Raw genomic sequence first — 230,686 nt, 5'->3', positions numbered from 1 at the left:
TGGGTTTGGCGCTAGAGCTTGTGCTGGGCATCAAAATGCCTTTGAGTCGCTTATTATATTTGCGCCAGCAGTATTGTTAGCCATAGCAACACAAAATACTGGTACTTTTATCGAGCAGTTAGCAATAATACATGTTGTAGCTCGCGTGCTTTATCATATTGCTTACTTGCTCAATGTCGCATTAATTCGAAGCTTATTATGGGCTGCTGGAATTATTAGTTCTTTCAGTATTATCTATATCTGTATTTAGTTGAATTTGAGATTAACGCATAGTTGAGCGCGGCCAAGCTCAGGCTATTACTATTGAGATACTGGCGATTAAATTCAGCCTATAAGCTTTTTTTATCCTGTAAGTTAAAAATAGGCATAAAGAAACGGTTGTACTCTTGCTTGATGGTGGCTAAAGTAAGGCTATGCAAATGACAAAACCACCTTTTCTCTTTAATACTTTCTTTTTCTCAGTTTACTGAGCGCTTTTTAGGTTTTGGCATTTAAGAAAACCTCCTTTAGGAGGTTTTTTAATTTTAGTAATGGTAATAAATAGACTTCATCAGTAAAAGTTACTAAAACACTTTATTTATAGTACGTAAATTCATATCAACTAATTAGGAAAACACGGTGAACGAAGCATTAGACTTAAATAAAATACGTGAAAAGATTACCAGCCTTGATCAGCAATTACTGACCCTTTTTGCTGAACGTCGTGCCCTAACGCTAAATGTTGCCAAAAGCAAAGCACATCAAATTCGCCCGGTGCGGGATCAACAGCGAGAGCAAGAGTTACTTATTCGCCTTATTACGCAAGGTAAAGCACTTGGGCTAGATGCACATTACGTTACCAGTGTTTTTCAAACCATTATTGAAGACTCAGTACTAAACCAGCAAGCTTACCTGCAAACACTAGCAAACCCTAATATACAAGAGCCAACCGTAAGTGTTGCCTTTTTAGGAGATAAAGGCTCATACAGCTACTTAGCAAGTCACCGTTACTTTTCTCGCCGCGCTGAAAAAATTATTGAAAGCGGTTGTCAAAGTTTTGCTGAAATTATGCAACAAGTTGAGTCTGGATCAGTCGATTACGGCATGTTACCGGTAGAAAACACCAGCTCTGGCAGCATTAATGAAGTTTATGATGTGCTTCAACATACAAATTTATCGATTGTTGGTGAAATAACTCAGCCTATTGAACACTGCTTACTAACAGCGGTGAACACTAAGCTAAATAAAATTAAAACTATTTATGCTCATGGACAGCCATTCACTCAATGTAGTAACTTCCTTGATAAACAAAACGATATTCGTATTGAATATTGTGAAAGTACCGCTGATGCTATGGCCAAAGTTTATCAATTACAAGACGATACCGTCGCGGTTATTGGTAGTGAAGAAGGCGGAAACTTATATCAATTACATGCCTTAGAAAAATCGATTGCTAATCAAACTGAAAATCATAGCCGCTTTATTTTAGTCGCACGAAAGCCCATTGACGTAGCAGAACAAATTCCAGCCAAAACCACTTTAGTAATAGCTACAGGACAAAAACCGGGCGCACTTGTTGAATGTCTTTTAGTATTAAAAAATAAAGGTATTAATATGTGTAAGCTTGAGTCTCGCCCTATTCAAGGACGACCTTGGGAAGAAATGTTTTATATTGATGTAGAAGCGAATTTAAAGCACTTAGCATTACAAGAGGCTATTAGCCAAATTACTGAGCAAACTAATTTCATTAAAATTTTAGGTTGTTATCCGATTGAGCATATCAGCCCAACAAATGTGCCAAGTAGCGCAATAAGTTAGTATTTATTAAGCATATTAAAAAGGGCAGTTTAACTGCCCTTTTTTCTATCGAAAATTTGAATTACGCGGAAATAATATCTTCACGCTAGAGTTTTACGCCTGTTTTTCAAACGAAATAAAATCGCACTAAATGTCAGAACAATTAATATTGGTACTGCAGCGAACATCACTGAAACCAGCATAAACTGACCAATAAGCAGCGTTAATGTTAGAAAACATAAAGTAGGTAATAACAACCAAAAGGTATGCTCACTCGCACATATTTTAAAAGCTTTATGCATAAAAACTAGCATGAATATAGTAACAATGATCGCACTTAACGCCGTGATTGAACCTGAATAATAATCAAGAATAAAATCGGTATGGGGATGAAGGATACTAGGTACAGGAGCTAAATTACCCACATGAACTAACCAAACTAAAGACCCCGCAATTAAACAGCCAAAGTTAAATGACCAGAGCTTTTTATTAATGTCGAACATGGTTATTTCCACTATTTATTATTATTATTTTCCTACTTTATATCTCATGTTCAATTTTTAATCAAGTCGATGTTTTTTTATACATAGCTATAGCTGTAAATTAAAGAGCGGTTAACTTAATGACCAAAAACGTTGCGCTATAAAACAAAAAACCCAACTAGCATTACTGCTAATTGGGTTTTAAAATGTTTTGTTAATCTAGATTTTATTATTGCTAATTAGTGCTTGTTGTCGGTCTATTTCTTGAGCAATAATTTGTGGTGAGCCGGTATTTTTACAAAGCCAATAGTAAGCTCCTGGTACAATAAAGAGTGTAAAAATGCTGGCTAACGATACACCAGCAAAAATAACAATACCGATAACCATTCTGCTTTCAGCACCTGGCCCTGCCGCTAAAATTAAAGGAATAGACGTAGTTACCGTTGTAAATGTGGTCATTACAATCGGTCTTAAACGCTGGGTTGCTGCTGCAATTATTGCCTCTTCAAAAGCAATACCTTTATCGCGTAATTGGTTAGCAAACTCAACGATTAAAATACCATTTTTTGCTGCTAAACCAATTAACATAACAATACCAATTTGGCTGTAAATATTCAGGCTCATGCCCATTAACTTCAGACCTGCTAAAGCGCCCACTAACGCTAACGGTACAGTCAACATGATAACAAAAGGATGAATAAAACTTTCAAACTGAGCAGATAAAACTAAATAGGTAATCACTAATGCAAGTATAAAGATAAATGCAATTGAGTTACCTGACTCTTGGAGTAATTGAGACTGGCCTTTATACGCAACTTGTACTTCTTCTGGTAAGTGTTCAGCCACCGCATTATTTAAATAATTTAACGCCTCACCAAGGGCATAACCATCAGCCAAATTAGCACTAATGGTAACACTACGAAGTCGGTTAAAACGATTCAGCCTTGAAGATGTGGCATTCTCTTCTATGGTGATCAAATTAGAAAGAGGAACCAGTTCATTACTTACGGTTGAGCGAACAAAAATATTATCAATATCTTTCGGGTTAGAGAAATCGGTTTTTTCACCTTTAACCACTACATAATACTCTTCTCCGCGCTCTACGAAGTTTGTAACTCGTCGCTGGCCCAGCATGGTTTCAAGCGTGCGCCCTATATCACCAACCGACACCCCGAGATCGAACGCACGATTATGATCAATTTTAACTAATAGTTGCGGATAAGTTTCTTTGTAATCACTGTCTATACCACTCAGACCTGGATTCTCTTGAGCTTTAGCGATAATAATATCGCGCCACTTTGCAAGTTCTTCATAAGTATTACCCTGTAACACAAATTCTACAGGCGAAGCAGAACCGCCACCGCCGCCCAAGCCTCGGCGCATCATGGCAAATGCTCTTACATCGGTTACTTGAGATAACTCGCCATTCATTTTGTTAATAAATTGAAAAGTATCGATAACACGATCTTTCCATGCCGGCATACCAACAATTGCAATTCCTCCAGTACCGCCAAAGCCTGGCACACGAACCAGCACGCGATCAAGCTCACCATTTTCTTGATGCGTTAAGAGCTTTTCTTCGATTTGTTGCATATTTCTAACGTTATTTTCATAACTTGCACCTTCTGCGCCTCGCATTACCACGAAGAAATTGCCGCGGTCTTCTTTAGGGGTATATTCTGAAGGCAGGTCACTAAATAAAGTATAAACTGCAAATAAAGATAAAATAATGACAATGAAAATAGTCAAAGGTTGATGAATACTGGCTTTTATTGCGCGGCCATAAGCCGCTTCTAAACTGGCAAATCCCTTATCCAACTTCTGACCAAATGATGAGCTACGCTTTTTATGCCTCAACATTTTTGAACACATCATCGGCGTTAATGATAAAGCAGTTAAGCTCGAAAAAATTACCGCAGCAGCAATAGCAATCGCAAATTCTGTGAATAAACGTCCGACATTACCTGATAAAAAGATCAAAGGTACAAATACAGCAACGAGTACTAAGGTAGTTGCAATAACCGCAAATGCGACTTCTCGCCCCCCTTCGTAAGCGGCAAGTAAAGGCGTTTGCCCACCTTCGATACGACGATAAATGTTTTCTAACACAACAATAGCGTCATCAACAACCAAGCCAATGGCCAACACCATAGCAAGTAAGGTTAATAAGTTGATAGAAAAGCCAAGCCACGAAAGCACCATCATAGAGCCAATAAGTGCTACAGGAACAGTAACAGCAGGAATTAGCGTTGCTCTAACATTGCCTAAGAATAAAAATATCACCAGCACTACCATTAACATAGCAATAGCTAAAGTACTGTATACTTCATCAATAGAACCTTGAATAAATACTGATGAGTCATAACTGTTGGTGATAGTTGTACCTAAAGGTAGTCCTTCACGTATTAACGTCATCTCTTTTCGTGCCGCTTTAACAACTTCTAAAGTATTCGCTTTTGACTGTTTAATGATACCTAAGCCAACCATGTTTTTGCCGTTGCCACGAAACATATTTTCTTCATCTTCGGCGGATAAAGAAATCTTAGCAACATCACCAAGGTAAACTAATGATTTAGTATCATTACGCGCCACCACCATAGTCGTAAAGTCTTCTACTGTTAAATAACTACGTTCAACCCTGATTGAAAAATCTCGTTCAATGGACTCTACTTTACCTGCAGGGAGTTCAACATTTTCAGCACGTAAAGTTTGCTCGATATCATTAACCGTTACACCTCTAGCAGCCATGGCTTTTCGGTTCAGTACTACATTCATCGCATAAGTTCTACCACCACCAACTTGCACGCGTGCAACACCATCAACGACTGAAAATCGATCAACAATATAGCGCTCTGCATAATCGGTTAGCTGTAACGTACTCATAGCGTCACTTTGTAAAACAAACCATACAATGGTGCTTTCATCATCATTCGCCTTAAAAACTTCTGGCGGTTCGGCTTGTTCGGGTAGGTTGTTAAGCGCACGTGATATTCTATCTCGAACATCATTAGTTGCCGCGTCAATATCTCGGTCTAATTCAAACTCAATAGAGATATTTGAACGACCAACACGGCTATTCGAGTTAATCGATTTCACGCCTTCAATGCCGCTAATTCGATCTTCTAGAATTTGTGTTATTTTACTTTCAACTATCGCAGCTGAAGCGCCGGGATATGTGGTGTTGATACTCACTACTGGCGGGTCAATATCAGGGTATTCACGCAGCGGTAAAGTTAAAAATGCCACAATACCAAAAGTAATTAAGAGTAAATTTATTACCGTAGCAAAAACAGGACGTTTAACCGAAAGATCAGATAAAATCACGATTTACTCTCCTGAGTAGTAACCGCAACACCATCGCGCAGCTTTAAAGCGCCTTCAATAACCACATCAGCGCCGACTTCCAGCCCACTGAGTACCTCAACGTAACCATGATAACGTCGGCCAATTTGCAATTGTTTTTTTACGGCTTTATCGTCTTCTACCACAAAAACAAAGTGATCATTTTCAATCGGAATAACCGCACTTTCAGGCACTTGTAATACTTGCTCTATTTTACGAACAACTTGCAAGTTTAACAGCATTCCGGCACGAAGCTTCCCTTCGTCATTGGGAATTTTTGCCCTTACTTTTAACGTTCTAGTAACGCTATCTACACGCGAGTCTATTGACGTGATTTCACCAATAAACACCTCATTTTTATATGCCGTGTTGGTGGCTTCAATACTATGACCAATAGATACGGTTGTTAAATACCGCTCAGGAACAGAGAAGTCTACTTTTATAATACTAAGGTCATCTAAACTTGTGATCACATCACCGACATTAATCAATGCACCTAAACTAATTTCACGAAAACCTAAAACACCTGAAAATGGTGCTTTAATAGTTAATTCTGCGAGTTTTATTTCGGCGCTCAACAATTGTGCCGAAATCGCTTTAGTTTTTGCTTCTTGTTGATCTACCAATGACTTAGATGTGGCTTTTTGTTTGTATAAATCTTGAAAACGATTCAGCTGCGACTCTGATTCTTCAAGGTTAGCTTTAAGTTCTTTTACTTTTGCAGCTTCTTCACGACTATTAAGGCGAACCAGCTCTGCACCTTTTTTAACGCTTTCACCATCTTGAAATAAAACTTCATCTATTACGTCTGAATATTTACTGGTAATAATAACTTCTTCATTCGCACGTGAAGTACCAACAGCCTCAACAGCATCTTTAAACTCAGCTAAAGCAATTTTGGTTGTTTTAACCGAAACGACACGCTGATGCTTAGTTTGATTAGATACCTGTTTTGGCCATTGTAAATAAACAATTAATGCGATTAATACGCCAACGAGTAAAAACAAAGGTATACGACGACTTATAGCGGCAGACATAATCAAAATCTCTAAATTTGCGAAAAATTACAGTAGTATTACTATAACCTAGAAAATAGTACTGCTCGATACAACTTAGCCTAAGATTTAAGGCTTTGGTCGCAAATCATAAAAAATTAATTAACTTTGTGATTATTAAGATATAATTTAATTATACATACACCAGATGAAGAATTAGCACTATTTGCTATAACTTCACACTTTACATTTAAGGATTGAATTCGTGAAAATTATTGCCTCAATTATTGTTATTTTATTATTACTTGGCGGTGGAGCTCTTTGGTTTTTAGCTAATGGCTCGCTTAACGATTATATTAAAAATCAAATTGAAACAGTGGGTACACAAGTTACAGAGCAAACTGTATCTGTAAAGGCTGTCGACATTAAATTAGCAAGTGGCGCAGGGAGTATTTTAGGTGTTAATTTAGCTAATCCAAAGAGCTATAGCCAACCTAATGCTTTCGCTTTAGAAGAAGTTACGCTTGATATTAACTTAGAAAGCTTAACGTCTTCTCCCATTATTATTGACGCTATTGTGATTAAATCGCCTCAAGCGTTTGTTCAGTTTACACAAACTGGCGGCTCTAACATTCAAGATATTTTAGATGCTATTGAGCGTAACACTCCTAAAGGCGATGCAAATACCACAGAGTCTACTGGCGGTGAAGAACCTAAAATAAAAGTCAGTAAAATTATACTTGCAGGAACTGCACTCACTATTGATTTAAGTGCTTTTGGTAATAAAGAACACAGCGCTTCATTACCTGACATTACGTTAAGCAATGTTGGTGGTGAAGCTGGCTTGCCTGCTAGCCAACTAGGTAGTGAAATAGTTAAACAAGCTTTATCTAAAATTTGGCAACAAGCAAAAGAAACACAAAAGAAAAAACTAACCGATGATGCTAAAGAAAAGCTTAAAGAAAAAGCGAAAAAGAAATTAACTGATTTATTTGGCTAATTTTAAATCTTGAGTGGTAACCCTAGCTAAATCCAGTGATGGCATTAGCTAGGATTATAAAAATAAAAACCATAGGATAAGTTGTAATGAAAGTGAACTGCCAGTTAATAGTAATAACAATGCTTTGCTCTTTAATTGTTTCAAAAACCGTGCATGCAAACCAGCTTGAATTAAGCGTTATGGTTGGACAAATGTTTGGCTCTGACCTAGTTGCAAGCGACAATAGTGATATCAGCACAGATTCAGGAAGTAATATTGCCATTGGTATTGCTTGGGAAGAAAATGTAAATGGCCAAGGCCAAGTGTTGTTAAATCGTGTTAGCCACGACTTTGTTGGCGAAAACGCTGAAAATAACTCGCTAGACATCACTTATGCCCACTTTAACGGCGTAGCTTTATTTCGCCAACAAAACTATGTAACGACTTTAAGTTTAGGTTTTGGTGGTGCGTATTTCGATGCAGATCAAGGTGGTGATGAAGTTTACCCTTCTGCAAGCGTTGCTTTTGGCACTCGTTATGAATTTTCTAAACAAGTGGCGCTAGTAACCGAGTTACGTGCATATGCAACACTCATTGATGAAGATGATGCTATGTTTTGTCAACAAGAGCTTTGTAGTGCGAACTTCAAAGATTCATTATGGATTGATAGCTCGATTACGGTTGGTATTGCCTACAAGTTTTAAACTTTAGCACTATACATATAGCCAATGAGTTTCAACTGTTTTAGTTTAAGCTCAATAAGTTAAAACTGTAAAATAAAAAATCGCATTGAAGCTGGCTTCGATGCGATTTTTTTATGTTTATTTTCTGTTGCTATAGCATGCTAGAAATATCTGCTGTTAGTGAGATTTTAGGGCGCTCAATAATTCGGCCAATCTCTTTATTATCCCGATAAACAATAAAAGTGGGCGTAAACTTTATATCATGTATTTTAGCTGTGCCTTTAGGCTCAGATTTATTATAGTCAAGACCGATTAAACGAGATGTCATATCGGCGTTTTCGCTCAAAACCTTTAAAAACCTAGGCACTTCTCGCTGACTATCATGACACCATGTGCCAAAATAAACCTCAACGTGTAAGCCTTTAGGCCAGCGCTTTATTTCAAGTATTTCTTCTTCAGACAAGTTATACATACGATAACTTTGCTGAAAGTATTGATATTCGCTCAATAGTTGTTCTTGACCTATTTCGCCTATTACCATACCAGAACTTTTTGATTCGCTATTTGCACATGCAGAAAGCACGACGATAAAAAAGCTGAACAGTATTGATGAAATATTTTTCATTTAATTCCTTAACCTTGATTAACTAAATTAACACGCTTTAGTTACTATGATTTATTTAGTGCTTTTTAAGCTGATCGGCTTTTATTAACATTTCTTTACTTTCCTGCATAAAAACATCCGCATAGTCACCAAACCACTCAGCAACTTGAGAAAACATTTTTGTAAAAGCTTCTTTATCATCAAGTTGCACATCTTCAAGCAATTCTAAAAACCGATAAGCGAAGCGTTTCATCATAGCAATATTATCTTGGTTGGCAAAAATAATATCGGTGTAAAGTATCGGATTCTGGGCGAATAAGCGTCCTACCATAATCAATTCTAAGCGATAAATAGGAGAGCTCATTTCTACCAACTGAGCAATATCGGCACCTTCAGCCATTAAATGATAACCATAAGCAATAGTAGAAAAATGTCGCATTACTTGCACCATAGACATTGCTTGGTCGTGAGTATGAGCTTCAACAGGATGAATTTTAGCGCCCCATACTCTAAACTGCTCAAGCAGCCAGTGGTATTGGTCTTCAAAACGTCCTTCACAGGCGATAATAGTTTGTTTAACTAAGCCGGTAACATCAGGACCAAACATTGGATGCAAACCCACTACAGGTCCAGCATGCACTTTCATCATTTCGTACAAAGGTGCTTCTTTTACACTCGTAACATCGGCCAGAATACAGTTTTTAGGTAAAGTACCTAGTTTTTGAATTACTGGCGCAGTTAATCGAATAGGTACCGCAACAATGACCAAACCAGCATCCGCTAAAATCTGTGCACTGTCTGGCCAATCGTCTTGTTCTAAAGAATGCACTTGATATTGAGAACGCTTAAATAAATCAACAAATATTCGTCCTAATTGCCCTTCTCCACCAATAACAACCACTTTTTTGCAATCAGGGTTTACACAACGATAACCGCTAGCATCTTGGCTTATATAAGAATCTTGCATTAACCTGCGAAGAATATCTTCTATTAACTCGGGTGATAAGCCTGCTTCTATCGCTTGCTCACGGCGAACTTTTAATAAATTAGCTTCGCGTTCTGGAGCAAAAATTGGCATACCTACCGCGCTTTTAAGTAAACCAACCTTAGTGGTTACGGCGCGACGTTTAGCCAGAAGCGCTACGAGTTGACTATCAATATCGTCAATTTCGTTACGCAACTCGCCTAGCTGTTGTTCAAATGTAAGTTCATTGTTCATTGGCAATAACTATTCCTATGCAATAACAGTTAATCGATTCGTTTCTTTAAAGCCACTTCAAGCTTAGCACTTGCGGCAGCAATAAGTTGTTCAGTGGTTTCAAAATCAATACAAGCATCAGTCACCGAAACACCATATTTAAGTTCACTAAATGGTAAATCTGCACTTTGGTTACCTTCATTAATATGACTTTCAAGCATAATACCAATAATTGTTTTATTACCGGCACAAATTTGATCAAATACATTGTCTGCCACGATAGGTTGTCGACGGTAATCTTTATTTGAATTTCCGTGTGAACAATCAACCACAATGCCAGGCTCTAAATTTTGCTTGGCTAATTCCGCTTCACATAACGCAACATTTTCCGCATCATAATTGGGCTTTTTACCACCACGTAAAATGACATGGCCATCTGGATTACCAGACGTTTTAATTAGTGCCACTTGCCCTAAACGGTTAATTCCCATAAACCTATGTGAAGAAGCCGCAGATTGTAAAGCATTTATAGCGACACCTAAGCCACCACTCGTGCCATTTTTAAAACCAATAGGCATAGATAACCCACTGGCCATTTCACGGTGAGTTTGTGACTCAGTTGTTCGCGCACCAATTGCCGACCAACTAAATAATTCAGCTAAGTACTGTGGGCTAATTGGATCTAGTGCTTCAGTGGCTAGAGGTAAACCTAACTTTGTTAAATAGATTAATAATTCTCGTGCTTTACGCAAACCACTTTCTACATCAAACGAACCATCCATATGCGGATCGTTAATCAAACCTTTCCAACCAACAGTAGTACGAGGCTTTTCAAAATATACTCGCATTACAATGTATAAACTATCTTGGTACTTATCATGCAATACTTTTAACTTTCTCGCGTATGCTTTTGCTGCATCTAAGTCATGCACAGAACAAGGGCCAGAAATTACTAATAATCTATGATCTTTTTTGTGAATGATATTAGCAATAATTGTGCGAGCATTTTTGACAAAAACCCTTCCTGATTCAGGTAAAGGTAATTCTTCTCGCAATGCATTAGGGGTAATTAAAACGTCTTCGGCATTCACATGAACATCGTTCAATCTGCTTTTAGGTATTTCGGTTGCGTTTGACGCAGTTGAGCTTGAGTTTGACATGGTTCTTTCCTGAATAGAGAGCAATTAAAGTAAGCTGTTAATATAAATAGTTAATCTGTGTAGTGAACTAAGCTGTTAAGTAAAACATTTTCGGTTAGCAGGTATGCCTGCTAATAACTAGGCCGCAAAAAGCGACTAGATAAAGTATGGGAGGTAATAATATCGGTATTGCAGATTGTGCACTTTTTAAACCTTTCTCAATGTAAATTTATGTTTACTTATTTTGTATCGTTTATATTACACTATAATTTACCTCGGTACAGCCCTATTATTAAAATTTGGATAAAAAAAAACGCCTTTCGGCGCTTTCTATAAAATTTCACTAAATGCTAGCCATGCACAATGCGATTACTTACTAAGTTATCTACAACAGCAGGATCTGCTAATGTTGAAGTATCGCCCAAAGTGTCTAGATCATTCTCAGCAATTTTACGTAAAATTCGTCGCATAATTTTTCCAGAGCGTGTTTTAGGTAAACCTGGCGCATATTGTATGTAATCAGGTTTAGCAAAGCGACCTAGCTCTTTAGCAACAAATTCAGTTAACTCTTTTAGTAATGCATCAGATTCAGCCGCGTTATTCATTAAAGTGACATAAGCGTAAACACCTTGACCTTTAATTTCGTGTGGATAACCTACTACCGCAGCCTCAGCAACCGCAGGGTGCAAGACTAAAGCACTTTCAATTTCAGCAGTACCTAAACGGTGTCCAGAAACATTTAATACGTCATCAACACGTCCGGTGATCCAATAGAAGCCATCTTCGTCTCTTCTTGCACCATCGCCAGTAAAGTAATTTCCAGGGTATTGACTTAAATACGTTTGATAAAAGCGGTCATGATCACCATAAACACTGCGCAATTGTCCAGGCCAGCTGCCTGTTACCATTAACAAACCTTGGTTTTCACCTTCTAAGGTATTGCCATCTTTATCAAATAAGGCAGGTTTAACACCAAAAAATGGTTTGCCCGCTGCGCCTGGTTTCATATCAACCGCGCCAGGTAAAGACGTTATTAAAATCCCTCCCGTTTCTGTCTGCCACCAAGTATCAACAATTGGGCACTGACTTTTACCTACAACTTTATAATACCATTGCCATGCTTCAGGGTTAATTGGCTCGCCAACTGTACCCAATAAGCGTAGCGATGATAAGTTTGCGTTCTCTACAAAACTATCACCTACACTCATTAGTGCGCGAATAGCGGTTGGTGCGGTATAAAAAATATTAACTTGGTGTTTATCACATACTTGCCAAAAGCGGCCAGCATCAGGGTAAGTAGGAACCCCTTCAAATACTAGTGTTGTTGCGCCATTAGCTAGTGGGCCATAAAAAATATAAGAATGACCAGTAATCCAACCCGCATCGGCTGTACACCAATAGATTTCGCCTTCTTTATAGTCAAAGACATATTTATGGGTCATTGCGGCATAAAGTAAATAACCACCACAAGTATGCAAAACCCCTTTTGGAGTGCCTGTTGAGCCTGAGGTATATAAGATAAAGAGAGGGTCTTCAGCATCCATAACTTCTGGCTCACAAATAGCCGGAAGTTTGGCAACTTCTGCTTGATATTTAATATCTACTTTGTCATTCCAAGCAACGTCGCCGCCAGTACGTTCAACAACAATGACAGAATGAACACTAGGACATTCAGCTATTGCCGCATCAACATTAACTTTAAGTGGTATAACACGACCACCACGAAGACTTTCATCAGAAGTAATAACAACTTTACAATCTGCGTCAATAATACGTGAACGAATAGCTTCAGTTGAAAAGCCACCAAAAACAACGGAGTGTACTGCCCCAATACGTGCACAGGCTAACATCGCGTAGCCAATTTCGGGGATCATCGGCATATAAATACAAACACGATCGCCTTTTTTAACGCCACGTGCTTTTAATAAGTTCGCAAAACGACAAACATGGTCGTGTAATTCTTGATACGTAATATTTTTATCTTCACTCGGGTCATCACCTTCCCAGATAATTGCCGTATCGTTAGCTTTAGTCGCTAAGTGACGATCAATACAGTTATAGCTAACGTTTAATTTACCGCCAGTAAACCAGTTAATTTTAGCTGATTGCAAATCTACATCTGAAACACTATCCCAAGGTTTATACCAATCAAGAAACTCTTCAGCTTGTTCTGCCCAAAACACATCAGGTTGTTCAATTGACTGCTTATACATAGCGTCATATTTCGCTGCATCGATATGCGTGTGAGCTTTGGCTTGCTCTAATACTGGATAATGGCTTTTTAGTTCTTGCATGCTTAATCCTTGAAATCTTGAATTTAATGGTTTATTTGTACCAACGAGCAATGGGTTTGCTCAACCATCTTGTTAATTTAACTTACCAACATCATAACTCAAGTTTTAACGTTGTAATACACCACTAAAGTCGAATATTAATAGATCTTTCTTATTAATATTGGACAAAAATCACGTAATTAGATTGCAGCTAAAAGTATTATTAATAGCGTTATTAACAAAAAATTGTGCAAAATTTCAGGAAGTTGAGATGCCTCAATTGAACAATTGAGGCTATAAAGTAAAGTTTTGGTTAACGTTTAATTCGACGAAAGACCATAAAAGACAGTAACATAGCAAATAAACCTAAAGTAGCAGGCTCGGGTACTGCAGTAGCAGGCAAACTAGGTCCATTAACGTTGCTTACAGGCATTGCGTTACTTTGACGATATGTAAAAAATGATTGTATGCCTTTACCTGTTGGCGCTCTAACATAATCTGCAAGTGCTACCACCCCAATACTCTGGCTGTTACTGTAGTAAGCCATATATTGCTCATAACCATTGCCTACATTATCGCTAGTGAAACCCTTAACACCAAAGAAGTTTGAGCCTTCACTCATCGATTCACCCAATATAACTAAACTATTAACCACATTAATAAATGCACTTTCAGGTGAGCTGTAATAATGATAACCATTTCCTACTTTGGCAGTGCCGAAGTCATCATTAACTTCGTCATTTAAATCAAAGTTGCTAAATAAATTTGCTACTAAGTCACTACTTGCAAAGTTCCATTCATCATTTAATGACAAAAGGTAATCTTGATATTCATTGAAATCCATGGTTCGAGTGAATGATAGATCAAGCCATTCTAATTGGCTCTCGGTGTCATAAGTAACACCGCCTGTAACACCTAAATAGTCTCGTTCAATTAATGAGGCGGAGGCGTTTAATGAGAATAAGCCCGTTACAAATAGTAACTTGATAAAAAGGATACTGCGCATGAGTTTTCTTCCTCGAATATTTTTATTTTTGTTATTAATTCATCTATATAAACATAGAAACGTTAATAAACTCGCTACCTGTTAACATTTCGGTTACGAATTTACACACATTTAGTTACACTTGCAATAGGAAGTGACTTTTCTGCTTGTAAAATCTGCAACTTACATGCGTTCATTACCGACTATAGGCAAAAAAATTTATATCATGCTGATTGATTAAGTTATACCAATTTCATTATTTAAGGTTACTTAGCAAATAAAACACACAAAAAAACCTGCTTGGTTTCCCAAGCAGGTTTTTCGCATCATCTTTCTTTACTAAAAAACTAGCAGAAATTAAGCTTACAAAAGCGTAATTATCTTTTTGCCAATTTCTCTTTGATACGTGCAGATTTACCTGAACGCTCACGAAGGTAGTAAAGTTTAGCTTGACGCACATCACCGCGACGTTTGATTTCAATTGAATCAACGATTGGGCTATGTGTCTGGAATACACGCTCTACACCAACACCGTTAGAGATTTTACGAACAGTGAATGCAGAATTGATGCCGCGGTTTTTAATAGCAATTACAACACCTTCAAATGCTTGAAGACGTGATTTATCACCTTCTGTAACTTTTACTTGTACAACAACTGTATCGCCTGGGCTATACGCTGGTACATCTTTTTTCATTTGCTCAGCTTCAAGCTGCTTAATAATATTACTCATAATACCTTCTTCCTAGGGTTCACAGTCATCAGTAGCATTTTTGATATCAGCTTTTATGGCTGTTAACATTTTCTGCTGCTCTGCTGTCAGAGCTAGGTTAGTTAATAGTTCTGGTCTTCTAGTCCATGTTCTTTCTAAAGACTGATATTGGCGCCATTGCCTTATATGTTCGTGATTACCACTTAATAGCACTTTAGGAACAGACTTAGTTTCGTTATCTGAAACGTCCATAACTTCTGGCCTAGTGTAATGTGGACAATCTAATAAACCGTCAGAAAATGAATCCTGCTCAGCTGATTGTTGATGTCCTAATACTCCGGGCACAAAGCGTGCTACGGCATCAATTACGTTCATAGCAGGTAATTCCCCACCACTTAATACGTAATCACCGACCGACCATTCTTCGTCAATTTCTGACTCAATTAATCGTTCGTCTATGCCTTCATAACGTCCTGCTATAAATATCAGTCGGTCATGTTGTGCTAATTCGCGTACACCAGCTTGGTCCAATTTCCGTCCTTGCGGCGACAAATAAATAACCTTTGCTTTACCCTTTGCTTTAATAAGCTCTGGGCTGCTATTTTCATCTGCAGCTTTTCTTGCAGCTTGAATAGCATCTCGTAATGGTTGTACCATCATAAGCATGCCTGGTCCGCCGCCGTAAGGTCGGTCGTCCACAGTGCGATGTTTATCATGAGTAAAGTCTCTTGGGTTCCACTTGTGAAACTCAATTAAGCCATTACGAATCGCTCGGCCTGTCACCCCATACTCAGTAATTGCGTCAAACATGTCGGGAAAAAGGCTTATCACCCCTATCCACAGTTTCTTATTGCTAAGCATGTCTGTTGATACACTATTACTCAAGTTAGAAACCTGGGTCCCAGTCAACACAAATTTGTTTATTTTCAGTGCTCACTGAAAGTATAACTTGGTCCATTAAGTAAGGAATTAACCTTTCTTTTTTCCCGAAGCCATCTTTCAAGTTAGCCTTTACAACCAGTACATCGTTAGCGCCCGTTTCCATTATGTCGGAAACCTGACCTAGGTCGTAACCTTTGTCAGTAACTACTGTCATGCCGATAAGATCACGCCAATAAAACTCACCCTCAGGCAAGTCTGATAACGCGTCTTCGCTAACAAATATTTCAGAGCCAACAAGCTTTTGAGCTATGTCACGATCATCAATACCTGCAACTTTAACAACAAGACCATTGTTATGTTTACGCCAATCGGTAATTTCTACTGATTGAACTTTATTTCCTAATTTTAAAGACCAAGGAAAATAGTCTAGTATGGCTTCTTGGTCATCTGTGAATGAATGAATCTTCAACCAACCTTTGATACCGTAGACTGCGCCTACTTTACCTAAAGTGACATCTTTACCTATTACTTCCACAACAAACTCCTAAAACCTACCAAAGTTAATTAAGCTGCTTTTTGAGCATCTTTAACTAATTTGGCCACACGATCAGATACAGTTGCACCTTGACCAACCCAATGGTTGACACGGTCTAGGTCTAAACGTAATTTTTCCGCTTGACCTTGCGCTGTAGGGTTGAAGAAACCAACTTTCTCGATGAAACGACCATCGCGAGAGTTACGGCTATCTGCAACAACAACCTGATAGAATGGACGCTTCTTTGCGCCGCCACGAGCTAAACGAATGGTAACCATATCGTCCTCTATATAATTTAAGTGTTAAAACGAATTTTCCAGACATTTCTATCGCCTCAGCGACAGAAAAGCTCGCGTATTTTACGCTTTCCTGCTGATAAAGCAACCTAAAGCGCGTGATTGATTAATTATTTCGCAAATCAGTAACGTTATTAGTATTATTAGCGCTATAATTCTGCCCTCAATAATATAATAATCGAGCGCAACTTCACTTACGCTTAACTTACCTTTCTGGCTGGATAAAAATGACCAAACTCGTCAACAATAGTGCAAAAGGATTAACGCTAGCTATGGTCACAGCAATAATGTGGGGAATTTTGCCCCTAGCGCTAAAGTCTGTTTTGCTTTTAATGGATGCTTATACCATTACTTGGTATCGCTTCTTGTTCGCGGCTTTCTTCGTTGGCATATTATTATCTGTAAAAAATAAAATCCCCAACTCTGCTTTGAAAAGCCCCAGTAGAATGAAGCAACTTTTATTTGCCGCCATATTACTGAGCTTAAACTACATTCTCTATTTGATTTCATTGCATTATATTCCGGCTGAAACCGCACAAATGCTGATACAAATGGCGCCTTTTTTCATGTTACTTGGCAGTGTTCTGATATTAAAAGAACATTTCAGTCGAGGACAAATGCTTGGCTCCTTGGTATTAGTTTCAGGTTTAGTATTATTTTTTAATCAACAATTTATTAATAATGTAGGCCTTGATAACAGTGACTTTTTACTGGGGTTTGTGATTATATTTGGCGCGGCAGTAACGTGGGCAGCTTATGCTATTATTCAAAAACAACTGTTGGGTTACTACAGCTCAAATCAAATTATGTGGTGTATCTATTTATTAAGCGCCGTATTCTTTTTACCGTTAGCAAGTCCGCTACAAATAGCCACATTAGATAACACCGCTTTGCTGCTGTTATTATTTTGCTGTGCAAACACGCTTATTGCTTATGGCACTTTTGCTAAATCATTAGAATACTTACCCACGGCAAAAGTAAGCGCGACATTGGCCGTTACCCCGCTACTGACGGTAATTTTTGCAACTATCGCAGAGTTAATTTGGCCTACAAACTTCCAAGCCCAGCATTTAAATATTCTTGCTTATATTGGAGCAGGTTTAGTGGTGTGCGGTTCAATGCTAACTGCTCTAGGTGACAGAATAGTGAATAGAAAAAACATTAACGCATTGAAATATTATTTGGGGTTTAAGAAAGTCAGCTAATACCAAATGGAATAAGTTATTGACGATTTAAACCGCCTTAAAATGATCGATTATTTATTTCAATTGGTATAAAAGTAACTTTCGTTTAATTATTTAAAACCAAGATATACTGGTATTTCTCAAAAAATCAAACAACAGAAAGCAAAAAGGTAGCTATTCGCTACCTTCTATCTATCAATATTAAGTTCAATACGGGTTGTTAACGGCCAAACATACCGCCGCCACCCATGCCACCACCTGGCGGCATCATGCCCTTCATTGAGCGCATCATTTTTTGCATGCCACCTTTGCCAGACATTTTCTTCATCATTTTTTGCATTTGCGTAAATTGTTTTAATAACTTATTTACGTCTTGTATTTGCGTACCTGAACCAGCAGCAATACGACGCTTGCGCGAGCCTTTAATGATTTCTGGTCGTTGACGTTCTGCTGGAGTCATAGAGTTGATCATAGCTTCCATACGTATGGTTACTTTGTCATCCATTTGACCTTTAACTTGTTCAGACATATTTCCCATTCCTGGTAACTTGTCCATTAAGCCCATCATGCCGCCCATGCTTTTCATTTGCACAAGTTGGTCACGAAAATCTTCTAAATCAAAGCCTTTGCCGCTTTTAACTTTTTTAGCTAGTTTTTCAGCTTGTTTACGATCAACTTTTTGCTCTACTTCTTCAATTAAAGAAAGTACATCGCCCATACCCAATATACGCGAAGCAATACGGTCTGGATGGAAAGGCTCTAACGCTTCAATTTTTTCGCCAACCCCCATAAACTTGATAGGCTTACCGGTAATATGACGAATAGATAGCGCAGCACCACCGCGTGCATCACCATCAGTTTTCGTTAAAATAACGCCGGTTAATGGTAACGCATCGTTAAATGCTTTCGCCGTATTTGCCGCATCTTGACCTGTCATTGCGTCAACGGTAAATAATGTTTCAATCGGTTTGATTGCTGAATGTAGTTCTTGGATTTCAGCCATCATATCGCCGTCGATATGCAAACGACCGGCAGTATCAACAATTAACACATCAAAGAAATTTTTCTTGGCGTGGTCAATAGCCGCATTAGCAATATCAATTGGCTTTTGTTTAATGTCACTTGGGAAAAAGCCAACGTTAATCTCGTTTGCTAATGTTTCAAGCTGTTTAATTGCGGCAGGACGATATACATCAGCACTCACCACAAGTACTTTTTTCTTTTCGCGTTCAGTTAAAAACTTCGCTAATTTTGCAACCGAGGTAGTTTTACCAGCACCTTGTAAGCCAGCCATTAGTACTACAGCTGGTGGAGTGGCTTTTAAGTCAAGTGCTTCATTAACTTCACCCATTGCTGCTTCAAGCTCTTTTTGGACAATTTTTACAAAAACTTGTCCTGGCGTTAGGCTTTTTGAAACATCTTGCCCAACCGCACTTTCTTTTACTTTAGCAATAAACTCGCGAATAACCGGTAATGCAACATCGGCTTCTAATAATGCCATGCGCACTTCGCGTAAAGTTTCTTTTATATTGTCTTCAGTTAAGCGACCACGGCCACTGATATTTTTTAGTGTTTTCGTTAAACGATCGGAAAGATTTTCAAACATAAATGACTCAAATATTAACTTTGCGCAAAAAATTAGCTCTATTATACCCGTACAATTAATTAGCGAAAGTAGAAGTTATGCTTTTAAGGTAAAGACTTAGCTTTAAAGAAAGTAGAAAACTGACATATCGTACGATATCACCCTGATTTTTTTTATAAACTACTGATAATCAGACAATGTATTGTGAGTGCTAACTGCAAATAGCATGGGCTCTACTTAACAATTGCAAAACAAGCTAAATGCTTGATATAAAATAAGCATTAGTTATGGTGTCTTATAGCTATTCTGCTAGAATCGCTGTGTAATCTAATTGATAACAGTTTTTCTTTTTTCGGAGCATTTTGTGGAATTTTCAAGTATCACTGCTTTTACTGCCTTTGTTTGTTATAGCGTAGCGACGATATCAATTTTATCTCGCTTGTTTCATCCTAAAGGCCCGAATATTATCATTACGTTAATTTTTGCTTCTTTAGCAATTATTTTCCATGTTTTAAGCAGTACTCAGTTTTTAAATTCTCATAATCACCTTAATTTTTCATTACCTAATGTTGTTTCGCTTGTTAGTTTAATTATTACACTTGTTATCTCAACTGTTGCACTGCGTTTTAAGGTGAATTTATTGCTGCCGGGTATTTATGGCTTTGCGGGTCTTTGGCAACTTAGTATGATTTTTATTTCTCCGGTTGGTAACCTAGAAATTGTGTCAGATAAAGTCGCAATGCTAAGTCATATTACACTTGCACTTATCGCCTATTGTATTCTGGTGATTGCTTCGCTTTATGCCTTCCAAGTTGCCTATATCAATCAAAAACTAAAGAGTAAGAACTTCCAAGCTGTTCATCATTTACCGCCATTAATGCAGGTAGAGCAACAACTATTTGTTATTTTATTAATGGGCAGTATCTGTTTGCTACTTAGCCAAATCATTGGCTTTATATTTCTTGATGGCATGATCTCGAAAGAAAACGCTCATAAAACAGTATTATCGTTGATCGCATGCGTAATTTATTTTGCTACGTTATGGGGGCATTTCAAACTAGGTTGGCGAGGACAGCGCGTGCTTACATTAACACTAATTGCGACTTTTCTGCTTACATTGGCTTATTTTGGTAGCCGATTTGTGAAAGAGTTTCTCTTATTATAAATTTTAGCGTATAAGTTACCTTTGTATTACGTTTCAACTTTTACTGTAATGCTGATTTCAATTAATATATAGGATCCATTTTGGATAACATCTCTACCGATATGCTGTTTGTCGTACTTGGCATTCTCATATTTATATCTGCCTATTTCTCTGGTTCAGAAACAGGCATGATGTCGATAAATCGATATCGTTTAAAACATCTTGAAAAACAACATCACCGAGGCGCTAAGCGAGTCAGTAAATTACTGGCAAAACCTGATAAATTAATCGGTTTAATTTTAATTGGCAATAACCTTGTTAATATTTTCGCAACCCTTATTACGGGTATTATTGCTCAGCGTTTATATGGTGATGCCGGCGTTTTCTATTCGGGCTTAATACTTACGCTAGTTATTTTAATTTTTGCTGAAATTACACCAAAAACATTAGCCGCGTTATACCCTGAAAAAGTCGCATTTCCTAGCTCATTGCTGCTAACTTTACTGCTAAAGTTATTATATCCGTTCGTTATTGCTGTTAATTGGATCACCAATGGCATTCTAGCCTTATTAGGCATTAGTTCAGAACAGCGAGAGCAACACAGTCTTAGCTCTGAAGAACTGAGAACTGTGGTCAATGAATCTGGTGCGTTATTAAAATCTAAAGATCAAGATATGCTGGTAGGTATTCTTGATTTAGAAAACGTTACCGTTGAAGATATTATGATCCCACGCAATGAACTCGTTGGTATTGATATAAATAATGAGTGGAAACGTATTCAAAAACAATTAACCCAGTCAAACCATACTCGCGTGTTGTTATACCGTGACAATATCGATGATGTTGTCGGTTATGTTCATGTTCGTGATGCTTTAAGGCTTGTTTCAAAAGAGCAATTCACTAAAGCCACTTTGTTGCGTGCCGTGCGAGAAATTTACTTTATTCCTGAAGGCACGCCACTTAATGTTCAACTATTAAAGTTTCAGCATGCAAAAGAGCGCCTTGGTTTAGTTGTTGATGAATATGGCGATATTCAAGGTTTAGTAACATTAGAAGATATACTTGAAGAAATTGTTGGTGATTTTACAACGACCATGACACCAACCACCAGTGACGAAGTTAATATTCAGCCAGACGGCAGCTACTTAGTCGACGGTAGTGCCACCGTGCGTGATGTAAACAAAGAAATGACCTGGAGCTTCCCAACAGATGGTCCAAAAACCATCAACGGACTAATATTGGAATATCTTGAGGATATTCCAGAAGCCAACTTAAGCGTTAGAATATCAGGCTACCCACTTGAGATAATTGAAGTGAAAGACAATATGATCAAAACGGTAAGAATTCTACCTGACTTTTACGACGGTGAAGCTGCAGAATCCTAATACCTAAACACTATACTTTAGAAGCACTGTTGACCTAATTCAGCAGTGCTTTTTCGCATTTGGCCAGCAATAATGTTCTGATCAAAACCTTTACTTGCTGGTCATTACATTGCTATTTATTTAGCACCACTTCGCAACTAACGCCCCTAAAAACAACATTAATAGCTAACTTTATTCTATCTCACTGTATTTTGTGGATAGAATATGCATCATCGAAAGTTAATAACAAAGTTATGCACAGCTTTAGATCTAAGGATCAAGTTTCCACAATTTCTGTGGATAACAAAAGCAAAGCCACTAAGAAATAGGCTTTGTATTTTGCAATCGATTTTTGCAAAAAAATAGAAATTATTTTTTGAAATAATCTTGCTTATTTTCTAGCCCCTATTCACGCTTGAACTGTTGAAAAAGAGTGCAATTTTTATTAACTTTGGCAAAAACTATGCAGAATTCAACAAAACCAAAATGCTTTAGTGAATTTAAAAGTAAAAAAATAGACTTGAAGGCAGTCTAACGAACTTAACTAGATCCTCTAGGGCAAGATCACGAACTTTTATTTTTAGCGTAAAGTATGACCAAATAGACTTCTAATAAATAGGAGTCACTATGCTATCTGCTTTCAATGAACATTTTTCAACAATTCCGGATGCTAGACAACAGTCTAAAGTCGAACATAAACTTCACGATATTTTATTAACATTGGTTGTCAGCGTTATCTGTGGCGCAGATGGCTGGGAAGCTATAGAAGAAGTGGCTCATCATAAAGTAATCTTACTTAAGAAATATGGTTCATTTGAAAATGGTATCCCAGTCCATGACACCATCGCTCGTGTAACTTCAGCGATAGCTCCTGATAAATTGCAGCAATGTTTTATTAGTTGGATGAAAGCAGCACATATTGCTACCAAGGGGGAAGTTATTGCGATTGATGGTAAAACAGTTCGTGGATCTTATGATAAAAAATCAAAGAAAAATGCCATTCATATGGTGAGTGCTTTTGCTGCAAATAACGGTGTTGTGCTAGGGCAAATTAAGATCGCTGAAAAGTCCAATGAAATTACCGCGATACCCCAACTGCTCGATTTATTAGATATTAAGGACAGTATAGTGACGATTGATGCAATAGGGCGTCAAAGAGCTATAGCCACTAAAATCAAAGAGAAAGAGGCTGACTATGTGATCGCGGTTAAAGGTAATCAAGGGCATTTACACCAATCTATCAAAGACTTTTTTGAGATATTTCATGAGAAAGAATTTTCAAAGGTATCTCACCAATATCATGAAGAAATAGATAGTGGTCATGGCAGAGTCGAGTCCCGTAAATATTGGATAAGTGAGACCTTAAGTATCAAAGACTTAACCTTGAAGTGGAGTGGTTTAATTAGCATAGGAATGGCTGAGTCAGAACGACATATTAATGGTAAAACCCGCAAAGAAGTACGCGACTTCATTTGCTCAATTAAAGCAAACGCTAAAATTTTTGCTCAAGCCGTGCGAAAGCACTGGAGTATCGAGAATCAGTTACACTGGGTGCTAGATATCAGTTTTAATGAAGATTTAAGCCGAGTAAGGCGCGGTAATGTAGCAGAAAACATGTCAGTATTAAGACATTTAGTACTCAATTTATTAAGAGAAGAAACAAGTTTTAAAAAAGGGCTAAAAGCTAAGCGATTTAAAGCAGCTTTAGATACCGATTATGCTGACAAGGTTCTTCAGCTTGTTTTTTTGAACACTCGTAATATTGCCCTGCTAGAGCCTCTGAATTTAGTTGCACAGGTCAAAAATATATGTATAATCCGCGGCTCATCAAAGTAATAAAAGGATTTTATACTTTCATAAGTTTCTTTTTCCTTTCTTTACTATTTAAACATCAATACACAAAGGACGCTCATGTTTAAACGAATACTACTTGCGAATATTTTATTCACAACCTTTACTACCCAAGCTATAGATAGCCTAAATTATGATAATAAACTCACTGCTTGTTCAAATATAGATGGCTATAAAATAAAGCAAGATACTGGTAAAGAAGACATACTAGGAAGTATGGTAAACTTTCATTTAATTAAAAATTCTGACATATCACATATACTATTAGGTACAAAAAAACAAATTTCAAATAAAAAACAGTACTACTGTGAGGTCCCTAACTTTAATGCATCTGATTGCTTATATGGAACAGGTGAGTACGCTTTTTGGGAAGGAAATGGGCAGCCTTACTCTACCCCTGTGTTAGTGAATGACTTCCAAAAAGATGGAATAGGTAATAGAGACGCACGAGACTTTCAGTATAAACCTAATTCTAGAGGAACCAAATACTTAACAAGTATTGTTCTTGAAAAAAACTTTAAAACTATGGTTCGTAGAGGTCAACCTGCGCCAAAGACGAGTTTGCCAGAAGATATGTCTTATGAGTGGCCACATCTGCCTTACCTCCAAAATAACGAATGGTTAAATGATAAACTTTGGAGTGGAATTGAGAGTTTAATTAGCTCAGAAGCAAGTGATGGCAGTATACCTGACCAAAATGCATTTATCCCCATGTGTGACACCATTAAAATTCATGTTCAGAACCCCCCAGTAATTACCAAAAGAACGTTACCCTCATTTGTTAAAAAAGGAGAAGCTATGTATGCCGATGTTAATTATTCATACGATACGAAATATTCTTACGCCGCCAAAAACAATAAACAAATTACTTTTACATGGACTTTTGACAATATTGACTTACCGTCATCACCAAATGAGGTAGTGATTACAGAAACGCCGTACATTAATTATAACCCACGTTACTCAGGTGAATATAAGGTAAAAGCTAGAATAAATGATGGCAAATTTTCACAAACAACCACATTAGGATATGTTATGTTTGCTGGTGGTGATAATTGTCCACGCAATCAATGTGGTGATGTTCACTAAATAGTCCACGTATTTGTAGCTTGATAAATGACTACAAATACGTGATTAAAAAGTATGAATTAGGTGGTAAATATTTTGAAAATTTTCACTAGTACAATTTTATCTTTATCTTTATCTTTAAATGCTATTGCAGAAGAAAATAGCGAGCAGCGATACTCTCTTGGCCTTGGTTTTGGCTCTGCCTATAGTGGTGTAGGTGCAAATTTCGCTTCCATTTCTCAACATGAGATGAAATACATTTCTGCTGGGTGTACTAAAATTAGTTCTAGCCATAGTTCGACATGCGGCTTTGGATTAGGATGGATTAAAACAGACCTATTCGACGTCGATAATGATAAGCACGGAATTGGTATTTATATCGGCAAAGTAGATGAAGAAACTGAAGCTATTTATAATCAAGACATATATACAACTAAGAAACAAGATGTTTACGGCGCAGGGATAAGTTATACATACTTTAAAGACGGATTATTAGCGTCTGATTTAAACTATGGCGTATCTTTTCATGTAACTAATGCTGAATATGATGACAATCATGGCTGGTACTTCCAACTTGGCTACCAATTCTAAAGCAGCCTCAATTTTATAATGCATTTGATTAAAAACTTTAACTAAATAGGCAGCAATGATGAAAACTCTATCAGTGATGGTAAGAATGAGTATTTTAATACTTTTAATATCCGGTTGCTCGACAACGCCTCCAACAATAGAAAGTTTTTTAGATACAGCTATAACGTCACTTATTACAGGTAAAAAGATATCTTATGGCAATGAAGCCACATGTAATCAGTTCAAATCTTCGTGTGGGAGCGATTATAAGCAGTGGACTAGAAATAATAAAATAGCATGTTCTTGCAAGTAACCGTTTGTTCGGGGAAAGCTTAAGTCAATATTTTCTCAGCGATTAGTTTTTTCGTTTAAGCGGAACTTAATCACAAAATCGCAGACATTGGGTACACAAGCAAGGCTAGGACAACAAAGGAGTATGAGAATTATTCAGAGGTTAAGCAATATCGTTAACCTCTGATATTTGATTAACTAGTCACCGAAAAACAAGCGCCATAACCAACTATGATTTAATTCTTCTTCACAGCTTTTAAGCTGGCTACCGTAACGCTTAGCACGATTATCAACCTTTCTTGCCACTTTAACTAGCCAAGCCTTTTTCTTATAACTTTTGCGCTTATAGCCGCCCCAGCCTTCGTGATAATTTAAGTATTGGCTATAGGCGTCCCATTTAGATACTTTATTAATCTTTTGAGTTTTAAAAATAAACCACCCCATAAAATCCATGGCATCGTCAAAGTCATCACGATCAGCACCAGAATTATCTGTTTCTCTGATGTAATCTTCCCAAGTCATGGTTTTTGCCTGTGAATAACCATAAGCCGTGCTTACACGGCCCCAAGGAATAAACCCCAACAGATAGTCTCTTGGAGGCAAAGCACCGGCTTTAAATGAGCTTTCTTGATACATCATACTCATAGGAACATGGATAGGAACTCCCCAACGCTCACGCATGTCTTTTGCAGCGAAGTACCAACCTCGGTGTTCACGAAATATTTCACAAAGGTTTTCAGGATTTTTGGGCGGGCTAGTTGCACAACTCGATAAAGTTATACAAGCTAAAGCAGAAATAAATAATGTTTTGAAAAAAGTCATGAATGCTGACACTTAGAGTTGAGTTAACAATATCATGCCAGAATATTTCAAGGTTTTCAGGTTAAAGTCATCATATATTTCACTTTTATTCTTTAAGTGTTTAAAGATAAGTTTAAATATATTTATATAATCAGTCTTATTTTATTAAATTAAACTAACTCATTTGAGTTAATTTAAATATTTTCAATGTTATTTCTTCTATACGCTAAATCTAGCATGGCGAGTAAAATAAAACTTTTCCTTAAGTAGATTGATAACGGGTAATATCTGGCTTGTTATTAGATAACCAAGAGTTAGGTATAGATAGGTATAGATAGGTGCGCTTTAATTAACAGCTTTCTGTATAAGCATCTATTAGAAAATAAAAGCGATAATTAACAATAAATTTTAATTGAACGATAAGTGAACTATTGAGAATTCCAGTGGTCCTAACTTATGAAAGCTAAACCTCCCTGGACTGCTTTCTTATTATTTACAGCGCGTTACCTTAACGCGCTATTTTTTTGCCTAAAATTTGAAAAAATATATTCTTGATCTTTAAAGTGAATGTATTGCCTAAATTAGCGATACATTATTTAAGCAAAGTAATCTTGAAGAAAAGTGTCAAAATCTACCTTGTCACTTTGTTCTATTTCCAACTGTTTTTGCAATGAGGTAGCCACTGTGTCGCTAAAATATTGTGCATTAAACGCTTGGTAGTCATTGGCTAATAGCTGTTGGCGGTAGTTTGTTGCTTTCGCTAATGCCATTTTCGTTAATGATTGATTTTCATCAACAATGGCAGATAATATTTTTGCCGATGGGGTTAGTTTCGAGTGAGTTATTTTTTCGGCTTCACAATTAAGTGCATTCATATAGCGTTTACTTTGATTCGCTTCATCTAGTAGATCTGCAACTTTAGTCATTTTAGCAAATAGCTCACCGCCCCATTGTTGTACTGATTTATCTTGCTCACCATCACGTAACAATAATTGTGGGTCACGGCCTCGCACAACAACTTCATCCATATTTTCCTCACAGATCCCCTGTTCGTTACAGCTCAAAGTAGGGCTATTTTCTAACATACAGAACGTCAGGAAAATATCTAAGAATCGAATTTGTTCAACGCTGATACCTGTTGCCGAATCGGGGTTAACATCAAGCGCTCGCACTTCTATGTATTCTACGCCTCGATTTTTTAACGCTTCAGATGGTTTTTCACCTGGTTTAGCAACACACTTTGGGCGTACTGGTGCGTATAACTCGTTTTCAATTTGTAATACGTTACTATTTAGCTGTTGGTATTTACCGTCTACTTTAATGCCAATTTTCTCGAATTTCTTCGACGGTAAGTTAATCGCGTTTTTCACACCATCTAAATACCCCGATAAATTGTTATAGCAAATTTGTAACGATGATTGTTCGCTATTAGTATAACCTAAGTCACTCATTCTTAATGACGTTGCATGCTCAAGGTACATGTAGCCTTTTTCAGACTTTTTAAACGGTAAGTCGGTCGGTTTGTTCTTTAAAAAGGAGCTGCAAATAGCAGGTGAACTGCCATACAAATAGGGAATCAACCAACAAAATCGTTTATAGTTTCTGAGCAAGGAAAAATATTTATCAGAAATATAGTCATCAAGGTTATCAGTGTTTTTTTCTATCGTTTGCATCGACTGAAAGAAGCTACGTGGAAAAGAAAAATTAAAATGAATACCCGAAATAACTTGCATCATACTGCCATAACGGTTTTTCAATCCTTGTCGATAAACCGTTTTCATTTTACCAATATTGGATTTTCCAAACTGCGCTAAAGGTATTTTGTCATCGTCTTCAACAAAACATGGCATACTCATTGGCCATAACAATTCACCGTCAAGTTGGCTTAAGGTGAATTTTTGTACATCTTCTAGCTGTGCGATTGCCATTTCAGGTACTTGGCTAACAGGCGTAATAAATTCAAGCAAGGTTTCTGAATAATCGGTAGTTATATTCGGGTGTGTTAAAGCAGAGCCGATAAGTACACTGTGTTCGCGATCAGATAAACGCCCTTGTGGCAGCACTCGTAGTGCTTCGCGTTCTATGCCTCGACCAAATTGGCTAAAACTGGATAAGTGCTCAAATTGAGAGAAAGCCGAGATATATTCGTTTAATGATAAAGTCAAAATAATTCCTGATGCGAAACGCCAGTGAGTAACCAACTATTTAAGGGTGAAAAATCAATTTTTCAATGCCTACAATGATTTATTATTGTCTATTTATGCAAAAGCACAAACCAAAACAAAACACTTTAATATTAACATAAAAATGTAGACCGACTGTTACAGCATGTTATTGCATAAATATGAAAATATTGATTGTTCTGCAATAGCTTGATGTTTTATTTTATATTAACGGCAGCTGCTATGCGCAGTTAACCATGGTGTTTCATATTACATATACATCCACTAAAGTTATCATAAATATTAATTTTTTACGTTATAATCGTCTGCACACCCAAATTCTAAAATAATAATAAAGGTTTACTATGCAAGATATGCAAGACAGCGCTTTCAGTTTACTTCCTCCCTTAGTTGCTATTGTTATTGCTATCTGGCGAAGAAATGCACTTTTTGCCCTGCTCTGTGGCGTAATGCTTTGTTATTTAATGGTCGTAAATGGCAATCCTATAAATGGGTTAACCGAAACAGTTTTTGGTATTGGCGGTGTTTTCTCATCGGTAGGTAACGTTTACATTATTAGTTTCAGTTTATTGATTGGGGCTTTAGTTACATTAATGAATCAATCGGGCGCGGTGAACGGCTTTATTAATCATCTTGCTTCGCTAAATTTGGTTAAAAATAGTCGACAAGCCAGTATTTTACCTACCGTTATTGGTACTACTATATTTACCGATACCAATTTAAGTATGTTTACCGCAGGGATGGCGAGTCAAAAACTATTTGATCAACATCGTCTTAGCCGAGCTAGGTTAGCTTATCTAATTGATTCAACCTGTGCTCCAATCAGTATTTTATTTTTAATTAATGGTTGGGGTGCTTATGTTTTGGGTTTGTTAGATGGTTATTCATTTAATGACCCTGTCGGTATTTTAATTGGTACTATTGGCTATAACTTCTACGCGATTATTGCCGTAGTTCTTGCTTATTACACTGCATTTAGTGGGCGAGTTTTTGGACCATTAAAACACGCAGAATCTGTAATTAAAGATGAACAAAAAACGACAGTTGAGCATGTTGCCCCCGCGCATATCATGTGGATTCCGATGTTAACACTACTTATTGGTACCTTTATTTTCCTGTGGTTTACCGGTAACGGTGATATTCGTCGAGGCTCAGGTGCTTTTTCTGTATTTTGGTCAGAAGTTATCGCCCTCGCGCTTTTAGTTATATTAATTATGCGCAATAAGTTAATGTCACTTTCGGTAGTATTTAAAACTATGATTACCGGCATTAAGTACATGTCGCCAGCCGTGGCAATTTTAGTGCTTTCATTTGCATTTGGCGATGCAATAAAGGCATTAGGTACTGGCGTTTATGTTAGCCAATTAATAAATGTTGAAGTACCTTTATATTTAATAGCGCCAATTCTGTTCATTGCTGCAGCGGTTATGGCTTTTGCAACGGGCACATCATGGGGCACGTTTGCAATACTTATTCCTATCGCTGTACCTATTGCGCAGCAAAGTGGTTTGCCAATTGAGTTTTTAGTTGCTGCTGTGCTAGGCGGTGGTATATTTGGCGACCATGCATCACCTATTTCAGACACTACCGTGGTAGCGTCAATTGCCAGTGGTTGTGATCACTTTGAACATGTAAAAACACAATTACCTTACGCGTTATTTGGTGGGGTTTTAACCTTATTTATTTATATTCTTATCGGTTTGAGCTTTTAATGACAGAGCACCGATTAACCATTATAGATAACCAAGCTGACTTCCTTATTATTAACAAGCCTCAGGGCATGGGCTTTCATGATGAAGACCTGATCGGCAGTGGTTTTTTCTCGACAATAAAAGCCCAGCTCAAGCGTCAGCTTTTACTTACCGAACTTTATCCTGTTCATCGATTAGATAAAATGACCTCAGGACTTATTATTGTTGCAAAAAATAGTACAACAGCCAGAGCTTTTCAGCAGATGTTTGAACAGCATCAAGTTGAAAAATATTATCTTGCTATTGCTGAAGGTAAGCCGAAAAAAAAACAAGGCTTAATAAAGGGCGATATGGAAAAAAGTCGCAGAGGTATGTGGAAGCTATTAAGGAGCATGAATAATCCTGCAATAAGTCAGTTTCTATCTTTCGCGAATATACCAAAACAAAGGCTTTATTTAATTAAACCTCATTCGGGAAAAACCCATCAAATTAGAGTGGCATTGAACAGCATAGGCGTACCAATTTTAGGCGACCCACTTTACAGTACAGGTAAAAAATCAGATCGCGGTTATTTACACGCTTTTGCTTTAAAATTTAGTTTAAATAATGAACAGTTTCAGTATTGTATTGCCCCCAACACAGGTGACTATTTCACTTGTGACAGTACAAAAGAGACTATCAGTAAGATAACTCCCCCCTGGAATATTAGTTGGCCTAAGATATAAGGCACATTGAAATAATTAAATTTTATTATAAAAAAAGAGAGCATTTAAGCTCTCTTTTGCTATTTAAACTTGTTTGTTATTAGTGGCAAACTTTCAATTAATAACCTATTTCAAACAAACTAATTTTATAATGAATGCCAGAAAACAATGCCGATAGCCGTTGGACAAACAAATTTAGTATACCAAGGCCAAATTTTCCAAAATAAGGAGTGTTCAACCATATCATTACCTTGCTTTAATTCAGTTAAAATGTCGTTTCTAAACCAAATCCATCCGACAAACACACAACACAACATCGCAATTAATGGTTGACCATAAACAGTCGAAATTGAAATCGCCAAACCAAACAAAGTATCAAAATTTAAAACAATTAAGGTGCTTAAAATAAAGATACCTAAACCAATAAAAGTAGTCGCTTTCTTACGTTCAACCTTGTGTCGCTCTACGACAAAAGAAACCGGTCCTTCTAACATTGAAATACTAGAAGTTAATGCGGCAATAGACATTAAAACAAAGAAGCCAAAACCAACAAATAACCCTATAGCTCCCATACCTTCAAATAAAGTTGGTAACACATCAAACACTAAATTAGGTCCAGATATTAATCCACCATTCGCATCAAAAATAGCAACACCTTGTGCCTGTGCAACATACATAGATGGGATAATTAATAAGCCAGCTAAAAAGGCGATTGAAACATCAATTAAGGTAACTTGCGCGCCAAGTGACACTAGATTTTCTTTTTTGGAAATATATGAGCCGTAAATTACCATCACGCTGGTACCTAACGACAATGAAAAGAAAGCCTGTCCTAGTGCGCTTATTAATAAATCAGGTTCAAATACTCGTGAAATATCAGGATTTAAATACGCTGAAAAACCTTCGCTTGAGCCTTCCAAAGTAAAAACATAAAAAATTAATAAAATTAGTAAGCCGATTAACATCGGCATTAAGCGCTTTGACCATTTCTCAATTCCTTGCTCAACACCACGGCGAATGATAGATATAGTCAGTAGCATAAATAACGCGGTAAAAATCAAATTACGCGCTATAGATTGTGATGTTAGCCAGCTTGATGTTTCATTAAAGCCTAATAATGAAGTAACAGGCTCAATTGCAAATGACATCATCCAACCAGCTAAAATACCATAAAAGCTTAAAATTATTGCTGCACATATAATACCGCCAAAGCCGACAATAAAGGCAAAACGTTTATGGAAAATATTTCGCGATATTTTTTGTAGTGACGTTACCGCGTTCGCTTGGCCATATCGGCCAATGAGCAACTCAGCCATAAAAGCAGGATACGCTAGACAAAATGCCAGCACCAAATAAACCAGAACAAATGCGGCACCGCCGTTACTTGCTGTTTGTGTTGGAAAACCCCATATATTACCTAACCCTACGGCAGAACCCGCAGCAGCCATAATAAAACCTATACGAGAACTGAACGCACCTCTAGAAGCAGCCATTTAAAATCATCATTATTATTATTGAATAAGTTAATTTACTTTTTCTATTAAGAAAAAAACAGCGTTTATTGGCAAAAATCACCTCAAAAGTACTTTTAATGAACATTTACTCCGTAAAGAATTCATTACTGGTTAAATTACAGTCAAATCATCGGTGATACTTCACAGAATAATACGGAAAGTTTTTGATCTTAAATGTTAAGCAAAAAAAAAGAGACCGAAGCCTCTTTTCGTTATAATAATGAACTGCACTAAATCGTAGGCGAGTTAGTCTTTAAAGTTATTAAATTGAAAAGATTGCTCTAACTCAGTCTCTCTTAATAACTGCATTACAGCTTGCAGGTCGTCACGTTTTTTTCCGGCAACTCGAACTTGCTCACCTTGAATTGACGCTTGCACTTTTAACTTACTGTCTTTGATCAATTTAACTACTTTTTTAGCAACCGGTTGCTCAATACCTTCTTTAAAAGTTGCTACTTGGCTAAAGTTTCGACCTGAGCTTTCCATTTTTTCTAAGGTTAATGCTTTTGCATCAACATTGCGTTTAACCAATTGCCCGCGCAATACATCAGCCATTTGCTTTAAGCGTTGCTCTGAATCACCTTTCATGGTTACTTTTGGGCTTTTCCATTCAAAGCTTGCTGCAACACCACGAAAATCGTAACGTGTCGCAAGTTCACGAGTAGAATTGTCAGTCGCGTTTTTTACTTCTTCCAAATTAATTTCGGAAACAATATCCATTGAAGGCATGATAGTTCTCTAGCTAAAAAAATTAGTGATATATTATCAATTAATTAAATTTAATTCCATTGACGATCTTTGCTATAAATTAAGTTTAATAAAAGTAATTTATTTTGTGTGGTTGAACAGTGATAGTTTTCGGTGCTTAGCCCTGATATGATGAATCTTATCTAATTTTTAAAGTTAAATGACTAACACCTCAATGAAAAGTCGCTATCATTTATCCATTCTCGCTATTATCGTTATACTGTTCTTCTGCCTTTACTTTAGCTCAGCCGATTTCAGACGAATAGCTTTTCGCAGTGCCGAAATTGATTCTATTGGCCATATTATTAGCTTTTTTTGTTTAACTTGGGTACTACATAGCATATTGAAATTACCACTATTAAATACCATGCTAACCGTGGCATTTTATGGTGTACTAACTGAGTTAGGGCAATATTACTTAGGCTTTCGTAGTGCACAAGTCAGTGACTTTATTGCTGATTTAATCGGTATTGGCTTGTTTGCTATTATTCGATGGTCAATTCTTATGTACCGTAATCGCTCTAGTCAAAGATCAGGTTAATGAATATTGTTGTTATTGGCCAAGGTGCTATTGGGCTTCTCTGGTATCATCATTTAGTTCAATCTACAGATAACCGGGTTAGTTTAAGCTGCTCTTCTAGTATTTCCTCAGCGCCTACATATTACGAATTTACTGATATTGAGCAACTGTATGGCCGCTTTGCATTAAATGTAGCGGATGAAATAGCGTTTGCTAAAGCTGACGTAATATTACTGTGTGTAAAGTCATACCAAGTCAATGCTGCTATTGAAGCGTTAAAAAATAAAATACCTACCAATGCCGTGATAGTTTTTTGTCATAATGGCTTAGGTGCCTTCAATGATTTTTCTACCCTAAAGCACACCTGTTTAGCGCTACTAACAACACATGGCTGTAAAATAAAGCACCCTTTTCATGCACAACATACTGGCTTGGGACAAAGTGACTTAGGGCTTATATATGGCAATATTTCAAACTCGGCGCTTAATGAAATAACGACGGTATTCAATAATAGCTTGCCAACGGTAACCTCTAGCGATGCCATAAAAGAAAAACAATGGCTTAAGTTAGCCATTAATTGTGTGATTAACCCCATAACAGCATTAGAAAACGTTGATAATGGTGAATTACTCAATGATAAGTTTCAAAGACAAATAGCAGCATTAATTCACGAAATTATAGCGGTTGCCGCCTTTGAAAACATAAGGTTTACATTTGATGACTTGCTAAAAAAAATACTCACTGTCGCAGAAAAAACAGCGAGAAATAGCTCATCAATGCGCAGCGATATTTTGCAAAAACGAAAAACTGAAGTTGACTATATTAATGGCTACGTTGTCGCTGTTGCGAATAAAATGGCATTTTTGGTGCCTGAAAATGAAAAACTGCTACAACAAATTAAAGCACTAGAAATAATGAAGTGATCGGTAAATAGCAAGTATAAAAAAACCCTTAAATTGTTATTTAAGGGTTTTAATTTTTCGTTATGCGTTGCGTTAACTTGAAAACTTAAGGGCGATAAACTTTTACATTAGTAAAACCTGCGCCTAATAAATATAGCGCTTGTAGTTTACTCATAACACCTTGGTCGCAATATAATAAGTAGTCTTTAGATTTGTCTAAGTCACCAAATTGCGTTGATAACTTGTAAAATGGTATATGCAATATTTCTACATCATCTAGCGCTAAAGGGTTTTCATCTTCTTCTTCAGGGCTGCGAATGTCGAGCACTATAGCGTTGTCAGGAATATTATCAAGCGTGTCTACCGCATGAATTTCTTCTTCGCTTTCTTTACCAATATCACGAATATCATAAATACGCGCGTCTTCAATGACTTTGTCTAAAATTGAAAAATCAAAATTAGCTTCTTCCGCTTCTACTTTAGATAAAACCGCTTTAACTGTCGGTTTTTTAGAAATAACACCACAATATTCAGGAATAGTTTTGGCAAAATCTTCCGTACCAATTTTACGGGCAATATCAATAATATCTTGTTTATCGTAAGCCGCTAATGGTCTAAGAATTAAGGTTTCGGTAACACGGTCAATAACATTTAAGTTAGTCAGTGTTTGGCTCGATACTTGCCCAACGGCCTCGCCTGTCACTAATGCTTGAATGCCCATTTTGTTGGCAATTTTTTCTGCAGCACGCATCATCATGCGCTTAAGCACAACGCCCATTAAACCATTTTCAATATTTTCTAATATTTCTTCTACTACAGGTTCGAAATCAACGGCAAAAAACTTAACACGATGCGACGCGCCAAATTTATTCCATAAGTAGTAACTTACTTGTTTAACACCAACTTCGTGCGCTGCACCACCTAAGTTAAAGAAACAATAATGTGTACGAGCACCTTTTTTGATCATTTGATAACTGGCAACACCAGAATCAAAACCACCCGACATCAAAGACAACACATCTTCTTGGGTAGCGATAGGAAAACCGCCCATACCTTTATGGCGTTCGGTAACGATAAATAAATTTTCATTTTTAATTTCAAGGTGTACGGTGAAATCAGGCTTTGATAGTTTTACACTCGCCGACTCTACAAGTTGGTTTAAACCGCCGCCGACATATTGTTCAGCTTTTATCGAGTTAAACTCGTGTTTGCCTGTTCGTTTTACACGTACACAGAAAGTTTTATTTTCAATGTTTTTTGCATGTACCGCTGCTGTTTTTTCATAAATATCATGCAAATCAGTAAAGTTCGTTTGTTGCACTTCAAGAAACATTGGAATGCCAGGGATCGACTTTAGTGTATCGATTAATTTTAAGCGATTTTCTGGCGTATTATTAGCAGTGTTAACTTCGATGTTATCCCAGTTCATGCGTGTTGTTACTTGGTCATCAACACGACGTAAAACGTTTTTCACACTCGACTCTAAAATCTTAGTAAAACGCTTTCGTACCGGACGGCTTTTAATCGTAATTTCAGCCTGTAATTTAACAATAAATTTCATTAACAATAATACCCACACTTAGAATGGCGCGCATTATATACCCGATCGACTGTAATTTGCAAAAGTTCAGCACATGGCGTAGTTGACAAATGTTAGTGAAATAAAAGCTCAATATAGATAAATAGTTAGGGCTTTAAATGAGTATTATTGGGCTTTGGGTATAAAAAAGGAGCACACTTTTTGTGCTCCTTGGCATAAAGATTAATAGCTAATGTTATTTAACATTACTATCGAATAACTATCGAATAGATATTGGGTCAGTTTCTTTTGCTTTACCTTGATTAATGGCAATTTCAACACGTCGGTTTAATCGTCGATTTAATCGAGTAGTGTTAGGCACTAAAGGCCGAGTGTCGGCATGACCTACAACAAGTAACCTCGATTGATCAAAACCCGGTACTTTAATGATTTCATGCGCAATAGCGACCGCACGTTTACTTGATAAATCCCAATTTGACGTAAAGAGTTCAGAGCTTATACCTTGGTTATCAGTATTACCTGAAATCATTATCTCACCTGGAACAGTATTTAATAACAGGCCAATTTCTCGCATAATAGGCTTAAACTGTGGCTGTAGAAACGCAGAGCCCGATGGAAATGAGCCATTTTCGCGAATACGAATAATCACTTGTTGACCTAACGACTCCAACTCAATAGCACCGTCTTGAATTTGTTGCTCTAGTTGCTCGGCTATTTTCTTCACAAGTTCATTCACTTCTTCTTGTGATGCTTGCTCTATTGCATCTTTTGCCTGCTGAATAGCCTCTTGCGACATTGCATCTGCCGTGCTTTGTGATTGCCCACCACGTTCAGCACCACGTTGCTCTTGTCTACCGCCCGCTTCAGTTTCATCACCCGCCTGAAATTCCAACATTTGTTGCGTCATTTCCATGGTTTGCTGTTGAATAACTTCAATCGGTGTTGGTTCCGGCTTGCCTGGTCGAAATTCTTGCGCGATTATGCTCGTGCCCTTAGGAATATCTTTTACTTCAATTTTGTTTTGCACACCAAAGGCAAACTTCATCGAGCCAGCAATTTGCTTAAACTTTAAAACGTCCATTTCTGAAAATGACAAAAGCAACACGAAAAAACACATCAGCAGCGACATTAAATCAGCAAATGTGCCCATCCATGCCGGTAACCCAGGAGGTGGACATTTACATTTATCGGCCATAATTAACTCCTGCTATTCTTCAGTGGTATTAACAGCACGCTTACCTTCAGCAAGGTAATTTTTTAATAAACCTTCAATAACTCGCGGATTTTGACCATCTTGAATACCTAGAACAGCATCTAGTACTAATTCTTGGTTCATTTTTTCTTCCGCTAAACGTAACTTCAACTTGGCAGCAATCGGTATCGCAATAACGTTAGCTAAAAATGCGCCATATAAAGTAGTTAAAAGCGCTACCGCCATCGCTGGTCCAATGGCTTTAGGATCATCCATATTCGATAACATGGCAACTAAACCAATTAAAGTACCTATCATACCCATTGCAGGAGCAACATCGGCTAATGCCATCATCATATTAGAGCCGGTTTCATGTCGTTCGGTCGTTAGGTCGATATCTTTTTGCATCGTAGCTCGAACTACATCTGCATCGTGGCCATCAACCAACATATCAACACCTTTTTGCATAAAAGCGTTCGATATTTCAGCTTCTTCTAATGCCAAAAAACCACCTTTTCGTGCCGCATCAGCCATTTCAACTGATTTTTCAATTAGCTCTTCAGGTGATTCCAGCTTAAACATAAAAGATTTGCCGATAATTTTTCCAATACCGAAAAACTGACCTAAGTTATAATTTGATAAAACAACAAAAATTGAACCACCAAATACGATGATCACCGACTGAGCATCCATAAACATGCCAATGTCACCAGCGAGTAACATTGCCATAATCAGTAAGCCTATTGCACCGACTATGCCTATTAACGTTGCTAAATCCACAAATGCCTCCGAAAAGTTTCTTAACTATATTTTTACCAAATGGTATTTCTTGTTTGATAATACCTGATGAATAGGTCTTACGCGAATACTTATAGTCTTAGTTATAGCTCTATTATCGTCCATACTGTCAATAACTTAAGTAGATATTGTGAGTATTTGCAATATTGTCTTAAATTCATCATTAATTGACCCAGCGCCCCAGCTAAGGTAAGTTTGCGCCTAGAGTTCATATCACGCTAAAAAATGCCCATGGCCAAAAAGAAAATAGAAAATCTAAGCTTCGAAGAATCATTAGTAGAATTAGAAGTAATTGTGCAAAATTTAGAACAAGGCGATCTAAACCTCGAAGAATCTATGACGTTGTTTGAACGTGGTTTACATTTGAGTCAGCATAACCAAGAAAAGCTCAAAGGTGCTGAACAGCAAATCAATATTTTACTCGAAAAAAATGGCCAAGCGACATTAGAGAAATTTAATACTAACGAGACTGAAAGCTTTGACTAAACTTGCCTTTATTGACGATGTACAAACACGCATTAACGATTACCTAACTAAAAAGCTCGACAGCTTAGTTATTAACGATGAGAAACTTTTAGACGCTATGCGCTATGGTTTGCTTATTGGTGGCAAACGTATGCGACCTTATTTGGCGTATATTACCGGCGCAACCTTAGATGCAGAACAAAGTGATATAGATGGTGTTGCGGCCGCTATAGAATGTATTCATGCTTATTCACTTTTACATGACGATTTACCAGCCATGGATGATGATGATTTGCGTCGTGGCCAATTAACCTGTCATAAAGCGTTTGATGAAGCAACGGCTATCCTCGCTGGTGATAGTTTACAAACATTAGCATTTGATATTATTGCGAATCACGATTTTTCAGCAGCCGTAGATAACAAACGTATAAACTTATTACGTTATTTAGTAAGTGCATCAGGTTATCAAGGAATGTGTGGCGGTCAGGCGCTTGATTTATCAGGAACAGACAAAGCAATTTCATTAGCTGAGTTAGAACATTTACACTCATTAAAAACGGGTGCGTTATTAGAAGCAGCAGTAAAAATGGCGGCAGAATGTAGTAACAATGCCACCGCATATGATAAAGAGCAGTTAGCACTTTATGCAAAGCTTGTCGGCTTAGCTTACCAAGTTCGAGACGATATAATTGATATTACATCAACAGAAGAAGAGCTAGGCAAGCCTGCTGGCTCAGACCTAGCGGCTAATAAAAGTACCTATCCTGCATTGCTCGGTTTAACAGGTGCGCAAGAAAAAGCTGAAAACTTATATCAACAAGCACTTCAAGCTTTAGACACTTTGCCTTACAATACACAAAGTTTGTCCGACTTTGCGACTTTTATTGTAAGCCGCAAAAATTAATTTAAAAATTTAATAGAATAATATGACTATAAACCTAGCTGAATATCCTTTACTGGCCAATATTGATTGTCCGAATGATTTGCGCAAATTAGATAAAAATCAATTAACAAAAACCAGCGAAGAGTTAAGACGTTATCTGTTAAATTCTGTCAGTAAAAGTAGCGGACATTTTGCTTCTGGTTTAGGCACAATTGAATTAACGGTCGCTTTACATTATGTGTACGACACTCCCTTTGACCATTTAATTTGGGATGTAGGTCATCAAGCATATCCTCATAAAATACTAACCGGCCGACGTGACCAACTACATACCATTCGACAAAAAGACGGTTTGCACCCTTTTCCTTGGCGTGAAGAAAGTGAGTACGACGTTTTAAGCGTTGGTCATTCAAGCACCTCTATCTCTGCCGCATTAGGTTTAGCCGTATCAGCTGAACAAGAAGCGAAAAATCGTAAAGTTGTTGCTGTTATTGGTGACGGCGCCATGACAGCAGGTATGGCATTTGAAGCCTTAAACCACGCTGGCGATATCAATAAAGACATGCTAGTTATTTTAAATGACAACGAAATGTCGATTTCAGAAAATGTTGGCGCGTTAAATAATCATTTAGCTAAAATGTTATCAGGAAGCCTATATACTGGCCTTCGTGAAGGTAGTAAGCGCATACTTAACAACATTCCGCCAATCAAAGAACTCGCCAGCAGAGCCGAAGAACACTTAAAGGGTATGGTTGTACCTAGCACTTTCTTTGAAGAGCTTGGTTTTAATTACATCGGCCCAATTGATGGTCATGACGTTAATGGCTTAGTCGACACTATTACGAATATGCGTAACCTTAAAGGGCCGCAGTTGCTTCACATTGCAACAACAAAAGGTAAGGGTTACCAGCAAGCAGAGCAAGATCCAATTAAGTACCATGCTGTACCTAAATTTGATCATACAGAAACTAGCTTACCTAAGAGTGCGCCAAGCCTTCCAACCTACTCGGCAATTTTTGGTGATTGGTTATGTAAAGTCGCAGAACAAGACCCTAAACTTGCTGCGATAACGCCAGCAATGCGTGAAGGCTCAGGTATGGTGCAGTTTAGCCAACGTTTCCCTAATCAATATTATGATGTTGCTATCGCAGAACAACATGCAGTAACGTTTGCTGCTGGTTTAGCAATTGGCGGACAAAAGCCCGTTGTCGCCATCTATTCAAGCTTTTTACAACGTGGTTACGATCAATTTATTCATGATGTAGCCATTCAGAATTTACCCGTTTTATTTGCTATTGATAGAGCGGGTATTGTTGGCGCTGATGGTGCCACGCATCAAGGCGCCTTTGATTTAAGCTTTATGCGCTGTATTCCTAATATGACCATTATGACGCCTTCTGATGAACGTGAGTGTCAGTTAATGTTTAATACGGGCTATCAATTAAATGCGCCTGCGGCTGTTCGTTACCCACGTGGTAGTGGTAATGGTGCAGAACTGCCAAGTGTTGATGAAACCATTGAGCTAGGTAAGGCCAACGTTATTCGCACAATAGACAACGACCAAGCTAGCAATAAAATAGCAATTTTAAATTTTGGCACAATATTAGGCGAAGCTAAAATTACGGCTGAAACGCTTAACGCTACTTTAGTGGATATGCGCTTTGTTAAACCATTAGATCAAACGCTTATTAATACCTTATGTGAAAGCCATGATTATATTGTTACTGTTGAAGATAATGCTATTGCTGGCGGTGCTGGTTCAGGCGTAAATGAATATATATTAAGCCAAGGCATAGCTAAGAAAATTCTTAATATTGGCTTACCAGATAACTTTATTAAGCACGGTACGCAAACCGAGATCCATCAAGAACTTGGGCTTGATGCTGCTGGTATAATTGAGCAAATAAGTCAGTTTATCAAACGATAAAATACAAATCACAACGACATAACAACAGTCACTTGCTAAAGCATCTGGCTGTTTTTTTATTATTAAAAATATTTATACTTTAAAATAAATGGGCAAGTACTGATAATTATTTTGGGCACTTGTCAGTAAATAACAAAAATCAACAGACATTAAAAGATGATTAGTATAAAAAAAGCGACTTGAATATTTTCAAATCGCTTGTTTATTTGTCAGCTAGTGTAGAACTTCTAAGTCATCAAAGCTGAGCTATATTTTATGAGTTGATAACTCTTAATCAGCAATATATTCAACCACTTCAAGGCCAAAACCTGAAAGTGAATGATATTTCGTTTGTGAGCTTAGTAAGCGCATTTTGCTAACACCTAAGTTAGCTAAAATTTGTGAGCCTACGCCAACATTTCGCGATCCAACATGACGTTTAACTTCTTTTACTGTTTCACCGCCATCAAGCTTAGCGTATTTTTGCACTTGAGCAATTAACTCAAGCGGTGATTCGTGCTTGCCTAATAACACTAGCACGCCGCCCTCTTTACCAATTTTTTCTAAAGCATTTGCGATTGGCCATTTAGCTACGCTTTCACGTTGGCTAAATAGTAAGTCCCTAAAGGTATTTTCTAGGTGTACACGCACTAAGGTTGGCTCTTCAGGCTTAATTTCACCTTTGGTAAGGGCAAAATGTGCTTGGCCGTCTATGGTGTCTTTAAATACGGTTAAGTCAAAGTCACCAAATGCTGTAGGAAGCTTACATTGCGATACACGCTCAATCGTTGTTTCATTAGCATTTCGGTATTCGATTAAGTCGGCAATAGTGCCCATTTTTATACCGTGTTTTTCAGCAATAACTTCTAAATCTGGACGACGCGCCATGGTGCCGTCTTCATTTAAAATTTCTACAATAACTGCAGCGGCTTCTAAGCCGGCTAAACGCGCTAAATCGACACCTGCTTCGGTATGTCCAGCACGATTTAATACCCCGCCATCTTTAGCGATTAACGGAAAAATATGTCCTGGTTGCACAATCGAATTATGATCAGAATTTTTACCTACAGCCGCTAATACAGTGGTTGCACGGTCGGCAGCAGAAATACCAGTAGTTACCCCTTCAGCCGCTTCAATTGAAACAGTAAAGTTAGTGGTAAATTGTGCGTCGTTTTTATCAACCATTAAAGGTAATTTTAAAATTTCACAACGTTCAGCAGACATCGGCATACAAATAAGGCCACGGCCGTGCGTTGCCATGAAGTTAATGGCTTCTGGTGTAACTTTTTCTGCAGCCATAATGAAGTCGCCTTCATTTTCGCGATCTTCGTCATCCATTAGGATAACCATTTTACCTTGAGCTATATCGTCGATAATCTCTTGTGGCGTGTGTAAATTCATGACAACCTCTTTATTTAATAAAACCATTGCGCGCTAATAACGCATGCGTAACACCTGACGTTTGAGTCTCATCGGCTGTTTGCTTTGTAAGTAATCTTTCTATGTAGCGGGCAATTAAATCTACTTCTAGATTCACTTTCGTGCCCACTTGGTATTGACTAATAATTGTTTGGCCTGTGGTATGAGGAACTATGGTTAAGCGAAATTTATCGTTGCTTAAACTATTAACCGTTAGGCTAGTTCCATCAATTGTAATTGAGCCTTTTTCGGCGATATATGCTGATAATTCTTCCGGCATTGTTAGCCAGTAATCTATGCTATTACCTTTATGCTCAATCGCACATATTTCGCTAACTGCATCAACATGGCCAGAAACCATATGACCACCAAATCGTGTTGTTGGCAGCATAGCTTTCTCAAGGTTGACACTATCGCCTATTTTATAATGCGCTAATCCTGTTCGCGTTAAAGTCTCGCTAGAGACATCAGCACTAAAATTAGCACCACCAAGAGATACTACCGTTAAGCAGATACCATTTGTGGCTATTGAGTCACCCAACTTTACATCAGATAAGTCTAGTGCTGCCGTATCGATGGTAACGCGCGCGCCGTCACCTGAACTATTGATAGCGCTTAAACGCCCTACGGCTTCTATGATCCCTGTAAACATGTTGTGTGTCTCATTTTCTGTATGCTGATAATTTAAATGTTAATTAGTGTAATACAATCTTATAAATTAACGACTGAACATGGCCGTTATTCTAATATCTTTACCAACCATACTGATATCAGTAATATTAAGGTCTTTAGCCTCTGATAACTGCAATATAGCCGGTATATCTACCAAACTTTTACCTTCGCTGCCGATAAGTTTTGGTGCTTGGTATAATATCAATTCATCGACCAAATTTTCGCTCATAAAAGCACCGGCTAACTTAGCGCCTGACTCTATTAATATGTCATTTAACCCTTGTTGAGCCAGATAAATAAGTAAGTGTTTAAGGCTAATTTGCTCGCTATCTTTAGCTTTAGAAATAACTACCTGCTCTACGAAATGCGGCCATGTTTGCTCATTTTCAATAGATGTTCTAATTAATATTATTTTACTTGCTGTATTAAAGATAGCGAGATCAGGCGTGAGCCTATTTTTACTATCAATAACAATACGAATAGGCTGCCTAACTTTAGCCTCTTCGTAGCTGTTTTTTAGCTCACCCAAAGCGTTCCAACGCACGGTCATTTTAGCGTCGTCAAAAATTACGGAATCTGCACCACAAATAACGCCACAGCTTTGGGCTCTTAGTCGTTGAACATCTTCGCGCGCATGATCCGATGTTATCCATTGGCTTTCACCGCTAGCCATCGCCGTTTTACCGTCTAAGCTTGCGGCTAATTTACAACGAACATAAGGCAACTTAGTGGTCATCAAACGAATAAAACCCGGATTTAAGTCTCGAGCATCTTGCTCTAATAAACCAAACTCTGTGGTTATACCTGCACTTTTTAAGCGTTCAAGACCACGGCCTGATACTTGTGGGTTGGGATCAACCATAGCGGCAATAACATGGCCCACTTGTGCTTTTATTAATGCTTCTGCGCACGGCGGTGTTAAGCCAAAATGGCTACAAGGCTCTAACGTAACATACGCTGTGGCACCTTTAGCTTTAGCGCCAGCTTGTTTTAATGCATGAACCTCTGCGTGACCTTGCCCTGATATTTCATGAAAGCCTTCACCAACCACTTCACCATTAAGCACAATAACACAGCCAACTCTTGGGTTAGGCGATGTAGTGTAATGACCACGTTTTGCTAAATAAATAGCACGTTGCATAAACTGATGATCTTGTAACGAAAATTTATTCATTTATGGACTCAGGGTTAAATTTTCTGCCTGCTGATGACAAAATAAAAGTTAATCAATATCACCTAAGCGGGCAATTTCTTCACCAAATTCTTTAATATCTTCAAACGAGCGATAAACGGAAGCAAAACGAATATAAGCCACTTTGTCTAAACTTTTCAGTTGCTCCATAATAATAGTACCAAGCATTTCACTCGATACTTCGCGCTCGCCGGTTGCTCGCAACTGAGATTTTAATTTGTTAATCGATAGTTCCATTTCTTCGGTGCTTACGGGTCTTTTCTCTAAAGCACGCAGCAGACCATTACGCATTTTATCTTCGTTGAAAGGTTCACGAGAGCCATCACGCTTAATAATACGTGGCATAACTAACTCAGCACTTTCAAACGTAGTATATCTCTCGTGACATGCTAAACATTCACGACGACGACGAACTTGATGGCCATCTGAGACTAATCTAGAGTCAATAACTTTAGTATCGTTAGCTGAACAAAAGGGGCAATACATTGAAATATTCCGTAGTTAACATGTCATAGACATTTTATTGTCAGTATTTTAATGGAAAACAGATCATTAAGCGAAATAACTTATTATTATTCGCAATATAACTTATACCATTGAAATAAATAATCGTTCATTTTACGGCGGTTTAAATCGTCAATAACTTATTATATTTGGTATTACTAAAAATTTAACAAATAAAAAACAGTCAAAAAAAATGGCCACAATTGTGACCACTTTTAGATGTTCATTTAGCTTAAGTAACACGGCTAAACACTCCTTTTATCTCGAGTGCTTAGCGCTAAACAGTTACTTATAAACAGGGAAACGAGCGCAAAGCTCACTAACGCCTGCTTGAACTTTAGCAATAACATCATCGTTTTCGATATCATCTAAAATATCACAAATCCAGTTCGTGGTTGTTTTAGTTTCTTCTACGCCAAAACCACGACGAGTAATTGCTGGTGTACCAAGACGAAGGCCTGAAGTAACAAATGGTGAACGCGGATCATTAGGCACAGAGTTTTTATTTACCGTGATATGTGCGCGACCTAAGGCGGCATCAGCATCTTTACCTGTAATGTCTTTGTCTATTAAGTCTAATAATAACAAGTGGTTGTCAGTACCGTTTGAAACAACTTTATAGCCACGCTCTTGTAACACTTCAACCATAGCTTTAGCGTTATCTAAAACACTTTGTTGATAAGCTTTAAACTCAGGTGCTAATGCTTCTTTAAATGCTACGGCTTTTGCAGCAATAATATGCATTAATGGTCCGCCTTGGCCACCTGGGAATACTGCACTATTTAATTTTTTGTAAACATCTTCATCATTACAACCAGAAACAATTAAACCGCCACGTGGGCCAGCTAATGTTTTATGTGTTGTCGTTGTAACTACATGGGCATGTGGTACTGGGTTTGGATATAAACCAGCAGCAACTAAACCAGCAACGTGAGCCATATCTACGAAGAAGTATGCGCCAACTTTATCAGCAATTTCACGCATACGAGCCCAATCAACCACACCAGAGAACGCAGAGAAACCACCAATGATCATCTCAGGCTTATGCTCTAAAGCTAAACGCTCTAATTCAGCGTAATCAATATCGCCAGTTTCTGGGTGTAAACCATATTGAATAGCTTCGTATGACTTTCCTGAAAAGTTAACATGCGAACCATGCGTTAAATGACCACCATGCGCTAAGCTCATGCCCAATACTTTACCACCTGGAGAAACTAACGCTTGAAAAACAGCTGAGTTAGCTTGAGAGCCAGCATGTGGCTGTACGTTAGCATAAGTAGCACCAAAAAGTTCTTTCGCGCGATCTATAGCCAGTTGCTCTGCAATATCAACATATTCACAACCACCGTAGTAACGCTTACCAGGGTAACCTTCAGCATACTTGTTGGTAAGTTGTGAACCTTGAGCTTCAAGTACACGTGGACTACAGTAGTTTTCTGAAGCGATGAGTTCAATGTGCTCTTCTTGACGAACAACTTCATTGCTCATTGCTTGATAAAGTTCTGGATCAAAATCTGCAATATTCATATCACGTGTAAACATGTTTTATCCTCAAATAGTTTGCCATTGGCAATTGCTAGGGTGGCGTAATTTCAAAATTAATTGCGGCATATTTTGCCTGAACTTAGGCTGCTTGTACACGCAAAAACTGCGCTGCGTTAGTTCATTTTGCAATCAAATATACTTTGAAGTGAGGCATAAAAACTTTTATAGCTCACTTCAATAAACAATTAAAACAACATACTTCTTATTAGGCAATAAAACAACAAATTTAAAACAGATTTTTACATAATTATACAAATTAAATTCTGGACAACCAAATAAAACAACTTTTTATTCATTAGGCGGTGTTTTTTAATTTAGCTAATTCCGCTTTTCGTTTGCGATGAAATAAATGCGTTATTCCCCACATAACACCGACTGAAACGTTCATAATAATTAAGCCGAGCCACATAGATTTGTCATTTTGTTTTGCCATTTCGATTACGTACCAACTACCTGCAGGCACTAAAAACCAACATGAAAATTTAGTTAGCCTTATATAGTTAATTGAAGACTCTATACCCTTTATGGCATTTTTAACCGCCATATCTGGGCTTGCTGAAACTTGCTGCCATGCAATTAAACGAATTTTAATTTCATAATAAACAAATATAACTGAGCCTACAGCAGCGAAAATAAGATAGGTCATCGTAGTTTTATCTTGCGAGTTGCTGAGCCACATAACAATAACCACAACAATAAAGCAAACAGTTGCCAGAATATTTAAAGCTAATAAGAATTTCGCCCAGAAAGTGCGCTTTTTGGTTTGGCTTAATAACGCCTGCACATCAACTTTTTCATAAGGTTGGCTTTGCCAGTCTTGAGTAAGCTCAGCCCAGGTATTATCAAGAGCTTCTTGCGAGCTTTCAGAAGGCTGGTCTTTTTTACTGGTTGTTGACGCTTCTATAACAGGTTTATTTTTTTCGTTTTCGGGTCTCATACTGCCTCCAACAATTGCATTAATTTAGCCTTAGCTCGTTGTAACCTAACGCCCACTGATGTGGTGGTTATTGCTAAAACGTCAGCAATTTCTTGATAACTCATACCTTCGAGTGCCAAGGTGAGCACTTGTTGATGTTCAAGTTTTAATAGCCGAATGGCTTGTGCAAGTTTTTGTTGTCTTTGATTTTGATCTAATGATTGATATGGTGTTGGCTGGGGACAAACAGGGATATTGTTATCACTTGCCTGTGCTTGATGTAATTCAGTGTCCGTTAACGACCTTGTACTTGGCTCTGTTTTTATCGTTTTAACCGCTTTTGCTACATGAGTAGCTAAAACATTATGCGCTATACGAGCAATAAACGTTTTTACTGCTGAGTCGGCACGAAAACTTGGTAAAGCTCGCCAAATATTCAAAGCAATTTCTTGAAACAGCTCTTCCTGAATTGACGGCATAGCTTCGAAACCATTAATGATATGACGCAAAAGCTTTTCGTGCTCAGTGATCCAGTTAATAAATATATCTTGGTTGTTCAATGAATAACCCTGCTTTGGTTTAACTGCTTGGAAACAGTCTTTTTTTTATAGGCCAATTCTACTGGGTTATCCATTTTATACAACATAGACGCTGAGTGACTAACTCAACGACATTACAACTTTTTCTGAGGTTAGTCTTTTTGCTAAAATTAACACTAAGCCAACTGTCAGCACTATGGTTGCAACACTTGTGAATAATAAGGCATTCCAATCAATAGGTAAGCCTTTAAAAACGTCTTCCATTAATAGCGACTGTCCTGAAATAGGCATCCACTCAACCCAAGCAGGTTTGTCATCCATCATCATTAACGCAAAAGGGATAAAACTAGGTGCCATGATCAACATGGTGACTGTTGATTGCGCTTCTTTAAAACTTTTAGCTTGAAAGGCAAATAACAATTGTAATGACGCGGCTAAAAAGCAAATAGGAATTAACAATAACAATAAAATAACGAAGGTTTGAGCATCAATACTAAAAGTTGCCCCTATTTTGGTCAGATCAACAAAGTTCATCGCTATCGAGGTTAGTACCAACATTAATATAATAGAGATAATAGAAATTGAACTGGCACAACTTAACTTTGCTAATACTATTTTTAGCGTACTCACTGGCTGACACAATAGCATTTCTAAAACATTGCGCTCTCGCTCACCCGCACTTGAGTCAATAGCAACAGGCAAGCCTGACATAAATGCCGCCATCATTAAGTAGACGCCTAAAATCAAGGTGATCATCATGGCATTACTACTGGGTAGCGCCGTATCTTGTTCAAGCAATTTAATCGGCTGTAATAATTTAATATCAACACCGCGCACTAATAAACGCTTGTATCCAATAGCTAGCGAGTGTTGGTTAACCACATCTTTAATTCGACGAATAGGGGTTGATAATGATTTCTCATTGTAATCGGCCCGTAAAGTTAACTCTATTGGTTTACCTGCCGCCATATCCGCGGCAAAGGTGTCAGGAATAGTTAACTCAATGTTACGCTCATTCCAGTTACGTTCTTCGTCTTTTGGCACGTCACTAAAAGATAAAATATTTTCGTCTTTTAATGCTTCAATTAACTTAGGTGCATGTTGTTCACCACTGTACTTTACATATACCGCAGGGTTATCCACCGCTTCTTTAATCGCTACTTTTAGCATTACCATGATCATTACCGGCATTAATAATGCCATGCTCATTGCAACCATTAAGGCACGGCGATCACGAAAGGCCTCTTTAAATTCTTTCACCATTAAGGCTTTAAGCTGCATCATGCTGCTACTCCTTCATCTGAGCCGATTAGTTTTACAAACGCTTCTTCAAGTTGCTTTTCTCCGGCTAAATCACATAACTCTTGTGGTGTGCCTTGAGCGGCTAGCTTGCCATTTGAAACAATAATAACGCGATCACATAACGCCGCTACTTCTTGCATTACATGCGAAGAAAATAAAATACAGTGACCTTTCTCTTTAAATTTAGCTAAATGATTGCGCAATATACGTGTGCTCATTACATCTAAACCGCGAGTAGGTTCGTCAAGAACAAAGTTTTTTGGTTGATGTACGAGTGCTTGGGCTAATGTAACCTTCATTCTTTGACCTTGAGAGAAGCCTACTGTTTTACGGTGCGCTAGTTCTGTCATTTCTAGATCAATCAGTATTTGCTCAATAGCAGCGTGTTTATTGGCACCTTTCATTCCATGAATACTGGCGAAATAATCAATTTGTTCATAGGCGGTTAAGCGCTCGTATAAACCAAATTTATCAGGGAAAATACCTAACAGTTTACGTGCTTTAATGGGTTCTTCAGTAACTTTGATACCGTCAATTGTCGCATAGCCTTCATCGGCGCGTAATAAGCCATAAAGTGTGCGAAGGCAGGTAGTTTTACCAGCGCCATTAGGCCCCAATATGCCGGTAATTTCGCCATCTTTAGCAGTAAAAGACAATCCATCTAAGGCTTTAACCGTATTTTTCTTACTAACAAAACTTTTATGTAAGTTATTTACTTCGATCATGACTTATTCCTTTTCTTTGCTTGGCTTAGTTGGCATATCTAACATAGCTTTCGGCGTTTTTTGAGGTAATGCACCACCATTTAAGCCCACCATAAATGACTCAGCGGGAATCTCTTCCAAGCATGACTCGTCGAGTTCTGTTGGCTTTTGTTGCTCTAAAAACTCATTCACAATTTTAATACCACAAACAGTAGAGGCGACTATATGAGCATTGTTTTTAGAAATAATGTGATGGCTATTTGGCAAGTTTTCATGCGATTTTTCGCCATTACTGACAGGCGTAACGGGATCTAAATCGCCCGACATAACCAGGGTTGGAATATCAGCATCAACCGTTTGATAAAACGCTTCACTTGGCTGGTATTTAGGCCAGACAGAACACACCTTGGCGACCATATCTAAACTCATGCCTTTAGCAAAACTATTATCAGCGTCTGCGGTTTTCATCTCATTAGATATTCTTGGTAAATCTTCATTACAAACAATATTAAAGTGCAGACCAACATAAATGCCCATGCCACCTTCATTTTGCGCAATTAGCCCCGCCAAGGGTTTATAGTTACCTAAGTAAGCTTGGTGAATTAACAGCGGCACTAACCCACGTGTTTCCATGGAGTAAAGTTGCATTTGTAAGCTAGAAATAAATTTATCGTTACTGATGTTAAAAATGGTATTGGTGCCTAATCTTGGGTGTGCAATTTCAACGCTAGCCGGTGCTTGTGTTAAGCGCTCAACAACAACATTGAACTCTTTTAATAATGCTGGATATTGCGCCGCACAACTTTTCTCATTTTGGCAGTTACTCATTAACTTTTTAAAAGATTGCTCTGCACTTTTACCAAACAAGCCAATAGGTACTTCGATAGGACCAACACTGTCGAGTACTACACTCTTTAACGACTTTGGAAACATACGCATATACACTAAACCCGCACGTGTGCCATATGAACCGCCATAAATATGTATTTGCTTATGCCCAAGTGCAGCTCGAATGGCGTCGAAATCTCGAATGGCATTCTCTGAATTATACTGGCTTAAATCGCCACTAAGCTTTGCCACACATTGCTCAATATCAGCAATGGAAAACTCTTCAGGCAAACTAATGTATGGGTCAACCTCTAGTGAGTCTTCACATTGTAAGGGGTTAGACTTACCCGTACCGCGTTGGTCAACTAAAATTAAATCACGGGTTTTTCTGATCTCATTAAAACCACGATAAATCTGTGCAGACAGTTCAGCCGCTGCCTGGCCTGGGCCGCCAGCAAGAAACATGAGAGGGAGTTTTTCTTGGCTATTATCTATCGCCGGTAAAACGACAAAATTAATATCTACTTTTGCACCGTTAGGCTTGGCATAGTTTTCAGGAGTAGAATAAGTACCACATTGTACTTGCTGTCTAATGCCTTTTATATGACAACTCTCTAATAACAATTGTGGTTGTTCGATATCTTCAGCAAAAGCGCTGTTAGATAATGCGCTACTAGACAATGCAATAAGTAAGCTCGCGCTAAATAAAGCTTTCCAATTTATCTTCATTTTGACTTCCTTTTAAAATATTAACTACTTAACCTGAACTCTGAATAAGCACATTGATGGTGTAAATTTGTGATCTTCAACTTGATATAGCATTTACTTTACCACCTAAGCTTTTGATCCACTTGAGTATCAAACACTCATTATCCAGAGTTCAGGCTACTTAGTCTGAACAAGTTAGATTTTATTACACTTTTTTAAAATTAATTTTTTATCTGGACTATTTTATCTATTTTTTTATAAAAACTTATCTTACCAACACGGCTTAATTCCAAATGTATCGCGATATTTGCCTTCATGCTACTTGCACAATAAAACACATAAAATCGGGTTCATTAGGTAGCTAAAAGTGATTAAATTTAAAATAACTAGTGTTATTAACATCGAGTGTCACTAATCTGGCTTACTCATGAATATTGATATTGGTAATCTACATTCCACCTTAGGGTAAATAATTAGTGTATGCGTTAAAAACTATTAAACGAAATAATAGAATTAATCATTCACTTACTCTTAAAATAACGATAAAGTCTATTACAGCAATTAGCCGCAAAACAAGAGGATGACTGATGGAATTAAATCAGTGGGTAGATGAATTATTTGAAGTGTTTGATGAAGATAAGGACGGCGTCATCAATAGAAGTGAATTTGTTGAATTGATTGACTGCTTGTTACAAGATAAGGGCATTCGCATGTGTGAAACCATATTCAATCGTTTTGATAAAAATCATGATAACTCAATTTCCAAAGACGAGTTACGTGACATGGTTATAGACCTAGCATTATAACGCTTATTTGCGCTTATATTTTACTCGCATTTATAAGCGCAAATTTTCACGCTGATGTTTAATCTTTGGCATTTTTACAAGGTCAGTAAAGTACTGCCATAATTACTTACACTCATTCTCTTGTAGGTAAATTTACCCTATCTCGCCTATATTTAATTATTTTTCATCTACGCTAATAACTTAAGTTTTCCTTAGTTTCAGCTTTTCAAAACAGCTTACTTAATAGCGAAACACGGCTTTTTAAAAGAATATAGCTTCAAGCTATCGACAGTTTCATTAAGCTTTATTTATACATTCTTAATCTATCTTTATTGCTTAAAATCTCAAAAGGTCAGACCACTAGCATTTCATTTTATGGTTTGATATTATACTCGGCGTACACTTGTACACTGAAATAGGAATATTAAACATGCAAAATCAGGCTTACGGTTTAGCAGAAGAAATTATTAATGCGGTTAGTCATGGGCTAGCAGCATTACTCAGCGTTGCTGGCTTAACACTGCTAGTAACCTTAGCTTGGTTACAGGCTGATATGGTAAAGGTTGCAAGTTTTAGCGTTTATGGCATAAGCCTAGTTTTATTATTTAGCGCCTCAACCTTATATCATGCGTTATTACATGAAAAAGCGAAGCGCATTTTTAAACTACTCGATCATTGCGCGATTTATTTATTAATTGCTGGTACTTATACGCCACTGATGTTGGTCACATTAGCAGACGATATTGGCCCAATAGTACTCGCTATTATCTGGGTATTGGCAATCTTAGGTATTGTTTTTAAAGTTAAATTTGGCAGTAGATTTAAAAAGCTCTCATTGGCAACATACTTAGGCTTAGGCTTAATATCACTAACTTTTATTGATAAGTTAAATGATAAACTTGCCACTGAAGGCATGTTCTTACTCGCTTTAGGCGGGATAATTTATGGCTTAGGTACTATCTTCTATGTTAGAAAGAACGCAAAGTACAGCCATGCAATTTGGCACTTTTTTGTATTTTCTGCCGCTGTTTGTCACTTTTTTATGATATTTTTCTACGTACTTTAAAACCTATTTACTTTAAAACCTACGTACTTAAAACCTAAGTGCTTTAAAAAGTTAACTGCTGAATTTCACGCTAAAGTCAGCAGTTAAACAATACCATTATCCATTGATAACAACTGACGTTCAAAAACCAATAACGTATGAGCAAAACTTTTTTGCCCCAACCCCAAACGAAAATAATTGCCAGTCATACCAAACAATTCACTTGGCAGTAAAAGCACGCCACTTTCTTGAGTAACCTGAGCAGCCCATGATGTTATTGAGCTAATATTTTTTACTTCAACTAACGATAGCATACCTGCCTTAGGTGGTTGCCAGCCGAGCTTGTCTGAATGTCTGTCTATAAAAGCCTTGAACAGTGAAATATTATCGAGAATAGTCTGATTATTATTAGCTAAAATTTCGCTGCGATTTTGTAAGGCTAATACTGCTAACTTTTCGTCTATTTTAGAGCAACAAATAGAATTGACCGCTTTAATAGCTAGCAGCTGATCACGTAGTTTGTTATTTGGGGTAACAGCCCAGCCAATGCGAATGCCAGCTAAACCCAAACTTTTTGACATAACACCAACAACAATACTCTTTTGATAATCTAAGTAACGATGCGCTAACGCTAAACCATAATAATTGCTTGCTTGGGAGACGTCATCACTTAATAGGTAGCACTGATATTGTTGCGCCAATTGCAGTATTTCTTCAGCTAGCTCTGTAGCTATAACACTGCCCGTTGGGTTATGCGGCGAGTTCATCACTATAAGCTTAGTTTTATCGTTTACTGTACGTTTAAAATCATCAATATTGACTTGCCAATTATTATCAGCACAAAGTGGTATTTCCCTAACAATAACGCCCATCGACTTTGCCATGTTAACTAATGAAGGGTAGCTTGGTGTCATCACAACAATTTCATCTTCAGCACTGAGCAACGATTGATAAATAGCCGATAATGCTTCCTGTGCTCCGCAAAAGGTTATCGCGTTATCAACACCAATTTTACTTGTATGACTATTTAGCGCTTGATGAAAATTAATGATTTCTTGGCGCAATACTAGATCCCCCTGCAAAGGGGAATATTGCAGCAGAGTGTCACCTAAGTTAGCGTGTTGAGTATTGCTTTTATCTACTTTACTGTCCGCCAAAATACAGAGCTGGTTTAGTGTTAAAGCCTGAGCGGTAGAGTCACTTAAATTATATTTTGTATAACTCGCAAGGCTTTGGCTAAAAGCAATATGCTTTGGTAATGAGTGTGTCGTCATAACGAATAATTTATACGCAACAATTTGATGATATATTTTCTCATAACGCTCGCCATACACTAAGCTGGCATTGGCTAACATTAAAGTTACGTGCAGCATCAGCAATCACCCGGGTTAAGTCTGTCAGGAGAACTTGTTCAAAACTGTCTTGAAGCTCACTGGTTAACGCATCAATGCCTGATAAATTTTCGCCATTAACTTTTATACCACTTAGCCATTTAGACTTTTCTGTGATTTGTGTTTGAAAATTATAATCTGAAACTATAATCAATAAACCCGAAGTATTTAAACGACTAACAGCATTGGCCAATAAGCGTTTAGGATCATAACTTTGCTCTAGTGCATGCTGAATTAAAATAACATCATAATGATTAAATTTATCTTTTAAATTACCGCCATCAGCTTGACTAAACAGTATGCGTTCGCGATTTACTGCTGCCACTTTATCCGCTAAAAAAAGCTCATTAAATTGACAAATATCGCCTTCAATCGTATCGGTATAACGCACGCTACCGCCCGCTTGCAACTGCACGCCATGCTGTATTGTACGTGCAGAAAAATCCACGGCATCAATATGTTGAAAATACTGACTTAATTCAAAAGCCACTCGCCCGACACTACAACCTAAGTTCAACAAACGTTTAGCTGCATTGTTTTGCTTGGTTATTGCACTAACAACGTGTTGAGCTATTTGTTGTCCGTAGTTTTCAAAGCCAAGTTTGTTAGCACCAAAATAACAGTCAAGTTGCTGACAAATATCTTTACTGGTTTCATATTTATTAACACTGACTTGCCCGCTGCTAGGTTGCTTACTGGCAATATACCTAAAACCAGCATGCTGATAAAAGTGTCGCCTAAAAGCATAACGTGAAGAGGCTAAAGTTTCATTTCCGGTAGAAATCCAAGAGCCCCCTTTGATGAGATTGTGTTTGCCATCAAAAGTTGGCGTTGAAAAGTCGTCATAAAGTGGATGAACCTTGAAGCCAGAAAAGCCATCAATGGCTGACTCGGTCCATTGCCAGACATTACCAATAACATCGAAAAAATCACCATTTTTATATTGGTTAACCGGACAAGAAGAAGCAAAGTAGGCTAAATCAATATTGCCTGGCGTTTCATGCCATTGATGTTGATCTCCTTTAACTTGCTCACGTAAACAATACCACTGCGCTTCGGTAGGCAAACGAATGTAGTCGGCACTTTTGTGTTCTAACCATCGACAAAATGCTTTAGCTTCTAAACAATTAACTTCTACCGGCCAATCTAAGGGTAATGGCATTTCGTTTGCTAAGTTACGTTGGCTATATTTACCATTATTGTAGCGCCAGAATCTCGGCATTTTCGCTTGCGTATAGGCTAACCATGCTTGACCTTCTTCACACCAAAACTGCTTAGAGTGATAGCCATCAGCTTCAACAAATTCCATGTATTCTTGATTAGACACTAAAAACTTGCCGGCACTAAATGCTTCAACGTCAACGGTTTGTTGCCCATACTCATTATCCCAGCCAAAGGTACTGTCTGTTTGCTTTTTTCCTAAGTTTAAGGATTGTGCTTTCACAGAGACAAGTTCATTTGCTGGCGCACTCGATGAATGTATACAAGGTTGCCATTGCGCATTATTTGTTAGCCACTTTAATGGCAACATTCTCATGATCACCGAAGACGTTTCAAGGTGAATACGCTCATGTTCACAACCCATTAAAATAATCCACGCCAATGAGTCTTGAGTTATCGGTAAACTTAACTCCATGGTGTCGATTAAATTTAAAACTAAATTGTACACTTCCTGGCGATACGCTCTAACTTCATCAATGCTTGGCCAATCATAGTGTTCGCTGTTGAGATCATCCCAACTCATTTCGTCAACACCTACTGCACAAATAGCTTCTATTTGGTTGTTAACCCGTTGTGGAATAAACTTTCCTAAAATCAATTTATTGATATAAAAAGTCGCCGTATGTCCAAAATAAAACACTAATGGATGTCTTAGCGATTCAGGTCGTAAAAAGTAAGCTTCATCATCATTAATTAAAGAGAACAATGACTCGTAAGTCGACCAGGTATTTTTAAAGTAAGAGCTTAACTCTGCTCTTTTTTCCTTTATTGACGTTCCATTAAGAGTTGGCGTATTTAATTGATTTATCATGTAATATTCACTAAATTTTATTATCGTTTTACCGGTGTATTTAAATCAAAATATTTATGTAACGATACTCGGCGGTTGAAAAAGTGTTAAATAATACTGCTGTAATAATTGCCCAACGGTTAACTCGCTAGCGTTATTAAAGTTTAAGTTAAGGTTTAAATCTTCAATGTTAAAACTTGTCTTACAAATTACCTGATCAATACTGCGACTGAACCATTCACTGTTAGCAAATAATGAAATAGCACCAAGCGTATTATCCATATCATATAACGAACTCGGTAGCTGCCCATTTTCATTTTGGGCTTGCGCACCACTAATTGTGGTTTCATCAATAGCATCAATCACATTCAACAAAGCAAAAATCACATTTAAGTAAGGATTATAGTGCTCGCTTGATGCCCCTAATCTATGCTCTATGCGCGCTGTTTTGTGCCAGTTATTTTGACTAGCAATAACATTATTTTTATCATCATATAGTAAGGGCTCAACCCCCATTTTCTGATTATGTTTACCTATATCACGATAAAGCGCGATGCTGCCTTGATGACCACCTGACAGATCTACAGGTGAACATAGCTCTTCTGCCAAGCCATATTTAGATTTCAGTGCTAAGCGCTCAAAAGCTTCTTCCTCAGGTAAATAAATCAGGCTACAAGCTAAACTAGTGTTTAAAAAGTGCTGCTGCAAACGTTCAGCAAAATTACCTGATACCAACAAGTTATTTCCCGCTAAGTCTTGCACACTAACATTAATTTGAACCGCATTAGGTATATGAACCGCACGATTATCACCACTAAAGATATTCTCACATCCTGTAGCCAACTTGCCGTGATCACCCGCCCAAACCACAGGTTTGATAAGCGTTCTAGTAACCCCTTGTTCGGCAAATAATTTCGGTAGATAGTAAATAGCACGATGTAAATTTCTGGCTTCTTTTAATGGCGACTGACCATTAAAAAGAGAAATATACTCCCATTGATTACTCCAATATTCAGCCACTACCTCACCATCTATTCCCAGTGTTAATAGTTTTTTATTCACCTGGCTATAATCAAGGGTTTTATTTACTGGCTTTTGAAAACACCCTTCTAACTCAAAATGTATTAATGCACGAAACCTTCGCTGGTTAATATATTCTTGTAAACTTAAAATAATGGCTTCAGCAAGCCGATGTAAATTATTCATAATTGATAAATGTTTGAATTTTTAGTTTACGTTTAACCTGAAAAACTTAACTTTTCTGTACTTTGAACTAAACAGACAACAAGTTTTTTTATTAATGAGTGGTTATACGTAATGAAGATGATTTTGGATTAAAAAACATGAACTTGATTTTTTCCAGAGTGCTTTGCCTGGTAAAGCGCCTGATCGGCATTGATATATAATTGATTTATATCTTGGCATTGAGAAGATAATGCGGCAATTCCTATACTTACCGTAATCTTATCTTGCTGACCTTCAACCATAGTTGATGATGAAACTAATGCCAAAAATCGCTCTGCTATTTTTGTCGCTTCAAGCACCGTTGTTCTTGGTAGAATGCATAAAAACTCCTCACCACCAATACGTCCGAAGATATCTCCTTGACGAAAAACATCTCGGCCCACTTGAGCAACCTTTCTGATAACATCATCGCCCACAGGATGACCATAAGTATCATTTATTACTTTAAAATCATCAATATCTATTAACACAACTGTTGTGGAAAATTTATCAGGATCACGTCCTTGAATAGCTTCTTCTAAATATTCAAAAATGTAGCGTCGGTTAAATAACCCAGTTAAAGAGTCTTTTATCGACAATAAATGCATTTTTTTGTTGGTTTTATATTGAGCGACCATAACAACGATAACGATGAAAATAGCCGTAATTATAAAAATATTAAAATAGATTTGAATGACATTATCATTCTGTTGTTTTTCGAGCTCAAGCAGTTGAACTTGAGAACGTTTTTCTGCCAGGTTTTGTGCTATTTTATGACGCTCAACTTCCATCCTTGCTCTCACTTTTAAGAGTCTATCTGAAGAGTTTTTTATCAGTAAATCTGTATGTTCAATATGATATTTATTGAGCATATTGTAGCCAATATCATATTGCTTACGTGCATAAGCTAATACGCTAGATAGTTTTATCACTTCAAGTTGCCAAGTGGTGCCTATTAACTCTGGAATATTAGCAAAGATACTCGCTGCTTCAAAAATAGCTTCTTCAGCAGCGTCAAGTTGCCCTAGTTCAATCAAACAACTGGCTTTTCGTTTATATAATTCTGCATTGTAATCAATTACACCTTTAAGCTTCAAAGCTCTATTTATTATTGTAATCGCTTCAAGGCAGTCGCCCTTCTCTGCTAAGGTCATACCTAGGCCATATTCAGCAAAGAAATTGATATTGGCATTAGGGGTATAATTAATTTGTTGTTGATACTTTTCGAAATACTCAATGGCTAAGTCATACTTTTCCCAATAACGATAAGTTGAAGCTAAACCATAAATTGCTTCGGCAATATGAGCAGGATATTGTAAATTTTGATAGGCATCATAAGCTCTGTGGTAGTACTCTATTGATTTTTTATAATCATTTAAGTATCCGTAGATAGCACCATAAGTTTCATTAATTGAAGCAATTAAAAACTGATCTTTAAGCGCAAAAGCCTCAACATAAGCCTCTTGGATGTCGACGAGTGATGTGTCAAAGAGTTCGGTTAATGTTTTGGTGTAGGCAAGCTCTTGTTTAGTGTAGATATACAGCCTACTTAGTTTAGCTTCTTTAGCCTGCATTAAGCCTTTAGAGAGAGCGACACTAGATGATTTGTAATGACCATTTCTTCGGTCTATAAGCCCTTGATATAAACTTAAACGCGCTGTAATTTCCAACGGAGTTTTCGATGAAACTAACCCGCTCGCTAGAGTAACGGTATGACTAAAATCATCGTAAAAGTAAATTAAATTTTCTGTTTGTGCTTTGCGTACAAGCCACCACAGGTAGGTTAGTTCGTTATAAGATTGTGCTGCTGACTCTACAGCAATAATTTTTTGATAAGACTGCCAAGGTTTAAGGTAAATTTCATGTTCCATGTTTTCAAAATCAATAGTCTCATTCGCTATTGATGCTACAGAGAAGCTTAACAATATTATGACGATACTTACATAAATAGCTTGCAAAGCTTGATTCATAAAAGGCCCATGGAAAGAATATATATATACGAGTAAGTAAACTACCACAAAAATATAAAATGAACGATCAAAAATCATACACCATAACGAAATATCAAATAGCGTACATATTTAATAGTGCTCATAAATAAGAGTAAACCGTTTATGCAGTTACCTGAAACTGCTTTAATTCGGGATAATGAGCCATTGATTAACAGTACAAACAACAAAAAAATTAACCACTCGTGTTAAGCAACCACATTAGTTTTAAAACCAGTGAAATATAAATTTTATACTCTCGCGCCATAGTATCTGGCTAAAAAACTCATAATGGCTAAAACTAGCGAGTACTAATGAAATTGCTTAATCATTTTTCAGCAGTTGATTAAAACGTTTAACGTCAAAACCTTTCAGTATTTGATCGCCAACTTTTACAACAGGTACACCACGCAAATTCAACTTTGAAAATTCTTTTTGCCCGGCTGGCGTTTTTATATTACACAATCGAAAAGGAATATTTTTATCTTCCATATAGCGCTTAGCCGTTTGACAATGCGGGCAGTTACTCATGGTGTAGAGGATTATACGTTTCATAATAATAAATAATTATTGAAGGGGTTAATTGAGTTTAATTATCGCATATCTTAAAGTAAAAAATATGACCTTTTCCTGCGTTAAATAGATTAAATTGCTTGCCATTGTTTAGCGACTAAAACCTCACTTCGATGCAGCACTTGTGCTTCAAAAGTGTCACCAGAAACAACTTCACCCACACCTGCAGGTGTGCCGGTCATTACAATATCACCATCTTCAAGGGATATAAAAGATTGAATTTCAGTAAGAATTTCTTGCGGAGAGTATATCATTTTAGCAACAGAGCCAGACTGTCGACATTCGCCATTGATATATAAGGCTAATGCTAAATCATCGTCAATTATGTCTAATGTAACAAAGTCACTAAATAGTGCAGAGCCTGTGAACGATTTTGCACGTTCCCAAGGTAAACCTTTTGCTTTTAACTGAGATTGTAATGCTCTTTTAGTTAAGTCTAATCCTACAGCAACCGCGCAAAACTTGCCTTGCTTATACAGAAAACATAACTCTGCTTCATAATGCAGAGTTTCTTGATGATAAGAGCAAAGTTGTGCTGATATTGCAGCATTGGGTTTAATAAATAACACCATATTATCAGGAACTTCATTCCCAAGTTCACTGATATGTTCGACATAGTTACGCCCAACACAGACTATTTTAGATGGTGTAATATTACTATTAACAACTTTAACCGAATTCATTTGACAGCCCTTTCAAATAAGTTAAAGCACCATTCTAAAGCTTAATATGATCTATTTTCTATACTTTAACTAACTTTAATTCAGGTTTAGCGCCATTAACTGGCGGAACTTTAACAATGTCTGATACTCTTTGTTTTTGCTTAAAGCGATCAAAGTTAACGGTATCTAATCCTAATTGTTGACTCATTTTTACAAATGTTTGGTAATCTTCACGAGTAAAATCTTCATCTTCCCTGGTTAATAAACCATCAATATATGCACTATTGCCATTTAAAGCAAAATTAGCAACAGCTGAATATGGTTTACCAAAATCATCTACACGTATTGCGCGTACTGACTTTACTTCAAAAATCCATTTATCAATTTGAACGTAACGAGATAATGTTTCCGAGGAAGGTTGATCTTTCATGGGGGGGCCTTAAGTTAAGTAAAAAAACCGACTGTTTGGTTGGGAATAACGCAGACAGTCGAAAAAATAATCTATTAAGTCATAAGATAGCGACTATAGCAAAGTTTTTTTCATATTTGCTAAATACTGTTTAAATTCTTCTTTATTTATCTCTTTATCGCCATTTTCATCGATTTTAGCGAAGTTTTTCGTTAAAACATCGTTTTTAGCGACTTCTGCTGTACTTAATGTATTGCTCTTATCTTTATCGTAGTCGGCTACAAATTGAGAGAAAGATGCTGCTTTTTCAGCCACTTTAGGTAATGATTTAGTCATGTCGTTTCCGGCAAATACTAAACTTGAAACTAATGATGCAGCAATAACCGAAATTGAAAGTGTTTTTAAGCTAAAATTATTCATACCTGAATCCTTTATTTTTAATTAAGACAACATATATTTAATATGCCAAATGTGTCGTGTATAGAAATACGACTAACTCCGAAGGTATTGCACATGTCATGCCACAACATAACCACATGATTTTAAAGGAAATTAAAAAAAACAGACCTATATAAGTGTCACCATTAAGCAACAACTTATTGGAATAATTAAAATAACAAAGCTTCAAAAACGATTAAAACAAACAAAAACACCTTATTAACAACAACTTAAAAAACAAAGAACATTTAAACTTCTTTGTCTCCATTTTGAGACACCGTTGTTTTTTTCGCGTTTTTAGCTAACACTACATCAGTATTTTGATGGAAATGAGACCGGAATAGCCATTTTGGGGAATTTAATTACATTGTTCAGTCAAGCGCAAAAAAGGGCTTGGTCACTAAAAAGCTTATCAATAAAGTCATTAACCTTATTAGGGTTTGGCTTAGTGGCTTTACCTTTGGTTATCGCACTAATTTTTGGGGCTTCTCAAGTTAATACCTTAGCGAATAAAAGTGCCGAGGCCATCACCGATATTACAAAAATACAAGATCAACAACAATTACTCAAAAGCAGCCAAATAAAATTAGAAAGAAGCGCGGCACAATATTTAGTTTTGCGAGATCCTGTATTAGCCGAAAATTATCTTGAGCACAGTAGGCAAATATTGCACTTAACAGAACAACTTATGCAAACAAGCCAAGATAATACACTCAAACAACGACTAACTGAGTACGGGCAAACGATCACTTTGCTGATAGAAACAACAATACCTGCAGCAGCAAAAAAAACGCCTACCGACAGCTCACTACTAAAGCCATTACAGATTAAATTTAATACTTTGAATATACTGTACGAGAACATTACCCAGCGCAGTAATGAGCTTAATACAAGTTACATCAACAATATTAAGCAGGCAGCTCAAGCCGTGCGCGATATTATGATTCAAAGTTTAGTCATTATTCCTGTGAGTGTGCTCTTAGCTGCATTATTTATTTATTTAATTACTAGCCCACTTAAAACACTCACTAGTAATATTGTGCGTTTACAACAAGGAAACTTTGATCATGAAATTAACGTGCTCGGCTCGCCAGAAATTCAAGAAATCGCGCAAGCTTTAGAAAACATGCGCACACGTTTACAAGCGCTAGAGTTACAAAAATCAAGTTTCATCCGCCATATTTCACATGAATTAAAAACACCGTTAGCTGCCATTAGAGAAGGGACTGAGTTGCTATACGACAATAGTGTTGGTGAGTTAAATGCTGAACAACAAGAAATTTCACATATTATTAAAGACAGCGTATTTCGTTTACAGCAACATATTGAAGATTTACTCGATTTTAATATTGTACTCGACTCTACAAGCTTGCAAGACTCAGAGCTGATACAAATTAATGAAGTGGTATTGCAAGTAATCTCTGATCGAAAACTAGATATAAAACGAAGAAAACTTATTTTTACTAAACATTTAAATAACATTTCTTTGATAAGCAACAGAAAACAAATCGCTGTTATTATTGATAATATTTTATCTAACGCGATTAAATATTCTCCCGATGGTGGAGAAATAAACATATCTTCTTTGCTAATAAATGAGCAATTACAGCTTTGTATTAGTGATCAAGGCATAGGAATTGAAAAAGAAAACCAAAGCAAAATTTTTGATGCTTTTTACCAAGGCCCTCCACCGAAAACAAGCATTATAAAAGGTAGCGGATTAGGTTTAACCATAGTTAAAGAGCTATTATTACGACTCAATGGCAACATCGAAGTAATAAATACTCCTAACAACGCGCAAGGCACCACAATTCAAATAACATTGCCACGCGCTTTTCAACAAGAGGAACCAGCCTAATGACTAACACTCTGCCGCATTTTATATACAAAGCGCTAGTAGTTATGACGGTTATATTGTCATCAGGGTGTCAGCTCACTTCAAATAATATCAACTCACATTTAAGTTATGGTGAGTATTACCTCTCCTTGCAGCAACTTAACCAATTACAATTAACAGATGAAATAGAAAAACAGCAAGTGAGTATAGAACAAATACCTCAAGGGCCCGCTAACTACAATGCACAAATCAAACTATTGTTACTTTACAGCCACCCTAAGTCACCTATTTATAATAGCTTTCACGCTAAAGTGTTATTAAATCAATTAAAAGCTGAACAAGATAATGCCGCATTTGCATCTATAACTCCTGATGAACAAGCCTTTATTTCGTTACTGCATGATCAATTGAACCAACGACTGTTAATGAGAAATAGATTAATTTCTCAACATAAAGAACAACAAGAAAGCCTGCACAAAACAGCACAAATGCAACAACAACATGCCATAAAAATACAACAACGTTTAACTGAGCAAGTTAAGTTGTTAGAACAAACAATTAAGCAATTACAAGACATAGAACAAGCTATTGATAAACGAGATCAATAACTAAAAGTTAATGACGCTTTAACCATAAATTAGGTTTATTAATAGCGTTAATAATTTCATTCATTTAAGGACTGAGAATTACTCATGCCAGAAGTTGAGAAAATCCCCGTAAAAGTTGACAGTAAAATTTTAATTGTTGACGATGATCCAAGTTTGTTACGGTTACTCGGTATTCGTTTGTCTGCTGCGGGTTATCAAGTAGAGTCCGCCAAAAACGCTAAAATCGCCTTGGGGCGACTTGAGAGTTTTCATCCGCAATTAGTGATCAGCGATCTAAAAATGGAAGGTATGGACGGCATGGCTTTGTTTGAACAAATTAGAGCTAAGCATCCACATATACCGGTAATTATTATGACAGCTCATGGCACTATTCCTGATGCAATTAGTGCCACTAAACAAGGCGTATTTAGCTTTCTGACTAAACCTTTTGAAAGTAAAGAGCTACTCGACATAGTACAACAAGCTATTAGATTACAGCCAGCAGAGCTAAATTATAGCCAAGTAGATAGCCAATGGCGCGATAAAATTATTAGTCGCAGCACTATAATGGAGTCACTTTTACAACAAAGTAAGCAAGTAGCCAAAAGTGATTTTAGCTTACTCATTCACAGCCAAAGCGGCACAGGTAAAGAGTTATTAGCTAAAGCAATACATTTGGCTAGTCCACGGCATAAACAAACATTTACCGCCATTAATTGTGCAGCAATTCCTGAGCAATTATTAGAATCTGAATTATTTGGTCATACGAAAGGGGCTTTTACTGGAGCTGAAAAAAATCATATAGGATTATTTCAAGCAACAGATGGCGGCACCCTGTTTCTAGATGAAATTGGTGATATGCCGATGAACTTTCAGGTAAAGCTTTTACGAGCGTTACAAGAACGTGAAATTCGTCCTGTTGGCAGCACACAATCTATCAAGGTTGACGTTAGAGTTATTTCAGCAACACATAAAAACTTACAGCAAGCGATAATAGATAAAACTTTTCGTGAAGATTTATATTATCGCCTTAACGTCGTTGAGTTAGAGCTACCACCGCTAAGTGAACGAAGAGAAGATATTCCTTTACTGGCTCAGCATTTTTTGAGTAGATCTGCCGAACAATCGCATATCAATATTACTGGTTTTTCACAGGAGGCAATGGAAATACTGATCAGTGCAGCTTGGCCAGGTAACATTCGCCAATTGCAAAACGTTGTTGAACAAACCGTGGCCTTATCAAACGAGCCGTTAATCAGTGAAATGTTAGTAAAAAACGCCTTACGTGATAAAACCACGATTTTACCTTCATTTGTACAAGCCAGAGATAAATTTGAGCGTGACTACCTCGCTAAGCTCTTAAAAATAACCGCTGGAAATGTTTCGCAAGCAGCGAAAATAGCACAAAGAAATCGTACCGAATTTTACAAGTTACTTAACCGACATCATTTGTCGGCAGAAGCCTTTAGGGAAGAGTAGCAGCGACTTACCCGGCTATTAAACCAGCGAGTTAAAGGTCATGATCTTTTCAGGCTCATGACCTTTAACTATTTACACGCCATATTTTACAAGCCACTCAGGCGCGCCAATATTTAAAAAACATGCTAATTTATCGCCAATAGCTCAACATCAAAAATTAATAATGAGCCTGCAGAAATTTTACCTGTCGCGCTATTACCGTAGCCTAAAGCTGCTGGAATAAATAAGCGGGTTTTCTCTCCAACTACCATTAATTGCAAGCCTTCAGTCCAACCTTTAATCACCTGATTTAAGCCAAAACTTATCGGCTCATTTCTATCTACAGAACTATCGAAAACCGTACCGTCGAGTAACGTACCGTGATAATGCACTTTAACTTTTGAACTTGCCTTCGGGTGTATTTCGCCACTGCCTACTGATAACACCTGATACTGTAAGCCTGACTCTGTTTCCATCACACCTTCAACTTGTCGGTTTTTCGCTAAAAATTGCTCAGCTTCAATAGCATTTATTTTCGCTGCTTCTCGGTTAGCATTACTACGTACAAAGTAACTAACGATCAAAGCTAACACTATGATTAAAAATATATACTTAGTCATTTTATTCCTTAATTTTTATTCTTCGATTACGGTGTTTTCTGGTTATTACATTTTTGTTTTATTGTAACTTTTAAGCATCAAGCGGCAAGTTATTTATATCGATGTTGTTAACTTCAATCTCACTTAATTCTCGGCTTTCTCCGACAGTTAACTGGTTATCAAGCACTAAGTTACCAATAGCACATCGATGCAATGCAACTACAGGATTGCGAAAACGCCCAAACATACGTTTAATTTGATGATAACGCCCTTCAACAAGTTCAACCTGCGCTTGATAATCAGAAAGTATGGTTAACTTTGCAGGTTTAGTGGTTATATCCTCAAAGGCAAAGTACATACCATTTGCAAAAGCAGTTACATATTCTTCACTCAATTTATTGGCTAACGTAACAATATAACGTTTGGTCACTTTTTTTTCTGGTAACGTTAATCGTTCAGACCAGCGACTATCATTAGTCATCAAAACTAAGCCTGAAGTATTTAAATCAAGCCTACCCACAATATGTAGTTCGTTTTTGTAAGGAAATTCAAGTAGATCAATAACGGTTTTATGCTGCAAGTCTTTAGTTGCACTCACCACTCCAGTGGGCTTATGCAGCATAATATAATAGGCTGAATTATCTTGCAGCACTTTGCCATCTAATGAGATGTGACTGAAATTATCAATTATTTCATCTATGTCATGCGCTACAGCGCCGTTAATCAACACTCTATTTTGAGCCAACATCAGCCGCACATTTTTGCGACTGATCTGACAATGTTGTGCTAAAAACTTATCTAGCCGCGCTTTATTTAATGCCATAGTAAATGAAGCTTAAACCACACCGAATTAAGCCAAATCTTTAATAAGATGAATATCGCGTTGAGGAAATGGTATTTTAATATTGGCATTATCTAAAGTTAGATAAATCTCTTTATAAGCTTCATATTTTGCGCTATATAAGTTTTCTGTTGGCGTCCATAAACGTACGGCTATGTTAATTGAACTATCAGCGAAAGCATCAATACCAATCAAAGGCTTACGAGCTTTACTGACGATATCTAACTTGCCAAGGGCATCTTCAAGCATAGCCACAACTTCGAGTGGGTTTTCACTATAATCAATACCAACGGTTAACTCTAATAGTGAGTCATGTTTCGAGTTATGCAGCACTTCACCAACAATATGTTTGTTGGGAATCGTAATTTCTACATCGTCTTCATCCGTTAAAATTGTGTAGGCTAACAACACCTCTTTAACTAAACCTCGAACACCTTGTACTTGAATGGTATCACCAACAACAAAAGGTCGTATGATGATGATATTAAAGCCAGCCGCATAATTAGATAAAAGCCCTTGCAGAGCTAAACCAGCCCCTAATGAAATCGCACCTATAGCGGCAATAAATGGCGTTACGCTGATACCTAATTTACCCAGTGCAATAATACCTATCATCACAACGATTACCATTTTACTGGCATTAGCCAAAAAACGGCTCAAAGTAACATCAAGTTTGTGCTTTTCACATACTTTAAGCACCAAGTTCGCTATTTTCCCTGCAAACATGAAACCAATAATCAGAATAATTATTGCGCCAATAAGTTGAAAGCTATAATTAGTAAAAAATTCAACGATTATGTTGTAGATACGACCAACTTGGTCAATTTCGTTTTTAAGCAAGTTTGCAGGATCTAACGTGTTCATCACCTGTTCCGTTTTGCCTTCTGGGCTAGCTTCAGCCATAAATTTATTCCATTTAATGTTCATTTCTTAGTTTGTCTATAATACGACAATTTACCGGCTAATTTACAATATTATTAACATTAATCTCTGTATTAGTGCTTAAATGTTGATAATCTTAATGTCAAAAAATACTGCAAAAGCCAAAAATTTCAACATGTAGAAAAGTACCACCTCATAAATTAAGCAATCATTTTAAAAATCGTAATCTACTGAATATATTGATTTAAAAACTATAAGCCTTAATAAAATCACCAGTCTTAATTTACAAAAACTAAAAATGAAATTTAAAATAGAGGTTGATTACTTTTAAAAATTAAAGCTAGAATATAACCACGTTTAAGTAGTTTAAAAACTTAAACGTTTTGACTTGTCGGAGTGCCAAAGGGCTGAGATCGCGAAAGCGGGATCCGTAGAACCTGATTAGATTAACATCTGCGAAGGGAACAAGTAGTAGCTGCACAGGCAAAATTTATTTTTGCCTCGAAGGCTATTCCTCGTTACTACCCCATACAGCTCCGCCTAACTTTTATTTAATAAAAACAGGTGAGAGAACATGAGTTCAATTTCAAGACGCGAGCGTCGAAACCAAGCAACAGAGTTTTTAAAAAACGTTGCTGATCAATCTTTTCCAAATTCTGAAAAAGTTTACGTCACCGGAGAAATTCACGATATCAGTGTTGGCATGCGTGAAATAACCTTGTCTGATACTTTGATTAGTAACAATGAAAACAACCCGAGTTATGAGAAAAACCCACCGTTATGCGTTTACGATACTTCAGGAGTTTATACTGACAATGCCGTTAATGTTGACGTACATAAAGGTATTCCTCGCTTACGTGATAGCTGGATTGAAGCACGTAACGATGTTGAGTTTTTACCCAGAATAACCTCAACCTACAGCCAACAACGCTTAGCCGACGAAGGCCTAGACCATATTCGTTTTGAGCATTTACCGACAGTACGAAAGGCTAAAAAAGGTAAAAATGTTACCCAAATGCACTATGCCCGCCAAGGCATTATCACACCAGAAATGGAATATATCGCCATTCGCGAAAATATGAAACGCCAAGAAGTTAAAGACGATATGTTACTACAACAGCATCAAGGTCAGTCATTTGGCGCCAGCATTCCAGAGCAAATTACGCCTGAATTTGTTCGCGATGAAGTTGCTAGAGGCCGCGCCATAATCCCGGTTAACATCAACCATCCTGAAGTTGAACCTATGATCATCGGCAGAAATTTTTTGATCAAAGTAAATGCCAATATCGGCAACTCAGCAGTTACTTCTTCGATTGAAGAAGAAGTAGAAAAACTCGTTTGGTCAACTAAATGGGGCGCTGATACGGTAATGGATCTTTCTACTGGCCGTTATATCCACGAAACACGCGAATGGATACTGCGTAACTCTCCTGTTCCCATTGGCACCGTCCCTATTTATCAAGCGTTAGAAAAAGTTAATGGTATTGCTGAAGACCTAACATGGGAGATTTTTCGCGATACTTTAATTGAACAAGCTGAACAAGGTGTTGACTACTTCACAATTCATGCAGGTGTATTACTGCGTTATGTACCTATGACGGCTAAGCGCGTTACAGGCATTGTTTCGCGTGGCGGTTCAATCATGGCAAAGTGGTGTCTAGCCCACCACAAAGAAAACTTCCTCTACACTCATTTTGAAGATATCTGTGAAATTTTAAAAGCTTACGATGTTTCTTTCTCTTTGGGTGATGGACTGCGTCCAGGTTCAATTGCCGACGCCAATGATGAAGCACAATTTTCTGAATTACGTACGTTAGGTGAGCTAACAAAAATAGCCTGGAAACATGATGTTCAAACCATTATCGAAGGCCCAGGTCACGTACCTTTGCATATGATTGAACAAAACATGACAGAGCAACTTAAGCATTGCGGCGAAGCGCCCTTTTATACTTTAGGACCGCTGACCACAGATATTGCCCCCGGTTATGATCACATTACCTCAGGTATTGGCGCAGCTAATATTGGTTGGTATGGCTGTGCCATGCTTTGTTATGTAACACCTAAAGAGCATTTGGGTTTACCCAACAAAGAAGATGTTAAAGAAGGTTTAATAACTTATAAAATCGCGGCGCATGCTGGAGATTTAGCCAAAGGTCATCCGGGCGCGCAAATACGCGATAATGCCATGTCTAAAGCCCGTTTTGAGTTTCGTTGGTACGATCAATTCAACATAGGTTTAGATCCTGAAAAAGCACGTGCCTTTCACGACGAAACCTTGCCACAAGAATCAGGCAAAGTCGCCCATTTTTGCTCTATGTGTGGTCCTAAATTCTGCTCAATGAAGATTTCACAAGAAGTGCGAGATTATGCTGCGGGCCTGGACAATGAAGCTAACAGCGAACAACAGATTGAAATAAAGCTTTTGGATGAAACCATTAGTATTTCTGCACAAGGTATGGCGCAAAAGTCGGCTGAGTTCAAAGCCAGTGGTAGCGAGATTTATCAACCGATTGAAAAATCACTGAGTAATTAACCTTTATGCCAACCATCGCTATTATTGGCGCAGGCCTTATGGGCCGTTTGGTCGCTTTGTCGTTAAATCGACAAGGCTACCAAGTAACGCTATTCGATAAAGATCAGAAAAATGGTCAGCAAAGCGCTGCTTATGCGGCCGCTGGTTTATTAACGCCACTTGGCGAGGCGATGCACAGCCCTAGAAACATTGTTGAAATGGGCTTTGCTGCCTTAGCTTTATGGCCAAAATTACTTGCTACACTTTCTGGCTATAGTTTCTTTCAACAAACAGGAACCCTAGTGGTTAGTCATGAACAAGATATTATTAACTACCACAGATTAACGGGGTTTTTAGCGAATAACTATGCAAGCTATGCACAGCAACAGCTTAATCGGCAAGAGTTGTCGTCACTTGAGCCAGAACTAGCGCGTAAATTTTCGCAAGCGTTATATTTGCCTCAAGAAGGACAAATTGGAAATCGCAAATTACTACTGGCTTTACATCAACAATTAGTAACTGAAGGGGTTAAATGGTACAGCGAAACTGAAGTAACAAGCATACAATCAAGCAGTTTTGATACTGGCTGTAATATTGGTTTTCAACGCTATAACGACAGTAAAAATAGCCAAAAGCAATCATTTGATCTTGCTATTGATTGTCGAGGAGTTGGTGCAAAAAGATCATCGCTAACAAATCCTCTACACCATGCTCAACTCAATGCTCAACTCAATGCTCAATTAAGTGATTTACGCGCCGTTCGAGGTGAAATATTTCAACTTTTCACCACTGAAGTTAATCTTTCACGGCCGATCAGGCTTATGCATCCACGTTATCAAATTTATATCGCGCCAAAAGGTAAAGGCCATTTTGTCGTTGGCGCAACAGAAATTGAAAGTGACGACACGGCCCCAATGACCGTTCGTTCTGCCATGGAATTACTCAGTGCTGCTTATAGTGTCCACCCTGGCTTTGCCGAAGCTAATATTCGCCAGCATCTTAGTCAACTGCGCCCGGCATTTAGCGATAATCAACCCAAAATAATCTCAGATAATGCCTTAATTCAAGTCAATGGATTATATCGACACGGCTTCTTAATTGCTCCGGTAGTACTTGCCCAAGTATTAGAGCATGTTGAAAACATTATGCATAAACAAGAAAAGCCTTACGAAAATTACCGATACGCACATTGGCTACCAGTTAGCCAAGCTATCAAGGTTTAGGTTTAGGTTTAGGTTTAGGTTTAGGTTTATAAAAGTAATGATAAAGCTAACATTATTCTGTAGGTATTAAAGGAAGTTAGAAATGAAAATATATATTAATGGCGTTATTTTAGAGCTGCCTAATGCTTCAAAGCAAAGCTATATTGATCAAGTTTTAACAAACGTTTTACCGATAAATAAGCAACAGCAAAGTTTTGCTTTAGCGCTTAACGGCGAATTTATTGGTCGGGAAGACTATCAGCATACTGTGGTGAAAGATAACGATAGTATTGATGTGCTTTTCCCTATTGTTGGGGGTTAAGCTATGTCACTTAATATTTATGGTCAAACACTCAATAGTCGATTGTTAATTGGTTCGGCACTTTATCCTTCACCAGAGATAATGCAGCAAGCTATTTTAGCTAGCGGCTCACAAGTAGTTACGTTATCGCTAAAACGGCAGAACCCTTTAGCTCGCTCAGGCGAAAAAATTTGGCGCTACATTCAAGAAACGGTTGCACAAAATCAAGGTTTTCTCCTTCCTAATACAGCAGGCTGCAAAAGCGCTAAAGAAGCCATTACCTTAGCTAAAATGAGCCGCGAATTATTTCAAACAGACTGGATAAAGCTTGAAGTTATTGGCGATGATTATAACCTTCAACCTGATCCTATCGAGTTGTTAATTGCGACCGAGCAGCTACTTGCCGATGGCTTTAAAATATTACCTTACTGCACAGACGACCTAGTGATTTGCCAACGTTTATATGCCTTAGGTTGCCAAGTAATTATGCCTTGGGCATCACCCATTGGCACAGGTAAAGGTTTAATGAACCCTTATAATTTAACCAGTATTCGCCAGCGTTTACCTGAAGCAACATTAATACTTGATGCTGGCATAGGTAAACCCTCTGATGCTTGTATTGCCATGGAAATGGGCTTTGATGGCGTGCTACTTAACAGTGCAATCGCCCTTGCTGATAACCCTGTTTTAATGGCAAAAGCTTTCTCTAGTGCAATTTCAGCAGGAGAATCAGCCTACATTGCTGGCACGATGCCTGAACGCCAAACCGCCCACCCCAGCACGCCAACACTGGATACGCCATTTTGGCATCAACCGGAACATAGTTAATGAAATCAGAAGCTTCTGTAATGAACAATCATATATCTAAAAAGCCTATTATGTGGAGCATTTCGGGTGCCGATTGCTCAGGTGGCGCAGGCATTGCGGCTGATATTAAAACCGGCCATAACCTCGGCGTTGAGGTTTGCCATTTCATAACCGCGAATACGGTACAAAACTCATCGGTATTTTATTCAGTAAACCCTACTTCAGTTGATATTTTAGCCCAACAAGCACAAGCATTACGTTTTGACAAAGCACCAACCGTGATAAAAATTGGCCTCATCGCTAATGATGAACAAATAAACTGGTTAATATTATTACTAACTCAGCTTAAATCTCAATTACCAAACTTACTTGTGGTTTTTGACCCCGTGAGTAAAGCCAGTGTTGGTGAAAGTATGTCATTTTTCTCTACCGAGGCATTATCCTTACTTATGCCCTTAATTGATGTTATTACCCCCAACTTAAATGAAGCCAAAGCGTTATCTGCTCTCAGCGCTAAAAACTCAAATATTAAAACAAAGGAAATGGCAGAAAATATTTTACACTTAGGTTGTAACGCAGTGATTATTAAAGGCGGGCATGCTAGTCCTGCTAATACTAGCCAAGACGGGCACTGCACAGACCTATGTTTGCAAAAATTAGGTGCTAGCTCAACTCAGTTATTCACCTTGCAGTCGCCTAAAATCAACACAAATTATAGTCACGGTGGTGGCTGTAGTTTTGCTAGTGCATTAGCCAGTTTTTTAGCTCATGGGTATTTATTACGCGATGCTTTTACTCTAACAAAAGCGTTTATCAATCAGGGATTACTATTAGCACCTGACCGAGCTGACCATCAAACAAAAAATAATGATTACTACGGTGCATTTCAACAAGGTAAGTGGCCAACAAAAGCGAGTGTATTTCCACAAGTTATTAGCCCCGTTTATCAACAAATTGAATCATCCCAAGGCTTTAAGTCACTTGAGTTATCTGCAGATGAGAAACTCGGTCTATATCCAGTAGTAGATTCACTTTCATGGTTAGCCCTGTTATTACCACAAAACTTAAAAATAATTCAGCTAAGAATTAAAAGTGATGACATTAACTATTTAGAACCATTAATAGCAAAAGCCGTTGCGATGGCCCGTCTCTATAATTGCCGATTATTTATTAATGATCATTGGAAACTCGCCATTAAATACGGTGCATATGGGGTTCATATCGGCCAAGAAGATCTTCAAGATGCTGATTTATACGCTATTGCTAATGCAGGCTTACGTTTGGGTATTAGTACGCATGGTTGTTACGAATTTTTATTAGCAAAGCAACTGCGACCTTCATATCTTGCCATTGGCGCTATTTTCCCAACAAAAACCAAAAACATGACAGGGCAAATTCAAGGTCTAAAAAACTTAACGCAGATTTTATCACTCGCTGACACTATTCCTATCGTTGCCATTGGCGGCATCAATCAACAACGGCTAACACAGGTGTGGAGCACAGGCGTTAGTGCGATTGCCGTTGTTACGGCAATTACCCAAGCTCAGCAACCGTTGAGTGCAACTAAAGCGATGCAAGTAATGCTAGGCTGAATTGTGCTTTACTGAGTTGTGCTTTGTTAAACTCTGCTATATAAAGCCATGCCATGTAAAAGCGAGCCATGTAAAACATGGTCACCATTATGCTCTGGTCATTGAAATAACCTCTGGATGATTAATAAATTCATCCAGTTCATCTTGAGCATTAGGAAATTGTGCACGGTGTTTTTGCAATATAGCAATGGCATTATTCATCGCTATTTTACTATTTTCATCAACGCTTGTTCTTTCATGCTTAATTAAAGTAGGCGTTTGAGCCAACTTATCACGTATAGCATGCATATTTATTTTAGTGCCAGGGCAAGATTTACTGGTTTTATATCGCGATGGAATAATATTTTTTTCGGCTAATGTGTTTAACTCGCGATGGCCAATAACATTATCAACAGAAATGGAAAATTCTGACATCAAATCAGTTATCAAGTTGTAGAGGCTTTTATATTGAGCGGGGGTAAAATCTACTTTATCACCATGACCAACACAGCAAATACCTAAAGAGCAGCTGTTTAATCCTAAAGCATGTGCTCCCGATTTATTGGTTAATCGCCCAATTTCAACTGCTCCATCGGGTTTTTGGTCATGTTTGTCGTTTAAAATAACAAAGTGATAACCAATACCCGACCATCTGCGTGCCTTATGCCATGCGTCAATCATATCACGGTCACAGTTTCTACCCGTAAAAGCAGCCGTGTGAAGCACAATGTATTCTGGAAACATAGGATTTTCCTTATCATTGAAAGTCTTGTATTTAACAAGACAAAATTCATGAAAATGAAGAGAAATAAAACTACGCCTGAAACTATAAATATAAGCCTAAAATCGCCACATTTTGTTTTATACAACAAATCGCCACATTTTGTTTTATACAACAAATAAAAGTCTAGCTCCTTTTACCCACAAAACAATGTAAATTATAAGCCTCAATGCATATCAATTTAATTGCTAGCTTATTGGTAGGGCAAAGTCATTAAATGAAAATAGGATTATTCGCTTATAATTTTAAATACTAATTTTGTAGCTTAAATGAAGACAAGGTGTATAAAGGTGGAATTGAAATCAACGTTCGGATTGAGGCTAAACCGTGATGGCGCAGGCTACAGCAATGATTAAGTTTTAATTTCCCTCATGACCCTGATCTTGAACAGCACTTTTAATGCATAGACTTCAATAAAAAGTGTGAATATAAAAGGAGCTATTAATCTCATAACTCCTTATTTTAAAAGTATTGAAAATCCCAATAGCTATATTTAAGTCGGGTTATTTTCAAATAAACTTTGGTGCTTTAGGATAATCATTTCGACGTGTAATATATAAAATACAATCGCTTTGTCCTTTTTGTTCAAACTTACGTACCGACTCAATCGGAGTTGTAAAAGTATCGCCTTTAGATAATGTAAGTGTTTCGCCATCTACCGTTATATCTAGCTGCCCTTGCTGAACAAAAATAACCTCTTCCTCGTATCTAATATGCTCAGGCACTATCGCATCGCTTAGTAATTTTAACCCTCGCACGACAAAACCATGCGACCAGCTCAACTTACTTGCGGGTAAATCTTCACTCATATTTTTATCGCCAACTAATGCGACTTCTTCAACGCCATTAAACAGTGCTAAGCCAGTATTTTTTGACCATGAAAAAGTATCAGTTCTTTGTACAATTGACTCCATTTCCTCATCGCCAACAATACGATGCTCTGCAATTTGCGCGGCTGAAGTAACAGGCATAGGATGCTTACCTTCTGGTACTTTTTCTCCTAAGGTAGTATCTACTAAGCTGCCATCATCAAGCAGGATCAAACCATATTTTTCAGCAAGCTCAAAAACTTGAGGTGCCCATAACACGTTACCTGGGTCATCACTGCCTAAAACAGCATATAAATAAGCACTGCCCTCACCCACATTTTCGAAACCACGGAAAATGTCAGTTGGAATAGAAATAATATCACCTTCATTTAGTATGACTTTACCATCATCACCATTTACGCCACTCATAAAAGCCCATGTACCGCTATGTATAACAAAAAATTCTTCAGTTAAATGGCTATGTTGCGAATTTAAGCAGCCGGCAGGTTGGCGAGCGCCACCAATGTTAAAACCATGCGGTATCGAAATGTGTATATGTTGGTCAGGATTTTCAGCTACACCAGGCCCGATAAGTGTAAAGTTTTCTTTTTTATCACTGCCTGGGCTGCGCGTGTCAATAAAGGCATTGGTACATGGATTTAAATCATCATATCTAATCAGTCTATCTGCTAATGTCATCTTTTCTATCCTCTTATATTCACTTTCGTTGAGTCATTAAAATTAATGTTTTATGTCTATTACTTACTACTGAGTGATTAATGTGCCGTCCAACCGCCATCAACTTTAATGCTAGTGCCTGTGATCATCGACGCTAAGTCACTTAATAGAAAGGTGCAGCTATTAGCGATATCTTCTACTTTGGCTAAGCGGCCGAGGGGGATCATATTAAAAACAAAGTTTTTAAACGTTTCGTCTTCAAACATTGGCTCAGTCATTGGGGTTAATACAAAGGTAGGAGCGACAGTATTTACGCGAATATTATACTCGGCTAACTCAACAGCCATCGCTTTTGTAACGCCCTCTACCGCATGCTTACTCATACAATACAAAGTTCGACCGGGTGAGCCGACAAACCCCATTTGAGATGACATATTTACAATAGAAGCATATTTGCTTTGCTTCATCGGTGTAATCGCAGCTTGAGATATTTTATAAAGTGTTCGAATATTTAAATCGATCACCGCATCAATATTTTCACTGCTTTGCTCTTCCATAGCACCAACACGATTTATGCCGGCATTATTAACTAAACCATCTAATGTGGGTAATTCGCGTAACCTTTTATAAAAAGCATCACTTGTTACGTCCATCACCCAAGGTGTTATATTTTCAGGATAAAGTTCGGTTAGTTTATCTAAATCATTTTTTGTTCGTGCTACCGCAATAACATTAGCGCCATATTTAGCCGCCATAACCGCACAGCCCAAACCAATACCTTTACCTGCACCAGCAATTAATATCGTTTTACCTGTGAATAAGTTTTCATTAAAGCTCATAACATTTATCCTAAAATCAATTATTGCATTCGAAGTCATTATTACGTAGGATTTAGATAAGTTCAAGTTAATAAGTCGAATCTTTATTAATTAAGTCAAAATTAAAATCAAATAAACTGGAGATATTGAAATGATTAAATACCTAAAGAAAGGCAAGCAAGAAGAAGAAAAAAAAGATTTTTTACAATCAGTTAAAACAACAGTAGAAAACATTCTTGAAGATATTGAACAAGATGGTGATAAAGCCGTTGCAAAATACTCTGAAACGTTCGATAAGTGGAATCCGAAGTCATTCAGACTAACAAAGAAAGAAATTAAAGCCTGCTACGAAGAACTCGATGACAGTATCATAGAAGATATTAAATGGGCGCAAACGCAAGTTCGTAATTTCGCTCAAATTCAACGTGATTCGATGAAAGACGTGGAAGTAGAAACATTACCTGGCGTTATACTTGGTCATAAGCATATACCAATGGAAAGTGTGGGTTGTTATGTGCCAGGTGGTAAATATCCGTTAGTCGCCTCTGCTCACATGAGTGTAGTTACCGCTAAAGTTGCAGGTGTAAAACGTGTTATTGCGGCGGCTCCACCTTTTAATGGCAAACCATCTCCTGCCATTGTTGTTGCAATGGATTTAGCTGGTGCTGACGAAATTTATTGCTTTGGTGGCGTACAAGCAATAGCTGCCATGGCTATTGGAACAGAAACAATTGCCCCTGTTGATATGATTGTTGGCCCTGGCAATGCTTTTGTTGCTGAAGCAAAGCGCCAACTATTTGGTCGTGTAGGTATAGATTTATTTGCGGGTCCAACAGAAACATTAGTTATTGCCGATGAAAGTGTCGATGGAGAATTGTGTGCTGCTGACCTACTGGGTCAAGCTGAGCATGGTCCAACATCTCCAGCGATATTATTAACAAATAGTGAAAAACTGGCACGCGATACTATGGCTGAAGTAGAAAGACAATTAACTATTTTGCCAACAGGTGAAGTTGCAGGAGCTGCTTGGAAAGATCACGGTGAAGTGATTGTTTGTGATACCTACGAAGAAATGATTGAAGTTGCTAACGACTTAGCTTTTGAACACGTACAAATTATGACTGAAAATATCCCCTATTTTAAAGAGAACATGCGTAACTTTGGTGCACTTTTCTTAGGCCCAGAAACAAACGTATCTTATGGTGATAAGTGTATTGGTACAAACCATACACTTCCAACTCGTAAGGCGGCACGTTATACTGGCGGACTATGGGTTGGTAAGTTTATTAAAACCTGTACATTTCAAAGCGCTACAGAAGAAGCATCGGTTGTTGTTGGTGAATATTGTTCTAGACTTTGTGCTGTTGAAGGGTTTGCTGGCCATAAGGAGCAAGCTGATATTCGTTTAAGAAGATATAAAGGGTAAACATTGACTAAAAATAAAAAGGTTACTTCTTATGATGTCGCTCGCGAAGCGGGCGTATCTCAATCAGCTGTTTCACGAGTATTTAGACCGGGCTTAAGTGTCTCGGCAAAAACTCGTGAAAAAGTAACGGCCGTAGCGAATAAAATGGGTTATCGACCTAATGCCATCGCGAGAATGCTGATTACTAAACAGTCTGGTATGGTGGCGGTTATCGTTTCGTCTCGTGCGAATGAAAACTACCCTGAAGTACTTTCGCAAGTAAGCAAACAACTTGCGGCTCGTAATAAGCGAGTTTTATTATTTACTTTAGATGACGCTGAAGGTGTAGATGAGTTATTTGAACAAATCTGGACCTTCCAAGTTGATGGCGTTATTGCACTTGCTGCTCATTTTGAAAGCCAACGTTTGGCGCAATTTGAGCAACATAAAATACCCGTAGTGCTCTATAACCGCAATGTTCCTGATGCTTCAACCAATACCGTTTGTTGTAATCATGAACAAGGCATTAAGCAACTGCTTGCCGAATTAAAATTAAATAATCCTAAATCTTATTTAGTCCTTTCAGGCCCTAAAGACTCTGATGTTGCCAATGAACGTCGCGAAATCGCGCTTGATTTATTGCAAAAGTCTGGGGAACCAAATGTGCCTGTACTTTATGGCGACTATTCGTATCAATCGGGTAGAAACTGTATTGCCCAATGGTTGAAAAAAAATCCTGCGCCAGACGCGGTAATTTGCAGTAACGATACCATGGCGATTGGCGTAATTGACGAAATAAGAGAGAAACACAACATTCATATTCCAAACGATATGTCTGTTGTCGGCTTCGATGGGATCGCTTCATCATTTTGGCAAAGTTACCAAATAACTACCGTTAAACAACCGTTAGAGCAATTGGTAAAAGCAGCTGTAGACATGTTAATAGAACACATAGAAAACCCTGACTCGCCGCCTGAAGCTCGTGTATTAACGGGTACCTTAATTAAAGGGAATTCAGTAAAGCGACCGTAACTAGGTTATGTTGTTATGCCCACTTTGCCCATATTAATTTTACCCGGCACCTTATGTACAGGTGCCATGTTTAGTCATCAAATAACTCAACTCAGCCAATATAGTCATCAGATATCAGTTGTACAATTTACCGATGAAGCAACTTTGCCAGAAATGGCAGCAAGCGTAATAAAAGCAACTGGTGATCAACCATGCGCTATTATTGGTTTCTCTATGGGCGGTATTGTTGCAGCCCAAGTCGCGAAAACTCACCCACATCTAATTGCTAAGCTCGCGTTAATTAATTCAAATTGCCATGCCGATCTTCCCGAAAGAAAAGCAGGAAGAGTTGAGCATATTAAGCAAGCCAATGCTGGTCAGCTTAGGCTATTGATCGAAAATACATTTATGCCTAATTACCTTCACCAACAAAAAGCAGAATATCAAAAAATTATTCTAGATATGGCTTTATCGCTTGGTAAAAAATGTTTTTCTGCGCAAGCAATGGCAATAGAAGATCGCCCAGACTCACTAGAAGTTCTACAAAGCCTTAAAGCGAACATACTGATTATTAGTGGTCTAGAAGATAAAATTTGCCCTGTTAAACACCAACTAATGATGCATAAAGCATTACCGACTAGCGAATTAGTATTACTTGAACAATGCGCGCACTTCTCGCCTTTAGAACAAGCAGAGAAAGTATCGCAAGCATTAATTCAATGGTATTCGTTGGGTTCAACTCAACAACATACACCAACTTAACATAAGGGATATAAAATGAACCTTAAACAAGCATTAGCAACAAAAAAGCCCTTACTCGGTACATTTATCAAAACGCCACATTTTCATAATACTGAAGTATTAGCCCATACTAATTTAGATGTTTTATGTTTAGATGCTGAACATGCCCCTTTTGACAGAGCAGATTTAGACACTTGTGTACTCGCGGCAAAGTCAAAACAAAAACCGGTCATTATTCGTATACCCGACAGTGAAAATGCCACTATTTTAAATGCTTTAGATCTAGGCGCTGACGGGGTTGTTATTCCTCATGTATTAAATGCTGAGCATGCTAAACGTATAGTAAAAAAATGTTTTTATGGACCAGACGGCAGAGGCTATGCTGGATCAACACGCTTTGCCGGTTATACCACTCATAAATTGCCCGACAACCTAGCCGCCAACAAAAATGAAACGTGCGTAATAGCGCAAATTGAAGACTTAGAGGCTATAGACGACATCGATGCTATTTGCCAAGTAGAAGGCATTGATTGTATTTTTATTGGCAGAATGGATTTAACGGTAGCATTACAACAAACAGACCCAAGCCACCCTGATGTAATAGCAGCCGTTGAAAAAGTTGTTGCTGCGACTAAGAAGTATAATAAAAATTGCGGTATGTTTGTTGGTAATTTGGCTGAACTTCCACTTTGGATAAAATCAGGTGTGAGCTTATTTTTATTAGGCTCTGATCATAGCTTTTTACTTAATGGCGCTAATCAATTGCAGCAGAGTTTTGAAAGCTCAATAGCAAAGTCAGCAGAATAGAATCTTAAACATTTCCTTATCGTATGAATAAATAAAGCCCTTTCGGACTTTATTTATTCAGAGAAACTATTAATAACGTGCTTTATTAAACTCTTTCATTCTACCTAATACATCAACGCCAAGTTGATGATAAACATGTAATAAATCAACCAGTACCCAGTTTTCACGGATTAAGCCGTTTTCACAACGCCAAAAATCTAAGCTGCGCATGGTAATTTCTTGATTCGAGGGGGCAATACCTAACCAACCATCACCACTTACTTTCATGTGCATACCAGGCCACGCCGTAAAACCAACATACTCGCCATCAGCAAATAAGTAGCCTTGCCCAACATCACCTACACGATTAGGCAAAGCATTTAGAAAGGGAATTTGATGCCAATTTCGAAAGCCTTTAATACCACGGCCAGTGCCAATGCCTGATGGACCATACCAACTACATCTTGGATGCCAATATTTTTCAAGCTGCATAGCTTCAACACCACCGGTTGCATAATTGCCTAATGAATTACACATATCTCCCACTAACTTGCCACTGCGATTAGCAACTTCAATATTGTTTTCAATCGTTAAGCCGTCTTGCTTTGCAGGTGCAGGAACATGCCATTCACGCCCTAAACTTGGCGACATTGGCCATGCGTTAGCTTGCATCATAACTTCAGGAATATCCCAAATTGCCTGCATTTCCACAATTAAGCCGTTTTCTATACGATAAAATTCATGAAAGCGCATAGCTACTTGATGCCCCGTTGGGGGAATATCTAACCAACTGCTTTCAAAGCTTCCAGTGTAATATCCACAACACCCAACCCAATGGCTTCCCTCTTCACTAGTGCCTGCCATTACAATAGTTTCACGTCGTTCAAGGTCGGGGATTGCCCGTTGCAAAGGTTTATAAACATCCTCAAATAAACGATCGGGGCCTGATAAGGTTTCAAAAGGAAATGATAGTTGCAGCTTAGCATTTGGTGAAAAAATTTGCTTAATCGCTTGGCGTACAGCAACCTCGTTAAAGTTATACAATGATTCACTAAACGGCTTAATTAGCTTTTTATTCGCATGACGTAAATCTTGCGGCATGGACACTCTCCTATGATGAAACAAATACGCTAATGAGATCGAAATATTATTATCAAAATACTATTATAAAAATATTGATGACTTCGAAGTCATTCAATGATAGCCTGAGTTCAAAGTAATTCAAGTAAAACTTATTTTAGTGGAGAAAAATTATGGTAACCGTTATTGATAAGTTGTATCAACAACTCAAGTCATCACCTAACAATATAGAGGCATATGTTCATGACCAAGTAGCATGGCGTGTTAGTGCGCCTGTTAATAACTTACTTGGTACAAACGAATTATTAACCTCGTATTGGCAGCCTTTAGTCAGCGCATTGCCCGATATAGAGCGCAAGCCATTTATTAACGTACAAAGTGAATATAACGGTAAAGAGTGGATTGCCAGTACCGGTTATTTTGTTGGCACCTTTAGTCAGCCACTTTGGGGAATACCTGCGAATAATAAAACACTTTATTTACGCTTTACCGAATTAGTAGAACTTGACGAAAATAAAATTAAACAGTGTTTTTTAATTATCGATTTTCTTGATGCAATGAACCAAGTGGGCGTTAATCCATTAAGAAAAAGCTTAGGCCATAGTGGGCTTATTATGCCGCCATCAACAATGGACGGTTTAAGCAGAGAAAAAACCAGCAAAGCTGAAGCCGAAAAATCTGAGCAACTGATACTTGATATGTTAGCCGAACTTGGTCGTTTTGACGGTAAATCGTTATCAAGCATGAAGTTAGAGAACTTTTGGCACCCCGACTTTATGTGGTACGGCCCAGCGGGTATAGGAACTACTCGTGGTATTGAGGGTTTTAGAAGGGATCACCAAGGGCCTTTTGTTTTTAGTTTTCCAGACAGGGATGTCGACCATAAAGCCACTTTGGTATCTGACGGTAACTATGTTGCAACAGGTGGTTGGCCTCATATGCACGGCACGCATAGTGTTGGTGATTGGTTAGGTCTACCGCCTTGTAATAAACAACTATCGTTACGTGTGATGGATATTTGGCGTCGCGAAGGTGATTTACTTAAAGAGAACTGGGTTGCAATTGATATTATTGATATCTGTATGCAAATGGGTCTCGATGTATTTGCTATGATGAAAGAACAATTAGGTGATAACACTTAATTATTGATTAATCAGTGAATACTGGCTTTATCAAAAAAAGGAAGCTTACTAGGCTTCCTTTTTTAATGTCTTTGATTTAAATGCACTCAGCATTAAACCTATAAATTAGTGCTGCTAATATTGCCACTAGTTAAACCGATTAATCAGACCTAAACCTCGAGCTTAACTCGGGTTATTAATTTTTCGACTACGTTCTAAAATATCTAAACCTTGCTGCTTTAACCAATAAGGAATATCAATTAACACCCAGTTTTCCATTAACTTATCACCCTCTCTGCGATAAACATCAACCACTCGCATGTCGGCCCTAATGTTACCACCAGGTAATCCTAGAAATCCTCCAATAGGTGTACTGCTTAAGTTAGGCCAACCAAAGAAACAGGCATAGTTTCCTTCTGCGTATCGGCAAATATGGCCATTAAACACTTTATCTTTTAGTCCTTGCCTAAACGGGTACGAATGCTGCTCTTGAAATTTTGGAATAGTATAAGTTGCCCCAATGCCAGCAGGGCCATACCACACCATATCTTTAGCCCATGTTCTTTCCAAAATTTCAGGTGGATATGTGTCATTGCCAGTTTGATTAAGTTGAGATAAATCATCAATCATTTGGTTAAGTACAGCCATGGTTTTCTCAGCTTCTACAGGGTCTTTGTCGTCTAACTGAATACCATCATGAGTTCGCGGACCAGGATAAATAAATGAATGACCTGTTGCTTGAGGTAAAGGATTAATCCCCACTTGATGCATAACGCTGATAATGTCACAGAAAAAACCAGCACGAACTATTTTGCCGTTTTCTATACAGTTAAAATCTGCATAGCGCACCATAGCCACTCGCCCAGAGCGAGGTATGCCTAACCAATCTTTATCAAACTGCACCATAAAGTGCCCCATACTGGTTACCCAATTAGCACCATCGTTGCCACTAACACCAGCCATAAACACATCTTGTCTGCGTTGAATATTTTTAAAAGCATGCATAAAAGGCTGCCAAAACACCTCATTTATCGCTTGTGGGCCTTTTTGCTCGTTAAAAGGATGCACACCATACCATTGGCAATCATTACTCATATATTGAGTCAAAACATCGCCAACAGTTTCCGCTGAAGACTGCTCTAAAGCTTGGTAATACTCCAGTATTAAATTTTTATTTTGCTGTTCGTTTGTCATCATTACCCTCAATATTAGCGCTGTTATAAGTTTATAAATTACAATAAATTAGTTAGTTACATACAAACAAATTCCTACAGAATTTAGTTAACTCTAGAGCAAACCTTAACTTATTATCAATTTTTTAGATAATATCTGCTTTCATATTATTTTAAACAATGCTATGTTTAAATGACTTCGAAGTCAACGATGAATAATTAACAAAAAAAGACTTCTGTAAAAAAATAAAGAGAGATAGATATGACAGAGTTTGGAACGCTTAACTGGACTATTTTAATTGTTTATATTTTGGCAAACCTGCTATTAGGTTATGTTATCAGTAAAAAAGTCAGCACCGCTGATGACTTCTATCTAGGACAAAAAACCACTCCCTGGTGGGCAATTGGTATTTCAGTAATTGCTACCTACGTTAGTGCCATGACATTTCTAGGCGCGCCAGCCTGGGCATATAAAGATGGCTTGTCGGTTATAGCGATACACCTTAATTACCCATTAGTAATTATCGCCGTTATAACCTTCTTTTTTCCATTTTTCTACAACGCTGGAGTTGCCTCAATATACGAATACCAAGAAAAACGCTTTGGCAAGAAGGCACGTGCTTTAGTCTCAGGTATTTGGTTAATATCTCAAACTATGAGCTCGGCTGCAGTGCTTTACGCCACCTCTATTGTTTTAAGTTATATCACAGGTATTCCAGAAATAACCTCGATTATTATTGTTACCATTATTGCGCTTATTTACACCGTAATGGGGGGAATAACCGCGGTAATTTGGACTGACGTAATTCAGTCCGGCATATTATTGTTGGGTGCCGGTATTATTATGTATGCATTAATTGATAATAGCACCACACCCGTGATGGAAAGCTTAGCTCAACTAAAAGCAGAGGGTAAAACTAACCCGCTTAACTTTGATTTCGACTTCAGTAATGTAACAACCGTTTGGTCAGGTATTTTAGCCATGACGCTTTATCATATTACGGTTTATGGTACCAACCAAATGATGGTACAGCGTACCTTAGCGGCTAAAAATATTGGTGACGCGAAAAAGTCGTACTTGTTAATGGGTTTCTTAGCTTTCTTTGTATATTTCTTCTTTATTATTATGGGGATACTATTTTATAACTATTACCAAGGTAAAACTTTTGAAAATGAAAACACCATTATTTTAGAGTTTGCTTCTCAGTATGGTATGCCTGGTTTAATGGGTATTATCGCCGCAGCGGTTATGGCTGCATCAATGTCGAGTTTAGACTCCGCATTCAACTCATTATCTACAGTTTCAACCCTAGATTTTTATAAAAAATACTACAAGCCGAATGAATCAGACAAACACTATTTGAATGTTTCACGTGTCTTCACTCTTTTTTGGGCCACTATTATTATCTTCCCTGCCATTATGTATCACTTGCATAGCACAGGCTCTATTTTAGAAGTGTTAAGTAAAGTAGGTTCGTATTTTGTTGGTGCGCAATTAGGTATGTTTGGCTTAGGCTTTTTCTCTAAACATGCGACAGAACGTGGTTTATTAGTAGGCACATTAGTGGGTGTATTAGCAGTAGCTTACACCGCTATTTACACTGATATTGCATGGCCTTGGTACGCTGCTATTGGTGCGTTTGTTAATGTGGTAGTAACCATTATTGCTAGCTTAGTTATCGATGGAAAACAAAAAGATTACTCGCCGTATACCATTAAAGGTCAAATCAAAGCGTTTGCCGATAGTGGCTCTGCAGAAAAAGAAAACGGCTGGTATTTAGTTCCAGGTAAAGTAGACAAAGTATGTTATGCGCTATTTGGTTTCTTTATTTTCACATTAGTATTTTTGTTCTCTTTTGAACTATTTATTTAACCAAACGAGTTAATATTATGAGTTTTAAACTAAATAACAACATCACACAGGTTCATTGGCAGCCTTTAACTAAGCTTTTAGATCCAACAGGTGTAAAGCAACAAACACTCGCGGGCTTTGATGAGGAATTCGTTGATATTGTTGATTATATTATTCGTATAACCCACCGTATTTGGGAACAGAAAAATGTTGGGCTGTGCTATAAGTATTACAGTGATATTTGCCCTGTTTTCACTTTAGGTGCTTACTCAGAGTGTGTTGAGCAAGTGGTTCAAGGTACCTTAAAAACCATTGCAGCCTTTCCAGACAGAAGCCTTATTGGTGAAAATGTAATTTGGAAAGAAGAAAGCGATGGCACCTATTATTCATCGCACCTAATCACCAGTATTATGACCAATACGGGTAACTCTGATTTTGGTTTATCTACAGATAAAACAGGCAGAGTTACTACGATTGCTGATTGTGTTTGTTTTGAAAACCAAATAGTTAAAGAGTGGTTGGTAAGAGATAATAGTTTTCTTATTAGCCAGTTGGGCATTGATTTAATTGATGCTGCCATTAACTTTTCAGCTCTGCAGCCGAATGATACCTTCAACGAATGGTATCAAAGTGAATATACCCGAGTGGTTAACACTGAGCATAGAAAAGAACTAGAGTGCATAAACTATAATTGGACTACCGATAACTTTGTGCAAGCTTGGGCACAAACCTTATTTAATCAAAAGCAGTTTTCAACATTAACGCAGTTTTATCATGTTGCCGCATCGCACCAATGGCCTGGTGGTCGTCAATCGACTGGGCTTGCACAAATTAGTGGCACGCTTATTCAATGGCTATCACAATGTCCTAATGCCAAAATGACCGTAGATCACACGGCTGTTGTAGGCTTCGACGAAAACACCATAGATATTGCTATTAGATGGTCTGTTGCCGGTAACTTTAACCCGCACATTGAGCGTTTAGCACAGTTAAAAGGCCAACGTTATTTTGTTTTGGGCTGTACTCACCTGCGAGTAAAAAACCAAAAAATAATAAAAGAAGTCACCGTTTTTGACGAAATTGCTTTATACGCCAATATTATTCGTGAATCGGGGCAATCGCTCCCATTATTAGCGCAAGGAGCATAGCCATGTTTAATCAACTTATCGAGTTATACACTAAGGGTGATTTAGCGCAATTATCCGCTAACATTCTCCACAGCACAGCTTGGAAACAGCATGATTTTACGGCATATGGAAATATGCAAATTGAAAAATTATGGCTTAAAAGTATTGAGCAATTTGGTTTTTTAACCGTAACCGAGCGCCAAGAAATACAAGGCGAGCAGTTTTCAGCACTTTATATTGAATTGTCAGACCAAGTTAAAAGTGAAAAGGTCTCAATTGCCTTTTTCTTTGAGCATAATAATTTACATATTAAAAAGTTACACTGCGTTGTAGATACCTTAGCTTTGGCAAGGTTATTACAGCAAGATGTTGCCACTATAATGCAAGCATTACCGGCGTCAGACCCTTTATTGCTGAGTCAATTTGACCATCAATTACATCCGAAAAGCTATCATGCTACGCCTGATGATATTACTGACTTACCTGATAATGTGAAAAGCACGGTGAATAAATGGTGGAATATCTGGCAAGAAAAACAACTCGCCAACTTCGATAAAATTTATCACAACAATGCCTCAATACAACTTGCAGGTTTTGGTAAGAATGAAGGTTTTAATCAGCTAAGAAGCTTTCATTTAAAATTACATAACAGAATGAATCGCAGTTATTGCCAGTTAGAAAACGTAGCCTTTGATGAAGCGAAAAATTCAGTCGCACTTAAGTGGCATGTTGATGGCGACTATATTGATAATGGCGTTATTAAACGTATTAGATTGCCGTTTATTTCTATTATCACCATTAGCGAAGGGCTTGTAGTAAAAGAATACCTACAAGCTGATTGGCTAGCACTTTGTAAACAATACAAAGTAAGTTATCCGTTTGTTTAAATATTAATTAAATTCTCTCTGAGGTGAAGTAAAACACTACCTCAGCGCTTTAAACATTAAGTTACCTTAGTTAATAGCTTAGGTAACTTTTTATTATCCCAACTATAAAACTTACTCTACGTTTACATCACAAGCTCCTAACCTGTAAAGTATACACAAGCTGCTTATAGTGCTTAAAATGCAGAGTAATCCAATTTTTTGATCCCCTTTAAAGTTGTGTAAATTCATGACCAGTAACATAAGTTACTTAAAGCAGTGGTTACAAGACAAACACTGCTAGGCCGAATAGCACAATCAATTAGATAAACGCTTATTAGCAACTATTAAGGCATTTTACTCGCTTATATTACGTGTATTCGTTGAATTTAATGTGGCCTATATTGAATAGTAATGGCCATTGGTCATAGCCAAAAATACTTCTAAGCTAACGATTAAAATAGTCTTTGAGCTAATCATTTACCTAACATTTTACCTAATCATTGACCTAGCCTTTAACCTTTAACCTCATCAGGTACATAAAATTACAGCGTAACTAAATACCCTTGGGTATTATGCCGTATATACCCAAACTACTTAAGGTATCCATTTTTTAGACATAAAAAAACCGTAGAAGCATCTACGGTTTTAAATCTAAGCTTGAATAACCTTTAGCAAATTAAAAGGTATATTTAAGGCTAGCACCCCAAGTTCGAGGATCATTCCAGTTAGCTTGTACTGAGTTTATTGGTTGTGCATCAACAATTTGAGAATGAACAACAGCACGTGTTAGCACTTCTTCATCAGTTAAGTTTTTAACAAAGAAGTCTACTTGAACATCATCGTTAATTAACCAAGTTAATCGTGCATCTACAATGGCATGAGCATCAACTTTCGTTTCAGGTGTATTAACATCAAAAGCATAATATTCGTCTGAATAAGTTATTTGAACATGTGGAATTAACGCACCGCCATTACTTAAGCCAAATTCATAGTTTGCCGCTAAACCAACCGTATATTCTGGTGCCATCGCAGGAGACCAACCAGCAAAACTAAATTGGCTGTTATTATCATTAATATCCTGACGGCCTTCAAAATTACCTAATCCTAATAACGGACGTAATTGATCATTACCCACTGCGTAATCATCCGAGAACTCAGCATCTAACCAAGTAAAAGTACCTGTAACGGCTAAATTATCGATAGGGTACCATTGCATATCAAGTTCAATACCTTTGGTATCAATACCACCACCATTTTCATAATATTCAAAGCTCTGCGTTGCGCCTGCTTCTACACACTCTAAAACAGTATCTGTAGTGGTAGTATCGCTACAAGCAACAGCAAATAGTTGCGCTTTTACATCATCATATTCGTTAATAAAAGCCGATATATTTAAACGCATGTCACCATCAAGCAATGTGCTTTTCATACCTATTTCATAAGACATAACTTCTTCATTGTCATAAAGTGGATCAGCGCCACGAGAAACAACTCGACTATCGTTTGCTCCACCTGTTCTTATGCCTGTGGCAGCCGACGCATACAACATTAAGTCATCATTCTTATCAAATTCAAGGGCCGCTTTCCACAATACTGCTGAGTCATCCCAATCAGGAATAGTATCGCCAGTGAACGACTTTTCATCTTTGTTATAACGTAAACCACCTACTAAACGTAAGTCATCAGATAGTTCATAACGAAGTTGTCCAAACACAGCAATTGAGTCAGAAGTATGAGGGTCATGATCTGGATTACCCCAGCTAGGTACAACAACTGAATCTGCTACGCCATTGCCGGTTGTATCTGTGCTCGACAGCCATTCCCAATCAGCTTCTTGATCGAAATAATATAAACCTGCAATCCACTGCAACGGACCTTCATGATTTGATGAAACTTGTAACTCAGTTGATATTGTTTTTTGATCATCTTGGCGACCAAAACCACCAACAAAATCTAAACCACCATCGCTGTAATCATTATCATAAAACTGCTTACCGCTGAGTTCTGAATAGTTAGATGTCCATTTAAAATCAGCTGAGTCGGTATACCATTCTAAAATAGCCGTTGCTGAAAATGCCTCTTGTTTATCTAACGACATTGCATTTCGATATACATCGTACGGACCTTCATCATTACGCTCTACATCGTCTCGCTGATAAATATGACCTGGCGTAACCGTTGCGTTAGGGTTATAAACACCTGGACTAGTTTCAGTAAGTGAATAACCAGCAATTTGTTGATAACCCCAAATAGCTTCAGAGTTAGCGTCTTTTTTCGAATAATCTAATCTAAAAGTTGCGTTAAAACTATCACTTGGCTCATAGCGTGTGATAGAGCGAGCATAAAATGAATTTTTTTCACGCAAGTCATCAGAAGGTCCAGCTATAACATGATTTTCAATAAAACCGTCATGTCTATCTGAAGCAACAACAATTCGAGTTGCTAAGTTATCAGCTAAAGGAATATTTAATACACCTTCATACGCACTACGATTATATGACCCCGTAGTTATTTTAATATTACCTTCAACTTCATCCATATTTGGGCGATTAGTAATAACATTAATACTACCGGCAAATGTATTACGGCCATACAACGTACCTTGTGGGCCACGTAAAACTTCTATGCGCTCAATATCAACAAAAGCGCCCATGCCAGCAGTTGTTGTAGGAACATAGATACCATCTTGGAAAATACCGACAATTTGTTCCGCAATACCTGTGCCGGCAACACCTACTTCATTCGTTCTAGCGCCACGCATAGCAGGCCTAACTTCTCCACCTGAGCTACCTACTTTTAATCCGGGAACAACCTGCTGCAACCCTGTTATATCAATAATTCCTGCACGTTCAACATCATCCGCTCCCAATGCAGTAATAGAAGAAGATACCTCTTGAAGATCTTGTGAATGGCGGTTAGCTGTAACCATTATTCTTTCAATTTTATCAGTGGCTTCTGTGTTTTTTTCTTCTGCTGCAATTGCAGATTGGCTTATACATGCATTGACAATAGCTAATGCAATAACCGATTTAACAAGCTTTTTTGATGTAACTGGCTTCATGGTAAATCCCCTTCCTTCATTTAAAGAAATAAATGCTTATATTGTTTTAGTTGTGAATTAATGTTGCTTAAATAATCTTCATTTCCATATTTGTACTTCGAAATCATTTTGATGTCAACCAAAATTGAAAGAGGTGAATATATTTCAACTGTAACTAAATAGTAAATTGAAAGACCACAAGCTAAAACCCAATGACCTACAAGGATATAAAACCAACAGAAAAATAAATATAAAAACATAAATATCAGATAGTTAATCACATAAAAATAAAATACAAAAGGATTTAACGACTATTAAAAATAGTCTTACCACAAAAATAAAGATGAATTTAATAATAAAAAAATAAAATGACTACGAAGTACTGTTTTGGTTTTTTTAGTAGTTTTAATAGTAAATAAAGGTGTGAATAAATTAAGAGGTTTCAAAGAGAAGTTGAATACTAAAAACTAATGACTAAATTAAATTAAGCATCAAAGAAGAGTTGGGAGGCGGCAATCACACCGAATGTAAGCTGTATCAACTTCGCCTTTATCTGGCATATAGAGCGATTAAATTAAAGTATAAAACAGAGTAGGAACTAAACTAAAAATGCATGTCACCTGAAAGTATTCACATGAATGCTTTTATGAATGCACCATTATTCAACATGTTAAACTATTATTTTATCAATGCATTAAACGGTAAAAGACTCTCTAGATACCTCAGAAAGTTTTCGAAGCGCAATGTTTAACAAACAATCAGCGCTTATATCACAGATGAAGATCAGGTCCGATAAAGCACTTTAATCACATGCCAACCGAATTTAGTTTTAACAAGGTGAGGTTCTAATATTGCCCCACTAAAAGCAACTTTATCAAACTGAGGTACCATTTGGCCGCGTTTAAACTCGCCCAAATCACCACCCTTTTTACCTGAAGGACACGTTGAATGTTTCTTAGCTAAGGTTTGAAACTTAGCTCCTTTACCTAATTGCTTAATAATATCTTCTGCAATTTCTTTGTGCTTAACCAATATGTGAAGTGCGTGCGCTGTAGCTGCCATGTAAAGCCTTTTTAATACTCTGTGATAAATACGCATATTATAGCGGTTCATTAATTATTGTTAATATAATCTTTTAGACATAAAAAAACCCCGACTCTTTCGAATCAGGGCTTTATAAATGATGGTACCAGCGGTCGGACTCGAACCGACACGTCTCGCGACAGGGGATTTTGAATCCCCCGTGTATACCAATTTCACCACGCTGGCATAGGCTTTACGCCCGTTTTGCAATTTGCAAAGAAGTCATTTTTTACTTAAAAGCTGATTTCTTTGAAAACTTTCTTTGAAAACTAGTTTTCTAACAATTTCTAGATACTTTTTAAACACTCTGTAAGCAAGAGTTCTTCAATAATGTAAACATCAATGAAGAGGCAGGCATTATACGAAAAATTGCTCCGTTGGCAATAGTTTTTCTTTTTATTATCACTGAGTGCTGTTTATTTGTTCATGAGGCACTAATAGCTGCAGATATCATTTCTTTTTCTACCCACAACCTTGCCTCGAATGCATTATCAAAAAAACCGTATTTAAACCCTGCAGCGCGATACATTTTGCTGAATAAATTCTCAGCTAGAAGTGAAGTTGTGCAATGTTCTAGATTCACAGCAACGATTTTCGATTGACTATGGCGGATAAAGTTTATGTGGTACTCAAGCGTAGACTCTACACTAAGTGCCTCACCTTTAAGGGATAAAATAACACCATAAGTGTGTGGGTCTACTTGTGTTAATGCCCAAAGTAGCTTTTGGTGAAGATGATCTAAATACTCGATATTCCACGGACCTTTCGCCTCAATATAGATAATATTATCTTCTATTGAGAACTTTAGTGTGCCATGTGGTGCAAGGTTAGCCATTATTTATTCATCTCTAATCTCATTAACTAAGCACCTTAAGTATGCACTAATATATAAATTAACCACTATTACTTATACTTTTATATGCCTTTTGTTAGACTATCGCAAATTTTTCTATTGATTTAGCTATGTCATTAACTTCTTATACAACTTTTCCGCGTGCAGGCTTTCGTCGCCGTGTAGCTTCATGGCTTTATGACGCTTTACTTGCGATAGCCGTTTATATGACCGCTGGTGCAGCTTCTTTTTTAATTATTTCTTTATTGGTGCATTTTGGTGTTTTTGATTTACAAGGTCATCAGCATTTAAGCGACACCATCAGAAATACCTCATGGTTACTTTGGCCAAATGAGTTATGGAAACTAGGTTGGGTCTCACTGTTTTTTATCTGGTTTTGGGCTAAAAGTGGACAAACCTTGGGCATGAAAGCGTGGCGTTTGAGGGTACAAAACCAAGACGGTAGCTTGATCAGCAAAACCACTGGCTTAAAGCGCTTACTGCCAACGCTCTTTGGGTTAGGTAATTTTACCGTTTTAGTGGATAGAAAAAACAAATTGAGTTTGCAAGATCGAATGACCAGTACTGAAGTAGTGCTTTTAACACTTGAGGCAAATCGCGGTAGGCTTTAATTAATATTAATGCTGTGTGTAAAAGTTTCGAGATGAATATTTTTTATTATTCATCTCGAAGCCATTCTAAGTTGATATTTTGTAACTTAAGCGGCTAAATTGTTACTAGCTTGCCCGTCTATTCATTAAATAAAGCGCAATACTGACAAAGATAATACTGGGCATAAAAGCGCCAAATATTGCCGGGAGCTGATAAACTAAACTCAGCGAGCCTAGTACTTCGTTAACAATAAAGAATAAAATCCCCGTTGCTACACCCATCATAATTCTAGCGCCCATAGAAACCGAACGCAGTGGTCCAAAGATAAAAGATAGTGCCACTAATAGCATTACCGCTAAGGTAATGGGTTGTGCTATTTTGCGCCAAAATGCTAATAAGTAACGACTTGGATCTTGTTTGTTCGCGTCTAAGTAGTCTAAATAGTCACTTAAGCCTCGAAGCGATAATGATTCAGGTTTTACGGTAACAACACCGAGTTTGTCTGGGGTTAAGGTTGAATCCCAAGACATAGCATCTTGGCTTTCTTTGGTTATTTCTTTTTCGCTAATTTGGGTTTCTATTACATTGCGCAGTTGCCAAGCATCTTTTTGGTAAATTGCGCTACTGGCCGATACCCAGCTAGATAATTTAAGCTGTTCATCAAAACGGTATATTTGAATATCTTTTAGAGAGCCTTGATCTTGCACTTCACCGATATGAACAAAGTAGTCGCCGTCTTTCGCCCAAGTACCAGCGTCAGATGAGATCAAACTTCCGCCTGAAATCGCCTGAGCACGCACTTGTCGTGCAGCTGCTTCGCCTTGCGGAGCTAACCATTCGCCAACAGCCATGCTTACTACTATCAATAATAAAGCCGATCTCATTACTGATTTAATAATATCTAAACGCGAAAGCCCTGCCGCTTGCATTACAATTAATTCGCTACTACTTGCCATCATCCCCATGCCTATTAAGCCACCAATTAAGGCCGACATAGGAAAGAATAACGAGATATCTTGTGGAATAGCATAAAGCACATAAAGCGCAGCATGCGCTAAATCATAATTGCCTTTACCAACAGACTTCATTTGCTCAACAAACTTGATAATACCACTTAAACTAACAAATACGGCTAGGGTAAGAAACGTTGTCGAAGCAATAATGCGACCTATGTACATATCAAGAATACGCATTAAGCTGCTACCTTATTTTTAGCGAGTTTTGCTTTAAATTTACGACCACTCGTTCGACCTTTAACCAATAAACTAAAGCCTAATATAAGCACAACAAAATGAACGGGCCACAAACCTATATATTGTGGAACAGAGCCTTTTTCTATGCCAGATCGAACAGCGGTTAATAGTAAAAAGTAACTTAAAAATAGTAAAAGTGCCGGTAACATTTTACCAAATTTACCTTGGCGTGGGTTAACAACACTCAAAGGTACGGCCACTAAGGTCATGATAATGCAGGCTAATGGAAAGGCAATACGCCATTGGCTTTCAGCACTGGCTTCAGGTGTTTTGTCTTGGTATAACTCATCGGTTGGTATTGCACTTAATTTACGACGCTTGTGGGCCACTTTTTGATCTTGAATTTGAATGTAGTATTTATCAAAAGTAACTTGGCGAAACTCTTTGTTTTTAATATCGTTTTGATAACGTGTACCAGAAGAGAGTATTAAGCGTTGCAAGCCAGTTTCTTCTTCAATAACTTGTCCTGTGGCCGCATAAACTAAGCTCGAATCTATAACACTAGAATTTGGTGTATCTTCATCAGGTAGTTGTGCAACAAATACCTTTTCAAAGGTATTGTCAGCTCGGTTTTTATCGTGAATAAAAACTACCGCCTTCTTATTGCCTGTGGTTTGAAATCGTCCGGCGATAAGTGAACTTAATCCTGAGTCAGCGGCAATTTGATCTTTAACTTGATATTCATACTCAGCCGCCATTGGTGACAAATAAAGCGTAAACATGCCGGTAATTATCGCGGTAACGAAACCTAGTATTAGCGTTACACGCACAACATACCATTCGCTTACGCCACAAGCATGCAGCACTGTCATTTCGTTTTCAGCATAAATACGGCCATAAGCCAGCAATACGCCGAGAAAAAAGCTTAACGGTAATATCATACCGGCAAGATCAGGTATTTTCAGGCCAATAAAAGTCATGACTAAATGACCAGGAATTCCCCCTTCCGAGGCGTCATCTAGCACGCGAACGAATTTATTGCTGATAAATATTGTCATAATGACAAGGAATACAGCAAGTTGTGTTTTGGCAACTTCTTTGAGTAAATAACGAAATATAATCACTAAGTGATCCTATAAAAACTTTCTATAAAACATAGTTTTTTTCTGACATACAGCCATTTTTTGCGTAAACTTGTCATTTTTAGCATTAAGTTAAATGTAAGCTTATCAGGTAATGCTGTGCAATCCGGCTATAATTATAGCCTTTAGCAGAATACAATTAAAAGCAAGCTTAGCGATTATTTACTATTTTTAGCAAGCTTATTAGTATAATTTCTATAAATTATACGCATTTGAGTCAAATTAGGAGACATCATGGAGTTCAGTGTAAAGAGTGGCAGTCCAGAAAAACAACGTAGCGCGTGTATCGTCGTCGGTGTTTTTGAACCACGTCGTTTGTCGGCTATCGCTGAGCAACTAGATGAAATCAGCGAAGGTTATATCAGTAATTTATTACGTCGTGGCGACCTTGAAGGTAAATCTGGACAAATGCTGTTATTGCATCATGTACCAAATATTCTTAGCGAACGCGTATTGCTCGTTGGTTGTGGTAAAGAGCGAGAGTTAGACGAACGTCAATACCGTCAAATTATCAGTAAAACAATTAGCACCTTAAATGAAACAGGCTCAATGGAAGCGGTTTGCTTTTTGTCTGAACTGCACGTTAAAGGTCGCGATACCTACTGGAAAGTTCGTCAAGCAATTGAAGCAACTCAAGATTGTCTTTACAGTTTTAATAGTTTAAAAACCCGTAAAGAAGAACCTCGCCGTCCGTTACGTAAAATTGTATTTAATGTGCCAACACGCCGTGAATTACCTATTGGTGAACGTGCAATTAATCATGCATTAGCAATTTCAGAAGGCATAACAACCTGTAAAAACGTTGCTAACATGCCACCAAACATTTGTAACCCTGCGTATTTAGCAGAGCAAGCACAAATTTTGGCTAACGATTACAACAATGTTACAACCCAAATTGTTGGTGAAGAAGAAATGGAAGCTCTCGGCATGGGTTCATATTTAGCCGTAGGTCGTGGCTCTGTTAATGAATCTTTAATGAGTATTATAAATTATAAAGGCGCTGGTGATGACTCAAAACCGCTAGTACTTGTTGGTAAAGGCCTAACTTTCGACAGTGGCGGCATTTCATTAAAACCAGGCGCAGGCATGGATGAAATGAAATACGACATGGGTGGCGCTGCAGGTGTTTTAGGTGCTATGCATGCCTTGGTTGAACTACAATTACCGATTAATGTTATTGGCGTTTTAGCTGGCTGTGAAAATATGCCAAGTAGTAATGCCTATCGCCCGGGTGACATTTTAACCACGATGTCAGGTCAAACAGTTGAAGTATTAAATACCGATGCAGAAGGTCGATTAGTACTATGTGACGCACTAACTTATGTTGAACGCTTTGATCCTGAACTGGTAATCGATGTGGCTACCTTAACCGGTGCTTGTGTTGTTGCCTTAGGCGCACATGCTACAGGTTTATTAAGTTCTCATAACCCATTGGCGCACGAGTTACTTAATGCTTCAGAGCAAAGTGGTGATAGAGCATGGCGCATGCCATTATGGGACGACTACCAAGACCAACTTGAAAGCCCTTTTGCAGATTTTACCAACTTAGGCGGTAAAGAAGCAGGCACAATAACGGCCGCATGTTTCTTATCACGCTTCACCAAAAAATATCATTGGGCGCATTTAGATATTGCTGGTACAGCATGGCGCGGTGGTAAAAATAAAGGCTCAACAGGTCGCCCAGTAAGTATGCTAACGCAATTTTTATTAAATCGCGCTGGCGCAGAACAAGGCGAATAGTGCTAAATAAATTTATGCCCGGAATAATGTCATGCTAACCCAAGCAATGTTCTACAGTATAGAGCAGCAAAGTAAAGTTGTAGGTGTACCTGAAGAACAGTTACATCTGCACTACGCTTGTTTGCAAGCGGCTCATTTTTACCGACAAAATATGCGAGTATTTATTTATACTCTAGATCAACAAAGCGCCCATGATATTGACGAAATGTTATGGGCTTTTGATCCTGACAGCTTTGTACCTCACAATTTAATTGGTGAAGGTCCAAAGCAAGGTGCTGCTGTTGAAATAAGCTGGCAGCCACCAAAAAATCGCCGTGCGGTTTTAATTAATTTAACCCGTGAAGTACCCAACTTTGCTAACCAATTTTCACATCTGATAGATTTTGTGCCTAGTGATGACTCCTTAAAAGAACAAGCTCGAAACCGTTTTCGTACTTGTCGTCAATGGGGGTTCAACGTAGAACACCAAGTTGCAAGTGCTGCACAAACTATCGATACAACCAGTTAAAAAATTTCTGACGGAAACTCTGATGGATAAAACATTTACCCCCTCTGACATTGAACAATCCCTTTATAAAAGTTGGGAAGAACAAGGTTACTTTAGCCCAACCGGTGAAGGCGACAGCTACAGTATTGCTATTCCACCGCCAAACGTAACCGGCAGCTTGCATATGGGCCATGCTTTTCAGCAAACCATTATGGACACGCTAATTCGTTATCAACGTATGCAAGGTAAAAATACCTTATGGCAAACGGGTTGTGATCATGCTGGTATTGCAACGCAAATGGTCGTTGAACGTAAAATTGCCGCAGAAGAAGATAAAACTCGCCATGATTACGGCCGTGAAGGCTTTATTGATAAAATTTGGCAATGGAAAGAAGAGTCTGGCGGTACTATCGGTAAGCAAATGCGTCGTTTGGGCAACTCTATTGATTGGAGCCGTGAGCGCTTTACCATGGACGACGGTATGTCTGAAGCCGTACAAGAAGTTTTTGTTCGCTTGTTTGAAGACGACCTTATTTATCGTGGTAAACGCTTAGTAAACTGGGATCCAAAATTCCATACCGCTATTTCTGATTTAGAAGTAGAAAACAAAGATAAAAAAGGCCACATGTGGCACTTGCGTTACCCGCTAGCTAATGGCGCTAAAACCGCTGACGGACTCGACTATTTAGTGGTTGCCACTACTCGCCCTGAAACCGTTTTAGGCGACACAGGTGTTGCGGTAAATCCTGAAGATCCTCGTTATAAAGATTTAATTGGCAAGCAAGTATTACTGCCATTGGTTAATCGTTTAATTCCTATTGTTGGTGATGAGCATGCTGACATGGAAAAAGGCACAGGCTGTGTAAAAATAACCCCAGCGCACGATTTTAACGACAACGAAGTCGGTAAACGCCATCAATTACCACAAATTAATATATTAGATAAAGACGCTGCTGTATTAGCCGAAGCAGAAGTTTACGACACTAAAGGTGAAGTGTGCGATGCATACGATACAGCCTTACCAGCAGAATTTTCTGGCATGGACCGATTTGTTGCACGTAAAGCCATTGTTGCGAAATTTGACGAACTAGGTTTGTTGGTCGAAGTTAAAGACCATGATTTAGTTGCTCCGTATGGCGATCGCTCTGGTGTTATTATTGAGCCTTTATTAACAGACCAATGGTATGTACGCGTTGAAAAATTGGCTGGCCCTGCTGTTGATGCAGTAAAAGATGGTCAAATAGAGTTTGTACCTAAGCAATACGAAAACATGTATTTTGCTTGGATGAACAACATTCAAGATTGGTGTATTTCACGCCAACTTTGGTGGGGACATCGTATTCCAGCTTGGTACGACGAAAATGGCAAGGTTTATGTTGGTCGTACCGAAGCAGAAGTACGTGCTAATAACACGATTGCTGACGATGTTAAATTACGCCAAGACGACGATGTACTTGATACTTGGTTCTCTTCTGCGCTTTGGACATTCTCAACACTGGGCTGGCCTAAAAACACTGAAGATTTGAAAACCTTCCACCCAACTGATGTGTTGGTTACTGGTTTTGACATTATATTCTTCTGGGTTGCTCGTATGATCATGATGACCATGCATTTCAACAAAGATGAAAACGGTAAGTCACAAATACCCTTTAAAAAAGTTTATATGACGGGTCTTATTCGCGATGAAAATGGCGATAAAATGAGTAAATCAAAAGGTAATGTTGTTGATCCTCTAGATATGATCGACGGTATTTCGCTTGAAGACTTATTAGAAAAACGCACCGGTAATATGATGCAGCCAAAGTTAGCGGCAAAAATTACTAAGCTGACCAAGAAAGAATACCCTAACGGAATTGAAGCGCATGGTACAGACGCCTTACGTTTTACTTTAACGTCAGTTGCCACCACCGGGCGAGATATCAGCTGGGACATGAAACGACTTGAAGGTTACCGTAATTTTACTAATAAATTATGGAATGCCAGTCGTTATGTCATGATGAATACCGAAGAGTTTGACTGTGGTCGTACGTCGCCAAATGCACCAGCAGGAGAAATGAGTTTTTCTTTAGCTGATCGTTGGATTATGGGTCAATTTCAACAAACCGTAAAAACAGTACATGAAGCGTTTGACACATATCGCTTTGACCTTGCTTCACAAGCTTTGTATGAATTTACCTGGAACCAATTTTGTGACTGGTACTTAGAGTTAACTAAACCGGTATTATTTAAAGGTAATGAAGCACAGCAGCGCGGAACACGTCATACCCTAGTTACTGTTTTAGAAGCATTGTTGCGTTTAATGCACCCAATTATGCCGTTTATCACTGAAACGATTTGGCAACGTGTTGTGCCGTTAACTAACTTTGAAAAAACGGGCGATAGCATTATGATACAAAGCTTTCCGCAATTTGATGAAAGCCAATGTGATCAAACCGCTATTGACGATTTAGAGTGGGTTAAACAACTTATTGTTGCTGTTCGTAATATTCGAGGCGAAATGGATATTGCCCCTAGCAAACCATTGCCAGTGCTGTTGAAAAACGTAAATGCTGACGACCAACGCCGTTTATCTGAAAATGAGCAATTTATTAGCGCCTTAGCTAAGCTTGAAAGTATTACCATACTTGCCGATGACGATAACGGTCCTGCTTCAGCAAGTGCCGTGGTTGGTAGCTTATCACTATTAATTCCAATGGCTGGCTTAATTGATAAAGATGCTGAGTTAGCGCGTTTAGACAAAGCAATTGATAAGTTATCAAAAGATGCTGACCGTGTACGTGCCAAACTTAATAATGAAAGTTTTGTTGGCAAAGCACCTGAAGCAGTCATTAATAAAGAAAAGGCAAAGTTGGCTGAAGCTGAATCCACCATAGCTAAAATGGTTGACCAGAAAGCTCAAATAGCTGAAATTTAATTAGTTAATGTAAAATAAGCTTTAAAAGCCAGCATCTTAGCTGGCTTTTTTTTATTATAAAAAAGTCTGCCAATCTTGGTATTTTATAGAGATTCCTAAATTCTATTGTGTTAACATGACTTCGCGTTGAGTTTTTGCGTTTCGGGATAAGGAGAGATCTTGTGGTCAACAGACCTATGATCAGCCTAGACGCTTTAATATGTGTTACTGGAAACCTTTCTCTACCTTCTTTTAGATAGAGAGCATTTACTCCGTATATGGCCGTTTTGGCTAAACTTTAATTTTTGACCTGCGAGAAATGTTGGTATGTCTGATACAGTAACTGGTAAAGTAAAATTTTTTAACGAATCTAAAGGATTCGGTTTCATCGAGCAAGAAAACGGCGCTGACGTTTTTGTTCACTTTAGTGCAATCTCTGGTGACGGTTTCCGTACTTTGACTGATGGTCAAACGGTAACTTTCAGCGTAAAACAAGGCCAAAAAGGTCCTGAAGCTGAAAACGTAGTTGCATCTTAATTTAAAGTGCAAAATTTTCTTTAGTTACCACTAAAGATAGATAAAAAAACGAAACATATGTTTCGTTTTTTTGTTTCTGGCTTTCAATAAAGTAGCTTATCAGCACTTATCGTTTTTAAGCTTAATCTTTTTAAGCTAAACGTTTTTAAATAACCTTAACTTTGAATTAGTAACCACTACTCAATACTTTCTTTTCCCTACTCGCTATTCTGTATTCTGTATTCTGTATTCTGTATTCTGTATTCTGTATTCTGTATTCTGTATTCTGTATTCTGTATTCTGTATTCCAGCATTAGAAGCTAGGTAGCTAAATTACCTGCACTAGATAAACGTTTAGGTTTGATATAGGGAAATTAAGTATTAATAGAACTTTGTATGATGCTAACTTAGTATGATGCTAACTTAACTATGCCTTATAAAAAAATCAGCAAAAGCTGCTGATTTTTATGCCAATAAAACGCTTATTCCCCTGATATTAGGTTAAGTAATATGAGGCTCTATCAAATCGAGCATAACGTCAATATGTGCGTCTTGATCGTTTAAAGCAGCAATGTAATGATACTTTTCTCCGCCAGCTTGAATAAATATATCTTTATTCTCGTGTACTAACTCTTCTAACGTTTCTAAGCAATCAGCACTAAAAGCCGGGCTAATAATAGCAACATGCTTATTACCTGCTTCAGCTAAACTTTCTAACGTTTCGTCAGTGTATGGTTTGAGCCACTCGGCCTTACCAAAACGAGACTGAAAGGTCATAACATAATCATCTTTGTCTAAGCCTAATGCCTCAACGACTAAACGCGTGGTTTTATGACTAAAGCAATAATATGGGTCGCCCTGCTCTAGAAAATACTTTGGCATACCATGATAAGAAAAAACCAACTTGTCAGGCTTACCATGCGCTTCTATGTGTTTTGTAATACTCTCTACTAAAGCTTTTATATAAAGCGGTTTGTCATGGTAACTACTTTGAAAGTGAATACTGGGTATCCAGCGCCAGGATTTAACCTTATTAAATACGGCATCAAAGGTTGCCCCGGTAGTTGGACCGGCATACTGAGGGTATAACGGCAACACAATAATGTTATTCACACCATTTTTTTGGAAGCGTTCTAAGGCATTGCCAATCGAAGGGTTGCCATAACGCATAGCAACATCCACCATTACGTTATCGCCATACTTTTGTGTCAGCGCAAGCTCAACTTTAGCTTTTTGTTGTTTGCTGATCACTAACAAGGGCGAACCTTGCTCTGTCCAAATACTCTCGTATAGTTTGGCTGACTTTTTTGGGCGTACTCTTAAAATAATGCCATGTAAAATTATCAACCAGACCAAGCGAGGAATTTCTACTACACGAGGATCTGACAAAAACTCTCGCAGGTAACGCCTTAATGCTCCTGTTGTAGGGCTATCGGGTGTGCCTAAGTTAGTTAGTAATACGCCTGTTTTCGAGGTGCAATCATGAATTTCTTTACTTTGCCCTGCATATCTTGACATGGATTATCTCTATAAAATTTCGTTAATTGCCTGAATAAACTCTGCTGAGTCAGGCTTTACACGACTATTAAAATGCTTAACTGTTTTACCATCTGCGCTAACGAGGTACTTATAAAAGTTCCACTTAGGTGCTGTGGTTTTATCTGCTAATGTCTTAAAAATTGGATGTGCTTCACTGCCAAAAACATGCACTGGCGAGAGCATGGTAAATGTTACGCCATAATTAACAAAACATATATCGGCGGTATCTTTTTCATTATCTTCTTCTTGGAAAAAATCATTTGAAGGAAAACCAATCACTACTAAGCCTTTATTTTCATATGCTTTATGTAAGCTTTCAAGGGCTTTAAATTGTGGAGTAAACCCGCAATGGCTGGCGGTATTAACAATTAATATGGCTTTACCTGCGGTTAGTTGGCATAAATCTAGTTGCTCTTTAGCGTGTAATTTTTTCTCATTGTGCTGCATAAACGCTAAACAAGACGAGGTTGGCTTTAACTGTTCTGATTGAGCAATATCGACATTTTTTTCGGCTTTCACCATAAATGAAGTTAAAGCCATCAAGGTAATTATTGTGAAGTATTTCATGCGTTTCCTTTCAGCACTTTTGCAAAGGCATATTATCGTAATTATTCAAGCAAAGGAATTGCCTATACCGTTGAAAATGCCTCATTAATAGATTTATTTTATATACGAAAGTCATTGTGGTTTTGATCACATAACTTACATTTAGAGATAATAAATAAAGAAGCGCTCGGAATATCTGTTACTAGCCTTTATTGAACGATATAGTATCATAAGCAAAGTTGCATTGACTGACATAAACACGCGTTAATGCTTTGCCCCTAATATCAAAATGTATCAATTAGTTAAGTGAAAAAGTTTGTCAAACCTAAATATCGAAAATAAAGCCACATCAACAAACAATAATAGCTTGTTAAGCGCGCACAATTTAACTTGTATTCGTGAAGAACGAGTTTTGTTTGAAGATTTAAATCTCAGTATTTTTCCTGGTGATATTTTACAAATTGAAGGGCCTAATGGCGCGGGTAAAACCAGTTTAATGCGAATACTTGCTGGCTTATCTCAACCTTATGATGGCGATATACAATTTCAAGGTAAAAGCATTACAGATCAGCGTGAATTATTTCATCAAAATTTATTATACCTAGGGCACTTACCTGGTGTTAAAGACGAACTAACTGCGCAAGAAAACCTAGCGTTCAACCTTGCTTTACATGGACTAGATACCAGCACGGCTGAAAGCACGTTAACTGAGGTTAACTTATTAGGCTTTGAAGATGCACTAGCTTCGCACTTAAGTGCAGGACAGCATAGGCGCATTGCTTTATCGCGATTATGGCAGAGCCAAGCTAAAATTTGGATTTTAGATGAGCCTTTTACTGCAATCGACAAACTAGGCGTAGAAAAGTTAGAGCAGCTATTTTTGCAACATGCTGATAACGGCGGTTGTGTCATTTTAACCACGCATCAAGATCTCTCATTACCCGCCGAGCGAGTAAAGAAAGTTTCTTTAGCTTATCGGTTTTATTAGGGTAATTATTCATGACACAACTTTCTTATCGTGCCGCTTTCGCGTTAATTGTTAAAAGAGATTTAAGAATCGCCTTTCGTCACCGCGACGACATTATTAACCCCTTACTTTTCTTTATTATTGTTGTAACGCTTTTTCCTTTAGGTGTGGGCCCAGAAAGCACCATGCTCTCACGCATTGCACCCGGCATTATTTGGGTAGCAGCGCTATTATCGACTTTACTCTCGCTGGACAGGTTATTTAAGTCTGATCATGCTGATGGCTCACTTGAGCAGATGTTACTTAGCCCACATCCGATATTTATTTTAGTTTTGGCTAAAATTGTCGCGCATTGGTTACTCACCGGCTTACCCTTAATACTCATAGCACCTTTGTTAGCGGTATTATTGCATTTACAAGAAAGTAGCTACATCGCACTAATGCTTACCCTATTATTGGGCACCCCTATATTAAGTTTACTAGGTGCTATTGGTGTCGCTTTAACCGTTGGTATCAAAAAAGGTGGGGTGCTGTTAAGCCTGTTGGTATTGCCACTTTATATACCGGTACTTATTTTCGCTACCAGTGCCATTGATACTGCCGGAATGAACTTACCTTATAACGGACAACTTGCTATAATCGCGGCAATATTTTTTGCCTCGTTAACCTTGGCCCCCTTTGCTGTTAGTGCAGCGCTGAAAGTGAGTACAAATTAATATGATGTGGAAATGGCTTCATCCTTATGCAAACCCTGAAACTAGCTACCATTTTGCAGGTAAAATACTACCTTGGTGCGCACGTTTAGCTTTTGCATTTTTAACCATAGGTATTACTTGGGCATTATTGTTCGCCCCTGCAGATTACCAACAAGGTGATACTTTTAGAATTTTCTATATCCATGTACCTGCGGCAATGCTTTCTATGGGGATTTACCTCGGTATGGCTATTGCTGCTTTGTCAGGCTTAGTTTGGCAATTAAAATTAGCCGATGCATCAGCAGCAGCTATGGCGCCCATTGGTGCTACTTTTACATTTATCGCTTTAATTACAGGCTCGGCATGGGGAAAACCTATGTGGGGAACTTGGTGGATTTGGGATGCTAGGCTGACTTCAGAACTAATATTATTATTTTTATACTTAGGCGTTATGGCTTTACACAATGCCTTTGATGACAAAGCTTTAGCAGGTAAAGCAGCAGGCATTCTTGCTTTAGTGGGTGTTATTAACCTACCTATTATTAAATACTCAGTTGAGTGGTGGAATACGCTGCACCAAGGCGCAACCGTAAGTAAGTTGGGCCAACCTTCCATGACTGCTGATATGTTTTGGCCATTTTTAGTGTGCTTTATTGGCTTTGCTTTTTTAGTAACCGCCTTAATATGCCTTCGCTTTCGTACTGAAATATTAAACCGAAATAGTATGCGTCCTTGGGTACGTGAATTAGTGACTACAGAGGTGAAAACGCATGCAGTTTGATAGTATCAGCGCCTTTATAGATATGGGCGGTTATGGCTTTTATGTTTGGTTATCTTATGGCGTAAGTATTTTTTCCTTAGCCCTATTAATTTTTACTAGTATCAGTAGCCATAAAAAAATTAAGCTACAAATAACTCAACGCATTAAACGTGAAGAAAAATTACGCCAAGCGGCTAAATTGCAGCAAGCACAAACCAGTAATGACAATAGTCATAACATTTAAGAGGTAATATTATGAATCCCCGTCGTAAAAAACGATTAACGATAGTAACGTCATTAATCATAGGTTTAGGTGTAGTGGCAGGACTTGTTTTGTATGCATTAAGTCAAAATATTGATTTATTTTATAAGCCATCTGAAATATACAATGGTAAAGAAGACACAGGTCTAAAAGCGATAGACGGTCAAAGGTTACGTATAGGTGGCTTAGTTGTACCAGGTAGCGTACATCGTAATAGTGAGACCTTACACGTAAGCTTTAAACTTGCAGACATGAGAATGCCTATTAGCTTCTCAGAAAGTGACCCAACGGTTACGGTTACTTATGACGGTATATTGCCTGACTTATTTCGCGAAGGCCAAGGTATAGTTGCCAACGGCATATTGGTTGATGGTAGCACAATTAAAGCCAGTGAAGTACTCGCAAAGCATGATGAAAACTACATGCCTAAAGAGCTAGCTGACGATATGGGTAAAAAACACGAAAAACCAACATATTAATTTATCTCTCGAGCTATCAAGTTTATTTTAATTAGCGACTGATAATTAATAAACTCAGGAAAACTCAATAAAAAAACGCAAAGTGTCACCACTTTGCGTTTTTTTTGTGACCGGATTAAAACCGTTTCTACTTTTATCTATGCGCTATTGATGTCGATGGTATGCCTTAAGCGCAACAACTGAAAATATACCGACTAATGCGACGATAAGAGTGAATAACAATAATGCTTCAGCCCGTAATAAAGTATTTAACCAATCTATCGGGTAACTTTTTATTGTTAGTCATGAATATTTAAGCATATTTAAATACGCTTAAGCATTCATACTAAGGATACGATTTACTCTTCGAAGTATGTGCCCCAACCATCGTATTCAACTTTACATTGTTTTGCTAATTCGTACATTTTTTTTGTTTCATCAAAAATAATGTCAAAATCTAAGGCTTGCTCGGTAATAATGTCAAAAGCAAAAACTTTCTCGCCTGACTCTAACTCAGCCTCTTCTGGCTCTTCAATTTCAAAACCACTTTTAAAGGCGGTAATCGCGGCTTTCTCAAGCACATCAAAATCAGCGCTAGAAAAGTGATGCTCTATGGTGTGGTGCACTTCTTCGTTAGTGCCATCTTCGACTAACGCTGCGATTAAGTCTTCGGTGTGCTCTTTCCATTCTTGTAATTCTTCATCGATCATTATTTTGTCTCACTTTTTTGCTTATTTTGTGAATTCTTGTCATTAACTTTTGGCAACTCATGACCCGTTTCGTCGCTTAATTGTGTTATTTTAACTAGCATATCGCTACGTGTTTGATTGGTTATACTGCGAATTTTGTCTTTATCTTCACAAGATAAATAAACCGGCGGTAAGAATTCAACAATCATTTTACCGTTATCCCAGCGATTTAAATCTATGGTTTTATGTGTATTACTCGCACACACTGGAACAATTGGCACCCCTGCTTTAGCAGCCGTTCGAAATGCGCCAGTTTTAAAAGGTAATAAACCTCGACCATAGCTGCGTGTTCCTTCAGGAAAAAGCCATACAGATAGCTTTTTTTCACGAATTTTATTGGCGGTCATGTCGATGGTATTCATGGCTTTATTTTTGTTTTTACGGTCAATTAAAATATTACCGGTTAGCCAATACATTTGCCCGAAAAAGGGGATCCACTTTAAACTTTTCTTGCCAACACTCACAGTGCCAGGTTGAACCGCATTACTTACCGTAAAAATATCATAGCTATTTTGATGGTTACAAACGTACACCACAGGGCCAATATTTTTTACTGAATCAGGTATTCTAATTTCGACCTCTAGACCTAAAATTTTTGAAACTTTACCTAAATACTTAGCTGTATGATGAACATTGTCGCGATGAAATGGTCGGATCAAACAGAGTAAAATTGAACAAATGGAGGTAATAACTAAAGCCAAAGTCATCAATATGACACGTATAACAGCTAACAAAAGACATTCCTAGAAAATTTATAAGGCGTGATTATACCTTTAATTGATAAAATAGCTAAAACTACTATGCATTCTATTCGCTGAAAAATGTCTAACGAACATATCGTCATACAGCTATCATTTTGTATATACCTAAAGACAGTAGAGTCGCTTATCGCGCCACTTGAATTTCTCGGTACTTTTTATAAAGTAGTTTTAAATACTCATACTCAAAAGCTGAGCCCGAAGCATAATACCTAAAGGGTAGCCTAGCTCTAGCGTCAATACTGTTGACAAGTGAAAGGTACAACTCTTGTTCAGCTGTCATACCAAATATATCTAGTACTTGTTGGTCAGCAAAGCTATCGAACGCCAAGCCTGTAGCATCTCTAAGCGACGATGGCCCCAATAAAGGTAAAACTAAGTATGGACCAGCCCCTACGCCCCAAAAACCTAATGTTTGGCCAAAATCTTCATTTTGCTCAACTAAACCCAAAGGTGTTGCAACATCTAATAACCCAACCATGCCGATAGTTGAGTTTACAAAAAACCGTCCAAAAGTCTCACCTGCCACGGAAAATTTAAACTGTAAAACCGAATTAATAAAGGTTGATATTTCAGCTAAATTATTAAAAAAATTACTCAGTCCGGTTTCAACAACATCTGGGGTAATTGCTTTATAGCCATCAACTATAGGCAATAATACATACTCATCAGCTTTAGCATTAAAATAATACATTCGGCGATTAAAGCCTTCCCAAGGATCGTTATAAGCACTAAAAACACCAAGCTCTTGATTATTCTCAGGCACAGGCACTATTGGGGTAGCGACATTATTTTCTAATTGAGGAACTGAGGAGCATGCCGCTAATAAAGTACAAGCTAATACCATAATATACCTACGGCATTTATTTGAAATGGCTAACATTAGTTCGTCCCTCTTTGGAATGTGGTATCAAGATATTCAACAAAATTTTGTCTATCAAAATTTCCACAATGCCCACCACGAGGAAAAATTTTTGCCCGGCTACCAAAAATATCTTTTAAATAATCAATTTCACCTGCTTGCAAAATAATATCGTCTTTACTCGTCACCAAAAATACTTTCTCTGAGCTTTTTAAATAATCTTCAATTTGGTGCAAACTATAACGCGTAATAAGATCTGCTTTAGTAATATTGGGATCTTCTTGCTGTGCTCTTGGTAGCATAGCGCGATCAAAATAATCGCCAAAGGTAATATTACTTGCCCGCTGCATAGAGTGAGTTAAACTTTCAAGCTTATCTATTTTGTGGTTTTTATAAGTAATTGCGCCGGTATTAAAGCTCACATCAATAGCAAATATCATATCCGAAGACGACATTCTAAAAGATGCGCCAATTAACAGCTTTAATTCTGCTTCGGTTAACTCAACATTTTTAAATAAGCTGTATATAGAGCTTTGATCAAACTTTGAAGATCTTTGAGCTGAATAGACTGTTGAAAATCGAGCAAATATTTCATCGAACATGGCTACAGCAGCAGGCCGGTTGTTACGCAGATCAAAATATTGGTCGAGAATACTGACCGAGTTATACAAACTCACCGGTGGGTTAATTAATAACACTTTTTCAAAATTAAACACTTGCTCTTGTTCATCAAGTAACGCCAAAAATGCAGAGTGCGCACCGCCCAAACTATAACCTGTAAGTGAAAATGACGATGCTTGTACCTCATCTTCGGCTTGAACTTGTGCCCAAACTAACTGCATTACCTTGTACAAATCTTTTGCGTCATGCGTTAAATCACCGGGCATGTATTTCGTGTTTGTTGAGTTAACAATAAAATTAGCAAAGGTTGGTGAAGATATAGAAATGACATGATAACCCTGCTGAAAAAAACTTTTTTGAAGGCTGACCATCTTAGCGCTTTCAAAGCTTGCGCCTGTCCCCGCTATAACAAAAATTAACGGCGCATCACCTTCTTGTTTAACTAGTGAGTATTTCATTTGCTTGTTAAACCAAAACACTTCAGAAATTTCATCGAGTGGTTTAATCGTAATGCGCTTATTAATTGTATCAAGCGTATCTGGAAGGTCGGCAGCGGGTATTTGACAGTAACCGGTAACTGTTGCTTGATAACGGGAATAATCTAAGTCGCAAACAGTTGGTGTATTCTCTTCAACCAAATTCGCTTCTTTACTGGTACACCCTGCTAATATCAGGATGAATAAAACACTCAAAATTCGCACAAAATATTCCTATTGCCATGTATTTAAAAGTTTATTTGTTCTCTAAAACTGATAAAACACAGCACCTTTATTGTGCTGTATTTAAGCATTATAGCTTTGCTTTTGAGTACTTGAATAATATCCGCTAGTTTATTTAACGAAAAATTATTTGATTTGAGCGCTAGGTTAAAAGTTTTATAATTACAGCGCTTAGCTATATTCTAACTTTTGACAGCAAAAAAGTATCTAACTTAGCGAAGTAATTGCTAACTAATTTTTCAGCAGTAATCTAAATAGCTCTTTCAGTGCTGTGTTTTTAAATCATAATTTTAGACATTTCTTTCAAATAGCAGGTTCAAACAGCAAGTTCAAACAGTACCTTTAAGAAATATAGCAAGCTAAAGTTCATCGTTTTATCAACGTCGATGACCTTTCTCCCCAGCAATATAAGTAATTAAATATAGGCAATAAAAAAGCCAACTCAAATTAATGAATTGGCTTAAGTAGATGTTACCAACGCTTATGAACTAATCGCAATTTTAGATACTGTGTTAGTTATTTAAGTTTAGTAACTAAAACCAGTGATATAATAAGCAAGTTGCTTAAAATAGCGCTTCGTCGATATCAAACAATGCACTTTGTCCAGACTTCGCTGATGTTATCAATGACTGACAACGTGGCAGTAATCTTGAAAAGTAGTAACGTGCTGTACGAATTTTACTTTCGTGAAAGTTTTTATCTTCACTCGCAGATAAAGATACTTCAGCCATTTTAGCCCAAACGTAAGCCATAGCGGTGTAACCAAAAACGTGTAAGTAGTCATTAGCTGCACAACCAAGTTCTTCTGGAGAAGCTTGTGCGGCAGTTAACAAATGCTCAGTTAAATTAGCGAGTTCATCTGTTGCTGCTGCCAATGGTTGCGTAAACTCTTGCATAGACTCACTGTTACATTGTGCGATATATGCGCGAACTTCTTCTAGAAACACCAAGACTAATTTGCCTTTACTACCCGCCACTTTACGCGCTAATAGATCCATCGCTTGAATACCATTAGTGCCTTCATAGATTTGTGAAATACGCGTATCACGCACTAATTGCTCTTGTCCCCATTCTCTTACGTAACCATGACCACCAAATACTTGTTGGCCAGCAACTGTACTTTCAAAGCCAAGGTCGGTAAAAAAGGCTTTAGCAATCGGTGTCATTAATGCCACAAGATGGTCTGCTTTTTCTTGCGCTTCACCAGTACCGTATGTCGCTATATCTAATTGCATAGCAATATACGTTGATAACGCACGTGAACCTTCATTTAACGCCTTCATGTTTAATAACATACGACGAACATCGCCATGAACGAGTAATGAATCAGCTTGAGCATCAGGTGATTTTACGCCTGATAACGAGCGACCTTGAATTCGATCTTTGGCGTATTCTAAAGCATTCTGATATGAACGCTCTGCTGCACCTAAGCCTTGAATACCAACACCAATGCGTTCAAAGTTCATCATGGTGAACATACAGGCTAAACCTTTATTGAGTTCGCCAACTAAATAACCTTTAGCGCCATCAAAATTCATTACACAAGTAGCAGAGGCATGAATACCCATTTTGTGTTCGATAGAACCACAACTTACGTTGTTAGACTCGCCAATGGTTTCATCGTCATTTACAAGAAATTTTGGTACTAAGAATAAAGAAATACCACGAGGACCTGCAGGTGCATCAGGTAGTTTCGCCAGCACTAAATGAACAATGTTTTCAGTTAAATCATGTTCACCGGCTGTAATAAATATTTTTGTACCTGATATTAAGTAGCTGTCATCATCTTGCGGCACGGCTTTTGTTCTGATCATGCCTAAATCTGTGCCAGCATGTGCTTCAGTTAAACACATACTTGCTGCCCAATCGCCAGCATACATACGAGTTAAATAGCGATTTTTTAATGCTTCGCTACCATGTTTAGCCAACGATAGTCCTGCGCCAGTCGTTAACCCTGGATACAATGAAAATGAGATATCTGCAGAGCACAGCATTTCTTCATGAAATGCGGTAATCATTTTAGGCATGCCCATGCCACCAAAATCAGGATCACCACCTAAAGATGTCCAACCGCCTTCGGCATAGGTTTTAAATGCATTTTTATATCCTGGTGCGGTAGTGACATTACCGGCATCAAAAGTAACACCAGTTTCGTCGCCATTACGTGATAAAGGGGCTATTTCTTGCTCAGCAATTTTTGCACAACCTTGCAAAATAGCTTCTGCGGTATCTTTGTCTACCCGTTCAGCCAATGTGGGTAATGACTGCCATAATTTGTCAGCTTTAAATACGTCATACAACAAAAAACTCATATCTTTCAAAGGCACTTGATAATCAGCCATTACATTCTCCGAACAGGTAATTTAAACAATTAATTAAAACACGTGTTTGAATATATATTAAACCCAGTAAAAGTAAAGTAAAAACGAGAAATTAGCTTGCCAGCAAAAATTAACGTAAGCTCTATTAAGGCACAGTTGAAAATAAAGGCTAGCAGTGAAGTTTATTGGTGTTGTAGTTATTTTAATATTGATTTTTTCTGAAATGGCTTCGGCTGAACAAGTACAATTCAATAAATCAGATGTCGATAATTATGTACAATTTAACTATCGATGGATTGATCAGGCGCAACAAAAGCAATCGCTAAGTTTTGCTATTGATAAAACAATGATATTTGATCGTTTTAGAAACTTTCGAAATTATGATGCGATTTACGCAAAAAAGTATGTTGATAAAAAGATTAGACAGTCATTGATAAAGTCCCCTATTCCAGGCGTAACTGTTAATTTTCTTGGTTATGGCGATAATTTACAAATAGAGTTGAAGGGAAAAAACCAAGCAGATATTGATAAAGCATATGCAACTATTGCTCAACTCGAAAAAGATTTCATGCTAGAGCAACTAGATAAAAGCTATTACACCCAATTTATGTCATTCAACAATCAGCTAGCCATCAAACCCGATCATGTACGTTTCGCGCTAGCATCTATAGCTGATTTTTCGGCGCTTAAAGAGATAATTCTAGATAAATTTCCAGAGCAAAATATCAGAGAAGTTACTAATTATGTGCTTGGTTTTGTGCAAAGTATTCCATATTCAACTTTAGAGTCTAGAACAACTTCAACAGGTGCTGGCTTTAATCCTCCTTTGCAAACGCTTTGGCAAAACCAAGGAGATTGCGATAGTAAGGTTACCCTCATTGCGGCTATTTATAGAGCCTTAATGCCACGCATTAAAATGATGCTGGTTTTTATTGATAACCATGCATTACTTGCCATGGAAATTGAGCCTAAAGCCGATGAAATAACCATTACGGTTGATAATGTAAATTATATTTTGCTTGAGCCTACCGGCCCAGCATTGATGAAAATGGGCGAAATATCAGCAGACTCAGAATTTGCCATTCGCAATGGCCGTTATTATGCTGAGCCTTTTCAGTAATAATAAGTTAGCCAGTAACGAGCGATAAAATACTTTCTCGAAGTGCATTTAAACTAATTGGCTTAGCAATGTGTAAATTCATACCTGCGGTTAAACATTGTTGCTTGTCTTCTTCACGTGCATGGGCTGTCATAGCAATAATAGGTAATTGGCCATATTGAGGTTGAGCGCGTATATGTTGAGTGGCCGTTAAACCATCCATAACGGGCATTTGAATGTCCATTAAAACAATATCAAATACTTGTAACGCTAATGTGTCGAGTGCCTCTTGCCCATTTTGAGCAATAACTACTTTTGCCTGCATTGACTCTAATAACTTAATAGCAACGAGTTGATTAACTAAGTTATCTTCTACTAACAGGACCTTAATTCCAGCTAAATCGTTAATATTTGGCTTAATAATTTCTGGTTTATTAATTTTTGCTGTTTTATCTTCATTCATTACCAAGGGTTTTAGTGCTTTAGCTATTTTAGGAATAACTTGTCGATACAAAGGCATTTCAAGTAATAAATAATGAATATTGTGTTGCGTTAGTTGTTCAAGAAGTGCCGTTGAAATAATACTACCTGTAGGTTGGCATAAGGCGAGCAAAGTTAGATTGTTGAGCATTAGCTTCAGATCTTTATCTTTAAAGCCTTGCGGATAATCACTACTATCAACGAATAGTACTTTCGTGGTTGTATCTGTCTCAGTAACTAAACATTCGAGACTAGCAACGTCGATAATTTTTTGTGAAATATCTGCAAAGTTTTCACACAACGCCTTCGGTAACTCAACGCCAAAATTAATAACCGTGCAGGTTGAAAAACTCGAGGTAAACTTAGTTAAACATTGCTCTGAATAGTCACCATGACAATGAGCAACATGGGTTTCACTCAAAGGCAGCGCCAAAATAAACTCAGCCCCTTGTCCAAGATCACTTTCTATAGATATTTCTCCGCCTAACAAATGCGCTATATGCTGACAAATTGATAAACCAAGCCCAGTACCACCATAAACCCGTGTCATTGATTCATCGGCCTGTTTAAATGCTTCAAACAAACCAGCATGCTTTGATTTTTCTATGCCAATACCGGTATCTTTGACCCGAAATAAAATCGCGACATTATTGGCGTCGGTTTGCTCGGTTATAACAGAAGATAATGATACGCTAAGCGTTACTTTACCCTGCTCAGTAAATTTAATTGCATTATTTAGTAGATTACTTAGCACTTGTACCAAACGCATAATATCGGTGTGAATGTTTAATGGTACTTGGCTATCTATGGCAACATGTAAACTTAAGTCTTTGCCCGCAAGTGCGGCAATATTTAGGTTAATAGCTTGCGATACAATACTTTCCAGCTCTATTAGTTCTTGATGAACCGACATATTGCCTGATTCAACTTTTGCTGAATCAAGCAGTTCGTTTACTAAGTAAAGCAGCGTTTGTGAAGCCGTTTGTGCATTACCTAAATACTGCTCTTGCACTGAATTTAGTCGGCTCTGTTGTAATAAATAAAACATACCTTGAATCGCATTAATCGGCGTACGAATTTCATGGCTCATATTGGCTAAAAATTGACTTTTAATTTGGTTAGCTTCTTCTGCTTGGTTTTTCGCACGCTTTAAAGCTTGGTTAATTTTAAACTGTTGACTAACATCTCGAATTAAAACAATACTGCCGAGCAATTCATTATGTTGCCCGTAAAAAGGTGCATGATAAACTTCGTAGGTATGTAGCTCTGTCGACACTGTTTTATGAGTAGCTGGTGCAACTTGGCTTTCTCCAAGACTTTGCGCAACCTCTTCACTAATATCACTCGTAATAAAATCATAAATATTACCGCCAAGAATATCGGCCTCTTTTTGTAACACTAGTTGCTCAACCGCCTGATTACAGCCAATTAACAGGCCTTGTTGATCATGAAAAAGAATATAATCCGGAATTGCATCCATTACCGAACGAAGCAAAGCATAGTCTCGCTGGTGCTGCTCACTTTTATGATATAGGGCTTGAGTTTTTTCTTTAACGCGCAAATCTAATTCATTATTCTGATCTTTCAAACGTTGCATTAAACTACGGTTTTCACCAAATAAATCTTCTACAATTTTAAACCAGTGCCGCCATTCTTTTGAGGGTTTTATTTTTCCTGGATCTCCTTCAGAGCAATGTTCAATATGATTTATAAATTTTTTAGATGGGGCAATAAATGATCGGTAAGTAAAATAGTAAACAACCACTAGCAAACTAAAGAAACCTAAAAACACCCATGCAAAAATAGTAATAAAGCGTTGGTTAATCACAGAAAAAAAACGTTCTTCCTTTTGATATTCCAGCAAAATCCAGTCATTAATAGGCAATTTTTTTCTTTGCACTACCCAATTATCAACCGTAGTGCTTTCGGGCATATTTACTAACGTTTGGTAAGTAAACTCATTTAATTTTTCCGGCGCAGCATCACTGAAAGCGGTATGCGCATTAAGGGTTAAATTAGCATTATTTTTGTGAAGTAATACATAACTATGTTTATCAATAATAATATAACCATGATCCTGATCGGTTACTTGGGGTAAATAGTGATATAGCCCCGCTGTATTAATATCAATTAGCAGTGCCCCTTTCATCTCATTGTTTAAATACACGCCCATGCCTAGTGCCGCATTTAAGCCTTTTCCCGCTGTATCAACATAAGGCTGAGACCAAAACGTTTCATCTTGGTATTTTGAGGATTTTATTTCTAACATTAAATCATTGGTTAAACTCTGATCGCTATATTGCCAAATACTTCTAGGAACCCAAGGGTATAAATTAACAAACCGGCGAACTGAAATATAATACAACCAGTTAGCCGCTTTAATTGACTCTTGCGCCGTAACAAATGCAGGGGTTAAAGCATTAGCCATAATCAACTCATTTTTAAATGATTGATTAAACACATCAATACGACCAACCCCGGTAATATTTCCGGTCATAACACGATTGTTCGTCATAAGATTTTGACGATTTTTCAGTTGATAAAAATACTTACCCTCTTGTTTAAGCGCAGGCACTGTATCGGGTAATTCTTCAGGAAAGCGTAAGTAATACTCTGCTAAATCTCGAATACCACTGAGGGTTTCTACTGTACTGGTAAGTTTATTGTTTAGCTGAGTACTATATTTGCTCATTTGAGCTAATGAAATGTCGCGGTGCTCTTCTCGAGCAACATAGTAATTATAAAAGGTAATAATAAATGTGAGCAGCATAATGCCTGAAAAAATCACGATCACTGATTTATTGTAGTGCTGAAAAATTCGCTCTTTTGAGTTTTCTGCTAACACTGAGAAGCCTTAGTGGTGTTAATTAAAACCGAATACGCCAATATTACATATTAGCTTAAGTGATATGTTGCAATTATTAACACTTAAATGAAAGGCTTAATAATAAAACAAAGTTGCTACAGAGGATAGTAGTGAAAGGTTAGCGCTGAGACACTAACCTTGCACTTTTTCTATTAACGACAAATAACTACGAGCGTCGAAAACGGTGTAATTATAAATTTTCTTCAGCAAAAGAAGCTAATCGACTGCGAACAACACCATTTAAATTAATATTACTACTACCTGGAAAGTCTTTAAAGCGCTCTACTATATATGTTAGTCCTGAAGTAACCGCCGTTACCCCATTCTTCAGTTGTTACTGCGACCTCATTCTATAAAAATAAATTAAATTGTTACCCCTAGATAATGATCGCCAGATAATTATTAACAAGTATGATAATAACATTTAAATTTCATTGAATTAATCATAGCAAATAAACTCACCAATAGATATTTGAAGCCGAAGGCTGGGATATAATAAAATGGAGAATTAAAGCAATTTCAAATTCGTCCATAAATAGTTAAACTACCTTTTTAAAATATTAAACATCGAGGCTGTAATTGGGACTTGTAGTACAGGGAAATGTAGTCAAAGTTGATCATAATAATAAGGAATGGTTAAAGACAACTCCGCATGGTAACCCAACAAAAGAAAATATTGAAGAGCTTACAGTTTATTCTTTATTTAAAAGATTATTGGCTTCGCGTAAATCTAGAAAAAAACATCGTAATAAAATTCCCGGAGATAACTGCCCAATAATCTATGCTTTAAAAGGCAAGGATAATTTAACGACAGATATAACAAGTATAAAAAAACTTCGTGAGAGCTGTGAAGAAATTGTAAATACATTTCAGGATAATGAGCCAAATGGTTACGACTTGATAATTTCTATGCCTTCATCACACAACATTAGTCTTATTATTAGCAAACGTTTAGCAAATACTTTTGCAGCGCATCACTCGTCCGATTTTTTACGTAAATTGACTATTGATGAAGCGTATAATTTACTTGATAGAGCTGATGTAAGCGTTGAAGAGCATAAAGCATTATCCTTTAGATTGAGAAAGCAAAGACAGGAAAGTGGTTTCGGCGGTTGCTTTTCACTTAAAGGAATTCCCGTATCTTTTAGAAGTGAATTCCCACCATTATGTTTAGATAACGTAGGTTCGGTGCAAGGTCAACCTCAGCGAATTTTATTGGTTGATGATTTATTGGCAACAGGTACAACATTAATAACAGCCCATAACTTAGTGCAACAAATGTTTCCTCAGGCTATAATTCATGGCGCTAGCTTAATAAGTTCATCTGCTAAACGAACTTGACGATTAGATTAATTAAGCTCATAATAGTCAATATAGAGTGTGCTTGAGTCTCCCCGCTCTTAAAATCCAGACGAGACCCGCGTAAGCACCTTGCTGAAGGTCGGTCTGTAAAAGACGAGTATTTGGCAGGTTAGGCAGCGGCTAACCCTTCAACTTTCTGTTGTCGTAAAAGTAACTATAGGAGAGCTTATTGCTCTCCTTTGTTCTTTCTGAACCTTCAGAAATGGTTATTCCCTAACGCACTTATCGGTTTCTGTTAGGTATGTTCTAGCAACATTTCACTATGTCTCACCTAGATCTAATTCGTCATCATCAAACGTAAAATCCTGTCTCAATAACGCATTGGGAATATATATTCCATCGTCCTTTTTCTCTTTTATTGCCTTATCTCGAACTGCAAATACAAATGAGAAAATAGCTGAACGCGTTAACTGTAATAATCGTTTAACGTAGGTAATAAATTCATCTTCACTTATAAATACGACTTTGCTAAGCAATTCATAAGATGAATATACATCTCCCGGTTTGTCTTGTTTATGAACAACGACAAACTCATGCTCTAAATCGTTTCTTAGTTGTTTCAAGAAGTGCCACTCGCCATCTTTTCTGTCATTCAAATCGGTAGCAATACTATATAATGCCAATAATCCCGGACTTTTTATTTTATCGAATAGTGCCCTTCTATCACTCCTATCTAGTTGCCAAAAACTTTGAAACGATACTGTCCCGCTTGGTGGATAAACATTATATAGCTCACACACTGCCACACCAATTTTATCAAGGATGCCAAAACAAGAGCGAAAGGCTGTCCTCAATCGTTCAACATCAATACCCAACAACTCATCGTTGAATAACTCGGAAAAACAAGACTCATGCAGTAAATCCAGATTTTCTTCAGACGTTTGGTATTCATAAAAAAGATGTCGTGCAAAAGAAAACTCAGATTTCAGGCGATTAAGTACCATTTCCATCGGTATGACAAAATCCCCTGCGATACCATCAGTTGTTGGTATTGTAAGGTTATCTCTAGCGCTACCATAGCAAGCACAATAGAGGCCATGCTCTGATAGCGTAAGTTTACTATCTAAACAGAAACGCCGATATTCACTGAGGGATTCATACTCTTCTTGTGTGAGTTTTTCATCATGTGGGTCAGGGCTAATATTAAGCTCTTTGCAAAGCTCTTCTATTTTTTTTTGGTGAAATTCAACCTGACTTTGGTAATACTTAATCCAACTTGGCGGGACTTCATTAGACGTAAGCACATTATCATAACCTTTTTTAATTTGAGTCAGCATTTGAATTGAGCCAGTATTGGATATCTCATTTAGCATCAACAATGTCTCAGAGCAATTCAACCAAGCTTGAGGTATATCCAAGTTAAGAAGTGTTACTTGATCATAACACTCCAGTGCTTCTACAACACGAAACTGCCTTTTTAGGCTGTTACCTAAATTTACTAAAAAAGTCGGTTCAACATTCTCACTGTTATTATGTTGAAATCTGATTGCTCTCCATAAGTCAGTTTTAATACTTACAAGTTTATCAATAGTGGAAAATGAATTTTTAAACGGATTAGGTTCTTCAATTAAAGCAGATTTTGCATTGCTAAGATTGTAGTAATAGTTATCTTCACCTATGTAGCCTATAACCTGTTCTTTATTATCATTTAAGATATCGAAGCCCACTTTTGCCGCATCCATGCATGGCATCATCATCCCAATATCAATAAACAAACTGGCAAGATTAGCAATTGAAGCTAGGTAAACATCTTCTTGTTCTGAGATATCTTCAACAATTTGTTGAAGCTCCTTAACTCCAAATAATGCATCATCAAATTGCCCCAATCGAATTAACTGCGACAAATGGTTTAACTGAGCGTTTATTTCGTTTACCTTTATCATCCTTGTCCCCCTATTTCCTTGGTTAGGTGTAATTTTATTGGGCATATCATTCGCCCATACTCAATGGCTAAATCACGACATTTTTAAATTGAATAATTTTAAGAATGAAAAATTAATACGACGAATAACTTGGCCAGGTAAACACAGTTTAGTTATTTATCTAATCCATCAACCCTTATTGTTTTCTCTACTAGCACCGATATATTGGTGGTTAAACTAGCAAAAATGATTGTTTGTTAAGTGGATTAATTGCCCTGGTGTTATAACCACCCAAGTCAAAGGCTTTGCTGCGAGTACAAATAATGCAATATAGTTTTACGAGTTAAGTTATCGATAACAATAGACTATTCCGCAGTTTTAGCCTCTACTTGGACAAAACGCCACTAAATAAATTTAGTGGATCATATAATAATTTGATTTGCTGGAGTCTTTCAAAATGATCTCCGAAATAGCACTTGCTTTCATCCAGCTCAATGTCTTCATAATTTTGATAAGCATACCCATTAAAAAAAGGAATTAGTGCCTGATAACTCTCACTCACCCAGTCTTTGATAAAATCAGGAACAAAATCTCCTGAATATAATCCTGTAACACTACAAATATACTGAGAATCACGATGAATAAACGCTGTACTTAAACTATCAATTTTATTTATTTTTCCACCTAGTGGATCTAACATGATCCCCCCAGAAGAACATGGACATCGTTCATTTAAATCTATTATCAATTTGATGAGTTTGTCCGTTAGAGGGCCTTCTATAAAACCGTGTTTCCAATAAATAGCTACACCTTCTTGATAATGTGCAGACTGTAGATCTAAATAGGGTCTAATTTTAATGTCTGATGTCAAAGGTTTAGCCCAGCTTAAAAGTTTATTAAAAATTTTCTCACTTTTTTGCACGTTGCCCAAATAGAATCCAAATACAGAGATAATAGGGTTGGAGTGCTGATCTCTGGAGGTAAATATATACAAGAATAAATCATCAGTAGCGTCTGACATAAGCTTTTGGTAGTTTTTTAGAATTAAGCTACCTGAATGAATTGGCCAACTAATCGTTCCTCCGAATATCAATTCAGGCATAGGGTGAAGTCGATAATCTACTTGAGTAATGACGCCAAATTGATTACTGCCAGCCCCCCTCAAAGCCCAAAACAAGTCTTGATGACAATTTTGATTGACCTTTATTAAATCCCCTGTTGTGGTGAGCATTTCAAATTGCACTACGTTGTCACAGGTAAGTCCATATTTTCTCGATAAAAAGCCTATACCGCCACCCAATGTTGCACCTACAGCACCTACAGAGTGACAAGTCCCAAGTGGTAAGGCGAGACCATGTTCTTGAGTTGCCTTGTCTAAATCTTGATTAAGTACACCAGCACCAACACTCGCTATATTTAAATCTTGATCAATACTGATAGATTTCAAAGCACTCATATCAATAGCGACCCCACCTTCTTTCAGACAGCTCCCCCAAATACTATGCCCTCCTCCTTTTATACTGACAGCCATACGGTGTTTCAACGAGAATTCTATAGTATGACGAATATCAGTAACATCATGGACAACTACAAGCATAAAAGGGGCTTTATGAATTGCTCGGTTGAATAACTTACACAAGTCTTGATATTGATCGTCTGTGGCTAACAACACATCACCTGAAATATTTTTTTTAAACTTTTCAATATCCGATAAAAATATCTTATTGGTCATAACAACCCGCCTTGATAGTTTCGCAAATAGCAGTTAAAAGAGACTTAGTTTTCATTTTTATTTCGCCAATATGAGTGATGCTTTACGTCATAAATATCCCACATATTTTGACTAAACTCGTTTACATTTACCGTCAACAATAACCATTTAAGAAAATCTGCAACCAAACTAGGTGCCAATAATTTATTTTCTTTAAATAATTGTGATATTGTTTCAATCATTGGAAGTTCGTTTGGATCAGCCTGCCTGATTTGTTCTTGCATTGGTGTATCCACCATCCCAGGTGAAACAAGACCAAAAGCAACTTGATTTACAGGAAACTCTGTTTTAAAACACTCGTATACCATTTGCTGCCCTGCTTTACTAACGCAATAGCTGCTTGCACCAGAAACTGGATGAATGATTGTTTCGCTAGTTATAAAAAGCACTCTACTATTATTAAATTTACTTAATAATAATTGGGTTAAGAAAAAAGGCGCTTCAACATTTATCTGCTGAGACTGTCGCCAATCATCGAGTTTGACGTTTTTAATACTATTTAACGGATGAATGGTTGCAGCAGCATGCACTAAATAGTCAATATGCGAATATTTAGAAAGAGTTGATATAACTTCCTTCCGTCCCTCAGGAGAAGCTAGATCGGCCTCAATAGTTAACACTTTTTTTGGAAAAAGTTCTTGTAATTGAGATAGTCTATTACCGCGCCTACCAATAGCGATAACTTGTATACTCAGCTCGTTTAGCAGCAAAGTTTTAGATAGCTGAAGCCCTATACCTGAACCAGCACCAGTGATTACTATAATTTTTGACATATCCTTTTCCTTATTTACACTAAGAACTTGACCTATATTTATTGTGTGTGAAAAGAAATCCACAAGCTTGTGATGATTGGCATAATCATCCACAAAACCTTCTCCCCGCCCCTTTTCAAAAATAGTGACATCATCAGCTAACAAGGACTTTGTTTTTTTCTTATGACCTTTTTTAAATTGCTTTATGAAATTGGCTGATAACTTTTCCTACATGAGTTTTTATCCCTGAGTTTTCATGATAAATGGACTTGGATAAACATCGGGAATTTGCAAACTAGGCAGCTATTCCATAGGATATCCCAGAATTTGCGTTTAATACTAGCAAAGGTAAAGTCCTTTCGGATATATTGTTCATTCATAAGACACTTAAAACTAAGTAATGAATAATGAACTTCTTAGTTTCAATACTAAGCAGAATCAAACAGGCATACTCATGATCTCTTTGTAACCTTCAATTGCCTTATTTCTAATTTGAATAGTCGCATCTGAACCTATACCAGCTTTAGATCTTGCAATCATTACATCTGCTAACGTTACACTTCTATCCCCTAATTCAAATGCTGTAGTTTTCTTTCCTGCATCTTTATGTAAATCATTTACAGTATTGAGAGCGTTTGACAATAAATCACCAAAATTATTGGTTGTTTTGTTAACAATATTATCGTTATTCTGTGGCTTTGCTATGGCTTCAAGAGACATGCTCTGCATCTGGGCCAAAAGGGAATTATTTATGGTGGTCATGATTATTTCTCAGGTGTCAATATGTCGTCATAGGTCCTTCTGTTCTTGCAACTACAATGCCAACAACAAATTTAAACCCTTAAAAATCAACAGCCAAGGTGTGAGTAAAACCCACCTTTCATTATTATCGCAAACAATAAAGAGTAATAATATTTAAACCCAAAACTCCATTTGCTCATTTTTGATAATTACTCTCAAAATATCACTTCGAGTTATTAACCCTAATAATTGATGTTTTTCATCGACTATTGGAAGTGCCCCAATGTGTTGATTAAACATTACTTGGCAAATTTCATTAATACTTGTATCCGCAGAAGCAGTAATGACATCATTAACCATTATTTGAGAAACAGGATCCGTAGCATTTTTTGTAGAAATTACTTGTTCATTAAAATTAGTATTTGCAAGCATATCTCTATCTGAAACAATTCCTATGATCTGACTAGTTCGATTAACCACTGGAAAATGACGAAAGCGATAATCTTGAAACTTAACACGCGCTTCTGAGATTAAAGTTCCCTCAAATAATGTAACTACCGGAGATGACATAAAATCATTAGCGTTATTTACTGATTGACGTTCCTTATTGGAAATATTGTGATAAGCAGTGTTTACAACTTTCCTCTTTTGGTCATTTATTTCTAGGTTCTGAATACTACTTTCTTCCATATCTATAACTTTTGTGATTTTGTTTAATGCTGTTAACGGTTTTACTCTTTGCTTTTCCAACAACTTATCTGTTCTAGCAGGAACAGCTAAACCTTGGCTAAAAATCCAATAGGTCATAGTTTATAATCTCCATGGTCCAGTAAAATAGGCAATATTTATCCCTTGCCTTGACAGGCAAGGGTTTTAGCTGTGTTTCTACAAGGTTGTTACCTGCTAATATTTTAGTTCGTCCAGCTCTTCCAAAAAAGTAACCTGTGAACAATATAATCGTTTGATAGTCGATATTTATAGGCCATTATTTTCCTTACTCTTAAATTGAATACAACTAATCAATCTTCTGTTTTTGATTGTTAACTCCGTTTAACAAACGATAAATATCACTATCTGTCGTTAACATCAAGGTTGTCTTTTCATCAATGATATCTTGATAAATTTCAAGTATTTGTACAAATTCATAGAGTTCACGTGCTGAATTGTTTTTGTTATAGGCTTTGGCATAAATTCCGGTTGCCAATGCATCAGCATCCCCTTTGATTTCTTCAGTTTTCCTGTATGCTTCCGACTCTATTTGTTGCAACTCTTTTTGCTTACTACCTATTATTCGGGCGGCTTCTCCAGCGCCTTCTGAACGAAACCTTTCTGCAATTTGTTGACGTTCACTAATCATACGAGAATAAATTTTTTGACGTACACTCTCATTATAATTAATACGCTTAAAACGAATATCCATAAGTTCAATACCAAACTCACTCAACTTGTTAGATGCTGCGGAAAAAATATCTTCTTCAATTTGACGTCTTCCACGACTAATTGGTAATAACTTACCAATACTCGCATTTGCCAGGAGAGGATCTATCGAAGCTTTTCTTTCTTTAGTAGTACGAATGATTTCAATCAGCTCATGTTTAGCAACTGCATTACGAGTTTCACTGCCGAGAATGTCCTCTAATCTAGATTGTGCACTGCGTTCATCTCTTAGCCTTAAGAAAAATTGTAGAGGATCTTTAATACGCCAACGACCAAAGGTATCAACCGTTATATAAAGCTTATCTTTCGTTGGCATATCATTTGCCGACCCATCCCATAAAAGAATCCGTTTTTCAATGCTATTGATTTTTTGGATAAAAGGGAGCTTAATCTTCAGCCCAGCAGCATCAATAACCCCACCAATAGGTTTACCAAACTGTGTAATTATGATTTGTTCTGTTTCACCCACTTTATAGAGTGATTCATATCCTAAAATTATTAGTGGAAATAATATGAAAGCGGCTAGATATTTAATCTTATTCATTATTCAATTCCTTTAGCCGTTGAAAGAGGTAATAAAGGTAATACCGATGCAACTTTCGTATCAATTACTATTTTATTTTCTATTCTAGGCAAAACTTGCCTCATTGTTTCTAGGTAAAGTCGCCTTTTGGTAACTTCGGGCGCTTTCTCGTACTCAGATAATAAAGCGATGAACTTTGCAGTATCCCCTTTAGCTTCGTTGACTCTTTGAATTGCATAGCCCTCAGAAGAGCGAATGGCCTGATCCACCAGTAGTGACTAATACTGGTGAAATGGCTCTTCAACCTCCACTTTCGTATTTATTTTGATTGAGCGATAAAAGACTTCCATTGCGATAAGCGAGGGATAAACATCGGTACTCGTTTTTGATGTTCTATATATTCCTCACCAAATTCTTTTATTACCGCTAATTCCTCGCGTTTGGACAGTCGGTAATAGATAAAGATGATAACCGGTAGTAATCCGACAGAAAAAAGTGTTGGCCAATGCACCACGCCTTCACCAAACAATGCAATAAATAACCCCGTGTATTGTGGATGCCGTGCCAAGGCATAAAGTCCATCAGTCACCAATTTATTTTCTTGTCTGGCTCGGTGTACCTGACGCCAGCCTTGAAAAAATATACCGATGCCAATGAATAGTAATATGTAGCCCAAAATCATTGAGATCATCATGCCTGTTTCACCCATCCCCACCAAAGAAGACCACAGATTGGCATTGAGACCGGTTTTGTCGAGACCACCAAAACGCGCTAGTAAGTAAATCGTTAATGGAAATCCATACATTTCTGCATATAGCGCAATAATAAAAGCTTGTACCACTCCTGCCCCTGCCCATTCGTGCCAAGACGTAGGGGCCAAATATTTATACATATACCATGAGACAAGCACGATCATGATCAGCGCTAGTACCCACATCCCTGAATGTGAAATTTCCATTATTAATCCTTAAGTTACAATTTTTTAACCTGCGGGTGCTTTATTACAACAACTCGCCACGTGCTCAGCGTTACCGTTTAAATTTTGAACGGTAAATTTATAGTAGTCTTCTTTAAGTTGATTCCATCAATCATCAGCAATATCAGATCACTTACACCAACGCTGAGTTTCATGGCAGTCAGATTAAAAACCTCCACTTTAGCTGAATTACTCTTTGGCCAATTTAACTTTATGGCCAAAATAGTTATATAACGGTACCCAAATTAACGCGATGTACCATCCGTACGCATAGCTTTCAGCCGCACCTAAAAGAAAGCTGCGCCATGATATCCACGTAAAGCCGGGTAAGAGCTTTAACCAGACAGTGTACATCGCCTGTTCTGGAAGAATGAGATCGAATACCACGCAGATTATAAAACTCATTAGCAAAAACAAACTGGTAGCATTGCCAAAAGCAAAAAGAGAAATTTTATGCTTCATTTTTGTGCTCCTCTTTAACAATAAATTTATTAGGCTTTTTGCTTAGTTGTTCAATATTATTATCAAACTCATCTAAACAAGATTTGGAACAAAATCGAAACAACTTACCATCGACCAATTCACCATAACCTTCGTTGTCAGCTACAACTTTTCCACAGACTGGATCCATAAAAACATCATTATTTGATTTTTTTTCTTCTGCCTTGTGATGGCCATGAACCATATGTGAGCCACAACCAAAGCGCATCAGAAAATAAAATAATACAGCGTAAACCAGTAACGACAATAAACCTTCCATAATGAGTATCCTAATTGCTTCTGTTAAGTAAAAAAACGTGATATTTAATTACCTACATCACGCAGCGGTGCACTTTTATTTATTTAATTGCACCATATCAAACTTTTTAATTGTGCCGGACAAAACTGAAACTTTAGCGAAGTGTTCATCTATAATTTCATCGATTATAATTTGTCCTTTTTCAACTTTACGAAAAAAATCGGCACCGTCTTCATTATCATCATTCATAGCAAATCGGTAAGTATTTAAAATTTGTCCCACTTTTGCACCGTCATCAAATCCAACACAGACAACAATATTATCTGGTGATGCAGAAACTACTTGACCACGCATTAGATATCGGTGTGATAAATCACTATTTGCACATCCTGTGAGCACTAGAAAAAATACTGTTAGTGCAAAATTTTGAAATGTTTTTATTAACATAAGTAATTCCTTATTAAGTTATTTTGGCTAGGTACTAACGCTTTCTTTTAGTCGAACTTGGTGGTGCTTTATGACAACTCCAAGGTTCATGTTCAAAATTATCTTTAACGTTTTGATCACAATATTTGTAATAGCCCTCTTTAGTATGCGTCCACCAATCGTTGTGAATATCCACTCCATGTTTTCTAATAACATTTTCAATACCATCAAGGTTCAAATTCGCCGCATCATAGGCTAAGTGAATGGTCCTCTCTTTTCGATTGAAGGAAACCTCGTCTAAGCCAAACAGGTGATCTATTTCGGCAATTAACCCATCGATGTTTTCATCTGTTACCTTGGTAAGCCTAAGATTTCTAACCACTAGGTTATTTTCTCTAACGCCAACTCTATGATCTAAATCAGTCATAATAATTTCCTCTAAAAGTGTTTATTTATTTAACAACCAAGGTACCGCTATACATTTTCATTTGACAATGAAAAGCATATTCACCTTTTTTCAAGAGCGGTAACTGGACAGCAAAGGTTTTATTTAGTGGTAAATCGGCACTTATTTCTAATTCAGGAAACAGCACGGTTGCCGCACAAGGACTGGCATCTTTACGGACAAAGTTTATCTGTAATGCTTTATTTTCAAGCAAAGAAATATGCGCAGGTTGATAAATTCCGTCTTCAACAACAACGGTTATTTCACTATTATCCTGCTCATCGCTCACTTGAGTTGATTGCGCTTGGTATAACCAAAACCACCAAACAATTAACACGATTAAGCCTAAGCCAATTAAATTAATTATTAACATATTGAACCCCTTATATTAATGCTCTTTGGGTTTAAAAAAACGTAAACGGTTGGCGTTACTGACCACAGTTAATGATGAAAATGCCATGGCAGCACCTGCAATAACCGGGCTGAGTAACAAACCAAAAAATGGGTATAAAATCCCTGCTGCAAATGGAACCCCTGCAACGTTATAAATAAATGCACCAAACAGGTTTTGTTTGATATTTCTAAGCGTGGCTTTACTGACAGCTATTGCATCAGCTAAGCCATGAAGTGATCCTCTCATCAAGGTGATATCAGCACTTTCAATTGCCACATCGGTTCCAGTACCAATGGCGAATCCAACATTGGCCAATGCCAATGCTGGGGCATCATTAATACCATCTCCTGTCATACCAACGATTTCATTTTGGGCTTGTAATTCCGCCACTTTATTTGACTTATCTTCTGGAAGTACCTCAGCAAACACTTCTTTTATACCGACTTTTTTTGCTACTGCATTTGCAGTAGCTCTATTATCGCCAGTAAGCATAACTACTCTGATACCACTACTTTGTAGCCTTTTGATTGCTTCAATAGAGTCTTCTTTGATTGGATCAGATACAGCTATAATTGCTGCAAGTTTATTATCTATAGCGAGGTACATTGGTGTCTTAGCTTCATCAGCTAACTTTTGTGCTTTTGAGACAAATTCTCCTAAAAACACGCCTTTTTTAAACATCAACTTTTGATTACCGAAGAGTAAATGATGATCTTCAAGTTTTGCCTCTATACCGTGTCCAGCTATAGCTTGAAAATCACTTATATCTTCAGGATCGATCTCTTGTGCTATCGCGGAATCAACGATAGCCTGTGCAAGTGGATGTTCAGATCTGCTTTCAATACTAGAGGCTATCGTTAAGATATATTTTTCTGTATAGGATTTATCAGCAACGAGAATGTCGGTTACCGTAGGAGAACCCTCTGTAATAGTCCCCGTTTTATCGAGAATCATCGCGGTAATTTTTGATGCTGTTTGTAACGCTTCTCCATTTCTAATCAAAACTCCAGCTTCGGCAGCCTTACCTACACCGACCATCACTGACATTGGTGTAGCCAAACCTAAAGCACAAGGGCAGGCAATAATCAGAACCGTGGTTGCAGAGACAATCGCAAAGGCTAACGCGGGATCAGGACCGAAGTTAAGCCATACCAAAGCGCTAACAATAGAGATGATCATAACAACAGGCACGAAATAGGCAGATATAGCATCTGCTAAGCGCCCAATTGGTGGCTTAGAGTTTTGTGCTCTTTTCACCATATTAATAATTTGTGCTAACGCAGTATCTTTACCTACTCTTGTCGCTTTAAAAAGAATTGAACCCGTCTTATTTAATGTTCCTGCAACGATCTCATCTTCTTCTTCTTTTGCGACAGGCATAGGCTCCCCTGTTAACATGGACTCATCTATCGAGGTGTGCCCCTCAATGACTAGGCCATCTACAGGAATTTTTTCTCCTGGGCGTACTCGAACAATGTCATTTAATAAAACTTGCTCAATAGCAATATCAACTTCTTTCTTATCACGAACTACTCGTGCTGTTTTTGCTTGTAACCCAATTAAACGCTTAATTGCTTCGCTTGTTCTTCCTCGCGCTTTTACTTCTAATGCTAACCCTAAATCAATCAATCCGATGATCATTGCAGTAGCTTCAAAATAAACATGCCTTGCCATTTCAGGAACAGCCATGGGAAAGAAAACAACTACCATAGAATAAATCCATGCAGTACCTGTTCCCAGAGCAATTAACGTATCCATATTTGCACTATGATTTACAAAAGATTTCCAAGCACCAACATAAAAATGCTTACCTGCAAAATACATAATGGCTGCACATAAGATCCCTATAAATAACCAAATACCACGTTCCAACGTAGTTTCAACAGTCATTGGGCCACCTGCAATACTATAAATCATCAACGGTACGCCAAGGCCCAAGGCTATCCACATTTTTCTCATTAAACTTGTATAGTATTTTTGGTCTGCAATCTCCTTCTCATCTAATAGTTCATCATCACTTGTATCTTCTGCACTCCTTGCGTTGTAACCTATTGATTCTATGGCTTGCACAAGATCCTCTGAATCAACTTCTCCATCAACAACAACAGTCCTCAATGCAAAGTTCATCTGAGCATTATCTACGCCATCAATACGCTTCAATGCTGTTTCAATCTTGGCGACACAACTTGCACAGCTAGCGCCCTCAATAATCAGCTCTTGGCTATTTTTATGGCCAGTGCTGTCCTTTGGTTTATTCATAGTTATCTCCTTTTTCACGCGTTTTCTGCGTTATAACCAAGTGTTTCGATGGCTTTTATAAGCACTTCAGAAGCTACTTCTCCAGTTACCGATACAGTTCGCAAAGCAAAATTCATTTCTGAACTATCGACGCCATTAATGCTCTTTAGCGCCGCTTCAATCTTACCGACGCAACTTCCGCAGCCAGCACCTTCAATGATCAGCTCTTGATTATTCTGCTTGTCAGTTATGTTCGCTGATTTATTCATTATTTACTCCTATTTGCGCATCATCTCGAATATCACCTTCGATGAGGTGGCAGATCATATGCCCAGTCGGTGTTTTATCTGGCTTGTTTTGCCAATCATTAATGGCACTTTTCAGTTTTTTTCTTAAGCGTAGTGCGGCTTGAAACTGTTTTTCGGTTTCAGCAAGCCGATACTCAATAATTTTTCTCACTAATGGGCAAGCGGTATGCCCTTTGTCAGCCTCAACTAAAATATCTTTGATCTCTGCGACTGAAAAATCTAATTGTCTAGCACTTAAAATAAACTTAAGTCTTTGTTGAGCTTGTTTACCGTAAATTTTATAGCCATTTCCAGCACTTTTTATCGGCATAATTAGTCTAACTTTAGTGTAGTACCTCACCGTATCAGGTGTTGTATTCAAAGTTCTTGCTAGTTCTGTTACTTTCATTACACATGCCCTTATTCTTAATATGCAAACACAGCATTTTTTAAAATTATACTTAACTTACACCTATGCCTTAGACACAGGTCAAGTAGTCATCTGCAAATACTATTCTTTGTTAACAAAAATTTTGAAAGTTAATCACTAACAATTGACATCGTTTCATTATCTTCAAAAAAACAACATTAGGATTTAAATATCAAATAATTAAATGACGGCAATATAAATAGCATGGCGTATAATGCCGTCAAAAAATCATCCATTGAGCTTCGGTTATGCTATTGTTTTAAGAATTCAATAATTGCCGCGATATCTTCTTTAGTCATTGGATATTTAGGCATAGCAGAAGCGGCATTATTAAATTTAGGATCGATTAATTTTTGCAATACAAATGCCTCACCTTTATCTGAAATAACATCATCTAAAACAGGACCCAGCGTACCGCCTTCTCCTTTAAGCTGATGACAGCCCTGACATCCAAATTGTGTGACTAATTCAGCACCTGTCCTCTTAGGGGCATCCGCACTTTCATGACTTGGGGTATTTCGCACATCAGCAGTTAAGGTACTCGCTAGAAAAGCTTCTACTGCCAATGATTCCTTACCGGTCATATGTGCTTTCGCACGCATGTGAGGTATAACAACAGACCATTCTTTTTTAGAATACTCTTCTGCGGGACGCGCATTGTGGCAACGAGCACAATTTTCACCATAAACTTTGGCACCTTTCGCTACTAATGATGCATCGCTTAAATGTTGTGCAGGCACTGAAAATGCGCTGATGGTTAACGTAATCAATGGTAATAATAATTTAACTAATTTCATGAGTGTGCTCCTTAAAAGCCAAACGCTAATTGTAAAAATACGCGATCATCGACTATTCCACCGTGACCGGCACCTTCGTTATCGATAGAAGTACTTTCAGCTCCCAACTTTAACACTGCACTTGGCTCTAGCCAGTAATTGATACCGTAATATATACGGCTCCCCATTTTGCCTGCATCTTCTTCAAAATCATGGCCAATGCTGCCATCAAAGTCTGACTCAATATCAGAGTAGCGAACAACTAACTCAATAGGGTTTAACCAAGCTTTACCTAGTTGACGTGCCTGCCAAGTACCTTGGATATACCAGCCATTTTTGTCAAAGTCTTTTACCCATTCTTCCCCGTGCTCTCCTTCTACTTCTGCCTCAGTCTCACCTTCGGTTTCTGCGGTAGAGCCAAAAATCTCACCCCGGACACTGGCATAACTGCCAACCCAGTTAAAATCAATGTTATAAGCGCTATAGTTTAAATCACCGTCATCACTGTACTCGCCAGTATAATAAGAAATACCAATTTCCCATTCAGGCAAAAATGCATAAGCTACACGACCACCAAAGGCCATACTGTCATTGTTGTCGCCTTTTTTAACTTCCATTTCGACGCCACCACCATGATCACCTTCTTCTTGGCGTGGTCCACTTACTGTGTAAAAGTCCGTAAATATTCGACCTGCATCCCCCATGTTCCACGTATTAGCGATACTAATACCCGTATCACCTAGGATACTCGTAATGCCACCTAATGAGCCATTACCACCGTGACCACCATAAAGACCGGGGTTACTAACTGCTTTATTGATCCAGCTAGGATGTAAATTAGCTCCAAACTGGCCAAAAGGTAATAAAAATTTACCCGCTGTAATGATAGTATTATCGTTAAGAAAGTAATGCATGTTAGCGTATTCAAGTTCTGTTTCAGTTTCACCTTCTTCATTGGTACTAAATTCAATTTCTGCTTCTATATGAATTTTTTCAGAAAGTTGAAACAAGAAAATCGGAACAAATCGTGCAACGACATTATTTTGAATATCGTTGCCTTCTTCATCTTTCATGTTGCCTTGACTGATATAAGTAACATCGCCATAACCAGCAATCGCTAAACGACCAATATCCAAAGAAGAGTTTTCTTGTGCATTAACAGTTGTCATCAATGACATTGAGAGGGCTGCTGTTACAGCCGATTGGAGAAGTACCTTTTTCATGGTATCACCTTAGTATTTTGTTATAGCGAGAGGAACTTCTCTACGCTTAATAAATTAAAGAAATGTTTTTTAAATACGAGTTGTAGAGCATGAAAGTAACTTCTAATTTGCTAGATGAGGTCAATCAACATTACAAATTATTGCTCTAAACTTTTATGGGATTACAGATTAAGTGAGCGAAAAACAGGCACACTTATCCTGTATTAGCTTGTTGTAGGAGGTCGATATGGATTGGAATTTGGTTGGGATATAAGATGTCGATTTAAATTAGCGAGTACTTTTGAGAGAAAAGGGAAATAGTCTGTTATCTTTGAATCTTGCAAAAGTGATGAATTTGTTTGTCCGGTAATATTTTGCACACAATCACAATCTACGCACTTACAATCATCCATTGCTGCTGATTCATGTTCATTATGGGTTTTATTTATTTGTTCACTGTTGCCATGATGATCATTTTTTTGATCATGGTCATGAATTTTTACTCTTGTAGTAGAGGTATATAATGCAGAAGAAGTCATCGCCATTTCGGGACATATATGAATAGCTTTAGCAAACACTTGCCCGTTAACAGACAAATATATGATAATTAAAAATAGCCAATTCAACCGAAATAACATTAAATTAGTAACCCTTTAAAAACTCCAATACTAATATTATATTGTTTCTAAAATAAAAACCTTGATTGAAATCAACTTTAAATCAAGGTTTTTAGCACAAAGTCATTATTTTGATTGCTCGTTTATGTCCATTTTATTCTTACAATATACTATTTAAAATATCATGCAGACCCTATCGATTATGATGTTCTCATCACATAGGCATCGAAAATATAGATTTTTTATGTATACATATGATCCCATCTAAAGCATTAACAGCCAATAAACTGTCATCTTCAAAAGCTACATATCCAGGTATTAAATTATGTTTATAATCTATAATTTCTAGATGAGAAGTAACCCATAATTCCTGATCTAACTTTACAATTAGCCCTAGATGACCAAAGCACCTCATTTGATTTTTGATATCATTAATTGGTGAGTTCCAATCCAAAACCCTCTTGGATACATCAATTTTTGACCAATATGAATACTCAATTTGAGGTTTGGCAGACTTATAATACTCATCAATATTCTCAAAAAAAATCCTCAGTAACTTTACTGACTCAATGTGCATCTTTATCATTAAAGTGGTTAAACTTTCATCTGTTGATTGTGGTACTTGGGACTGTAATATTATGTCTCCAGAATCAAAGTTTTCACTAATTTTATGTATAGTCACACCTGAATATTCAGGCGCTCTTATTAAGTAAGGTAATGGGGTTGGACCTCTACCTTCAGGTAATAATGTTGGGTGTATATTAATTGCATATTTTACCTTTGTAACAGGGACTAAATAAGAATATTCTGCAACTATGAACATCTCGGTTCCTTGTGAAATCAATTGATTTAGTTCACTTAAGCTAGGCTTGTGGCTATGCAAAGGAATGCAATTATTTTCACATAACCTATCTATTATAGATGAGTCATGTGTAGAGCTATTTTTATACACTCTCAGTATTTGATGACCTTCTTCCAGCAAATATTTTAAGCATGAGGAAAATAAATTATTCCCTAAGTAAACAATTTTCATAAGCTACTTTTATTGTTAAATCAAAACGCCTGAAAAATATAGATATGATTGTTATTTAAATCATATCTATAAACTTTGACACTATTTAAATTTTTAAAGAAAATAAAACCACTAAAAAGTAATAATTAATTGCATCAATTTCTTTGAGGTGAAATACATACCGATTAATGCTGATGCTCTTTCTTAGGTTTGTAATCACGCCCCGAAGAGTGACTATGAACAACTTTCCATTCACCATCTATTTTTCGAAATAAAAACGTTTGATAACCACTTTTATCAAGTTCACGGTCACTTTTTTTCAATTTAGCTTTAAAACGTGTATTAGCAATAGCCCAGGCAAAGGATTTATCATCTCCTTCAAAATGAACTTCAATATCGGTAAAGTCCAGCGTCATATATTCCATAGCGCCTTTTTCTGGCTCAACATGATGAGTAACTAGGGAATCTAAACCTTTATTTTGACCGCCCGACTCAATATAACGAGCACCATTGAAATCTAAAAAGTTTTGTCTAAAAGGCATTCCATCGCCATTTTCCCAACCGTATTTAATGCTTGCGATAATATCAGTGATTGCTTTTTTATCTTTATTACTATGGTCATTGTCATCATGTGCTATTGATGTAAAGCTAATAACGAGTGTTAATAGTGCGATAATGTATTTATTCATTTTTTAAACCTTTTTTATAATGATTGAATTTACGTTAGTGTGACCAATGAATATGAGAAATCTTCCATTTCCCACCTTCTTTTAGAAGGACCATTGTTTCCATTCCTTCTTTGTTTATATAACTACCTTTGAATTGTCCTGTTGATCTAGTACGAGAAACTGAATAAGCCATATCCCCAACCAGTGTCACGTTATGTTCAAGTACTTCAGTGTAAAGTTTTGCCGCATATTTCATATCAGAAAGCATATGATGATTTGCGTATTCATCCGCAGATTTTTCAACTTTACCGCCCTCAAATATGGTCACATTGTCGTCCAATAAATATCGAGCTTTATTCTTATTACCTAACTTGATTGCTTTATGAAACTGAGTAACAATTTTTCCAGGATCCGTTTCTGCTCCCGAACCTTTTAGGTAAGTTCTATGCTTACTGCTTGCATTGTTGTGAGCAAATGTCACTGGGCTAATAACCCAAGCTAAAAACGAAAATGCAACTAATGTAATTGGAATAATTTTCATATAATAATTCTCTTTTATCCGTTTTTTATTCTACTGCTGTAAGTACTTGATATTGCTCTGGAGTCAATGTTGGTAGCCTCTTAATAAATGCCACCATTGCCCAGATACGTTCATCGTCGTGAGTTTTCCCCCAAGCTGGCATTCCTGATGCTTTAATCCCATGTTTGATCACCCAAAAATTTTTACGATCACTTTGTGTTTCATCACCGTGCTCATGACCTTCATGGCTTTGGGCTGCAATGGTTAAATTAGGTGGGGCTGGGTATAAACCCACACTCATATCACTTTCTGTTTGCCCTGGTTTTAAGTGGCAACTTGAACACATAAAGTTATAGTCAACTCCGCCACTAAGGAGTAATTCAGGATCCTCTAAATCAGGTACTTCAATATTTTTAGAGGCTTGCTGAATTGAATTTTCACGAGTTTGTTCAAGAAGCCAATAAGTCAGAGCACTATGTGGTTCATCAGCCGCGACATTAACGACTCCAGAGTAAATAACAGCTCCAGCAGCAATTGCAGCAATTAGTGTTAGTAATATTAATAATTTTAAACTTTTCATTTTTGTTCTCTCTTAGTGAAGTCTCCTCTAGATTGATCAATCTAGAGGAATACATGGTGACTTGCATATTAATACTCGCAGTGTATTTAAAACCAAAATCTCACACCTGCAACGAGTTGAGTATCAACTGTCGCTTCGCCTGCTGTACGAAAATAATCAGCGGTTTTGCCATATTTACTAAACCAAGCTAGACCAATATATGGGGCGAATTCACGGTTAATTTCATAACGTAAGCGTAAATCGAGTTGAAGATCATTAATCCCCTTGCCTATGTTAAATTGCGGCAAGTCATTTGCAGAAATATTGACTTCAAGCCGAGGTTGAAATATCAGTTTTTGCGTGATCAGTAAATCATAAGTTGCTACAAGCCGACCCGAGATATCACCTTTATTACTAATAAACAAAGCAGGCTCCACCTCAAACCAATACGGTGCTAAACCTTGAAAACCTAACACTCCAAAATACCGGGATTCAGTTCCATTGGGGTTATGTGCCCGGTCATAACGAAGTCCAATTTGAGCATCCCAAAAAGCTGCAACCGAATGGCTGTAAAGCATTTGTAGCTCTAGTTCCCCTTCATCTTTACTACTATTTTCATTACCTTCAAATTTTGCCCAAAACTTGTCATAATCGGTGCCATACCATGATTGAGTGTCCCATCGATAAAAATTTGTCGCATCACCCTTTCTATATTCAAATTGGTCAGCAATAAATTTACCTACTTTCCACTCATCGGTGTCTTCCCATCCCGACATTCCCCTGTATTCATAGCCACCAGAATTGGCGAATGGGTCCCGAGCATTTTTGGGTGCATCTCCTCCTAGAGCAGGTGGCATAGCTTTCATATCACCCATCCCCTTCATGTCACCCATGGCTTTCGTGTCACCCATGTCCTTCATGTCACCCATGCCTTTCATGTCATCCATGGCTTTCGTGTCACCCATGTCCTTCATGTTACCCATGCCCTTCATGTCACCCATGCCCTTCATGTCATCCATGGCTTTCGTGTCACCCATGCCTTTCGTGTCACCCATGCCCTTCATGTCACCCATGGCTTTGGTGTCTCGAACTTTATCTTTACAGGTATCCTGCTTTAAATTTTCGAATACAGTTGTTGGCGACGATGTGCCCATTTTATCCATTGACGGCACTTCTGCTTGTGTGTTACTAGCAATAACTAGCACACTAGCCAATGCTAGGATTTGTATTTTTAATGATATTAATGTTTTCATGCGACGACTACCTCCCTAAACATGCCAGCAGCCATATGGTAAAGTAAATGACAATGAAACGCCCACCGACCGGGGGCGTCAACAGTGACTAAAAAACTCACTCGTTGAGCAGGCTGTACTGTTATGGTGTGTTTTCTTACTTGAAATTCCCCTTCGGGTGACTCCAAATCAGACCACATACCATGTAAATGCATTGGATGTAGCATATTGCTGTCGTTATGTAAGATAACCCTAATTCTTTCACCTAAGGGAAAATGAAGAGGCTTTGCTTCATTGAGTTTCAAACCATCAATCGACCAAATAAAGCGCTCCATATTGCCCGTTAAATGCATTTCAATTTCACGGCTAGGAATTCGGGTGTCTTCTGGTAGATGCACACTTTTTAAATCAGCATAAGTTAATGCTTTTCGTCCAGTGTCTCTGAGTCCTGGACCAGGGTCATCAAGGTTAGTACGGGGCATATTAACGCGCATATCAACCCCTGGGCCATATTCTGTGGATGCATGTCGAACTTCTTTACTTGCTGTTTTTAATGATGGCTTACTCATGGTTTTGCCATCCATGGGCATGTCTTTCATATCAGACATTGTGCCGATATTTCCATTCATGTCGCCCATCATATCTAACATTGTTAATAATGCTGGTTCGTCTAATTCTGGCCTAATGGCTGTATCACTTCTGTTTGCAGATAATGTTGCACTGGCAAAGCCAGATCTGTCCATTGATTGTGCAAATATTGAATACGCACTAGCGTCTTTAATTTCCACAATTGCATCATAGGTTTCCCCTGGACCAACCCTAAATTCATCCACTAATACGGGGTGTACTTTTTGCCCGTCGGTCGCCACAATTTTGAGTTTTAATCCGGGAATACGCACATCAAAAAAAGTAGATGTAGCCGCACCTATAAACCTTAATCTAACTTTATCTCCCTGCTTAACCTCTCCATGCCAATTTGCATTAGGTGAGGCTCCATTGACTAAATAGGTATAAGTTGAAGCGGTTATATCACTAAAATCAGTGGGACTCATTCTTGCTTTATTCCATGGTACTCGCTTATTCATTGCCGCAGCGAAACCAACATTGGCCACATCATCAATAAAATCAACCGCAGTGAGTTGCTGATAATTATAATAACCACCCATTTTTTTAAGGTTCAGGAATACGTCAACGGGGTTTTCATCCGTCCAGTCACTCAGCACAATAGGAAAGTCTTTATCTACTTGTTCATTTTCGAGAGAGTCTTTAGGCTCAATCACTAGAGCGCCATATACGCCAGTTTGTTCAGCCAAGGTATGCGCATGATACCAATAGGTGCCATGTTGTTTTAATTTGAATTTATAAGTGAATGTTTCACCTGGTTCTATTCCGGGAAAACTGATACCAGGAACACCATCCATCTCTGGTTCTAATATGATCCCATGCCAATGGATCGTAGTCATTTCTGACAAATTATTAGTGACCATAATAGTCACATCATCACCTTCCTTTAATCTTAAGACGGGACCTGGTAGCAAACCATTCACCAGCGTTGCAGCAGCTTGTTGCCCTGTAATATTGACTTCTTTTTCACCTATATTTAAATGTATATTCCTCCCACTTAATTCGGCATTGTTTGAGTCAGCCCAAGTATAAAAGGCGCTTAAAGGTAAAGTTGACAAAAAAGCTGTTGCAGCGACACCTTTCACAAACATCCGTCTTGATTTAAAAGCTAATTTATCTTCACTCATATTTGAAACTCCTGATATAAACGTTCACTTAGTACATATTTTTATACTAAGTGAACCCTTAAGTTAATTAGTGATTTTCGTGATTATCTTTATTGACTTTTTTGTCACCCGTTTTCTTCATTTTACTGTGATCCATATCTTTCATCTTGCTTTGGTCCATATCGTTCATTTTGCTATGGTCCATATCATCGGTTGACGCTTTAGATTGGTTCATGCACTTTTTCATCATGGCAATTGCTACAGGGTCTTTCATATCCATCTTGCTATGATCCATTTTGCTACAATCAGCTTTTTCTGCTTTTTTTGCATGCATTTTCGGATCATGAGCGGATGCATTCATTGATAAAGTAATTGCTGGTACTAATATCAAAGCGATTTTGCCTACAGTTTTAATAAAGTTAGTTTTCATGGTTTTCTCCTACGTTAGTGATTAAGGTTAATTTATATAAATTCATCGAATGCAATATTAGTTGCATCAACATTCTTAGTTTTCAAAAGATTTATCGTTGCCGACATCATATTCGGTGGGCCGCATAGATAAAATTCAACACCATCAATTTGACAAATCTTGTTAATATTTGATGTGAGTAAATCTTGAACATACCCCTTTGCTCCTGACCAGTTCTTATGCGGCCTAGACAAAACAGGGTAGTAAAAAAAATTTGGATATTTTCTAGAAAGCCTGTAAAGCTCATCTTTATATAACAAGTCCTCCTCAGTTCTAGCACCATAGAAAAAATAGATACCTCTAGTTTCCTTTCTTTCTTTTTGGTAGAAGCACAATTGCTCTTCAATCAATGATTTCAATGGTGCCATTCCAGAGCCTGCTCCGATAAGCATCATTGTTTTATTACTTGAAGGTTTAGCGTGAAAATCTTCAAATGGACCAGCCGCTTCTATTGTTTGCCCTAGCCCCAAATTGCATATGTAGCTAGAACCTACACCGGGATATATACTTTTATTTGGAGCATTTTGAATTTTGACGGTAAACTTTAACTCGTTAGTACCAGCTTCAATCTGCCCATCACCATTAGCTAGAGAATAGCTTCGACTACAAGCTTGATGCTCATACTCAAAATACTCAATATCACGCCAATGGTATTTGAAAGCGTCAGGAAGACGCGCTGGTATAGATATTCCTTTAGCTGGTGGTATATAGAAACGAAGATGAGCACCTGCTTTGAATTTTAATTTCTCACCACCAAGCACTTTAAAACGCAACTCTTTTATATAGGGACTAATAAACTCACTATGCGTTAATTCAAGAAGGTATTTTTTGGCTTTAGTAACGTCAATTAATGTTAGCCTCTTTGTTTCTGTTGCATCATGTTGACAAGCCAATCTGTAACCTTGTTGCAATTGTTCCTTTGTTAAAAGTACATGCTCTGCTGAAGTGACTTTAACACTGCTATCAAGACGTACTTTACATTGGCCACAAGTCCCGCCACCGCCACAGGTTGATGACAAAGCAATATCATGATCAATTAAACCGTCAAGTAAGTTGGTATTAGTAGCTAAATCGAATTCCCCGATAAGCTCCAGATCTTTATCAAATAGCGCCAAAGTTCGACTTTTGTTGCCAAAGCGAACTTTGTATTGACCATTAAAGAGCAGCTCAATAGTCCAAATAAAGCCAGTTAAGGAAAAGAAAAGCGTGAAAAGAGAAAATAAAATGATTTGAACATTATTGAAGCTTCCTTCAGTGCCATAATCCATAAAGTGAAGCATAAAGAAAATATCAACAAACCGTTTATCATCATTACTGTGTTTAATTATTCGACCAGAACCAGCATCAATATAAACGCTAGTTTGAATATAATCAGCATAGTTAACTTGCCACACTTCATTTTGCTCACGAGGTATATCTTCATATGGAGGTGATAATTTAACTGCATTTTTAATCACACCTTTACCATTGTAGGAAGACTGAGCCAGTTTTCTAACCATAGTTTCATCAATAACGACTGGCTCAGCGGTGTACGCATCAACCAAAGAGTAGTCATTGTCAAAATGGCTATATAAACCTTTATTATGAGTTAACAAATAGTAAGGGTGCTCTAATAGTGATATTTGTTTTAACGATACGACTTGTTTTGATTGAGATAAGACAAGCTGTGGTTCAACTAACCTATTAATATCAACTTGGGCAACAACGGGAGTTTGTTTATATTGATTTCCTGAAGCCTTTTGATGATCCATCAAATTAAAATATAAGCCTGTTCCTAACCATACTAGTAGTTGTAGGCCAACCAACAAGGATAGCCACTTATGTAGCTTTTTAAGGAGTAACATTATCTAGCTACTCCCATACTTTTATCTAATGTATTTTTTGCTCTGTTTTTGAAAATAACAAAGTAACTCAATACACCACCAGTAATTGCCGCAAAAATAGAAAAAAGTGTGAACCAAAAAAGTAGTTTATTACTTGGATCTTCTTCTTCGTAATCCATGACATGCAAACTAAACATCAAATCAAAGATTCGCCAAAATTCATGTCGCTTACTGACAAGCTTTCCTGTTTGAGCTGAAACATATATCGACGGACTGCCAAAATCATCAAAGTTAACCCGCCAAGCAGGTAATGCTCGACGGCTTAATTCAAACGGTGGATTATCTGTAATTAGTTCAGACTCAAGGACCGCACCATCACCACTGTAATAGTGTTTTGCAGCGCTAATAGCTACGACTTTGTTTAAGGGAGAAATCTTCTCCCCATTACTAGCATTTACAACATATTTTTCGTCATGCTCTGTAAAACGATAAACGGCTTGCTCTATAAAAACTTCAACGGCAATGTTTTTTGCGTCAGGATATTGCTTAGCTAATGCAGATAATGGGTAAGTAATTTCATCCACATTAACTTTAGCTTGGTGATTAACCACCAAACTATCACCATGGATATAGTCAATATCAAAAATAACCATATAGGCACCTGATATCGACCAAATCAAAAACTGCAAGCCTAAAAACAACATCAACCACCGATGAAGTTTCCGGCTAACCTTCAACGTTTTCATGCTCTATGCCTTGCTCGAAACATTTTTAATCGATGACGAACGCCACAAATAAAATAATGCAGGTAGAACAAGTAAAGTTAAAATCACCGCACTTAGCATTCCACCAACCATAGGTGCTGCAATACGACTCATCACTTCAGAACCAGTACCTGTGCCATATAATATTGGCAATAAGCCAACGATTATAGCTGCTGCGGTCATCATGACAGGACGTACACGTAAGCCTGCACCATGTAACACCGCTTGAAGCACATCAGCCTTCGTTGTTGAAATATCCTTTGACTGATGATCATTAATCATTTCGTGATAAGCCTGATTCAAATAAACCAACATAATCACACCTATCTCAACAGCAACCCCCGCTAGCGCGATAAAACCAACACCTACAGCGACAGAGAAGTTGTAGCCTTGGATATACATCAACCAAATACTACCCACCATAGCCAAAGGTAGAGTTCCCATGATCATTGCCACTTCAATAACATTTCTGAAGTTCAGATAAAGTAGAATAATAATAATGAACAAGGTTAACGGCACTACATAAGTCAATTTAGCTTTGGCACGTTGCATATACTCATATTGACCAGCCCACGCAATTGAGTAGCCAGCAGGAAGTTTTAACTTATCTTCAACAACCTTTTGTGCATCAACAACGTAACTACCAACATCCACACCTTCAATGTCTACAAATGCCCAACCATTTAATCTTGCATTTTCTGACTTTATTCCCGGAGGGCCGTCTTCAACGAGCACATTCGCAACATCGCCTAATGAGATCCTTTGTCCATTTGGTGTCACTATTGGTAGCAAAGATAATGTTTCAGGCGAATCACGATAGTCTTGTGGGTAACGTAAACTCACTGGATAGCGCTCTAAGCCTTCAACAGTTTTGGTGACATTCATACCACCAATGGCCGTAGCAACAACCTGCTGAATTTCGCTAATATTTAAACCATAACGAGCTGCTTTAGCGCGTTGTATATCAACTTTAACGTAACGCCCACCAGCTACACGCTCTGAATATACTGATGCTGTTCCAGGTACATCTTTCAAAATAACTTCTAATTGTTTACCGATGTCCTGAATTACCGATAAGTCAGGTCCTGCGACTTTAATACCAACAGGTGTCTTAATACCCGTAGCTAACATATCAATACGTGTTTTTATTGGCATCACCCACGCATTAGTTACCCCAGGGAGCTTAACTAAACCATCTAGCTCTTTTTTCAAACTCTCAGTAGTAACACCTTCTCGCCACTCTGAACGAGGCTTTAATTGAATAAAAGTTTCAATCATTGTTAAAGGCGCTGGATCAGTAGCAGTTTCCGCTCTACCTACTTTACCAAACACAGTTTTAACTTCTGGAACTGTTTTAATCAGCTTATCCGTTTGTTGTAACAGTTGACGTGCTTGCCCTATCGAAATACCAGGATAAGTTGTAGGCATATACATTAAGTCACCTTCATCAAGTGGAGGGATAAATTCACTACCAATCTTGTCAAGTGGATATATACCAATAGCAAGAACTGCCAATGCTGCTACTAAAGTTGTCTTTGGAAAACGTAATACCGTTTTTAGAGCAGGCATATAGATAAAGGTTAAAAAGCGATTCACCGGGTTTTTATGCTCAGGTAAAACCTTACCCCTTATAAAATACCCCATCAGTACAGGGACTAATGTAATCGCTAATGCCGCTGATGCTGCCATCGCATACGTTTTAGTAAAGGCAAGCGGAGCAAACATTCGCCCCTCTTGAGCTTCCAAGGTAAAAACAGGAACAAAACTCACCGTAATAATTAACAAGCTAAAGAATAGAGCAGGACCAACTTCACTGGCCGACTCCACTACTATTTTCCAGCGGTTTTCATTAGTTAACGGTGTTTTTTCCATGTGCTTGTGCATATTTTCTATCATTACAATAGCACCGTCGATCATGGCACCAATCGCAATTGCAATCCCTCCTAGCGACATAATATTCGCATTAAGACCTTGCATATGCATAACGATAAATGCCGTCAATATCCCTACAGGTAAACTCACAATGGCGACTAGTGACGAGCGGACATGAAATAAGAAAATGATACAAACTAGCGCCACAACGCCAAATTCTTCTAATAGCTTATAAGCTAAGTTATCAACAGCCCTTTCTATTAATGCAGAGCGATCATAAACAGGAACAATTTCAACCCCTTCAGGTAAGCCTTTCTTCAATTGCTCTAGCTTTTCTTTAACACCATTAATGACTTGCTGAGCATTTTCTCCAAAGCGCATAACGACGATACCACCAACAGTTTCTCCTTCACCGTTAAGCTCAGCGATACCTCGACGCATTTGTGGGCCAGTCCCAATATCTGCAACATCTTTTAGTAATAGAGGTGTGCCATTTTCATTGACTCCTAAAGGTATATTCTCTAAATCTTCAACACTTTTGAGATAACCAGTTGCTCTAACCATGTACTCGGCTTCTGCCATTTCAACAACAGATGCCCCGATCTCTTGGTTACCTTGCTTAATAGCCATTTGAATATGTGAAAGAGGGATCCCAAATGCTCTTAATTTTTCAGGATTAATTCTTACTTGGTATTGCTTAACCATACCGCCAAGTGCAGTAACTTCTGATACGCCAGGGACAGTTTGCAATTCATATTTTAAAAACCAATCTTGTAAACTGCGCAATTGACTTAAGTCTTGTTGACCCGTTTTATCAACTAAGGCGTATAAATATACCCAACCTACGCCTGTAGCATCAGGTCCTAATTGCGGTCGTGCATTGCTGGGTAAGCTAGGGGCTACTTGACTTAAATATTCAAGTACTCGCGAACGCGCCCAATACAAATCTGTATCTTCATCAAAGATGACATACACGTAAGAGTCACCAAAAAAAGAATAACCTCGAACAGTCACTGCGCCAGGAACTGACAGCATGGCAGTAGTCATCGGATAGGTAACCTGGTCTTCAACAACTTGTGGGGCTTGACCAGGGTAACTTGTTTTAATAATTACTTGCACATCAGATAAATCAGGCAGTGCATCAATAGGCGTTTTATTAACAGAATATAAACCAATGCCTACGAGTAAAAAGGTAGCGAGTAATACAAAAAATCGATTACCAACGGACCAACGTATTATAGAAGCAATCATAATAATCTAACTCCTATATTAGTGGTTTGAATGATCAACAACAGGTGCTTCTAATCTAGAAGTTTCACCCTGTTCATCACCTTGCCCTAGTGGGGCAATTTCAAAAATTACAAAATGTTCACCACGCACTTCAAAAGTAAACTTAACTTCCATCCCCTCAGAAAGTCCTTCAAGGCTAACATTGTGCCCTGTAATGAAATCTAAAGTAGCCGCAGGTCGTCCCCATTTTTCAATAGCAGTTCGACTAATGTTCACCATTCCATGATCGATCATTAACGAGTTAATTGTTCCAGTAACTGTCGCTGACGAGTCATCTGCCACTTCTTCAGTTACTTGGCTTGTATCACTTTCACTCATGTCGTCAGGAACATGGATGTTGCTAATTTTATAATCACCATTATCTTCTTTTGTCACTTCAACATGTAAACTCATCCCTTCACTAAGTAATGAGAAATCGACACTGTCCGATGCGATGAAATCCATCGTCATTTCTGGCCATTCCCATTCAGGTATCGCCTCATGAGCTAAAGTTAACATTTTATGATCTGCCATCATGCTCTCGATACTAGCTTGAACCCAAACAGAAGAAGGCATTGAAGCATCCGCTTCATCAACATCGCTATTCATTCGCTTGAAGTCTGAAGACTTACTCGATTCTGAATCTAATAAGAACTGTGCAGAACTAACAACTTTTTCCCCATCACGCACCCCTTCAAGTATCTCAACACTTTCGCTATCGTATCGACCTACAGATACTGCAACCGATTTAAAACTCCCCTCACCTAAGGCGAGAACAACTCTATCTTGGTTTCCTGTTCTAATAAGTGCTTCTTTAGGGATTAATAAAGCTTGTTCGTCACCTGTTGTGTGAATCGCAATTTGAGCAAACATATTTGGTTTGAATTCGCCTTCTTCATTTTTAAAACGAAGACGTACTTTCACAGTACGAGTTTTTGCATCTAGTGTTGGGTAAATATAATCAACTTTTCCTTGCCATGTTTTTCCTGGTAAGTAATCAAGAGTCATGGTTACTGGGGTGCCTGTTTTGACTTGACCCGCTTGGCGTTCAAAGACTTCAGCTTCAACCCACACTTCCGATAAATCACCAATTGACATTAAAGTAGAGCCAGGCTTAACAAAAAATCCTTCACGTATTTTTAAATTTTCCACCACGCCATTTTGTGGAGAATAAAAAGTAATTGTTTGCTGTACTTTCTTTGTTTTCTTAAGTTTTACTATTGATGATTTTGGAAGTTGTAATGCTGACAATCGATTTTCAGCAGCACTAATTAATCGGCTATTTTTACGATCTAATGCCAATAATAATTCTTCTTGGGCATTAACTAATTCTGGGGAATAAATTTCATAAAGGGGTTGCCCCTTCTTAACAGGATCTCCAATAGCCTTAACATATAGCTTTTCAATCCATCCTTGTACTCGTGGATGGATATGAACTAACTTATCTTCATCATAAGCAACATAACCGACTGTATTTATTTCAGTGTGCAATGATTTATAACTAACTATTGCTGTTCTTACACCGAGGTTATTTACAACATCAGGAGAGATACGAATTGTTCCGGGACCTTCATCAGGTCCTTTACCACCATCGTCGTAAACAGGTACTAAATCCATACCCATTGGTGACTTCCCTGGCTTATCTCTTTTGTAGTTCGCGTCCATTGGAGCTACCCAATAAAGCGGCTTCTTTTCAGCCGTTACAACAGAGCTTGCTTCCCCACTATTTGTCGGGGCCATAAAACTATAAACCCCAAATGTTAAAAAGCCACCGATAACCATGCCAATTACTATTGGCTTAATATTGTTGTTCATTATTCTTCTCCCGAAATAACAGTGAAACCACTATTATTTGATAAATTCATATTATTGTTACTAACGACAGGATCTATGCTGCCTATAAAAAGGTAATTAAGTTCTAGTAATAATTTCTGCTCTTCGACATTAAGCGTTAACTCATCTATTTCCGCATTTAATACAGCGATTCGTGAGCGAACTACTTCGGCAAAGTCACCATCATCATTGGTGTAGGCTGTTAGCGAAGCTTCAGCTTGATCATGGATTTGAGGCAGTAGCTTGTCTTTGTATAAGTTCTGTCTATCTTTCAATCGAAGTAAGCGCCCTTTTGCACTGGAGTATGATGCGAGCAATTTCCTCATCAATAATAATTTTTCAGTTTTTATAGCTTCTGTTTTTGAAATAGCTGACTTAACTTCTTTGTCCTGTCTATTATCTGTAAAAAGCGGCAAGTCAAAAGTAACCCCTACAGAGAACAAGTCCGCTCGACTATTTCCCATTGGATCATCATCACGGTAACCATAACTAGCATTAACTCCCCACTCAGGTTTGTATTTTTGCTTTGCCAATTTAATTCCAGTTTTTGTTGATTTAATTTTCTTTTCAACTGCGACAAGTGAAGGGTGGTTAGCAATATACTTTGCCAGTTCACTAGGGCGTAACCAGCTATCTGTAAGAACTATATTGCTATTTACTAGGTCAATTTGAGGTAATTGCTTAGTCAAAACGATATTATGAAGGTTAAAATCATCGTCTACATAAGTTTCACTTTGAGAACTTTTCTCTATAGAAAACTCTGTTAACCATTGAGACAACATACCTTCAAAGCGGTTTTGTTGTTGTCCTAAGACATCTAAACGATCTTCTAATCTTGTAAGCTCCAATTGCGCTCTTACAATATCTTGCTGCCTTGTTTTACCTAAAGTAGACGAATAACTTGCTTCAGCAACATCCGCTAACTGTTCAAAAAGTGTTCTGTTTTTTTCAATTAAAGCAATACTTTCTTGAACTCTGTATGCATCCAACCAAAGGCTACCAACAGTAACAGCTACTTTGGACTCTCGATCTTTTCGTTGATACGGGAATGATTCACTTTCAATCTTGAGTTGTTCTCGTTTAATCAACAATGTATCCCCACGAGGAAACATTTGAGATATGCCAACTTTCGCTTGTGTCATTCCCTCTTGTCCAAAATCAAAGCCATCTGTAGGTAAATTGGCTAACCCTATAGATACTTTCGGATCTGGTAACGTGCCTACGGCTGTACTCATCGCTTCAATAGCATTTTGCTTATGAACATTTCCCGTTAACCATGGATCATTCTTCTGCGCAGACTTGATAGCTTTCTCAAAAGTTAAGGCTGAACTAGAAGTAATAGTAGGAATATCAGCAGAATTTGCAGTTAGCACTGTAAGAGCTAACATACCCGCACAGTATTTCACGCTTAAACTTCTGATATTTTTAAATTTATTCATTAAAACTGCTCCTCATAAGATTGAACGCTAGCATAGACCTCATAAGCGCCCCCTTTCTTAAGTAATAACACTTTATAAGGTTGAAATTTATCACCTACTTCCATACCGGGAGTTCCCGCTGGCATTGCAGGAACAGATAATCCAATAACATCGTCAGAGTGTTTTTCTTTTAAAAATTTATGAATAAATTTGGCAGGAACATGCCCTTCAAATGCATAACCATCTTTTGATATAGCGGTATGACAAGAACGGTATCGAGGCTCTATTCCTTTCTCTTCTTTAACCGCTGTAAAGTTTTGATAATTATGAACTTTTGATTCGAACCCTTGCTCATTTATATGGCTAACCCATTTTTTGCAGCAACCACATGTAGGACTCTTATAAACCTCTAAAAGAATAGGATGAGGTTTAGCATTTTGTGTTTTAGATGAAGTCACTGAAACTTCTTCTTTTGAACAACTTGCAATAGCAATGACTAAAGTAAAGGCTGCAACAGCCTTTAACGTGAATTTTTTGGAAAACATAACCCCCCCAAAGGGATATCAATTAATATTTGAATTGATTAGGTTATTCTTGATTTTGCTTAAAAATACTTAAACGCAGAGATCAAAAAGCCTAATACAGATAATTTTCATATAAGTGAGCCAAATTTTAGGCACAATTATTCTGTATTTAGCTTAGTATTGGAGGTCTATATAGAGATGATGATGATTGACTTTGAGCCAAGTTTGAATATGATAATATTTTTGATGATAAATCAATAAATAGACTGTCATCTGTGTCTTTCATTAGTGTAGCGATACTTGAGCAACCTCCAGTAAAACAACTACAACTTTTAACACAACAGTCCTCTTTTGCTTCATCTGAGTCATCAGAAGAATGACTCATCATTGAATGGTCACTATGGCCCATCATTGACATATTTTGCATTTGTCCTTGCACACTATCTCCCTTCATACTCATCATATGATAAGACATAACAGTAGACGCAACCGCTTGACCAACAAAGGTCAAACAGACTAGCAGTACCATTAATGTTTTAGAGAAATTAGAATTCACAGCTAACCAACAAAATATTTCAATTAATTACATACTCGCATAACAAGCTCTATTTTTCAACAAATTAATTTTAAAAAAGTGAATGACTTGGTAGCCACTTACAAGAAAACATTAATTCTATTAAAGTCTTTAATATCCGATCATAAGACTACGATTATCATAGATATTTGATGCTTCTAAAATATTTCCCTCTCAAAAGTTTACAGATAGTTTTCATTACGTGAACTAATTCATAACCATCAATGCCTGCCAAGTGTAGTCAGCGACTTAAAATATACTTTGAGGTTTATAGCAATCCAATAAATTGAAGCTTAACGTCTAAACATAATAATCTCTGAAAATAATTTCTCTGTGCTCATGTATGTTTTTAATATTACAATTCAAAACTTAGCTTCTGAGTTAACCTGTAGCAATTCACCACTCATCGTCATCAAGAAATAAATTACTTTATTGTTGTCTTTATTAAATGCACTGACTTTGTAGCGATTATCCTGAGCTGCATATAGCTTAAATTCTTCCGTAGTTAGAGCCTTCCAACTTTCATCTAACTTACCAACCTTGTAGCCCAAATCCTTAAAGGTGAGTTTCTGCGTTACTTTGATGGCTACTTGTATCGCGTCTTTTGCACTGATCATTTTGTGATCACCATGCGCAAATGCTATTCCTGTATTTAACATTAAACCGACAAATAGCATTACGATTAAATTTTTCATTTATGACTCCACTAAACTTTCTAAATAAACACTGATAATAAAAGATGATTATTTGAGTCCATGCTCAACATATTCACCATTAACTATTAATTGGACCTTTACAGGAGCATCTGAGGTGTTCTTCCAATACCAACCGTGTGAGCCTTCAAATGGTGCGGTAAAGCTCCCCTTCATTTCATCTGATGTTGCTATGGCATAACTTTCAAAATACCCAGTGGTGTCCCCTTTTGGCTCACCATGTAAATCGAAATACAAAACAGAGCCATCGGTTATCCATTCATAAGTCAACTTTTGATATTGCTCCATCGTAAATTTGTATTCAACGCCTCTTCCCGCAGGAACAACAACCTCAATTGTTTCAGTGGTAGCCTTACTCGTGGTAGTTGATGGCTCAGTTGAAGTCGTTGCTTGTGCATTATTAAATACGGTTAAACCAAGCTTATTACCCATGCCCGTTGGGTCAATATTATATTCTGCTGGCAATATCACTGTGATTAATGTGATAACAGCAAAAACAAAACTAAATATTGTGTATTTAAGTAATTTACTATTGGTCAATGTTACTTCCTGCGTATTTACTGCTTGAGTGTTAGTTTGTTGCATGTTTTTCTCTTCTCTTAATTCTTTATTTTCGTTAATTAACTGACTGTAAAATTTCGTTTAGCTGATAAAGTAGCCTGTTAATTGAAAGCCAATCAACATAAACCCAGCACTCATCAATAAGCAGTTGGTATTGGTCGCAAAGCGATTAAAACTATTGTGCTTTCGCCAGTAGTTTATCAATAATAAAATAAATGCTAATGCACTGAACTGCCCCAATTCAACACCAACATTAAAAGCAATTAAATTGGCAATTAATCCGTCTGACGGTAATTGAAATTCTTGAAGTTTAGTAGCTAAACCAAAACCATGAAATAAGCCAAAAATCAGTACCGCAGTTTTGGGATTAGGCGTAAAACCTATTGTTTTCTTAAAGCCGCCTAAGTTATCAAAACCTTTGTAGACAACAGAAAGTCCAATAATGGCATCGATTAAATAAGCATTTACCTGAATGTCATTAATAACGCCAAAAAGTAATGTTAGGCTGTGCCCTAAGGTAAACATACTGACATAGAGCAAGACATCACGACTCTTATATAAAAAGAACAACACACCGACGAGGAACAATAGGTGGTCATACCCAGTAACCATATGTTTTGCACCTATATATAAAAATGGAATGATCTGCACTCCAGTATTGCTTTGTAAAAAAGCACGCGTTGTTTCATCTACGCCATGAGCAAATGCTCCCACGGGCAACAATATGGAAATTAGAGCGATAAGGCTGATTAAGCCGTATCGCTGGGAATAATTAAACATTAACAGTTTCCTTTGTGTGGGGTGTTTTAGTAAAGATTTCTTTGTGGCTATGTAATAAACGATATAAAGCAGGAAGCACAAATAGCGTTAAAATTGTTGATGATATAATCCCACCAATGACCACTGTAGCAAGTGGGCGTTGCACTTCTGAGCCAATTCCTGTGTTAAGCGCCATTGGTACAAAGCCTAGCGATGCAACCAGCGCTGTAGTTAATACGGGTCGAAGTCTAGTCAGCGCACCATCAATAATGGCGGTATCTAATGCAACACCTTCTCGTCGAAGTTCTCTGATAAAGGACACCATAACTAAACCATTTAATATTGCTATGCCTGACAATGCGATAAAGCCAACGGCTGCCGAAATTGAAAAGGGAATATCCCGTATTAATAAAGCGAAAATACCGCCAGTCAACGCTAAAGGAACCCCCGTAAAGATGATCATTGAATCTTTGAAAGAGCCAAGTGCTAAGAATAATAAGCCAATGATCATGATCAGTGTAATAGGCACGACAATTGATAGCCTTTTAGAAGCAGATTGAAGCTTCTGATAAGTGCCACCATATTCAATCCAGTACCCTGAAGGCACTTCAACTGAACTCTCTATTGAAGCTTGAATATCTTTAACGAAAGAACCTAAATCTCTTCCCCTAACATTGGCGGTAACAACAACTCTACGTTTACCATTTTCCCTATTAACCTGGTTTGCCCCTTCTACTAATTCAAGTTCAGCAACTTCTTGCAAAGGTACATACTGGTCAGCTTGTATTTGTATGGGTAAGTGAGCCAACGAATCAACATCACTTCTAAGGTTTTCAGGAAGACGAACAACAATGTCTGCTCTTCGATCACCTTCATAAAATTTACCAGCGCTTGTTCCACCTAAGGCCGTAGCAAGCTGATCTTGTAGGGTTTTAATGCTAACGCCATATTTTGCTAATTGCTCGTGATTAGGATTGATCGTAAGCATCGGCAAACCTGTTGTTTGTTCAACTTGAACATCAGCAATTCCTTCAACGTTAGCAATGGCCGTGTTAATGCTTTTACCTAATGCCGTTAGTGTTTCAAAGTCATCACCAAATACTTTAATGGCAAGTTCAGCTCTTACACCTGCAAGTAGCTCATTAAAACGCATTTGTATTGGTTGAAGGAACTCATATCTGTTACCGGGAATGGGTTCTACTACTGCTGCTAACTCTTCTACAAATTGGGCTTTAGCTTTTGTAGGTTCAGGCCATTCACTACGTGGTTTTAATATAATAAAATTATCAGCAACACTTGGAGGAACAGCATCAGTGGCAACATCTGCTGTACCAATTTTTGCAAATACACGTTCTACTTCAGGCATCTGCGTAATTTTTTCTTCTAAAACTTTTTGAAGTGCAACGGCTTGTGTTAGTGATGTACCTGGAATACGTAAGGCATGCATAGCAATATCACCTTCATCTAAGTTAGGTACAAACTCACTCCCTAATTTATTTACGGAAAATCCTGCATAACCAACAAGTGCAACAGCTAACATCACGACAAACCAACGAATTTTAAGCGCAAAAGTTAACGTAGGACGATACACCGCAAGTGATGATTTCATGATAATATTTTCTTTTTCTTTCACTGGGCCTTTAAATAAAATAGCGATTGCAGCAGGTACAAAAGTGATAGATAGAAGCATTGCACAACACAAAGCAATCACGACAGTAATGGCCATAGGATGGAACATTTTCCCTTCAACACCTGTAAGTGCAAAAATAGGTAAATACACCGCTGTAATTATGAAGACACCGAATAGTGCTGGACGAATAACTTCCCTAGTCGCATAAAATACCAGTGATAAACGTTCATTTAACTCCATTGAACGCCCATTTGAAGAGGCAGCACTCAGTCGTCTCATGCAATTCTCAACGATAATAATTGCACCATCAACGAGCAAGCCAAAATCAAGTGCTCCTAAACTCATTAGGTTTGCACTCACTCTTGTTTGTACCATGCCAGTGATAGTCATTAACATGGCAAAAGGAATAACAGCAGCCGTAAGTAATGCTGCTCGCATATTACCGAGTAGAAGGAAAAGCACTACAATAACGAGCAATGCGCCTTCTAACAGATTTGTTTTTACCGTATCGAGGGTTTTTTCAACTAACTTAGTTCGATCATAAACAGCAGTAACAGTGATACCTGTCGGTAAACTTCGTTTTATTTCTTCAAGTCTTAACCCAACTGCTTTAGCGACTTTTTGGCTATTTTCCCCGATGAGCATAAAGACCGTGCTCATCACCACTTCTCTACCGTTTTGTGTCGCTGCACCTGTTCTTAACTCTTTCCCTTCTTTTACATTGGCAACGTCAGATATACGGATCACGCTACCGTCAGTCGTTTTAACAGGGATTGTAGATAGATCACTTATCGTTTTTGCTTGCCCTGGAATACGAAGCAGCCACTGAGCACCATTTTTTTCTATAAAACCAGCACCTTTATTATCATTATTATTTTCAATTGCTTGGATAACATCTTGTTGAGTAACACCAAAAGCTAATAATTTTTTAGGCTCAAAAGCGATCAATATTTCACGCTTAAAACCACCAATAGGGTTAACTTCAACTACGCCTTGCACTTGCATTAACTGAGGGCGAATAATCCAGTCATGTACAGTTCTTAGGTCCGTAGCCGTGATTCGTTCACCTTTATCATTAAGTGCCTCAGGCTCAGCATCAACAGTAAACATGAATATCTCACCTAACCCGGTTGCAATTGGGCCAAGTTCAGGCTCTAAACCAGTCGGCAAATCAGATTTAGCTGAAACTAATCGTTCATTTACAAGCTGTCTTGCAAAATAAATATCCGTGTCATCGCTAAAGATTGCTGTCACTTGTGACAGCCCATAACGTGAGACTGATCTTGTACTCACTAAGTTAGGTATGCCAGCTAACGCAGTCTCCAACGGATAAGTAACCCGTTGCTCAACTTCAAGTGGCGTATAGCCTGGAGCTTCCGTATTGATCATGACTTGCACATTAGTTATGTCAGGTACAGCATCAATAGGTAACTTGGTAAAATTCCAAATACCCAAACCTGCTAACGCAAGCACGGCTAGCATAATGATTGAGTTTCTACGGATAGAAAATCTAAGTAAATATTCGAGCATAATCAATCCTTAATGGTCGTGTGAAGCGCCAGACTTTTCAACATCAGCTTTGAGGATGTAACTATTTTCAGTCACGTATTCAGTGCCTAAGGAAATACCACTTAGCACTTCAATTTCTTCACCTACAGCTCGACCTAACTCAAGCATTCTTACCTCATATTCATCTCCGACTTTGGCATATACAACAGTAAAATCGCGGAAGCTTTGTAATCCACTGCGCTTTACTGCCATAGGTACATCGTATGAACCAATTTCAATCGCGGCACTAACAAATGCTCCTTCTGACAACGCAGAATCAGCATTATTAACGACTACACGAAATAGCTTCGCCTGATCATCTCTGACTTTTAGAATACGGCTCTCAACCGTACTCACCTGCTTTTCTTCAACACCATTAATCGTTATCGTGGTTTTTGCACCAAGACGCACGGTTGGTAAGTCTTTTGGAAAAACAGCTAACTGGGCAATTAATGTTTCATCATTGGTAATTTGTAGCAGGGAGCGGCCTTTAGATTGTTCGCCTGAGGTAACGTTAACGGTACTAACAATTCCATTTTGAGCAGAAAAGACTTTGTACGACTGAAGACTTTCATTACTTTCAACCGTGAGTAGTAATTGACCTTTCTTAACTGACTCTCCTAGCTTTACATTAACTTTTTTAACTAACCCGTCAAAGCGAGCATAAACATTACTCGTTGCATCAGCAGGTAGAACTAACTTGCCATAGACTTGAACTGTTTCATGAAATGTTGATGGACCAACAATTTCAGTCGAGATTTCCATTGCTTTTGCTACATCTTCAGCAATTTTTGTCCGACCTTCAAAGTTGTCATACTGCCAGTTGAAGGTTTTACCCTGATATTTTGCAGTGAGTGAAACCATAAATGAGTGCGGTTCATAGATAACCATGTCACCTCGAAGATATTCGCCTTCTTGGTAAAAATTTATATCGTCTATGCCATCACCCAATCTAGTCAACTTTACATTAAGGTCAACCTCTGACGGATCAATTGCTTTTCCGTCTGTTGATGCCCATACACGAAATTCAGGAGGGACGCCTGTTTCAAAGATTGAGAGTTCAATGGCAAAATCACCATCACGCAACATTCGTCCACGGTTGGGACCTTTTTCAGGTTCGGCTTCTTCTACCTTCGGCTCTGAAACCGCAAAGCTTGGGAAGCTTGCACTTATGCTAACAAGCCAGACGGTGCTTATTAAGGCTAATATTTGAAATGTTGGTTTCATGATTATTTCTCTTTCTTGTCTTTATTAATGGTTAAAATGGACGTTCCGGTTAAACGTTCAATTTCAATATTGTTTAAATGTGCATTTTGATAAGCAGCTATCAAATCAGATTGAGCATTGAGTAGGGCTTTCTGGGTGTTCATCCATTCGGTATAGCTATACTTACCAACGTTATATGCTTTTTCTGCCTCTTTAAAAGCTTGCTCCAAAACAGGAATAATATTGTCAGATACCGCATGAATGACATGTTGGCTATGCTTCAATTGTTCGATAAGAACATATAACTGAGTATTGAGTTTATGAACTAACGCTAACGACTCTGTTTCTAGTTGACTTTGAGAGGCTCGCAAGGCTTTTATTTTTCCTTCATTTCGATTCCCATCACCAAAAGGAATTGAAATTCCAGCAACTAAGCCGAAGTCATCAGTTGTTTCATATCGACGTAAGCCTGCTGAAAATTGCCATAATGGTTTGCTTTCAATGCGTGCAAGCTCTATCTCAGACTGGGCAATTCGTTGTTTTGTTGCAAAAAGATTCACTGAAGGTGTTTGTCTAAGTTTCGTAAATAAAGAATCAAAATTGGTTACACTTGGTAAAGATAATAATGAACCCACTATCATACTTTTCTTATGCCTATTATTTTGATTTACTCCTTTAATTTGCTCACCCCATTGTGCAAATAATTGGTACTTACTTGCATCAACTTCGTGAGTTAAATCCTCAACTATCAACTCACGATTAGCTACCTCAGCCTGAGACTTTAATTTATCTACTAAAGAGGACTTCCCTGCTTTTACGCGTTTACTTATTGCTTCAAATGAATTATTCGCTTGCTTAAGACTAAATTGAGCTAACTTCAATCGCTCATTATTGACAAGAACTTGTATAAAGTAACGTGCCGTTTGTGCAGCTAAATCCAAAGCTTTAACTTCACGCTCTAAAGCGACTGTAGAGCCATATTGTTTAGCTGCTTTTATTTTACTCTGTACCAATCCACCATCTAATAACCAAGAAATAGAAAGTGTTGATTGTGCACTCTTAAAGCCGCTGTGCTCACCTGTACCTAAAGCATCTTCAATGGTAAAACCAATTTGTGGTCTAGATTGAACCCCTGCCTGTTGAGCATAGCCAGAATACATCTTGGCTTGAATGGCAAATGATTTTAGCTCAGGATGCATATCTATTGTCTGTGCAATAGCTGAACGCAAATCAACCGTTTGCAAAGGAACTTCTTGGGCAAATGCAATTGTTGGTATGAATGGCATCAGCACCAATAAAACATTCCGACGAATCCTTACAAAAAACCGACCGTCAGTCGGTTTTTTGTAAGAGCATATATTAAAATAAAGATTCATTATCAGTACCTTAGAGTAAGATTTTAATTAGCGGTTAATGAGTAAAAAGCGTTTCAATAACGTGATGTAGGCTATCTACAGACGTTGTTGAAATTAGAACTAAGAGGGGTATTGCAATCACAACACCTCCCGTGGGAAATGGTCTGAACTGTTTATCACTAAGCAAATGAAGCACTCTTTGTTCAATAGAATGACGACAGAAATGAACAAATAATTCACTATTATATTGTGGATGAATAGAGTAGCTCGCAGCCAATTTAGTAAACTTTACTAAGGTACTTGCAACGTTATGTGATTGTTGCTGATTTTCGGCATAAAAAGAATCAGCGGCTTGCTCCATAGATAGCGACATCATGGAAATCAATAACTGTTTAACATTATTAGCGAAATAAGCTGAGAAAAATGAGAAAAGCCATTTCTTTAATGGATCAAAATAATGAACATGAGCTAACTCATGCTGAATAATTATTTTTATGTCATCAGCAGTTGTTTGCTCGACAAGACTCGTAGATATAAAGCATGATGGCCTAAACACACCACCAGTGAATGCTGTAGGTATAGATGATTCAATGAAATAGACTTGCTTACTATTTTCAATCCCTAATACACGTAACAAATTAATTTGATGATGATTACGATAAAGAAGAGTTATTTTTCGTATAAAAATATACAGAGTAAAACTGGTAAAAATAAGTAAACTAGCACTATGCCAGCTCATAAAATAGAAAATATCAGGATGGTGCCAATGAGCAAGGTCTGTCAACCAAACAAATATTGAACCGTTTTGAAATAGTGGACTAAAAAAGAGTGTGGCACATAAAGATATCAGCCACGGAGCAAGCACTAATAACCATAATAATGATTTACGAGTTGATACCGCATAGTGTTGCAACTTACTTTTGACTAACCAAAAAGTAATTGAGACAAATATGTTAGCCACGATAAAGGCTAAAACCCCCACCGTGAGCAAATTAAATACTAATGCCCATTGGCCATAAATCATTTTTCAGAATTCTTCTGTATTTTTTGACGTTGTTGTTCAATCATTGCTTCCAATTTATCTAGCTGCTTTTCATCTAGATCTGATGAAATAGAAGAGAAAGCAGCAACAACACTATTTTCATCTTCAGTAACAAAATCATGAGTAATACTTTTAATCAACTGACCTATCAGCTCTTGCCTTGCAACTTTTGGAAAGTATTGATAAGCGTGGCCGTTTTTTACCCTACTTAACAAATCTTTTTTAAACAAGCGTTCTAGCGTACTTTGAATGGTATTTAGAGATCCGCCTCGGTCTTTTTCAAAATAGCTATGCACCTGCTTGGCATCAGCAGGTTGATTTTTCCATAGATATTCTAAAACTTGTTTTTCTAATTCACCGAGTAACATAAATTTCAATCGCCATTTTTTAAGTAATAGGATAGTGCCACACAAAAAACCGAGAGGCAATCGGTTTTTCGATTTGTTTCATTAAGAGTTCTATTTTAAGTAGCTTTTAAGAATGGAAATAACATCTTCTACCTCCTCTAATCGTTCCTCTTTTGTCATATCCTCTGCACCTAAATGTTCCCTCAAATGACCTTCTAATACTTCCTTCATCAGCCCATTAACCGCACCTTTAATCGCAGCTACCTGTTGTAAAACAGCCATACAATTAGGCTCTCCTTCTAAAGCAGTTTCTAAAGCGAGTGATTGACCTTTTATTCGTCTAACACGACTGAGGAGCTTTTTTTTCCCTGCGATTGTATGTGACATAAATTTCCTTTACTTGATAAGTAGTATACTAGGGTATAGTATATTTCAAAGTGTAAATAGATGCTATTCATAAACAGCATGAAGCAATATTTTAGGATATTTAATGAAAAACGATAGTCGTATTCAGTGGGAACATTCTCATAATTTTGGTATTGACAGTAAGCTCCATGAAAACAAAGTAAAGCTCGTTTTTTGGTTAACAACCGTCATTATGGTACTTGAAATTACCGCTGGAACTTGGTCAGGCTCTATGGCCCTGCTTGCTGATGGATGGCATATGGGAACTCACTCTGCGGCATTTCTCATTGCTATTTTTGCATACTCTTACGCTAAAAAGCATGCGAACAATAAGGACTTTAGCTTTGGAACAGGCAAGGTAAACTCTTTAGGTGGCTTTGCCAGTGCTATTGCCTTAGCAATTGTTGCATTGATGATGATAATAGAATCTGTTCAACGATTAATAGAACCACAATCAATTCATTTTAATGAAGCAATTGTTGTTGCGATTATAGGTTTAGTCGTCAATGTCGCCTCTGTTTTTATCCTACATGATGATCATCATCACCATGGAGAACCCCACCACCATCATGATCACGACCATAATATGAAAGCAGCCTACTTTCACGTACTGGCCGACACGCTAACCTCTTTATTAGCCATTGTTGCTTTATTAGTAGGAAAATATATTGGCTTATTATGGATGGACCCATTAATGGGGATTGTTGGGGCAATAGTCATTTTCCGTTGGTCTTATGGCTTAGTTAAGGAATCCAGTGAAGTTCTTTTAGATAAGTCTGTGAAAAAGCCAACTCTCGATAAGATTTCAGATGCATTAAGCAAAAAGAACACTGTGATCAACGATATTCATGTATGGAAAATAGCGACAGGTCACCAGGCTGCAATTCTTAAAGTGACATCAGGTGAACCTCTAAAGTCAGAAGAATATGAAATTATTTTAAAAAGTTTCTTACCTCAGCTCTCACATATCTCTATTGAAATACGTAGTTAACGTTTTTTCAAATGTGACTTTGATTAATTAGCTTTCTCTTTACTTTGGTTTTTTGGCAGCTTCAATGATAATAAAGTTGCCATAGCCACAAATATACTTGATATCCATAAACAGGCTTCTAGGCCATAATTTTGATATACCCAACCTGAAAGCACTGTACCAATTAATCTCCCCATAGCATTAGCCATATAGTAAAAACCAACATCAAGCGATACACCGTCACTACCTGCATAACTGACGATGAGATAGCTATGTAAAGAAGAGTTAATAGCGAAAACAGCCCCAAAAATCAGTAGTCCTATAATGATTGAAGCTTGAATATGAAAATTAAAATGCAAGGCCAAAGCAATCACAGCAGGTATTAATGTTAAGTAGCTTGCCCATAAAAATGCTGACCTACCCGTTGGCACATTACCTTGCTTTTCCCTCGTGCCTTTTCCGGTAATAATAGGCGCAACAGACTGAACTATGCCATAGCCAATGACCCAACTTGCCATAAAACCTCCAACCCACCAATGATCCCAATTAAAGGTCACAGCTAAAAAAACGGGTAACGCTACGACAAACCAAACATCTCTTGCACCAAATAAAAACATTCGAGCAGCAGAAAGAATGTTTATTGACGAACTCTTAGAGAAAATATCATTAAATTTAGGTTTATTTGTCGCCTTGCCCAAATCATCTTTTAAGGCGATTAAACTAAATACCCACACTATGGCTAATAGTGAAGCCATTAAGATGATTGCACCTTTAAATTCAAGCAAGGTTAGTAACAAACCTCCAAGAAAGAACCCTACACCTTTTAGCGCATTTTTAGACCCTGTAAGTATAGCAACCCACTGATAAAGCTTACCTTCAGCGCCTACTGGAACAAGTAACTTTATCGAGCTTTTCGCACTCATTTTATTTAAATCTTTAGCGATACCTGATAAAGCTTGTGCCGCCATTACATAGATAACTGTTAGCATTTCAGCAGGAACAACAAGCATACCAAGCGCAATTATTTGTATGGCTAAGCCAATGTTCATGGTTTTGTTCAAACCAAGTCGTGCACCTAGCCAACCACCAACAAGATTCGTAATAACACCAAATATTTCATAAAATAAAAACAGCATGGCAATATTTAAAGGGCTATATCCTAACTGATGAAAATATAGCACTACGAGCATGCGTAGTGCACCATCGGTTAAAGTAAACGCCCAGTAATTACCTGTTATCACCAAATATTGTTTAATTTGCGGTGATAACGCTTTGAGTGATAAAAGCCCCATGATTAACCTTTGTCCGCCAAACCAACCATACGTGCTAGCTCAGCCGTTCTATTGGCATAGCCCCATTCATTGTCATACCAAACATAAAGTTTTACTTGTGTACCATTTACTACCATCGTTGATAATGCATCAATGATGCTAGAACGTGGATCAGTTTTATAATCAATAGACACTAGTGGTCGTTCTTCATATCCCATGATGTTTTTCAATTCACCTTGTGCTGCTTGTTTAAGTACTTTATTTACTTCTTCAACAGTTGTAGCTCGTTCAACTTCAAAAACACAATCTGTAATTGATGCATTAGTTAAAGGAACTCGTATTGCATGACCATTTAACTTCCCTTTTAGTTCAGGAAAAATATGCGTAATTGCCGTAGCCGAGCCAGTTGTTGTCGGAATTAAGCTCATGCCACATGCTCGTGCTCTACGTAAATCCTTATGGGGGGCATCTAATATGGTTTGCGTATTAGTAATGTCATGGATAGTGGTCATTGAACCATGCTTAATACCTATTTTTTCATGAATAACTTTGACCACTGGCGCTAGGCAATTAGTGGTACATGAAGCTGCTGTTACGATAGGATGAATAGCTTTGTCGTATAAATTTTCATTTACTCCCATAACGATATTCAATACACCATCTTCTTTTACAGGAGCTGTAACCACAACACGCTTTACACCTTGATCTAAATAGGCTTGTAACAGCGCTTTCGTTTTTATTTTTCCTGATGCCTCAATTACTACATCACACTTAGACCAGTCAGTGTCTTGAGTCGCTTTGTTTTGCGTGCAAGGAATAGCCTTGTTATTGATAATTATTGAATCGCCTTCATGATTCGCCTCATGATGCCAACGACCATGTACTGAATCAAACGTCATTAAATGTCCAAGTGTTTCAGCATTTCCCGCAGGATCATTGATTTGAATAATCTCTATATCATCCCAATCAAATGCTGCACGCATTGATAAACGTCCCATACGGCCAAAACCGTTAATACCGATTTTAATTGTCATAAATCTGTCCTGAATGTTGTTAAAAATTATAAATAAGTATTGAAATAATCAAGCTGTACTGGGTGTTTTAGCGCTTTAGGCCGTATTTCCTGTACTGCTTCAATTACCTTTTCACCTGACCACCCAAAAGCTAAAAGTATAAGTCCAATCACTAATCCTGTTCTGCCAGAGCCACCTTTGCAGTGAACAGCAATGGTGCCCTTGTTATTTATCACCTCTAAAATGTTAGCCTTTTGAGCATCCCACTGAGATTCAAAGGCTTGGCTTGGGGCAGCATCATCTAAAATGGGTAATTGAACCCACTCAATTCCTTGCTTTTCACATTCAGTTGGTAAAGAGAGTGCATTGTTTTTTTCCATTTCTTCGTCAAACATCAACGTAATAAGCATGTTAGTACCTGCTTGTTTAAGTGTTGATATAGACTCAACTAAAATAGAATCTTTCGTGCCTGGGCACGGGGTAAATATAAGTTGGCTACCGTTTTCAAGTGCCAAAATATCAAAAGGATGTGACATTATTTTTCCTATCGTTAATTATCTGTGCAATGTATTGATTTACAGTTATTTGCATAAGGTTTACTTTCTATTTGAATGGTGACGTGAGAAACATTAAATTCATGTTGGATAGTAGATGTTATCTCTTCGAGTAAATTTCCATCATTTAAACAGTTAACTTTTGCTATTGCTGTAACCATAATTCAATCTCTTGACGGTGGGGAATAGAGCCACTATGCACATTAACTTCATCAATAATTACAGCAGGAGTACTCATTACGCCATACCCCATAATTACTTCAGGATCAGTTTCTTTGATTACGTGTACATCTACATTTAATTCAGTAGCTATTTTTGCAATAACTTCAATGGTTTTTGTACATTTTGCACAACCAGTACCTAATACTTTTATTTCTTTCATGATTTTTCCTTAAATAAAGGGGGTCAGATAATTAAAAATCCAACCAATTAACGTAAATGCAACGAGTAGAAGTGCAAAAAGTACTACTAGTAATCGCCACTGCATTACTTGTTTTAATAAAATAAATTCAGGAAAACTTGCTGCCACAGTACTCATACAAAAGGCGAGTGTTGTTCCAATAGGAAGTCCTTGTTTAATTAAACTTTCCATCACAGGAATTACACCTGTGGCATTGGAATATAAAGGTATACCTAATAATACGGCAGATGGAACTGACCACCATTGACCATTACCTAAATGCTCTTCAATCCAGCCATCAGGAACAAAACCATGTAACGCAGAGCCTAGCCCAACACCAATGATCACCCATTTCCATACTCGGCCAAAAATCTCTAACATTTCCTCTTTGGCAAAGGTATGTCGCTCTTTTAAAGACAAGCTTTCAACCTGTTTGGATTGAACTGTAGAGGAAGCCTTTTGACCACGCTCTAAAGCTTTCGCAGCAAAGGATTGCAACCAGCGCTCAGCCCTAATAGCATCAAGGAAAATACCGCCTAAAATCCCAACAGACATACCAACAACCACATACAGTAACGTGAATTTCCATCCTAATAAGCTTAGTAACAGCAAGACCGCAACTTCATTGATTAGCGGAGAGGTAATGAGAAATGACATAGTGATGCCAACAGGAATACCTGCTGACGTAAAACCTAAAAATACAGGAATACTTGAACAGGAACAAAAAGGGGTTATTGCGCCAAAACTAGAGCCTAATATGTAACCGACACCTTTATGTTTATCGGCTAAATAATCACGAACACGCTCTACATTTATTGATGCTCTTATCAATGCAATGACGTAAATCATCACTAGTAATAAAAAGAAAATTTTGGTGGTGTCTTCAATAAAAAAATGAAGTGCATCGCCTAATTTTGTTGCTTTCGACAATCCAAAAACATCAACGACTAACCATGTGGCTAAGTCAGTAAATACCTCAAACATGGCTTTCCCCAAACCAGCCTTGTGTACGGTTAATAATATAAACTAATGACAACATAACAGGCACTTCAACCAATACCCCAACAACGGTCGCCAAAGCTGCTCCAGAATGTAAACCAAAAAGGGATATAGCCACCGCAACCGCTAATTCAAAGAAGTTAGATGTACCTATCAAACATGCTGGAGCCGCTATGTTATGTGGTAGTCTCATCCATTTTGCTGCTAAGTACGCGATAATGAAAATACCGTATGTTTGGATCATTAGAGGAATGGCAATTAAGCCAATGGTTTCAGGTTCAGAAATGATGGTATTTGCTTGAAATCCAAATAATAACACCACTGTTGCTAACAGGCCGATAACCGACCAAGGCTTTAATGTTGATAACAATTCATTTAATGATTGTTCACCATTACCATTATTCAGGATTTTACGAGTCACTACTCCTGCAATTAAAGGCAGCAAAACATAAAGCACTACAGAAATCATCAACGTTTCCCAAGGAACTTGAATATCACTTACACCAAGTAAAAATGCCGAGATAGGTGCGAAAGCAAAGATCATGATCACATCATTTACTGATACTTGAACCAATGTATAGTTCGGATCACCTTTCGTTAACTGTGACCATACAAATACCATTGCAGTACAAGGGGCTACGCCCAATAAAATCATGCCAGCGATGTATTCTTGTGCAGATGCAGGATCAACTAAATCAGCAAAAAGGAAAGTAAAGAAAAACCAACCTAAACCAGCCATGGTGAAAGGTTTAACCAACCAGTTTATGACAATAGTTAACACAAGCCCTTTAGGGTTTTTACCCACATCTTTTATCGCTGAAAAATCAATTTGAACCATCATGGGATAAATCATCACCCAGATGAAAACAGCGACTACAATGTTAACGTGTGCAATCTCAAAGTTGGCAATCACTTGAAAAGCATCAGGTTGCCATAAGCCTAATACCACACCAAGCACAATGCTTAAGCCAACCCAAACCGATAAATAACGCTCAAAAATACCCATTATTCAATCCTTTACTCATTCTTTATAGAAAATTTATTTACAGAAATTTGCTCGATTAGGTCTATTTTGCATATTAGCTAAACGCTGAAGTTCGTTACTAACCAGAGGAACATTATTCTCTGTTGTTTGTGCAATCACAGATTTAGCCCATAACGGTAAGTCAGGATTGATACGATAAAACACCCACTGACCGTGCTTTCTATCAGTTATCACTTTAGCTTTTTTCAAAACAGCTAAATTACGTGATACTTTGGGCTGGCTATCTTCTTCCATCGCTTCCATTAACTCACAAACGCAAAGCTCACCATGATAATGCGTCAACATTAACGTTTTCAGTCGGATATCATCAGTTAGGCTTTTATAAAAGGAGATGGGGTCAAATTCGTCACTTTTGACATCAATTGAGGTTTTTGTATCACCACAACTGATCTTAGCGTCCTTTTCTTCAACCAAAATAAACATAGATAGACGGTTGTTAAGCTCGTTTAATGTTGTAGAAAAAGGGTTACTACCAGAACGCTCTTTTGGATCGGGAAAATCCCAAGCTAACTGCTTAACGGCATTAGGGTAGCTGCGACATTCATTATTAGCTTTATCGCATAGTGTAATGACGTAATCAAATACTTGACCTTCAAAGACATTCACACTTTTAGACACTAAATCGTTAGTATCTAAGCCAAACTTTTCTAAAGCATCAATCGCACGAACATCAACGGCATCAGGTTTAGTACCTGCACTAAAAACATTAAATATGTCTCCCGCTTTATGCCGCAATAACGCTTCAGCCATTTGAGATCTAGCCGAGTTTGCAGTGCAAAGGAAAAGGATTTTTTTATTTTTTAGGCTTTTCATATGAAACCTTAGTTATTTGCATGTGAATTATTATATATATGAAAAATCACATATACAAGCATTGGCATATAAAAAGATTTAAATCTGAAGCATGATTTAAATTTTATAAACGAACTTTTCGTACAAATAGATTCTTAGTGATTTCGAGGGGATGAGCACAAAACCCCTTTTAGATAAATCAGTAGATATTTCAACTTTAGAGGAAATATCTACTGCAATTAGTGCTCAATAAACTGTTATTAATGATATCAATGTTTGGAACATAGCCAATTAGAACAAACGCTATTCTTTCAGTTTCATCAAAAGAGCCATTAGTTAAAGAGGAATATCAAAAAATCCTAATGAATTCTTCACCTCAACTTTCTCATGGGTCTATTGAAATACATAATAGGTAAATTGATTTCATTTTCGAGAATATTTTAAATAATTCTCGTTTTAATATTACGATTACTTAGGTAATCGTAATATTAAAACGTTCTTTAGAAGCATCTCATTCATATAGAATTCTCCAAGTAATCCATATCACAAAATGGTCGAATACTTGCGGAGAAATATGATTGATGAAGAATGATTGGGAGTTTTCGTGCGTCTTTATGGTTTAGCAGTGTTTCTTTAATGCCATTACTAAATTCACAATAATTGATCATAGACATAGCGGGTGATTCAACATGAATACATTCGAATATCAGCCTTTGCTGCTCAAAATAAAATATAAAAACCTGCTTCTCTGGAATATCTCTAATTGATATTTTAAGTGTTGGTAAATTACTGTTGATTTCTTCTGTTAAACTTGGGGATAAAGGAAAACCATATACCGCGTACCTTTTTCCTTCAATGTGAAATACATAAGGAACTTCATCATCACAAAATGAATCAAAATTGGTAAAAAAGTTAACTGTATTTAAAAACCAGCTTTTATGCTCGTCTATAAATGGACTTTCAGCTATGGCAATTTCCGAATCTTCATTATCCTGTTCAAGATTTTTGACTAATGATTCATCAAAATTATTTTCTCTAAAATTTTTCGGATAAAAAGTAGTCGCAATTAGTCGATATGCAATTTGATTAATTTTGAAATCACAATAAAGAATTGCTTCGTTATTGTTCAACGTTTTAAAATAAGGTTTCCAGTCAAGACTAAACTCACTTGGCGCTTCAATAATGTATTTCGATTCATTTCCTAAACCGAATAGCTCATAAAGAATAGAAATTAATCGAACCTTGCTTACATTAATGACTACCATTCCTTCAAGGCGTTTTGCCATAAACTCAATGCTTTTATGTAGATCATCAATAAGCAATTGATCCTCACATTCACAGATCAGAAGGTACTTTAACCAGTGATGTTGAATTGTCCCAAAAATTTTCGCACCACACATCTCTTTAAAGAGTAGTTCAGTTAAAGAATCATAATTAGGAGTACAATATATTGCCCTGGCTAATAAATCCTTTCCATGATCTTGAGGTAGATTGAGTGAGTTAGCGAGAAATTTCGATTGAAGTCTCAATTTGTGACTTAAGGTAAGAGCTGAAATCATCTAGTTATCCATAAATTAAAACAAACAACAGCCTACTAACGCCAGTTTGTTAATTATGAAAACCAAATTTTTACGGATGCTCCGCTTCATCGTTCATACTTAAATATAAATTAAATATGTGTAGGCATAGGCTGTCCGTTCAGCCTTTTTTGCTAATATAAATGAGTAAAATGTTGTTGTAAACAGGGCGCAATTATACATATCTGTATAATTTAAAAGGATTTTATTCTACTTTTCTTTTAAAATCAGTTAGTTCAATACCGAAAATTTCAACAACAGTATTTTCATTTATTTTTATATTTTCAACCCTTATTAAAAGCGAGACAAAGTATTATTCATATCAGTGTTGAGAAATTTTAGAAGGCAGTCTTCTGCTTTTGAGAGTAAAACTGCTAATATCAGGTTTAGATTTTCAAGGAGGTCAGACTTCAATAGAGAAATTAACTGTCTATAGTTCTCACAGCCACAAAAGTATAGAACTACATTTACTGGGCTTGCCCAAGCGGAATAGATAAATTTTCGAAAGCCTTTTTGCTTGCCTTTTAACATTGTTAAGCAAGTCTTCATTTTTAAGCGACATGTATTCACCAATACAAAAATACGCAACAAAAAGCCCACGCTCTTTTTGTCGAGTAAATTTTATTGGTACACATTCGCTACGCGAATTTACTATCTATTCAAAGTATATCCGTTTCTTCATATTAGTGTGAGCTGGACTCTTTGATGCGGCCTAACATCACATGCTCTAGCACACAAAGCCTTGCCTATTATTACAATAAATTTCACTTTTGATAATATGAAAAGCAGTTTATAGTACGTTTACTACCTAATACCTTTTTCAATTCTGCACTATAAATACAAACTAATTTAAAGGCAGTATAAATGACTAGAAACAATCCACCATTAACCATTGGCCGACTCGCAAAAGCCGCTGAAGTCAATATTGAGACAATAAGACATTATCAACGCAAAGGTTTAATAGTGGAGCCTGAAAAGCCGTTAGGCGGTTTTCGTCATTACCCAGATACAAGTGTAGATCGAATTCGATTTGTAAAGCGTGCTCAGCAACTTGGTTTTTCGTTAGAGGAAATAAAGCAATTGCTAACCTTAGGCGATCAACATTGTGGTGATGTTCAAACTTTAGCGCAAGAAAAGCGAGATAAAATCCAACAACAAATCGCTGGATTACTGACTATTCAAATAGCATTAGACGACTTAATATCAACTTGTCATACTGATGATACTACTCACTGTGGCTTCATCGATGGATTATCTCAAAAAGGCTTTTTAGAAAAATAACACTTCTACCTCTCTCAAAAAATGATTTATTAACCTCTTGACTCTGTGCTACACCCCAGAGTGTAAACTATCTTATATTAGCCTTATATGAGATTGAATTATGTCGAATTCTCCTACTCAAAATCGTTCTTTACTATTAGCAATTGTCGCTGGTTTAGGCGCGTCAGCATGTTGTATTGGACCACTGCTATTGCTGTCACTTGGCATAGGCGGTGCATGGGTAGGTAACCTCACTGCAATGGAACCTTATAGCGGGTATTTTACCGCAATTACCCTCATTTTTTTAGGCGTAGTTTTTTATAAATTATATATCGCTCCTCAAAAGTGTGAGGAGGGTTCAGTTTGCGAAAACCCTAAAGTATTAAGAAATCAGCGCATTATATTTTGGCTTGTAAGCATAATTCTTATAGTGATGATGAGCTTTCCCTATTACGCAGATTACATTATTACTTAATAGCAATTGATTAACAAAAACTGACTGATGAAAATACGATTTAACAAATCCAGTTAACTTAGAACAGATATTAAAAAAAGGCAAAACAATGAAAAAATTAATTACCGTTTCAATACTATTAAGCTCAATGCTTATGTTTGGCAACACGCTAGCCATGCAACATTCTGAAGTAACCAGTAATGTTGCTACTCAAGAGGTAACTACTAAAGTTTTCTCGATTGAGAAAATGACCTGCAAGATGTGTCATATAACTGTGCGTAAGGCGATGGAGAAAGTAGATGGCGTTGTAAAAGCTACAGTTGATTATGATGCAAAAACAGCAACAGTTTTATTTGATCCGAACAAGACCAGCATTGAAGCGATTGCATTAGCGTCTACAAATATTGGCTACCCAGCAAAAGTAAAAACTACCAAGTAAGATTTAGCATAAGACTGCTTGTTGATTAGTTTAGCCATAACAAATGCACCAAACATTAATAGCAGCAAAATTTTAAGGAATTATTATGACTTCGGATCAATGTTCAACAAGCTGTTGCTCTCTGAGTGAAAGCGACCAGCTACATGTTGCAATTATTGGTAGTGGCTCTGGTGCCTTTGCTTGTGCAATCAAAGCAGCAGAAAATGGTGCTAGAGTCACAATTATTGAAGGATCAGATGTTATTGGCGGCTGTTGTGTCAACGTAGGATGCGTTCCATCAAAAATTTTAATTCGTGCAGCACAATTAGCGCACCAACAACGAAGAAACCCTTTTGATGGGCTTGAGAATAATAATCCTCAAATAAGCCGTGCTCTGCTAGCCCATCAACAAAAGTCTCGTGTTGAAGAGCTACGCGAAGCTAAATATGAAAGTATTCTAAAGAAAAACCCTGCATTATCTTTGATTAAAGGTTATGCGCGTTTTAAAAACGAAAGTACATTGATTATCCAAAAATCAGATGGCACTAATGAAGAGCTACTCGCAGATCGGATATTGATAGCCACTGGCTCAACTCCGTCAATTCCGCCAATTAAGGGATTAGAAGATACCCCTTACTGGACATCAACAGAAGCACTATTTGAACAAGAGTTACCCGAAAGCTTAATAGTCATCGGTTCTTCAGTTGTTGCGCTAGAAATAGCTCAAGCCTATGCTCGTTTAGGGACCTGTGTAACTGTATTAGCACGACATACATTATTGTATTCAGAAGATCCGCTATTAGGTGAAAAGCTTAAAGAGTGCTTTGAAAATGAAGGTATCAAAATCCTAGATAATACGCAGGCTAATAATGTAAGCCATGATGGAAGTCTATTCTCATTAGGTACTAATGAGGGAACATTAACAGCCAGAAAATTACTAATATCCACAGGTCGATTTGCTAATACAGGTAAACTTGGCTTGGAAAGTATAGGTGTTGAAACAGAAATGAATGGAGCGATCAAAGTCAATGAACGCATGGAGACATCAATAGCGAATATCTATGCAGCAGGTGATTGCTCTAACATGCCTCAATTTGTTTATGTAGCAGCGGCAGCAGGAAGTAGAGCAGGAATAAATATGACAGGTGGTGATGCTATACTTGATTTATCTACCATGCCTGTCGTGGTATTCACTGACCCACAAGTTGCAACGGTAGGTTTATCAGAAGAGCAAGCTATATCTAAAGGTCTTGATGTTGTTAGTCGAGTTTTGGATATGGAAAATGTGCCAAGGGCATTAGCTAACTTTGAAACTGATGGCTTTATTAAGTTAGTTGCTGAGAGTAAAAGTGAGCGTATTATTGGGGCACAGATATTAGCGCATGAAGGTGGAGAGTTAATACAAAGTGCTGCATTAGCTATTAGCAATCGAATGACCGTTACAGATTTGGCAAACCAATTGTTTCCATACCTAACTATGGTTGAAGGGTTAAAGCTGTGTGCTCAAACCTTTAATAAAGATGTTTCTGAGCTTTCATGCTGTGCTGGTTAATCAAAACAATATGGAAGAAGTTCGCCCTCTACTATTACCTAATATACACAAATAATGAGCTTAAAGCTGAAGTGCCCATTAAAAGCTTGTTCTTCCCTGATCACAAGTGTTGTTATCTCATACAGAAAATGGCGATTTCCCAAACTAGGTACTTTAATTGGACACTAGGGGAAATGCGTAATGTTGATTATGAACCCATTGACTATCAATACAGATATAGCGAATGTTAATTTCGCTAGTAGTGTTCTGCCGTTTTTAAATACCGTAACGAAATCAAATCTTAACGTACTTACTAGTGATTCGGTCAATATCTCTCGTTTTGGTATTGAACGCTTGCATAAAGATAATGGAGCAAAAACCACAAAAGATATCGAACAAACCTCTAACGAGGCTGTAAGTGTCACTTAAACTATTGGTCAAAATAAGTCAGCAAATAATTTAAATCACGCACAAGCTAAAGAGCTGAATAATAAAATAGCTTCTTTACTATAGCAGTTATTCAAACCATCTATTTTTCCTGCAAGACAATGACCCATCTCTTACCACTTAACATTATAAAATTATTCCGCATCAGCTACGTACCTAATACGGAATAATCTAAGTTAGGCTATCTTAGTTAACGAGACAACTCCTCAATTTTTTTCCTTGAAAACCAGCGATATAAAACAGGTAATACAAACAGTGTTAACAGCGTGGCCGTTACCAAGCCACCTACAATAACACTGGCAAGTGGGCGCTGGATTTCAGCACCTACACCATTTGACATTAGCATTGGGATTAATCCTAATGCAGATGTAATTGCTGTCATAAGTACAGGTCTTAATCTTGACGTTGCTCCTTCAAAAACTGCCTTGGAAGCCTCTAAACCATCTTTTATTCGTTGGTTGATGCTTTCTACCATTACAACCCCATTTAATACCGCTACACCGAATAAGGTAATAAAGCCTACTGAGCTTGGTACAGATAAATATTGGCCAGATATGTACAGGGAAAAAACACCGCCAATTACGGCTAGTGGCACATTCACTAAAATCAGCATAGCTTGACCAACAGAGCCAAAAGCAAAGTAAAGTAACAATGCAATTAGCGCTAAAGACAGAGGTACAACGATAGCTAGTCTGTTTTGAGCACGCTGCTGGCTTTCGAATTGGCCACCTATTGCTACCGAGTAGCCTGAAGGTAGGTCAACTTTCTCAGCAATAACTTTTCTGATGTCGGCTACTACACTGCCCATATCTCTATTCTGAACGTTTGCTTGAATAACGACACGCCTTTGAACATCATCACGCCTTACTTGAGGAGGACCTGATTCAAATGAAACAGTTGCAACATCACCTAAGCGTACCCAGGCACCTGTTGGTGACTGAATTCGAATATCTGAAATAGCTTCCTTATTTCGTCGATATTCTTCTTCAATACGCACATAAATATCATATCGCTCGTTACCATTGATGATTTGTCCAGCTTCGACCCCACCAATACCATCTCGTACAACTTCCATTATATCAACAACTGAAAGTCCAAAGCGCGATAGCTCTTGCCTATTAGGTTTTACGACAAGTTGGGCTTCACCTGAAATTTGCTCAAGCGCAACATCTCTTGCACCGTCAACACTCTTAATAACTGCTTCAATCTCTTGCCCTTTAGTTGCTAAAACGTCTAACTCAGGACCAAATAACTTTATCGCTAACTGAGCTTTAACGCCAGATAGTAGCTCATCAACACGAGTCGCAATAGGTTGAGAAAAGTTGAGTAACAACCCAGGGAATTCTTCCAAAGATCTCTCCATCTTACCTTGAAGTTCATATCGATTAGATGCACTTGACCACTCAGAAACAGGCTTCAATCCTATGTAAATTTCTATGTTATTAACTGGCTCTGGATCTCCACCTATTTCTGCTCGTCCAATTCGGCTTAATGCATAAGTTACTTCAGGAAACGCCATTAACTTTTCTTCTAAAATCGGAGCTACGGTTAACGCCGTATCCAAACTTGAAGATGGCGCAAGGGTTGCTCTTAAATTAATAGTCCCTTCCTCTAACTCAGGAACAAATTCAGTGCCAATAAATGGAACTAATGCAAATGCAGATGCAACTAAAATAAGTGAAGCTGAAATGACTAACTTAGTGTGTTTTAATGCGAATGTTAGACCTTTTCTATAGAGTTTATCTAATGGTTTAAGAACAAAGCTTTCCCTCTCTTTCACACCAGATTTAAATAGATAAGTTGCCAGTGCTGGCACGATAAACAACGCAACCACAATAGCGGATATAACAGCTAAAATGATACTTATTGCCATAGGTTGGAATAACTTTGCCTCAACACCTTCAAAGCTAAATAAAGGCGTAAATACGACTAAAATAATAGAGGCTGCAAAAAATACCGGACGAGCCACTTCTTTACCAGCATTTTGAAGACGTAATTTAATACCATGCTCATCTTGTTCTACATCATGTGGATCAGTATCAGCACTAGGCACTCTTTCTTTTACACTGTTTGAATGGGTAGAGTCTGGTCTATTTAAATGCTTAAACATGTTCTCAACCATCACGACTGAGCCATCAACTAGCATACCAATAGCGACAGCTATTCCGCCTAGCGACATTAAGTTAGCAGATATCCCCCACCAAGCCATGATCATTAACGCAATACCAATAGAAATTGGAATTGAAATTAATACCAAGAAGGTTGCACGTAAATTCATTAAGAATAGAGCCAATACAATACAGATGAAAATAAATGCTAGTGAAAGTGCATCAACTACCGTATCAACGGCTTTTTCAATCAAATCAGCCTGATCATAAAATGGCTCAAAGCGAACACCTTTAGGTAATGCTTGATTAATCAATGGGATTCTTGCATTGATACCATCAATGGTAGCTTTAGTATTTGACCCCATGCGTTTTAATACAATACCAGAGACAACTTCACCTAAGTTCTCTACTTTACCATTGGGTGATTTTCGCGTCATAGTGACAGCACCTTGGCGAATTTCACTGCCCATTTCAACTTTAGCAATATCCGAAACCGTCACAACCGTCCCATCAACTGTTTTGACGGGAACTTGTTTGATATTACTAATACCAGCGTCACCACTTTCAAACCAACCTGTACCTCTAATAACAAGCTGCTCTTGCCCACGGTTCATATACCAGCCGCCAACATTCGCATTGTTGTTATCTAGGGCACCAACAACGTCTTCTTGCGTTAGGTTATAAGAAAGAAGCTTAGATGGATCTACATTTACTTGGTACTGCCTAACAATACCTCCAAAGGAGAGTACATCAGTAACACCATCGACAGGCATAACGAGTAACTTCACAATCCAATCGTTAAGACTTCGAAGCGCCATAGCATCATAGCCTGCATCTTTATCTGAAATAAGAAGATACTGAAATACTTGGCCCAGCCCAGAGGTGTTTGGCCCCATTTCGGGTGTCCCAACACCTTCAGGTATGAGTTCTTTTGCGGCTTGAAGACGCTCAAATACGAGTTGTCTTGCAAAGTAAATGTCGGTGCCTTCTTTGAAAACAACCGTTACGCCAGACAAACCTGTTTTAGAAATTGAGCGCACTTGTTCTACATCAGGTAAGGCATACATTACCGCTTCAATAGGGTACGTAATGAGTTGTTCAACTTCTTCAGCAGCCAGTCCTGGCGCTTCAGTATTTACAGCAACTTGAACATTAGTAACATCAGGAAAGGCATCTAAATTTAGTTTTGGAATAACCATAATTGCGCCAACCATGGTGGCAAACAGCGCAATCAAAATCAGGAGTCTATTATTAACAGACCAATCTATTATTTTATTAAACATAGTTTTGCCCCTTAGTGGTTATGCGGATCGAATCCGCCTTTAGCGATTTCAGACGCAACAAAAAATGCACCTTTGGTTACAATTCGCGTTCCACTATCAAGGCCAATGATTTCTCTAAAACCACCTAAGGCTCGGCCTAGTTCTACTTCTACAGCTTTAAATTCTCCAGGGTGGTCTTCGACAAATACGGTCCAATCACCATCGGCACTACGGATCAATGCTTCTTCTGGCACAGCCATCACTTTCTGCTTTGTGGCGAACTGAAAGTAAACTTTTACAAACATGCCTGAATGGAGGTTATCATCCGAATTTTCTACTCCTAATCTAATAATTCGAGTACGAGTAATAGGGTCAATTGTATGGGCTTCTTGGATAACTTTGGCATTGTAACTCTGGCCTTCTAATTTAAGTACCGCAGGAGAGTCAATTGATAAATTAAGCTTTTTATTTGGAGAAACTTTTGCTTCAACCCATAATTTTTTTTCATCAGCTAGCAACATAACGGTATCCCCAGCATCAACACGTTGCCCTTGGATAAAGTCGTCTTGAAGTACCACTCCTTCACGCTGAGCAGTTAATGTATATTGCCCAAACGCTTTTATGTTTTTGTTAGAAATCCCATCTATCGCTTTTTCAGTTAATCCTAAAGCAATAAGCTTCCCATAGCTTGCATTGAATGTAGTTTCTGCTTGTAACAATCGACTTTCACTCACCGTCTTGTTACCCAGCTTTTTCACACGTTGCCATTCGGTTGAAGCGATTAAATAGTCAGCCTGTGCTTGTGCCATTGCTTCACTAAATAATGTAACCAACTTCTGACCTATTGCTACATGTTCGCCAAGCGCTGCATGGCGACTGATAATAACCGACTCTGTACGTGGTGATACCACATAACTTTTATAGCCATTAGCTTTTATTTCGCCAGGTGCATACACGGTGCTAAATTGATATTCAGGCTTAACACTTTCCACTTTGATGTTAGCAAGCGACATCTTCTTTGGATCAATAGTGATACCTTCTTCATGCTCTTCTTCCTCTTTATTATCACCTTCATGGCCGTGCTCGTCATGGTCACCTTTATCTTCTTCATGTCCTTTTTCGTGTTCATGCTCGTCATGGTCATCTTTTTCTTCTTCATGTCCCTTTTCATGATCGTCATGATCATCTTCATGTTCTTTTACATCTTGCTTCAAAACCTTTGCGACAGAACCAGTACCATCTGATGACTGTGCAAAAGCATCATGATTTGTAGTAAGCCCTAATAACAGGCTGCTAATTACTACGGCTAATAATTTTTTACTAAATATTGTATTCATTTTTGTAACCTATATTTTTGATAAATTTAAGATTTCGTTTTTCGTAACTGAAAAAGTAAACGTTTAAATCTCAAATTTTGATAACTGACCCATACTTAAAACGAAGGATATTTCTGCAAGCTTGAATTGATTTTCCAAACGAATTCCTGCATGAAGTCCTTCCGCACGTTGATTTAATACAAGTAAGTAATCAGACGTATTAATGTCACCAGCTTCCCAACGCTTATTTAATAAATTTGCGCTACTTTCTAATCTGCCTTCTGTGAGTTTTCGCCATTGCTCAAAGTATTTTTTACTGACATTAAGCGATTCATAATTAGCTTTTGCTTCAAAAGACTGCTTTCGATAAACCGAGCGAAAGTTGGCTTCTGCTGCGATTGCTTCTGAATAAGCAGCTTTAACAGTATCGGAATAATTATTTCTGATATTTAATGGAATTGAGAAAGTCACACCAATCAAGTCTTCATCTCCACTTTTCCCTGCGCTAACTCCAATGGTTGGGTTAGCTTTAGATTCCATAGTGGTTAATTGAGCTTTCGATTGTTGTCCTTTCCATTTCGCTCTAGCGAGTTTAACTTTTGGATGATTCTCAACCCACTGTGACTTAAATGAATAGCTTGTTACTCCAAAAGTAAATGAAGATAAATTGGCGGTATTAGGCGTCCAATCAGGCAATAACTCCTGAACTTTTACCTCTGCATTTTTCAAAGTAATTTGCGACTCAGATATTTCACTGAAAATTTGGGACAAGTTTACGTAGACCAGTTCAGCGTCAAGTGGCTCTAGAAGTCCGACTTTTCGCTTATCTTCAACAATTCCAACGAGCGTTTGCAATTGCTCTTCTCTTTCTGAAAGTAACTGAGCCGCCTTTTTTGCTGCTTGCCAATTAACTATTGCAGTTAAAGCGTTAGCCTTTTTAGAATCGAGTAGAGATAACAATTGTTGCTGGTTTGCATAAACATCAATTTCACCAATGCTTTTATTTGCTGATTGCTTATCCCAAAAATCAATCGTTTGACTGATACCAATAGAGTAATTATCAAAATCACCCTCTTTTTCATAGCTTGCTTCAAACTCTGGGTTGTATACGGCTTGAGTTAAGCTTTTTGCTCTATGATTACTTGCATTAAGTAACTCTTTAGCCGCAACAACTTCGGGATCTTTATTTATTTGACTATCAAGCCATGAAATGTTTTTCTCTTTGCCATAACTGACAACTGAAAAACTCACAGCCATACATAATGACAGGACTAAACCTGCATTTTTTAAAAATATATACATAAAACTTCTTAATTTTTTAATTTATAAACACGAACCCTTTATCCTTTTCATGGATAAATAGGTCATTAAAATTCAATCTAATTAAGAAATGGGTGGGCGAAGTATCGCTTCAAGGTAGGTATTGGTTTGAGAAACTTGATAAGGTGTTTTATTGATAATGTTTAGTTTGCCCGTGGTATTTGAATTACAGATTAAAATCCAAGATAAGTGGCTGCCACTGCAATTACCGCAGTGATGACAATCTTTTTCATTATGCTCATCATCATCTGCATTATCGTTTAAGGCATTTCGGTCATCGGCATGATCATGTTGAGTTTGAAGATGTTCTATATCAATCTGGTGATTCTCAGATGTTGAAGATGCGACAGCAGTTAACGATTGTAAAACAATCGAAACGACTAAGAGCATTTTTAGCACAACATTTAGATTCAAAGTTATTACCTGTTAAATATAGTATTTAAAATACTAGCAGAAACAATTCACTTAAACTAGATGTTTCCTTAAGTTTCAGGCTTTTCACTTAAAATAATTTTTTCATTTGACTCTATAGCCACTATAGATTTTACAATATGATAATAAATATCATTTAGATTTGAACTGTGGAACTCATTTTATGCCCTTTTCCCCAAAAGTAAAACAGGAAAACCAATACTATAACTATTTAAAGCCGCTAGCTTATTTGATCTTGCTAGTCACAGCATTTTTTTCAAAATTTTGTATAGCTTCTAATTTGGAAGAGTTTTCGCAGCATCGACAAATTATACAATTAGCAGAATATGTAGGTGTTGATTATGAGTCGGCTATTAAGGACGGCCAAATTATTAACGATGATGAATATCAAGAAATGCTTGAATTCTCCAAGTTGATAGTTGAAAAAACGTCAATTAATAATAATTATATGCGTTCACTCAATGAGAAAGCATTAGCTTTACAAACAGCTATTTCAACTAAGCAAAATGCAAATATTGTCAGGAAAATTACATCTGAGTTACGAATTTCATTATTGGCTATGATGCCAGAGCTACCTCTCCCTAAAAGGTTAATTTCTAAAGAAGCGACGTTTTCTTTATTTGAAAATAACTGTGCGAGTTGTCATGGTATTTCAGGTCAAGGAAATGGTGTTTTAGCATCGGGATTAGAGCCTGCTCCTACCGATTTTACCGATAAAACACGTGCAGAAAACCGTTCACTTTTAGGCTTATTTGATGCTATATCTAATGGGCTTGATGACACTGCCATGCCTGCATTTACACAATTAAAAGAACAGCAGAAATGGTCCCTTGCATTTTATGTAGGTGGTTTGGCATTTAAATCATCAAGTGAATTAACAAAACCATCACAATCAATTTCATTACAAAACTGGATAAATTATAGTCCATTAAAGTTATCGACAGAAACTGACGGATTAACTAAAAATGAAATTGAAGGATTAAGGGCTAATCCTACATTATTGTTTACCAATCAAAGTAGTCCTATCGCTATAACCAAAACTCAATTAGCTGCCGCAAGCAATGCGTATAAAAATGAAGAGTATGAGAAGGCCAAAACACTTGCTGTGAGTGCTTATCTAGATGGTTTTGAATTAATTGAAAATAGTTTGGATGCACGAGACACAAATTTACGTAAAAGTATCGAAGGAAACTTGATTAAGCTTCGCCAAGCTTTAAGTAACGCGCAACAGGTTAATCAACTTGAAAGCCTTATGGAAGTTACTGTGAGACAACTCAATAACGCAGAAGAACTTCTGATAGAAACCACTCTATCAAACGAGGCTCTTTTTACTGCAAGCTTAGTTATTTTGCTCAGAGAAGGTTTAGAAGCGTTACTGGTTGTACTGGCTTTAATAACAGTGTTAATCCGAACTAAACGTCATGATGCTTTAAAATATGTCCATTTTGGTTGGCTGAGTGCGCTATTAGCGGGATTTGCTACTTGGGCGGTAGCCCAGTCAATGATCAGTATCAGTGGTGCGAGTCGTGAAGTCATGGAAGGTATTGCTGCAATGCTTGCAGCGGTGATGTTATTCTATGTAGGGATTTGGATGCATAGCAAAACGAATGCTGAACATTGGCAGGCATATATTCAAAAGCACATTAATTCACAATTAGAAGCGGGTACACTGTGGGGACTAGCAGTGCTCTCATTTATTGCTGTTTATCGAGAGGTTTTTGAAACAGTCTTATTCTATCAATCACTTGTAACACAAGCCTCAACAACTCAATACTCATTTGTTATCAGTGGATTTTTATTCGGGGTAGCTGTGTTATCGATTCTTGCATGGGGAATGTTTAGATATTCTGTTAAATTGCCAATTGCTCGTTTCTTTTCTACAACAACTTACTTGCTTTTAGTTCTATCATTCATATTAATGGGTAAAGCCATCTCAGCTCTTCAAGAGGCTGCGATTATAGGAATCACTCCGTTACCTATTAATGTGGAAGTTACATGGTTCGGTATAGGTTCTACTTGGCAAGGTATAACAGCTCAGGTGACCATTCTGATATTATTTTCACTGTATATGTATCGTTCAAGGAATCGCAATGCCTCATAATTTACACAGTAGTTAGTAATCATTCATTGAGCATCACCACTAACTTAATTAAGAGCAGTTATTTTACTAGCTAATCTTAAAACTGGGATGTTATTAGAAGAGTTAAATCGTCTTAATACTTAATGTCGGAAACTCACCAATAAAGATTATAAAACCTATTGACTCTATAGTTGCTATAGATTTTATACTCAACGAAATATTGTTACGGAATGTTAAATATGTCAGAAAAATGTAGTGGTCAGTGTCAATCATCTCCTACCAACGAAGACGTAAAAATTGATACACAATTAGATAACTATGGTGGCGCGTTTGTCAGTACATATAAAGTGCCTCAAATGGACTGTCCTTCAGAAGAGAGATTGATCAGATTAGCACTTGACTCAATTGAGCCTTCTGTTGGATTGCAATTTGATATTCCTAGTCGATTAGTCAAAGTTTTTCATGATGAAAATTTAGATGAGATAACAAAAAAGTTACAACAACTTAAACTCGATGCAGAGTTAGCATCAACTAAAGAAAGTTGCAGCACAGAAGCTGCAAAAGCAAAAGATCTAGCCCAAAAAAATGAGATGAAAGAAGCGTCAACACTAAAATGGTTGCTGGCTATTAACGGGATCATGTTTTTTGTAGAAATAATTGCTGGGATTATTGCACAGTCTGCTGGCCTTATTGCAGACTCATTAGATATGTTTGCTGACGCTGCCGTATATGGTTTGGCTATTTATGCGGTAGGTAAAAGTATCAGCATGAAACTTAGAGCGGCACATATCTCTGGTGTGCTTCAGATTATTTTAGCGCTAGGTGCTTTGAGTGAAGTCGTAAGACGCTTTATTTATGGTAGTGAGCCTATGTCATCTTTAATGATGATATTTGGTGGAATAGCACTAATCGCTAACATTGCTTGTCTGTTTTTAATATTTGGCAATAAAGAAGACGGCGCTCATATGAAAGCGAGTTGGATTTTTTCCGCAAATGACGTTATCGCAAACATTGGCGTAATCTTAGCTGGCTTATTAGTTACAGTAACAAGCAGCCGTTATCCAGATTTAGTGATTGGTTTGATAATTGCCCTTGTCGTTTTAAACGGTGCTCGCCGCATCTTACAGCTAAAGTATTAGCTGAAATCAATCATGACCATTTATTTAAATTTTAAAACCATTATTGACACCTGTATAGCTAGTTTAAGTCTGGCTCAAACGGCTAAAGGTAAATGAACTTATGAAAAACAATACCTACATTCCACCACTACGATTTCATTGGTTAACGAGTTTTTATGACAGCCTCGTTGCTATCACCACGAGAGAAGCATTTTTTAAAAAGCTGATTGTTGATAAAGTTGCCAACGTCAAAGGAAACAATCTACTTGATGTTGGTTGTGGAACAGGAACGCTCACAAAATTAATAGCTGAAAAATTACCTAAACATACCGTAATAGGCTTAGATGCAGACCAAACCGCTCTAGATATTTCACAGAAAAAAGTTATAGGCAAAGATCTAAATATTTCTTTTAGACAGGGCTTTGGACAAAAAATGCCTTTTGATGAAAACTCTTTTGACATCGTAGTTTCAAGTTTGTTTTTTCACCACTTAAACAGTTCAGCTAAGCTCGCGACATTAACTGAAATTCGTCGGGTACTGAAACCGGACGGTACTTTAATAATTGCAGACTGGGGAAAGCCTACTTCAATATTTCAACGGATATTGTTCTTTGTCGTTCAATTATTAGATGGTTTCGAAACTACAAAAGATAATGTAGATGGAGTTATTCCCTCTGTGGTGGTTGAATCAGGGTTTACTCATGTTTCAGATTTAAACATAGTCCCAACGCCTTTGGGAACTATCAGACTGATTGAAGCGAACTAGATAACAATGAACCTAATGCACCCATCATATTTTAAACCATATATATCATACGTGATAATGATTTTAATCGCGGTGCAGTCTGTGTTTTTTTCGCTAGAAGAGCTTGAAATAAACTTGATAGAAAGTTCTTTTAACACATCACTAACTGAGTCAACTACCCCACTAAAAGCTTCAGAAACCTCCAATATATTTGAAGTAAATAATAGCAACAGTTCAATTGAAAATTGTAATTTTTGTTGCTGTTGTCACTTGTTTTTAAATGCAGATTCTTCTTGTAATATTTTACAAGCAATAGATCATTTTCCTACCTACGCCTTAGTTTCTCCTGAGCTAAAAGGCTATATGTCGGTGCCATTTCGTCCCCCTAAATACGCCTAATTTTTATATCAAATTTAAAAAGGTCAACATTATTGACCTAAATAACAATATAAATTTATAGGAAAGTATATATGGCACTTTATACCTGTGTGCATCGCAAGATAGAAATTTTGAGGTGTGTAACACCTCGGCTCAAATATATCGCGTTTCTCGCTTTGTCACTTTTTACATTTAATGTTTATGCATTTGAAAAGCAGTTAAATCTTCAAGAGGCAATACAGCGAACGCTTAAACAAAATCCTGAACTCAAAATATTTGATTTCAAACAAACCGCATTAATAGGACGAGAACAAACAGCAAGTTTAAATCCCGCTTATGAACTAGAACTTGAAGCCGAGAACTTTGCAGGCTCAGGTGAATTCTCTGCATTCGAAAGCGCAGAATTAACTGTCGCTCTATCTTCGGTTATTGAAATGGGAGATAAACGCTCAGCGCGAATTGGGCTTGTTTCAAACTCAAGAGCATTGCTCACTGCTGAAAAAGAGGTAGCAGCACTAAACTTGATGGCTCAAGTCACTGAAAAGTACGTGGAAGTACTTGCAGCCCAACAAAGAGTTATATTGGCAGATAATGCACTGAAGTTAGCACAAGAAACGTTAGAGATTGTATCTCAACGTAACCGCGCAGGTGCAACTCCTGAGGCTGAAGTGAAACGCTCAAAAGCAGTTATTGCTCAGGCAAATCTAACTGTTCAATCGGAACAAAAGCGCTTGGAATATTTAAAACTTTCTTTAGCAGCTTTCTGGGGAGAAAACTCTGTAACCTTCTCTGAAGTACAAGGTGATCTTTTTCAGTTTGGCAATAACAGTGACTTTAACAGCCTTTTTGCGAAGTTAGAAAAAAATCCAGCGATTCAAATCTATGCAAGCGAACAACGACTAAAAGAGGCTGAAATACAGTTAGCTAAAACAGAGTCAACTGCCAATATCAAATGGTCTGTCGGTGTTAGGCGCTCTCAAGAAGCTAATGATACGGCACTGGTCGCTGGTTTTAGCTTACCTTTGTTTGCTGAAAAGCGAAATTCTGGCGCAATCGCTAGTGCCTTAGCAGAGCGTGATCAAGTTGCTATAGAGAAAGAAGCGACTAAGTTAAGATTTAGAAATCACTTACTGCGAGCATACTCCAATAGAAAACAAGCCATACTAACGGCAAATTCATTAAAGCAGTCAGTTATTCCAATGCTTGAAGATGCACTGGAAGATACTCAAGACGCCTATCAAAAAGGTAGATATGGCTACCTTGATTATGTATCGGCTAGACAAGAGTTGTTAAATGCTCGGCGAACCCTTATTGACGCGGCATCTGCTGCCCTGATTTACGGCGCAGAGATAGAAAAACTAACAAACGAAGCGCTGTCACTCTAAATAAACATCACTTTAAGATTAATAACAATTTATTGATTCAGTTATTAACTGAATCGTTTAGGAATTAAAAATGAAAAACTATATACTCGCACTATTGATTTTTATCGGGCATTTATCACCCATTCAAAGTGCTTTCGCTAGTGAAGATGAACATGAAGGCGAAGAAGGCATTAGCAAAATTAACAATAACATGGCAAAAAGGGTTGGTGTTGAAACAGCCTATTTAGCTTCAAAAACGTTGAACCAAACTATCCCTGTATACGGCGCTACGACGATAGGCGCTGAACAATTATTTCAAGTTGGCGCTAGATATAATGGCGTTATAAAGACAATAAACTCCACTGTTGGTGATAAGGTAAACAAAGGCGATCTATTAGCCGTTATTGAATCTAACGAAAGCTTAAATACCTATAAGATAATTTCCCCTGTTTCTGGGACTGTTTTACAGAGAAATGGAAATATTGGCGGTATCACACAAAACACCAGCTTGTTTGAAATCGTCAATTTTGACACGTTGTGGGCCGAATTTAAGGTTTTTACTAGCCAGTATAATCAAATCAGAGTCGGTCAGTCTGTTAACATTGACCATGGTGATCAAGCATTCAACTCCATCATCACCAATATTATTCCAGCTATAGATCAGTCATATGTTTTGGCACGGATTCGATTAAACAACACTGAGCTAAACCTAACCTCAGGCCAATTATTAACAGGTAGCGTAAAGATAAACCGATTTGAGGTGGATTTAGCCGTCGAGAAAGTTGCCATACAAGAACTGGGAGGACAATTAGGTGTCTTTGTAAAAGAAGATGAAGAGTATGAGTTTGCACCACTTGTCCTCGGTCGTTCAGACAAAAACTATATCGAGGTCATTGATGGCCTCCGTAAAGACGCTGAATATGTAAACAAAAACAGTTATCTGATTAAAGCAGATATATTGAAATCTGAAGTAGAAGACGACCATTAGGAGACGCAATATGATTGAATCAATTTTGCGTCTTGTAATAAATAGGCGCTACTTAGTATTAAGCTTGCTGATGGTAATCATCGGCGTTGGTATGTGGAGTTATCAAAAACTTCCCATTGATGCAGTTCCAGATATAACAAATGTACAAGTACAAATAAATACTTCTGCCCCCGGTTATTCACCATTAGAAGCAGAGCAAAGGGTAACTTTTCCAGTAGAAACCGCGTTAGCTGGACTACCAAAGCTGTCTCACACCCGTTCCCTATCAAGATATGGTTTATCCCAAGTAACCGTTATCTTTGAAGAGGGAACAGGTATTTATTTCGCACGCAACTTAATCAATGCCAGACTATCTGCGATAAAAGGCGTTATTCCCTCTGGCTTAGAGCCAGAAATGGGTCCTATTTCTACAGGGCTTGGCGAAATATTTATGTATACAGTGCAAGCTTCTCCTGACGCTAAAATGTCTAATGGAGAACCTTATACCGCTATTGCCCTGAGGGAAATTCAAGACTGGATCATTAAACCGCAATTGGCTCAAGTTAAAGGCGTCATTGAGGTCAACAGCATCGGCGGCTACAACAAGCAATATCACATCACGCCGAAACCTGAAAAATTACTTTTTCATCGTGTAAGCTTTGAAGAAATATCTGATGCATTGCGTAAAAACAATGATAACCGTGGCGCTGGCTATATTGAGCAAAACGGACAGCAAGTGTTAGTACGCTCCATTGGGCAACTAGCGACAATGGATGAAATCCTCAATGTCATCATCAAAAAGAACGATGGTATTCCTGTAAAAATAAGTGATGTTGCCAATGTTGCTATAGGAAAAGAACTTAGAACAGGGGCTGCTACTCGTAATGGCATTGAGACAGTGCTTGGTACAACCATGATGCTGATTGGTGAGAATTCTCGTACCGTTGCCTTAGATGTAGAACAGAAACTCAGTGAAATACAAAAATCTCTTCCAAAAGGCATTATCGCAGAGCCTGTTTATGATAGAACAACGTTAGTAGATAAAGCGATTGCAACCGTTACCAAAAACCTCGTTGAAGGTGCGCTATTAGTTATCGTTGTACTTTTCTTGTTGCTTGGAAATTTACGCGCCGCATTAATAACAGCCGCCGTAATACCACTATCAATGTTAATGACAATTACAGGTATGGTACAAGCAGGAGTATCTGCTAACTTAATGAGCCTTGGTGCATTGGACTTTGGTTTGATAGTGGACGGGGCTGTCATCATCGTTGAAAACTCTGTTCGTCGGTTAGCTGAGGCGCAACACAACGGTCATAGGCAAGACCTAAGGGAACGACTAAATACTGTTTTTGAAGCCACTTCAGAAGTCATACGTCCAAGCCTGTTTGGTGTAGCCATTATCACAGTGGTATACATACCCATTTTCACCCTAACTGGTGTTGAAGGGAAAATGTTCCATCCTATGGCGGCAACTGTCGTAATGGCGTTAATATCAGCCATGATCCTTTCAGTTACACTGGTTCCTGCTGCTGTTGCGATATTTATGAAAGGTAAAATCAGCGAAAAAGAAAGTGTTGTTATTCGTTCAACCAAGTCTATCTATAAACCATTGCTAATTATGGCAATGAAATTTCGTTGGATTATTGTTTCATTTGCAACGCTGTTAATGGGGTATAGCCTTTGGTTAGCAACTACGCTTGGGACAGAATTTGTTCCACAATTAAATGAAGGTGATATTGCACTACAGGCGTTAAGAATTCCTTCGACTGGCCTAGAGCAATCAGTAGAAATGCAAGAAGTACTTGAAAAACGTATTAAAGCATTTCCTGAGGTTGATAAAGTATTTTCGCGCATCGGTACTCCAGAAGTTGCGACTGACCCAATGCCACCGAGTATTGCTGATATCTTTGTTATATTAAAACCACGCAAAGATTGGAATGAACCTTCAAAACCGAAGAGTGAATTAGTTGAAGAAATGGAAGAGGTATTGAAAAACATTCCTGGCAACAACTATGAATTCACTCAACCTATTCAAATGCGTTTCAATGAATTGATTTCAGGTGTTAGAGCAGACGTAGGTATCAAAGTATTTGGCGATGATTTGGATCGGTTATTACTGACCGCAAAAGATATTCTAAATATTGTGAAAACCGTCGATGGTGCAGCAGATGCCCGAATGGAACAAGTCACAGGTGTTCCATCTTTATCGGTAATCCCTAAACGCGAAGCGCTTGGTAGGTATGGTTTGAGTGTTACTGAACTGCAAGACTGGGTTGCCACAGCAATAGGCGGTGAATCTGCGGGGATCATTTATGAAGGTGACAGACGGTTTGAGTTAGTTGTTCGTTTACCAGAGCAAATAAGAACGGATATCGATGGCTTGAAGTATCTGCCGCTTCCACTTGAGAATGGTAACTATGTGCCACTTGAAGAAGTTGCAGAGCTTAAATCAGAGTATTTACCTGCTCAAATTAGCCGTGAGAACGGAAAAAGAAGAGTTGTGGTTACCGTCAATGTACGTGGTAGAGATTTAGGCGGCTTTGTAAAAGAAGTAAAAGCTAAAATTAATCAGGAAGGAGAAATCCCAGCAGGGTACTGGCTTGATTATGGCGGAACGTTTGAACAGCTAGAGTCAGCTAGTAAAAGATTAAGCTTAGTAGTACCGATTACATTAGTTGTTATCTTAGGTATTTTGGTTATTGCATTTGGTTCATTAAAAGATGCATTAATCATTTTCAGTGGCGTGCCTTTAGCATTAACTGGGGGCGTATTTTCTCTTTATTTAAGAGACATGCCTTTATCTATTTCGGCAGGTGTCGGCTTCATAGCATTGTCAGGTGTTGCCGTATTAAATGGCTTGGTTATGTTGGCTTTTATTCGAGACCTTTGGCATGAAAAAGGCGATCTTTACTTAGCGATCATTGAAGGTGCTATCATTCGTTTAAGACCTATTTTAATGACGGCACTAGTTGCAAGTTTAGGTTTTATTCCAATGGCGCTAAACACTGGAATTGGAGCAGAAGTACAACGACCACTAGCAACAGTTGTTATCGGCGGTATTATAACTTCTACCATTTTAACCTTGTTTGTATTACCTGTTTTATATCAGTGGGCGCATGGCTCAGAGATTAGTAAACAGCAATCTGACGAAATTTAATGCCCCAAAAGCAGCTTAATTTATGTTTAAGCTGCTTTTATATTTAATCTTTTTTATTTCAACTTTTAAAGTTTAATTCGCATCGTCTCGGCAACTTTCATTTAAAAACTCAAACTCTATCGTCGTATGCGATAAATGATAGGAAGCTAATTTAGTTGCAACTTCTTGTTTAAGTCTAATTAAGTTTTCAACTTCAAAGTTGTCACTCAGCTCAAGATGAGCTGTTAAAACGTGACTTTCACCATCTAGTGACCAAAAGTGCATGTGATGGATACCATTAACTTCTGGAAATTCCATTAATGATTGTTTAATACGTTCTTGGGTCTCTTTATCTGGTGCCGCTTGAAGAAAAAGCACCAACGTTGATTTCAAGTTTCTAAAAACGTTAAACAAGATAAATAGCGTAAACCCTATTGATAATAGAGGATCTAATATCGGCAGTTCAACGAACAACAGTACAATGGAGACTATAAGAACAGCAACCCAACCAAGTACATCTTCAAGTAGATGCCATGTCAGCACTTTTTCATTTAGTGTTTCACCCGCTTTTAATTTAAATACCGCATATCCGTTAACGACAACACCGAGTATGGCAAGTCCCAGCATCCCCTCAACTACAGGCATTTCAGGATTGGACAACCTCGGTATTGCTTCAAATAAAACCCAAATAGAACCAATAATCAAAACGATACTATTTACCAATGCACCAAAAAGTGTAAGTCGGCGATAACCATAACTGAATTTGTCTGATGCTTCTTTATCTGAAAAACGACTTAAAATCCACGCAAAACCTATTGAAAGACTATCACCAAGATCGTGAACTGCATCAGCCATTATCGCGGTACTGTTGGTTAGCCAACCGCCAATAAATTCAATAATAGTAAATATCACATTAAGAAAAAACGCCCAACCAATGCGGTCGTTTTTTTCATGATGGTGACTGTGACTATGGTTGTGCATTTTGTACCTCCAGTGCTTTTGTATTTCTAATTTTTGATACATTCATATTAATCAAATGACGGATCACGCGTTGATACAACCAACGTTTTACTCCTGATAAATTTGTGCCTTTTTCTAGGTAAAATTCATCAGGGGAATTATAAAGTCCAAAGTCGTCATGGATACCTTCTTTTTGAATATAGGTATCCTCTCCACGCCAATCTGTATCTGGTGATGAAAAGCACTTTGTCGCAACACCATAACCACAAAAATCATCTTTTTCTTGGTTAAACTTCTGCTGTAGTGAGGTTAAGTATTGCCTATCTAATATAAAGCCCTCTAAATTAATCCAGCGCCCATCAAAATAAACTTCTACCCAACTATGGATAATATATTTAGGTGCTAGCCAAAATATATAGCTGGGAATGGCACCTTTTTGTAATTGCTGATCAATGGTAAAACCATGGAAACGACACTGGATACCTAATCCACGCAAGAGTGCCATTAATAGATTACCCTTAGTATTACATTGCCCATAACCATCTGCTAGCACATCGCTTGCTGCAATATCATCGCTTTCATTATAGCCGAAGAGAATCTCATCTTTTACAAACTGATAAGCGGCACCAATTTTGTTGAAATCATCCAAATTTTTCCACCCTCGTTTATTAATAAGAGATTGGATATTCTTGTGTTCAAAATTAACAACATTCGTATTATTTAAATATTTCTCAGCCATTTTATACTCCGGTTAACTTGTATATTATTACTATAAATCCTATAGTAACTATAGAGTCAAGTTTGTTAGGGAATTTTATGAAAATAGGTGAGTTCTCAAAAAAATCAGGTTGTTCAATACAGACAATTAGATACTATGAAAGAGAAGGATTGCTGTTAAATCCAAACCGTTCAGAAGGTAATTTTAGGTTGTATGATAGTAAAGCACTTAAACAGTTGGAATTCGTAAAGCACTGCCGAAGCCTTGATATATCACTCAATGATACTAAACGCCTATTAGAGTTAAAAAATAAGCCAGAAGAAAGCTGCTCTAGCGTTAATGCATTAATTGATCAGCAACTCGCATTAGTGAATAAGCGTATGAAAGAATTAAGAGCGCTTAAAGCAGAGTTACAACAGATGGCAAGTGCTTGTGGCTCAAACAATACTATTGAAGCATGTGGGATCATTAAGTCACTAGATAGTTAATCTTTTTAAGGCTATGCAAGCAGAATATAAATCGTTAATACCTACTACTGTTAATACCTACTACTGTTAATACCACTTTGTTAAGATTTACCAACAGTAATTGCACGCTCCGACATAAAATCATCTGATGCAACATCAACTGTTCCAAAATATGAATCCCAACTTTTCCCTTCAAAAGCAGTAATCAAGTCAACTAGTTGATGAAACTCACCTCCAGATTCTGAAAGATGTTGAGCATCCCAGAGTTGATCAAGCCACTTTAACGCAGACGTTAACTATTCCTGATTACTTATTTTATTTGCTGACAAGATATCTTTTACATCAATTCGTGAACCACTATCATGCTTTTCATCATTAGGCTCAATAACAGTTAAACTATCACCGCACATATCAGCAAAGCACTTCTGGCAGAGATCAATACTGATTTGATTGCCATCACCGTGAATACTTCCATAGCCACATTTATGATCAATACTTATAAACTCATGAAATTCGTAGTCATCTTGAGTTGCTTGTTCTCCACAACCATCACAAGTTAGTTTAGAGATCACTTTAACAACTTTATCTTCAAAATTTTTCATAATTACTCTAAGTTTTTTTGCTGATTTTTTAATAGCGTTAACTCTTCAGTGTTCTTGTCTACAGACAATAAAACAAGGCTATCTTCGGTTAATAAAATGCATCGTTTCAACGGATGATGATGATCATCTAACCGCCTCAATATTGAGTTTAGCTCGCGTTTAAACTTAGCTGACCTAAGCACCTTGCAGCTTAAGTTGGCAATTTCTAGGCTGGAACTACCCAGGCTTTTGAATTCAATCAAATCACCAACTTCAAAATAGTCACTGAATTTATCTTTTGGCAGTGAAAATAATACACTGCTATCTGAATCATCTTCAAATGCAGTTGGGCACCTATTTACTTTGACTTCAAAATTTTCATTGAGATGATCGACTGAGGTCATTATTGCTCTTTGACTATGTTTCATTTGACCACCGTTCAATGTAATCGTTTTGCATCTTCACGCTCTAATTTCTCTCTTGCTTCAATTACTTCAGCAGGTGAAAGCAACAAATGTCTCATGACTACAAATTCAGATAATCTCAACTCAAAACTTTCGGGTTTATCATCAGTGACATAATAATTCTCACTTTTTGTAATAAATTCAAAATTATTTTGTGATTGAATTAGTGATGTTATTACCCTTTGCCCTTTCTCAAATAGATACGTTTGATCTGAATGAACAATACCGAATAACATTTCCCCAAGAAAAATTTTCTCATCATTATGGAAATCAAAAACACTCAATACTGTTGCTTCTTTTAAGAATGTTTTTATCATAACGCATTCACCAGCCAATCTACGTGAGCAAAAGGTCGCAAGATCATTAGGTAATAGGAGTTATTGAAAACAATTCGAAATTTACATGCATCTTTACGAGATAAAAGTGAATCATTAATCCATTGGTTTTTCGATGAATAGCACTTTTCACCGTCCTCGATTTTGTTCAGAAAAATGCACTCAAGAGTTAATCTTTCACTTCCTAAATTTAAAATAAACACCTGCTTTTCTTCAGTATCTTTTATCCGAATATTAATATTGGGGGCGTGTCCAATGTCAGTGATTGACAAATGCGGTGATAATTGGAAACCATATACCAAATAGTTTTGGTTATTTATTTTAAAATAAGAAGGACTGCGGTCAGGAGTATCTGATTCAAAATTTGATAAGCAATCACAGCTATCAGCTACCCATTTTATATGTTCATCTATTTTTATTCTTTCTTCGTTTGTTTTAGCAGATGAGTCATCTGATTGTACTAGATCTGTATGAAGTGAATGCTTTACGTTATCAACAGAGAACTCATCAAATGAAACTTTTGTTGCTAGAAAACGGAATGGTATTTCATTGATTAACAAATCAGTGCTTAAAACAGCTTGATTATCTTGCAATGAATCAAAACAAGGTCGCCATTTAAATTCAATATGCTCGGCATCTACAATGTATTTTGACTCATTTTCGAGACCAAATAATTTGAATAGGTTTGATATTAGATCAATTTTAGAAATATTTATTACTGTCTTCGATTCTAGTCGAATCGCCATGTGTTCTATTTCTAAATGAAGATCTTTAATTAACTCTTTATCTTCCACTTCACATATCAATAAGTATTTTAACTTTTGATATTCTGATAAAGCCCCAAAACTTGATGCATAATTAAATTCAGCTATTGAGTCGCATAAATCTTCAAAGTCTATATGTTGGTAGACACTTGTTGCTAATAAATCATAACCAAATGATTCAGGTAAATTTAGGGATTTTGCAAGAAGTTTAGATTGGAGTGTTAACTTTAGGGTTAATGTGTCTGATGTGATCATTTAGTTATCCATAAATTAAAACAAACAACAGCCTACTAACGCCAGTTTGTTAATTATGAAAACCAAATTTTTACGGATGCTCTGCTTCATCGTTCATACTTAATTATAAATATGTGTAGGCATAGGCTGTCCGTTCAGCCTTCATTACCAATATAAATGAGTGAAATGTTGTTGTAAACAGGGAGTAATTATACATATCTGTATAATTTAAAAGGATTTTATTTTGTTTTTCTTTTGAAATCAGTTAGTTCAATACCGAAAATTTCAACAACAGTATTTTCATTTATTTTTATATTTTCAACCCTTTCTTTAAAGCGAGACAAAATATTATTCATATCTGTATGAAGGAACTTTAGAAGGAAGTCTTCTGCTCTTGGGTGTAAAGCCGCTAATATCAGATTTTGATTTTCAAAGGAGTCAGACTTCAGCAATGAAATTAACTGTCCATAACTATCACAGCCATAAACAACATAGGACAACATTTCTTGGCTTTGGCCAAGCGGAATAGATATTTTTTTTGAAAGCCTTTTTGCTTGCCTTTTAACATTGTTAAGCAAGTCTTCATTATTAAGCGACATGTTTTCACCAATACAAAAATACGCAACAAAAAGCCCACGCTCTTTTTGTCGAGTAAATTTTATTGGTACACATTCGCTACGCGAATTTACAATCTATTCAAAGTATATCCATTTCGTTCATTATCGTGGGAACTGGCCTCTTTGATACGGCCTGACTTTACAAGATTAAACATACAAAGCCATGTCTATTATTACACTAAATTCCACTTTAAGTAATATGATAAACAGTTTTTACTGCATTGATATTATTCATCAAGGTAATACATATCATGGCTAAAAGATTTTTCTCGATGAGGGGAACTTTAATACGAGCAGCGTCCATAATTAGGAGGATTGAAGCACATTAAGCCGTTTCCATTGGAGCCGTAACAAATAGCCCTCCATTACTTACTATATCTTTAAATACACCTGAAATAGCATAATCAACTAATGCTGCTGTCGCAGCTTCTAGAAATTTAATAAGGACTTCGCCATAGTGATTGTGATATTGATAAGACATTTTTAAATCTGTCGCAAATTTAGATTTGTTGAAAACATACCTTGCGAAATCTTTTCTTTGTTGAAATGGTAAGTACTGACCGTCAATAAAATATAAATATTCGATGCCTTCATCATCAGCCACACTTACATTTTGTTGAATTAAAATTTTTGAAAATTCGTACCCTTTGATTATTTCAAATAACATAAAGTGCAGGATTTCCTGATCTTTATTGCTAAAATCTTTTCTGTTAAGTAGCTCTTTCTTCAACTCTTCTGTTAATTCACTTTTATAAAAACAATTTACGCTCATTTTCTTACCTTAATATTATTATTTATGTCATCTCCTATTAATTAACTCCTACCAATCATTTCCTCATAGTTAATATATTGAAATCTATACTAAAAAACAAATACTCTAAATATCATTTGGCATTGTTTTATAAATAAAACAGACCTAAAAAAAGTGAGCAAGATTTATCTATCACAAGTGTGATTTGAATTTACAAAATAAAGGTAAATATACGAGTGAAATTGAATGACATTCAAAAGAAGATTATTTATCGCGTGTGAGATTGATTCACTACCTAATAAACCAGCGCCTTTTTACTTAGATCACATCACTCTATTTGGCCTGCTAAGGTGGAGGCTGGCCTCTCTAACAGACCATAGCTTAATTAAAAGCTATGGCTGTTATTACATATTTAAATCAATTGTTAATTAGGTCTAAAAATTCTTTTCTGTGAAATCAGCTAGAGAACTTCTTTCAACTTCATCAAATATCAAAACACTACCTTTTTCATAGTTACGATAGATATTAACTGCTGCACTAGCTCCTGATGATGCAGGAGTAACGAACCTATCATCAATTTGCGCAAGATTTCCAAGTACGATAGTTCGGCAGTTTTTACCACCGCGACTAAGCATTCCTTTCATTTGCGCTCTCGTCATATTCTGAGCTTCATCAATAATGAGAACGGCATCATCAATTGATCTACCTCTAAAATAAGCCATGGAAGTAAACTCTATATTAGCTCTATCGATAATATGTTCGACAGTAGCGCGAGTACTCTTTTCATCATCTTCATCGTCTGAATGCATTGAAATCAAAGCATCTGTAACACCAGCTAACAAAGGTAATGATTTTTCAGTTAGATCACCTGGGAGGAAGCCCGGATCATCATCCATGAAATCTCGACTTCTCACGACAACGATTTTTTTATATTGTTTTAATTCAAGAACTTGGTGTAACCCAGCCGCAATCGCTAAAAAAGTTTTACCGGAACCCGCAGGGCCAAGGATGATATTTAGATCAAAATCAGGATCGGTAAGTTGATCTAAAGCGACTGCTTGACGTTGATTCTTAGGAAGTATTCCCCATATTTTTTCAGGTTTTCTTTGAAGTAATGTCGTAAAGATATGTTCATCAGTTACTTCCTTTATTTTCCCAACGTGACCAACTTCATCATACCAATACATATTCGGCTGAGCTTCGTCGTTAAAAATATCACGATTGAAACGGTATAACTTTCCAGACATCGCAAAATCTTTTTCTTCTTCACAGCGATCAAACAGGTCACCAGTAAATGATTGAACTCCTGTGTAGAGTAAATCAACATCCGAAATTTGATTATCGACAAGTACATCTTCGGCATCAACACCAATTGTCCGTGCCTTTAAGCGCATATTGATATCACGACTTACAATCGACACATCTTCCTTTAATGTATTTTGCAAATGAAGTGCGTAATTGATAATACGGTTATCAGCATCACTACCGATTGCATGCTTTAACTCTTTAGCAAAGTCTATCTGAGTATCAATACCAATGAATAATTTACCGCGCTTAGCTGTCTCAGTTGACGGTAAATCAATTCCCTGCTCCATCTCTTCAGATGAATGACCATTAATGATGTCCTCTAGCATTCTAATGACTGCACGAGCATCTTGAGATACATTTTTATCAGTTCGTTCTTTTAAATTGTCTAGTTCTTCAAGCACGGTTAGACAGATATATATATCATCTCTGTATGCTAAGAGACTCTTAGGATCATGTACTAAAGCTGATGTATCGAGTACACGTGGATTTCTATTTTCGTTTGAATTTTTCATTATTGATTTACCTCAAGATTATTTTTTATTAATCCGTGACTACTAGTTAAATCCATAATTATTTTATTTTTAAACATAACACTCTCCTAAGAATAATTTAGAAGGAGTCTTAATTTGATTAGTGAATGAGAAGTTTTTTATAATATTTCTTTGTAAAAACTGAGCTATAGACTTTATTTTTACTGAGGTCTGCACAAATATTGATATTATTGTTGACGTAATACCCGTCTTACCACAGCCTGCCGGCCCTGTAAGAATCACTAAATCAATAGCAGGGTCGAGTAGCGCATCCATCGCCATACCCTGATAAATATTTTTTGGATGAATACCCCAAGCTTGTTTCGCCATTAAGCGCTCTCGGCTTAAATCTGCTATGGCGAGTTTCTCATGATCTCCGCCAGTAATTTTCCCGGCAAAGTGCTCGCCTTCATCTATTAAGTATTCATTAATATAACTATTAGGTAATAAGTCGCGTTTTATATAATGAGTGGTATTACGGCCTTGGGTTTCGCTTTCGCACTCCTTAACATGCTGCCAAAAATCACCGGTAAACTCGTGATAACCTTTGGTTAAAAATTGAATGTCGTCAATAAGCTGATCGGTGCGATAGTCTTCAACAAAAGCAAGTCCTGCGCCTTTTGCTTTTAAACGCATGTTAATATCTTTAGTAACCAGTACTACTTTATTGTTTGGGTTTGTAGCTTGTAAATGAATGGCTGCACTAATAATGCGATTGTCATTTTCATTAAACGACAGCTTAACTTTACTTTCATCAAGCGCATAGTCGTTAAAAATAGATAAACAGCCACTTGGGTGTTGTTCATTATTTTGCGGTAGCTTAACGCCGGCAAGCACTTGCTCTGGTGAAGCGTTAACTAAAGTGTCTTCCAGTGCTCTGATAGCAATGCGGGCATCTCGACTTACATCTTTATTGCGGTCTTTAATAGAGTCTAGCTCTTCTAAAACCGTCATGGGTACTACAACATCGTGTTCTTTGAAAGAGAGGAAAGCGAAAGGTTCGTGTAATAATATATTGGTATCTAAAACGTAAATAATTTTATTTATTGTCATATGAAATCCTTATCCAAGTTGAAGGTTTCACGGCAATACTTGTTTAGAAAATACTGCGAAAAACCACAAAAGATTGATAACTTATCTCACCAAAATAATTTATTGCTTCGTTCATTTCTATCATTGCTTTTACAATCATAGAATTAGCTTTTCTATTAAGCTAATAACCACTTTACAGTTTATTTATTAGCAAGCAAGTAGCTTTTTTGAATTATTTAAATTTGTATTAAGCACATTATTACTACTGTGAATGCTGTGCTAAAAAATACAAGCCTCTATTCTGTAAATTTTCAGCAAAAAACTACACTTTTACTGATTTATTTAATGATCACTTCTATGATTAACGATATTATAGCGCCTTTTTTTTACGCGTATTTTTACGCGAGTTAATGAGTTGGAGTTTTTGTTTATGTCATTTTACCCTGGGCAACGCTGGATTAGTGATAGTGAGTCAGATCAAGGGCTAGGCACCGTTACCGCTGTCGAAGGTCGTTTTGTAACTATCGTATTTACGGCAACAGGGGATGCGAGACAATATGCTATGGATAACGCACCTTTAACGCGCGTTATTTTTAACGAAGGAGACAGCATTCCAAGCCATGAAGGCTGGACGCTAACCGTTGAATATTCAGAAGAAAAAAACAACTTATTAACTTACTTTGGTGTTAGGCAAGACACAGGTGAAGCAAGTTCAATTAAAGAAATGATGATTGATCATTTTATTAAATTTAACAAACCGCATGATCGCCTACTTAATGGCCAGATTGATCGCCTTGATTGGTTTCGCCTAAGAAAAGACTGTTTACATCATCAATTTAGCCAGCAACAATCAGATTTAACAGGCCTTAGCGGTGGTCGTGTTAGTTTAATTCCTCACCAGTTATACATTGCTGAAGAAGTGGGCAGCCGCTTTGCCCCAAGAGTTTTGCTAGCTGATGAAGTAGGTTTAGGTAAAACCATTGAAGCAGGTTTAATTATTCATCAACAGCTAGTTACCGGTCGCGCTAAACGTGTACTTATTATTGTGCCAGAATCATTAATGCACCAATGGTTGGTTGAAATGTTACGCCGTTTTAATCTGCCGTTTAGTATTTTTGATGAAAGTCGCTGTGAAGAAACTTCAGATAATGGCGAAGGCGAAAACCCCTTTAGCCAAGAACAATTGGTACTAGTAAACCTTGGCTTTATCACTAAAAATCCTCGCTGGTATGAAGCGATGATTGATGAAGACTGGGATTTAATGGTGGTTGATGAAGCACATCATTTAAATTGGCAGCAAGATAATGCCAGTATTGAATACCAATGTATTGAGCAATTAGCTCAAACCATTCCTGGGGTTTTACTATTAACTGCAACACCTGATCAGCTAGGTCACGAAGGTCATTTTGCTCGTTTACGATTGCTTGACCCTGATCGATTTTTCGATTATCAAAAATTTACCGAAGAAGAACAGCATTATACTGAAGTTGCTGATGCCGCTAATACGTTAATTACCGATGAACCATTGGCTAATGAGCAAATAACAACGCTAACCACATTATTAAGTGAAGCTGATGTTAGCGCACATATTGCAGCAATAAATCATGCTGATATAACAGAGCAAAAAAATGCTCGACAACATATTCTTGACCAGCTTTTAGATCGCCACGGCACAGGTCGTATTCTGTTTCGTAATAGTCGCAATACTATTAAAGGCTTCCCTGGGCGTGAGTTACACTCAACACCGCTGGTTATGCCTGATGCTTATCAAGAAGCCATTAATGAGTTATTACTCTCGGGGACCGCTGAAGATTTGAAAGCGCAACCACAAGCAAAACTCATTTTTACCCCTGAAACGTTATTCAGCTTAGACAGCCATGAAGATTGGTATGATATTGACCCACGCGTTGACTACTTAATCGAGCTGTTACAATCGCTGAAAAAAGAAAAAGTGTTAGTTATTTGTGCCAACGCGCAAACGGCTATCGACCTAGAAACAGCCTTACGTGTTAAAGAAGGTATGCGCGCAGCAGTATTTCACGAAGGTTTAAGTATTTTTGAACGTGACCGCGCTGCCGCTTACTTTGCCCAAGATGAAGATAGCGCCCAAGTGCTGCTATGTTCTGAAATTGGTAGCGAAGGCCGTAACTTTCAGTTTGCGCACCATTTAGTATTATTTGATTTACCGCGTAACCCTGACTTACTAGAGCAACGTATCGGCCGTTTAGACCGTATTGGACAAACTGAAACTATTCGAATTCATGTGCCTTATTTTGAAGACTCGGCACAAAGCTTACTGTTTAAATGGTACAAGCAATCTTTAAATGCCTTTGAGCATACCTGTATTACGGGCCATGCAGTATTTAATGCTTTCGGTGAAACCTTATTCGATTTAGCGTTGAGCGCGAGTTGGGACACCAAAGAAGCTGAAACTTTGATTGAACAGAGCCATGAAAAACACTTAACGATCAAACAAGATCTAGAATCAGGTCGAGATAAGTTACTTGAATTACATTCTTCTGGCCAAGGTAAAGCCCACGCTTTAGTGGAAAAAATTGAGCAATTAGATCAACAAATTCATTTACCACAATTTATGTTCCAGATATTAGATGTTTTTGGCATTCAACAAGATGATAAAGCTGATAATGCCATTGCTTTGCAACCTTCTGAGCATATGTTGTGTGCTAACTTCCCATGCTTACCTGAAGACGGTACAACCATAACCTTTAATCGCCAAACCGCATTAGCCGTTGAAAACTACCAGCTAATTACTTGGGACCACCCTATGGTTCGTGGCGCGATGGACTTGGTATTGTCTGACGAAACCGGTAATTCAAGTATTGGTTTACTTAAGAATCCTGCGCTGCCAGCCGGGACATTCTTCTTAGAGTGTATTTTTACCCTAGAAGCTATTGCGCCAAGTAACTTACAACTCGGTCGTTACTTACCAACAACGCCTATTCGTATATTGGTGGATAAAAATGGTAATAACCTTGCTGATAAAGTGAGCGAAGCTGTGTTAGATCAACAACTATCACCAGTGAAAAAGCAAGTGGCCTTGCAACTAGTTAAAGCACTAAGAAGCCAAATAGCGCCATTAGTGGCTAAAGCTGAAACACATGCCGAACAACAAACGGCAACCATACAAGCAAGAGCACTTGCTGGAATGCAAAATGCTATGGATGAAGAGCATCAAAGATTAACAGCACTTAAAGCAATAAACCCAAGCGTACGTCAGCAAGAGGTTGATTTTATTCTAATGCAAAAAAGTGCTTTAGCAGACTATATTGAAAAAGCTAAAATTCAATTTGAAGCAGTTCGTTTAATTGTAGTTAGCAACTAATTTTTAGTTACTGAATAGAAAAGCGCAACAATATAAAGGCTACACTTAGTGTAGCCTTTTGTTTAAGACACCTTCAAAAGGAAACCCACAAGATGGCTGCTAACCCTGACTTTATTTATCAACCACCCATGAGCCCATATCTTGATATTATTTATCAAGATAACGATATTGTTGTGCTTAACAAGCCTAGCGGATTATTAACTGTACCGGGGCGTTTACCCGAGCATCAAGATTGCTTACAAAACAGAGTGCTAAAAGTGCTACCAACAGCCACTGTAGTGCATCGCTTAGACATGGCCACTTCGGGTATTATTTTACTGGCGTTAAACAAACCAGCTCACGTTAATATAAGTCGTCAATTCGAGAAAAGGCTAACCAAAAAAAGTTATATTGCGCGCGTATTTGGAAAAGTTGAAAATTCACAGGGCTCTGTCGATCAACCTTTAATTTGTGATTGGCCCAATAGACCTAAACAGAAAGTTGACCATGAACAAGGCAAAGCAGCATTAACCCATTATCGAGTATTAAGTTACGATGCAAATAATGACAACCAAATAACCACACTGTTAGCGCTAACACCCGTCACAGGTCGTTCTCATCAGTTAAGAGTGCATATGTTATGTTTAGGGCACCCCATTATTGGCGATCGACTTTATGCACATCCGCTAGCTTTAAATGCGAGTAATCGCTTGCAATTACATGCTCAAATGCTACAAATAACGCATCCCGTAAGCGAGAAAACCTTAACTTTTACTAAAGACTGTCCCTTTGATTAATACTAAAAATCACGTTGAATAATTAAAGAAACTTTCGTTAGCGACGATATACACATACAGGCTTATAATAAAGTTGCAGCACTGACCATTAACAGTTTGAGGAAAACTTTTTTATGCGTTTGAATATAATTCCCTTCGTTTTTTTCATATTTTTAGCTGTAGATTCACTTCAGGTGAATATTGCTTTTGCATTACCATTTCAGGCCAGCCAAGAATCACAAGAGCAACAAATAGAAAAAACGCTAAACGTGGATAGCAGCTCAACTGAAGCTACTGAAAGTAATACTAAAGCTGCTAATGCAGAAATATCACCAACCGACACCGACGCAACAAAAGAAAAAACACCTAAAGACGACCATCAACACCAAGTTGTTATCAACCCACCCGTAGATATTTTTCAACAGCAACAACAAGATATAAAACATTATTTAGCACAAGAAAAAATTAGCCCATTAGTTGTTGGTTCAAACAGTTATCTAATCGCAACTAATGAATACACCACGCCTGTTAACAAAGGTATTATGGTGCTAATTCCAGATTGGCAACAAAGCATAGCAACGCCCAATGCGCTTAATCAACTGCGTAAAAATATGCCATCAAAAGGTTGGACAACGATAACCTTACATCCACCAAACAAACCTCAAGGTTATCCTTCGCAGGCATTAACAGCAGCAGAAAGGCAAACGCAAGATACTGAAACACTTGCTAGTTACAGTAAAGATTTTGCTGAGATTATGCTCGCGACCATTGAACAAGCAAAAGGTTATCCTGGGGCAATTATTGTTATTGCAGAGGGTAGTAATAGCGCGGTATTGCTTGATATTTATCAACAAGGCTTAGTCGGCTCACCTGCAGCAATGGTTATGCTTAGCAGCTATATGTCAACACAACCAGCCAGTGAAAAACTCGCGCAGCAAATGGCTGATACAGATTACCCAATACTCGATTTAACCTTAAAGCGTGACCATTATTTAGTGCACGCTAACGCAACATTAAGAAAAGATTTGGCCAAAAAATCGATGAAAATATACTTTCGACAAAAGCAGCTGAATAATCAAATGATCGGTTATTATCCTAAGGGAAGCTTAACGAAAGAAATAATAAGCTGGCTCAGCTCAATGGGCTGGTAGTTTTTAGATGAAAGCATTTATTTTTTAATGCTACTTTTTCTCGACAAACTTGGCCCAGGAAAGCAGTAACTCTCGAAAATCTTCATGACCGCAGGAAGCAGTGTCTTGTTGATCAAAATCGATATCTTCTTCAATCAAAGAGTCAGGTAAAATTTCTAACCCATCCAAACTTGCATTGGTTTGAATTGTCACATCACCTCGATTAAAAACAACCGTATACTCGTTACCAGTAATGGTAATTTCAGTTTGCTTCTCAGCTTCAATATCAGCCATAGCAGACAGCAGTTGTTTAAGCTTTTCCGTATCAGTGCCAACCTCAACCTCTAACCAAGGACCAATAACTTCATGATCAAGTGAAAACTTAGCAATAGCACTACCTGTTAGTGGATCATCTATAAATTGATATTCCATACCTACCTCGTTCTGAAAATGTTTAGGGCGAATTTTGTTTTTTCGTCACTAACTAGAATTTAATGACGTAAAATGATGGTGTAATCTATTGATATTTAGTTAGATAGTTGTTTCGACAACCCTATAAACCTACTAATATTTTACAGAATAGCTTCTAATAATAACAAAGACATTGCTATAATCGTGATCACTGTTAATTGTAGCAAACACCCAGTTTTTAATACAAGATTATCAAGCGTAATAAAATGTACATGCTTTCTTTGATGTAATAAGGAGACGGTTTATCATAAATAATAACATTAACTTCACTCCCTTAATCATGCGCTTAGCTCAAAAGTTACCATTGAAAGTATTGGCTACTTTACATTGCTGCCTGTTATTTTTAATTATCTCAATAAAAGCCTCATCACAGCCCTTACCCCTTATAACAGTCGCTATGTATATTGAACCGCCATTTTCCGATATCGTCGACGGCGTATTTGTTGGCGAAAATATTGAAATTGCTAATTTATTAGCAAAAAAAATGGCAACAAAAGCAAAGTTTATATATTGCCCACCTGCTCGCTGTTTTGCATTTTTACAAAATGGACAAGCAGATATGATGATTGCGATCCGTAAAACGCAAAGTCGAGAAAAGTTCCTTCATTACCTTGAGCCGCCGATTAAAATTCAACACTTACCATTACAGTTTTATATTCGTTCTGATAGCAATATCGTGCTCGATAAATATCAAGATTTACTACCTTTAAAAGTAGGTGTATTAAGAGGCGCTTCATATTTTGATAAATTCGATCACGACACACAACTTACAAAAGTTCCGCTAATTAATTATCAGCAACTTGTTGATATGTTATTAAAAGGTCGTATTGATACCTTTCTTGAGCGTGAAGAAACCATAATGCCCTGGGTTGACCAAGACGTTTATAAAACCAAAATTAATTTAGCAAAGTTTGTATATGATAAAACGGTAGGCTCTTATATTGTAGTATCTCGTAAATCACCATTAAGGGATAACATTACGCAATTGTCAGCCGCTTTAAAGTCGCTATCAGACAGTGGCGATATTCAAGCTATAACCAATAAAATAAGAAACTAAGTTGAACTACAATTGAACTTACGAACAGATATATCGTCTATAAATTACCACTTAGCTAGCCAACATTGATATTACCGTGCAAAAAGGAACTTACCTTGCCATTTTATTTTCCCTTGTTGTTCACGGCATTATCTTACTTTTAATTATTAGCACTCAATCAAATCAGCAAAAACCAGCTAAAGAAATTAGTCACCCTGCCCCGATAAAAAGCTTTATATACTATGCCCCAAATGCTGCCAAACCTCTAACACAGATAGTAAAAAAAGACGTGGTAGAAAAGCTAAGCAAAACCCAAAACATTGAAGACAAACCGCTTAATAATGATCAGCCAAAAGCCAACTCAACTGCTAAAAAAATCAATAAATCGCACGAAAAAACTATTAACAAAGCGAGCAACAATACGTTAATAAAGCCGGCGTTCAGTCAAGCTGAGGCTAAAATGAATAATTCAATACTGGGCTCAACTACACCGCCCCCTGAAACCAAACCTTCACCCGAGCCTATTCCATTACCTAAAAATAAAAAACTTGATAGCTTTACACAATTACAAAGGTTACGCAGTCAGTTAAAGAATAAGGCAACTTTAGCTGTAGATAACCCATACCAAGATGCACAGCCTCCTTCTATTTTTAACCCGACAGTAAAAGCTGTTCCCCATTCAGTTCCCCTAAAAGATGAAGAGAAAATACGTGAACAAAACACTAAAAACATGGGCGCAGGAATAGCGATTACCAAAGGGGAAGATGGGTTATGTTCGGTAACACAAGACATGAGTGCTTACGGGTTAAGCGAAGGTTCATCCACACAATTCTTTAATTGTGGTGAGTCAAATTTTGATAAAAGCTTTCGCGAACATATGCAAGCAGTTAAAGCCAAGCTGGGTAAAAAATAACGTAAATGTACTATGCTTTTGAGTAAAAGAATATCGCTAGCACAACATTTTTACGTTAATTCTTTTGCTCAATGTTCAATAAGGTTAAGAGTACATTTAATCATTGCCATATCTGCACTTAATGAAACCTATTACTGTGAAGAAAGCCCCAAGACTTAATTGTTATTTTTCACAATATTATCAGTAAGTAAGCAAACAAGACCAACCAGTATAACCGTTCTTTCTACCACATATACACATCATGAATAGTGCTTATTAAACCAAGTGATTACTAGTCCTGAAAAATTCAGGTAGAATATAGCCAAATTTTTTACATTGCTGGGCACTATTAATCTTTGCGATTAGACTTTGTACGAAGAAATTGTAATTGATCAATAACCAAGGGGTACTTCATAGATATTCTATAGAAGTTTTCTTGCGATAATCGACCAAATTCAACAATACTTAGTTATGCTTAGCTGTGATGAGTTACATTGTTATTAGTAAATAAGTCAGAGAGGGAATCAAATGAGTCTGTATTTAGAATATATCGCAGAAATTGAAAATCGTAAGAACGAGCTAGGTCTTGCACCAAAGCCGATTGATAGCGCTGAGTTATTGGCTGAAATTATTGAACAAATTAAAGATCAAGGCAACGAGTACAGAGCTGAGTCACTGAATTTCTTCATTTATAATACTTTACCTGGTACTACAAGTGCCGCAAGCGAAAAAGCTAAATTCTTAAAAGCTATTATTCTTGGTGAAGTTTCAGTAGCAGAAATTTCAGTTGAATTTGCCTTTGAATTGCTTTCTCACATGAAGGGCGGCCCTTCAGTAGAAGTACTACTTGATTTAGCTTTATCTGACGATGCATCGGTTGCACAACCTGCCGCAGAAGTATTAAAGACCCAAGTATTTTTATACGATGCTGATACTGCTCGCCTTGAAGCAGCATTCAAAGCCGGTAACGCCATTGCTAAAGATATTTTAACCAGTTATGCAAACGCTGAGTTCTTTACAAAGCTGCCTGAAATAGACCAGAAAATTGAGATTGTTACTTATATTGCTGGTGAAGGTGATATTTCAACAGATTTATTATCTCCTGGTCATCAATCTCATTCTCGTGCAGATCGTGAATTACATGGCAAATGCATGAGCACGCCAGAAGCGCAAGCAGAAATTAAAGCATTACAAGTTAAGCACCCTAATGCGACAGTTATGCTTATCGCAGAAAAAGGCACTATGGGTGTTGGTTCATCGCGTATGTCGGGTGTTAACAACGTTGCACTATTAACCGGTAAGCAAGCAAGTCCATACGTACCTTTTATCAACATTGCACCTATTGTTGCTGGCACAAATGGTATCGCTCCAATCTTCCTAACAACAGTTGATGTAACAGGTGGTATTGGTATTGACCTTAAAAACTGGGTTAAGAAAGTAGACGCAAGTGGTAATACCGTTGTTGACGCAAATGGTGATGCCGTGCTGGAAGAATTGTACTCAGTCGCTACAGGTACTGTATTAACTATTGATACCAAAGCGCATAAATTATTCAACGGCGACCAAGAGCTTGCTGATATATCATCAGCCTTTACGCCACAGAAAATGGAATTCATGAAAGCTGGTGGGTCATATGCTGTAACGTTTGGTAAGAAACTACAAACATTTGCCACAGAAGCTTTAGGTGTTAAACCTGTAAGCGTATATGCATCTTCAAAAGAAATTTCGCATGAAGGCCAAGGCTTAACGGCTGTTGAGAAAATATTCAACCGTAATGCTGTTGGTGTTTTATCTGACTCACCATTGCACGCAGGCTCAAACGTTCGTGTTAAAGTAAATATTGTCGGCTCGCAAGATACAACTGGCCCTATGACATGTCAGGAATTAGAAGCAATGGCTGCTTCTACTATTTCGCCAATTGTTGATGGTGCTTTCCAATCAGGTTGTCACACAGCATCTGTTTGGGATAGTAAAGCAAAAGCGAATACGCCTAAGTTAATGAGCTTTATGAACGCGTTTGGTTTAATCACAGCACGTGATCCTAAAGGTGTTTATCCGGCAATGACGGATGTTATTCATAAAGTATTGAATGATATTACCGTTGACGACCGCGCTATTATCATTGGTGGTGACTCGCATACACGTATGTCTAAGGGTGTTGCCTTTGGTGCCGATTCAGGTACGGTAGCAATTGCACTGGCAACGGGTGAGTCTGCAATGCCAATCCCTGAATCAGTGAAAGTGACCTTTAAAGGTCATATGAAAAAATACATGGATTTCCGTGACGTTGTTCATGCAACACAAGCGCAAATGCTGAAGCAATTTGGCGGTGAAAACGTCTTCCAAGGTCGTGTAATCGAAGTACATATTGGTACGTTAATGGCTGACCAAGCATTTACTTTTACCGATTGGACTGCAGAAATGAAAGCAAAAGCTTCAATCTGTATTTCTCAAGATGATACCTTAATTGCATCACTTGAATTAGCGAAAAGTCGCATTCAAATCATGATTGATAAAGGCATGGAAAACCCAGCGAAAACACTTCATGGTTTAATTGCTTTAGCTGACAAACGTATTAACGAAGTTAAGTCAGGTACTTCACCTGCACTAAGACCAGATACAAATGCTAAATACGCGGCAGAAGTTGTTGTTGATTTAGACCAAATCGATGAACCAATGATCGCCGATCCAGATGTAAACAACGACGATGTATCTAAACGTTATACACATGACGTTATTCGCCCTGTTTCTTCTTACGAAGGTAAGTCGGTTGATTTAGGTTTTGTTGGTTCATGTATGGTACACAAAGGCGATATGCAAATTATTGCGCAAATGTTCCGTAATATTGAAAAACAAAACGGCACTATTGAATTTAAAGTACCATTAGTTGTAGCGCCGCCAACATACAACATTGTTGACGAACTTAAAGCTGAAGGCGACTGGGAAATACTACAGAAGTATTCAGGCTTTGAATTTGACGATTCAAACCCGAAAACCTCAGCACGTACTAAGTATGAGAACATCATGTACTTAGAGCGCCCTGGTTGTAATTTATGTATGGGTAACCAAGAAAAAGCTGCACCTGGTGACACAGTAATTGCTACATCAACACGCTTATTCCAAGGTCGTGTAGTAGCAGATACTACTGAGAAAAAAGGTGAATCACTATTGGGTTCAACACCATTAGTTGTGCTTTCTTCTATGTTAGGCCGCTTCCCAACTATGGCTGAGTACAAAAATGCTGTAGACGGTATTAACCTTACAGACTTTGCGCCACCAGTTGAAGCATTAACAACGCTAGGTACTGCTGCAGTGAAAATTGCTGATCCAAGCTAGGTTTAAATAAGTTAATTTTACTTACCGTAAAAAAGTTAGAAAATTAATCGTCATAAAACAAAAGGGTTACTTTACAACATTGTAAAGTAACCCTTTTTTATAACATCAATTTGATTAATTTAGTGTTCGACTTTTTCATGAATAATCATGAACAGCTAATTAATGAATTTGGTTCAACAGCTGAGACATTATTTTTCAGTAATTATGCTAGGACACTCTATATTGGCAGATAACGACGGCATGATCATATTTGGAAACGCCAACTTATCATCAAAGCGCTCAACCCCTTCAAGCACTTCAATTTTAAAACCATAACTTTTACAAATACGTAATGATCTACGCATTAAAAAAGTAGCTAACTTACTAAACTCAGTATTTTGCTTAGCAATAACCTGTAGATTAACCTTACCGTTTTCTAAATCAGTTTGTTTAAATTGCACTTCGTGATCAAAGTCCCATTGCGATGCGCCATTTGGCGTTTCAATATTTTGTGCACAACCCAAAAGCATAGCCAGCGGCAATAGAACCAATACGTTAAGTTTATTCATACAACCCCATATACAACAAAATTAATTAAATACACATTACACATATGACAATAAATGAAAGTGAGCATGTTACCCACTTTCATTGTAGATAATAGTGTTAATTGGCAGAAAATACTACGCTATCAATAAATGCAGCATCTTCTCCTCCGCTTACACTGCCATCTTTAACATAATTAAAGCCGATTTCGTGCAGACCCGACTCAATAATGATCTCATTTTCTTGCCAGCTCTGTGTACTTTAAGTTTTTTCTATAGTTAACATCACCGTTCACGATTATTAATCAAGTGTCGAATAGCATAGCTAATACTGGCGATAGTAAAAAGCAATGTCGACAACCCATCATAACTTTTACCTTGCTCTGTATTAATGGTTATAAAACCAAGAAGCAAAAACCAGATTGAAACAATAAGTAAAAACTTCCTTTTCTCTTTTATAATAAAAATAAGTAAAAAAGAAAATATTGTTGCTATAGCATATAGCCCTATATTAGAGCTCATGATCATGCTCAACACTAGTGTTAGAGTTTATTGTGCTTGTATTTGTCATACCTGTACCTTTTATTTTAACAGTTGACCTAATCTTATCTCCTTATAATTAAAGAGACACTCATTCTAAATACTTCAGAAACCGAGGTACATCACCTCTTTGGCTCCAAAAGCAGCCATAAATAAAGCCCCTTGCGGGGCTTTAGGTTCAAAAAATAACGGTGGGTGTCTTTGTTAATTTGTTGAAAGAATTTACAGGGTTTGCAACCGTATAACCAACAGGATCATTCGAATAAAACCGCCCGATAACTGGATCATAGTATCGTGCCTGCATATAAATAAATACGGTTTACGATCCAGCTAGATTCTTAACAATATATTTTATAAATGACTAGCCCAGCAACTGATTAATAACCTCAATACTTAAAAACATTTTAGCAATATCATCACTTCCACCACTATCTAATCGCGTGAATCCCAAACTCAAATAGAAGTTTGTAGCTTTAGGATCTGCATCTAGATATAAGCCATATACTCCTATTTCTTTCGATGCCCGATGAACACGATGCAAAGCATCTGACATCATTTTCTTTCCAATACCTTGCCCTTGAAGTGACGAGTCAACGCCTAACATGACTAAACGAACACAAGGAATATCTCTTGGTAAACTACCTTTAGATAACTTTTCTAATTCATCTGCCTGAAGTTTAAATGACGTTAAGGTGTAAAAAGCAGAAAACCGATCATTTTCGTGTGTATCAAGCAATACATAGGCTTGTGAAAAACTCTGGTTTACCTGCTTTTTTAAAGAGGAGTGAACAAACTTACTAATAACCCTATTGCCACAATCGAATTTCTTCTGTTGAAAATATGACGATGTTGGCTCAAATTTTTCTATTACAAATTGATTATCGCTCACTAAATGTCCCTGCTGATAGTAATTCCTTCAGACCATCAGTAGGCTTGGACGGTTTAGATAATGCTGCAAATAATGCATGTTGCTCTTGTCTATCAAGTTGAAGTTTTTCATTCAACTCAACAACTTCTCTGGCTGCTTTTAAAGCAGGCATCATGATAAATGTGGTCATATCTACACCACGTAGCATTGCTGCTTGTGCCAGTAATTCTTTATTTTGCATCGTTGTTTTTAAATCCAACCGTGCATCTTTTTTCAGTGCTAAGGCTACCATCTTAGAATCCCATACGTTTAATATACGTACAGTATAGTGACTTCTCCCCCAAAGTTCAACATACGTCTGCTGTACGTATTTTTCATTTCCTTTAAAAATTAAAGAGTGACACTCATTCTAAATACATCACCTCTTTGGCTTCAAAAGCAGCCATAAATAAAGCCCCTTGCGGGGCTTTAGGTTCAAAAAATAACGGTGGGTGTCTTTGTTAATTTTGATAAGGTGTCTTCACCGCATAAAAAAGCGCGTCGAACACAACGCGCCACACAATGATAATACGGGGTATCTACTAAACTGATTTGCTGCTTCCTTGGCGTAGCCATAACTCACCTGAGATAATGTTGTGGGGTTTTCTTAGTTTAGTTCAGTGTTCTGTAATTTCAATTTAGGATGGGTGTCCTTTTAATTTTTATATAATCGTAATAATGAACCATTGTATTCTATGGGAAAAACAAATGAATACAACATGTTGTAAGTATAGTTCAATCACAGCAAAGCGAAAGAAAATAAAGCCTTGACTAGCGAGGCTTTGGATTCAGGGAATTAAAAGCTGACTAGTTCTCCTTCTCACCAAAATAAACAATCGCCCAAGAAGCAATGAGTGAACCAACAAACATTATCAGCAAACCAAATAAAACACTCCCAACAGTAATATATTCAAACCCATCATTAGATATATTGATGCCTGTTCTTATAGCTGCAAAAATAAACATCAAGCCAAATATTATTTTGAAAATTGCAAATATAAACATATGTTGCTTCTTTTTAAATTTCATCGTATTACCTTATTTATCTAACCTTTTAGATTCAATTCGACCTGACACTCTTACTACAGAGACGGGAGAGCGAGCTGAATTTTCAACGCCCTTTACTCCTGAAGCAGTTAAGCCTTTAGCGGTATCTCCTATGAGTTGAGCAGTGTTTTCTGATGCTCCCATTGATTCTAATTTTTTTCCTGCTCCATCACCTAAAATTTTACCCAAAGTAGAGCCATTTCCAATCATAGGAACAGATGTCACCGCAGATGTTAGCGCTTTACCTAAGTCTGCACTATTTCCATCAATACTATCATGAATCATTGACTCTCCTGCAGCACCTGTTGCGTTAAGAGAACCGTTAAATATCTGTTTACCCGCAGATAAGCCTTTTCCAACATACGAGAGACCACCAGTAACACCACTTAACATAGCGCTAGCTCCTACTTTACCAAGGTCATATCCTTTACCGGCAATTGCTTGAGAAGCTAATTCTGCAACCGCCCCCACGAAAGCACCAATGAAAAATTGAGCAAATTTACCTGTCGGGTCAGTATACTTGTATGGATTATTATTCGCATAGGCATATCTATTGAATCCGTGTATTCCATTACTTGTACCAAGATAATCAACAGCACCAACCGGATCATTCGAATAAAACCGCCCGATAACTGGATCATAGTATCGTGCCTGCATATAAACTAAACCAGTATCACTGTCTTTAATATGTCCCGTATAACCTGCTTGATCGTTATTAGCTTCAGCATTATCAAGCGTTATGCCATACGGTGTATAACGTTCTCGCCATAATATTGCTCCTGAAGCATTTGTGCCTGCAACGGGGCTGCCTAAACTATCGTGATGTACGTAGGTTGGGGTGTTATTTTCAACCCTCGCAACCGTCATACTGCCTGCGCTAACATAGTCAGTTCGTTTATTCGTACTTATGTTATCTATATGAATTAACTTACCAGCAAGGTTATACACATTGTATATAGTTTTACCCGCAATCGTCGCCTTAACACGTTTTAAGTTACCGTCGTATTGGTAAGTGCCTGATATACCACCACCATACATAGAAGTAGGCTGGTCAGCATAATCAAAGGTAAAGTTTAAATTACCTGCAGTAATTGTATTACCACGGCTATCATAGTCAAAGTCTCTTGTACCTGTATTACCGCCTAAACCACCGGTATCAACTGAACGATTAAGTCTATTATCGCTATCGTAACTGAGTTCAATACTTCGAGATCCTAAATCTTTAGTGAGGATATTACCAATGCTGTCATAACTAAACTGACCATTACCCCATGGCCCTGAAGCAGAGGTAATTCGTTCTAACGCGTCATAGCTCATTACTCGGTTGTTGTTACTTATGGCACCATCGATTATTGATGTAGTGAGTTTTCGTTTGTCATAACTGTAACTCATGTCTATCGCTTTAATACTGCCTTTACTGGTTAGCAAACGTGCTGGTAATAAGCGCTCATTTAGTAGTTGTTGATAAAGATGCCCATTACCGTAGTTTAAACGACTTACTTGGCCACTAGCATGATATTGAATATTACTCGCATAATAAGTTCCACCATAATTAGCTTGTCGAGGTCGACCTAAACCATCGGGATTATAGCTAATGGTTTTACCGCTTGGGTAAGTCATTGATGACATTTGCCCTGCAGAATTGTATCCATAGGCTAAAGCATATTGACGCCCATCAACGTTAAGTTGTTCAGATGTAGGTAAGCTAAGTGAGTTATAGGTATAAAGCCAATTAATGCCATTTCGACTGACCGTTAAAACATTACCATTAGCGTCGTAGGTTTTATTTATGTCTGGTGTTAAGTGGTATGAAAAATCGCGCTTAGTTATACGCCCAACAGCATCTCTTAAAAGTGTTACTTTTGCATTACCACTTGGTGATAAGCAGGTATTTCCACTATCTGCACCTTTTTGATAAGCCGTTAACCAACCAGAAGCGTCGTATTGATATAGCGTGTCACCAACATCAGGTTCACTAATTCGGCATAAACGACGGTTTTGGTCATAATAATAATGTCGAGTAATACTAGCTGCGGCATTGCTTCCTGAGGTACTTGTGCTTTGGTTATTAGCATATGCACTTGTAGTCGCACTATTTGGATCTTTTGGTAAATATATTCCCGGCGGCTTAATTTTTGTATCGCCAGGTTTAGTTGGTGCTACAGGGATAATAACCGAACCACCTTTAGAGCCACCACCAATATCACCTCCAGTTGAGCCACCACCAATATCACCACCAGATGAGCCGCCACCAATATCACCACCAGATGAGCCGCCACTACCTTGACTGCCCCACTGTTTAATTGATGTTATTTCACCCCAAACATTTTTATTAATATCTGTTTGTATTCCTAGTGGCGAATGTTGTGACTTAACGTCTTTGTAATTAGCACCATCGTAACCATAATGATAGTAATCTGTTTTATTGCCGTCTGGATCCGTTTCTGTACGACGATGACCACTATAGTACCGGGTTAATGTAGTTGCATATGGATAAACAGTTTCGCGCTTTTTAGTTAATCGATTTAACCCGTCATATTCAGAAGTAATACCTATTGTAGATGTTGAGCTAGCTGAAGGAAATGATGCAAAAACCTCTCTTCCTGCACTGTCATACGTATAATTAATATACGTAGACTTATTTGTTAAGGTATCTTTAGTGGCAACCAATAAAGGTCGAAACATAGCATCATAAGTGATGGTTGTTCTGGCGTTACCTTTAGTGATGGTATGATTTGGGCTACCATTAAAATTATAATGATGATTTACATTAGACCAATTCCCTGGCAGATCTGCAGTAACGAGCCTTCCCATACTGTCTCTAGTATAACTAACCGTATTACCTAGCGCATCAGTTATAGAGCTTATGCGACCGAAATCATCAACATTTTGATAAACACTTTTACCGTCAGCTCGCGTTACTTTTTGAGGTGTTCCACGCTTATACAAAGAGGCTTTTAACGTGCGGTTATTGGCGTCTTTAGCTGTAGAAAAAGTGCCATCTGCATGATAACTATAAGTAGCAAAAAGTGCACCATTACGTTGCTCGCTAATCTTTTTGCCTGAAGAGTTATAAGTGTTTTCTTGAGTAACCCTATTATTAACCGTTTGTTTTTTAGGTAATCCTAATATCCATTTGCTTTTGTTATGGCTATATTCTGTCAGCGTTACGCGTGCTAACGTCGACACATTTGATTTTACTGACTTCATCACTGGATTAGCGTAAGAGTATAGCGACGAACTATGGCTAGTATTAAAGCCAAACTCTTGAGTATAGGTATCGCCATCTTGTTGAGTAACAATTTTTGTCGTGTGAATAGGGTTTTTAGCGTCACCTGGCCCTGGTGCTTTTATAATAGGTGATATCCCAACACTTACTTCTTTTAGATATGTGTATTGCTCAGTTTTTTTAACTGTACCAGCACTTGATAATCGAGTTTCTTTTTTAACAAGCCTGCCACCTAATGGTTCACTAATCCAAGCATGGTAATAGGTATAGTGACCTTCTGGTGCTGATACTTTCGTCCAGTTAGTTCTGTCAGATGACGATGAACCCGTAGGTCCCTTGTCACCCTCATATTGATAAACCCAAGTAGCTGGTGTTAATGATGGTCCTGTAACACTTTTTTTGATTACGGCCATTGTTGAAGTTGTTACGTCATCATCTAAAGGTATAATTGGGTTACCACGTGGAGGCAAACCTGGTTCAATATCTGGACATTTTTCAGTTCTTCGAGCTTGACGAGCGAAAATTTGTCTATGTTCAGTATCTTTTAATACAAAAGTACCCGTTGCACCATAAGGATGTGTTAATGAAACCGTACGTGACCATTTATGACAACGAATACCACTAGGTGCGGAAGTACCAGTCATTAAATCTAAGTTAAATGACCAATAATGACCGTCAGGTTGTGTAACTCGAGATAACACTTGGCCGCGCAATGGTTGTCCAGCATATGGCATCCAATCAGTTCTTGGAAAATTATTTATCCGATAATTGTAATACCATGTTTCGCTAGCCGCTTTCGCTGATCGAATGAGTTTAGAACTACCCGAGTAATTAAGGTCAATACGACGACCATCGTTAGCATAAATTGCCTTTAAACGGTTAAGTGAGTCATATTGGTACTTGACCCAATTCCCGTTAACATCGCTAACTTGGCTAGCCGCTAGAATATAAACATTTCTTTCAAGAGGACTAGCACCAACAAACCCCATTTTGGGTGAGTCTAAAACATAGGCGTAGTCGAACTTATAAATGTCACCATTAGGCGCATGACCTATAAGCCCTTCGCCACCATCAGTTGCAGTAGAACAAGTAAAATACCAATTTTTAACAGTTACTTTTTTAGCAGCACTTGGCCAAATTGCTACACCATTATTTTCTATGATTTGCTGACTAGCTTGTCCTGGTACTTCTAACTGAACGCCGTTTGAATAGCCTGTTGTAGTTACACTTGTTAAGTTACCTTTTGTGCCATAATTGAAAGTACTCAAAATTTGATTAGTTGGTTTAGAGCATCTTTGTCCTACCCATGGTCTAGCATCTAATGATGTAGTTTTGATCCGTGGAGCTGACAAAGTCCAGTCACCAAATTCAGCATCTACACCATCTTTATAATTGAAGCCTGTTGCTCGTTTTCTTGATAAAGTGACAGGTAAGTGCGAATTACCCGGTAAGTTAATGTCGGTTTGATCAAAGATAAGGGTACCCGTGTGAGGATCGATAGCATCACCTAAGAAGTCATCGCCAAATACTTCAAGTCGCTGCTCTGCATTCTGTTTTTTCTCCCATTCGACAATGGGTGCTATTGCCTCTACTGCTATAGCGTTATGTGCAAAGGCAGATAGGAATATCGTCAATAGATATTTTTTTATAAGTGTTACATAAATATTATTCATACATCATCCTTAATGTGGTTTGTTATTTATCCTTAAATAGCTGCTTATAAAAGTAGCTGAAATAATGTAGAAAACAACAATTGAATATTGATAGGTACTCTAGTATTTATTAAAAATTCTTTAAACTACTAACTTATATAAGAATATTTTACCGTTTTATACTGAAAATAGTTTTTTAGCGCGACTTGATTAAATACTTATATTATGTAGCTAGATTCATCATTTGCTAAAAGGCTAAGAAAAAATAAATTGGATGGAGTTTTACGATTGCCCTAAACATAATATTGTTGAATAAGTCATTTAAACAAAGGGACGAGAAGAATTAGAGTTTAATCCAAATAAGTGCCAGAAAAACCAAACTAAAGTCATATCTAAGAGCGATACTTAAAAAAATTAAAACCCTGTTCTTTATAAAATAAAAAACGCCACTCGTTTTTAAACGAATGGCGCGCTATAACAGCTTACATGCTTTAAAGCAGAGCAAGCTATTAAATTATAAATGTATTAATAAAGAGGTTTGATCTTTTTTAGGCATTTTACTCACCACTAGGCTATACGAGTTATCGATCATGCGCTCAATTTCTCCTGATGGAATAGAGCCATCTAAAATCACGGTATTCCATTGCGCTTTATTCATATGATAACCAGGGATTACCGCGCTGAAAATATCACGTAACATTACAGCTTCTTCAGGATCACACTTTAAATTAACACAGTAATGTCCAGCCATTTTACCTTGAGTACCTTTTTCATTGCCATTACCCAACGATAAGGTGGCAAACATTTTATGTTTTACTTTGAATACACTGACATTATCCCCAAAGGGAAAATATTCAATTGCTTCAGCTTTACCTAATAAATACTGCTTAACTTGTATGTTATCCATAATATTAAAACTGCGCCTTAAATGAGCTATAAATACTCTGTATTGATAAATAAATTGACTACAATGACAATAAATTTTGCCATTCAAATGTTCATTTAGAGGGTCACTGATTAAAAGTGGCCTTAACCAAGATGCTAAATAACACTACTTTTAGCTTAAACCAACGAATAGAGAAAGCTATCTATTAATGTGATTAGTTACTTAGTCTGTCTTCTGTGTCGTAAAACTGTTTTTATTATAAAGTTTGGGTGTTCAATAAAATTTATAATAAAAACAATAACGAGCAACTTAACCAACGTTGATGTTACTTTTATCGCTTAGAGTGAATTAAATATACTTAACGCTTTAATCATAGCGATAAAAATTTCATCATACTCCAACAAAAGTACGACGACAATTGATATAAGCACCATGTTAAAGCCGCTAACATCTCGTTTAAATTATCGCAGTTACGTAACATAAAAGCACAATAAATAGCACCAACCGCTTTAGGTAAAATCTGATTTTAAATTAATAAGTTGCTTTGCTGTTATTGGTTTACTTAAATAATACCCTTGTACAAAATCACACCCTAGCTCTTTCAATAAAACAAGCTGCTCTTTAGTTTCTACGCCTTCTGCAACCACTAAAAGTCCTAAACTATGAGACATTGCAATTGTGGCTTTTACTAAGTCACAATCCGATTTATTGATTGTAATACCGTTGATAAAACTTCGGTCTATTTTTAAAACATCGAAATTATATTGTCGTAAATAACTTAATGACGAATAACCTGTACCAAAATCATCCATCGAGAGTTTTATGCCAAGGCTGTTAATTTCAAGTAAAGCATCTTTAATGTATCTTTGCCCTCCCATCAAAACACCTTCAGTGATTTCCAGTTCAAAGTCTTTAAAATCAATGCCTAGATCATTGATGGTTTTTTGAATTAAACTCAACAGCTTTTTATCTCTAAACTGGCGCGGAGACAAGTTAACCGCCATGGTAAGTTTTTTATTTTGTTTATGCTGCCAATGGCTCAAAAACTCTAGGGCTTGTTTTATCACAAATTGCCCAATAGGCACTATAAGCCCAGTGTGTTCAGCGATTGGAATAAATTCGTCTGGTGTAACATTACCTAAGGTAGGGTTGTGCCAACGTAGTAAAGCTTCGGCACCAATCATATTATTATTGCTCAAATCAAACTGTGGTTGATAATATAACTCAAACTCGTTACGTTCTAGCGCTCCGTGCATCTGTTCTTCAATTGCAAAGCGGCGTTGCATAACTATATTCATTTCTTGGGTAAAAAAAGAATAGGTATTACGGCCTAAGCCTTTAGCTTGATACATAGCAGTATCAGCATTACGTAATAAATCTGAGGCGACAACGCCATTAACAGGATAAAGCGCAATACCAATGCTCAAAGTTAATATTAACTCTCTATCATCTATATTAAAGGGCTCTCTAAAGGTTTTCAGCAACACTTCTGCAATAGAAAGTGCATTATGATGTTCATTTAAATTTCGTAAAAGAATAATAAATTCATCCCCCCCTAAACGGCCCACAGTATCTTCTTTTCGTAGCACATTTTGCAGTCGTTTAGCCGACTCTATTAGTAACTTATCGCCAACTTCATGGCCTAGAGAGTCATTTACTTTTTTGAAATCGTCTAGATCAAGAAAAAGCACACCAACTTGCTCATTACTTCTTTCAGCTTCATTTAGAATCTGCGTTAAGCGATCTAATGCTAAAAATCGATTAGGTAATAAGGTTAAACTATCAAAGTAAGCTTGATGCCGAATTAATTCAGCTGCTTTATGTTGCTCTGTAATATCGCGAATAATAACAACGAGCTGTTGATATTTTGATAAGTAGTTAACCCTAGCTTCAAAATATGCCACGCCATGATCTAACGTTAATTCATATTCAAAAGTTATCATTTCTGTTTGCTGTAATGCTTTAGCAAGATGAATATGAAACTTGTTTCCAACCTCTTTAGGTAAAACATCTGACATGTTTTTGCCAATAAAACTTTCTGGCGTTGCATAAAGATCGCTCTTGTTACTGGCGTGATAATCTAAAATGGTGCCGTCACTTTCCATCAAGAAGAACAAATCCGGTATAGCTTTGAATATAGTTTCAAGCATGTGCTCTTTAAACGTTACTTGTTCTTGCGCTTGTATAACATCGGATAAATCAATATCAATACAATACATTTGTTTCTTATTATATTGATTAGTAAACATGACATGGCTTGAATAAACAGATACATTATCGCCATGCTTATTATGTAAAGTAAGCTCTGCTGCAGGGATCTCAACATTGTTCTTAACCCAATTTGAATGTGCAGCAATAACAACCTCACACATCGGCTTTGGTATAATAAGGGTCTCTATTTTTTTACCGGTAGCTTCTTCTTTGGTGAAGCCATAAAGTAACTCACTACCTTTATTCCAATAAATTACACGTCGCTGTTCATCGTACCCTTGTACAGAAATAGCATTAACCGCATCAAATAATTGATGCAGCGAATCATTAACAATATATTCGTGACTTAATGCGCTTATCGTTTTTTTTGCATTCATAACGAGACGAAATCCTGTAACTTCAATATTTTAATAATAGACTTAAATAATGAATTTAGCTTATGTGAATACAATTGCTCAATTTTAATTCGAGTAAGTTATAAATTTCAGTAAACTATGAATTTTAGTTTGTTAGATCCTTGTGAGCGCCTACCACTATATTTTGCAATGTATATGGCGACTAACCCATGAGTTAGTGCAAGTTATTAAGCAACTCTTCTACTGTGGAAATATGTTAGTTAGCTTGTAATATCACAGCCAATAAACAATAACGTTTTTATATGACATTATTCAGGCCAAGCTACGCAACAGACAAAACAGATATTTTATCGGATAAAAGATGACAAATTTGATTACACTGGCACAATGGTAACCATACAAGTACTGCTTTGCCTAAATATCAAACAGTTCCTAAAGTAATAATAAAAAGGATATTCAATGAAATCTATTTTTGCTCTGCTACTTATGTGTTTTAGCACATTAAGTTTCGCAGTTGAGCAGGCCGAAGAAATTTTTAAACAATTGGCCCCATCGCTTTATCAAATAAGATTAATCGACAAAGCCAGTGGTGAAAAATCTTCAATTGGTTCAGGCTTTCAAATTAGCAGCGACGGTCTTATTGCAACTAATTATCATGTTATTTCTGGCTTTGCCCGCCATCCTCACAAATACACCATTGAATATTTAGACAATAAAGGTAACAAGGCCGAGCTGACGTTAAAAAGCGTTGATGTAATTAACGACCTCGCCATTGTTCAACGTGAAGTGCCTAATGAAATGGCTTTTTTTGAGATAGCACAGCAACCACCCACTAAAGGTGAAGAGCTTTACTCTTTAGGTAACCCGCATGACTTAGGCATGATAGTAGTGCCTGGCACATACAATGGCTTAAAAAACGAATCATTTAACGACCGCATTCATTTTACGGGCTCAGTTAACTCTGGCATGAGTGGCGGCCCTGTCGTTAATAAAGCTACGCAAGTCGTTGGTATTAATGTGGCTACATCGGGCAATCAAATTGGTTTTTTAGTTCCACACGACAAATTACTTGCGCTATATCAACAATATCAAGAAAGCCCACCAACAAGTATTGAGCAACAAATGGCTGCGCAACTTATGCAGAATCAAGAAAAACTCATTACCACCATTATGAATAGTGATTGGCAATTAAAACAATTAGGTCGAGGGTTAATTCCGACAATTGACGTACCTTTTGTGCGCTGTTGGGGTGAGTCAAATTCTGATAAAGCTGACGCGCAAATTATGGCCGCAGTTGCCAATTGCGATTTAGATGAAAACACCTATATTTCTGCTGACTTTTTTACTGGCTCTCTTGAAATGGAGTACCGATATATGGAGTCAGATAAAATAGGCAGCACAAAGTTTTATCATATCTTTGAACGTCAACTTAACCAAGTTGCCCCAGGAAACCTAGCGGGTAAAGATGATGTAACAGAATATCAATGTCACCATGATCTTGTTATGCCTCAAACCAGTAATATAAATAACAAAGCCGTGTTTTGCACTCGCGCTTATAAAGACTTCCCTGAGTTGTATGACGTACTTTATATCGCTATATCAATTGATCACGAACAATATGCATTGCTCAGCCACTTTACTATTGCCGGTGTTGCTCAAGAAACCTCACTTGCCTTTTTAGCTAAATTTATGGAGTCGGTTTCATGGAAATAATTATTGAAGAAATCAGCCATGGTCATAAGCTTTTAAGTCGCCAAAAATTTGCATCTAACACTATTACAATTGGTCGAGGTTACGATAACGACATTATTGTTAGCGACCCACATGTTTGCCCTGAGCACCTGCAATTACAATTTAATGGTGAGCACTGGTTGGTGAATGATCAAGGTTCTATTAATGGTAGTTTTCTTGAAGGCAGTAAAGAAAACGTTATACAGCATAAAGTTAGCTCAGGCGATATAATCTCAATTGGCAAAAGCCAAGTACGATTTGTTTTTCCAAGCCACCCAGTTGCTGAAAGTATTGCGATTAGTCCGTTCGAGAGTTTAATTAATTTAGCTCGTCACCCAGTAGTACTTGCACTTAGTATGACTTTATTTGCCTTTATTGGCGGTTGGATTATTAATTTAAACAATGCTAACGAGGTTTCTTTAACGCAAATGCTCGTTCCGACTATCGGCTTAACATTGGGTTTTGCTTTATGGCCTGCAGGCATTGCTTTGGTGTCGCACTTAACCAAACACGATGCACGTTTTTGGACCCAAATGGGCATTAGTTTTATCTTTTTTAATTTAATGTGGCTCAGTGATATTTTTGAAAACATAGTACATTTTAATACTTCTAGTAACTTCTCTATGCTTTGGCTGCTAACTATTATTCCGCTGTTGCTAGCTTTTGGGTTATTTTGGCTAAATTGCTATGTAGGTTTTCATATGACATTACGCAGAAGAAATGTTGTTGCCTCATGTTTAATACTTTTACTCTTTGGTGGCAGTTTTATTATCCAAATGAGTAAACAGCCTGATTTTAATCCGCGTCCGCAGTTTGATACCACCATTATGTCGCCAGCATTTATTTTCGCACCAAGCAGCAATGTTGAAACATTTGTCAATGACGCCAGTAAGCTTTTTGATAAGGCGACAGAAAGCGCAAAAGAAGACAGTAAAGAGTAAATAAATAAAGTCTCTATTACTTGAGCTTTACCCATAAAAAAGCCGTCGTAAATACGACGGCTTTTTAGATTTTTCAGGGCGATAACTAAAATTTAACTCAAGTTGAGTTAAGGTTTAGTTATGGCTTAGTTATGGCTTAGTTATGGTTTAGCGATAAAACCAACCGCTTGATAAACCTCAGCCAGTAACTTGCTAGCACGAGCAGAAGCTTTCTCTGCACCTTTGCGCATAACTTCATCTAAATATGCTTGGTCATTACGGAACTGGTGATAACGCTCTTGAATGGGCGCAAGTAAAGCGACAACGGCTTCTGCAACATCACCTTTTAAGTGACCATACATTTTATCTTCATATTCAGGAACAAGTTCTTCAACGGTTTTGCCTGTGGTACAAGACAATAAAGACAATAAGTTAGACACGCCTGGCTTTTCAGCAATATCAAAATAGATATTGGCTTGTTCGTCTGAGTCAGTTACTGCACGTTTAATTTTCTTGGTTATTTTTTTAGTATCTTCTAATAAACCGATAAAATTACCCGGATTAGTATCAGATTTAGACATTTTTTTAGTCGGCTCTAACAAGCTCATTACACGCGCACCAAACTCAGGAATATAAGGCTCTGGTACTTTAAAGGTTTCACCATGTAAATTGTTAAAGCGTGTTGCAATGTCACGGGCTAACTCTAAATGTTGCTTTTGATCATCGCCAACAGGGACTTGATTAGCGCCATATAACAAAATATCAGCTGCCATTAATACCGGATAGGTAAATAAACCAGAGTTCATGTTAGCTTCAGATTTAGATGACTTATCTTTATATTGGGTCATGCGATTAAGCTCACCCATTTGAGTGTAGCAATTTAATACCCAGCTCAATTGTGCGTGCTCTGGCACATGAGATTGAATAAAGATGGTACTTTTTTCTGGGTCAACACCACAGGCTAAGTATAATGCTAAGCCATCTAAGGTTGCTTTGCGCAATGCTTCTGGGTCAGGGCGAACCGTTATGGCATGTTGATCAACCAACATATAATAACATTCATGGCTATCTTGCATGCTTACCCATTGCTTTAACGCGCCGAGATAATTACCAATAGTTAACTCGCCTGATGGCTGGCAGCCGCTTAATACAATAGGTTTACTCATTTTTTATCCTTGAAGTTTTCTTTATTATTTAATCTATTAATTATTTTACAGTATTTAGTTCTGCACGCATTTCATCAATGGCGACTTTATAATCTGGCTTTGAAAATATCGCTGAACCGGCCACAAACATGTCGGCGCCTGCTTTGGCAATATCAGCAATATTATCGGCTTTAACGCCGCCGTCTACTTGCAAACGAATGTCGAAACCACTGGCATCTATTTTTTCACGTACCAAACGTAATTTGTCTAAAGTAGTAGGAATAAACGACTGGCCACCAAAACCTGGGTTAACTGACATTAATAAAATAACGTCGAGTTTATCCATAACAAAATCTAAAACATGTAACGGTGTGGCTGGGTTTAATACTAAGCCAGCTTTACAACCATGGTCTTTAATTAGCTGCAAGGTTCTGTCGATATGATCACTAGCTTCAGGGTGAAACGTAATAATATCGGCCCCTGCTTTAGCAAAGTCTGGGATTAAGCTATCAACAGGCTTTACCATTAAGTGCACATCAATAGGCGCCGTTATGCCGTAGTCTCTTAATGACTTACAGATCATTGAACCAAAGGTAAGGTTTGGCACAAAGTGATTGTCCATAACATCAAAATGGATAACATCAGCGCCAGCGTTAAGTACGTTGACAACATCTTCACCTAAACGAGCAAAGTCAGCCGATAAGATCGATGGAGCAATAAGAAAATCAGACATAGTAATTACCTTGACAAAATTTGCGCTACTTTAACTTAAATGTAGAAAATTTGCGACTTAGATCAGCCACAAAAGTCGATATAACTGTATTCCTTTAAACAAATCACCATTTGTATTTCAAGCGCTTGTTCAATGCCAATATATTAGCGCTTAAAAATTGTTGTTTCTAATATCTAATGCACTTTTTTTGTACACAAGACATTTTAATTGCACCAATTCAGTACAACCGCTTACTTAAAGATAAATTTAAGCGCTAGAAAAACAACCTTAACCGACTGATAAATAAAGACTTGTAATAAAAATAAACACTCAGGCACTGTCTTTGCAATAGTTATAACAATTATAAAAACTTAGTGGACTAAAACATGAAAAAATCAATAATCTCTCTTTCGACCTCTATAATACTAGCAACTTCAGCATTGGCTTCTACTTCAGTATCAGCGCTTGAAGTTGAAGGCTTAAGTGCTAATGTTGGTGTAGTATCACAATATATTTTCCGTGGTATTGTACAAACAGATACAGCCTCTGCAAGTGCTGGTGTAGATTATGAAAATAGTGGTTTTTACGTAGGTGCCTGGGCTGCAGATGTTCAAGAAGGCCTAGAAATTGATCTTTACGGCGGCTACGGTGGCGAATTAGACAATGGTTTAGGTTATAGCCTTGGTTTTACAACTTACCAATATACCGGTGATTTTGACACCTCTTATAATGAAGTTAACTTAGGCTTAAGCTACGGTATGTTCTCTGTTTCTTATAATGTTGGTGAGTGGGAAGTTGAAGCAGGTCCAGACCAAGATTATGACTTCTTATCTGCCACTGTTGAACATGAAGGTTTTTATGCTACATACGGTACTTGGGGTAAAGACTTTGACGGCGATTACTTTGAAGTAGGTTACGGTACTGAAGTTTCAGGTTTTGATGTTGGTGTTGCTGTAGTATCTAACTCAAAAGAACTCGCTGGCACTACAAGCGATGAAAACTTAGTATTTAGTATCGGTAAATCTTTCTAAACACTACTCGCTTGTGAGTTTAAGAGTTTAAGAGTTTAACAACCAAAAAAGTGTAGATGGGTAAAAGCCCAGCTACACTTTTTTATTACTCGACATTTATTCCGTATTTACACACCCATTTCAGTACATTCATTTACTCGGAATAATTTAAACACTAAATTTTTGCTATTAATTTATGCCTTTAATTTATGCCTTTAATTTTTACTTGCTGATAACGATGATTTAAGCGCTGACAAATGGTGACCAAGTCGGCATGAATACCGCCAGCCGTTACATCTCGCCCTGCGCCTGGGCCTCGAATAATCAAGGCATTTTCCTGATACCATTCGCTTTTAAGTTGAAATACGTTATCGCACGGGGTTAATTGTGCAAAAGCATCTTTTTCACTCAACTCTTCCAAACTTACTTTCGCCACAATTTTTTCATTGTCGTAAGTAAACCTAGCAACATAACGTATCACGCAAGCTTTATCTTGTGCCTGCTTTAAGCGTGATAAAAACATTTCGTCGAGCTCTGACGTTCGCTCTAGAAACTCTGTTAAAGAAATATTACGTAACGGCTCAGGAACTAAACTTTGGCAGTTAATATCTGATAATGACAGTTCAAAGCCAGCAGCACGCGCGAGTATTAATAACTTTCGCTGTACATCTCTGCCTGATAAATCTTCTCTTGGATCTGGCTCTGTAATGCCTTGCGATAAAGCATTAGATAGCAATGCTGAAAAAGGCTTAACACCGTCGTAATACTGAAATAACCACGATAATGTGCCAGAGAATATACCTGAAATTTCTGAAATTTTATCGCCACTATTTAATAGTTCTTTAATCGTAGAGTTAATCGGTAAACCCGCACCTACGGTAGTATTGCCAAGCCAAATACTATTATTTTTTGCTGCTGTTGAAAGCAATTGTTGATAGTTTTCAGTACTTGACGAAGCGGCCCACTTGTTAGCGCCAATGACATGTATGCCACGAGCAAAGAACTCATGATATAACTGACTAAATACTTCACTAGGTGTAATATCAACAATAACTAATTCATCGTACGGATGGCTAGTTAACCATGCCAAGAGTTGTTTACTATCATAGGCTTGAGCTTGCTCTTGATAAAGCTTCAATGCATTAGCTACATCAATACCATCAGTATTTATTAGTGCTTTACTCGCACCTACCAAGCCAACTAAATGAACGTTTTCTAACCCTGAAACTCGGGCTATTTGCTTTGGCAACATAGTTAAAAAACGTTCACCAATATTACCTAAACCCGCCACAACTAATGCAATGTTTTTAGCATCTTTTGTCATATCTGCGTGCACATTATTAAGTATTTCACTTGAGCAAAGTTCAGGTAATATCGCAATATAACTGTGCTCATTAAAAGAATGTAAAAAGTGCAATGTAGGTTGATGTTTAAGCGCGCGTTTAAATCTAGCACGCATATCGCCCTGTTTTGCCACGCTATGACCTACAATCGCAATAATTGCCACTGGCTTGAAAGTAACCTCTGTATCGTGGCTTGCTAGCCATTGACTAACCGACTTTTGTTGAGCTTGAGTAACGACTATGTAGCCTTCGTCTAGGTTATAGCAAATCGGCGAAAATTCGCTAACGGCTAACTCGCCTGATTTAGCTAAAAAGCTAGAAGACTTAGCTAAAATTAAATCATTTAAGCTGGTAACTGACAGCTCTTGTTTTGCTATTTCACCAAACTTACCAATTTCAGTACCGCTGACGTCAGGTGCGAAACTGCTTGCAACATGTAAATGGGTATTATGATTAGTTAAAGGTTGTAAGGTTTTTGCATGTAAAACTGGATTACCCAAGCGTCCTAGTTCGTTAGCCACAGCGTTAGGTAAACGATGTAACTTTCGCGCTGAAGGTACAATGCGCGGATCAGCACTATAAATGCCATCAACATCGGTCCATAGCGTTACATTACGTGCTTGTGAAAGTGCCGCCATAATGGTGGCAGAGTAGTCACTGCCATTTCGGCCTAATGTACAGGTTTGCTGTTCTTGATTACGCGCTATGTAACCAGTCACTATAACTAATTGATTTGGCTGTCTAAGGTCAGAGAATGCAACTTGGCTTGCGTTGTAGTCAACTGTGCTATTTTTTTCATTATTAATTAACAGAAAGTCTCTTGCATCTAGCATATAGCTTGGGCAAACGCTTTCACTTAATACTGCTGATAACAAACGTGCTGACCATACTTCACCAAAGGCTAATAAATCGTTTTGATAACCTTGGGGATCCTCTTGCAAATGTTGTGCACTCGTTGCAATTTCATTCGTTAATAAATTGTTCAGTCTGGCGGCGCTCGTTGGGTTTAACAATTCATTAATGAGCGAGGCTTGCATGGTATTTAAATCGCTAAGCGCTGCTAGTAAAGCTTCTTTGAGAGTAATTAGCTCATTACTTATGCTGTTTTCTTTATTAAGTGAGCTAGCTTCTTTTAATGCCAGTGCGCGTTGATAGATATTAAATAAGGCATCGGTAGTACTGCCATTAGCAGATACCACAATAATATCGTTTATTTGGCAATGCTGACGAATAATATCAACAACACGTCCAATACACGCACTAGTGGCTAAGCTACTGCCACCAAATTTATGCACATTACAGGCAACTTTTGCTAACTTATTGTTTGTCGAACTTGGCTTTACCGCTACATTTGAGTCTATCATTTTTTTACCACAGGTTTGACTGAGATTGTCATACCAGATTTAAGTTTTACTTTTTATACACTTAAAATTGGCCATTCATAAAAATGCCATGGCCAACTTTTCAGAACGAATTTAGGCCTGGCTTGCATCAAGTGCTTGAGAAAGATCAGCAATCATATCGTCAATATCTTCAATACCAACAGAAATTCGCACTAATGACTGAGTAATGCCCGCCGCTAGTTGTGATTCAATATCCATTCCGGCATGAGTCATGGTAGAAGGGTGACTTATTAAACTTTCAACACCACCTAGCGATTGTGCAAGTGTGAAAAACTTTAACTTATCGAACAATACTTTAACCGCTTCAACACCACCTTTAAGTTCAAAACTCATCATTGCACCAAAATCATATTGTTGTTTTTTGGCAAGTTCATGTTGTGGATGATCGCTTAAGCCAGGAAAGTACACCTGTTCAACCGCTGCATGCTGTTGTAAAAATTTAGCGACCGCATTCGCGTTAATTTGATGTTGCTTCATACGCAGCGGTAAGGTTTTCAAACCACGTAAGGCTAAATAACTGTCAAACGCTGAACCCGTAATGCCAATACAGTTTGCCCACCATGCAAGCTCCTCGCCTAACGCTTGGTCTTTAGCCACTAAAACACCGCCAACCACATCACTATGACCATTTATATATTTCGTGGTGGAATGAAAAACTATATCGGCACCTAATAATAAAGGTTGCTGTAAAGCGGGTGACAAAAAGGTGTTATCAACAGCAACGAGCGCTCCTACTTGATGAGCTTGTTCTGTTATCGCGGCAATATCAACTATGCGTAACAGTGGATTACTTGGAGACTCTAGCAATACTAATTTTGGCTTTTTCGCCAATGCATTGCTTAAGGCAGTTTGAT

The 230,686-nt window shown here is 37.5% G+C and carries 205 protein-coding genes, 1 tRNA gene, 3 pseudogenes and 1 riboswitch (2 of these 210 only partly in view); of the genes and pseudogenes, 71 read left to right on the top strand and 138 right to left on the bottom strand.

What is annotated here, in order from left to right; genetic code table 11:
* Together B6A32_RS03660 and pheA are read left to right on the top strand one after the other, a co-directional pair.
* Positions 1-250, top strand: partial view of an MAPEG family protein gene (locus tag B6A32_RS03660; RefSeq protein ID WP_085301340.1) — the 3' portion only. 134 nt of this gene lie to the left of the window's left edge; 250 of the gene's 384 nt are visible here — the last part of the coding sequence; its start codon lies beyond the left edge, outside the window; the stop codon is at positions 248-250.
* A gap of 368 nt (positions 251-618) precedes the next feature.
* Positions 619-1,749, top strand: a pseudogene (gene pheA / locus B6A32_RS03655) (prephenate dehydratase); the annotation flags it as partial.
* Between the two features lie 128 nt (positions 1,750-1,877).
* Here the strand turns inward: pheA and B6A32_RS03650 are convergent.
* The 3 genes from B6A32_RS03650 to B6A32_RS03640 all read right to left on the bottom strand — a co-directional run bounded on the left by B6A32_RS03650 (position 1,878) and on the right by B6A32_RS03640 (position 6,637).
* Positions 1,878-2,279: a hypothetical protein gene (locus B6A32_RS03650; RefSeq protein WP_085301338.1), complete on the bottom strand. Its 402-nt coding sequence runs from the start codon at positions 2,277-2,279 to the stop codon at positions 1,878-1,880.
* A gap of 198 nt (positions 2,280-2,477) precedes the next feature.
* Positions 2,478-5,582, bottom strand: a complete 3,105-nt coding sequence (locus B6A32_RS03645; protein WP_085301337.1) for an efflux RND transporter permease subunit — start codon at positions 5,580-5,582, stop codon at positions 2,478-2,480.
* The gene (locus B6A32_RS03640) at positions 5,579-6,637 is read right to left on the bottom strand and encodes an efflux RND transporter periplasmic adaptor subunit (protein ID WP_085301336.1); all 1,059 of its coding nucleotides are present in this window, start codon (positions 6,635-6,637) and stop codon (positions 5,579-5,581) included. Before B6A32_RS03640 ends, B6A32_RS03645 begins: the two co-directional genes overlap by 4 nt.
* 223 nt (positions 6,638-6,860) lie before the next feature.
* Between B6A32_RS03640 and B6A32_RS03635 the strand changes: the two genes are divergently transcribed.
* A complete protein-coding gene (locus B6A32_RS03635; protein ID WP_085301335.1) occupies positions 6,861-7,595 on the top strand; it encodes a hypothetical protein in 735 nt (244 codons plus the stop codon).
* Positions 7,596-7,714: 119 nt separating this feature from the next.
* Entirely contained in the window at positions 7,715-8,278 is a 564-nt protein-coding gene (locus tag B6A32_RS03630; protein ID WP_143327864.1) for an outer membrane beta-barrel protein, read from the top strand.
* Positions 8,279-8,408: 130 nt separating this feature from the next.
* Here the strand turns inward: B6A32_RS03630 and B6A32_RS03625 are convergent, their stop codons facing one another.
* From B6A32_RS03625 to rpsP, 9 genes are all read right to left on the bottom strand, one after another.
* Positions 8,409-8,882 carry a thioredoxin family protein gene (locus B6A32_RS03625; protein ID WP_085301333.1) on the bottom strand — a complete coding sequence of 158 codons (474 nt, stop codon included), beginning with the start codon at positions 8,880-8,882 and terminating at the stop codon, positions 8,409-8,411.
* A gap of 55 nt (positions 8,883-8,937) precedes the next feature.
* On the bottom strand, positions 8,938-10,080 hold the full coding sequence (tyrA, locus tag B6A32_RS03620) for a bifunctional chorismate mutase/prephenate dehydrogenase (RefSeq protein WP_085301332.1): 1,143 nt from the start codon (positions 10,078-10,080) through the stop codon (positions 8,938-8,940).
* Positions 10,081-10,109: 29 nt separating this feature from the next.
* Positions 10,110-11,180, bottom strand: a complete 1,071-nt coding sequence (locus B6A32_RS03615) for a 3-deoxy-7-phosphoheptulonate synthase (protein ID WP_085301549.1) — start codon at positions 11,178-11,180, stop codon at positions 10,110-10,112.
* 368 nt (positions 11,181-11,548) lie between these two features.
* Positions 11,549-13,492: an acetate--CoA ligase gene (acs, locus tag B6A32_RS03610; protein WP_085301331.1), complete on the bottom strand. Its 1,944-nt coding sequence runs from the start codon at positions 13,490-13,492 to the stop codon at positions 11,549-11,551.
* 292 nt (positions 13,493-13,784) lie between these two features.
* Positions 13,785-14,477, bottom strand: a complete 693-nt coding sequence (locus B6A32_RS03605; protein ID WP_085301330.1) for a PEP-CTERM sorting domain-containing protein — start codon at positions 14,475-14,477, stop codon at positions 13,785-13,787.
* 356 nt (positions 14,478-14,833) lie between these two features.
* Positions 14,834-15,187 (bottom strand): 50S ribosomal protein L19, encoded by a 354-nt coding sequence (gene rplS / locus B6A32_RS03600; protein ID WP_085301329.1) that lies wholly within the window; start codon positions 15,185-15,187, stop codon positions 14,834-14,836.
* Between the two features lie 12 nt (positions 15,188-15,199).
* Positions 15,200-16,009, bottom strand: a complete 810-nt coding sequence (gene trmD / locus B6A32_RS03595) for a tRNA (guanosine(37)-N1)-methyltransferase TrmD (protein WP_085301548.1) — start codon at positions 16,007-16,009, stop codon at positions 15,200-15,202.
* Positions 16,010-16,052: 43 nt separating this feature from the next.
* The gene (rimM, locus tag B6A32_RS03590) at positions 16,053-16,583 is read right to left on the bottom strand and encodes a ribosome maturation factor RimM (RefSeq protein WP_408607653.1); all 531 of its coding nucleotides are present in this window, start codon (positions 16,581-16,583) and stop codon (positions 16,053-16,055) included.
* Between the two features lie 29 nt (positions 16,584-16,612).
* Positions 16,613-16,861 carry a 30S ribosomal protein S16 gene (gene rpsP, locus B6A32_RS03585; protein ID WP_077286254.1) on the bottom strand — a complete coding sequence of 83 codons (249 nt, stop codon included), beginning with the start codon at positions 16,859-16,861 and terminating at the stop codon, positions 16,613-16,615.
* A 245-nt stretch (positions 16,862-17,106) separates the two neighbouring features.
* Between rpsP and B6A32_RS03580 the strand changes: the two genes are divergently transcribed.
* The gene (locus B6A32_RS03580; protein WP_085301328.1) at positions 17,107-18,084 is read left to right on the top strand and encodes a DMT family transporter; all 978 of its coding nucleotides are present in this window, start codon (positions 17,107-17,109) and stop codon (positions 18,082-18,084) included.
* A gap of 199 nt (positions 18,085-18,283) precedes the next feature.
* On the opposite strand, the gene ffh is transcribed toward B6A32_RS03580, so the two are convergent.
* A complete protein-coding gene (gene ffh, locus B6A32_RS03575; protein ID WP_085301327.1) occupies positions 18,284-19,669 on the bottom strand; it encodes a signal recognition particle protein in 1,386 nt (461 codons plus the stop codon).
* A 343-nt stretch (positions 19,670-20,012) separates the two neighbouring features.
* Between ffh and B6A32_RS03570 the strand changes: the two genes are divergently transcribed.
* From B6A32_RS03570 to B6A32_RS03550, 5 genes are all read left to right on the top strand, one after another.
* Positions 20,013-20,813: a cytochrome C assembly family protein gene (locus B6A32_RS03570; RefSeq protein ID WP_085301326.1), complete on the top strand. Its 801-nt coding sequence runs from the start codon at positions 20,013-20,015 to the stop codon at positions 20,811-20,813.
* Between the two features lie 80 nt (positions 20,814-20,893).
* Positions 20,894-22,177: an HlyC/CorC family transporter gene (locus B6A32_RS03565; RefSeq protein WP_085301325.1), complete on the top strand. Its 1,284-nt coding sequence runs from the start codon at positions 20,894-20,896 to the stop codon at positions 22,175-22,177.
* 606 nt (positions 22,178-22,783) lie between these two features.
* Positions 22,784-23,992 carry an ISAs1 family transposase gene (locus B6A32_RS03560; RefSeq protein ID WP_233131309.1) on the top strand — a complete coding sequence of 403 codons (1,209 nt, stop codon included), beginning with the start codon at positions 22,784-22,786 and terminating at the stop codon, positions 23,990-23,992.
* Positions 23,993-24,067: 75 nt separating this feature from the next.
* Positions 24,068-25,096 (top strand): hypothetical protein, encoded by a 1,029-nt coding sequence (locus B6A32_RS03555; RefSeq protein ID WP_085301324.1) that lies wholly within the window; start codon positions 24,068-24,070, stop codon positions 25,094-25,096.
* A gap of 75 nt (positions 25,097-25,171) precedes the next feature.
* Positions 25,172-25,666 (top strand): hypothetical protein, encoded by a 495-nt coding sequence (locus B6A32_RS03550; RefSeq protein WP_233131308.1) that lies wholly within the window; start codon positions 25,172-25,174, stop codon positions 25,664-25,666.
* Positions 25,667-26,134: 468 nt separating this feature from the next.
* Here B6A32_RS03550 and B6A32_RS03545 read toward each other — a convergent pair whose 3' ends face one another.
* Together B6A32_RS03545 and gshA are read right to left on the bottom strand one after the other, a co-directional pair.
* Positions 26,135-26,758: a transglycosylase SLT domain-containing protein gene (locus B6A32_RS03545; protein WP_085301323.1), complete on the bottom strand. Its 624-nt coding sequence runs from the start codon at positions 26,756-26,758 to the stop codon at positions 26,135-26,137.
* Between the two features lie 575 nt (positions 26,759-27,333).
* Positions 27,334-28,902, bottom strand: coding sequence for a glutamate--cysteine ligase (gshA, locus tag B6A32_RS03540; RefSeq protein WP_101685881.1), 1,569 nt, complete (start codon positions 28,900-28,902; stop codon positions 27,334-27,336).
* 362 nt (positions 28,903-29,264) lie between these two features.
* Here gshA and B6A32_RS03535 point away from each other — a divergent pair, with 362 nt between their 5' ends.
* The gene (locus B6A32_RS03535) at positions 29,265-30,632 is read left to right on the top strand and encodes a Na+/H+ antiporter NhaC family protein (protein WP_233131307.1); all 1,368 of its coding nucleotides are present in this window, start codon (positions 29,265-29,267) and stop codon (positions 30,630-30,632) included.
* Positions 30,632-31,336: a TIGR01621 family pseudouridine synthase gene (locus B6A32_RS03530; RefSeq protein ID WP_085301322.1), complete on the top strand. Its 705-nt coding sequence runs from the start codon at positions 30,632-30,634 to the stop codon at positions 31,334-31,336. The genes B6A32_RS03535 and B6A32_RS03530 overlap by 1 nt, the downstream gene beginning before the upstream one ends.
* 125 nt (positions 31,337-31,461) lie before the next feature.
* Here the strand turns inward: B6A32_RS03530 and B6A32_RS03525 are convergent, their stop codons facing one another.
* A complete protein-coding gene (locus tag B6A32_RS03525; protein ID WP_085301321.1) occupies positions 31,462-32,808 on the bottom strand; it encodes a sodium-dependent transporter in 1,347 nt (448 codons plus the stop codon).
* Positions 32,809-33,075: 267 nt separating this feature from the next.
* On the bottom strand, positions 33,076-33,558 hold the full coding sequence (locus tag B6A32_RS03520; protein ID WP_085301320.1) for a YajQ family cyclic di-GMP-binding protein: 483 nt from the start codon (positions 33,556-33,558) through the stop codon (positions 33,076-33,078).
* A gap of 178 nt (positions 33,559-33,736) precedes the next feature.
* Between B6A32_RS03520 and B6A32_RS03515 the strand changes: the two genes are divergently transcribed.
* Positions 33,737-34,117 carry a VanZ family protein gene (locus B6A32_RS03515; RefSeq protein WP_085301319.1) on the top strand — a complete coding sequence of 127 codons (381 nt, stop codon included), beginning with the start codon at positions 33,737-33,739 and terminating at the stop codon, positions 34,115-34,117.
* Entirely contained in the window at positions 34,117-35,019 is a 903-nt protein-coding gene (locus B6A32_RS03510; protein ID WP_085301318.1) for a ketopantoate reductase family protein, read from the top strand. Before B6A32_RS03515 ends, B6A32_RS03510 begins: the two co-directional genes overlap by 1 nt.
* 85 nt (positions 35,020-35,104) lie before the next feature.
* Here B6A32_RS03510 and thiI read toward each other — a convergent pair whose 3' ends face one another.
* From thiI to pomA, 3 genes are all read right to left on the bottom strand, one after another.
* A complete protein-coding gene (gene thiI / locus B6A32_RS03505) occupies positions 35,105-36,559 on the bottom strand; it encodes a tRNA uracil 4-sulfurtransferase ThiI (protein ID WP_085301317.1) in 1,455 nt (484 codons plus the stop codon).
* 238 nt (positions 36,560-36,797) lie between these two features.
* Entirely contained in the window at positions 36,798-37,733 is a 936-nt protein-coding gene (locus B6A32_RS03500; RefSeq protein ID WP_085301316.1) for a flagellar motor protein MotB, read from the bottom strand.
* Between the two features lie 12 nt (positions 37,734-37,745).
* Entirely contained in the window at positions 37,746-38,510 is a 765-nt protein-coding gene (pomA, locus tag B6A32_RS03495; RefSeq protein ID WP_085301315.1) for a flagellar motor protein PomA, read from the bottom strand.
* A 249-nt stretch (positions 38,511-38,759) separates the two neighbouring features.
* Here pomA and xseB point away from each other — a divergent pair, with 249 nt between their 5' ends.
* Genes xseB through dxs form a run of 3 tightly spaced genes read left to right on the top strand, consistent with a single transcriptional unit; the run spans position 38,760 to position 41,803 of the window.
* Complete coding sequence (gene xseB, locus B6A32_RS03490; protein WP_085301543.1) at positions 38,760-39,014, top strand: exodeoxyribonuclease VII small subunit; 255 nt, start codon at positions 38,760-38,762, stop codon at positions 39,012-39,014.
* Entirely contained in the window at positions 39,007-39,897 is an 891-nt protein-coding gene (gene ispA, locus B6A32_RS03485; protein WP_143327863.1) for a (2E,6E)-farnesyl diphosphate synthase, read from the top strand. The genes xseB and ispA overlap by 8 nt, the downstream gene beginning before the upstream one ends.
* A 22-nt stretch (positions 39,898-39,919) precedes the next feature.
* On the top strand, positions 39,920-41,803 hold the full coding sequence (dxs, locus tag B6A32_RS03480; RefSeq protein WP_085301314.1) for a 1-deoxy-D-xylulose-5-phosphate synthase: 1,884 nt from the start codon (positions 39,920-39,922) through the stop codon (positions 41,801-41,803).
* Positions 41,804-42,073: 270 nt separating this feature from the next.
* On the opposite strand, the gene ribBA is transcribed toward dxs, so the two are convergent.
* The 10 genes from ribBA to B6A32_RS03430 form a co-directional block, all read right to left on the bottom strand.
* Entirely contained in the window at positions 42,074-43,183 is a 1,110-nt protein-coding gene (ribBA, locus tag B6A32_RS03475; protein ID WP_085301541.1) for a bifunctional 3,4-dihydroxy-2-butanone-4-phosphate synthase/GTP cyclohydrolase II, read from the bottom strand.
* 10 nt (positions 43,184-43,193) lie between these two features.
* Positions 43,194-43,853 carry a riboflavin synthase gene (locus B6A32_RS03470; protein WP_085301313.1) on the bottom strand — a complete coding sequence of 220 codons (660 nt, stop codon included), beginning with the start codon at positions 43,851-43,853 and terminating at the stop codon, positions 43,194-43,196.
* Positions 43,854-43,919: 66 nt separating this feature from the next.
* A complete protein-coding gene (gene ribD / locus B6A32_RS03465; RefSeq protein ID WP_085301312.1) occupies positions 43,920-45,047 on the bottom strand; it encodes a bifunctional diaminohydroxyphosphoribosylaminopyrimidine deaminase/5-amino-6-(5-phosphoribosylamino)uracil reductase RibD in 1,128 nt (375 codons plus the stop codon).
* A gap of 48 nt (positions 45,048-45,095) precedes the next feature.
* A complete protein-coding gene (gene nrdR / locus B6A32_RS03460; protein ID WP_085301311.1) occupies positions 45,096-45,551 on the bottom strand; it encodes a transcriptional regulator NrdR in 456 nt (151 codons plus the stop codon).
* Between the two features lie 303 nt (positions 45,552-45,854).
* Positions 45,855-47,111: a serine hydroxymethyltransferase gene (gene glyA, locus B6A32_RS03455; protein WP_085301310.1), complete on the bottom strand. Its 1,257-nt coding sequence runs from the start codon at positions 47,109-47,111 to the stop codon at positions 45,855-45,857.
* 298 nt (positions 47,112-47,409) lie between these two features.
* Positions 47,410-48,051, bottom strand: coding sequence for a hypothetical protein (locus tag B6A32_RS03450; RefSeq protein WP_085301309.1), 642 nt, complete (start codon positions 48,049-48,051; stop codon positions 47,410-47,412).
* The gene (locus B6A32_RS03445) at positions 48,048-48,590 is read right to left on the bottom strand and encodes an RNA polymerase sigma factor (protein WP_085301308.1); all 543 of its coding nucleotides are present in this window, start codon (positions 48,588-48,590) and stop codon (positions 48,048-48,050) included. The genes B6A32_RS03450 and B6A32_RS03445 overlap by 4 nt, the downstream gene beginning before the upstream one ends.
* A gap of 99 nt (positions 48,591-48,689) precedes the next feature.
* Positions 48,690-49,853, bottom strand: coding sequence for an ABC transporter permease (locus tag B6A32_RS03440; protein WP_085301307.1), 1,164 nt, complete (start codon positions 49,851-49,853; stop codon positions 48,690-48,692).
* Positions 49,850-50,596: an ABC transporter ATP-binding protein gene (locus tag B6A32_RS03435; RefSeq protein ID WP_085301306.1), complete on the bottom strand. Its 747-nt coding sequence runs from the start codon at positions 50,594-50,596 to the stop codon at positions 49,850-49,852. The genes B6A32_RS03440 and B6A32_RS03435 overlap by 4 nt, the downstream gene beginning before the upstream one ends.
* A 3-nt stretch (positions 50,597-50,599) precedes the next feature.
* Positions 50,600-52,132, bottom strand: coding sequence for an alpha/beta fold hydrolase (locus B6A32_RS03430; RefSeq protein ID WP_085301305.1), 1,533 nt, complete (start codon positions 52,130-52,132; stop codon positions 50,600-50,602).
* A gap of 566 nt (positions 52,133-52,698) precedes the next feature.
* On the opposite strand from B6A32_RS03430, the gene B6A32_RS03425 reads away from it, so the two are divergent.
* Positions 52,699-52,917 (top strand): EF-hand domain-containing protein, encoded by a 219-nt coding sequence (locus B6A32_RS03425; RefSeq protein WP_085301304.1) that lies wholly within the window; start codon positions 52,699-52,701, stop codon positions 52,915-52,917.
* A gap of 409 nt (positions 52,918-53,326) precedes the next feature.
* Positions 53,327-53,962 (top strand): PAQR family membrane homeostasis protein TrhA, encoded by a 636-nt coding sequence (gene trhA, locus B6A32_RS03420; RefSeq protein ID WP_085301303.1) that lies wholly within the window; start codon positions 53,327-53,329, stop codon positions 53,960-53,962.
* 83 nt (positions 53,963-54,045) lie between these two features.
* Here trhA and B6A32_RS03415 read toward each other — a convergent pair whose 3' ends face one another.
* The 8 genes from B6A32_RS03415 to B6A32_RS03380 all read right to left on the bottom strand — a co-directional run bounded on the left by B6A32_RS03415 (position 54,046) and on the right by B6A32_RS03380 (position 62,619).
* Positions 54,046-55,314, bottom strand: a complete 1,269-nt coding sequence (locus tag B6A32_RS03415) for an aminotransferase class I/II-fold pyridoxal phosphate-dependent enzyme (RefSeq protein WP_085301302.1) — start codon at positions 55,312-55,314, stop codon at positions 54,046-54,048.
* Positions 55,256-57,364 carry a 5-histidylcysteine sulfoxide synthase gene (gene ovoA, locus B6A32_RS03410; protein ID WP_085301301.1) on the bottom strand — a complete coding sequence of 703 codons (2,109 nt, stop codon included), beginning with the start codon at positions 57,362-57,364 and terminating at the stop codon, positions 55,256-55,258. The genes B6A32_RS03415 and ovoA overlap by 59 nt, the downstream gene beginning before the upstream one ends.
* A gap of 54 nt (positions 57,365-57,418) precedes the next feature.
* Positions 57,419-58,549, bottom strand: coding sequence for a hypothetical protein (locus B6A32_RS03405; protein WP_085301300.1), 1,131 nt, complete (start codon positions 58,547-58,549; stop codon positions 57,419-57,421).
* A 128-nt stretch (positions 58,550-58,677) separates the two neighbouring features.
* Positions 58,678-60,537, bottom strand: a complete 1,860-nt coding sequence (locus B6A32_RS03400) for a tetratricopeptide repeat-containing diguanylate cyclase (protein ID WP_158088442.1) — start codon at positions 60,535-60,537, stop codon at positions 58,678-58,680.
* 342 nt (positions 60,538-60,879) lie between these two features.
* Positions 60,880-61,110 carry a glutaredoxin family protein gene (locus B6A32_RS03395; protein ID WP_085301298.1) on the bottom strand — a complete coding sequence of 77 codons (231 nt, stop codon included), beginning with the start codon at positions 61,108-61,110 and terminating at the stop codon, positions 60,880-60,882.
* A gap of 89 nt (positions 61,111-61,199) precedes the next feature.
* Complete coding sequence (locus B6A32_RS03390; RefSeq protein WP_085301297.1) at positions 61,200-61,811, bottom strand: fumarylacetoacetate hydrolase family protein; 612 nt, start codon at positions 61,809-61,811, stop codon at positions 61,200-61,202.
* 58 nt (positions 61,812-61,869) lie between these two features.
* Entirely contained in the window at positions 61,870-62,220 is a 351-nt protein-coding gene (locus tag B6A32_RS03385) for a hypothetical protein (protein WP_085301296.1), read from the bottom strand.
* Positions 62,221-62,313: 93 nt separating this feature from the next.
* Positions 62,314-62,619, bottom strand: coding sequence for an EF-hand domain-containing protein (locus B6A32_RS03380; protein WP_085301295.1), 306 nt, complete (start codon positions 62,617-62,619; stop codon positions 62,314-62,316).
* A gap of 367 nt (positions 62,620-62,986) precedes the next feature.
* Between B6A32_RS03380 and B6A32_RS03375 the strand changes: the two genes are divergently transcribed.
* The 3 genes from B6A32_RS03375 (at position 62,987) to B6A32_RS03365 (ending at position 66,540) form a co-directional block, all read left to right on the top strand.
* Complete coding sequence (locus B6A32_RS03375; RefSeq protein ID WP_143327862.1) at positions 62,987-64,495, top strand: HAMP domain-containing sensor histidine kinase; 1,509 nt, start codon at positions 62,987-62,989, stop codon at positions 64,493-64,495.
* A complete protein-coding gene (locus tag B6A32_RS03370) occupies positions 64,495-65,082 on the top strand; it encodes a hypothetical protein (RefSeq protein WP_085301293.1) in 588 nt (195 codons plus the stop codon). Before B6A32_RS03375 ends, B6A32_RS03370 begins: the two co-directional genes overlap by 1 nt.
* An 84-nt stretch (positions 65,083-65,166) precedes the next feature.
* Entirely contained in the window at positions 65,167-66,540 is a 1,374-nt protein-coding gene (locus tag B6A32_RS03365; RefSeq protein WP_085301292.1) for a sigma 54-interacting transcriptional regulator, read from the top strand.
* Positions 66,541-66,665: 125 nt separating this feature from the next.
* Here the strand turns inward: B6A32_RS03365 and B6A32_RS03360 are convergent, their stop codons facing one another.
* From B6A32_RS03360 to B6A32_RS03350, 3 genes are all read right to left on the bottom strand, one after another.
* Positions 66,666-67,139, bottom strand: a complete 474-nt coding sequence (locus B6A32_RS03360) for an FKBP-type peptidyl-prolyl cis-trans isomerase (protein WP_085301291.1) — start codon at positions 67,137-67,139, stop codon at positions 66,666-66,668.
* Positions 67,140-67,209: 70 nt separating this feature from the next.
* The gene (locus tag B6A32_RS03355) at positions 67,210-67,941 is read right to left on the bottom strand and encodes a pseudouridine synthase (RefSeq protein ID WP_085301290.1); all 732 of its coding nucleotides are present in this window, start codon (positions 67,939-67,941) and stop codon (positions 67,210-67,212) included.
* Positions 67,942-67,968: 27 nt separating this feature from the next.
* Positions 67,969-68,862: a mechanosensitive ion channel family protein gene (locus B6A32_RS03350; RefSeq protein WP_085301289.1), complete on the bottom strand. Its 894-nt coding sequence runs from the start codon at positions 68,860-68,862 to the stop codon at positions 67,969-67,971.
* Positions 68,863-69,223: 361 nt separating this feature from the next.
* A riboswitch (TPP riboswitch) is annotated at positions 69,224-69,322 on the top strand.
* 93 nt (positions 69,323-69,415) lie between these two features.
* Here B6A32_RS03350 and thiC point away from each other — a divergent pair.
* From thiC to thiE, 5 genes are all read left to right on the top strand, one after another.
* Positions 69,416-71,374 carry a phosphomethylpyrimidine synthase ThiC gene (gene thiC / locus B6A32_RS03345; protein WP_085301288.1) on the top strand — a complete coding sequence of 653 codons (1,959 nt, stop codon included), beginning with the start codon at positions 69,416-69,418 and terminating at the stop codon, positions 71,372-71,374.
* A gap of 5 nt (positions 71,375-71,379) precedes the next feature.
* On the top strand, positions 71,380-72,576 hold the full coding sequence (locus B6A32_RS03340) for an FAD-dependent oxidoreductase (protein ID WP_085301287.1): 1,197 nt from the start codon (positions 71,380-71,382) through the stop codon (positions 72,574-72,576).
* Positions 72,577-72,658: 82 nt separating this feature from the next.
* Positions 72,659-72,877: a sulfur carrier protein ThiS gene (gene thiS, locus B6A32_RS03335; RefSeq protein ID WP_085301286.1), complete on the top strand. Its 219-nt coding sequence runs from the start codon at positions 72,659-72,661 to the stop codon at positions 72,875-72,877.
* 3 nt (positions 72,878-72,880) lie between these two features.
* Positions 72,881-73,684: a thiazole synthase gene (locus B6A32_RS03330; protein ID WP_085301285.1), complete on the top strand. Its 804-nt coding sequence runs from the start codon at positions 72,881-72,883 to the stop codon at positions 73,682-73,684.
* Positions 73,684-75,255 carry a thiamine phosphate synthase gene (gene thiE, locus B6A32_RS03325; RefSeq protein WP_085301284.1) on the top strand — a complete coding sequence of 524 codons (1,572 nt, stop codon included), beginning with the start codon at positions 73,684-73,686 and terminating at the stop codon, positions 75,253-75,255. The genes B6A32_RS03330 and thiE overlap by 1 nt, the downstream gene beginning before the upstream one ends.
* An 87-nt stretch (positions 75,256-75,342) precedes the next feature.
* Here the strand turns inward: thiE and B6A32_RS03320 are convergent, their stop codons facing one another.
* The 3 genes from B6A32_RS03320 to B6A32_RS03310 form a co-directional block, all read right to left on the bottom strand.
* Positions 75,343-75,978: an N-acetylmuramoyl-L-alanine amidase gene (locus B6A32_RS03320; RefSeq protein ID WP_085301283.1), complete on the bottom strand. Its 636-nt coding sequence runs from the start codon at positions 75,976-75,978 to the stop codon at positions 75,343-75,345.
* 546 nt (positions 75,979-76,524) lie between these two features.
* Positions 76,525-77,523, bottom strand: a complete 999-nt coding sequence (locus B6A32_RS03315; RefSeq protein WP_085301282.1) for a cupin domain-containing protein — start codon at positions 77,521-77,523, stop codon at positions 76,525-76,527.
* Between the two features lie 77 nt (positions 77,524-77,600).
* A complete protein-coding gene (locus B6A32_RS03310) occupies positions 77,601-78,341 on the bottom strand; it encodes an SDR family NAD(P)-dependent oxidoreductase (RefSeq protein WP_085301281.1) in 741 nt (246 codons plus the stop codon).
* 130 nt (positions 78,342-78,471) lie between these two features.
* On the opposite strand from B6A32_RS03310, the gene hisD reads away from it, so the two are divergent.
* Genes hisD through B6A32_RS03290 form a run of 4 tightly spaced genes read left to right on the top strand, consistent with a single transcriptional unit; the run spans position 78,472 to position 82,284 of the window.
* Positions 78,472-79,746: a histidinol dehydrogenase gene (gene hisD, locus B6A32_RS03305; protein ID WP_085301280.1), complete on the top strand. Its 1,275-nt coding sequence runs from the start codon at positions 78,472-78,474 to the stop codon at positions 79,744-79,746.
* Between the two features lie 3 nt (positions 79,747-79,749).
* Positions 79,750-80,757, top strand: coding sequence for a LacI family DNA-binding transcriptional regulator (locus B6A32_RS03300; protein WP_085301279.1), 1,008 nt, complete (start codon positions 79,750-79,752; stop codon positions 80,755-80,757).
* Positions 80,758-80,772: 15 nt separating this feature from the next.
* Positions 80,773-81,498 (top strand): alpha/beta fold hydrolase, encoded by a 726-nt coding sequence (locus B6A32_RS03295; protein WP_085301278.1) that lies wholly within the window; start codon positions 80,773-80,775, stop codon positions 81,496-81,498.
* Positions 81,499-81,513: 15 nt separating this feature from the next.
* On the top strand, positions 81,514-82,284 hold the full coding sequence (locus tag B6A32_RS03290; RefSeq protein ID WP_085301277.1) for an HpcH/HpaI aldolase family protein: 771 nt from the start codon (positions 81,514-81,516) through the stop codon (positions 82,282-82,284).
* A gap of 69 nt (positions 82,285-82,353) precedes the next feature.
* On the opposite strand, the gene B6A32_RS03285 is transcribed toward B6A32_RS03290, so the two are convergent.
* Positions 82,354-83,364: an ester cyclase gene (locus tag B6A32_RS03285; RefSeq protein WP_085301276.1), complete on the bottom strand. Its 1,011-nt coding sequence runs from the start codon at positions 83,362-83,364 to the stop codon at positions 82,354-82,356.
* A 152-nt stretch (positions 83,365-83,516) separates the two neighbouring features.
* Here B6A32_RS03285 and B6A32_RS03280 point away from each other — a divergent pair, with 152 nt between their 5' ends.
* The gene (locus B6A32_RS03280) at positions 83,517-84,485 is read left to right on the top strand and encodes a nuclear transport factor 2 family protein (RefSeq protein ID WP_085301275.1); all 969 of its coding nucleotides are present in this window, start codon (positions 83,517-83,519) and stop codon (positions 84,483-84,485) included.
* 162 nt (positions 84,486-84,647) lie between these two features.
* Here B6A32_RS03280 and B6A32_RS03275 read toward each other — a convergent pair whose 3' ends face one another.
* Positions 84,648-85,658 (bottom strand): nuclear transport factor 2 family protein, encoded by a 1,011-nt coding sequence (locus B6A32_RS03275; protein WP_085301274.1) that lies wholly within the window; start codon positions 85,656-85,658, stop codon positions 84,648-84,650.
* A gap of 240 nt (positions 85,659-85,898) precedes the next feature.
* On the opposite strand from B6A32_RS03275, the gene B6A32_RS03270 reads away from it, so the two are divergent.
* From B6A32_RS03270 to B6A32_RS03260, 3 genes are read left to right on the top strand one after another with little or no spacing between them, the layout of a single operon-like run.
* Positions 85,899-87,509, top strand: coding sequence for a sodium:solute symporter family transporter (locus B6A32_RS03270; protein WP_085301273.1), 1,611 nt, complete (start codon positions 85,899-85,901; stop codon positions 87,507-87,509).
* A gap of 17 nt (positions 87,510-87,526) precedes the next feature.
* On the top strand, positions 87,527-88,636 hold the full coding sequence (locus tag B6A32_RS03265; protein ID WP_085301272.1) for a nuclear transport factor 2 family protein: 1,110 nt from the start codon (positions 87,527-87,529) through the stop codon (positions 88,634-88,636).
* Between the two features lie 2 nt (positions 88,637-88,638).
* Positions 88,639-89,502 (top strand): hypothetical protein, encoded by an 864-nt coding sequence (locus B6A32_RS03260; RefSeq protein WP_085301271.1) that lies wholly within the window; start codon positions 88,639-88,641, stop codon positions 89,500-89,502.
* A gap of 655 nt (positions 89,503-90,157) precedes the next feature.
* On the opposite strand, the gene B6A32_RS03255 is transcribed toward B6A32_RS03260, so the two are convergent.
* From B6A32_RS03255 to B6A32_RS03240, 4 genes are all read right to left on the bottom strand, one after another.
* A complete protein-coding gene (locus B6A32_RS03255; protein WP_085301270.1) occupies positions 90,158-92,542 on the bottom strand; it encodes a TonB-dependent receptor in 2,385 nt (794 codons plus the stop codon).
* 762 nt (positions 92,543-93,304) lie between these two features.
* Positions 93,305-93,583, bottom strand: coding sequence for a peptidylprolyl isomerase PpiC (gene ppiC / locus B6A32_RS03250; protein ID WP_081179067.1), 279 nt, complete (start codon positions 93,581-93,583; stop codon positions 93,305-93,307).
* A 122-nt stretch (positions 93,584-93,705) separates the two neighbouring features.
* Positions 93,706-93,790 (bottom strand) — tRNA-Leu (locus tag B6A32_RS03245).
* A gap of 238 nt (positions 93,791-94,028) precedes the next feature.
* Positions 94,029-94,439: a hypothetical protein gene (locus B6A32_RS03240; RefSeq protein WP_085301269.1), complete on the bottom strand. Its 411-nt coding sequence runs from the start codon at positions 94,437-94,439 to the stop codon at positions 94,029-94,031.
* A gap of 128 nt (positions 94,440-94,567) precedes the next feature.
* Here B6A32_RS03240 and B6A32_RS03235 point away from each other — a divergent pair, with 128 nt between their 5' ends.
* Positions 94,568-95,068 (top strand): RDD family protein, encoded by a 501-nt coding sequence (locus tag B6A32_RS03235; RefSeq protein WP_085301268.1) that lies wholly within the window; start codon positions 94,568-94,570, stop codon positions 95,066-95,068.
* 105 nt (positions 95,069-95,173) lie between these two features.
* Here the strand turns inward: B6A32_RS03235 and lptG are convergent, their stop codons facing one another.
* Positions 95,174-96,241 carry an LPS export ABC transporter permease LptG gene (lptG, locus tag B6A32_RS03230; protein ID WP_085301267.1) on the bottom strand — a complete coding sequence of 356 codons (1,068 nt, stop codon included), beginning with the start codon at positions 96,239-96,241 and terminating at the stop codon, positions 95,174-95,176.
* Positions 96,241-97,365, bottom strand: a complete 1,125-nt coding sequence (lptF, locus tag B6A32_RS03225; protein WP_085301266.1) for an LPS export ABC transporter permease LptF — start codon at positions 97,363-97,365, stop codon at positions 96,241-96,243. Before lptF ends, lptG begins: the two co-directional genes overlap by 1 nt.
* Positions 97,366-97,617: 252 nt before the next feature.
* Here lptF and pepA point away from each other — a divergent pair, with 252 nt between their 5' ends.
* The 4 genes from pepA (at position 97,618) to B6A32_RS03205 (ending at position 103,040) form a co-directional block, all read left to right on the top strand.
* Positions 97,618-99,123: a leucyl aminopeptidase gene (pepA, locus tag B6A32_RS03220; RefSeq protein ID WP_085301265.1), complete on the top strand. Its 1,506-nt coding sequence runs from the start codon at positions 97,618-97,620 to the stop codon at positions 99,121-99,123.
* Positions 99,124-99,154: 31 nt separating this feature from the next.
* Entirely contained in the window at positions 99,155-99,631 is a 477-nt protein-coding gene (locus tag B6A32_RS03215) for a DNA polymerase III subunit chi (RefSeq protein ID WP_085301264.1), read from the top strand.
* Positions 99,632-99,653: 22 nt separating this feature from the next.
* Positions 99,654-102,524, top strand: a complete 2,871-nt coding sequence (locus tag B6A32_RS03210) for a valine--tRNA ligase (RefSeq protein WP_085301263.1) — start codon at positions 99,654-99,656, stop codon at positions 102,522-102,524.
* 306 nt (positions 102,525-102,830) lie between these two features.
* The gene (locus tag B6A32_RS03205) at positions 102,831-103,040 is read left to right on the top strand and encodes a cold-shock protein (protein ID WP_085301262.1); all 210 of its coding nucleotides are present in this window, start codon (positions 102,831-102,833) and stop codon (positions 103,038-103,040) included.
* Positions 103,041-103,520: 480 nt separating this feature from the next.
* Here the strand turns inward: B6A32_RS03205 and hemH are convergent, their stop codons facing one another.
* Both hemH and B6A32_RS03195 read right to left on the bottom strand, forming a co-directional pair.
* Positions 103,521-104,537: a ferrochelatase gene (hemH, locus tag B6A32_RS03200; protein WP_085301261.1), complete on the bottom strand. Its 1,017-nt coding sequence runs from the start codon at positions 104,535-104,537 to the stop codon at positions 103,521-103,523.
* Positions 104,538-104,546: 9 nt separating this feature from the next.
* Positions 104,547-105,080 (bottom strand): glutathione peroxidase, encoded by a 534-nt coding sequence (locus B6A32_RS03195; protein WP_408607656.1) that lies wholly within the window; start codon positions 105,078-105,080, stop codon positions 104,547-104,549.
* A 340-nt stretch (positions 105,081-105,420) separates the two neighbouring features.
* Between B6A32_RS03195 and ccmA the strand changes: the two genes are divergently transcribed.
* Genes ccmA through ccmE form a run of 5 tightly spaced genes read left to right on the top strand, consistent with a single transcriptional unit; the run spans position 105,421 to position 108,267 of the window.
* Positions 105,421-106,092, top strand: a complete 672-nt coding sequence (gene ccmA, locus B6A32_RS03190; protein ID WP_233131306.1) for a cytochrome c biogenesis heme-transporting ATPase CcmA — start codon at positions 105,421-105,423, stop codon at positions 106,090-106,092.
* Between the two features lie 11 nt (positions 106,093-106,103).
* On the top strand, positions 106,104-106,787 hold the full coding sequence (gene ccmB, locus B6A32_RS03185) for a heme exporter protein CcmB (RefSeq protein ID WP_085301259.1): 684 nt from the start codon (positions 106,104-106,106) through the stop codon (positions 106,785-106,787).
* Positions 106,788-106,791: 4 nt separating this feature from the next.
* A complete protein-coding gene (locus B6A32_RS03180) occupies positions 106,792-107,547 on the top strand; it encodes a heme ABC transporter permease (protein WP_085301539.1) in 756 nt (251 codons plus the stop codon).
* Positions 107,537-107,770: a heme exporter protein CcmD gene (ccmD, locus tag B6A32_RS03175; RefSeq protein WP_085301258.1), complete on the top strand. Its 234-nt coding sequence runs from the start codon at positions 107,537-107,539 to the stop codon at positions 107,768-107,770. The genes B6A32_RS03180 and ccmD overlap by 11 nt, the downstream gene beginning before the upstream one ends.
* Before the next feature lie 11 nt (positions 107,771-107,781).
* Positions 107,782-108,267, top strand: a complete 486-nt coding sequence (gene ccmE, locus B6A32_RS03170; protein WP_085301257.1) for a cytochrome c maturation protein CcmE — start codon at positions 107,782-107,784, stop codon at positions 108,265-108,267.
* Positions 108,268-108,605: 338 nt separating this feature from the next.
* On the opposite strand, the gene rraB is transcribed toward ccmE, so the two are convergent.
* The 5 genes from rraB to B6A32_RS03145 all read right to left on the bottom strand — a co-directional run bounded on the left by rraB (position 108,606) and on the right by B6A32_RS03145 (position 114,297).
* Complete coding sequence (gene rraB, locus B6A32_RS03165; protein WP_085301256.1) at positions 108,606-108,956, bottom strand: ribonuclease E inhibitor RraB; 351 nt, start codon at positions 108,954-108,956, stop codon at positions 108,606-108,608.
* Positions 108,956-109,729, bottom strand: a complete 774-nt coding sequence (locus B6A32_RS03160) for a 1-acylglycerol-3-phosphate O-acyltransferase (RefSeq protein WP_085301255.1) — start codon at positions 109,727-109,729, stop codon at positions 108,956-108,958. The genes rraB and B6A32_RS03160 overlap by 1 nt, the downstream gene beginning before the upstream one ends.
* A gap of 151 nt (positions 109,730-109,880) precedes the next feature.
* Positions 109,881-110,636, bottom strand: coding sequence for an MlaA family lipoprotein (locus B6A32_RS03155; RefSeq protein ID WP_085301254.1), 756 nt, complete (start codon positions 110,634-110,636; stop codon positions 109,881-109,883).
* Positions 110,636-111,937 carry a hypothetical protein gene (locus tag B6A32_RS03150; protein WP_085301253.1) on the bottom strand — a complete coding sequence of 434 codons (1,302 nt, stop codon included), beginning with the start codon at positions 111,935-111,937 and terminating at the stop codon, positions 110,636-110,638. Before B6A32_RS03150 ends, B6A32_RS03155 begins: the two co-directional genes overlap by 1 nt.
* Before the next feature lie 581 nt (positions 111,938-112,518).
* A complete protein-coding gene (locus B6A32_RS03145; RefSeq protein ID WP_085301252.1) occupies positions 112,519-114,297 on the bottom strand; it encodes an acyl-CoA dehydrogenase C-terminal domain-containing protein in 1,779 nt (592 codons plus the stop codon).
* A 154-nt stretch (positions 114,298-114,451) separates the two neighbouring features.
* On the opposite strand from B6A32_RS03145, the gene B6A32_RS03140 reads away from it, so the two are divergent.
* Entirely contained in the window at positions 114,452-115,396 is a 945-nt protein-coding gene (locus B6A32_RS03140) for a hypothetical protein (protein ID WP_085301251.1), read from the top strand.
* A 7-nt stretch (positions 115,397-115,403) separates the two neighbouring features.
* On the opposite strand, the gene B6A32_RS03135 is transcribed toward B6A32_RS03140, so the two are convergent.
* Positions 115,404-118,700, bottom strand: a complete 3,297-nt coding sequence (locus B6A32_RS03135) for an ATP-binding protein (RefSeq protein WP_085301250.1) — start codon at positions 118,698-118,700, stop codon at positions 115,404-115,406.
* 600 nt (positions 118,701-119,300) lie between these two features.
* On the opposite strand from B6A32_RS03135, the gene B6A32_RS03125 reads away from it, so the two are divergent.
* Positions 119,301-120,062, top strand: coding sequence for a type I phosphoribosyltransferase (locus tag B6A32_RS03125; RefSeq protein ID WP_085301249.1), 762 nt, complete (start codon positions 119,301-119,303; stop codon positions 120,060-120,062).
* A gap of 281 nt (positions 120,063-120,343) precedes the next feature.
* On the opposite strand, the gene B6A32_RS03120 is transcribed toward B6A32_RS03125, so the two are convergent.
* The gene (locus B6A32_RS03120; RefSeq protein WP_143327861.1) at positions 120,344-122,011 is read right to left on the bottom strand and encodes an LA2681 family HEPN domain-containing protein; all 1,668 of its coding nucleotides are present in this window, start codon (positions 122,009-122,011) and stop codon (positions 120,344-120,346) included.
* Between B6A32_RS03120 and B6A32_RS03115 the strand changes: the two genes are divergently transcribed.
* Positions 122,004-122,186, top strand: a complete 183-nt coding sequence (locus tag B6A32_RS03115; RefSeq protein ID WP_233131305.1) for a heparan-alpha-glucosaminide N-acetyltransferase domain-containing protein — start codon at positions 122,004-122,006, stop codon at positions 122,184-122,186. The genes B6A32_RS03120 and B6A32_RS03115 overlap by 8 nt on opposite strands.
* Before the next feature lie 144 nt (positions 122,187-122,330).
* Here the strand turns inward: B6A32_RS03115 and B6A32_RS03110 are convergent, their stop codons facing one another.
* From B6A32_RS03110 to B6A32_RS02910, 41 genes are all read right to left on the bottom strand, one after another.
* Positions 122,331-123,677: an FAD-binding oxidoreductase gene (locus B6A32_RS03110; RefSeq protein WP_085301246.1), complete on the bottom strand. Its 1,347-nt coding sequence runs from the start codon at positions 123,675-123,677 to the stop codon at positions 122,331-122,333.
* 44 nt (positions 123,678-123,721) lie between these two features.
* Positions 123,722-124,633 (bottom strand): SDR family NAD(P)-dependent oxidoreductase, encoded by a 912-nt coding sequence (locus tag B6A32_RS03105; RefSeq protein ID WP_143327860.1) that lies wholly within the window; start codon positions 124,631-124,633, stop codon positions 123,722-123,724.
* Between the two features lie 273 nt (positions 124,634-124,906).
* Positions 124,907-125,230: a flagellar hook-basal body complex protein FliE gene (fliE, locus tag B6A32_RS03100; RefSeq protein ID WP_085301244.1), complete on the bottom strand. Its 324-nt coding sequence runs from the start codon at positions 125,228-125,230 to the stop codon at positions 124,907-124,909.
* A 153-nt stretch (positions 125,231-125,383) separates the two neighbouring features.
* Positions 125,384-126,016, bottom strand: a complete 633-nt coding sequence (locus B6A32_RS03095; RefSeq protein ID WP_085301243.1) for a CBS domain-containing protein — start codon at positions 126,014-126,016, stop codon at positions 125,384-125,386.
* Between the two features lie 208 nt (positions 126,017-126,224).
* Positions 126,225-127,190, bottom strand: a complete 966-nt coding sequence (gene hflC, locus B6A32_RS03090; protein WP_085301242.1) for a protease modulator HflC — start codon at positions 127,188-127,190, stop codon at positions 126,225-126,227.
* Positions 127,190-127,438: an SPFH domain-containing protein gene (locus tag B6A32_RS03085; protein ID WP_085301241.1), complete on the bottom strand. Its 249-nt coding sequence runs from the start codon at positions 127,436-127,438 to the stop codon at positions 127,190-127,192. Before B6A32_RS03085 ends, hflC begins: the two co-directional genes overlap by 1 nt.
* 50 nt (positions 127,439-127,488) lie before the next feature.
* A complete protein-coding gene (locus B6A32_RS03080; RefSeq protein WP_085301240.1) occupies positions 127,489-128,127 on the bottom strand; it encodes a methyltransferase family protein in 639 nt (212 codons plus the stop codon).
* 207 nt (positions 128,128-128,334) lie between these two features.
* On the bottom strand, positions 128,335-128,607 hold the full coding sequence (locus B6A32_RS03075) for a DUF5676 family membrane protein (protein ID WP_085301239.1): 273 nt from the start codon (positions 128,605-128,607) through the stop codon (positions 128,335-128,337).
* Positions 128,597-128,905: a YHS domain-containing protein gene (locus tag B6A32_RS03070; RefSeq protein WP_085301238.1), complete on the bottom strand. Its 309-nt coding sequence runs from the start codon at positions 128,903-128,905 to the stop codon at positions 128,597-128,599. The genes B6A32_RS03075 and B6A32_RS03070 overlap by 11 nt, the downstream gene beginning before the upstream one ends.
* 75 nt (positions 128,906-128,980) lie before the next feature.
* Positions 128,981-129,331: a hypothetical protein gene (locus tag B6A32_RS03065; RefSeq protein WP_085301237.1), complete on the bottom strand. Its 351-nt coding sequence runs from the start codon at positions 129,329-129,331 to the stop codon at positions 128,981-128,983.
* Between the two features lie 34 nt (positions 129,332-129,365).
* Positions 129,366-129,737 (bottom strand): hypothetical protein, encoded by a 372-nt coding sequence (locus B6A32_RS03060; RefSeq protein ID WP_085301236.1) that lies wholly within the window; start codon positions 129,735-129,737, stop codon positions 129,366-129,368.
* Positions 129,738-129,762: 25 nt separating this feature from the next.
* Positions 129,763-130,128 carry a cupredoxin domain-containing protein gene (locus B6A32_RS03055; protein WP_085301235.1) on the bottom strand — a complete coding sequence of 122 codons (366 nt, stop codon included), beginning with the start codon at positions 130,126-130,128 and terminating at the stop codon, positions 129,763-129,765.
* Positions 130,129-130,143: 15 nt separating this feature from the next.
* Positions 130,144-132,408, bottom strand: coding sequence for a heavy metal translocating P-type ATPase (locus B6A32_RS03050; protein ID WP_085301234.1), 2,265 nt, complete (start codon positions 132,406-132,408; stop codon positions 130,144-130,146).
* A gap of 14 nt (positions 132,409-132,422) precedes the next feature.
* Entirely contained in the window at positions 132,423-132,656 is a 234-nt protein-coding gene (locus B6A32_RS03045) for a cation transporter (protein ID WP_085301233.1), read from the bottom strand.
* Complete coding sequence (locus B6A32_RS03040; protein WP_085301232.1) at positions 132,649-133,083, bottom strand: MerR family transcriptional regulator; 435 nt, start codon at positions 133,081-133,083, stop codon at positions 132,649-132,651. Before B6A32_RS03040 ends, B6A32_RS03045 begins: the two co-directional genes overlap by 8 nt.
* A 272-nt stretch (positions 133,084-133,355) precedes the next feature.
* Positions 133,356-133,901 carry a c-type cytochrome gene (locus B6A32_RS03035; RefSeq protein ID WP_085301231.1) on the bottom strand — a complete coding sequence of 182 codons (546 nt, stop codon included), beginning with the start codon at positions 133,899-133,901 and terminating at the stop codon, positions 133,356-133,358.
* Positions 133,902-133,912: 11 nt separating this feature from the next.
* On the bottom strand, positions 133,913-135,103 hold the full coding sequence (locus B6A32_RS03030; protein ID WP_085301230.1) for a hypothetical protein: 1,191 nt from the start codon (positions 135,101-135,103) through the stop codon (positions 133,913-133,915).
* A 203-nt stretch (positions 135,104-135,306) separates the two neighbouring features.
* Positions 135,307-135,720 (bottom strand): hypothetical protein, encoded by a 414-nt coding sequence (locus tag B6A32_RS03025; protein WP_085301229.1) that lies wholly within the window; start codon positions 135,718-135,720, stop codon positions 135,307-135,309.
* Between the two features lie 193 nt (positions 135,721-135,913).
* Complete coding sequence (locus tag B6A32_RS03020; RefSeq protein WP_085301228.1) at positions 135,914-136,732, bottom strand: formyltransferase family protein; 819 nt, start codon at positions 136,730-136,732, stop codon at positions 135,914-135,916.
* A gap of 164 nt (positions 136,733-136,896) precedes the next feature.
* Complete coding sequence (locus B6A32_RS03015; protein ID WP_085301227.1) at positions 136,897-137,400, bottom strand: YybH family protein; 504 nt, start codon at positions 137,398-137,400, stop codon at positions 136,897-136,899.
* Positions 137,401-137,434: 34 nt separating this feature from the next.
* On the bottom strand, positions 137,435-137,920 hold the full coding sequence (locus B6A32_RS03010; protein ID WP_085301226.1) for a YybH family protein: 486 nt from the start codon (positions 137,918-137,920) through the stop codon (positions 137,435-137,437).
* A gap of 25 nt (positions 137,921-137,945) precedes the next feature.
* Positions 137,946-138,479, bottom strand: a complete 534-nt coding sequence (locus B6A32_RS03005) for a c-type cytochrome (protein WP_085301225.1) — start codon at positions 138,477-138,479, stop codon at positions 137,946-137,948.
* Between the two features lie 86 nt (positions 138,480-138,565).
* On the bottom strand, positions 138,566-139,711 hold the full coding sequence (locus tag B6A32_RS03000; RefSeq protein WP_198946861.1) for a copper resistance protein B: 1,146 nt from the start codon (positions 139,709-139,711) through the stop codon (positions 138,566-138,568).
* Positions 139,708-141,441, bottom strand: a complete 1,734-nt coding sequence (locus B6A32_RS02995) for a copper resistance system multicopper oxidase (protein WP_085301224.1) — start codon at positions 141,439-141,441, stop codon at positions 139,708-139,710. Before B6A32_RS02995 ends, B6A32_RS03000 begins: the two co-directional genes overlap by 4 nt.
* A gap of 67 nt (positions 141,442-141,508) precedes the next feature.
* Entirely contained in the window at positions 141,509-141,850 is a 342-nt protein-coding gene (locus B6A32_RS02990; protein ID WP_085301223.1) for a hypothetical protein, read from the bottom strand.
* Positions 141,851-141,882: 32 nt separating this feature from the next.
* Entirely contained in the window at positions 141,883-143,733 is a 1,851-nt protein-coding gene (locus B6A32_RS02985) for a 2Fe-2S iron-sulfur cluster-binding protein (RefSeq protein WP_077283647.1), read from the bottom strand.
* On the bottom strand, positions 143,733-144,365 hold the full coding sequence (locus tag B6A32_RS02980) for a PepSY domain-containing protein (protein WP_328589001.1): 633 nt from the start codon (positions 144,363-144,365) through the stop codon (positions 143,733-143,735). The genes B6A32_RS02985 and B6A32_RS02980 overlap by 1 nt, the downstream gene beginning before the upstream one ends.
* A gap of 96 nt (positions 144,366-144,461) precedes the next feature.
* Positions 144,462-147,599: an efflux RND transporter permease subunit gene (locus B6A32_RS02975; protein WP_008128603.1), complete on the bottom strand. Its 3,138-nt coding sequence runs from the start codon at positions 147,597-147,599 to the stop codon at positions 144,462-144,464.
* 18 nt (positions 147,600-147,617) lie between these two features.
* Positions 147,618-149,432, bottom strand: coding sequence for an efflux RND transporter periplasmic adaptor subunit (locus B6A32_RS02970; protein ID WP_008128605.1), 1,815 nt, complete (start codon positions 149,430-149,432; stop codon positions 147,618-147,620).
* On the bottom strand, positions 149,432-150,889 hold the full coding sequence (locus B6A32_RS02965; RefSeq protein ID WP_008113913.1) for a TolC family protein: 1,458 nt from the start codon (positions 150,887-150,889) through the stop codon (positions 149,432-149,434). The genes B6A32_RS02970 and B6A32_RS02965 overlap by 1 nt, the downstream gene beginning before the upstream one ends.
* Positions 150,889-151,413, bottom strand: coding sequence for a DUF411 domain-containing protein (locus B6A32_RS02960; protein ID WP_085301222.1), 525 nt, complete (start codon positions 151,411-151,413; stop codon positions 150,889-150,891). Before B6A32_RS02960 ends, B6A32_RS02965 begins: the two co-directional genes overlap by 1 nt.
* Before the next feature lie 148 nt (positions 151,414-151,561).
* Positions 151,562-151,921, bottom strand: coding sequence for a hypothetical protein (locus tag B6A32_RS02955; RefSeq protein WP_138765259.1), 360 nt, complete (start codon positions 151,919-151,921; stop codon positions 151,562-151,564).
* A gap of 407 nt (positions 151,922-152,328) precedes the next feature.
* Positions 152,329-152,661, bottom strand: a complete 333-nt coding sequence (locus B6A32_RS02950; RefSeq protein WP_008109964.1) for a DUF6488 family protein — start codon at positions 152,659-152,661, stop codon at positions 152,329-152,331.
* 48 nt (positions 152,662-152,709) lie between these two features.
* Entirely contained in the window at positions 152,710-153,264 is a 555-nt protein-coding gene (locus B6A32_RS02945) for a hypothetical protein (RefSeq protein WP_008109960.1), read from the bottom strand.
* A gap of 57 nt (positions 153,265-153,321) precedes the next feature.
* Entirely contained in the window at positions 153,322-154,020 is a 699-nt protein-coding gene (locus B6A32_RS02940) for a HupE/UreJ family protein (protein ID WP_008128610.1), read from the bottom strand.
* Entirely contained in the window at positions 154,013-157,159 is a 3,147-nt protein-coding gene (locus B6A32_RS02935) for an efflux RND transporter permease subunit (protein WP_024600845.1), read from the bottom strand. Before B6A32_RS02935 ends, B6A32_RS02940 begins: the two co-directional genes overlap by 8 nt.
* 9 nt (positions 157,160-157,168) lie before the next feature.
* Positions 157,169-158,404 (bottom strand): efflux RND transporter periplasmic adaptor subunit, encoded by a 1,236-nt coding sequence (locus B6A32_RS02930; RefSeq protein ID WP_008109954.1) that lies wholly within the window; start codon positions 158,402-158,404, stop codon positions 157,169-157,171.
* 2 nt (positions 158,405-158,406) lie between these two features.
* Positions 158,407-159,759 (bottom strand): TolC family protein, encoded by a 1,353-nt coding sequence (locus B6A32_RS02925; RefSeq protein WP_024600844.1) that lies wholly within the window; start codon positions 159,757-159,759, stop codon positions 158,407-158,409.
* A gap of 34 nt (positions 159,760-159,793) precedes the next feature.
* Positions 159,794-160,699 (bottom strand): M56 family metallopeptidase, encoded by a 906-nt coding sequence (locus B6A32_RS02920; RefSeq protein ID WP_233131304.1) that lies wholly within the window; start codon positions 160,697-160,699, stop codon positions 159,794-159,796.
* Positions 160,700-160,758: 59 nt separating this feature from the next.
* Positions 160,759-161,148, bottom strand: a complete 390-nt coding sequence (locus B6A32_RS02915; RefSeq protein ID WP_008109165.1) for a BlaI/MecI/CopY family transcriptional regulator — start codon at positions 161,146-161,148, stop codon at positions 160,759-160,761.
* Positions 161,149-161,238: 90 nt separating this feature from the next.
* Positions 161,239-161,514, bottom strand: coding sequence for a metal/formaldehyde-sensitive transcriptional repressor (locus tag B6A32_RS02910; protein ID WP_024600843.1), 276 nt, complete (start codon positions 161,512-161,514; stop codon positions 161,239-161,241).
* Between the two features lie 103 nt (positions 161,515-161,617).
* Between B6A32_RS02910 and dmeF the strand changes: the two genes are divergently transcribed.
* Positions 161,618-162,523 (top strand): CDF family Co(II)/Ni(II) efflux transporter DmeF, encoded by a 906-nt coding sequence (gene dmeF / locus B6A32_RS02905; RefSeq protein ID WP_008126916.1) that lies wholly within the window; start codon positions 161,618-161,620, stop codon positions 162,521-162,523.
* 23 nt (positions 162,524-162,546) lie between these two features.
* Here the strand turns inward: dmeF and arsJ are convergent, their stop codons facing one another.
* From arsJ to B6A32_RS02865, 8 genes are all read right to left on the bottom strand, one after another.
* Entirely contained in the window at positions 162,547-163,794 is a 1,248-nt protein-coding gene (arsJ, locus tag B6A32_RS02900) for an organoarsenical effux MFS transporter ArsJ (protein ID WP_008113571.1), read from the bottom strand.
* Between the two features lie 2 nt (positions 163,795-163,796).
* A complete protein-coding gene (locus tag B6A32_RS02895; protein ID WP_008113569.1) occupies positions 163,797-164,807 on the bottom strand; it encodes an ArsJ-associated glyceraldehyde-3-phosphate dehydrogenase in 1,011 nt (336 codons plus the stop codon).
* 26 nt (positions 164,808-164,833) lie between these two features.
* Positions 164,834-165,322 carry a phosphatase domain-containing protein gene (locus B6A32_RS02890; RefSeq protein WP_008113568.1) on the bottom strand — a complete coding sequence of 163 codons (489 nt, stop codon included), beginning with the start codon at positions 165,320-165,322 and terminating at the stop codon, positions 164,834-164,836.
* A 163-nt stretch (positions 165,323-165,485) separates the two neighbouring features.
* Positions 165,486-165,722, bottom strand: coding sequence for a thioredoxin family protein (locus B6A32_RS02885; protein ID WP_008113564.1), 237 nt, complete (start codon positions 165,720-165,722; stop codon positions 165,486-165,488).
* Positions 165,723-165,731: 9 nt separating this feature from the next.
* Positions 165,732-166,724: a permease gene (locus tag B6A32_RS02880; protein WP_008113562.1), complete on the bottom strand. Its 993-nt coding sequence runs from the start codon at positions 166,722-166,724 to the stop codon at positions 165,732-165,734.
* Positions 166,717-167,745 (bottom strand): ACR3 family arsenite efflux transporter, encoded by a 1,029-nt coding sequence (gene arsB, locus B6A32_RS02875; protein ID WP_008113560.1) that lies wholly within the window; start codon positions 167,743-167,745, stop codon positions 166,717-166,719. Before arsB ends, B6A32_RS02880 begins: the two co-directional genes overlap by 8 nt.
* Positions 167,746-167,778: 33 nt before the next feature.
* The gene (locus B6A32_RS02870; protein ID WP_008113558.1) at positions 167,779-168,597 is read right to left on the bottom strand and encodes a metalloregulator ArsR/SmtB family transcription factor; all 819 of its coding nucleotides are present in this window, start codon (positions 168,595-168,597) and stop codon (positions 167,779-167,781) included.
* Between the two features lie 494 nt (positions 168,598-169,091).
* Positions 169,092-170,135 carry a hypothetical protein gene (locus tag B6A32_RS02865; RefSeq protein ID WP_008113551.1) on the bottom strand — a complete coding sequence of 348 codons (1,044 nt, stop codon included), beginning with the start codon at positions 170,133-170,135 and terminating at the stop codon, positions 169,092-169,094.
* Between the two features lie 882 nt (positions 170,136-171,017).
* Between B6A32_RS02865 and B6A32_RS02860 the strand changes: the two genes are divergently transcribed.
* From B6A32_RS02860 to B6A32_RS02840, 5 genes are all read left to right on the top strand, one after another.
* Entirely contained in the window at positions 171,018-171,434 is a 417-nt protein-coding gene (locus B6A32_RS02860; RefSeq protein ID WP_085301221.1) for a MerR family transcriptional regulator, read from the top strand.
* A gap of 100 nt (positions 171,435-171,534) precedes the next feature.
* Positions 171,535-171,888, top strand: a complete 354-nt coding sequence (locus B6A32_RS02855) for a mercuric transporter MerT family protein (protein ID WP_024600839.1) — start codon at positions 171,535-171,537, stop codon at positions 171,886-171,888.
* Positions 171,889-171,976: 88 nt separating this feature from the next.
* Positions 171,977-172,306: a heavy-metal-associated domain-containing protein gene (locus B6A32_RS02850; protein ID WP_008113685.1), complete on the top strand. Its 330-nt coding sequence runs from the start codon at positions 171,977-171,979 to the stop codon at positions 172,304-172,306.
* A gap of 85 nt (positions 172,307-172,391) precedes the next feature.
* Positions 172,392-173,837, top strand: a complete 1,446-nt coding sequence (gene merA / locus B6A32_RS02845) for a mercury(II) reductase (RefSeq protein WP_085301220.1) — start codon at positions 172,392-172,394, stop codon at positions 173,835-173,837.
* A gap of 180 nt (positions 173,838-174,017) precedes the next feature.
* Positions 174,018-174,245 carry a hypothetical protein gene (locus B6A32_RS02840; protein WP_008131218.1) on the top strand — a complete coding sequence of 76 codons (228 nt, stop codon included), beginning with the start codon at positions 174,018-174,020 and terminating at the stop codon, positions 174,243-174,245.
* Between the two features lie 208 nt (positions 174,246-174,453).
* Here B6A32_RS02840 and B6A32_RS02835 read toward each other — a convergent pair whose 3' ends face one another.
* From B6A32_RS02835 to B6A32_RS02820, 4 genes are all read right to left on the bottom strand, one after another.
* The gene (locus B6A32_RS02835) at positions 174,454-177,654 is read right to left on the bottom strand and encodes an efflux RND transporter permease subunit (protein ID WP_085301219.1); all 3,201 of its coding nucleotides are present in this window, start codon (positions 177,652-177,654) and stop codon (positions 174,454-174,456) included.
* A gap of 11 nt (positions 177,655-177,665) precedes the next feature.
* The gene (locus tag B6A32_RS02830; RefSeq protein WP_085301218.1) at positions 177,666-178,970 is read right to left on the bottom strand and encodes an efflux RND transporter periplasmic adaptor subunit; all 1,305 of its coding nucleotides are present in this window, start codon (positions 178,968-178,970) and stop codon (positions 177,666-177,668) included.
* Positions 178,971-179,033: 63 nt separating this feature from the next.
* Positions 179,034-180,251: a TolC family protein gene (locus B6A32_RS02825; RefSeq protein WP_085301217.1), complete on the bottom strand. Its 1,218-nt coding sequence runs from the start codon at positions 180,249-180,251 to the stop codon at positions 179,034-179,036.
* 81 nt (positions 180,252-180,332) lie between these two features.
* Positions 180,333-180,683, bottom strand: coding sequence for a hypothetical protein (locus B6A32_RS02820; protein WP_101685880.1), 351 nt, complete (start codon positions 180,681-180,683; stop codon positions 180,333-180,335).
* Positions 180,684-180,864: 181 nt separating this feature from the next.
* Between B6A32_RS02820 and B6A32_RS02815 the strand changes: the two genes are divergently transcribed.
* The 7 genes from B6A32_RS02815 to B6A32_RS02785 all read left to right on the top strand — a co-directional run bounded on the left by B6A32_RS02815 (position 180,865) and on the right by B6A32_RS02785 (position 190,513).
* Positions 180,865-182,802, top strand: a complete 1,938-nt coding sequence (locus B6A32_RS02815; protein ID WP_085301216.1) for a cytochrome c/FTR1 family iron permease — start codon at positions 180,865-180,867, stop codon at positions 182,800-182,802.
* A 218-nt stretch (positions 182,803-183,020) separates the two neighbouring features.
* Positions 183,021-183,920 (top strand): cation transporter, encoded by a 900-nt coding sequence (locus B6A32_RS02810; protein ID WP_085301215.1) that lies wholly within the window; start codon positions 183,021-183,023, stop codon positions 183,918-183,920.
* Positions 183,921-184,020: 100 nt separating this feature from the next.
* Positions 184,021-184,665: a class I SAM-dependent methyltransferase gene (locus B6A32_RS02805; RefSeq protein ID WP_085301214.1), complete on the top strand. Its 645-nt coding sequence runs from the start codon at positions 184,021-184,023 to the stop codon at positions 184,663-184,665.
* A gap of 81 nt (positions 184,666-184,746) precedes the next feature.
* Positions 184,747-185,043 carry a hypothetical protein gene (locus B6A32_RS02800; RefSeq protein WP_233131303.1) on the top strand — a complete coding sequence of 99 codons (297 nt, stop codon included), beginning with the start codon at positions 184,747-184,749 and terminating at the stop codon, positions 185,041-185,043.
* Positions 185,044-185,114: 71 nt separating this feature from the next.
* A complete protein-coding gene (locus B6A32_RS02795) occupies positions 185,115-186,407 on the top strand; it encodes a TolC family protein (RefSeq protein WP_085301213.1) in 1,293 nt (430 codons plus the stop codon).
* Between the two features lie 70 nt (positions 186,408-186,477).
* A complete protein-coding gene (locus B6A32_RS02790; protein WP_085301212.1) occupies positions 186,478-187,374 on the top strand; it encodes an efflux RND transporter periplasmic adaptor subunit in 897 nt (298 codons plus the stop codon).
* A 10-nt stretch (positions 187,375-187,384) separates the two neighbouring features.
* Positions 187,385-190,513 carry an efflux RND transporter permease subunit gene (locus B6A32_RS02785; protein ID WP_085301211.1) on the top strand — a complete coding sequence of 1,043 codons (3,129 nt, stop codon included), beginning with the start codon at positions 187,385-187,387 and terminating at the stop codon, positions 190,511-190,513.
* Positions 190,514-190,585: 72 nt separating this feature from the next.
* Here the strand turns inward: B6A32_RS02785 and B6A32_RS02780 are convergent, their stop codons facing one another.
* Complete coding sequence (locus B6A32_RS02780; protein WP_085301210.1) at positions 190,586-191,473, bottom strand: cation diffusion facilitator family transporter; 888 nt, start codon at positions 191,471-191,473, stop codon at positions 190,586-190,588.
* Positions 191,460-192,191 (bottom strand): transglutaminase-like domain-containing protein, encoded by a 732-nt coding sequence (locus tag B6A32_RS02775; protein ID WP_036985254.1) that lies wholly within the window; start codon positions 192,189-192,191, stop codon positions 191,460-191,462. The genes B6A32_RS02780 and B6A32_RS02775 overlap by 14 nt, the downstream gene beginning before the upstream one ends.
* 77 nt (positions 192,192-192,268) lie before the next feature.
* Here B6A32_RS02775 and cadR point away from each other — a divergent pair, with 77 nt between their 5' ends.
* On the top strand, positions 192,269-192,658 hold the full coding sequence (cadR, locus tag B6A32_RS02770; RefSeq protein ID WP_085301209.1) for a Cd(II)/Pb(II)-responsive transcriptional regulator: 390 nt from the start codon (positions 192,269-192,271) through the stop codon (positions 192,656-192,658).
* 275 nt (positions 192,659-192,933) lie between these two features.
* On the opposite strand, the gene B6A32_RS02765 is transcribed toward cadR, so the two are convergent.
* The 8 genes and pseudogenes from B6A32_RS02765 to B6A32_RS02730 all read right to left on the bottom strand — a co-directional run.
* Positions 192,934-193,239, bottom strand: a complete 306-nt coding sequence (locus B6A32_RS02765) for a hypothetical protein (protein WP_085301208.1) — start codon at positions 193,237-193,239, stop codon at positions 192,934-192,936.
* A 2-nt stretch (positions 193,240-193,241) separates the two neighbouring features.
* The gene (locus tag B6A32_RS02760) at positions 193,242-193,646 is read right to left on the bottom strand and encodes a hypothetical protein (RefSeq protein WP_143327859.1); all 405 of its coding nucleotides are present in this window, start codon (positions 193,644-193,646) and stop codon (positions 193,242-193,244) included.
* An 11-nt stretch (positions 193,647-193,657) separates the two neighbouring features.
* On the bottom strand, positions 193,658-193,999 hold the full coding sequence (locus B6A32_RS02755) for a hypothetical protein (RefSeq protein ID WP_085301206.1): 342 nt from the start codon (positions 193,997-193,999) through the stop codon (positions 193,658-193,660).
* Positions 193,996-195,036 carry a hypothetical protein gene (locus B6A32_RS02750; protein ID WP_085301205.1) on the bottom strand — a complete coding sequence of 347 codons (1,041 nt, stop codon included), beginning with the start codon at positions 195,034-195,036 and terminating at the stop codon, positions 193,996-193,998. The genes B6A32_RS02755 and B6A32_RS02750 overlap by 4 nt, the downstream gene beginning before the upstream one ends.
* Before the next feature lie 218 nt (positions 195,037-195,254).
* Entirely contained in the window at positions 195,255-195,614 is a 360-nt protein-coding gene (locus B6A32_RS02745; RefSeq protein WP_085301204.1) for a hypothetical protein, read from the bottom strand.
* Between the two features lie 343 nt (positions 195,615-195,957).
* Positions 195,958-196,404, bottom strand: a complete 447-nt coding sequence (locus B6A32_RS02740) for a hypothetical protein (RefSeq protein WP_077283698.1) — start codon at positions 196,402-196,404, stop codon at positions 195,958-195,960.
* A 413-nt stretch (positions 196,405-196,817) separates the two neighbouring features.
* Entirely contained in the window at positions 196,818-198,203 is a 1,386-nt protein-coding gene (locus B6A32_RS02735; RefSeq protein WP_077283700.1) for a PhoH family protein, read from the bottom strand.
* A gap of 225 nt (positions 198,204-198,428) precedes the next feature.
* Positions 198,429-199,274, bottom strand: a pseudogene (locus tag B6A32_RS02730) (PIN domain-containing protein); the annotation flags it as partial.
* A 409-nt stretch (positions 199,275-199,683) separates the two neighbouring features.
* Between B6A32_RS02730 and rapA the strand changes: the two are divergent.
* The 3 genes from rapA to B6A32_RS02715 all read left to right on the top strand — a co-directional run bounded on the left by rapA (position 199,684) and on the right by B6A32_RS02715 (position 204,502).
* The gene (rapA, locus tag B6A32_RS02725; RefSeq protein ID WP_085301202.1) at positions 199,684-202,596 is read left to right on the top strand and encodes an RNA polymerase-associated protein RapA; all 2,913 of its coding nucleotides are present in this window, start codon (positions 199,684-199,686) and stop codon (positions 202,594-202,596) included.
* Between the two features lie 92 nt (positions 202,597-202,688).
* Complete coding sequence (gene rluA, locus B6A32_RS02720) at positions 202,689-203,372, top strand: bifunctional tRNA pseudouridine(32) synthase/23S rRNA pseudouridine(746) synthase RluA (RefSeq protein WP_085301201.1); 684 nt, start codon at positions 202,689-202,691, stop codon at positions 203,370-203,372.
* A gap of 113 nt (positions 203,373-203,485) precedes the next feature.
* The gene (locus B6A32_RS02715; RefSeq protein WP_085301200.1) at positions 203,486-204,502 is read left to right on the top strand and encodes a DUF3530 family protein; all 1,017 of its coding nucleotides are present in this window, start codon (positions 203,486-203,488) and stop codon (positions 204,500-204,502) included.
* Positions 204,503-204,532: 30 nt separating this feature from the next.
* Here B6A32_RS02715 and B6A32_RS02710 read toward each other — a convergent pair whose 3' ends face one another.
* Positions 204,533-204,913, bottom strand: a complete 381-nt coding sequence (locus B6A32_RS02710) for a YacL family protein (RefSeq protein ID WP_085301199.1) — start codon at positions 204,911-204,913, stop codon at positions 204,533-204,535.
* 436 nt (positions 204,914-205,349) lie between these two features.
* Here B6A32_RS02710 and B6A32_RS02705 point away from each other — a divergent pair, with 436 nt between their 5' ends.
* The 3 genes from B6A32_RS02705 (at position 205,350) to B6A32_RS02695 (ending at position 210,216) form a co-directional block, all read left to right on the top strand.
* Positions 205,350-206,009 carry a substrate-binding periplasmic protein gene (locus B6A32_RS02705; RefSeq protein ID WP_158088441.1) on the top strand — a complete coding sequence of 220 codons (660 nt, stop codon included), beginning with the start codon at positions 205,350-205,352 and terminating at the stop codon, positions 206,007-206,009.
* Positions 206,010-206,085: 76 nt separating this feature from the next.
* Positions 206,086-206,901, top strand: coding sequence for a hypothetical protein (locus B6A32_RS02700; RefSeq protein WP_085301197.1), 816 nt, complete (start codon positions 206,086-206,088; stop codon positions 206,899-206,901).
* Between the two features lie 507 nt (positions 206,902-207,408).
* The gene (locus B6A32_RS02695; protein ID WP_085301196.1) at positions 207,409-210,216 is read left to right on the top strand and encodes a bifunctional aconitate hydratase 2/2-methylisocitrate dehydratase; all 2,808 of its coding nucleotides are present in this window, start codon (positions 207,409-207,411) and stop codon (positions 210,214-210,216) included.
* Positions 210,217-210,404: 188 nt separating this feature from the next.
* On the opposite strand, the gene B6A32_RS02690 is transcribed toward B6A32_RS02695, so the two are convergent.
* The 9 genes and pseudogenes from B6A32_RS02690 to B6A32_RS02655 all read right to left on the bottom strand — a co-directional run bounded on the left by B6A32_RS02690 (position 210,405) and on the right by B6A32_RS02655 (position 221,589).
* Positions 210,405-210,764 carry a hypothetical protein gene (locus B6A32_RS02690; RefSeq protein ID WP_085301195.1) on the bottom strand — a complete coding sequence of 120 codons (360 nt, stop codon included), beginning with the start codon at positions 210,762-210,764 and terminating at the stop codon, positions 210,405-210,407.
* A gap of 694 nt (positions 210,765-211,458) precedes the next feature.
* Complete coding sequence (locus B6A32_RS19195) at positions 211,459-211,584, bottom strand: RHS repeat-associated core domain-containing protein (protein ID WP_233131302.1); 126 nt, start codon at positions 211,582-211,584, stop codon at positions 211,459-211,461.
* 57 nt (positions 211,585-211,641) lie between these two features.
* Positions 211,642-212,169 (bottom strand): GNAT family N-acetyltransferase, encoded by a 528-nt coding sequence (locus B6A32_RS02680; protein ID WP_085301193.1) that lies wholly within the window; start codon positions 212,167-212,169, stop codon positions 211,642-211,644.
* Positions 212,159-212,440: a type II toxin-antitoxin system TacA family antitoxin gene (locus B6A32_RS02675; protein ID WP_085301192.1), complete on the bottom strand. Its 282-nt coding sequence runs from the start codon at positions 212,438-212,440 to the stop codon at positions 212,159-212,161. Before B6A32_RS02675 ends, B6A32_RS02680 begins: the two co-directional genes overlap by 11 nt.
* Before the next feature lie 215 nt (positions 212,441-212,655).
* Positions 212,656-212,763, bottom strand: a pseudogene (locus tag B6A32_RS19140) (Type I secretion system protein TolC); the annotation flags it as partial.
* A 231-nt stretch (positions 212,764-212,994) separates the two neighbouring features.
* Positions 212,995-213,216, bottom strand: a complete 222-nt coding sequence (locus B6A32_RS02670) for a hypothetical protein (RefSeq protein ID WP_085301191.1) — start codon at positions 213,214-213,216, stop codon at positions 212,995-212,997.
* Between the two features lie 9 nt (positions 213,217-213,225).
* Positions 213,226-218,136 carry an RHS repeat domain-containing protein gene (locus tag B6A32_RS02665; RefSeq protein ID WP_085301190.1) on the bottom strand — a complete coding sequence of 1,637 codons (4,911 nt, stop codon included), beginning with the start codon at positions 218,134-218,136 and terminating at the stop codon, positions 213,226-213,228.
* A gap of 493 nt (positions 218,137-218,629) precedes the next feature.
* On the bottom strand, positions 218,630-219,022 hold the full coding sequence (locus tag B6A32_RS02660; protein WP_085301189.1) for an MmcQ/YjbR family DNA-binding protein: 393 nt from the start codon (positions 219,020-219,022) through the stop codon (positions 218,630-218,632).
* A 488-nt stretch (positions 219,023-219,510) separates the two neighbouring features.
* On the bottom strand, positions 219,511-221,589 hold the full coding sequence (locus B6A32_RS02655; protein WP_085301188.1) for an EAL domain-containing protein: 2,079 nt from the start codon (positions 221,587-221,589) through the stop codon (positions 219,511-219,513).
* 438 nt (positions 221,590-222,027) lie between these two features.
* Here B6A32_RS02655 and B6A32_RS02650 point away from each other — a divergent pair, with 438 nt between their 5' ends.
* Positions 222,028-223,281, top strand: a complete 1,254-nt coding sequence (locus B6A32_RS02650; RefSeq protein WP_085301187.1) for a S1 family peptidase — start codon at positions 222,028-222,030, stop codon at positions 223,279-223,281.
* On the top strand, positions 223,272-224,240 hold the full coding sequence (locus B6A32_RS02645) for an FHA domain-containing protein (RefSeq protein ID WP_085301186.1): 969 nt from the start codon (positions 223,272-223,274) through the stop codon (positions 224,238-224,240). Before B6A32_RS02650 ends, B6A32_RS02645 begins: the two co-directional genes overlap by 10 nt.
* Positions 224,241-224,380: 140 nt before the next feature.
* On the opposite strand, the gene trpS is transcribed toward B6A32_RS02645, so the two are convergent.
* Positions 224,381-225,385, bottom strand: a complete 1,005-nt coding sequence (gene trpS / locus B6A32_RS02640) for a tryptophan--tRNA ligase (protein WP_085301185.1) — start codon at positions 225,383-225,385, stop codon at positions 224,381-224,383.
* A gap of 40 nt (positions 225,386-225,425) precedes the next feature.
* Positions 225,426-226,097, bottom strand: a complete 672-nt coding sequence (rpe, locus tag B6A32_RS02635) for a ribulose-phosphate 3-epimerase (protein WP_085301184.1) — start codon at positions 226,095-226,097, stop codon at positions 225,426-225,428.
* Between the two features lie 365 nt (positions 226,098-226,462).
* On the opposite strand from rpe, the gene B6A32_RS02630 reads away from it, so the two are divergent.
* The gene (locus B6A32_RS02630) at positions 226,463-227,107 is read left to right on the top strand and encodes a TorF family putative porin (protein WP_085301183.1); all 645 of its coding nucleotides are present in this window, start codon (positions 226,463-226,465) and stop codon (positions 227,105-227,107) included.
* A gap of 181 nt (positions 227,108-227,288) precedes the next feature.
* Here the strand turns inward: B6A32_RS02630 and metL are convergent, their stop codons facing one another.
* Positions 227,289-229,793, bottom strand: coding sequence for a bifunctional aspartate kinase/homoserine dehydrogenase II (metL, locus tag B6A32_RS02625; protein ID WP_085301182.1), 2,505 nt, complete (start codon positions 229,791-229,793; stop codon positions 227,289-227,291).
* Positions 229,794-229,904: 111 nt separating this feature from the next.
* Positions 229,905-230,686 carry the 3' portion of a cystathionine gamma-synthase gene (metB, locus tag B6A32_RS02620; RefSeq protein ID WP_085301181.1) on the bottom strand. 376 nt of this gene lie beyond the right edge of the window, so the window shows 782 of its 1,158 coding nt (coding positions 377-1,158); its start codon lies off the right edge, out of view; its stop codon occupies positions 229,905-229,907.

The sequence above is a fragment of the Colwellia polaris genome (genome assembly GCF_002104515.1).
Classification (GTDB): Bacteria; Pseudomonadota; Gammaproteobacteria; order Enterobacterales; family Alteromonadaceae; genus Cognaticolwellia; species Cognaticolwellia polaris.
Note: the sequence above shows the minus strand (reverse complement) of the source record. Positions and strands in the feature narration are given on the sequence as shown.

Excerpts from the sequence above, each read along its gene's own strand:
- B6A32_RS03030 (WP_085301230.1), bottom strand. The coding sequence starts at position 135,103 with ATGAAAAAGGTACTTCTCCAATCGGCTGTAACAGCAGCCCTCTCAATG.
- B6A32_RS03425 (WP_085301304.1), top strand. The coding sequence starts at position 52,699 with ATGGAATTAAATCAGTGGGTAGATGAATTATTTGAAGTGTTTGATGAA.
- B6A32_RS02795 (WP_085301213.1), top strand. The coding sequence starts at position 185,115 with ATGGCACTTTATACCTGTGTGCATCGCAAGATAGAAATTTTGAGGTGT.
- lptG (WP_085301267.1), bottom strand. The coding sequence starts at position 96,241 with ATGCGTATTCTTGATATGTACATAGGTCGCATTATTGCTTCGACAACG.
- B6A32_RS02915 (WP_008109165.1), bottom strand. The coding sequence starts at position 161,148 with ATGTTACTCGGTGAATTAGAAAAACAAGTTTTAGAATATCTATGGAAA.
- B6A32_RS02945 (WP_008109960.1), bottom strand. The coding sequence starts at position 153,264 with ATGCAACAAACTAACACTCAAGCAGTAAATACGCAGGAAGTAACATTG.
- B6A32_RS03290 (WP_085301277.1), top strand. The coding sequence starts at position 81,514 with ATGAACCTTAAACAAGCATTAGCAACAAAAAAGCCCTTACTCGGTACA.
- B6A32_RS03650 (WP_085301338.1), bottom strand. The coding sequence starts at position 2,279 with ATGTTCGACATTAATAAAAAGCTCTGGTCATTTAACTTTGGCTGTTTA.
- nrdR (WP_085301311.1), bottom strand. The coding sequence starts at position 45,551 with ATGTATTGCCCCTTTTGTTCAGCTAACGATACTAAAGTTATTGACTCT.
- B6A32_RS03385 (WP_085301296.1), bottom strand. The coding sequence starts at position 62,220 with ATGAAAGATCAACCTTCCTCGGAAACATTATCTCGTTACGTTCAAATT.
- B6A32_RS02780 (WP_085301210.1), bottom strand. The coding sequence starts at position 191,473 with ATGCACAACCATAGTCACAGTCACCATCATGAAAAAAACGACCGCATT.
- B6A32_RS02930 (WP_008109954.1), bottom strand. The coding sequence starts at position 158,404 with ATGAAACCAACATTTCAAATATTAGCCTTAATAAGCACCGTCTGGCTT.
- B6A32_RS03440 (WP_085301307.1), bottom strand. The coding sequence starts at position 49,853 with ATGATGCAGCTTAAAGCCTTAATGGTGAAAGAATTTAAAGAGGCCTTT.
- B6A32_RS03075 (WP_085301239.1), bottom strand. The coding sequence starts at position 128,607 with ATGAAGCATAAAATTTCTCTTTTTGCTTTTGGCAATGCTACCAGTTTG.
- B6A32_RS03450 (WP_085301309.1), bottom strand. The coding sequence starts at position 48,051 with ATGAGACCCGAAAACGAAAAAAATAAACCTGTTATAGAAGCGTCAACA.
- B6A32_RS02865 (WP_008113551.1), bottom strand. The coding sequence starts at position 170,135 with ATGATTTCAGCTCTTACCTTAAGTCACAAATTGAGACTTCAATCGAAA.
- B6A32_RS03430 (WP_085301305.1), bottom strand. The coding sequence starts at position 52,132 with ATGAAGATAAATTGGAAAGCTTTATTTAGCGCGAGCTTACTTATTGCA.
- B6A32_RS03515 (WP_085301319.1), top strand. The coding sequence starts at position 33,737 with ATGACTAACACCTCAATGAAAAGTCGCTATCATTTATCCATTCTCGCT.
- B6A32_RS03015 (WP_085301227.1), bottom strand. The coding sequence starts at position 137,400 with ATGAATAAATACATTATCGCACTATTAACACTCGTTATTAGCTTTACA.
- B6A32_RS02870 (WP_008113558.1), bottom strand. The coding sequence starts at position 168,597 with ATGAAAAGCCTAAAAAATAAAAAAATCCTTTTCCTTTGCACTGCAAAC.
- B6A32_RS02960 (WP_085301222.1), bottom strand. The coding sequence starts at position 151,413 with ATGTTTTCCAAAAAATTCACGTTAAAGGCTGTTGCAGCCTTTACTTTA.
- B6A32_RS02765 (WP_085301208.1), bottom strand. The coding sequence starts at position 193,239 with ATGAAAAATTTTGAAGATAAAGTTGTTAAAGTGATCTCTAAACTAACT.
- B6A32_RS02690 (WP_085301195.1), bottom strand. The coding sequence starts at position 210,764 with ATGAATAAACTTAACGTATTGGTTCTATTGCCGCTGGCTATGCTTTTG.
- B6A32_RS03315 (WP_085301282.1), bottom strand. The coding sequence starts at position 77,523 with ATGACATTAGCAGATAGACTGATTAGATATGATGATTTAAATCCATGT.
- pepA (WP_085301265.1), top strand. The coding sequence starts at position 97,618 with ATGGAGTTCAGTGTAAAGAGTGGCAGTCCAGAAAAACAACGTAGCGCG.
- B6A32_RS02655 (WP_085301188.1), bottom strand. The coding sequence starts at position 221,589 with ATGAATGCAAAAAAAACGATAAGCGCATTAAGTCACGAATATATTGTT.
- B6A32_RS02985 (WP_077283647.1), bottom strand. The coding sequence starts at position 143,733 with ATGTTACTCCTTAAAAAGCTACATAAGTGGCTATCCTTGTTGGTTGGC.
- B6A32_RS02950 (WP_008109964.1), bottom strand. The coding sequence starts at position 152,661 with ATGAAAAATTTAATCGTAATGCTATTTGTCGGTTTAATGTTAAATACA.
- B6A32_RS02815 (WP_085301216.1), top strand. The coding sequence starts at position 180,865 with ATGCCCTTTTCCCCAAAAGTAAAACAGGAAAACCAATACTATAACTAT.
- B6A32_RS03285 (WP_085301276.1), bottom strand. The coding sequence starts at position 83,364 with ATGCCGCAAGATTTACGTCATGCGAATAAAAAGCTAATTAAGCCGTTT.
- B6A32_RS02925 (WP_024600844.1), bottom strand. The coding sequence starts at position 159,759 with ATGAATCTTTATTTTAATATATGCTCTTACAAAAAACCGACTGACGGT.
- B6A32_RS03235 (WP_085301268.1), top strand. The coding sequence starts at position 94,568 with ATGTCATTAACTTCTTATACAACTTTTCCGCGTGCAGGCTTTCGTCGC.
- B6A32_RS02880 (WP_008113562.1), bottom strand. The coding sequence starts at position 166,724 with ATGTTTGAGGTATTTACTGACTTAGCCACATGGTTAGTCGTTGATGTT.
- ccmB (WP_085301259.1), top strand. The coding sequence starts at position 106,104 with ATGACACAACTTTCTTATCGTGCCGCTTTCGCGTTAATTGTTAAAAGA.
- B6A32_RS03580 (WP_085301328.1), top strand. The coding sequence starts at position 17,107 with ATGACCAAACTCGTCAACAATAGTGCAAAAGGATTAACGCTAGCTATG.
- B6A32_RS02835 (WP_085301219.1), bottom strand. The coding sequence starts at position 177,654 with ATGTTTAATAAAATAATAGATTGGTCTGTTAATAATAGACTCCTGATT.
- hflC (WP_085301242.1), bottom strand. The coding sequence starts at position 127,190 with ATGAATAAGATTAAATATCTAGCCGCTTTCATATTATTTCCACTAATA.
- B6A32_RS03625 (WP_085301333.1), bottom strand. The coding sequence starts at position 8,882 with ATGAAAAATATTTCATCAATACTGTTCAGCTTTTTTATCGTCGTGCTT.
- B6A32_RS03005 (WP_085301225.1), bottom strand. The coding sequence starts at position 138,479 with ATGAAAAGTTTAAAATTATTAATATTACTAACACTAATTGCTGCAATT.
- thiE (WP_085301284.1), top strand. The coding sequence starts at position 73,684 with ATGAAATCAGAAGCTTCTGTAATGAACAATCATATATCTAAAAAGCCT.
- trpS (WP_085301185.1), bottom strand. The coding sequence starts at position 225,385 with ATGAGTAAACCTATTGTATTAAGCGGCTGCCAGCCATCAGGCGAGTTA.
- B6A32_RS02650 (WP_085301187.1), top strand. The coding sequence starts at position 222,028 with ATGAAATCTATTTTTGCTCTGCTACTTATGTGTTTTAGCACATTAAGT.
- B6A32_RS02745 (WP_085301204.1), bottom strand. The coding sequence starts at position 195,614 with ATGTCGCTTAATAATGAAGACTTGCTTAACAATGTTAAAAGGCAAGCA.
- arsB (WP_008113560.1), bottom strand. The coding sequence starts at position 167,745 with ATGGGTATTTTTGAGCGTTATTTATCGGTTTGGGTTGGCTTAAGCATT.
- ccmD (WP_085301258.1), top strand. The coding sequence starts at position 107,537 with ATGCAGTTTGATAGTATCAGCGCCTTTATAGATATGGGCGGTTATGGC.
- B6A32_RS02910 (WP_024600843.1), bottom strand. The coding sequence starts at position 161,514 with ATGTCACATACAATCGCAGGGAAAAAAAAGCTCCTCAGTCGTGTTAGA.
- B6A32_RS02840 (WP_008131218.1), top strand. The coding sequence starts at position 174,018 with ATGTTGATTATGAACCCATTGACTATCAATACAGATATAGCGAATGTT.
- B6A32_RS02760 (WP_143327859.1), bottom strand. The coding sequence starts at position 193,646 with ATGAAACATAGTCAAAGAGCAATAATGACCTCAGTCGATCATCTCAAT.
- B6A32_RS02810 (WP_085301215.1), top strand. The coding sequence starts at position 183,021 with ATGTCAGAAAAATGTAGTGGTCAGTGTCAATCATCTCCTACCAACGAA.
- B6A32_RS02955 (WP_138765259.1), bottom strand. The coding sequence starts at position 151,921 with ATGGTACTGCTAGTCTGTTTGACCTTTGTTGGTCAAGCGGTTGCGTCT.
- B6A32_RS02805 (WP_085301214.1), top strand. The coding sequence starts at position 184,021 with ATGAAAAACAATACCTACATTCCACCACTACGATTTCATTGGTTAACG.
- B6A32_RS02645 (WP_085301186.1), top strand. The coding sequence starts at position 223,272 with ATGGAAATAATTATTGAAGAAATCAGCCATGGTCATAAGCTTTTAAGT.
- B6A32_RS03080 (WP_085301240.1), bottom strand. The coding sequence starts at position 128,127 with ATGGAAATTTCACATTCAGGGATGTGGGTACTAGCGCTGATCATGATC.
- B6A32_RS03360 (WP_085301291.1), bottom strand. The coding sequence starts at position 67,139 with ATGACTAAGTATATATTTTTAATCATAGTGTTAGCTTTGATCGTTAGT.
- B6A32_RS03340 (WP_085301287.1), top strand. The coding sequence starts at position 71,380 with ATGCCAACCATCGCTATTATTGGCGCAGGCCTTATGGGCCGTTTGGTC.
- rpe (WP_085301184.1), bottom strand. The coding sequence starts at position 226,097 with ATGTCTGATTTTCTTATTGCTCCATCGATCTTATCGGCTGACTTTGCT.
- B6A32_RS03025 (WP_085301229.1), bottom strand. The coding sequence starts at position 135,720 with ATGTTATTTCGGTTGAATTGGCTATTTTTAATTATCATATATTTGTCT.
- B6A32_RS02970 (WP_008128605.1), bottom strand. The coding sequence starts at position 149,432 with ATGAACAACAATATTAAGCCAATAGTAATTGGCATGGTTATCGGTGGC.
- B6A32_RS03240 (WP_085301269.1), bottom strand. The coding sequence starts at position 94,439 with ATGGCTAACCTTGCACCACATGGCACACTAAAGTTCTCAATAGAAGAT.
- B6A32_RS02695 (WP_085301196.1), top strand. The coding sequence starts at position 207,409 with ATGAGTCTGTATTTAGAATATATCGCAGAAATTGAAAATCGTAAGAAC.
- B6A32_RS03265 (WP_085301272.1), top strand. The coding sequence starts at position 87,527 with ATGAGTTTTAAACTAAATAACAACATCACACAGGTTCATTGGCAGCCT.
- B6A32_RS03405 (WP_085301300.1), bottom strand. The coding sequence starts at position 58,549 with ATGAATAATTTACATCGGCTTGCTGAAGCCATTATTTTAAGTTTACAA.
- B6A32_RS03370 (WP_085301293.1), top strand. The coding sequence starts at position 64,495 with ATGACTAACACTCTGCCGCATTTTATATACAAAGCGCTAGTAGTTATG.
- B6A32_RS03350 (WP_085301289.1), bottom strand. The coding sequence starts at position 68,862 with ATGGCTGAAGCTAGCCCAGAAGGCAAAACGGAACAGGTGATGAACACG.
- B6A32_RS03195 (WP_408607656.1), bottom strand. The coding sequence starts at position 105,080 with ATGGTGAAAGCCGAAAAAAATGTCGATATTGCTCAATCAGAACAGTTA.
- B6A32_RS03435 (WP_085301306.1), bottom strand. The coding sequence starts at position 50,596 with ATGATCGAAGTAAATAACTTACATAAAAGTTTTGTTAGTAAGAAAAAT.
- B6A32_RS03320 (WP_085301283.1), bottom strand. The coding sequence starts at position 75,978 with ATGTTTCCAGAATACATTGTGCTTCACACGGCTGCTTTTACGGGTAGA.
- B6A32_RS03535 (WP_233131307.1), top strand. The coding sequence starts at position 29,265 with ATGCAAGATATGCAAGACAGCGCTTTCAGTTTACTTCCTCCCTTAGTT.
- B6A32_RS03555 (WP_085301324.1), top strand. The coding sequence starts at position 24,068 with ATGTTTAAACGAATACTACTTGCGAATATTTTATTCACAACCTTTACT.
- ribD (WP_085301312.1), bottom strand. The coding sequence starts at position 45,047 with ATGAATAAATTTTCGTTACAAGATCATCAGTTTATGCAACGTGCTATT.
- metL (WP_085301182.1), bottom strand. The coding sequence starts at position 229,793 with ATGATAGACTCAAATGTAGCGGTAAAGCCAAGTTCGACAAACAATAAG.
- B6A32_RS03560 (WP_233131309.1), top strand. The coding sequence starts at position 22,784 with ATGCTATCTGCTTTCAATGAACATTTTTCAACAATTCCGGATGCTAGA.
- B6A32_RS02995 (WP_085301224.1), bottom strand. The coding sequence starts at position 141,441 with ATGAGTGAAGATAAATTAGCTTTTAAATCAAGACGGATGTTTGTGAAA.
- B6A32_RS03605 (WP_085301330.1), bottom strand. The coding sequence starts at position 14,477 with ATGCGCAGTATCCTTTTTATCAAGTTACTATTTGTAACGGGCTTATTC.
- B6A32_RS02890 (WP_008113568.1), bottom strand. The coding sequence starts at position 165,322 with ATGTCACATCCTTTTGATATTTTGGCACTTGAAAACGGTAGCCAACTT.
- B6A32_RS03255 (WP_085301270.1), bottom strand. The coding sequence starts at position 92,542 with ATGAAGCCAGTTACATCAAAAAAGCTTGTTAAATCGGTTATTGCATTA.
- B6A32_RS02885 (WP_008113564.1), bottom strand. The coding sequence starts at position 165,722 with ATGAAAGAAATAAAAGTATTAGGTACTGGTTGTGCAAAATGTACAAAA.
- B6A32_RS02675 (WP_085301192.1), bottom strand. The coding sequence starts at position 212,440 with ATGGTAGCCTTAGCACTGAAAAAAGATGCACGGTTGGATTTAAAAACA.
- ffh (WP_085301327.1), bottom strand. The coding sequence starts at position 19,669 with ATGTTTGAAAATCTTTCCGATCGTTTAACGAAAACACTAAAAAATATC.
- ppiC (WP_081179067.1), bottom strand. The coding sequence starts at position 93,583 with ATGGCAGCTACAGCGCACGCACTTCACATATTGGTTAAGCACAAAGAA.
- B6A32_RS03095 (WP_085301243.1), bottom strand. The coding sequence starts at position 126,016 with ATGACCTATTGGATTTTTAGCCAAGGTTTAGCTGTTCCTGCTAGAACA.
- B6A32_RS03400 (WP_158088442.1), bottom strand. The coding sequence starts at position 60,537 with ATGAATCAAGCTTTGCAAGCTATTTATGTAAGTATCGTCATAATATTG.
- B6A32_RS02860 (WP_085301221.1), top strand. The coding sequence starts at position 171,018 with ATGACTAGAAACAATCCACCATTAACCATTGGCCGACTCGCAAAAGCC.
- B6A32_RS02735 (WP_077283700.1), bottom strand. The coding sequence starts at position 198,203 with ATGAAAAATTCAAACGAAAATAGAAATCCACGTGTACTCGATACATCA.
- B6A32_RS02855 (WP_024600839.1), top strand. The coding sequence starts at position 171,535 with ATGTCGAATTCTCCTACTCAAAATCGTTCTTTACTATTAGCAATTGTC.
- B6A32_RS03330 (WP_085301285.1), top strand. The coding sequence starts at position 72,881 with ATGTCACTTAATATTTATGGTCAAACACTCAATAGTCGATTGTTAATT.
- B6A32_RS03010 (WP_085301226.1), bottom strand. The coding sequence starts at position 137,920 with ATGAAAATTATTCCAATTACATTAGTTGCATTTTCGTTTTTAGCTTGG.
- B6A32_RS03520 (WP_085301320.1), bottom strand. The coding sequence starts at position 33,558 with ATGCCTTCAATGGATATTGTTTCCGAAATTAATTTGGAAGAAGTAAAA.
- B6A32_RS03210 (WP_085301263.1), top strand. The coding sequence starts at position 99,654 with ATGGATAAAACATTTACCCCCTCTGACATTGAACAATCCCTTTATAAA.
- B6A32_RS03355 (WP_085301290.1), bottom strand. The coding sequence starts at position 67,941 with ATGGCATTAAATAAAGCGCGGCTAGATAAGTTTTTAGCACAACATTGT.
- B6A32_RS03020 (WP_085301228.1), bottom strand. The coding sequence starts at position 136,732 with ATGAAAATTGTTTACTTAGGGAATAATTTATTTTCCTCATGCTTAAAA.
- B6A32_RS03295 (WP_085301278.1), top strand. The coding sequence starts at position 80,773 with ATGCCCACTTTGCCCATATTAATTTTACCCGGCACCTTATGTACAGGT.
- B6A32_RS02850 (WP_008113685.1), top strand. The coding sequence starts at position 171,977 with ATGAAAAAATTAATTACCGTTTCAATACTATTAAGCTCAATGCTTATG.
- B6A32_RS03470 (WP_085301313.1), bottom strand. The coding sequence starts at position 43,853 with ATGTTTACAGGGATCATAGAAGCCGTAGGGCGTTTAAGCGCTATCAAT.
- B6A32_RS02705 (WP_158088441.1), top strand. The coding sequence starts at position 205,350 with ATGTATATTGAACCGCCATTTTCCGATATCGTCGACGGCGTATTTGTT.
- B6A32_RS03640 (WP_085301336.1), bottom strand. The coding sequence starts at position 6,637 with ATGTCTGCCGCTATAAGTCGTCGTATACCTTTGTTTTTACTCGTTGGC.
- acs (WP_085301331.1), bottom strand. The coding sequence starts at position 13,492 with ATGCAAGAACTAAAAAGCCATTATCCAGTATTAGAGCAAGCCAAAGCT.
- B6A32_RS02990 (WP_085301223.1), bottom strand. The coding sequence starts at position 141,850 with ATGAAAACTAACTTTATTAAAACTGTAGGCAAAATCGCTTTGATATTA.
- ribBA (WP_085301541.1), bottom strand. The coding sequence starts at position 43,183 with ATGAATTTACACACGCCACAAGAGATTATCGACGATATAGCTCAAGGT.
- B6A32_RS03390 (WP_085301297.1), bottom strand. The coding sequence starts at position 61,811 with ATGAATTCGGTTAAAGTTGTTAATAGTAATATTACACCATCTAAAATA.
- B6A32_RS02975 (WP_008128603.1), bottom strand. The coding sequence starts at position 147,599 with ATGATTGCTTCTATAATACGTTGGTCCGTTGGTAATCGATTTTTTGTA.
- B6A32_RS03145 (WP_085301252.1), bottom strand. The coding sequence starts at position 114,297 with ATGGCTGATTATCAAGTGCCTTTGAAAGATATGAGTTTTTTGTTGTAT.
- thiC (WP_085301288.1), top strand. The coding sequence starts at position 69,416 with ATGAGTTCAATTTCAAGACGCGAGCGTCGAAACCAAGCAACAGAGTTT.
- B6A32_RS03415 (WP_085301302.1), bottom strand. The coding sequence starts at position 55,314 with ATGCTGCACGTAACTTTAATGTTAGCCAATGCCAGCTTAGTGTATGGC.
- B6A32_RS02790 (WP_085301212.1), top strand. The coding sequence starts at position 186,478 with ATGAAAAACTATATACTCGCACTATTGATTTTTATCGGGCATTTATCA.
- B6A32_RS02830 (WP_085301218.1), bottom strand. The coding sequence starts at position 178,970 with ATGAATACAATATTTAGTAAAAAATTATTAGCCGTAGTAATTAGCAGC.
- B6A32_RS03530 (WP_085301322.1), top strand. The coding sequence starts at position 30,632 with ATGACAGAGCACCGATTAACCATTATAGATAACCAAGCTGACTTCCTT.
- B6A32_RS03205 (WP_085301262.1), top strand. The coding sequence starts at position 102,831 with ATGTCTGATACAGTAACTGGTAAAGTAAAATTTTTTAACGAATCTAAA.
- B6A32_RS03035 (WP_085301231.1), bottom strand. The coding sequence starts at position 133,901 with ATGAAATTAGTTAAATTATTATTACCATTGATTACGTTAACCATCAGC.
- B6A32_RS03050 (WP_085301234.1), bottom strand. The coding sequence starts at position 132,408 with ATGAATAAACCAAAGGACAGCACTGGCCATAAAAATAGCCAAGAGCTG.
- B6A32_RS03280 (WP_085301275.1), top strand. The coding sequence starts at position 83,517 with ATGGTAACCGTTATTGATAAGTTGTATCAACAACTCAAGTCATCACCT.
- B6A32_RS02710 (WP_085301199.1), bottom strand. The coding sequence starts at position 204,913 with ATGGAATATCAATTTATAGATGATCCACTAACAGGTAGTGCTATTGCT.
- B6A32_RS03380 (WP_085301295.1), bottom strand. The coding sequence starts at position 62,619 with ATGAATAATTTTAGCTTAAAAACACTTTCAATTTCGGTTATTGCTGCA.
- thiS (WP_085301286.1), top strand. The coding sequence starts at position 72,659 with ATGAAAATATATATTAATGGCGTTATTTTAGAGCTGCCTAATGCTTCA.
- B6A32_RS19195 (WP_233131302.1), bottom strand. The coding sequence starts at position 211,584 with ATGCAGGCACGATACTATGATCCAGTTATCGGGCGGTTTTATTCGAAT.
- ccmE (WP_085301257.1), top strand. The coding sequence starts at position 107,782 with ATGAATCCCCGTCGTAAAAAACGATTAACGATAGTAACGTCATTAATC.
- B6A32_RS03055 (WP_085301235.1), bottom strand. The coding sequence starts at position 130,128 with ATGTTAATAATTAATTTAATTGGCTTAGGCTTAATCGTGTTAATTGTT.
- B6A32_RS03060 (WP_085301236.1), bottom strand. The coding sequence starts at position 129,737 with ATGACTGATTTAGATCATAGAGTTGGCGTTAGAGAAAATAACCTAGTG.
- glyA (WP_085301310.1), bottom strand. The coding sequence starts at position 47,111 with ATGTTTACACGTGATATGAATATTGCAGATTTTGATCCAGAACTTTAT.
- B6A32_RS02750 (WP_085301205.1), bottom strand. The coding sequence starts at position 195,036 with ATGATCACATCAGACACATTAACCCTAAAGTTAACACTCCAATCTAAA.
- B6A32_RS03155 (WP_085301254.1), bottom strand. The coding sequence starts at position 110,636 with ATGTTAGCCATTTCAAATAAATGCCGTAGGTATATTATGGTATTAGCT.
- B6A32_RS03120 (WP_143327861.1), bottom strand. The coding sequence starts at position 122,011 with ATGCCCAATAAAATTACACCTAACCAAGGAAATAGGGGGACAAGGATG.
- fliE (WP_085301244.1), bottom strand. The coding sequence starts at position 125,230 with ATGACCACCATAAATAATTCCCTTTTGGCCCAGATGCAGAGCATGTCT.
- B6A32_RS02825 (WP_085301217.1), bottom strand. The coding sequence starts at position 180,251 with ATGTATATATTTTTAAAAAATGCAGGTTTAGTCCTGTCATTATGTATG.
- rluA (WP_085301201.1), top strand. The coding sequence starts at position 202,689 with ATGGCTGCTAACCCTGACTTTATTTATCAACCACCCATGAGCCCATAT.
- B6A32_RS03110 (WP_085301246.1), bottom strand. The coding sequence starts at position 123,677 with ATGACCAATAAGATATTTTTATCGGATATTGAAAAGTTTAAAAAAAAT.
- dmeF (WP_008126916.1), top strand. The coding sequence starts at position 161,618 with ATGAAAAACGATAGTCGTATTCAGTGGGAACATTCTCATAATTTTGGT.
- B6A32_RS02755 (WP_085301206.1), bottom strand. The coding sequence starts at position 193,999 with ATGATAAAAACATTCTTAAAAGAAGCAACAGTATTGAGTGTTTTTGAT.
- B6A32_RS03545 (WP_085301323.1), bottom strand. The coding sequence starts at position 26,758 with ATGACTTTTTTCAAAACATTATTTATTTCTGCTTTAGCTTGTATAACT.
- rapA (WP_085301202.1), top strand. The coding sequence starts at position 199,684 with ATGTCATTTTACCCTGGGCAACGCTGGATTAGTGATAGTGAGTCAGAT.
- ovoA (WP_085301301.1), bottom strand. The coding sequence starts at position 57,364 with ATGATAAATCAATTAAATACGCCAACTCTTAATGGAACGTCAATAAAG.
- arsJ (WP_008113571.1), bottom strand. The coding sequence starts at position 163,794 with ATGGGGCTTTTATCACTCAAAGCGTTATCACCGCAAATTAAACAATAT.
- B6A32_RS03180 (WP_085301539.1), top strand. The coding sequence starts at position 106,792 with ATGTGGAAATGGCTTCATCCTTATGCAAACCCTGAAACTAGCTACCAT.
- B6A32_RS02740 (WP_077283698.1), bottom strand. The coding sequence starts at position 196,404 with ATGAGCGTAAATTGTTTTTATAAAAGTGAATTAACAGAAGAGTTGAAG.
- xseB (WP_085301543.1), top strand. The coding sequence starts at position 38,760 with ATGGCCAAAAAGAAAATAGAAAATCTAAGCTTCGAAGAATCATTAGTA.
- cadR (WP_085301209.1), top strand. The coding sequence starts at position 192,269 with ATGAAAATAGGTGAGTTCTCAAAAAAATCAGGTTGTTCAATACAGACA.
- hisD (WP_085301280.1), top strand. The coding sequence starts at position 78,472 with ATGATTAAATACCTAAAGAAAGGCAAGCAAGAAGAAGAAAAAAAAGAT.
- B6A32_RS02630 (WP_085301183.1), top strand. The coding sequence starts at position 226,463 with ATGAAAAAATCAATAATCTCTCTTTCGACCTCTATAATACTAGCAACT.
- B6A32_RS03270 (WP_085301273.1), top strand. The coding sequence starts at position 85,899 with ATGACAGAGTTTGGAACGCTTAACTGGACTATTTTAATTGTTTATATT.
- B6A32_RS02670 (WP_085301191.1), bottom strand. The coding sequence starts at position 213,216 with ATGAAATTTAAAAAGAAGCAACATATGTTTATATTTGCAATTTTCAAA.
- B6A32_RS03310 (WP_085301281.1), bottom strand. The coding sequence starts at position 78,341 with ATGAGCTTTAATGAAAACTTATTCACAGGTAAAACGATATTAATTGCT.
- B6A32_RS02665 (WP_085301190.1), bottom strand. The coding sequence starts at position 218,136 with ATGAATAATATTTATGTAACACTTATAAAAAAATATCTATTGACGATA.
- B6A32_RS03000 (WP_198946861.1), bottom strand. The coding sequence starts at position 139,711 with ATGAAAACATTAATATCATTAAAAATACAAATCCTAGCATTGGCTAGT.
- B6A32_RS02715 (WP_085301200.1), top strand. The coding sequence starts at position 203,486 with ATGCGTTTGAATATAATTCCCTTCGTTTTTTTCATATTTTTAGCTGTA.
- B6A32_RS02935 (WP_024600845.1), bottom strand. The coding sequence starts at position 157,159 with ATGCTCGAATATTTACTTAGATTTTCTATCCGTAGAAACTCAATCATT.
- rraB (WP_085301256.1), bottom strand. The coding sequence starts at position 108,956 with ATGATCGATGAAGAATTACAAGAATGGAAAGAGCACACCGAAGACTTA.
- hemH (WP_085301261.1), bottom strand. The coding sequence starts at position 104,537 with ATGTCAAGATATGCAGGGCAAAGTAAAGAAATTCATGATTGCACCTCG.
- B6A32_RS03070 (WP_085301238.1), bottom strand. The coding sequence starts at position 128,905 with ATGGAAGGTTTATTGTCGTTACTGGTTTACGCTGTATTATTTTATTTT.
- B6A32_RS03045 (WP_085301233.1), bottom strand. The coding sequence starts at position 132,656 with ATGAATAAATCAGCGAACATAACTGACAAGCAGAATAATCAAGAGCTG.
- B6A32_RS03510 (WP_085301318.1), top strand. The coding sequence starts at position 34,117 with ATGAATATTGTTGTTATTGGCCAAGGTGCTATTGGGCTTCTCTGGTAT.
- B6A32_RS02785 (WP_085301211.1), top strand. The coding sequence starts at position 187,385 with ATGATTGAATCAATTTTGCGTCTTGTAATAAATAGGCGCTACTTAGTA.
- B6A32_RS03525 (WP_085301321.1), bottom strand. The coding sequence starts at position 32,808 with ATGGCTGCTTCTAGAGGTGCGTTCAGTTCTCGTATAGGTTTTATTATG.
- B6A32_RS02660 (WP_085301189.1), bottom strand. The coding sequence starts at position 219,022 with ATGGATAACATACAAGTTAAGCAGTATTTATTAGGTAAAGCTGAAGCA.
- thiI (WP_085301317.1), bottom strand. The coding sequence starts at position 36,559 with ATGAAATTTATTGTTAAATTACAGGCTGAAATTACGATTAAAAGCCGT.
- B6A32_RS03040 (WP_085301232.1), bottom strand. The coding sequence starts at position 133,083 with ATGAAAGTAACAGAACTAGCAAGAACTTTGAATACAACACCTGATACG.
- B6A32_RS02980 (WP_328589001.1), bottom strand. The coding sequence starts at position 144,365 with ATGGTTATTTTTGATATTGACTATATCCATGGTGATAGTTTGGTGGTT.
- trhA (WP_085301303.1), top strand. The coding sequence starts at position 53,327 with ATGCAAAATCAGGCTTACGGTTTAGCAGAAGAAATTATTAATGCGGTT.
- merA (WP_085301220.1), top strand. The coding sequence starts at position 172,392 with ATGACTTCGGATCAATGTTCAACAAGCTGTTGCTCTCTGAGTGAAAGC.
- B6A32_RS03365 (WP_085301292.1), top strand. The coding sequence starts at position 65,167 with ATGCCAGAAGTTGAGAAAATCCCCGTAAAAGTTGACAGTAAAATTTTA.
- B6A32_RS03065 (WP_085301237.1), bottom strand. The coding sequence starts at position 129,331 with ATGTTAATAAAAACATTTCAAAATTTTGCACTAACAGTATTTTTTCTA.
- B6A32_RS03215 (WP_085301264.1), top strand. The coding sequence starts at position 99,155 with ATGCTAACCCAAGCAATGTTCTACAGTATAGAGCAGCAAAGTAAAGTT.
- rpsP (WP_077286254.1), bottom strand. The coding sequence starts at position 16,861 with ATGGTTACCATTCGTTTAGCTCGTGGCGGCGCAAAGAAGCGTCCATTC.
- B6A32_RS02965 (WP_008113913.1), bottom strand. The coding sequence starts at position 150,889 with ATGAATAAATTTAAAAATATCAGAAGTTTAAGCGTGAAATACTGTGCG.
- B6A32_RS03260 (WP_085301271.1), top strand. The coding sequence starts at position 88,639 with ATGTTTAATCAACTTATCGAGTTATACACTAAGGGTGATTTAGCGCAA.
- B6A32_RS02895 (WP_008113569.1), bottom strand. The coding sequence starts at position 164,807 with ATGACAATTAAAATCGGTATTAACGGTTTTGGCCGTATGGGACGTTTA.
- dxs (WP_085301314.1), top strand. The coding sequence starts at position 39,920 with ATGACTATAAACCTAGCTGAATATCCTTTACTGGCCAATATTGATTGT.
- B6A32_RS02775 (WP_036985254.1), bottom strand. The coding sequence starts at position 192,191 with ATGGCTGAGAAATATTTAAATAATACGAATGTTGTTAATTTTGAACAC.
- B6A32_RS03630 (WP_143327864.1), top strand. The coding sequence starts at position 7,715 with ATGCTTTGCTCTTTAATTGTTTCAAAAACCGTGCATGCAAACCAGCTT.
- B6A32_RS03275 (WP_085301274.1), bottom strand. The coding sequence starts at position 85,658 with ATGACAAACGAACAGCAAAATAAAAATTTAATACTGGAGTATTACCAA.
- B6A32_RS03395 (WP_085301298.1), bottom strand. The coding sequence starts at position 61,110 with ATGAAACGTATAATCCTCTACACCATGAGTAACTGCCCGCATTGTCAA.
- B6A32_RS02940 (WP_008128610.1), bottom strand. The coding sequence starts at position 154,020 with ATGTTTAATTATTCCCAGCGATACGGCTTAATCAGCCTTATCGCTCTA.
- B6A32_RS03500 (WP_085301316.1), bottom strand. The coding sequence starts at position 37,733 with ATGGCCGATAAATGTAAATGTCCACCTCCTGGGTTACCGGCATGGATG.
- tyrA (WP_085301332.1), bottom strand. The coding sequence starts at position 10,080 with ATGAACAATGAACTTACATTTGAACAACAGCTAGGCGAGTTGCGTAAC.
- rplS (WP_085301329.1), bottom strand. The coding sequence starts at position 15,187 with ATGAGTAATATTATTAAGCAGCTTGAAGCTGAGCAAATGAAAAAAGAT.